Source organism: Pseudomonas sp. UF-293 (genome assembly GCF_058245595.1).
Window position 1 is genome coordinate 54990 of record NZ_JBSICA010000001.1, and the last position, 230686, is coordinate 285675.

The window sequence follows — 230686 nt, forward strand, 5'->3', positions numbered from 1 at the left end:
ACCCTGTGGGAGCGAGCCTGCTCGCGAAAGCGGTGGGTCAGTCAGCAAAAATGCTGAACGGGCCGCCGCCTTCGCGAGCAGGCTCGCTCCCACAGGTTCATGTTTGCTTGGCGAATCTACTCAGAGGGCGAAGGGCAACGGTGTATTGACCTTCTGCCGCTGCGCCAGGCGCTGCTCAAACTCCTTGGGATCGTGAATCAACACGTCCTGCCCGGCAAACTGCTCCGCCGCGATCAACCGCGACAGCCAGAACCGCACACAGGCCACGCGCAACATCGTCGGCCACAACTCAGCCTCCGCCGCCGTGAACGGGCGCAACGCTGCATAAGCGCCAAGGAATGCGCGAGCACGCGGGCCATCGATCACGCCCTCCTCGTCCGAACACCAGTCATTCAAGGCAATCGCCACGTCGTAGAGCATCGGCCCCGAGCAGGCGTTGTAAAAATCGATCAGCCCGGTCAGGTGCGTGCCTTCAAACATCGCGTTGTCGCGAAACAGGTCGGCGTGAATGTTTGCCCGAGGCAGCGCAAGAATCTTCTCTTTGCGCTCGGTGATCTCATCCAACGCGTTTTGCAGCAAGGCACGCGGCTCATCGCTCAGGTGCGAGAGAAATTCAGTGCCCTCCTCCAGCATCCAGTCCAGACCGCGATCGGTCTTGCGCTTGATCATGCGCTCGCCCTGGGTCGCCAGGTGCAGATGCGCCTGCAGTTCGCCCACTTGCGCGCAATGCTGGGCGTTGGCGACCTTGATGTGCTTGCCCGACAGGCGCGGTTGCAGCAATGCCGGTTTGCCTTTGAGTTCGCGCAAGGCCACGCCGTCCGTGGTGCGCAGGGCGTAGGGCACCGGCAGATCAGCTTCGTGCAGCACGTCGAGCAGGTCGATGAAAAACGGCATCTCCTGCACCGGGCCGCGTTCGACCAGGGTCAGGACAAACTCGCCCTGCTCCAGGCTGATGAAGAAATTGGTGTTTTCGCTGCCGGCGGCGATCCCCTGGAAATCAAGCAGGCGGCCGAGCCCGTAAGGGGCGAGAAAGGTTTCCAGCTCGGGCCGAGCCAGGGGAGTGAACACAGACATTGAGAACTGCTCAGTTCTGGCGCCGCTATCGCGCGGCGCCTGTTGGAAAAATCAGGAAACTTACTTCCAGGTAAAAATTTCCCACGACGGAATCAGCATATCCGGCTGGTCGGATCTGATGTAATTGGCGTCCGAACCATCGGCGCGCACCAGGAAATACGGTTTGCCCTTCTTGGGCGTGACCTTGATCGCATAGACGAAGCCATTCCGGCTGTACTCCTGAATGGTCTTGTCGCCCTCCGTGCGGATGGTGACCTCGGGGTCGCCGCCCGGCGCATCATCCGCCGCCATCGCGGCCAGTGGTGAGACAGCGATCAACCCGACCAGCAGCAAGCGATTTAACGTACGCATGATAACCTTGTCCCTTTGTCGTCAACGGTCCCGCTATTCTAGCCCCGGACCCGCCGAAAAGGTTGATCCTGCTCATGAGCCAAGCCCCCCTCGTCCTGGTGGACGGTTCGTCTTACCTGTACCGCGCCTTTCATGCACTGCCACCACTGACCACGTCCAAAGGCCTGCCGACCGGTGCGGTCAAAGGCGTGCTGAACATGCTCAAGAGTCTGCGCAAGCAGTACCCGGACAGCCCCTTCGCCGTGGTCTTCGACGCCAAGGGCGGGACATTTCGCGATGAGATGTACGCCGAATACAAGGCCAATCGCCCGAGCATGCCCGATGACATGCGCGTGCAGATCGAGCCGCTGCACCAGAGCGTGATCGCCCTCGGCTTCCCGCTGCTGTGCGTGGACGGCGTCGAGGCCGACGACGTGATCGGCACCCTCGCCCGCAGCAGCGCGGCGGCAGATCGCCCGGTGATCATCTCCACCGGTGATAAGGACATGGCGCAATTGGTCGATGGCCACATTACCTTGGTCAACACCATGTCAGGTAGTTCGATGGATGTGGAGGGCGTTAAGGAGAAATTTGGCGTCGCACCGGAGCAGATCATCGATTATCTGGCGCTGATGGGCGATTCCTCCGACAACATCCCGGGCGTGCCGGGTATCGGCCCGAAGACCGCGTCCGGCCTGCTGGTCGGCGTCAACGGCGGTCTGACCGAGCTGTACGCCAACCTCGACATCGTGCCGACCCTGCCGATTCGCGGGGCGAAAACCCTGGTGGCCAAGCTTGAAGAGCACAAGGAAATGGCTTTCCTGTCCTATCAACTGGCGACCATCAAGATCGACGTGCCACTGGATATCGGCCTCGATGATCTGCAGATGGGCGCGGAAGATCCGGCCAAACTCTATGAGCTGTACACCCTGCTGGAATTCAAGAGCTGGCTCAATGATCTGGATCGCGATGCCAAGCGCCTGGAACTGAGCGCGGCGGCCGAGCCGGCGCCGGCGGGCGATCTGTTCAGCGCCCCGCAAGCCGAGGCACATGCTGTCCCTGCGGAGGCCGCGTACGAAACCATCCTCGATCAGGCTCGCTTCGACGTCTGGCTGGAAAAACTGCGCAACGCCAAACTGATCGCCTTCGACACCGAAACCACCGGCATCGACGCGCAGCAGGCGCAACTGGTCGGTCTGTCGTTCGCCGTGCAGGCCAACGAAGCCGCGTACATTCCGCTGACCCATTCCTACATCGGCGTGCCGGAGCAGCTGGATCGCGACACCGTGCTGCGCGCACTCAAGCCGATTCTGGAAGACCCGAACAAACTCAAGGTCGGCCAGCACGCCAAGTTCGACATGAACATTCTGGCCAACTGCGCCATCGGCGGCGATCAGAGTGAAGGCATCAGCGTGTGCGGCATCGCCTTCGACACCATGCTTGAGTCCTACGTGCTCAACTCCACCGCGACCCGCCACGACATGGACAGCCTCGCGCAGAAGTACCTCGACCACACCACGGTGAGCTTCCAGGACATCGCCGGCAAAGGCGCCAAGCAACTGACCTTCGACCAGATCGCCCTGGAACAGGCCGGGCCCTACGCCGCCGAAGACGCCGACATCACCCTGCGCCTGCACCAGACTCTGTTCGACAAGCTCAGCGCGATTCCGAGCCTGGCCAGCGTGCTGACTGACATCGAAATCCCGCTGGTACCGGTATTGGCGCGCATCGAGCGCCAAGGCGCGTTCGTCGATGCCGAACTGCTCGGCATCCAGAGCATCGAACTGGGCAACAAAATGGTCGCGCTGGAGCGTGAGGCCTTCGAAATCGCCGGGGAGGAATTCAATCTCGGCTCGCCGAAGCAGTTGGGCGTGATTCTTTATGAAAAGCTCGGCCTGCCGGTGCTGAAGAAAACCGCCAAGGGCCAGCCGTCCACCGCTGAAGAAGTGCTGGCGAAACTTGCCGAAGACGATCACCGCTTGCCGAAGGTGCTGATGGAGCACCGTTCCATGAGCAAGCTGAAAAGCACTTACACCGATCGCCTGCCGGAGCAGATCAACCCGCGCACCGGGCGCATCCACACTTCGTATCATCAGGCCGTCGCTTCGACCGGTCGCTTGTCTTCGAGTGATCCGAACCTGCAGAACATCCCGGTGCGCACCGCCGAAGGCCGGCGCATTCGTCAGGCGTTCGTCGCGCCAAAAGGCTACAAACTGCTGGCGGCGGACTACTCGCAAATCGAATTGCGGATCATGGCGCACCTGTCCCGCGACGAAGGCCTGATGAACGCCTTCCGCAACAACCTCGACGTGCACACCGCAACCGCTGCCGAAGTATTCAAAGTCGAGCTTGATCAAGTGAGCTCGGACCAGCGCCGCAGCGCCAAGGCGATCAACTTCGGTCTGATCTACGGCATGGGCGCGCAGAAGCTCGGCAAGGACATCGGCGTCGACACCAAGACCGCCAAAGCCTACATCGATACTTACTTCGCTCGTTATCCTGGCGTTCGCGAATACATGGAGCGTACCCGCGCGCAGGCAGCCGATCAGGGTTATGTCGAAACTTTCTTCGGTCGTCGCCTGTACCTGCCGGAGATCAACTCGAACAAGCCACAGGAGCGCGCCGCCGCCGAACGCACGGCAATCAACGCGCCGATGCAGGGCACGGCAGCGGATATCATCAAGAAAGCCATGGTCGCAGTGGACAACTGGCTGGCGACGTCGGGGCTGGATGCGCGGGTCATCCTGCAGGTGCACGATGAACTGGTGCTGGAGGTTCGCGAGGATCTGGTCGAGCAGGTCAGTGCCGAGATTCGCCTGCACATGAGCGAAGCGGCGAAGCTCGATGTGCCGCTATTGGTCGAAGTCGGGGTCGGCAACAATTGGGATGAGGCGCACTGAGTATTGCGCTGCGTTGCCGCGACTTGCTGTCGCGGCAAGCCCGGGAAACGGGCTTAGAACGATAAATGCCTGAGGCTATTCCAAAGCTTTTTGAAAAAAATCTGAACTAATCTGTTGATCGAACACTCAGAGGTACTGAATGGCTGGTGAAGCCCTTCGATGCTCCTATGTTGTGTTAAGTGTTGGCAGATATCTGAACCCCGCCCTAGCGGTTCGGAACTTGAACCCCGGAATTTCTCCCTCCCCAATGAAATCCGGGGCTTTTTTTGCCAAAAAATCGGCTGTAGCGCGGCCTAGCTGCGTTAAAAGCATCGCTAAAAAATGCTCATTTAGGTCCCCTAAAGTCGAGCGCGACCCCGGCCGTTTTAGCGCTGCTTTTGCCTTGCCTGGCCACACTACTACCAATTTTTCCCCATTCCGAATTTACTCTGCGGCGGCCTCGGTGTTTTTGTCTGCCAGTTCCATCCAGTCGGCCAATACGGTGTAGGCCTCTTCCAGGCCCATGCGTTTTGGTGCGGAGAACAACTGGATGGTGATCGAGTCGCCCCAGCCTTTGCGGATTTCCGACTGTACTTTCAGCAGGGTGTTCTTGGCTGCCCCGTAGGTGAGCTTGTCGGCTTTGGTCAGCAGGATGTGCATCGGCATGCCGGCGGCGACGGCCCAGTCGAGCATCAGCAGGTCGAAGTCGGTCATCGGATGGCGGATGTCCATCATCAGAATCAGACCTTTCAAACTCTCCCGACCACCGAGGTAAGCCTCGAGGTGGCGCTGCCAGTGTTGCTTGAGCGGGATCGGTACTTTTGCATAACCGTAGCCCGGCAGGTCGACCAGACGGCGATCTTCGTCTAGCTTGAAGAAGTTCAACAGCTGTGTGCGACCCGGAGTTTTCGAGGTGCGCGCCAGGCTGGCGTGGGTCAGGGTGTTCAGCGCGCTGGATTTGCCGGCGTTGGAACGACCGGCAAACGCCACTTCGAAGCCTTCGTCGTCTGGGCATTGATCGACTTTGGCGGCACTGAGCATGAACGTGGACTGTTGGCACAGGCCGAGGATGGGATTCTTGAGTTGCATGGGATTTCCGATGTGGGCGGCGCCGGGATTGGGCGCGGAACGCGGTGTCGCTTCCGTTTCAGTGACGCCAGTATATAATGCCGCAGATTTTGTGTGTGCTTTGTCCCAGCGAAGGATGAAGTTCACGAGAGCGACAGACTTTGATTGCGCATTAGAACGCAGAACGCTCTCAACCCTGAAAAGGTCGTTTTATGACGAAATGGCTGCTGGCTGCCGGAGTCTTGATGCCGCTTTACAGCGCACAGGCTACACAGGATCCGGAAGCTGTGTACAACCGTGTTTGTGGTGCCTGTCATTCCGGCCAACTACCCATGGCGCCCGCAAGAGGCGATCAGGAAGCTTGGACGCCGAGGTTGGCGAAAGGTATGGGGACGCTGGTGCAACACGTGACCCAGGGTTTCAAGGCGATGCCGCCGCGTGGTTTGTGCATGGACTGCAGTGCCGAGGATTACCAGGCCATCATCCTGTGGATGAGCGAGAGTAAGCCCGGTCCATAACTTAACCCTTAGCCGTAGTTGGATTAGCTGATGAACAAATTGATCGTGAGTCTGCTGTTGACCGTGGGAATTTCAGGTCTCGCCCATGCTGCCGGCGATGCCGCAGCAGGCCAGGCCAAAGCTGCCGTTTGCGGAGCCTGCCATGGCCCGGACGGCAACAGCATGGCGCCAAACTTTCCGAAACTGGCCGGTCAAGGTGAACGCTACCTCGACAAGCAATTGCACGACATCAAATCGGGCAAGCGCGTGGTGCTGGAAATGACCGGGCTGCTGACCAACCTGAATGATCAGGATCTGGCCGACATCGCCGCGTACTTCGCCAGCCAGAAAGGCAGCGTCGGCGCCGCCGATCCGAAGATCGTCGCTCGCGGTGAAGCGCTGTTCCGGGGCGGCAACCTGGAAAAAGGCCTGCCAGCCTGCACCGGCTGCCACTCGCCGAACGGCGCCGGCAATGCTGCAGCAGGCTTCCCGCACCTGGGTGGACAGCATGCGCAATACATCGCCAAGCAACTGACCGATTTCCGCAAGGAAGAAGGCGGTCGCGCCAACGACGGCGACGCGATGACCATGCGCACCATCGCGCGCAAGCTGAGCGACGAAGACATCGCCGCTGTTTCCAGCTACATCCAGGGCCTGCATTGAGACCCTGCTTCGAGGGTTGAACGAGGCGCTTGACGCCTGCCACGTTAACGCTCGATTAATCCTTCGCAGCAAGTATAAAAAGGGTGGCTTTGGCCGCCCTTTTTTGTGGCCGCTGCCGTTACACTACAGCACTCATGCCCGCCAGGATCTGTGTCGCAACAGGTCGAGCGAGGCGACCCAAATTGTTCAGGAGTAAAGCATGCGTAATCTGATCATCAGCGCCGCCCTCGTCGCTGCCAGCCTGTTCGGCGTCACCGCCCAGGCCGCTGAAGCCCCTGCCGCCCCTTACGTTGAACTGGCCAACCCGGTGCCGGTGGCAAAGCCTGGCAAGATCGAAGTGGTCGAGCTGTTCTGGTACGGCTGCCCGCATTGCTACGCTTTTGAGCCAGTGATCAATCCATGGGTTGAAAAACTGCCGTCCGACGTCAACTTCGTGCGCATTCCCGCCATGTTCGGCGGCCCATGGGACGCTCACGGCCAGATGTTCCTGACCCTCGAAGCCATGGGTGTCGAGCACCAGGTGCACAACGCCGTGTTCAACGCAATCCAGAAAGAACACAAGAAGCTCACCGACAAGAACGACATGGCTGACTTCCTCGCCACTCAAGGCGTGGACAAGGACAAGTTCCTCGCCACCTTCGACTCGTTCGCCATCAAAGGCCAGATCATCAAGGCCCGAGAGCTGGCCAAGAAGTACGAAATCACTGGCGTGCCAACCATGATCGTCAATGGTAAATACCGCTTCGACATCGGCTCTGCCGGTGGTGCCGAGCAAGCATTGAAGCTGGCTGACGATCTGGTCGCCAAAGAGCGAGCGGCTAACAAGGCTGCTGCCAACTAAGCCCGGCATTCGCCATGCGCCGCTGGAAGTCCGAACGCATCGTTGGCCTGCATGATCCGCAGGTCAACGAGCATCACCTGGCGTCTACGGGCCTGCCTGCAGACCAGCGTCTGCGCTTGCTCAGCTTCAACATTCAGGTCGGCATCAGCACCGAGCGCTATCGGCATTACCTGACCCGCAGCTGGCAGCATCTGCTGCCCCACACCGGACGTTCCGGCAATCTGCAGAAGATCGGCGACCTGCTCGGCGACTTCGATCTGGTCGCCCTGCAGGAAGCCGATGGCGGCAGCCTGCGTTCGGGCTACGTCAATCAGGTCGAACATCTGGCCCACCTCGGCGCCTTTCCCTACTGGTATCAACAACTCAATCGCAACCTCGGTCGACTGGCCCAGCACAGCAATGGCGTGCTCAGCCGCCTGAAGCCGTGGGCGATCGAGGACCACCCCCTGCCCGGCCCGAAAGGTCGCGGCGCGATCCTGCTGCGCTTCGGCGAAGGTCCGGAAGCGCTGGTAGTAGTGATGATGCACCTGGCCCTCGGCGCGCGGACGCGCAGCCTGCAACTGGCCTACATTCGCGATTTGATCAGCGGCTACAAGCATCAGGTGCTGATGGGCGACATGAATACCCATGCCAGCGACCTGCTCGAACACTCGCCGTTACGCGATCTCGGCCTGCTGGCCCCGCAGGTGGAAGCGACCTTCCCCAGCTGGCGCCCACAGCGTTGCCTTGATCATATTCTGCTCAGCCCGACCCTGACCCTGGAAAAGGTCGAGGTGCTGGCCCAGCCCATTTCCGATCACCTGCCGGTCGCGGTGGAAATTCGTCTGCCGGGTTCGCTCACGGCCGACGCATTGCCCGCGTTGAGCCCTGCCCCTCGCGGAACCTGTGAATGAGCGACGACGCCCAGCGCTGGAAAGAGAAGTACCTCAAGAGCATCGAACAGCAGGACAAGCTTGAGCGCCGTTGGGCCGCGCGACTCGATCTGCTGCGACGCGGTCTGGTGCGCAGCACGCTGGCGGCCGAGGGCACCGACAAGGTCGTCGATCAATGCATGAAAGAAATGCGCGAAGTCGTACGTACCGATGACATGGACGCCGGCCTCGCCGCCCTGCTGCCGCGCCTGGAAAAAGCCGTGCTCGATTCCGAGCAGCGCCGTGAAACGCGCATCGATCAGGTCAGCACCGCGCTGACGGCGCTGGTCACCCAGTTGCAGGCCCTGCCATTGCCGCGCGAAGTGGCGCAACCACTGAAGAAATTCGCCAAGCAACTGGACAGCCGCGTCGGTCAGGCACGGGAAATGCCGCTGCTGCTGAGTGAACTCAGTGGCTTGCAGGGCAAGGCCTTGAGTCAGTTGGAGACGCCGGCCGAGCCGGGCCGGCCGGGGCTGTTGCAGCGTCTGTTTGGCAGCCGTGACGGCGAGGAAGCCGCTGCACCGGCTGCAGACATACCAGCAACACCAGTGCCGCAGCCGGTCGAAGCCCGGCCACCTGAACCGGAGCCTGTGCAATCAGCACCGGTGGCCAACGCTGAGCCAGCGATCGCAGCACCCGAGACCATCATCGAGATACCTGTCCAGACGCCGCCTGATGAGCCGGAAGTCGTGGCGTTCGCTGCGCCTGTGGTCGTCGTTGAAGCCGAGCCAGCGCAGGTTGAACCAGCCGCTGACGCCGAGATAACCGTCGCTGCGCATGCAACCGAGGCATTCAACCCCGATGAACTGAGCCACCCCGGCGATCCGTCGCCGCTGATTCTCGATAGCCTGCCGCTCCCGGAGCCGATCGCTCAAGCCTTGGCCGCTGTCGACCCGGAGCAGTCGGAACACGACATCCTCTTCGCTCTGCCGGATTCTCCGGAGCCGTCCTACAGTTCCGTGGCCCGACATATCGAAGACACGCTGATCGGCCTGCTCGACGACCTGACCCTGCCCGAGCGTCACCGGCCGCAAGCCGAAGCCATGCGCGAACGACTCAAACACGGGCTGAACTGGTACGAGCTGCTGCCGATCCTCGACGATCTCGCGACCTTGATGCTGGCGATTACCGACAGCGGTCAGCACGAATTCGAAGCTTATCTGCAACAGCTCAACGAACGCCTCGAAGCGTTTCAGAGCAACCTGCAAGCGGCCAGCGAAGGGCATGCCGACAACAGCTCGGCGGCGCGGGCCATGGACACTCAAATCCGTGAACAGGTCGACGGCTTGCAGAGCAGCGTACAGCAAGCAGCCGACCTCGATGACCTCAAGCATGTGCTGGAGAATCACCTGGAAGGCTTGCTCGGAACGATGGACCAGCACCAGAAGCAGCGCGACGCCCGCGAGCAGGAAGTCGCCGGCAGGTTGAAGAGCCTGTCGGAGCGCGTGGCGCATATGGAACAGGAAGCCTTGGGTTTCCGTGAACACCTTGAAGAACAGCGGCAGAAAGCCCTGATCGATCCGCTGACCGGTCTGCCCAACCGCGCGGCGTGGAGCGAACGCCTCGAGCATGAAATCCAGCAATGGCAGCAGCACGGCAACACCCTCAGCCTGGCCATGCTCGACCTCGATCATTTCAAGCGGATCAACGACAGCTACGGCCATTTGGCCGGCGATAAAGTGTTGAAAATCATCGCGACGGTCTTGCGCAAGCGTCTGCGCGGCACGGATTTCATCGCCCGCTTCGGCGGCGAAGAGTTTGTGCTGTTGCTACCGGCAACGCCGCCTGCGGTTGGCGCGAAGCTGCTGGAAACCCTGCGCGCGGCGATCGAAGCCTGCCCTTTTCACTTCAAGGGCGAGCGCGTGACCATCACGATTTCCATGGGACTCGCATCATTCAGGACAGGAGAACACAGCGATCTGGTGCTGAAAAGAGCCGATCAGGCGTTGTACCGGGCAAAAAACGCCGGACGCAATCGAGTCGAGCTGGGCTGAGGCAATTGTTCCAATTTGTTTAAATCCGCCCGCTGGCGGACTCTGAGCAAATCCGTACGTTACACTGTTGCATTATCATCTTCAGCGTATCGTCCTCTGCCATGAAATTCCTTGCCCTTGTTGCTTCGTTGCTCGTTCTCGCCGGTTGCGCCAGCGGCCCGCGTTACGAAACCAGCCACCCTTCGGCCAATTACGACAGCCGCATCCAATTCGTCGTGGTGCACTACACCTCGGCATCGCTGGAGCGTTCGCTGCAACTGCTGACCCACGGCGACGTCAGCAGCCACTACCTGATCGGCGATGATAAAAGCGCCACCATCTACAAGTTGATGGACGAAAACCAGCGCGCCTGGCATGCCGGCGAAAGTCAGTGGCAGGGCCGCACCTGGCTGAATTCCAGTTCCATCGGTATCGAAATCGTCAATCCCGGCTACAAGGACACCCCAACCGGGCGCCTTTGGTATCCGTACAGCGAAGCGCAGATCCAGTCGCTGATCACCCTGCTCAAGGACATCAGCCAACGCAACGGCATCAGCCCGCGACACATCATCGGTCACAGCGACATCGCACCGCTGCGCAAGCTCGATCCGGGGCCATTGTTCCCGTGGAAACGTCTCGCTGATGAAGGCCTCGGCCTGTGGCCGAACGAGCAAGCGGTGGCGCGTCAGCAGGCGGTTTTCAACACCAACCCGTTGCCGGAGGTCGGCTGGTTCCAGGCGCAACTCGCGCGCCTGGGTTACGACACGCCGCAGACCGGCGAGCTGGACGTCGCCACGCGCCATGTCCTCGCCGCGTTCCAGATGCATTACCGCCCTGCCCGGTTTGACGGCACGCCGGATGCACAAACCGCAGCACTTCTGCTGGTCCTCAATCAGACAAAATAATGACGCCCGCCCGACGGTCAGGGCGAAATCGCAATCAGCAGCTATAACTCATGGTAATTCTTCGGAAAATCCCTGATGGCTGCGACCCGAGAGACGCTGCGTAGCTGGTTTTATCGCCCTGTTTTTTTGGCGATGATCGCGGCTGTCCTCAGCGCCAGTCTGCTGATCGCCGGCGGTATGTTCGCGGCGATGCGCCAGATGGAAATGCGCGAGAGCCAGGAAATGAACGCCCAAGGCGAGCGTTTCCTCGCGCGCCTCGAACAATTGTTCGGCCAGTTGCGCGAAAGCCTCGACGACCTGGAAGCCCAGCCCTTGCGCGGCTGCGACGAGGAAATGATTGCGACGTTGCAGCAAGTCACCTTCAACTACCGCTTCGTCTATGAAGCCGCCTACATGGACGCGTCGCGGTTCTGCTCCAACCGTCCGCGCCAGGAAGGTCTGTCCCTGGTGCGTGCGCCGGACATTCAGGGCCCGACCTACAGCTATTGGCTGAACACCACCACCGAACCCGATGAAAACCGCGCGGCACTGATGCTCGGTCGCGGCAACTTTCGGGTCGCCACCTCGCGCGGACATTTGACCGACATGGTCGATCTGTCGCCCGGCAGCAGCCTGCTGGTAGTGCTCGATCACGGCAGCCGGGCGATCCCGGTGCTCGGTACCGCACAGACCTGGCCACCGACCGAACCCTGGCCACCGAAGAGCCTTGATGCGCTGCAAGTCACGCAAACGCGATTGATCTACCGCATGCCCACCAATAACCCGGAATATCAGTTGGTACTGATCACGCCGCGCACGGGCATGCACGTCCCGGCGGTGTGGTGGTGGCTGTTGCCGGTGTGCCTGATCGCCGGGGCTGTTGTCGGCTTTCTGACCTTGCTGCTGGTGCGTCAGCGCCAGTCACTGGATGCCGAGCTGCACGGGGCGATTCGTCGGGGTGAGTTGCAGGTGCTGTATCAGCCGATTTTCGATCTCGACAGCCGCAACTGCGTCGGCGCCGAAGCCCTGCTGCGCTGGCGGCGTCCCGACGGCACACTGACCAGTCCCGACCTGTTCATTCCGATGGCGGAGAACACCGGACAGATCCGGCAGATGACCGACTTCGTCTTGCAGCGTCTGCTCGAACAGCTGGGTCAGTTACTGCGCGCCAACCCGCAACTGTACATCTCGGTGAACCTCGCAGCCTGCGATGTCATGGTGCCGCGCATCGGCCAGGTCATGGCGCGCCTGCTGGCGTTGCACCGTGTCGCCGCGCGGCAGATAGCCTTCGAAGTCACCGAACGCGGCCTGATCGATGTGGTGGTGGCGCGGGAGAACCTGCAAGCCTTGCGCGACGTTGGCCATCAGGTGCTGATCGATGATTTCGGCACCGGCTATTGCAGTCTCGCCTACCTGCAGACCCTACCGGTGGATTGCCTGAAAATCGACAAGGCGTTTATCGATGCGCTGGGCCATGACGCGGCGAGCAGCGGCGTCGCTCCGCACATCATTCACATGGCGCAGGCGCTGGATCTGAAAGTGATTGCCGAAGGCATCGAGCTGGAATCGCAAGCGACATTGCTCAGCAGTGAGGGGGTCAAGTTCGGTCAGGGCTGGTTGTTTGCCCACGCACTGAGCGCCGTGCAGTTCATTGAACTGATCACCCGCGGCAGACGCCTCGCCGGACGGCGTATGGATGATGAGGCTTAAACGGCCAGCGCCATGTAGAACTGAGTACCCTGCCCCGGCCGCGAATAGACGCCCATGCGCCCGCCGTGCAACTGGACGATTTCCTTGCACAGTGCCAGGCCAAGGCCGGCGCCGCCCTTCTTGCGCCCGACCTGCACAAAGGGCTCGAAGATTCGCCCTTGCTGACCGTAGGCAATGCCTTCGCCGTTGTCTTCGACACTGATGATGACCCGCTCGCCATGGCGGCGCGCCTGCAGACGGATCTGCCCGTCGCGGGCGGTGTGGCGCAAAGCGTTGTCGATCAGATTGTCGAGGACTCGATCGAGTTGTGCCTGATCAGCCTGCAACCTAGGCAGCGGGCCTTGAATCTCGACGTTCAGCGCAACACCTTTGGCCGCAGCCACGTCGGCAAAGCGCAGTTGCGCCTGCTCCAGCAAGTCCTCGATGGAACATGGCGCCAGGGTAAGTTTCTGCAGACCGTTCTGGTAGCGCGAGAAATTCAGCAAGTCGTTGATCAACTGCATCAGACGCTGCATTTCTTCGTTGACGGTATCCAGCAGGTCAGCTTCACGCGACTCCGCCGGGAATTTCGCCCGCTCGCGAAACAGCCCAAAGGCCATGTGCATGCCCGTCACCGGCGTGCGCAGTTCATGGGAAGCGCGCAAGACAAACTCGCTACGAACCCGCTCAAACGCCCGTTGCTCGGTAACGTCGTGCAGGACCATGACCGCACCGAGAATATGCCCCTGGGTATGGCTGACCGGCGTCAGGCTATAAGTCAGCAGGCGCGATTCGCCATCGACTTCGATGCTCAGATCTTCCGGAGCCCGCTCCAGCGTGCCGCCGCGCAGCACCAGTTGCAGTTGTGCATCCAGCTCCGGGCGGCCGAGTGCGGTGCCCAGGCCTTGGCCGAGTCGATCGTCTTCCCAGCCCAATTGGCGCTGAGCTACCGGATTGAGGTGCTCGAGCTGGCCTTGGCGGTCGATCATCAGCAAGCCGTCGTCGATACTGTCGAGCACCGCTTGCAAACGCTGCTGACCGGCCAACAGTTCGTCGACATTCATCGCCTGGTGTTCACGCAACGCCTCGGCCATCAAGCCGAAGCGGCGCGACAGCAGATTGACTTCCATCGCCGTGGAAATCGGCAGGGTCACGTCATAATTGCCCTGGCCGATGTTGTCGGCGGCCTTGGCCAGCGCTTCGATCGGCGCGCCGAAGCGTCGGGCAATGCCCTGGGCGGTGACGAAGCCGATGATCAGCACCGCCAGCCCGACCAGGCCAAGCAGCCCGGCAATCAGCAAGGCACGCTCGCGAGCGGCGTGTTGCACCTCATTGATACTGTCCAGCGCGTGTTTGTGCTCAGCGATCAAACCGTTACGGAGGATATTGAAGCGCTCGCGGAAATCCGCGCTGGTGCTGGCGTTCTTCGCCGCTTCGGCGGTCACGTCGAATGAAGCGAGGAAGTTCAGGTAGTCGGCCTTGGCCTGGCGGAAACCGTAAGGCTGGTCATCGCCCTCCGGCTGCTGGGCGATGCCTTGGTCGAGCAACTCGAAGTAGTGTTGCTTGGACGCTTCGAACGCAACGGGATCAGGCTTTTCGGCGAGCATGATGATCAATTGATCACCGAGGGTCTGGCGCAGCTTGAGCCCCAGATCCAGGGTGACGAAGTTGCTGCGCACCAGCGCTTCCTGCGACCCGGCCATCTGCATCACGCTGACCAGCCCGAGCAAGAGCCCGAGCAAGGCCACGGTGATCAACGCAGAAATGCTCAGGAACAGGCGCGTGCGCAGCTTGATCGCCAGTTTCATCGCGCAGTGCTCACAGGTTGTACTGCTTGCGTTTGCGGTACAGGGTCGAGGCGTCGATGCCGAGGGTTTTCGCCGCTTGGTCCAGGGTGCCGGCGGTGGCCAGAACCGCGCCGATGTGCGCTTTCTCCAGCTCGTCGAGGCTCAGCGCCGCGCCGACCCGTGGCGCATTGTTAGCCGGTTGTTCGGCCATGCCCAGGTGGCTGATTTCCACGCGTTCCTGCGGGCAGATGATGCTGGCCCGCTCGACCACGTTGCGCAGCTCGCGAATGTTGCCCGGCCAGCGATAACCGAGCAGCGCCTCCCGCGCTTCATCGCTGAAGCCGCGCGCTGGGCGTGCGTACTCTTTGACGAAACGTGCAAGGAAACGATCGGCGAGGGTCAGGATGTCTTCGGCGCGCTCGCGCAGGGGCGGCAGATGCAGGGTAATGACGTTGAGGCGATAGAGCAGATCTTCGCGGAAGCGGCCGTCGCGGACCATGTCTTCGAGGTTGAGGTTGGTCGCGGCGAGAATGCGCACATCGGCGCGGCGAGTGACCGGATCGCCGACCCGCTCGTATTCCTTGTCCTGAATGAAGCGCAGCAACTTTGGCTGCAACGTCAGGGGAAAGTCGCCGATCTCGTCGAGAAACAGCGTACCGCCGTCCGCCTGGTTGACCCGACCCAAAGTACTCTCGCTGGCGCCGGTGAACGCGCCACGGCTATGGCCGAACAGCTCGCTTTCCATCAGCTCGGCAGTCAGCGACGGGCAGTTGATGGTCACGCAGGACTTCTTCTCGCGCTTGCTCCAGCCGTGGATCGCACGGGCCAGCTCACCTTTACCCGTGCCGGACTCGCCAAGGATAAGAATGTTGGCGTCGGTGCTTGCGACCTGACGGGCCGTCTCCAGCACGACTTTCATCGCCGGGCTGTGGGAATCAAGGCCGTCTTTCGGTTTGCGGATCTCGCCTTCCAGCGCTTCAAGGCGCGCGGAGAGCTGGCGCACTTCCAGTTGCTTGGCGGTGGCCAGACGCAGTTGATCAGGGCTGCACGGCTTGACCAGGTAATCGGCGGCGCCGGCCTGAATTGCGTCAACGGCGGTGTCGACCGCCGAATGGGCGGTGACAATGACCACGCGCATCCACGGCGCCTGAATGCGCATCTGCGCAAGGACATCGAGACCGTTGTCCTCGCCCAGACGCAAATCGAGGAAGCACAGGTCGAAAACCTGGCGTTGCAGCAATGCCTCGGCCTGAGTTGCACTGTTGGCCGTGGCTACCGTATAGCCCTCGTCTTCGAGGCAATAACGAAACGTACGCAGGATGGCGGATTCATCATCCACCAGCAGAATGCGGCCTTGTTGCTCAGTGGCAGATTCCATTTTTCCTACGCTCCATAGTGATTAGTCTTGGGTTAGTCCCGGAAAAATCGGGCAAGTTGCATGGTTGATTCTGAACGATACCAGCCATAGGAGGGTAGCTCTCTACTGCCATAACGGCCAATTCATTGATTTCGTTAAGTTTTAAGACATTCTGCATTTTGCAGGGCAGATCCTGCGTCCTCTTCTGACATCTGCGTACCGGTAGCAATTCCATATCATCGAAATTTCCTACGAAATAATCGTGCATTGCGCACGACTGCAGAAGAGCCATCGTGCAGGATGCGTCGCAGGAAATTTCTCATCCGCATATAAGTCATTGTTTTTATTGATGTTTCTGTACATCAAAAAACTGGCATGCAGGCTGCAATACCTCACTCAGCCCGGGCAGAACAGCACTGCCCCAACCGAACAAGCGTGAGGAACACAGGATGACTCGCCCAACCGCCGCCCAAGTACGTATTTCGCCACTGCAGATCCAGCAAGGTCTGTTCGGTGTACTGGCGTTGTTGATCACCCTGATCGTCTGCCAGCAATACATGAGCTGGGAAAACAGCCGTAAACCCGAGCCACTGATTTCGATGCAGCACAGCACGCAGAAGCACTTCAGTGCCGTGAGCAGCAGCCAGGCCGAAAACGCTTCGATGCACATGATTGATGTCGACCAGGCACAGCCGCTGGACCAACTGCCACGGGAAGAGCGCTGGGTCTTCTAAGTCGTTGAACACATTCGGACGCCTGAGCGTCGGAAACCGGAAACACCCCTAAATAGAGAAGTAAGGAGAATCACCATGTTGAGCTGGGCAATTACATTCTTGATCATTGCCATCATCGCCGCCGTTCTGGGCTTCGGTGGTATCGCGGGCACCGCCACGGGTATCGCCAAGATTCTCTTTGTCGTGTTCCTGGTGATGTTCATCGCTTCCTTCTTCTTTGGCCGTCGCGGCCGAGGTTAACGATGATCGGTCTCAAGACATTGGCCGCCGCCCTGCTTCTGGGCGGCAGTGCCATGGCCATGGCGGCCAATGACGGCCAGACCCGGGTCAACGAACTGCTCGCCTCCGACGAGCAGTACCGTGAAACCTGGGAAGGCGTGATCAAAAAGGAAGAGCGCGTACCGGAATGGGTGATCAACCTGTCCGGCACCTCCGAACAACAGATGCATGCCGTTACGGAAGATGGCGACCAGTATCTGGTCGGCCCGCTCTGCGAGAATCAGGACAAGTGCCTGAATCACCGTTTGATTGTCGCCTTCAGCTTCGACAAGGATGACGCCTACGCCATGCTGGTCGATGTGCCGGAAGGTCTGCCGCAGGACAAGTCGCCTACGCGCCACGCGACTTATCGCTTCTTCGGCAAGCCTGATCAGGGCATGCAGGATCTGCTGATGGAAACCCTGAAGAAAGATCCGAAGTGGTACTGATGCAGGACGCACAAGGTTTTCGAACACGAAAGCAGCGCCCCGCTGCTTTCCATTGCGCCGCCCGATGAGGGTCGGTGCATGACCAGGGGGCCGGGACGTTCTGACTGATACAGGGTCGGAGTGACCTACGGGTACAGGGAGTACCTGCGCAAGGGCCGGGTCAGGGTAAAAGCTGCGCCGCAGGTTCGTCGACCCGATGGTCTGACGAATCTGCGCTGGGCTTTGAATGTGCTAAAGCATTGATCCAGTACGCCAATCCCCTCTATTGATCGTCGACACTGCGCAAGAAAACATTTCGCGGTGTTTCCTCGCGACCGTATATCGACAAAGATCGCGCTCGTTCGGAGTGGCCTCTAGTCTTGCGAATCAGACTTTTTCAGGAAATTTCCGCCGATTTTGCCTGTACAAAATTTAAGCGGCCTACGCTGTAATGGCCGGTTCACGGCACTTATGTCGGCACAAATGTCACAATCGAACCGCTTGGGACGCCAGTTTCAATTGAAAAAGCTCATGCCGATTCGGCATAGGGTAGGCGTTTACGGCATTAGACGGCGCCACCTTGCATCGGAATAGTTGCGCCTTTTTTCGCCTGCCGAAGAGCCGTAAACACGCGCTTCGGGGCACCTTATACGGAGGCAGATGCACAGACTTTTCCGCTGATGAGCGTTCCAGTTCCTGCATGTGCCTGAGTCAAACGCAAGTAAGGGTAAAGATAATGAAGAAGGCAAAAATCAGCCTCGCCTGGCAGATCCTCATCGGTCTGGTTCTGGGGATTGCACTGGGTGCGTTGCTCAACCACTTCAGCGCCGAAAAGGCCTGGTGGATCAGCAACGTCCTGCAACCGGCAGGCGATATCTTTATCCGTCTGATCAAAATGATCGTGATCCCGATCGTCATTTCTTCGCTGATCGTCGGCATCGCTGGCGTCGGCGACGCCAAGAAGCTCGGGCGTATCGGCCTGAAGACCATCATCTATTTCGAGATCGTCACCACCATCGCCATCGTTGTCGGTCTGGTGCTGGCCAACGTGTTCCATCCGGGCACCGGCATCGACATGAGCACCCTGGGCACGGTCGACATTTCGAAGTACCAGGCGACTGCCGCCGAAGTGCAGCATGAACATGCGTTCATCGAGACCATCCTCAACCTGATTCCGTCGAACATCTTCGCGGCCATGGCCCGCGGTGAAATGTTGCCGATCATCTTCTTCTCCGTATTGTTCGGTCTTGGCCTGTCGAGCCTGCAGTCGGACCTGCGCGAGCCGCTGGTGAAGATGTTCCAGGGCGTCTCGGAAAGCATGTTCAAAGTCACCCACATGATCATGAACTACGCCCCGATCGGCGTATTCGCACTGATCGCGGTGACCGTGGCCAACTTCGGCTTCGCCTCGCTGCTGCCGCTGGCGAAACTGGTGATTCTGGTTTACGTCGCCATCGCCTTCTTTGCCTTCGTGGTGCTGGGCCTGATCGCCAAGCTGTTCGGCTTTTCGGTGCTCAAGCTGATGCGCATCTTCAAGGATGAGCTGGTGCTGGCCTACTCCACCGCCTCCTCGGAAACCGTACTGCCACGTGTCATCGAGAAGATGGAAGCCTACGGCGCGCCGAAAGCCATCTGCAGCTTCGTGGTGCCGACCGGTTACTCGTTCAACCTCGATGGCTCGACCCTGTACCAGTCGATCGCGGCGATCTTCATTGCCCAGCTGTACGGCATCGACCTGTCGATCAGCCAGCAACTGCTGCTGGTGTTGACGCTGATGGTCACCTCCAAAGGCATTGCCGGCGTACCGGGTGTGTCCTTCGTAGTGCTGCTGGCGACACTGGGCAGCGTCGGCATTCCGCTGGAAGGTCTGGCGTTCATCGCCGGTGTCGACCGCATCATGGACATGGCGCGTACTGCACTGAACGTCATCGGTAATGCTCTGGCCGTGCTGGTTATCGCGCGCTGGGAAGGCATGTACGACGATGCCAAGGGCGAGCGCTACTGGAACTCCCTGCCGCACTGGCGCAGCAAGGAAAAACTGCCGGCTGGCGAAATCTCCAAGAACTGACACCCCCCTGTAGGAGCTGCCGCAGGCTGCGATCTTTTGATCTTGCTTTTAAAAAACAAAATCAAAAGATCGCAGCCTTCGGCAGCTCCTACAGTAGATTGAGGCCACCCAGTAAATCGGGGGGCGGCAGATCCATACAAACCCCGGAGCAATCCGGGGTTTGTCGTTTCTGGCGACCCCGCTATCATTCGCCGCATTCTTCGGGGGATTTGACTGATGCTTAATGGCCTGTGGCTTGGCTTCTTCATCGTGGCAGCCGTGTCGGCGCTGGCGCAGTGGCTGATCGGCGGCAACGCCGGGATCTTCGCGGCGATGGTGGAAAGCATTTTCGCCATGGCCAAGCTGTCGGTCGAAGTCATGGTGCTGCTGTTCGGCACCCTCACCCTGTGGCTGGGCTTTCTGCGCATCGCCGAGAAAGCCGGGATCGTCGAGTGGCTGGCCAAGGTCCTCGGCCCGCTGTTTCTACGGCTGATGCCGGAAGTCCCGGCCGGCCACCCTGCCCTTGGCCTGATCACGCTGAACTTTGCCGCCAACGGTCTGGGCCTGGACAACGCCGCCACACCCATCGGCCTGAAAGCCATGAAGGCGTTGCAGGAGCTCAATCCCAGCGCCACCATCGCCAGTAACGCGCAGATCCTCTTTCTGGTGCTCAACGCCTCGTCGCTGACCCTGCTGCCCGTGACCATTTTCATGTACCGCGCTCAGCAAGGCGCGCCGGATCCGACGCTGGTGTTCCTGCCGATTCTGCTGGCGACCAGTTGCTCGACCATCGTCGGTTTCCTTTCCGTAGCTTTCATGCAGCGCCTGCGCATCTGGGACCCGGTAGTGCTCGCCTATCTGCTGCCCGGCGCGCTGATCCTCGGCGGTTTCATGGCCCTGCTCGGTACGCTTTCTGCAACGGCACTGGCGGGATTGTCGTCGATCCTCGGCAATCTCACGCTGTTCGGCTTGATCATGCTGTTTTTGCTGATCGGCGCGCTGCGCAAGGTCAAGGTGTATGAAGCGTTCGTCGAAGGCGCAAAAGAAGGCTTCGATGTGGCGAAAAACCTGCTGCCGTATCTGGTGGCGATGCTCTGTGCAGTCGGGGTGTTGCGCGCGTCTGGTGCGCTGGATTTCGGCCTGGACGGCATTCGCCATCTGGTCGAGTGGGCCGGTTGGGACACGCGCTTCGTTGACGCGCTACCGACGGCGATGGTCAAACCGTTCTCCGGCAGCGCCGCGCGGGCGATGCTGATCGAGACCATGCAGACTTCCGGCGTCGACAGCTTCCCGGCGCTTGTTGCAGCGACGGTGCAGGGCAGTACCGAGACCACGTTCTATGTGCTGGCGGTGTATTTCGGCGCGGTGGGCATTCAGCGCGCGCGGCACGCGGTGGGGTGTGCGTTGCTGGCGGAGTTTGCCGGAGTGGTCGGCGCCATCGGGGTCTGCTACTGGTTCTTCGGCTGAGCAAAATTCCCATGTGGGAGCGAGCCTGCTCGCGAAGACGGAGTGTCAGTCAACGCTTAAGTGACTGATACACCACTTTCGCGAGCAGGCTCGCTCCCACAGGAGTTGTGGTGTGTCAGCGGGGTTGCGGGGCAAGTTTCTGGCCTTGCTCGACGGCCCAGGCCACAACCTTGGCCGTAAGGCGATCACTGGCCTGGCCAAACCCGGCGACCACCGCCGGCACCTGCACATCGTTCAACGGCTGGCGCTCTTCGAAGCGACGGCTGGCGAGGATGCGCTGGTCATAGCCACGCACCAGCAACGCATCGACCCGCACCACAACGCCGGCCTGGGTGCCCTGATATTCGGTCTGAAACGCCTGCAAACTGCCGCCCAGTTCCAGATCCGCCTGGAAGTTGCTGTCGTCAGTGCTGAGCAACGTCACTCTGCCGTCACGCTGGAATCCATCGAGCAGGCGATTGCGCAGCAGCACCGGCGCCGGATCGCTCCAGCGCGAGCCTTTGTAGCTGCTGATCACATCGCCCTGCGGAATCACAGCAATGCTCGGCCGGTTCAGCGCCTCGCTGGCCTGCAATTTATTCAAGCGCAGCGACCACGACTGCGTCGCCGCCGGGTTGGCCGAGGCGGGCGCCGGTGCGGCGGGCAGGCGGTAGACATCCGACGGTTCCGACTCGGGCAAGATCGAGCAAGCGCCAATCAGGATCAAGCCGGCGCCGAGGAGGGCGATTCGAGTCAACTTCATGGGGTGAATTCCTTGTTCTTGTCGCTGCCCAGCAGGTAGCCGCTGGGGTTGGCCTCAAGGCGTTGGGAGATGGCGCGCAGCGAGGTCAGCGTCTCGCGCAGTTCGCGAATCGCCGGGGCCAGACCGTTGAGGCCCTGCATGCCGTTATCCAGCGAGTTCTGGTTTTTGCTGAGCAAGCCGTTGATGGTCACGCTGCTTTGTTCCAGCGACTTCATCGCCTGCTCGGCGCTGCCCAAGGCCTGTTTGCCCTGATCGTTAAGCAGACCGTTGGCGTTGCGCATCAGCAGCGAGGTCTGTTCGAGCATGCTGCCGGCCTGTTTACCGACGGTCGCCAGTTGCTGCATCGCTTGTTTGATATCACCGCGCTGGTCGTTGATGGTGCCGGTGGTCTGTTCCAGATGGGCGAGGGTCTTGCTCACGCGGTCGACGTTTTCAGCGGAGAACATGTGGTTGGCGTTTTGCAGCAGGGCGCTGATGCCGGTCATCAAGTCGCTGCTGTCGTTGAGCAGACGTGAGATAGGCGAGGGCGAAGCGATCAGCGTCGGCAACTGGCCGTCATGCCCGCGCAATTTCGGGCTCTCTGGCGTACCGCCGCTGAGCTGGATGATCGAGGTGCCAGTGATGCCGGTCAGTGCCAGTTTGGCCTGGGTGTCTTCCTTGACCGGCGTGTCGCCCGCCAGACGAATCCGCGCCAGTACCCTGCGCGGGTCCTGCGGGTCGAGGCGCAGGCTGACCACATCGCCGACCTTGATCCCGCTGTACTGCACCGAACTGCCCTTGGACAGACCGCTGACTGCCTCATTGAACACCACTTCGTAGTCCTTGAACTCGGTGTCGACGCTGGACTTGGCCAGAAACAGGCCGAAGAGCAGGGCGCCGGCCACGACGATCACCGTGAACAGGCCGATCAACACATGATGGGCTCGGGTTTCCATATCAGACCTCGTTGAGCAGTTTGGCGGCGTCCAGCGCCGAGCGGCCGCGCGGGCCGTGGAAGTATTCGTGAATCCACGCGTCGTCGGTTTCCGAGACGTCGTCGATAGGGCCGGCGACGAGTACTTTCTTCTGCGCCAGCACCGCCACGCGATCGGTGATGGTGTACAGCGTGTCGAGGTCGTGGGTGACCAGAAACACACTCAGACCCAACGCATCACGCAGGGTCAGGATCAATTGATCGAACTGCGCCGCGCCAATCGGATCAAGGCCGGCGGTGGGTTCGTCGAGAAACAGAATGTCCGGATCCAGCGCCAGGGCCCGCGCCAGCGCCGCACGCTTGATCATGCCGCCGGACAGCGACGCCGGGTACTTGTCCGCCGCCGACAGCGGCAGCCCGGCCAGCGCCAGTTTCACCGCCGCCAGGTGCTCGGCGTCGTGACGGCTGAGGCCGGCGTGTTCGATCAGGGGCAGGGCGACGTTCTCGGTCACGGTCAGCGAGGAAAACAGTGCGCCTTTCTGAAACAACACACCGAAGCGCCTTTCGATCAGCGAGCGTTCATGCTCGGCCAGGTTCGGCAAGTTCTGGCCGAAGACTTTGACCATGCCTTCGCTGGGCCGATTCAGCCCGACGATGCTGCGCAGCAGCACCGATTTGCCGGTACCGGAGCCGCCAACCACGGCGAGGATTTCGCCTTTGTAGACGTCCAGATCAAGGTTCTCGTGCACGCTCTGCGGGCCGAAGCGATTGCACAGGCCACGGACTTCGATCACCGCCTCTGAGGGCGCGCGGGGTAGACGACTCACCAGCCCATCTCCATGAAAAACAGCGCAGCCACCGCATCGAGCACGATCACCACGAAAATCGACTGGACCACGCTGGAGGTGGTGTGCGCGCCGACCGATTCGGCGCTGCCGCTGACCTTGAAGCCTTCCAGACAACCAATCGCCGCGATCAGGAAGGCGAAGATCGGCGCCTTCACCAGGCCGACCAGAAAATGCTGAATGCCGATGTCCGATTGCAGCAGCGAGAGGAACATCGCCGGCGAGATGTCCAGCGACACTGCGCAGACCACGCCGCCGCCGACGATCCCCGAAAGCATCGCCAGAAACGTCAGCATCGGCAGCGCCACCAGCAGCGCCAGCACGCGCGGCACCACCAGCAATTCGATCGGGTCGAGACCGAGAGTACGGATCGCGTCGATTTCTTCGTTGGCCTTCATCGAGCCGATCTGTGCGGTAAAAGCACTGGCGGTGCGCCCGGCCATCAGGATCGCCGTGAGCAGCACGCCGAATTCGCGCAGGAACGAGAAGCCGACCAGGTCCACGGTGAAAATCGTCGCGCCGAAACTGGCCAGCACTGTGGCGCCAAGAAACGCCACCACCGCGCCGACCAGGAACGTCAGCAGGGCCACGATCGGCGCGGCGTCGAGGCCGGTCTGCTCGATGTGCGCGATCATCGGCGTGATGCGCCAGCGCTTGGGCCGCAACAGACCACGGGCGATGACTTCGAGGATCAGGCCGACGAAGCCGAGCAGCTGCAGCGTGTCAGTCCAGACCTTGTCCACCGCGCGACCAATGCGCGTCAGCAGTTGCACACTGACGCTGACTTCCGGCTCCTTGATCGGCACGCAGAAATCGCTCAGCGAGCAATACACGGTTTGCAGCAAGGCGCGGTCGGCAGTTGAAAGGGTGCAATCGGGGTGTTCGGCGGTTTTGCCCAAGCGCTCGGAACCGAGCAGTTCCACCAGCAACGAGGCGCCCGCGGTGTCGAGGGCGCCGAGGCCGTTCAGATCGATGGAAGTATTGGCATCGTACTGGCCGCGGAGCTTTTCGCTCAGGTGCTTGAGCGCCGTGTAGTGGGCGAGCGTCCAGTCGCCGCTGACCCGCAGGCGGGCAGGGCTGAGCGCGGTGTCCAGGTAGGCACTGCCGGGGGTTGGGCTGCTGGTCATAAGCTCCGTGCTTGTACGGCCGTTACGAGATCCTACGTAATAGCACGAACCGGATCAGTTTTCTTTGGCCGGTGTGCTGTCGGTAATTGCGAAACGCAGCACGCCGATCAACTGACCGTCCTCGGTCAACACCCGCACCTGCCACTTGCCCGCCGGGTTGCCGGGGAAATTCTGTTTGTGCGTCCACGCCCGGTAGCCTTCCTTGCGCCCGCCATGGATATCGAGGGCGATGCGGTCGACCTCTTTGCCGTTGAAGGTCCAGACGTGATAAATCCGCTCGTCGAGACCGCGCGGCGCGTTGATCGCAGTGTAGGCGTAGAGCCCGCCGCTGCGGATCTGCTCGGCGCTGACGGTATCGAGGCTGGCGCCGGGCGTGCGGTCCTGCAGCTGCGTGCTGATCGCCACGTCGGTCATCCACAGCGTTGCCGGCGGCACCCACGAACGCAGCGCCCAACCGACGCCGCCGATGCCGACTGTGATGAACAGAATCGCCAGGGCATTGCGCACCGTGCGGATCGGGAAGATCGACGCCAGGCTCGGGAACGACAGCAGCACGGCAATCCCCAGCGCCCATTTGAAACTCTGCGCAGTGGTCAGGTGCATGATCACCGGCAACGCAGTGAGCAGGGCGGCAAACAGGGTCAGGGTGTGCAGCGCGAGAAACGCCCAGCGCCGTGGCGCCAGCCATTTGTAATACAGCGGATCGACGATGGAGATCAGGGCGGCAATGCCGAGCAGCCCGGTGAATATCAACTGGCCGCTGTTCCAGGTCGTGGTGATGAAGAAGAACGGCAGAACGAAGAACAGGCTTTCCTGATGGATCATCTGCGTCGCGTAGCGCAGCAGCGGCTGGGGAATCTCGCGCTTGAAGATCCGCGTGAACAGTCCGGTCAGGGTGTTTTCCAGCATCAGCCAGATCCAGCTGAGCAGCATGATCACCGTGATCCAGCTCGCCAGTCCCTGCTGGCGATCGACAAGGATGAAACTGCCGACCCCGGAAATGAAACCACCCGCCGCAATGACTCCGGGGTAGCGCTTCATCAGCTCGAGAAGGCGCTGGACCAGGAGGGTTAATTTCGACATGTGGGCGATTCACTGCAGGCTAAGGAAATACCCCGACAGAGTAGCGTCCGTCGGGCGTTGTGGCGAGGTGGTGCGCGGAGCAATTTTCCCTGTGGGAGCGAGCCTGCTCGCGAAGGCGTAGTAACAGCCGCCATCACCGTTGAGGAAGCCATCGCATTCGCGAGCAGGCTCGCTCCCACAGGGTTGTGTGTCAGGGCTGCGGCGAATGTTTGCGGTGGCGATGCAGGCGCCAGCCGATCACGATCAGCAGCAATACGCCGACACCACCGGCGACCAGCCACAACACCTGATCATCACTGATCAACGGCTTCTCGATCCGGATATATCCCGGCTGCAACAGCAGCTCGCGCATGGCCTTGTTCGCCGCTTCCAGCGTCACCCCTTGCAACTCCCGCGCGGGATTGGCAAAGCGCCCATCCTGATAGTCGGCCAGCGCGCTCCAGTAATAGTCCGCCAGTGCGCTGTTGCCTTGTACGGCCCAGGCCTGATGGGCGATGGCGGCTTGTTTGATGCGGGCGAAGGTACTCGGGTCGAGGCCGTTTTTCAGCAGGTCGGCCTTGAGGTCTTCCAGCACTTGAATGGCTTCTTCGACGTCATCGCGATCCAGATCAGCGTTGAGGCTCATGAAGCCGACACCGCCGAACACTTCACGCTCGGCCCACGGCCCGTACGACAAACCGTGGTTGAGGCGAATCTGCCGGTACAGCGCCCAGTCGAGGTAATCCTTGAGAATGTCGAACGTCTGATCGTACTGATCGTCGAGCACCGGTTCCGGCACCAGCCAGTGCAGCTTGGCGCTGTCGCCAATGAAGCCACGGGTGAGGGTGCGCTCATGGGCGGCGCTGGTGCGGATGTCCGGCAGCGCCCGGTGTTCGCTCGGCTCGACCGGTTCCAGCTCGCCCCAGGTGCGCTCCAGATAGGCCGGCAGCAGTTTGTCGAGTTCGCCGACGACGATCAGGGTCATGTTGTTCGGCGCGTACCAGGCCTTGCGCACCTTCTCCAATTGCTCTTGGGTCAGATGGCCGACGTCGGCGCGCTGCGGGCATTTCAGTCCCAGCTCGACAGCCAGCTGATTGCTCGCAGTGTGGCCGAGGTCCTGCCGGTCGAGGAAACGCTGGAGTTTGGTGTAATGCCCGCCGTCCTCACGCTCGACCACCCGTTTCGCCGCGTTGATTGCGTTGTCGTCAATGCGTGTCTGAGTCAGCAGCGCGAGCAGCAGATCGAGCACCTTGCGCTGGTTTTTCGCCGGGGCTTCGATGACGAACGTGGTGTCGGCGTTGCTGGTGAATGCATTCCAGTCACCGCCCAGCGCCTGCATACGCTCTTCCAAGCCGCCTTCGCCGGTAGCGTCGATACCGCTGAACAGCAGGTGTTCGAGCAAATGCGGCAGCTCTTTTTCGTCGCAATCGAAGTCATCGAGGCCAACGCCGACCACCAGCCGGATCGCCACATGGCCGCGTTCGGTGCCGGGCTTGAGCATCAGTTGCAAACCGTTGGGCAGCGCATAGCCTTCGACCTGAAACCGATCCAGGGCGAAGGCGGGCAGGGAACCGAGCAACAGACAGGCGAACAACAGGCAACGCATAACAGGCTTCCATACGGCTGATTTGGAGATCCGTGTCGTCAGTCAGGGCCCCATCGCTGGCAAGCCAGCTCCCATAAGGATCTGCGGCGCTCACAAAACCCTGTGGGAGCTGGCTTGCCAGCGATGCGGTCTCAAGGCTGAACCACTGTAACTGACTGACCCCAGCCCCAGACGTTCAAGGCGAATGCGTAATGTCGGCCATGTCATCCACCGCCAGCGCGCCGGTGTCCGCTGTTTCCAGCACCACATAGGCGCTACTGCAGAACAGCGAATTGAGCCGTTTCATATCGGCGATCAACTCCAGGTGCAGCGAACTGGTCTCCAGACTCTGCACGATCTTGCGTTGCAAACGGCTGACATGCGCGTGGGCCAGACGCCGTTCCTGCGCACGAAAGCGGCGTTTCTCCCGCAGCAGCTGCCGCGCGCTTTCGCGGTCGCCGCTGAGAAACACCGACAGGCCCAGGCGTAGATTGGCGATCAATTGCTGCTGCAGCCCGGCGAGGTCTTCCAGGCCTTCTTCGGAAAACGAGCGCCGTTGCGAGGTCTTCTGCTGCTGGATCTTGCGCAGCATGCGCTCGATCAGGTCGGCAGCGAGTTTCAGGTTGATCGCCAGTTCGATGATCTCGGCCCAGCGCCGACTGTCCTGCTCGCCGAGGTCCTCGCGGGGCATCTGCGCCAGATACAGCTTGATCGCGCTGTACAGCGCCTCGACGTCGTCAGTCAGGCGGCGCATCTCCTGAGTGATTGCAGTCTGCTTGCCGCGCAGCACATCCAGGGAGGCGTCGAGCATGTTGTCGAGCAGATCGCCCATGCGCAGGGTTTCCCGCGCGGCATTGGCCAGCGCCAGGCTCGGCGTGACCAGCGCGGTCGGGTCGAGATGGCGCGGTTTGGCGGTGCCGTTGACCTCCGGCCGCTCCGGCAGCAGCCACGCACAGAGCCGCGCCATCGGCCCGACGCTGGGCAGCAGGATCAGACAGCGCGCGGTGTTGTAGAGCAGGTGAAAGCCGATGACCATTTCCTGCGGGCTGAAGTCGAGGCTGTCGATCCAGTGCACCAGCGGGTCGAGCACCGGAATGATCAGCAGCAGGCCGATCAGTTTGTACAACAGACTGCCCAGCGCAACCTGACGGCCGGCGGCGTTCTGCATGCTGGTGCTCATGAACGCGAGAATGCCGCTGCCGATGTTGGCGCCGATCACCAGACCGATCGCCACCGGCAGGCTGATCACCGCAGCGCCGGCCAGCGTAGCGGTGAGCAGCACGGCGGCGAGGCTGGAGTAGGAAATCATTGCGAACAACGCGCCGACCAGGGCGTCGAGGAGGATGTCGCCGGTCAGCGAGGCAAAAATCACCTTCACCCCCTGCGCGTGAGTAATCGGTGCGGCGGCTTCGACGATCAATTGCAGGGCGAGAATGATCAGCCCCAGGCCGATCGACACCCGGCCCATCTGCCCGAGCCGCGTCTGTTTGCGCGACAGAAAGAAAATCACCCCGAGGAAAATCAGCAACGGCGACAGCCACGACAAATCAAACGTCAGCACCCGCGCCATCAACGCGGTGCCGACGTCGGCGCCAAGCATGGTCGCCAGCGCTGGCGTCAGCGCCATCAAACCCTGGCCGACAAACGAGGTAACCAGCATCGCCGTGGCGTTGCTGCTCTGGACCATGGCGGTGACGAGAATGCCGGCGATGAACGCCAGCCATTTCTTCGACATGTTCTGGCCGATGACATGTCGCAGATTGGTGCCATAAACCCGCAGGATGCCGGTTCGGACGATGTGCGTGCCCCAGATCAGCAGGGCGACGGCGGACAGCAGATTGAGCAGGGTGAGCATGCAGACCCCCTGTAGTAGCAGCGCCCCAGAGGGGCAAGTGGACGGCACCGCGCGGTTTCTACGTTTTTGATACTTAAGCTGTAGTTGGCTAACGGTCTCGGCGCCAGCATTGCACAGCTAAAGCGTGGATTGAAACAAAAGTGTCATCAAAACAGATGCATCCACTCACCGAATCCGACACCTTTCCCCTCTGTTGCCCAAAACAACTGTGGGAGCGAGCCTGCTCGCGAAAGCGGTGAGCCAGCCAACATTGTTGTCGACTGGCACTCCGTCTTCGCGAGCAGGCGCGCTCCCACAGGGGTGTAGCGTGCCGCTGGACTACCGGGTTATTGGCCCGGAACATCCTTGCGCAGTTTCACCGGATCCTGCTGCTTCTTCTTGCGGGCCATCGCGCCGCGCAGTTTGATGTTGATCGCTTCCACCGCCAGCGAGAACGCCATGGCGAAGTAGACGTAGCCTTTAGGCACATGCACGTCGAACGATTCGGCGATCAGCACGGTACCGACCACCAGCAGGAACGACAGGGCAAGCATTTTCAGCGACGGGTGCTTGTCGATGAATTCGCTGATCTTGCCCGAGGCCAGCATCATCACCAGCACTGCCACGACGATCGCCGCGACCATGACTGGAACGTGGGAGACCATGCCGACGGCGGTGATCACCGAGTCCAGCGAGAAGACGATGTCGATGATCGCGATCTGGATGATGGTGTAGAGGAAGTTCCCGCCCTTGCCCGATGGCGCGTCGTCGCTTTCGTCTTCGCCTTCCAGCGCGTGGTACATCTCCTGCGAGCTTTTCCACAGCAGGAACAGGCCACCGAAGAACAGGATCAGGTCGCGACCGGAAATACCCTGGCCGAACACTTCGAAGAGGTCGGCGGTGAGGCGCATGACCCAGGTGATCGACAGCAGCAACAGGATCCGCGTGATCATGGCCAGGCCAAGACCAAAGATCCGCGTGCGCGCCTGCATGTGTTTGGGCATGCGGCTGACCAGAATCGAAATCATGATGATGTTATCGATACCGAGGACGATTTCCAGGGCGGTCAGGGTAAAGAAAGCAACCCAGATTTCGGGGTTGGTCAGCCAATCCATGTGTATTCCTTTGAGCAATTGTTGAACCGAAAAAGGTCCGGGCTTCAAACCGCGAAGCCAGGACCCGTTACGGTGAGTCTTGGGCTTATAGAGTGCTGAACACCGGGAAAGTCCCCAACAGCAGTGCAGCAATCAGAATGCAGATGCACACCAGAATCGCCCATTTCAGGGTGAAACGCTGATGATCACCGAAATCGATGCCGGCCAGCGCCACCAACAGATAGGTCGACGGCACCAACGGGCTCAGCAAGTGGACGGGCTGGCCGACGATCGAGGCACGGGCCATTTCCACCGCAGTGATCCCATAGTGGCTGGCCGCGTCGGCCAACACCGGCAACACACCGTAATAAAACGCGTCGTTGGACATGAAGAAGGTGAACGGCATGCTCACCAGCGCCGTGATCACCGCCAGGTACGGGCCGAGGAAATCCGGAATCACCGCCAACAGGCTCTTCGACATCGCATCGACCATGCCGGTGCCCGACAGGATACCGGTGAAGATACCGGCCGCAAAGATCAGCCCGACCACTGCCAGCACGCTGCCGGAATGCGCGGCGACGCGATCCTTCTGCATTTGCAGGCATGGGTAGTTGACGATCATGGCAATACTGAACGCCACCATGAACAGCACCGGCAGCGGCAACAGGCCGCCGATCAGCGTGCACATCAGGCCGAAAGTCAGTGCGGCGTTGAACCAGATCAGCTTCGGACGGCGTGCGTCGGGGAATTGCGAGACGCTGATTTCGCTGTGATCGATTTCGTCGCCGACCAGGTGCAGCTCGCCGAGGCGGGCGCGTTCACGTTTACCGTAGAAGTAGGCAATCAGCAGGATCGCTACGACACCGGCGGCCATCGCCGGGATCATCGGCACGAAAATGTCCGACGGATCCACATGCAGGGCACTCGCTGCGCGAGCGGTCGGGCCGCCCCACGGGGTCATGTTCATCACGCCACCGGCGAGGATGATCAGACCGGCCATGATTCGTGGGCTCATGCCGATGCGACTGTACAGCGGCAGCATCGCGGCCACGCAGATCATGTAAGTGGTCGCGCCGTCACCATCGAGGGAAACGACGAGCGCCAGAACGGCGGTGCCGACCGAAACTTTCAACGGGTCGCCCTTGACCAGTTTGAGGATCTTGCGCACGGCCGGGTCGAACAGGCCGGAGTCGATCATCAAGGCGAAATACAGAATGGCGAACATCAGCATCACGCCGGTCGGCGCCAGTTTGGTGATGCCTTCGAGCATCATCGGGCCGATCTTCGGCGCAAAACCACCGAACAGAGCGAACAAAATCGGGATGATGATCAGGGCGATCAGCGCGGACAGGCGCTTGGTCATGATCAGGAACATGAACGTGATGACCATGGCGAAGCCAAGGAAAGTCAGCATGGGAATACTCCAGGCGTAGCGCGGCTAATGGAATGAGCGGATCGGGCGGGATCAGCGCAGAACGGGAGACGCGAGGCGTACGGGCGGAGTGACCAGCAGGAAGCGGGAGAAACGGCGGGTTGCAGAGGACATCAGAATCACCATTGTTGTTGTTAATTGGGCCGGGCCTGTGGAGCAAATACAGGTCTTGGGCCAACCGGTCTGTTGCCGGGAGTGAGGCGATCCTAATCGGGGAAGCTTTCAGCTACCTTTCGCTATTGAAAGCGGTGAATGAACGGCCAACCGGCGGTCGGATGCGACCAGGGCCAATAAAGACGGGGTTGGTAGCGATGTGGGTAAACGCACTGACAGCGCCGGCTGGCAGTCCGGACATATCCGTTATCAGTTCGGCGTCAGCATCTGGTTAAAAAATCGACAGATCCAGCGGCCGCACCGCGCCCATCCAGATCGCATGTTCGGTGTGGTCGAGCAAGTCGTCGCCCGTGTCCGGATGCAGGAACACCACCAGGCCCTTGCGGTTGAGCGCCAGCCACGGCAGCACCTCGCCGATCAGCTCGGGGCCGAACGCCAGTTGGCAGCTCCAGTCGGGGTGCGGCCCTACCGGGCGTTCGTGCACGCGGCCCATTTTCAGCGCAAACAACTGCGCGGCCCGTTCGCACAGGGCCCGCGCCTGGTCGATGGTTTGCGCGTCGAAATAGACATGGGCGTGGTAGCCCTTGATCCCTTGCATCGTATCGCCTCTCAATCGGTTCGAACCCTTGGCTGTTTCCACCGTCACAGGCCATATAGGACAACAATAAGGAAAACAGCCATGAAAAATGCCGAAACCCCAGTGGTGAAAGTGGTGCTCTATGGTGCCATGGCCAGCCTGGGCGGTGCGTTGATGGCTGAATTACTGCGCCGCCAACACGAAGTCATCGCTATTCTCGATGATCTCACTGCGCTTGCGCCACGTCCGGGCTTGCGCAGTAAAACCGGCGATCTGTTCGATGCCGAGCGAGTCAATCAGAGCGTCGCCGGCAGTTCTGCGGTGATCTGTCTGCTGGACGCGCCGGGTCTGCCATTCAGCAGCGACCACGTCGAGCGTTCAGTGACGCTCGGGCCGGTTGAACAGGTGCTGGCAGTCGACGCGCTGGTCGAAGGTTTGCAACTGGCCAGCGTGCCGCGACTGTTTCTGGTCGGCAATTTCGGCGTGCTCGACGAGCCTGACAGCGACGAGCGCCTGCAACGTCACGCCGCCGAAGAAATCCTCGAAGCGGTGCAAAGCAGCTCGCTGCGCTGGACCTTGGTCAACGCACCCCATGGCGTTGCCGGGTTGACCATCGAGCACTTCAGTCAGGTCGGCGGCAATCTCGAACCGGGACTTGCCGAACCCTTGGAACGCTTGAACCGCGTCGCGGTGGGTATCGCCGATGAGCTGCGGTTGAATCTGCATGTCGGTGAGCATGTGAATTTTGTGGCGGCTTCAGATTCGTAAAAGATCACAGCCTTCGGCAGCTCCTACATGGGATCGCATTCCATTTGCAGGAGCTGCCGAAGCTGCGATCTTTTACTCTTCACACCGCAATCGAGGGCAGGGCCAGACCGTTAAGCGATTCGGCACTACTGGCCTGTTCCGCCATTAACCAATCAACAAACTCTTGAATCAACGCCCCCCGACGTTTGCGTTGCGGCAACACCACGTAATACCCAAGCCGCGACAGCGTGGTTTGCGCCAGCGGCCGGCACAGCAAACCCTGCACCAGCAAGTTATCCACAAGGTGGCGCCAGCCGATCGCCACACCTTGCCCGCCAATCGCCGCTTGGATCAGCAAGGTGTAATTGTCGAAGCGCAACTGCCCCGGCGCCGGCGGCGTAGTCAGGCCCAATTGACGAAACAAGCCACTCCAGTCGAACCAGTTGCTGCTGTTTTCACCGCGCAGGTGCAGCAGCGGAAATTCCAGCAGGGCCTGCGCGGGCAGCGGCAATGAACGCTCCTTGAGCAGCAGCGGGCTGCACACCGGAAACACCTCTTCGCTGAACAGCCAGTGGCTCTCGCCCTGCTTGAATCGACCGTCGCCAAACAGGATCGCCACGTCGATGTCGGTGCGCAGCATGTTGTGGTTGCGCTCGCTGGTGACCAGGCTGACATCGATATGCGGATTGGCCTCATGGAAGCGATGCAGGCGCGGCATCAACCAATAAGCGGCGAAAGCAAAATCCGTGGCCACTTGCAGCACTTCATGTTGCTGCTGAGCGCTGATTGCGCCTAATCCTGCGTCGATATTCTGCAAACCGAGGGTAACTTGCTCGAAAAGCAGGGCACCCACCTCAGTCAACTCGATGCCCCTGTAAATCCGATCGAACAGGCGCGTACCGAGCTGCTCTTCCAAGCGTTTTATCTGCTGGCTGATGGCCGGTTGCGTGGTGCCCAGCTCAACCGCAGCAGCGGTAAAGCTGCGATGACGGGCCGCCGCTTCAAAGGCGCGCAATAGATCAAGGGAGAGATCACCGAGGGCTTCATACATAAGCTGGGCTTATCCTAGTCATTGTCCGGCGCGGGCTTTACCGGAAGAGGCATGGAATCCATGCTCGATCGCAGCACTCTCGCATAAATATTCAACATGGAATGCCGCGATCACATGAAGCGCAAGAACATTCTTTTCATCATGGCCGATCAAATGGCCGCGCCAATGTTGCCGTTCTACGGCCCATCGCCAATCAAACTGCCGAATCTGTCCCGCCTCGCCGCCCAAGGCGTGGTGTTCGATGCTGCCTATTGCAACAGCCCGCTGTGCGCACCGTCGCGTTTCACCCTGGTCAGCGGCCAGTTGCCGAGCAAGATCGGCGCCTACGACAACGCGGCCGATTTCCCCGCCGACATTCCAACTTACGCGCATTACCTGCGGCGTCTCGGCTACCGCACCGCGCTGTCGGGCAAGATGCATTTCTGCGGGCCGGACCAACTGCACGGTTATGAAGACCGCTTGACCAGCGATATCTACCCGGCCGATTACGGTTGGGCGGTGAACTGGGACGAGCCGGACGTACGGCCGAGCTGGTATCACAACATGTCGTCGGTACTGCAGGCCGGACCGTGCGTGCGCACCAATCAGCTGGATTTCGATGAAGAGGTGGTGTTCAAGGCGCAGCAATACCTGTTCGATCACATTCGCGAAGACGGCGATCAGCCGTTCTGCCTGACCGTGTCGATGACCCACCCGCACGATCCATACACGATTCCCAAGGCATTCTGGGATCTGTATGACGATGCTGATATCCCGTTGCCTACAGCCTTGAGGCAGGAAGAACTCGATCCGCACTCGCAACGCCTGCTCAAGGTTTACGACCTGTGGGACAAACCGCTGCCTGTGGATAAAATCCGCGATGCCCGCCGCGCCTACTTCGGTGCTTGCAGCTATATCGATGCCAATGTCGGCAAACTGCTGCAAACACTCGAGGAAACCGGGCTGATCGATGACACCATCATCGTCTTCTCCGGCGACCACGGCGACATGCTCGGCGAGAAGGGCCTCTGGTACAAAATGCACTGGTACGAGATGGCGGCGCGAGTACCGCTGTTGATCAGCGCGCCGGGGCAGTTCGATGCGGGCCGGGTCAGCGCCGCCGTTTCCACCGCCGACCTGCTGCCGACGTTCGTTGATCTGGCCGGTGGCACGCTCGAGCCGGACTTGCCGCTGGACGGTCGTTCCTTGCTGCCGCATCTGCAAGGGCAGGGCGGGCACGACGAGGTGTTCGGCGAATACATGGCCGAAGGTACCGTCAGCCCGCTGATGATGATTCGCCGGGGCGCCTACAAATTTATCTACAGCGAAAGCGACCCGTGCCTACTCTTCGATGTGGATAACGATCCGCGCGAAGAAGAGGAGCTGAGCCAGTCGCCGCACCATCGTCAACTGTTCGAAGATTTTCTCGCTGAAGCGCGGGCCAAGTGGGACATCCCGGCAATCCATCGGGAGGTGCTCGCCAGCCAGCGCCGACGCCGTTTCGTCGCCGACGCGTTAACCATCGGCAAGCTGAAGAGCTGGGATCACCAGCCGCTGGTCGATGCCAGTCAGCAGTACATGCGTAACCATATCGACCTCGATGATCTGGAGCGCAAGGCCCGTTATCCACAACCCTGCCAAAACCAATAACGTTAAGGGGAAGTCCATGCGCAAGTTATCCACAGCTGTGACCGTTGGCCTGATCGCATTGAGCAGCGCTTCGGCCTTCGCCGAGCAGGGCTGCGAAACCGTGAAAATGGCCGATCCAGGCTGGAGCGACATCGCCGCAACCAATGCCATCACCGGGTTTCTGCTCGACGGCATGGGCTACAAGGCCAAGGTCGACACCCTCGCGGTGCCGATCACCTTCGGCGGCTTGAAGGATGGCCAGGTGGACGTGTTCCTCGGCAACTGGATGCCGGCGCAGCAGGGCTTCTACGACAAGTTCGTCGCCACCGGCGATGTGACGCAACTGGCCAAGAACCTCGAAGGCACTGAATTCACCCTCGCCGTCCCCGAGTATGTCTGGGAGGCGGGTGTGCATGATTTTGCCGACCTGAACAAATTCGCCGACAAATTCGACAAGAAAATCTACGGCATCGGTTCGGGGGCACCGGCGAATATTTCGCTGCAGGAAATCATCAAGAAGAACGACTTCAACATGGGTCAGTGGAAGCTGATCGAATCCAGCGAGCAGGCGATGCTGGCCGAAGTGTCGCGGGCGGTGAAGAAACAGAAATTCGTCACCTTCCTCGGCTGGACCCCGCACCCGATGAACGTGCAACTGAAAATGCGCTATCTGAAGGGCGGCGAAAAATATTTTGGTGACACCGGCAACGTGTTCACCCTGACCCGCAAGGGCTACGCCGAGGCCTGCCCGAATGTGGGCAAGTTGCTGACCAATCTGGCGTTCACCCAGGACATGGAAAACAGCATCATGGCCGAGGTGGTGAACAAGAAAATCAGCAATGCCGAAGCGGCGAAAGCTTGGATCAAAGCGAATCCGGCGGTGCTGGATAAATGGCTCGAGGGTGTGAAAACGGCGGATGGCAAGGATGCGTTGGCGGCGGTGAAAGCCAAACTGTAATGCTATCTGACTGTCGACCACTTACCTGTGGCGAGGGAATTTACCCCCGATCGGCTGCGAAGCAGTCGCAAGATCCATGAACTCGATAGACCTGACTCACCGAGAACTCCGGGTTTGGGGCCGCTTCGCGGCTCATCGGGGATAAATCCCCTCGTCACAATGATTGCGGTGTCCTGATAGGCTTGCCTGAAAAACCCCAACCGCGAGGACCCATGGCCTTCCCCAGCCGTCATTCACTTTTTCCTTTCCTGACCTGGCTGCCACGGCAAACCCGCGCCAGCGTCGGGCGGGACCTGATCGTCGGCCTCAGCGGTGCGATTCTCGCCTTACCCCAGTCGATCGCCTACGCACTGATCGCCGGTCTGCCGCCGGAATTCGGCCTGTATGCGGCGATCGTTCCAGTATTGATCGCCTGCCTGTGGGGTTCGTCATGGCATCTGATCTGTGGCCCGACGGCGGCGATTTCCATTGTGCTGTACGCCAGCGTCAGCCCGCTCGCGGTGCCGGCGTCCGAGGACTACATCACCCTGATCCTGCTGCTGACATTCCTCGCCGGGATTTTCCAGTGGCTGCTCGGCTTGCTGCGCTTCGGCGCGCTGGTGAATTTCGTTTCGCATTCGGTGGTGCTCGGCTTCACCCTCGGTGCCGCCGTGGTGATCGCCATCGGGCAACTGCCCAATCTGCTCGGCCTGGAATTGCCGGCTAACACCACGGCGCTCGCCAGCCTGATGGATCTGCTGCGACATCTGGGGGCTGTGGATAAGTCTGCTCTTATCCTCGGCGTCGCCACGGTAATCGTCGGCGCGACCCTGAAAAAACTTCTGCCGCGCTGGCCGACGCTGTTGCTCACGCTGGTGCTGGCCAGCCTGCTGGTATGGATTTGGCCGGGGATGTTCGGCCATGTGCATCTGGTCAGCGCTTTCGTCGGGCGCTTGCCGCCGTTCAGCCCTTTGCCGCTGGATTTGGAGCTAATCCTGCGCCTGCTGCCGAGCGCCGTGGCGGTGGGCATGCTCGGGCTGGTCACCAGTCTGTCGATCGCCCGTTCGATTTCGGCGCGCTCGCAGCAGTTGCTCGACGCCAATCAGGAAGTCCGCGCACAGGGTCTGTCGAACATCGTCGGTGCGTTCTTTTCCGGGTCGCTCTCAGCCGGATCGTTTACCCGCTCAGGTCTGAGTTATGAGGCCGGTGCCTGCTCGCCACTGGCCGGAGTGTTTTCGGCGATCTGGGTGGCGCTGTTTGCGGTGTTCGGCGCCGGCCTGATCGCGCACATTCCGATCCCCGCCATGGCCGGCAGCATCCTGTTGATCGCCTGGGGCTTGGTCGATCATCGCGGCATTCGCGCCTTGCTGCGGGTCAGCCGCGCCGAGTTCGTGGTGATGGCGCTGACCTGCCTCGCGACTTTGCTGCTGGAATTGCAGACGGCAATCTACGCCGGGGTGCTCGCGTCGTTGTTCTTTTACCTCAAGCGCACCTCGCAACCACGGGTGCAGCATTGGCGCGACGGTGACGACGATGTGCTGCGGGTGGGCGGTTCGATCTTTTTCGGTGCCAGCCATTACCTGCAAGTGCGCCTGCAACGCCTGCATGGCGCACGAGTGGTGATCGAGGCACAGCAGATCAACTTCATCGATTATTCAGGGGTGGAGATGCTGCATCAGGAAGCGCGGCGCCTGTTGGGCCAGGGTCGCAGCCTGACTTTGCGCCGGGCGCGGCCGCCAGTGGTGGAGGAACTGAGGAAGCTGGAGGGGGCGGAGAAATGCCCGATCCGGTTTGAGGATTGATCTGATCTCGCGGTGGTGATGCGATTCGCGAGCAGGCTCGCTCCCACATTGAGCGTATTTCAATGTGGGAGCAACGCTTAAAGGGCCAACTGGCGGCGCAGCTCGGCGAGTACCGGCGCGGTATCCGGGCGTACGCCACGCCACAGCCAGAACGCCTCGGCTGCCTGTTCGGCGAGCATGCCCAGACCATCCATCGCCAGCGCTGCGCCGTGCTCAGTGGCCCAGCGGCAGAACGCGGTCGGTTCCTTGCCGTACATCATGTCGTAGCACAGCGTCTGGCCTGGCTCAATCAGGCTTGGCGCAATCGGCGGCACGTCACCGGTCAGGCTGGCGGAGGTGGCGTTGATGATCACGTCCACCGGCTCGCGCAGCCAGTCGAAACCACTGGCCGACACCGGCCCCAGATCGCCGAACAATTCCGCCAGCAGCTCAGCCTTGTCCACCGTGCGATTGGCGATGATCACCGAGGCCGGTTTCTCCGCCAGCAAAGGCTCCAGTGCCCCGCGCACCGCGCCTCCAGCACCGAGCAAAAGGATGCGCTTACCGGTCAGGCTGAAACCGGCATTCACCGTCAGATCGCGGACCAGGCCCGCGCCATCGGTGTTGTCGCCGAGCAGTGAACCATCGTCCAGTTTGCTCAAGGTGTTCACCGCACCGGCGCGCTGCGCGCGGGCGGTCAGGCTGTTGGCCAGACGGTACGCGTCTTCCTTGAACGGCACTGTCACGTTGGCGCCGCGCCCTTCGCGAAAGAACGCCGTGGCGCAGCCGGCAAAATCCTCCAGCGGCGCGAGCAGCGTGCTGTAATCGAGGCGCTGGCCGGTCTGTTCGGCGAACAACTGGTGAATCATCGGCGACTTGCTGTGGCCGATCGGGTTACCAAAAACGACATAACGATCCATCACCCGTCCTCAGGCCTCGGCCAGCCAGTCGCGATCCTGCAGGAAGTACTCGGTCAGGCGCGCTTCTGCGCTGCCCGGCTCGGCCTTCCAGTCATAACCCCAGCGCACTTGCGGCGGCAGCGACATCAGAATCGATTCGGTACGGCCGCCCGACTGCAGGCCGAACAGCGTGCCACGGTCGTAAACCAGGTTGAATTCGACGTAGCGGCCACGGCGAAATTCCTGAAATTCGCGCTGCTGAGCGGTGAAGGCGTCGTTCTTGCGCCGCTGCACGATCGGCAGGTAGGCCTCGATGTAGGCATCGCCGATGGCGCGCAGGAAGGCGAAACTGGTGTCGAAATCCCACTCGTTCAGATCGTCGAAGAACAAACCGCCAATGCCGCGCGGCTCATGACGATGCTTGATGTGGAAGTATGTGTCGCACCAGGCCTTGTAGCGCGGATAGACGTCCGCACCGAACGGCGCACAGGCTCGCTCGGCGACGCGGTGCCAGTGGATGCAGTCTTCTTCAACGCCGTAGTACGGAGTCAGATCGAAGCCGCCGCCGAACCACCAGACCGGTTCTTCGCCTTCTTTTTCAGCGATGAAAAAGCGTACGTTGGCGTGGGAGGTCGGCACATGCGGGTTGTGCGGGTGGATCACCAGCGACACGCCGAGTGCCTCAAAACCGCGCCCGGCCAGCTCCGGCCGATGGGCGCTGGCCGACGGCGGCAAGCCGCTGCCGAAAACATGGGAAAAGTTGACCCCGCCCTTTTCGATCAGTGTGCCGTTTTCCAGCACGCGGGTGCGCCCGCCACCGCCCGCCGGCCGGGTCCAGGCGTCTTCGGCGAAGCTTTTGCCGCCGTCTTCGGTTTCCAGCGCAGCGCAGATGCGGTCTTGCAGATCGAGCAGATAGGCCTTTACGGCGTCGGTGCGGGTCGTCATGGCTTCACCTTGAATCGGGCGGCGCCCCGGCAGGCGGGCGGCGCAAATGGGCGCGTAGCATACCATCGCGGACCGGCGCGCCGCAGTTGACGAAGATCAAGCAGGGGAGTTGGATAGGGGGCTTACCGATGAATCAAGGAGAGCAGGCAGATGGCAAAGCGTATCCAGTTCCGCGCCCACGGCGGTCCCGAAGTGCTCGAATATGTTGACTACGAACCCGCTGCACCCGGGCCGAACCAAGTGCGCGTGGCCAACCAGGCGATCGGCCTGAACTTCATCGACACCTATTACCGCAGCGGCCTCTATGCGCCACCCGCGTTGCCGTCCGGCCTGGGTTCGGAAGGCGCCGGCACCGTCGAGGCAGTGGGCAGCGATGTTACCCGCTTCAAGGTCGGCGATCGCGTTGCGTACGGCAGCGGCCCGCTCGGCGCCTACAGCCAGGTGCATGTTCTGCCGCAGGACAATCTGGTGCATCTGCCCGATGAAATCAGTTTCGAAACCGCCGCCGGGGTCATGCTCAAGGGCCTGACCGTGCAATACCTGCTGCGCCAGACCTACGAGCTGCAGGGCGGCGAAACCATTCTGTTCCACGCCGCAGCCGGTGGCGTCGGCTCTCTGGCCTGCCAATGGGCCAAAGCGCTGGGTGTGAAACTGATCGGCACCGTCAGCTCGAAGGAGAAAGCCGACCTGGCCAAAGCCAACGGCGCCTGGGCCACCATCGACTACAGCCATGAAAACGTTGCCGAGCGCGTGCTGGCACTGACTGACGGCAAGAAAGTCCCGGTGGTATATGACGGCGTCGGCAAGGACACCTGGCTCACGTCCCTGGACAGCGTGGCACCACGTGGCCTGGTCGTGAGCTTCGGCAATGCTTCGGGCGCGGTCGACGGCGTCAATCTGGGCATTCTCGCCGCCAAGGGCTCGTTGTACGTCACCCGGCCGACGCTGGCGACTTACGCCAACAACGCCGAGAACCTGCAACGCATGGCCGACGAGCTGTTCGAGATGATCATCAGCGGCAAACTGAAGGTCGACATCAGCCAGCGCCATGCACTGGCGGATGCAGCGAAAGCACAAACCGAACTGTCGGCACGGCGCACGACCGGTTCCACAATTCTGCTGCCATAACGCCTCAAGTTGATACTCGGCGAACTCTTCCATGAATTCGCCGAGTATCTTGGGGCTATATCAAGTACATCTTGCGGTGGAGTTTCTTCGCTGCCGGCCTACGGCCGGCAAACTTCCGGCGCAACTTCTTCGATTCATAGACAAGCCATTTCTCAGCCCACTCTTCAATCACTGGCGGATCAATACTGGCGGTTGTATTCATCACGATACTCCGGCTGATGCGCGTTCATGTTCACAGGCTGATCCAGGGCCATCAGGATTTGTCGCCACTCGGCCGACAACAGCCAATAATCGCCACGGGCACGTTGCTCGATATGCATTGCCTGCGAAGCGATCGGTGTCAGGCCGAAGCGCTGATACAGTTGCCGCTGTGGCGATCTGCACAAGGCCGTCACGCCCTGATAGCCGCGATCAATCGCCCATTCGGCGGCGGTGGCGAGCAAGCCATTGACCGACACCGGCCTGTGCTGCTGGGAGTGGGTGATCAGGCGGCTGAACTCCACGTGTCGCGCCAGTATCCCGGTTGGAGAAACATGATGCTGGGCCAGTGAAGCCCACTCGAACGGCGCCGGAGTTGCCCGCAGCACCGCAATGAGCTGGTCACGCTGATAGAGCAGAAAGTGCGTGCTGCGCGAGGTGATCGCCAGTCGGGTTTCCAGCGCCCGGGCTCTGGAGGTGAGCATGTAATGCTGCAATCGCAGGCGAAACTGCCGATTGATGAAGCGTTCAAATTCCCCGGCATCCGACCCCGCCTCAAGAATGGCCACACGATAATCGGCCTGTTGATTCTTGAGTGTTTCCTGAAAGCCCTGCAGATAATCCTTGAGGTGTAAATCCGTAATATCCATTACTTCTCCGCAGCCATTAACATTTCGAAGTTGCTTCAAGCACATTGAAAGAATGGTTGCTTTTGAGAATCTCGCCACTGCACGCGTTCTGATAATCACGTGGGAAAACTTACATATATTGCAGACTCAAAGATTCGTCTGACGCATGAAAGAACAATGGCATCGGATAACTTTTAAACAGACACGGGAATAAACCGCTGGCATCCGCAAAACTCCTCGGCGCTGGCACCGAGGAGTCCGCAGAAAATACAAAAAGACTGGCGTCAGTCAGGGCGAATGACGTTACCGGTGGCCAGGTCGCGGATCACGCTGGGGTTCTTGCGCCCGCCAAGGCTACCGCCCAGGATCAGGTCGACCTGACCACGAAAATACTGCTCGACCCGTAAGCGCGTGCGCGCTGGCGGCCGTCCCTGTGGGTTGGCTGATGTTGAAATCAGCGGTCCGACCAGCGAGCACAAATCGCGCACCTGCGGATGATCACTGACCCGCAGCGCCACCGTATCATGCACGCCGGTGACCCATTCCGGCAACAGGTTCTGGTGCGGCACCAGCCAGGTGTTCGGCCCTGGCCAAGTGCTGGCCATGCGATCGATCCAGTCCTGCGGGAAATCTTCGAACAGAAAATCGAACTGGCGGATGTTGTCGGCGACCAGGATCAGCCCTTTGCTCACCGAGCGATTCTTGATCGCCAGCAAGCGGTCCACCGCGTCTTCATTCCACGGGTCGCAACCCAGCCCCCAGACGGCTTCGGTTGGATAGGCAATCACCGCGCCGGCGCGAACTTCACGCGCGGCTTGTTGCACACGCCAACTGTTGACCATGAAAAACTCTCCACAAACAGGTTTCGCGCAGTTTACCGATCTTCCTCGTAAAACCTAGCTTGTCCGCGCCAGCCAGCGACCGTTTTCGCACACCGCACGGCCGTCGATCTCCAGCTCGGTCAGCGCCGCCAGCACTTTCGGCAGTGCCCAGCCGCAGCTCGCGGCCAGAGCCTCGCTGGTGTGCGGCGCCGCGTGCAGCAGCGCCAGCAGCGGGTGATCGGCCTGCCCCGCCGCTGTGAATAACAGTGGCTGCTGCCAGCCGCGCAGGGCTTCGAGGATATGTTCGATAGTCTCCACCAACACCGCCCCGTCGCGAATCAACTGGTGACAACCGCGCGCGCCGGGGTGATGGATCGAGCCCGGAATGGCGTAAACCTCGCGGCCTTGTTCGGCTGCCAGCCGCGCGGTGATCAACGAACCGCTGGCAACACTGGCCTCGACCACCAGCACGCCAAGGGATAACCCGCTGATGATGCGGTTGCGCCGGGGGAAGTTGCTCGGGCTCGGCCCGGCATCCAGCGGAAACTCGGAAAGCACCGCGCTGCCCGAGGCAATCATCGCCTCAGCCAGGCGTTTATTGCGTTGTGGATAAAAATTTTCCAGCCCCGTGCCGAGCACCCCCACGGTCAAGCCGCCAACATCCAGAGCAGCCTGGTGTGCAGCGGCATCGATGCCCAGCGCCAGACCACTGTTGATGACAAAACCGGCCCCGGCCAGACTGCGGGAAAACGCCGCTGCCGTATCCATCCCGGGACGCGAAGCGCGGCGGCTACCGACCATTGCCAACTGCGGTTTCTCCAGAATCGACGGATCGCCGGCAACGAATAACAGCGGCGGCGGATCGGCAATTTGCGCGAGCAACGCTGGATAATCCGCTTGATCCCACATCAGCACATGTTGATCGGGACGCTCTAGCCAGCGCATTGCGTGGCTGGCGCCGTCGCGCACAGTCGGACAGCGCCTTGCCTCGGCACAGGTCGCCGGCAACCCCAGCGAGCGCCAGGCACTGGCCGGCGCGCTGATGGCTTTCGACGCCGAGCCGAAGGCTTCGAGCAGTTTGGCAAACCGCTTGGGGCCGATATCCGGCATGCGGTGCAGGCGCAGACGCGCTTCCAGTTCCGCCGGGGAAATGGCCGTACTGACAGACAACATGAATGGATCATCCTTGATCGTTCTATGCTCCGAACCATTCGGAACAAGCTGTGGATAACTCTGTTGGTAACTTGTGAAGCAAGCTTACGGATTTCGCACCTTGTCGAGCACCGCCAGCGAGCGCGAAGCGTTGAGCACCAGGCCATAGCTGAGCTTGTCGTAGGTGCGGAACACCATCAGCAGGCCGGCGCGTTCATCGGGGATCTTCAGCGGCTGGCCGGTGATCCGGTCGCGCACGGTTTCGCCGGTTTTCATCACCGCCAGGACATTGCCTTCGGCCAGACCGTCACGTTTGCCCTTGTTCAGGGTCACCACGTCCATCACACCGATCTGCGTGACGCCGCGTGGCACGTCGATGATCAGCCCGTCGATGGAACGCTTCGGCGCGCTGGGCATGAAAGTCGAATTGATCGAACGTTCTTCACCGCCGAACAAGCGGTCACCGAGGCGGACTTCCTGGGTGGTGCGTTGCAGGGCGAGGGTGGCGACGTCGCCTTCGGTGGCAACAATCTCGCCGCCACCGATGTCGTCGGCGTTGATGCCGAGAAACTCCTTGGTCTGCGGATCGGTGTAGACCTTGCCCTGGCGGAAGATGCCGTACACCGGTTGCTCCGGATCGAAATGGCCACGGGCGAAAATGCGGTCACCGGTACCACTGAGCACGCGTTCGGCATCGCCGGCGACGATGTACGGCGCCTTGTCGAAGTCTTCGGCCTTGTCGACGATGCGGTTGCTCAACAGAAAGCTGTTGATCGATTTCAGCGGAATGCTCGGAATCGCCTCGGCCACCGGGCTGGTGCGAATTCGTGGCGAGAGTTTGATGGTGCCGCGCGACTCGCCACGATGGACGGTCAGTTGCGGCTGACCGTTGACGTAGCTGAGGGTCAGCGTGTCGCCCGGATAGATCAGGTTGGGGTTTTCGACCTGCGGGTTGGCCCGCCACAGTTGTGGCCACTGCCAGGGCTCGCGCAGGTATTTGCCGGAAATGTCCCAGAGGGTGTCTCCGGAAACCACTGTGTATTGCTGTGGAAAACCATCCCTGAGTTGCACTTGCCCTTGCGCGGCGCCGGCCGAAGCCAGAAGCAGCAGGGCGAGTAGTGTTTTCCTCATGCAGTGAATCCCTTTATCATGTGCATTCGCGTGAATCGTCAGAGCCCCCGTGGCTCGCTTCTGTTTTTCAGAAGCTACGCTTCACAACGGTAGCCTGCATCTTCGGACCCGCCAGGCCATCGACCCGACTTTACTCAACGTGTGCAGCAATCGAAGCCTATGGCCATTTTAAACATCCTCGAATTTCCGGACCCGCGTCTGCGCACTATCGCCAAACCAGTGGCTGTAGTGGACGACGAAGTGCGTCAGTTGGTCGACGACATGTTTGAAACAATGTATGAAGCGCCGGGCATCGGCCTCGCCGCGACCCAGGTCAACGTGCACAAACGTATCGTCGTGATGGACCTGTCCGAAGACCGTACCGAGCCACGGGTGTTCATCAACCCTGAGTTCGAAGCGCTGACCGACGAGATGGATCAGTATCAGGAAGGCTGCCTCTCGGTACCGGGCTTCTACGAAAACGTCGACCGCCCGCAGAAGGTCAAAATCAAGGCGCTGGACCGCGACGGCAAGCCCTATGAGCTGATCGCCGAAGGCCTGCTCGCGGTGTGCATCCAGCACGAATGCGACCACCTCAACGGCAAATTGTTCGTCGATTACCTGTCCACGCTCAAACGCGACCGGATCAAGAAGAAGCTGGAAAAGCTGCACCGCCAGAACGCTTGATGCCCCTCTTCAAAGGCTTGCTGCGGCAAGCCTTTTTCTTTTTATGAGACGCCTTTCATGATTGAGCCACTGCGCATTGTTTTTGCCGGTACCCCGGAATTCGCCGCCGAACACCTCAAGGCCCTGCTGAGCAGCCCGTACGAGGTCGTCGCGGTCTACACCCAGCCGGATCGTCCGGCCGGCCGTGGGCAAAAACTGATGCCAGGCCCGGTCAAACAACTGGCCCTGGAAAATAATATCCAGGTGTTGCAGCCGCCGACCTTGCGCAATGCCGACGCCCAGGCCGAACTGGCTGCGCTGAAGCCGGATTTGCTGGTAGTGGTCGCCTACGGTTTGATCCTGCCGCAAGCGGTGCTGGATATTCCACGTCTGGGTTGCATCAACAGCCATGCTTCGCTGCTGCCACGCTGGCGCGGTGCGGCGCCGATCCAGCGCGCGGTTGAACACGGCGATGCCGAAAGCGGCGTGACCGTGATGCGCATGGAAGCCGGGCTGGATACCGGGCCGATGCTGCTCAAGGTCGCCACGCCGATCAGTGCTGAAGATACCGGCGGCAGCCTGCATGATCGCCTCGCCGAAATGGGTCCGCCCGCTGTGGTTCAGGCGATTGCCGGTCTGGCTGCCGGCACTCTGCAAGGTGAAGTGCAGAACGACGAACTCGCCACCTATGCGCACAAGCTGAACAAAGACGAGGCGCGAATCGACTGGAGGCGTCCGGCGGTGGAGCTGGAACGCCTGGTCCGCGCCTTCAACCCCTGGCCGATCACTCACAGCACGCTCAATGGCGAAGCGTTGAAAGTGCTGGCGGCGACTGTGGCCGAAGGCACTGGCGCCCCGGGTGAAATCCTCAGCGCCAGCAAGGACGGCCTGATCGTCGCCTGCGGTGCCCAAGCGCTGTGCCTGACCCGCCTGCAACTGCCCGGCGGCAAAGCATTGAATTTCAGCGATCTGTTCAACAGCCGTCGTGAGAAATTCGCCGTCGGCAGCGTGCTCGGCGCTGCGGTGGACGCGCAATGAATCCGCGTCTGGCCGCCGCCAAGGCACTCGCTGCCGTGCTCAGCGGCAAGGCTTCACTGAACAGCTCTCTGCCGACGCAACTGGACAAGGTCGAGGATAGCGATCGCGGTTTCACTCAGGATCTGGCCTTCGGCACCGCACGCTGGCAGCCACGCCTGTCGGCACTGGCGGAAAAACTTCTGCAGAAACCGTTCAAAGCCGCCGACGCCGATGTCGAGGCGTTGCTACTGGTTGGCCTGTACCAATTGCTGTACACCCGCGTGCCGGCGCACGCCGCCATCGGTGAAACCGTCGGGTGTGCCGACAAGCTGAAAAAGCCTTGGGCCAAAGGTCTGCTCAACGCCGTGCTGCGCAATGCCCAGCGCGAAAGCGAGACGATCTTCGCCGAACTGGAACGCGACCCGGTGGTGCGCACAGCTCACCCGCGCTGGCTGCAAAAATCCCTGAAGGCCTTCTGGCCGCAACAGTGGGAAGCCATCTGCGCAGCGAATAACGCGCATCCGCCGATGATCCTGCGGGTCAACCGCCGCCATCACAGCCGCGATGCTTATCTCGCGTTGCTGGGCGAAGCCGGGATCGCCGCAGCGCCCTGCGTGTACAGCCGCGACGGCATCGTCCTCGAAGCCGCCGCCGATGTGCGCAGCCTGCCGGGTTTCGCCGAAGGCTGGATCAGCGTGCAGGACGAAGCGGCGCAACTGGCCGCCGACCTGCTCGATCTGGCGCCGGGGCAACGCGTCCTCGACGCCTGCTGCGCGCCCGGCGGCAAGACCTGCCACATCCTCGAAGCCGAGCCGGCGCTGGCCGGGGTGGTGGCGGTGGATCTGGAAGCCAAACGTCTGGTGCGAGTGAAGGAAAACCTTGAGCGCCTAGGCCTCAACGCTGAGTTGATCGCCGCCGACGGTCGCGATATCGATAAATGGTGGGACGGCAAACCGTTCCAGCGCATCCTGCTCGACGCGCCATGTTCGGCCACGGGGGTGATCCGCCGCCATCCGGATATCAAGCTGACCCGCCAGCCCGACGACATCGCAGCCCTGGCGCAACTGCAAGGCGAGCTGCTCGAAGCCATGTGGAAAACCCTCGAGGTCGGCGGCATCCTGCTCTACGCCACGTGCTCGACGCTGCCGACCGAGAACACCGAAGTCATCGCTGCCTTCCTCGAACGCACGCCGGGTGCGCGGGAACTGGATCTGGCCACGGCGGCCGGGATCAAGCAGCCCCATGGTCGCCAATTGCTGGCCCAGCAGGGCGGGCATGACGGGTTCTATTACGCCAAGCTGATCAAGATCGCTGCCGCGCGCGGCTAAACGGATTCATGGAGTGACTGGATGAAAATCATCATCCTCGGTGCGGGACAGGTCGGCGGTTCGCTGGCCGAACATCTGGCCAGCGAGGCCAACGACATCACCGTGGTCGACACCGATGGCGAGCGCCTGCGCGACCTCGGCGACCGCCTCGACATCCGCACCGTGCAGGGCCGGGGCTCACTGCCGTCGGTGCTGCGTCAGGCCGGTGCCGACGACGCCGACATGCTGGTCGCGGTGACCAACAGCGACGAGACCAACATGGTCGCCTGCCAGGTCGCGCACACGCTGTTCCACACGCCGACCAAAATCGCCCGGGTGCGCGAAGCGTCGTACCTCAATCGCGAGGAACAGCTGTTCCAGAACGAAGCGATTCCGGTCGACGTGCTGATCAGCCCCGAGCAGGTCGTGACCAATTACATCAAGCGCCTGATCCAGCATCCCGGCGCCTTGCAGGTGATCGACTTCGCCGAAGGCGCGGCGCAACTGGTGGCGGTGCGCGCCTATTACGGCGGGCCGCTGGTAGGCCAGCAACTGCGCCAGTTGCGTGAGCACATGCCGAACGTCGAAACCCGCGTGGCGGCGATCTTCCGCCGTGACCGGCCGATCCTGCCCCAGGGCGACACGGTGATTGAGGCGGATGACGAAGTCTTCTTCATCGCTGCCCGTGAGGATATTCGCGCGGTGATGAGCGAAATGCGCCGCCTCGATGAAACCTACAAACGCATTGTCATTGCCGGTGGCGGGCAGATCGGCGAGCGTCTGGCCGAGGCCATCGAAAGTCGTTATCAGGTGAAGATCATCGAGATGAGCCCGGCGCGCTGCCGCTACCTCTCCGACACCCTCGACAGCACCGTGGTGTTGCAGGGCAGCGCCTCGGATCGCGATCTGCTGCTGGAAGAGAACATCGCCGATGCCGATATCTTCCTCGCCCTGACCAACGATGACGAAGCCAACATCATGTCATCGCTGCTGGCCAAACGGCTGGGGGCGAAGAAGGTCATGACGATCATCAACAACCCGGCCTACGTCGACCTGATCCAGGGCGGCGACATCGACATCGCCATCAGCCCGCAACTGGCGACCATCGGCACCTTGCTCGCCCACGTGCGCCGAGGCGACATCGTCAGCGTGCACTCACTGCGACGCGGCGCGGCGGAAGCGATCGAGGCGATTGCCCACGGTGATGCCAAGTCGAGCAAGGTCATCGGCAAGCCGATCGAGAAGATCGGCCTGCCACCAGGCACCACCATCGGCGCGGTGATCCGCAACGAGAAAGTGATCATCGCTCACGACGACACGGTGATCGAAGCGGGTGACCACGTGATTCTGTTCCTTGTGGATAAAAAGCATATTCGCGATGTGGAGAAGCTGTTTCATGTGGGGTTGAGCTTTTTCTGACCTGAAGACAACGTTGCCCGTGATGGACCCTTCGCGAGCAGGCTCGCTCCCACAGGGGGAATGCATTCCAAATGTGGGAGCGAGCCTGCTCGCGAAAGCGGTCTGAAAGACTCGCAGATTTTCTGACGAACAATAGAAAGGACTCCGCCAATGCTCGAATCCCTGGAAAAAATGCTCGCCAAGGGTGTGGATAACGCTCTGTTGCGCTTCGGCCTGGGCAAGGGATATCTGGACCTGGGCGAAAACGCCAAGGCTGCCGAGCATTTTCAGCGTTGTGTCGCGTTCGACCCGAAATACTCGGCGGCGTGGAAGTTGCTGGGCAAGGCGCAGCTGGCGCTAGGCGATCACGCCGCTGCGCGTCAGGCCTGGGAGCAGGGCCTGGAGGCGGCCCGCGCTCACGGTGACAAACAGGCCGAGAAGGAGATGACGGTGTTCCTGAAGAAGCTCGAGCGACAGGCACCTTGAGCTACCGATAGCGCAAGGCGAGGCCGTCTGCATTAACCATCCCCAAGCGAAGTTGCTCAGTACCAGCGCGCTTCACCCGGCGGACGTTTCTTGAAGCGTTTCATGCTCCACATGTACTGGCTCGGATACGCCGCGACGTAACGCTCGACCACTTTGCTCATGGCCGCGCAGGACTCGGCGGTATCGGTGCTGTACATCGCTTCTGGCGCGGCTTCGAGAATGACTTTGTAGCCCGAGCCGTCAGGCAGGCGCAGGGCATGCAGGAACACACCGACCGCTTTGCCGCCGGCCAACATGTTCGGTACGAATTTGCTGGTCAGCGCCTGAGTGGCGAAGAACGGCACGAAAATCCCGGCCGATTCGGCCGGTTCCGGGTCGGCGGGGATGCCCACGGCCCCCCCCTTACGCACTTCCTTGATGACGCTGAGAATGCCTTCCTTGGTCGACGCCGCGACCTTGTTGCCCAGCTGCACGCGCTGTTTGCGCAGCAATTCATCCACTGCCTTGAGCTTCGGCGGACGGTAGAAAATGATCGGTTTGCACTGGCTGCAATAGAAGTGGTTGAGCACTTCCCAGTTGCCGAGGTGGCTGGTGATGCCGACCACGCCTTTGCCCGAAGCGAGCGCATCCTTGAGTACATCGAGGCCTTCGACTTCGCGAACCAGATCGATCGAGCGCTGCGCCGGCCAGATCCACGCGCAGGCGCTTTCGGTCAGCGACTTGCCGATGTCTTTCAGACTCTGCCCGACCAGACGCTCACGTTCGGCCGCATCCATCTGTGGAAAACACTTGGCGAGGTTGATCCGCACCACTTCGCGGGAACGGTTGGGGGTTTTCCACATGATCCAGCCGATCGCCGAACCCACGGCCTGCACGGCCCGCCATGGCAGCAGGGCAAACAGCCGCAGAGCGCCTACCAGCAAGGCGCCTTTAAACTTTTCCACAGGTCACTCCTGATCTTTGTGCTGTGCGAGGCGGGCATTCTAACCGGCGTTGGCGAGCTGCGCGTAGCGGTCGCAATCCTGGGTGTGGTCCATGACCATGCCCGAGGCCTGCATCAGCGCGTAGCAAATGGTCGGACCGACGAAGGTGAAGCCGGCTTTTTTCAGAGCCTTGCTCATCGCCAGCGCTTCGGGGGTGATCGCCGGGACCTCGCTGCGGTCCTTGAAATGATTGATGATCGGTTGCTCGCCAACAAACGACCACAGAAATGCCACCGGATCCTCCAGCGCCAGCCACGCCTGGGCATTGCGCCGGGCGGCATTGAGTTTCAGGCGGTTGCGGATGATGCCCGGGTCGAGCATCAGTTCGTCGATTTCGGCGTCGCTCATCTGTGCCACGCGCTGCACGTCGAAGCCGAACAACACCTCGCGATAGCGCTCACGTTTGCGCAACACAGTGATCCACGACAGCCCGGCCTGGAACCCTTCGAGCAAAAGCAACTCGAACAAACCCTGCGCATCGCGTAGCGGCGTGCCCCACTCCTGATCGTGATAAGCCATGTACAGCGGATCTTCGGTACACCAAAAGCAGCGTGGCATAAGGCTCCAGGGGGCGTGCGCAGCAACGAATCGGGTATACTCCCGCTCTTTAAATCGCAGCCCAAGAAACAGGTGAATTTCGTGAGCCAGCCTACGCCAGCCGTGCGTACCTTCCAAGACTTGATCCTCGCGCTCCAGCAATACTGGGCCGAGCAAGGTTGTGTGGTACTTCAGCCCTACGATATGGAAGTAGGCGCCGGCACTTTCCACACCGCGACCTTCCTGCGCGCCATCGGCCCGGAAATCTGGAACGCCGCTTACGTACAGCCAAGCCGCCGTCCGACTGATGGCCGTTACGGCGAAAACCCGAACCGTCTGCAGCACTACTATCAGTTCCAGGTAGTCCTGAAGCCGAACCCGGACAATTTCCAGGAACTGTATCTGGGCTCGCTCAAGCATGTCGGTCTCGACCCGCTGGTGCACGACATCCGTTTCGTCGAAGACAACTGGGAATCGCCGACCCTCGGCGCCTGGGGTCTGGGCTGGGAAGTCTGGCTCAACGGCATGGAAGTCACTCAGTTCACCTACTTCCAGCAAGCGGGCGGCATCGAGTGCTACCCGGTGACCGGCGAGATCACCTACGGTCTCGAGCGGCTGGCGATGTACCTGCAAGGCGTGGATTCGGTCTACGACCTGGTCTGGGCTGACGGCCCGTTCGGCAAAGTCACCTATGGCGATGTGTTCCACCAGAACGAAGTGGAGCAGTCCACCTACAACTTCGAACACGCCAACGTCGACAAACTGTTCGAGCTGTTCGACTTCTATGAAAGCGAAGCCAAGCGCCTGATCGAACTCGACCAGCCGCTGCCGTTGCCGAGCTACGAAATGGTGTTGAAGGCGTCGCACACCTTCAACCTGCTGGATGCGCGCCGGGCGATCTCGGTGACTGCACGTCAGCAATACATTCTGCGCGTGCGCACCCTGGCGCGTTCCGTTGCGCAAGCCTACCTGCTGGCCCGCGCCAAGCTGGGCTTCCCGATGGCGACCCCGGACCTGCGTGACGAAGTACTGGCCAAGCTGGAGGCTGCACAATGAGTGCGCAAGATTTTCTGGTTGAACTGGGCACCGAAGAACTGCCACCCAAAGCTCTGAACACTTTGGCTGATGCGTTCCTCGCCGGTATCGACAAGGGCCTGCAAGCCGCTGGCCTGAGCTACGAAAGCAAAACCGTTTATGCCGCGCCACGGCGTCTGGCGGTGCTGATCACTGCGCTGGCCACTCAGCAGCCGGATCGCAGCATCAACCTCGATGGCCCGCCACGTCAGGCCGCGTTCGACGCTGACGGCAACCCGACTCAGGCCGCCCTGGGCTTCGCCAAGAAGTGTGGCGTCGAGCTGAGCGAAATCGATCAAAGCGGTCCGAAACTGCGCTACAGCCAAAACATCGCCGGCAAGCCGACCGCGAGCCTGTTGCCGACCATCGTCGAAGATTCCCTGAACGACCTGCCGATCCCGAAACGCATGCGTTGGGGTGCGCGCAAGGAAGAGTTCGTGCGTCCGACCCAGTGGCTCGTGATGCTGCTCGGTGATCAGGTCATTGATTGCACGATCCTCGCGCAGAAGGCTGGCCGTGATTCCCGTGGACACCGTTTCCACCATCCGGAAGCCGTACGCATCGGTTCGCCGTCGAGCTACCTCGCCGACTTGCGTGCCGCTTACGTATTGGCCGATGCCAACGAGCGTCGCGAGATCATCAGCAAGCGCACCGAAGAGCTGGCCACCCGTCAGGAAGGCACGGCGATCGTTCCGCCGGCATTGCTTGACGAAGTGACGGCGCTGGTCGAATGGCCGGTGCCGCTGGTGTGTTCGTTCGAGGAACGCTTCCTCGACGTGCCGCAGGAAGCACTGATCACCACCATGCAGGACAACCAGAAGTACTTCTGCCTGCTGGATGCCGACGGCAAGTTGCTGCCACGTTTCATCACCGTGGCCAACATCGAAAGCAAAGACCCGCAGCAGATCATCGCCGGTAACGAGAAAGTGGTTCGCCCACGTCTGACCGACGCCGAGTTCTTCTTCAAGCAGGACAAGAAGCAGAAGCTCGAAGACTTCAACCTGCGCCTGCAGAACGTGGTGTTCCAGGAAAAACTCGGCAGTGTCTACGACAAGGCCGAGCGCGTATCGAAACTGGCCGCGTACATCGCCGCACGCATCGGCGGCAACGCTTCGTGGGCTGCCCGCGCAGGCCTGCTGTCGAAGTGCGACCTGGCCACCGAAATGGTTGGCGAGTTCCCGGAGATGCAAGGCGTCGCCGGTTACTACTACGCCCTCAATGACGGCGAGCCGCAGGACGTCGCGCTGGCGTTGAACGAGCAGTACATGCCACGCGGTGCCGGCGCTGAATTGCCGGCGACCCTGACCGGTGCAGCCGTGGCGATCGCCGACAAGCTCGATACTCTGGTCGGCATCTTCGGTATCGGCATGCTGCCAACCGGCAGCAAAGATCCGTATGCCTTGCGCCGTGCGGCGCTGGGTGTGCTGCGGATCCTGATCGAGAAGCAACTGGATCTGGATCTGAACGACGCCGTGGCTTTCGCGGTGAATGCGTTCGGCGGCAAGGTCAAGGCGGCCGGCCTCAACGAAGCCGTGCTGGAATTCATCTTCGACCGTCTGCGGGCGCGTTATGAAGACGAAGGCGTCGATGTCGCCACTTACCTGTCGGTACGTGCGCTCAAGCCAGGCTCGGCGCTGGACTTCGACCAGCGTGTGCAGGCGGTGCAGGCCTTCCGCAAACTGCCGGAAGCAGCAGCGCTGGCGGCGGTGAACAAGCGTGTGTCGAACCTGTTGAGCAAAGTCGAAGGCTCGGTACCGACCGTGGTCGAGGCCAAGTACTTCGACAACGCCAACGAGTTCTCGCTGTACTCGGCGATCCAACAGGCGGATCAAGCGGTACAGCCGATGGCCGCCGCACGTCAGTACAACGAATCGCTGGCACGCCTGGCCGCCCTGCGCGAGCCGGTGGATGCGTTCTTCGACGCGGTGATGGTCAATGCCGACGATGCCAATGTGCGGGCCAACCGTTATGCGCTGCTGGCGCGTCTGCGTGGCCTGTTCCTCGGTGTTGCCGACATTTCGCTGCTGGGTTGAGGGATTGCTGTTGAAACTGCTGATTCTCGATCGTGACGGCGTGATCAATTACGACTCCGATGCCTACATCAAGTCGGTGGAGGAGTGGATTCCGCTGCCCGGCTCGATCGAAGCGATTGCGCAGTTGAGCAAGGCCGGCTGGACGGTGGCGGTGGCCACCAACCAGTCGGGCATTGCTCGCGGCTACTACGACCTCGCCACCCTGGAGGCCATGCACGCGCGCCTGCGCGAGCTGGTCGCGGAGCAGGGCGGCGAAGTCGGCTTGATCGTGTATTGCCCGCATGGCCCGGACGAAGGCTGCGATTGTCGCAAACCGAAACCGGGAATGTTGAAAACCATTGCCGAGCATTACACGGTGCCGTTGACCAACGTCTGGTTCGTCGGCGACAGCCTTGGTGACCTGGAGGCCGCCAAAGCCGTCGATTCACAGCCAGTTTTGGTGAAGACCGGGAAAGGCGAAAAGACTCAGGGCAAAACCCTGCCGGTTGGCACTCTGATTTTTGACGATCTGGCGGCGATTGCCGCAGAACTTATCCACAACTAGAGTACTTCTGAATTTCCTGGCCAGGGATTGCTCGGGAGTGCGCTTGAACAGTCGGGCATTGCCCCGTAACGGTAACCGTCGCCATGTCGATACTGCGGGCCTTCAGAATCTTTCTTTTCTATCTGCTGCTGGGCACAACAGCGTTGCTGTGGTGCAGCCTGAGCTTTTTCATCGCGCCGTTTCTGTCCTTCAAGGCGCGCTATCGTTTCATCAACGTGTACTGGTGCCGTTGCGCCCTGTGGCTGACCAAGGTGTTCCTTGGCATCCGCTACGAAATCAAAGGCGCGGAAAACGTGCCAGACCGGCCCTGCGTGATTCAATCGAACCACCAGAGCACTTGGGAGACGTTCTTTCTCTCCGCTTATTTCTCGCCATTGAGCCAGGTGCTCAAGCGCGAATTGCTTTACGTGCCGTTCTTCGGCTGGGCCATGGCCATGCTGCGCCCGATCGCCATCGACCGCGACAACCCAAAAGCGGCGCTCAAACAAGTCGCGGCCAAAGGCGACGAGCTGCTCAAGGACAACGTCTGGGTGCTGATCTTTCCGGAAGGGACACGAGTCCCGTACGGCACCGTCGGAAAATTCTCCCGCAGTGGCAGCGCTTTGGCGGTGAATGCGGCGCTTCCAGTACTGCCGATTGCACACAATGCCGGCAAGTTCTGGCCGAAAATCGGCTGGGGTAAACAGGCCGGAGTGATCACCGTGGTCATCGGCGAACCGATGTATGCCGAAGGTAGCGGGCCGCGCGCCATCGCTGAGCTCAATGACCGCGTGCAGGCGTGGAACGAGAAAACCCAGCGCGATATGGGCTCGCTGCCACCGGCGCCACAGGCACCGACCGCGAGTGACCAACTGGCTGTCTGATTTTTGTGGATAACCTGTGTACGCTTTTGCTTCAAAAGTCCGTAATCGTTTTTTAACTTATTGATTTTAGTCGATATTTCCAAATCGATAAGTTGAACGAAATCCGTGCATAAGTTTTATTCGGATGTAAAAAAACCGGCTGTTATAGCCGGTTTTTTTGTGTCCGTTCATTCGGCAATCAGCGGCAACTCGATGCGGAATGTGGTTCCCGCATCGACAACGCTGTGACACTCGATCTTGCCGCCATGATGATCAATCACCGCTTTCACCATCGACAGACCCAAGCCCACGCCGTCGATGCCTTGAGCCGAGGAAAAACGCCGATACTGGCTGAACAGGTCAGGCAATTCATCGGCAGCAATTCCTTTGCCCTGATCGTTCAACACGCAGCGCAGCCACTGTCCATTACAGCTGACCTTCAATTGCACCGTGCTGTTTGCCGGACTGTACTTGATCGCGTTTTCCAGCAGATTGAACAGGGCGCGCGTCAGCAATCCCTGATCGGCCAGAATCAGCCGCTCCTGACATTGCTCATCGACCTCGTTGAGCAGCTCGATGCGTTTCTGCTGGGCGATGGGCAAGGCCTGATCCAGCACGTCCAAAACCAGCATCGCGAATAACGTCGGGCGGAACTGGTAGGTCTCGGACTCAGCTCGCGCCAACAAGACGAAACCATCGGTCAGATCCAGCGCCCGGCGGACCTGACGCTCAATCTGCTCGAACAACGGCGTATCAGCGCCGGCCTGATGACGATGCACATCAAGCAGGGCGAGGATCGCCGAATGGGGCGCGCGCAGGTCATGGGACAGAAAACGCAGCAGGACGCCGCGTTGCTCCTCGGCCGCACGCTCGGCACTCAAATCCGTCAGGCTGAGCAACCAGCCGATCGGCGTATCGCCATCGACCGGCAGTAGCGCCGCTCTCTCCAGGCGCAGGCTGCGCTCCTTGTGATCGCGAAATTCCAGCAGCGGCAGAGTGGCCAGCGGCGGTCGCGGCGCTGTGGATAATTCCGGATAGCCGAGCCGTGCCAGTTGATCGAGCACGTCATCGTCCACCAGCGCATCTTCAAACAGCTCGCGCGCCTTACGATTGCCCAGCAGGATCTTGCCCTGCGGATCACTGATCAGCGTCGCTACCGGCAGGTATTCCAGGCCATCGGCAATGAAGCGCCGGGTATCACGGGTGCGGCTCATGGCTTGTTCGAGCGCCACGATCTGGCCTTGCAACTGGTCAGCACCGGTGAAACGAGTCCGGCGGCGTTCAGGGAAGACTTTCGGTTCACTGTCCAGACGCGCCAGCTCCCAGCCGAAATAGGTCAGCACCACACTCAGGCGCCGCCAGTTCCAGATCAGGTAACCGAACAACATGCCCAGCGCAGCAGATGTGGGCGACCACCAGTAGCGTACTTCGGCGAGCAGGGCACTGCTGATCAGCGCACCGGCCATGCCGATCAAAGTTACCCACAACGCCCAACGCGGTCGCCACAGCAACAATCCCAGCACACACGCGACCATCGCCATCGACAGCAACGCGCCGAGCGCTGGCGACGGATTGTGCAGGTTGAACTGGGCGCGATAAGACAACAAGGCAGTCAGTGGCAATAGCACTAGACTTATCCACAACCACTCGCGCACCAGCCGCCGGAACAGACGCTGGACCTGACTCGGCTCCCGACTTTCACGTCGGCGTTGAGTGTTATGCATGAGGCAAAGGGCAGGGCAGTGGGAATGGTTTCATAGGTCTCAGGTCTGAGGCGTAGACCCGAAGAATCATAGCGGACGTCGACCATCGACGGGCTGCTTCTTTCATCGTGGCCGGGGAGTCGTTATTGTCGACATCCCAGCCCCAGCGACAAGGAACACCGCCGATGCGCGTTGCCATTCTGGACGACGAACCCGCCGAACTGCGCCGGGTCGAGCAAACCCTGGAGCAAATGGCCGAAGCTGGGGAACAGCCGTGGTCACTGCACAGCTTCGATCGTGGCGAAGACTTGTTGCGCCAGTTACGCCGGGAAACGTTCGACCTGCTGATCCTCGACTGGCAACTTCCCGACCTCACGGGTCTGGCACTGCTGCGCTGGACCCGTGAACACATGGACGCGCCACCGGCAGCCATCATGCTGACCAGTCGCGACGGCGAGAGCGATATCGTGCAAGCCTTGAATGCCGGGGCCGACGATTATGTCAGCAAGCCGTTTCGCCCGAATGAGTTGAAGGCGAGGGTGGCTGCGGTATTGCGCCGGCATAGCCAACCGCGCAGCGCGGCGGGGGAGGTGCAGAGTTTCCACGATCTGACCTTCGATGACGCGGAATTGACCGTTACCCGTGAAGGTAAACCGATCCTTATGACCGAGCGCGAGTACCGACTGGCGCGGTGTCTGTTCAGCAACCTGGGCCGGCCGCTGTCACGAGATTATCTGTACGAGCGCTTCTGGCCGAACGAGGAGACAACGTCTTCGCGGCCGCTGGACACGCACATCTACCGATTGCGCAACAAGCTCGGGCTCACGGCTGATCGGGGTTGGCAGCTATTGACGATCTATGGGTATGGGTATCGTCTGGAAAGTGTCGCATCTGCGGTTGAGTAGCCCATCCCGAACAAAATGCCCGGAATAGCTTAGAAGGACAGACCCTGAAATAAAAAAGGCCAACGCAATGCGTTGGCCTTTTTCGTTGCCGCCAATCTGGATCAGAAATCCAGGTTGGAAACCGCCAACGCGTTGCTCTCGATGAAGTCCCGGCGAGGTTCGACCGCATCACCCATCAGGGTGTTGAAGATCTGGTCTGCGCCGATGGCATCTTCGATGGTGACTTTCAGCATGCGCCGCACGCTTGGGTCCATGGTGGTTTCCCACAGCTGATCCGGGTTCATTTCGCCCAGACCTTTGTATCGCTGGATTGTGTGGCGCTTGGTGCTTTCAGCCATCAGCCAGTCCAGTGCTTCCTTGAACTCGGTAACGGCTTTCTTGCGCTCGCCGCGCTGGATGTACGCGCCTTCGTCGAGCAGGGTGCTCAGTTGCGCGCCCAGGGTGACCACGGTTTTGTAGTCGTTGCTGCCGAAGAAGTCGCGGTTGAAGGTGACGTAGTTCGACAGGCCGTGAGAGATCAGTTCGACCTCTGGCAGCCAGACGCCACGTTCACGGTCTTCGCGCAGGCTGGCCTTGTAGACCAGGCCAGACTTCTCGTTGGTACGCAGACGGACTTCGTACTGGGCCAGCCACTCTTGCATTGCTGCATGGTCGCCCAGGGTTTCCAGGCTGACGGCTGGCAGGTAGATGAAGTGCTCGGTCAGTTCCTGTGGGTACAGGCGCGACAGACGCTTGAGGGTCTTCATGACCATGCGGAAGTCATTCACCAGACGTTCCAGCGCTTCACCGGAAATGCCCGGGGCTTCTTCGTTCAGGTGCAAGCTTGCATCTTCCAGAGCCGACTGCGTCATGTACTCTTCCATGGCGTCGTCGTCTTTGATGTACTGCTCTTGCTTGCCTTTCTTGACCTTGTACAGCGGTGGCTGGGCGATGTAGATATAGCCGCGCTCGATTAGCTCTGGCAACTGACGGAAGAAGAACGTCAACAGCAGGGTACGGATGTGCGAACCGTCGACGTCAGCATCGGTCATGATGATGATGTTGTGATAGCGCAACTTGTCGATGTTGTACTCTTCGCGACCGATGCCGCAGCCCAGCGCGGTGATCAGCGTGCCCACTTCCTGGGACGAGATCATCTTGTCGAAGCGTGCCTTCTCGACGTTGAGAATCTTGCCCTTCAACGGCAGGATCGCCTGGGTCTTGCGGTTACGTCCCTGCTTGGCAGAGCCGCCCGCGGAGTCACCCTCCACCAGGTACAGTTCGGACAACGCCGGGTCTTTTTCCTGGCAGTCAGCGAGCTTGCCCGGCAGGCCGGCAATGTCCAGCGCGCCTTTGCGGCGGGTCATCTCACGGGCCTTGCGCGCAGCTTCACGGGCACGGGCGGCGTCGATCATCTTGCCGACCACCAGCTTGGCTTCGTTCGGGTTTTCCAGGAGGAAGTCGGAGAAGTACTTGCCCATTTCCTGTTCGACCGCGGTCTTCACTTCGGAAGAGACCAGCTTGTCTTTGGTCTGCGAGCTGAACTTCGGATCCGGTACTTTCACCGAAATGATCGCGGTCAGGCCTTCACGGGCATCGTCACCGGTGGTGGCGACTTTGTGCTTCTTCGCCAGACCTTCCTGCTCGATATAGTTGTTCAGGTTACGCGTCAGTGCCGAACGGAAGCCCACCAGGTGGGTGCCGCCGTCGCGCTGCGGAATGTTGTTGGTGAAGCACAACAGGTTCTCGTTGAAGCTGTCGTTCCACTGCAGGGCGATTTCCACGCCGATGCCGTCTTCACGCTGGATGTTGAAGTGGAACACCTGGTTGACCGCAGTCTTGTTGGTGTTCAGGTATTCAACGAACGCACGCAGGCCACCTTCATACTTGAACAGCTCTTCCTTACCGCTGCGCTCGTCCTTGAGAACAATGCCGACACCGGAGTTGAGGAAGGACAATTCACGAATGCGCTTGGCGAGGATGTCCCAGCTGAAGTGAATGTTCTTGAAGGTTTCGCTGGAAGCCTTGAAGTGGATCTGGGTACCGGTGGTTTCGCTGTCGCCAACGATGGCCATCGGTGCCTGAGGTACGCCGTGGACGTAGGTCTGTTCCCAGATCTTGCCGCTGCGGCGCACAGTCAGGACCAGCTCTTCGGACAGTGCGTTCACTACCGACACACCTACGCCGTGCAGACCGCCGGATACCTTGTACGAGTTGTCGTCGAACTTACCGCCAGCGTGGAGGACGGTCATGATGACCTCGGCGGCGGAGACGCCTTCCTCTTTATGCACGTCTACCGGGATGCCACGACCGTTGTCTTTAACGGTGATGGATTCGTCCGGGTGGATGATGATGCTGATGTCGTCGCAATGGCCGGCGAGGGCTTCGTCGATCGAGTTGTCGACCACCTCGAACACCATGTGGTGCAGACCGCTGCCATCGTCGGTGTCACCAATGTACATACCGGGACGTTTGCGTACGGCATCCAGGCCTTTCAGCACTTTAATGCTCGTTGAGTCGTACGTATTTTCTTCGCTCAATGCCTTCACTCCCGATGGTCGTGGGTCTGGGTGATACGGCCCTGTTCCACGTGGAACAAAGCGACTGGCGTTTCCGTCTGCCAGCCTTCCCTCAGTAATTCGTGATCTACACAAGTGATGAACACCTGGCAGCGTAAGTCTTCCAGCAAGCGGCATAGCGCGCGACGGTGGCTCTCGTCCAGCTCGGACGGCAAGTCATCCACCAGATAAATACATTGTCCGCGACGGGCCTGGCTGACCAGGTGCCCCTGGGCAATCCGCAGCGCACAGACCACCAGCTTTTGCTGACCCCGGGACAAGATGTCCGCGGCATTGTGTGCGCCCAATCTGAGACGCAAATCAGCGCGTTGCGGGCCGGCTTGGGTGTGCCCCATCTGCTGATCCCGTTGCACGGAAGCGGCAAGTACGGCGCTCAATTCGCGGTCCTTGTCCCAGCCTCGGTAATAGCTGAGCGTCAAACCCTCGAGCTCAACCAGTTCGCTCAAGGTCTGCTCGAAGACCGGTTTCAAGGCTGTGATGTAAGCGCGGCGGTATTCATCGATTTCAGCGCTGGCCTGACACAGTTCCCTGTCCCAGACCGCTTGCGAAACGGCGTCAAGTGTACCATGCCGCAGCCAGGAGTTTCTCTGGCGCAAGGCCTTCTGCAAACGCTGCCAGGTGGCCATGAAACGCGGTTCAACGTGGAACACGCCCCAGTCGAGAAACTGCCGGCGAATCTTCGGCGCGCCTTCCAGCAGACGGAAGCTGTCCGGGTTGATCAACTGCAACGGCAGGATCTCCGCCAACTGCGCAGCGCTTCGGGCGTTCTGGCCATCGATGCGAATCTGGAACTCTCCCTGACGGTCGCGAGAAATCCCCAGCGCACTGTGTCCGCCTTCAGCCAGTTCAACCTGACCGAACACGGTACAGGCGAGCTGTTCGTACTGAATCACCGGCAAAAGCCGCGTGCTGCGAAACGAACGGGCGAGCCCCAGCAGATGAATGGCTTCCAGAACACTGGTTTTGCCGCTGCCGTTGGCGCCGTAAAGAATGTTGATGCGGGGGGAGGGGGAGAAGGTCACCGGGTGCAGATTGCGCACCGCGGTGACCGAAACACGACTTAACGACATTCAGGATCAGCTGATTACAGACGCATCGGCATGACAACATAAGCCGAATCGTCATTGTCGGACTCTTGCACCAGCGCACTGCTGTTGGAGTCGGACAGGATCAGGCGAACCTGCTCGGTGGTCATCACGCCCAGCACGTCGAGCAGGTAGCTGACGTTGAATCCGATTTCCAGCGAGCCGCCGTTGTATTCAACGCCCACTTCTTCTTCCGCTTCTTCCTGCTCCGGGTTGTTGGCCTGGATCTTCAACTGACCGCTGGCCAGTTGCAGACGGATACCACGGTATTTCTCGTTGGACAGAATCGCGGTACGGCTGAACGCTTCGCGCAGTGCCTGACGATCACCGAGTACGAGTTTGTCACCACCTTTCGGCAGTACGCGCTCGTAATCCGGGAATTTACCGTCGACCAGTTTCGAGGTGAAGGTGAACTCGCCAGTGGTGGCGCGGATGTGGTGCTGGCCGAGGACGATGCTGACATTGCCATCCGGCTCGGTGAGCAGACGCGCCAGTTCGAGGATGCCTTTGCGCGGCACGATCACCTGATGGCGATCCGGCTGACCGATATCGGCCTGCATCGAGCACATCGCCAGACGGTGGCCGTCGGTAGCCACGGCGCGGATCACACCAGCGGAAACTTCCAGCAGCATGCCGTTGAGGTAGTAACGCACGTCCTGCTGGGCCATGGCGAAGCTGGTGCGTTCGATCAAGCGACGCAGCTTGCTCTGCTCCAGGCTGCAGGTCAGCGAGCCCGGGCCTTCTTCGACGGTCGGGAAGTCATTGGCCGGCAGGGTCGACAGGGTGAACCGGCTACGACCGGCCTTTACCACCAGTTTCTGCTCGTCGACCTTGATGTCGATCAGCGCATCGTTGGGCAGGCTTTTGCAGATGTCCATCAACTTGCGCGCCGGCACGGTGATGGAGCCAGTTTCGGCCGGCTCTTCGAGTTGCACACGACCGACCAGCTCGACTTCCAGGTCGGTACCGGTCAGCGACAGTTGCTGGCCTTCGACGACCAACAGCACGTTGGACAGTACCGGCAAGGTCTGTCGGCGCTCGACGACGCCTGCGACCAGTTGCAGGGGTTTCAACAGGGCTTCGCGTTGAATGGTGAAATGCATGGTCTAGTCCCTTGCCTTAATAAGCTGCGCTGGTGTTCATCAAGTGGTCAGTGTACGCAGCAGGTTCTTGTAGTCCTCGCGGATGTCCGCGTCGGATTCCTTAAGTTCGTTGATCTTGCGGCAGGCGTGCAACACGGTGGTGTGGTCGCGGCCGCCAAACACATCGCCGATTTCCGGCAGGCTGTGGTTGGTCAGTTCCTTGGACAACGCCATGGCGACCTGACGCGGACGAGCCACCGAGCGCGAACGGCGCTTGGACAGCAGGTCGGAAATCTTGATCTTGTAATACTCGGCGACTGTGCGCTGAATGTTATCCACAGAGACCAGTTTGTCCTGCAACGCCAGCAAGTCTTTCAGGGATTCGCGGATCAGCTCGATGGTGATGTCGCGACCCATGAAGTGCGAGTGGGCGATTACGCGCTTCAGCGCACCTTCCAGCTCACGGACGTTGGAGCGAATGCGCTGGGCAATGAAGAATGCGGCGTCGTGTGGCAGATCGACTTTGGCCTGATCGGCCTTCTTCATCAGGATCGCCACGCGGGTTTCCAGCTCCGGCGGCTCGACCGCAACGGTCAGGCCCCAGCCGAAGCGGGATTTAAGGCGTTCTTCAAGGCCTTCGATTTCTTTAGGGTAGCGGTCACTGGTGAGAATGACCTGCTGACCACCTTCAAGCAGCGCGTTGAAGGTGTGGAAAAACTCTTCCTGGGAACGCTCCTTACGGGCGAAGAACTGAATATCGTCGATCAACAAAGCGTCCACTGAACGGTAGAAACGTTTGAATTCGTTGATGGCGTTCAACTGCAGCGCCTTGACCATGTCGGCCACGAAGCGCTCGGAATGGAGGTACACGACCTTGGCATTCGGATTCTTCTTTAATAGATGGTTGCCCACCGCGTGCATCAAGTGGGTTTTACCCAGGCCGACGCCACCATAAAGGAACAGCGGGTTATAGCCGTGCTTGGGATTGTCCGCCACCTGCCAGGCCGCCGCACGGGCGAGCTGGTTGGATTTACCTTCGACGAAATTCTCGAAGGTGAACGTGCGGTTCAGGTAACTGGTGTGCTTGAGCGCACCTTCTACCTGCACGGTGCGCTGTTCAGCGCGAACCGGCGCCTGCTGCGAGGCGGCACCGGCCATCGGGTCGAAGCTGTCGCGGGACGGCTCTTCGCTGACTTCGGCGGCCTTCTGTGTGGAACGCTTGGCCGGAGCAGGCGTTGGCGCGGGTGCCGGATTGCTTGCTGGCACATTATTGGCCTGCGCCTGAGCAACCTGCGCGGCCGCCAGTGGTGCGTTGGGTGCGGCACGAGGTGCCGAGCTGCGTTTGCTGCCTATTAATAAGGACAGCGCAGGCGTCGAGCCATTGCCGTGCTCATCCAGCAGTTCAAGGACGCGGCCCAGGTACTTTTCGTTGACCCAGTCCAACACGAAACGATTAGGTGCGTAGACGCGCAACTCGTCGCCTTCGGCTTCGACCTGTAGTGGACGGATCCAGGTGTTGAATTGTTGGGCAGGCAGCTCTTCGCGCAAAAGCTCCACGCACTGCTGCCAAAGTTCCACTGACACGGATATCCCCTAAGTTGAAAGCCGGTGAGGCAAAAACAAGCGGCCATTGTAGCGGCGAGCGGTTCACTTATCCACATGCAGCTAGGTCCATCACCATCATTTATCAATGCTTTGAAGCATTAAAAGGCGACCAACGGCATGTGAATAAGCCCTGTGGATAAACACCACTGAGGGCACTGGACAAGTGGGGGCTAAACTCGGTGGATAACCGGCCTGTGGATAACAGACCATTCCACGCACAGCTTATCCGATAGCGCAGCACAGGCTGAACACGGTTTTCCACTGTAGTTGTCATTCTCTGTACGCCGCGTGGAATAAGGCCCAAAGATAGTTATCCACAGAAGATGGCGTACCTAGCTTTTATAAGCTTTACAGAAAAGCTTTAAATAATTCCCTTCTTTATTTCTATATCTGGCTGAGAGGCTTTCGAGCGAAAACCCTGCGTGGATCTATTTATAAGGAAACGCTGGTTGGAAATTGACCTGAAGGCTTGCTTTCTCTAGAATCCCCGGTCTCTTAAAACGGGGGCCATTCCGGCCCGTTGTGGACGAACCAGGTAACACGACATGAAACGTACTTTCCAACCAAGCACTATCAAACGCGCTCGTACCCACGGTTTCCGTGCTCGCATGGCTACCAAGAACGGCCGCGCAGTCCTGTCGCGTCGTCGCGCCAAAGGTCGTGCGCGTCTGGCAGTTTGATAATCCGGTACTGGAGGTGAGTCAGGACTTCAGTCGGGAAAAGCGTCTGCTTACCCCCCGGCATTTCAAGGCAGTCTTTGACTCCCCTACCGGCAAGGTTCCGGGGAAAAATCTCCTGCTCCTTGCACGCAACAACGATCTTGATCACCCCCGTCTCGGGCTGGTTATCGGGAAAAAGAGCGTAAAGCTCTCCGTTGAGCGCAATCGCCTCAAACGTCTGATGCGCGAATCGTTCCGTCTGCACCAGGATTCACTGGTCGGTTGGGACATCGTTATCGTCGCGCGCAAAGGTTTGGGTGATGTAGAAAACCCCGAATTGATTCAGCATTTCGGCAAACTCTGGAAGCGTCTGGCACGCAACAAGCCCGTTCCGGCAGTCAAAACCGAAACTGTAGGGGTAGACAGTACCGATGCGTAAACTGGCCCTCGTTCCGATCCAGTTTTATCGCTATGCCATTAGTCCTTTAATGGCCAGCCACTGTCGCTTCTACCCCAGTTGTTCCTGCTACGCGTATGAAGCCATTGAAAATCATGGCCTTCTGCGCGGTGGCTGGCTGACCTTTCGTCGTTTAGGTCGCTGTCATCCGTGGAATCCCGGTGGTTATGACCCGGTTCCACCTGTCCCTACCTCCCGTTCTTCTTCGATGGCCGAGTAATCATGGATATCAAACGCACGATCCTGATCGTCGCCCTGGCAATCGTGTCCTACGTCATGGTTCTTAAATGGAACCAGGATTATGGCCAGGCTGCCCTGCCGACTCAGAATGTTGCTTCCAGTACGACTACATCCGGTTTGCCGGACACCGCCACTGGCACAAATGCTGCCGCCAGTGACGATATTCCGCGCGCCGCCAGCGATACCAGTGCACCAGCGGAAACGCCGGTTGCTGCCAGCAAAGACCTGATTCAGGTCAAGACCGATGTGCTCGATCTGGCGATCGATCCACAGGGTGGCGATGTTGCGCAACTGACTCTGCCTCTGTATCCACGTCGTCAGGACCGTCCTGACGTGCCGTTCCAGTTATTCGATAACGGCGGCGAACGTGTGTATCTGGCGCAAAGCGGTCTGATCGGCACCAACGGCCCGGATGCAAACCCGGCCGGTCGTCCGGTTTATTCGTCGGAGAAGAAGGTTTACCAACTGGCTGACGGTCAGGATCAACTCGTCGTTGACCTGAAATTCAGCAAGGACGGTGTCAACTACATCAAGCGTTTCACCATGAAACGTGGCCTGTACGACGTCGCTGTCTCCTACATTGTGGATAACCAGAGCGCTCAGCCCTGGAACGGCGCAATGTTTGCCCAGTTGAAGCGCGACGCCAGCGCTGATCCTTCATCGACCACTGCTACTGGCACCGCGACTTACCTGGGCGCTGCCCTGTGGACAAGTTCCGAGCCGTACAAGAAAGTGTCGATGAAGGACATGGACAAGGCGCAGCTCAAGGAAACCGTCACCGGTGGTTGGGTAGCCTGGCTGCAACACTACTTCGTGACCGCGTGGATTCCGGCGAAGGGCGAAAACAACATCGTCCAGACCCGTAAAGACAGCAAAGGCAACTACATCATTGGTTACACCGGTCCTACTTTGACCGCTGCTCCAGGTGCAAAAGTTGAAACCAGCGCTGTGCTGTACGCCGGTCCGAAAAGCCAGGCTGTGCTGAAAGAGTTGTCCCCAGGTCTGGAACTGACTGTCGACTACGGCATTCTGTGGTTCATTGCCCAGCCGATCTTCTGGTTGCTGCAACATATCCACGCCATCGTCGGTAACTGGGGCTGGTCGATCATCTTCCTGACCATGCTGATCAAAGGGATTTTCTTCCCGCTGTCGGCCGCCAGCTACAAGTCGATGGCGCGCATGCGTGCCGTGGCGCCGAAACTGGCTGCGCTGAAAGAGCAACATGGCGATGACCGGCAGAAAATGTCGCAGGCCATGATGGAGCTGTACAAGAAAGAGAAGATCAATCCACTGGGCGGCTGCTTGCCGATCCTCGTGCAGATGCCAGTCTTCCTTTCGCTGTACTGGGTTCTGCTGGAAAGCGTGGAAATGCGTCAGGCGCCGTTCATGCTGTGGATCACTGACTTGTCGATCAAGGATCCGTTCTTCATTCTGCCGATCATCATGGGCGCAACCATGTTCATCCAGCAGCAGCTGAACCCGACTCCTCCGGATCCGATGCAGGCGAAAGTGATGAAAATGATGCCAATCATCTTCACCTTCTTCTTCCTGTGGTTCCCGGCGGGTCTGGTGCTGTACTGGGTTGTGAACAACTGCCTGTCGATTGCACAACAGTGGTACATCACGCGTAAGATCGAAGCGGCGACGAAAAAAGCCGAGGCGTAACTTGGACTGTGGATAACACCACTCAAAACGCCCCCTAGTGGGGCGTTTTGCTATCTGCCACTTTTGTCTGGATGCCGCTTTATGAGCACACCCCGTGAAACCATCGCCGCCGTCGCCACCGCCCAAGGTCGCGGCGGTGTGGGCATCGTCCGTATTTCCGGGCCGTTGGCCAGCGTTGCGGCAAAAGCCATCAGCGGCCGCGAGCTGAAACCGCGTTACGCCCATTACGGGCCATTTTTCAGTGACGACCGGCAAGTGCTGGACGAAGGTCTGGCTCTGTATTTCCCGGGGCCAAACTCGTTCACCGGCGAAGACGTCCTGGAACTGCAGGGTCACGGCGGCCCGATCGTCCTGGACATGTTGCTCAAGCGCTGTCTGGAACTGGGCTGCCGTCTGGCCCGTCCAGGGGAATTCAGCGAGCGCGCCTTCCTCAATGACAAACTTGATCTGGCCCAGGCCGAAGCCATCGCCGATTTGATCGAAGCCAGTTCTGCACAGGCTGCGCGCAATGCGCTGCGTTCATTGCAGGGTGCGTTTTCCCAGCGCGTGCATAACTTGACCGAGCAACTGATTGGCTTGCGTATCTACGTCGAAGCCGCCATCGACTTCCCGGAAGAGGAAATCGACTTTCTCGCCGACGGCCATGTATTGAGCATGCTCGACAAAGTACGCGATGAGTTATCCACAGTGCTGCGCGAAGCGGGGCAGGGCGCGTTATTGCGTGATGGCATGACCGTCGTCATCGCTGGCCGGCCAAATGCCGGAAAATCCAGCCTGTTGAATGCATTGGCGGGTCGCGAGGCTGCCATCGTCACCGAGATTGCCGGTACCACGCGGGATATCCTGCGCGAACATATCCACATCGACGGCATGCCTTTGCACGTGGTCGATACCGCAGGCTTGCGCGACACCGATGATCATGTGGAAAAGATTGGCGTGGAACGGGCGTTGAAAGCCATCGGTGAAGCGGATCGGGTTTTGCTGGTGGTCGATGCGACCGCACCCGAGGCACTGGATCCTTTTGCCTTGTGGCCAGAATTCCTTGAAACCCGACCGGATCCAGCAAAAGTCACCCTGATCCGGAACAAAGCCGATCTGACCGGTGAAGCGGTTGCTCTGGAAACCAGTGACGACGGCCACGTGACCATCAGTCTCAGCGCCAAGTCTGCCGAAGGCCTCGACCTGCTGCGTGATCACCTCAAGGCGTGCATGGGTTACGAGCAGACTTCGGAAAGCAGCTTCAGCGCACGTCGCCGCCATCTGGAAGCACTGCGCCAGGCCAGCGCGGCACTGGAACACGGCCGCGCGCAACTGACGCTGGCGGGCGCTGGCGAATTGCTCGCCGAGGATTTGCGTCAGGCTCAACATTCCTTGGGTGAAATTACCGGCGCATTCAGCTCAGATGATTTGCTGGGAAGGATTTTTTCCAGCTTCTGCATCGGCAAGTAAAGAAAAGGGCTGTGGATAATTCATCCACAGCCCTTTTTTGTTCACCAGTTATAGGAAACCGTACCGAGCAAAGTACGATCCTCGCCCCAGTAACAGCGGCCTGCGTCGTTGCATCCCGAAACGTATTCCTTATCGAACAAGTTCTTCGCATTCAGATCGACACTCCAGTGTGTATCGATCTGATATCCAACAGCCGCGTCGACCAATGTGACGTCGCCGGCATCCAGCTTTCCGTATAGAGAAGGCGAAGTGTAGGCAAACGCACTGTCGAAATAGCGCACGCCACCGGCCACATACAAGCCTTTCAGATCACTGTCGAGGAAGCGATATTTCGCCCAGACCGAGGCCTGGTTGCGCGGCACGCCGGTCATTTGATGACCTTTGACCAGCGACGTCGCTGCATCCTTGGTGATCTTCGCATCGGTGTAGGTATAAGCCGCCGTGACATTGAGGTTCTGCGTCAGGTTACTGTTGAGTTCCAGCTCCACCCCTTTGGCGCGGCTTTCGCCCACCTGGCGATAGGTCGACGTCGTTGCGTCGAAGTAGGTGTCGTCCTTCTTGCGCAGGTCATACACCGAAGCGGTGAAAGAGGTGTCCCAGCCGATCGGTTCGTACTTCAAACCCACTTCGTACTGGCTGCTGGTGATCGGATCAAGCGGTGCGCCGGCATTGGAAATCTGCTGCACTGGCACGAACGCTGTTGAATAGCTGACATACGGCGTCATGCCGTTGTCGAACTGATACATCACGCCTCCCTGATAGGTGAATTTCTTGTCCTCGGAACTGATGTTGCTGCCTTGGGCCACCTTGTCGCGGAAATCGCTGTCGACCCAGTCTTGACGTCCGCCAAGCAAGAACAGCCAGTGGTTGTACTTGCTCTGGATCTGTGCATAAACACCCTTCATCTGCTGCTCGAGCAAAGTGTTCTGCACGGCAATCGGCGTGGTCGGATCACGCCGGTAAACCGGGTTGTAGACGTCGATCGGTCCGACGATGCCGGCATTCCAGTCCTGGTTGAACGAGGTGCGATCGTAGCTGGCGCCAAACAATACGGTGTTTTCCAGATCGCCCGCCTGGAATTTGCCTTCCAGCTGGTTATCCAGCGAATACACCATGGATTTGTTGAAGCGATCGTAAGCGGTCATGTTCAGCCGCGTGCCGAAGCCGGCGTTGTTCAGATTGCCCGGCCAGGTTTCGTGGCGGGTGATGCGCGACTGCATGTAGCGCGAGTTCTGGCGGAACTGCCACTCATCGTTGAACGAATGGCTGAACTCGTAACCGGTGCTCCAGGTTTCCCGTTCGAAGGTATTCCAGTCCGGGTCACCGAGCATGGTGTCTTTGGATAACTGGCCGTTGGGATTGCTCAGCAACGTGCCGGCGGCCGGCAGGCCAAGCTCCATGTTTGTGTGATCTTTTTGGTAATTGGCCAGCAGAGTCAGCGTGTTGAAATCGTCAAAATTCAGGGTCAGCGAAGGGGCGATGTAAATGCGGTCGTCAGGAACGTGGTCGGTCTGGGTATCGGATTTGCGCCCCAGCATCACCACACGGCCGAGAACATTACCGCTGTCATTGAGCGGGCCGGAGACGTCGACGCCGATCTGCCGGCGATTGTTCGAGCCATAACCCAATTGCACTTCACCTTGCGGCGCGGCAGTCGGGCGCTTGCTGACCAGGTTGACCAGACCGCCCGGCGCATTTTCGCCATACAACAGCGACGACGGGCCACGGAATACCTCGACTCGTTCAAGTCCGTACGGCTCGGTGCTGGTGTCATAGCGATTGCCCTGCACGCGCAGTCCATCTCGGAGCAGACCGTAGCCGTAATCGGTGGCGTTGAAGCCGCGTATGTAAAACAGATCGCCGGCCAGACTGTCGCCGGCAGCGAACGGCGGGGCGAAGATTCCCGGCACGTAGCCGAGGACGTCGGTGAGTGTCTGGGATTTCTGATCCTTGATGCGTTGTCCGGTCACCACTGACACCGAACGAGGCGTTTCCGACAACGGTGTGCTGGTTTTCGTACCGATCCGGCTGTTTTGCGCCTTGTAGCCAACGTCGGCGGCGTAATCCAGATTCATTGGATTACCCAACTGCGCGTTGATGTTGGTCGGCGCCAGTTCCAGCGAATCTCCGTTGGGCAAGGTCTGCAGAATATAACTGCCAGGTGCTTGCGGCACAGCCTGTAAACCAGAGCCTTGCAACAATTGAGCGAAACCCTGTTCGACGCTGAAGTCGCCGTTCAACCCGGCGCTGCGCAAGCGACTTGTCTGCTGCGGTGAGAACGACAGAATCACATTGGCTGCAGAGGCGAACTGACTCAACGCACTGTCCAGCGGGCCGGCGGCAATGGCGTAGCGCTGCGATGCGGTCGCCGCGAAGGCGCTATGGCTGGTGACCAGGCAGGACGCAGCGCCGGCCATCAACAAGCTGTACACAATGCAGTGAGGAGAAAAGCGCTGACGGAACGTAGGAAGACGCATAGGTGGATTAGCCCTGAAGGTGACGAAGAGCCGCGTTTATCGCGATTACCTGTAGGGCCGGGTCAGGGTGGAAAAAGATAACCCTCGTTGAAATTATTTTTCCCCAACCGTTTTCTGATCAGGCGCGGTGGCTGATCGAGACCCAGTAACGGCTGAAATAGCGGACATCGATCGGCAACGAAGCCTGAAGATTGGCCAGCACTGCGTCGGTCGAATCGAGCCGGAAAGTCCCGGAGACCCGCAGATCTGCGGCCCGACGATCGCAATGCAGTACACCGCTGCGATAGCGGCCCAACTCTGCGATGACATCGCCCAAGGGCGCATCAAGAACGATTAATTGACCGTTGATCCAGGCGATTTCTGCTGGACGGAAGGGATGAATGCGCCCGACATGTCGACTATCGAAATCTGCGCCTTCACCTGCTTTGAGTACGAGTGGAGCGGCAGATGACTGCGCGGGCTGAATGCTGATTCGGTCTTCAAGAACGCCGACCCGGGTTGAGTTCGACAACTCGTGCACCGAGAACCGAGTACCCAATGCTTGAATCCGCCCGTCACGGGTTTGCACATAAAACGGCCGCCGATCACCGAGCTTGCCGGTTTGGACGAGGATCTCACCCGAGCGCACGCGAATCAGGCGTTGCGCTGCGTCGAAAGAAACATCGATGGCCGAATCGGTGTTGAGCTGGATCTGGCTGCCATCGGCCAGGCTGACGGTCCGACGCTGGCCCACACCGGTTTTATAGTCCGCCCAGACGTTGCCCATGGAAGTGTGAGTTTGAACATTCCAGCCAACGAAGCCTGTTCCCGCTGCAAGCAGCAGTAGCTTGAGTACCTGACGCCTTTGTAGGCTGCCATTGAGCGCACGTCGTTTCAGATCATGCGGCAGCGTACCGAGGTGGCGCTGCAACTGCTCCATCTGGGTCCACGCCGCCAAGTGCGCCGGATCGCTGTCTATCCACAACTGCCAGGCTTTTTGTTCGGCAAGGCTTGGTGGCTGGGATTGAAATTGGACGTACCAGCCGGCTGCAGCTTCAAATACCTGGCGGTCGGGAGCGATGGCCATCATTGCTGCGCCATGATCAGGGCGCATTCCGTCAGGGCGCGAATCATGTGTTTCTTTACTGTGGTCAGCGAAACCTTCAGGTGTACGGCAATCTGTTGATAAGTCAGTCCATCGACTTGCGAAAGCATGAAGATCTGCCTTGTACGCCTGCCCAGTCCGGCCAGAGCCTTATCCACAGCGATCAGAATCTCAATAATCAATGCCCGGTCTTCTTCGCTGATGACCGTTGCTTCCGGGCGGGCTGCAAGCGTCTGCAGATAAGCGGTTTCGATGGCGCACCGTCGATAACGGTCGATCACTAAACCGCGCGCAATTGTCGCCAGATAGTCCCTCGGCTCACGAATATGTACTGCATTGCGCGCCGCCAGAATTCGCAAAAACGTGTCATGTGCTACATCGGCCGCATCGCAGGCGTTGTGCAGTTTCCCCTTGAGCCAGCCATATAGCCACGAATGGTGTTGCTCGTAGATTTGCTCGATGGCGGCGGTATGGGCGGGTAGGGGCATGGAAGAAACTGGAGAGTTAATGATAATGGCTATTATTAGCCTCTGTTACGTCCTCTCACAATAGCCTTTTCATTTCCTGCCCTTGGCTTGCCAAACGTCACCGATCCTTCGCTGGCGTTTTTTTGCGTCCCTAAAAAGCCATGTTGGCGATTTTCTGTGGATTAAGCCCTGTGAATAACTGCCACTGAGGTCAGTTGATAACAGGGGTTGAAAACTGGATATAACCCGCCCTGTGGATAACAACCCCTTTCATCCACAGGCTTATACGGGTTATCCAACGGCCTCATTGCTACTTTGGCACAGAGTTTTGAACCTCTGTACACATTGTAAAATATGGCCTGTAGCAATCTATCCACAGAAATGTTGCTCAGTAAGAATAAACATAAAAACAAAGGTTTTATAAATTTCTCTCTTTTTTATTCTTTTAACCTCGAGTTCTCCACAGCTGGTTAAATTTTGTGCAAAGGGTTCTTTAGAAAGGGCGAAGTCCCTATACTTGCCGACCAGGTCCAGAAACCTGAGCTCAAATTTTTCCTGAATGACCTACTTAAGCAGGCACGAGGTGCGTGGTGGATTTCCCTTCCCGTTTTGAAGTGATCGTCATCGGCGGCGGTCATGCCGGTACCGAGGCAGCACTTGCGTCAGCACGCATGGGCGCAAAAACCCTGTTGCTGACGCATAACGTGGAAACCCTCGGCGCCATGAGTTGCAACCCGGCCATCGGTGGCATCGGCAAAAGTCACCTGGTCAAGGAAATCGATGCCCTTGGCGGCGCGATGGCCATGGCTACCGATAAGGGCGGCATCCAGTTTCGCGTGTTGAACAGCCGCAAAGGTCCGGCCGTACGGGCGACCCGTGCGCAAGCCGACCGGATTCTGTACAAAGCTGCTGTCCGCGAAATACTGGAAAACCAGCCAAACCTGTGGATATTTCAACAGGCTGCCGACGACCTGATCGTTGAGCAGGAGCAAGTCCGTGGTGTTGTCACACAGATGGGTCTGCGTTTCTTCGCTGATTCCGTGGTGTTGACTACCGGTACCTTCCTCGGCGGACTTATCCACATTGGTTTGCAGAATTTCTCCGGCGGTCGTGCTGGTGATCCCCCTTCGATTGCTCTGGCCCACCGTCTGCGTGAGCTGCCACTGCGTGTCGGACGCTTGAAAACCGGTACGCCGCCGCGCATTGATGGCAAGTCTGTGGATTTTTCGGTAATGACCGAGCAACCGGGCGATACGCCGATTCCGGTGATGTCGTTCATGGGCAACAAGGAACAGCATCCACGCCAGGTCAGTTGCTGGATCACTCACACCAATGCGCGTACCCACGAAATCATCGCAGCGAACCTCGATCGTTCGCCGATGTATTCCGCAGCCGGTGAAATCGAAGGCGTCGGCCCGCGTTATTGCCCGTCGATCGAAGACAAGATCCATCGCTTTGCCGACAAGGAAAGCCATCAGGTGTTCATCGAACCGGAAGGTCTGACCACCCATGAGCTCTACCCGAACGGGATATCCACAAGCCTGCCGTTCGATGTGCAATTGCAGATCGTGCAATCGATCCGCGGTATGGAAAACGCACATATCGTGCGTCCAGGTTATGCGATCGAGTACGACTACTTCGATCCGCGTGATTTGAAGTACAGCCTGGAAACCAAAGTCATCGGCGGTCTGTTCTTCGCCGGGCAGATCAACGGCACCACCGGTTACGAAGAAGCTGGCGCCCAGGGTCTGCTCGCCGGGGCCAACGCCGCACTGCGTGCCAAGGGCAAAGAAGCCTGGTGTCCGCGCCGCGATGAAGCGTATATCGGCGTGCTGGTCGACGACCTGATCACACTCGGCACCCAAGAGCCGTACCGCATGTTCACTTCCCGTGCCGAGTACCGGCTGATTCTGCGCGAAGACAACGCCGACCTGCGTCTGACCGAAAAAGGTCGCGAGCTCGGTCTGGTCGATGACGCGCGTTGGGCGGCCTTCTGCAAGAAGCGCGAAAGCATCGAACTTGAAGAACAGCGTCTGAAAAGCACTTGGGTACGGCCAAATACCCCGCAGGGCGATGCGATTGCCGAGAAATTCGGCACGCCGCTGACCCACGAATACAATTTGCTCAACCTGTTGAGCCGTCCGGAAATCGACTATGTCGGTCTGGTCGAAGTGACCGGGCAGGGCGCTGAAGATCCACAGGTCGCCGAGCAGGTTGAGATCAAGACCAAGTACGCCGGTTATATCGACCGTCAACAGGACGAAATCGCCCGTCTGCGCGCCAGCGAAGACACGAAATTGCCTGTGGATATCGATTACACCAACATTTCCGGTCTGTCCAAGGAGATCCAGAGCAAGCTCGGCGCCACACGTCCCGAGACTCTGGGCCAGGCTTCGCGGATTCCGGGTGTGACCCCGGCAGCGATTTCGCTGTTGATGATTCATTTGAAAAAACGCGGCGCGGGCCGTCAGTTGGAGCAAAGCGCTTGAGTTCTAAGGTCACTTCGCAACATGCCGAAGAGTTATCCACAGGAGCCCGCGAGCTCGGTGTCCATCTCACTGAAACCCAGCACGAATTGCTGCTGGGTTATCTGGCCCTGTTGATCAAATGGAACCAGGCCTACAACCTGACCGCTGTGCGCGATCCAGACGAAATGGTTTCGCGGCACTTGCTCGATAGTCTCAGCGTGATGTCGTTTATCGAAAACGATCGCTGGCTCGATGTCGGCAGTGGCGGTGGCATGCCCGGTATTCCGCTGGCGATCCTGTATCCCGAGTCGCAAGTGACCTGCCTGGACAGCAACGGCAAGAAAACCCGCTTCCTGACTCAGGTCAAACTCGAACTCAAACTGGATAACCTGCAAGTTATCCACAGTCGCGTCGAAGCCTTCCAGCCTGCGCAGCCTTTCAACGGGATCATTTCCCGGGCCTTCAGCAGCATGGAAAACTTCACTAACTGGACTCGCCACCTGGGCGATGCCAATACACGCTGGCTGGCAATGAAGGGCGTTCATCCGGCTGATGAGCTGGTAGCATTGCCGGCAGATTTCAAACTCGATAGCGAACACGCCCTGGCCGTACCCGGTTGCCAAGGCCAACGCCATCTGCTGATACTGCGCCGCACGGCATGATTGGGAACACAAGCAAGAATGGCTAAGGTATTCGCGATAGCGAACCAAAAGGGTGGTGTGGGCAAGACCACCACCTGCATCAACCTCGCAGCATCCCTGGTCGCGACCAAGCGCCGGGTGCTGTTGATCGATCTCGATCCACAGGGCAACGCCACCATGGGTAGCGGTGTGGATAAACATGGCCTGGAAAACTCGGTCTACGATCTGCTGATCGGTGAATGCGACCTGGGTCAGGCCATGCACTTCTCCGAGCACGGCGGTTATCAATTGCTGCCGGCCAACCGCGATCTGACCGCCGCCGAAGTGGTGCTGCTGGAAATGCAGATGAAGGAAAGCCGTCTGCGCAGTGCGCTGGCGCCAATTCGTGACAACTACGACTACATTCTGATCGACTGCCCGCCGTCACTGTCGATGCTCACCCTCAACGCACTGGTCGCCGCTGACGGGGTGATTATCCCTATGCAGTGCGAATACTTTGCGCTGGAGGGTTTGAGTGACCTTGTGGATAACATCAAGCGCATTGCCGAGCTGCTCAATCCCAACCTGAAAGTCGAAGGCCTGCTGCGGACCATGTACGACCCGCGGTTGAGCCTGATGAATGATGTCTCGGCACAGCTCAAGGAGCATTTCGGCGATCAGCTCTACGACACGGTAATCCCGCGCAACATCCGCCTGGCCGAAGCACCGAGCTACGGCATGCCGGCGCTGGCCTACGACAAGCAATCGCGTGGTGCCCTGGCCTATCTGGCTCTGGCGGGCGAGATGGTTCGTCGTCAGCGCAAAAATTCACGCATTGCTGCTGCTCAGCCAACTTAAGGAATCCCCATGGCCGTCAAGAAACGAGGTCTCGGACGTGGACTGGATGCACTGCTGAGTGGTCCGACGGTCAGCGCGCTGGAAGAACAAGCCGCGCAGGCTGACACCCGCGAACTGCAACACCTGCCGCTGGACCTGCTGCAGCGCGGCAAATATCAGCCGCGCCGCGACATGGACCCGCAGGCCCTGGAAGAGCTGGCACAGTCGATCAAGGCTCAAGGCGTGATGCAGCCGATCGTGGTGCGCCCGATTGGCGGCGGTCGCTTTGAGATCATTGCCGGTGAACGCCGCTGGCGCGCCAGTCAGCAGGCCGGGCAGGAAACCATCCCGGCGATGGTCCGCGATGTGCCGGATGAAACCGCGATTGCCATTGCGCTGATCGAGAACATTCAGCGTGAAGACCTTAATCCGATCGAAGAAGCAGTGGCTTTGCAGCGCTTGCAGCAGGAATTCCAGCTGACTCAGCAGCAGGTTGCCGAGGCTGTGGGTAAGTCGCGGGTGACTGTGGCTAACCTGTTGCGACTTATTGCACTGCCCGAAGTGATCAAGACCATGCTTTCGCACGGCGACCTGGAAATGGGTCACGCGCGTGCTTTGCTTGGTCTGCCGGACAATCAGCAGGTCGAAGGGGCGCGACATGTTGTCGCACGAGGACTGACCGTGCGCCAAACCGAGGCACTGGTTCGTCAGTGGTTGAGTGGTAAACCGGAGCCTGTGGAAGCTGCAAAACCCGACCCGGACATCGCTCGCCTCGAGCAGCGCCTGGCCGAGCGCCTAGGCTCTGCGGTGCAGATTCGCCATGGCAAGAAGGGCAAAGGCCAATTGGTGATCGGATATAACTCCCTCGATGAGCTTCAAGGTGTGCTCGCACACATCCGCTGAAACATTTCCTCATGTAGCGCGCAGTCGGAAATCACTACCTGACAGTTGAATAGGGGCAGAACCGCCCCTATACTCTGCGCGCATTTTGTCGGCACAAATTATGCCAAGTTATTGAATTTCGGCAGCCGACCATTGGAGAGCAACTGTGATGGAAACCCGCACGCCAAACCGCTTGCCTTTCCATCGCCTGGCGGTTTTTCCGGTGTTGATGGCTCAATTTGTCATTCTGCTCATTGCCGCTTTGGCGCTCTGGCAATGGCATGGAGTCGTTGCCGGATACTCGGGACTTTGCGGAGGCCTGATAGCCTTGCTGCCCAATGTTTATTTCGCTCACAGGGCATTTCGGTTTTCCGGCGCCCGAGCAGCCCAGTCCATCGTCCGGTCTTTTTATGCCGGCGAGGCAGGCAAACTTATTTTGACGGCAGTGCTGTTTGCACTGGTGTTCGCAGGTGTGAAGCCACTGGCGCCGATCGCAGTATTCGGCGTGTTCGTGCTGACTCAGTCGGTCAGCTGGTTCGCTCCCCTGCTGATGAGAACAAGACTTTCGAGACCTTAGGGCGTTTGAGGCAACCATGGCAGAGACAACCGCTTCGGGCTATATCCAGCACCACTTGCAGAACCTGACTTTCGGTCAGCTACCCAACGGCGGCTGGGGCTTTGCCCACACCGCAGCAGAGGCCAAGGAAATGGGCTTCTGGGCTTTCCACGTCGATACCCTCGGCTGGTCGGTCGCGCTGGGTCTGATCTTCGTTCTTCTTTTCCGCATGGCGGCAAAGAAAGCGACGTCGGGCCAGCCGGGTGCCTTGCAGAACTTCGTTGAAGTATTGGTCGAATTCGTCGATGGCAGCGTGAAAGACAGCTTCCATGGCCGTAGCCCGGTGATCGCACCGCTGGCACTGACCATCTTCGTCTGGGTGTTCCTGATGAACGCCGTCGACCTGGTACCGGTCGACTGGATTCCTCAGCTGGCCATCCTGATCTCCGGTGACCACCACATCCCGTTCCGCGCCGTGTCGACTACCGACCCGAACGCGACTCTGGGCATGGCGTTCTCGGTGTTCGCACTGATCATTTTCTACAGCATCAAGGTCAAGGGCATCGGCGGCTTCATCGGCGAACTGACCCTGCACCCGTTCGGCAGCAAGAACATCTTCGTTCAGGCCCTGCTGATCCCGGTGAACTTCCTGCTGGAATTCGTCACCCTGATCGCCAAACCGATCTCTCTGGCTCTGCGTCTGTTCGGCAACATGTATGCCGGCGAGCTGGTGTTCATTCTGATCGCTGTGATGTTCGGCAGCGGCCTGCTCTGGCTCAGCGGCCTGGGCGTAGTTCTGCAGTGGGCGTGGGCTGTATTCCACATCCTGATCATCACGCTGCAGGCGTTCATCTTCATGATGCTGACCATCGTCTACCTGTCGATGGCGCACGAAGAAAACCATTAAGACCAGTCTCGACTAGTCTGATGTCCTTCCCGGTAAAACGGGAAGGGGCTCCTTGCGGGGCATCTGAAACGATTTGTTTTACCGCTTTAATCTAAAAAACCTAAACCATACGACGTAAAAGTCGGGAGGAAAGATGGAAACTGTAGTTGGTCTAACCGCTATCGCTGTTGCACTGTTGATCGGCCTGGGCGCACTGGGTACCGCAATTGGTTTCGGCCTGCTGGGCGGCAAGTTCCTGGAAGGCGCAGCGCGTCAGCCAGAAATGGTTCCAATGCTGCAAGTGAAAATGTTCATCGTTGCCGGTCTGCTCGACGCCGTAACCATGATCGGTGTTGGTATCGCTCTGTTCTTCACCTTTGCGAACCCGTTCGTTGGTCAGATCGCTGGCTGATTACTCGGATCTTCCGGGTAATTTGGTGTGATGGACAACGTAACTGCGAGGTGTTGGCGTGAACATTAATGCGACCCTGATTGGCCAGTCCGTTGCGTTCCTGATTTTTGTACTGTTCTGCATGAAGTATGTATGGCCTCCGGTCATCGCTGCTCTGCACGAACGTCAAAAGAAGATCGCTGATGGTCTGGACGCTGCCAGCCGTGCAGCTCGCGACCTGGAGTTGGCCCAAGAGAAAGCGGGTCAGCAACTGCGCGAAGCGAAAGCTCAGGCAGCTGAAATCATCGAGCAAGCCAAGAAACGCGGTAACCAGATCGTCGAAGAGGCTGTTGAAAAAGCCCGTATCGACGCTGACCGTGTGAAGGTTCAGGCTCAAGCCGAGATCGAACAGGAACTGAACAGCGTCAAAGACAAGCTGCGTGCCCAAGTGGGCTTGCTGGCTGTTGGCGGCGCCGAGAAGATCCTGGGTGCCACAATCGATCAAAACGCGCACGCAGAGCTGGTTAACCAACTGGCTGCTGAAATCTAAGCGAGGGCGATCATGGCAGAACTGACCACGTTGGCCCGACCTTACGCTAAGGCGGCCTTCGAGCACGCTCAGGCCCACCAGCAACTGGCCAATTGGTCAGCCATGCTCGGCCTGGCAGCAGCGGTGTCGCAAGACGACACCCTGCAGCGCGTGCTCAAGGCCCCGCGACTGACGAGCGCAGAAAAGGCCGCCACGTTCATTGACGTGTGCGGCGACAAGTTTGATGAAAAGGCACGCAACTTCATCAACGTCGTTGCCGAGAACGACCGTCTCCTGCTTCTGCCGGAGATCGCCGCTCTGTTCGACCTGTACAAGGCCGAACAAGAGAAATCGGTAGACGTTGAAGTAACCAGTGCATTTGCATTGAACCAAGAACAGCAAGACAAACTCGCCAAGGTTCTCAGTGCACGACTCAACCGGGAAGTGCGCCTGCAAGTTGCGGAGGACGCTGCCTTGATTGGTGGTGTCGTGATCCGCGCCGGCGACCTGGTTATCGATGGCTCGATTCGCGGCAAAATCGCGAAACTTGCCGAAGCATTGAAATCTTGAGTTTGAAGGGGCAGCAGAGCAATGCAGCAACTCAATCCTTCCGAAATAAGTGAAATTATCAAGGGCCGCATCGACAAGCTCGATGTGACCTCCCAAGCCCGTAACGAAGGCACTGTCGTCAGCGTATCTGACGGCATCGTGCGGATTCACGGTCTGGCCGACGTCATGTACGGCGAGATGATCGAGTTTCCGGGCGGCGTCTACGGTATGGCCCTCAACCTGGAGCAGGACTCCGTAGGTGCCGTGGTATTGGGCTCCTACCAGTCGCTGGCTGAAGGCATGAGCGCCAAGTGCACCGGCCGCATCCTCGAGGTTCCTGTTGGTAAGGAATTGCTGGGTCGCGTAGTCGATGCTCTGGGTAACCCTGTTGACGGCAAAGGTCCACTGGGCAACACCGAGACCGACGCGGTCGAGAAAGTTGCTCCAGGCGTGATCTGGCGTAAGTCGGTAGACCAGCCTGTACAGACTGGCTACAAGGCTGTCGATGCCATGATCCCTGTCGGCCGTGGCCAGCGTGAGCTGATCATCGGTGACCGTCAGATCGGTAAAACCGCTCTGGCGATCGACGCGATCATCAACCAGAAAGACAGCGGCATTTTCTGCGTCTACGTAGCTATCGGTCAGAAGCAATCGACCATCGCCAACGTGGTTCGCAAGCTGGAAGAAAACGGCGCCCTGGCCAACACGATCATCGTGGCTGCCAGTGCTTCGGAATCTCCTGCGCTGCAATTCCTGGCACCGTACTCCGGTTGCACCATGGGTGAATTCTTCCGCGACCGCGGTGAAGACGCGCTGATCGTTTATGACGATCTGTCCAAGCAAGCAGTGGCTTACCGCCAGATTTCCCTGCTGCTGCGCCGTCCACCAGGCCGTGAAGCTTACCCAGGCGACGTGTTCTATCTCCACTCCCGTCTGCTGGAGCGCGCATCCCGCGTTTCGGAAGAATACGTAGAGAAGTTCACCAACGGCGCAGTGACCGGCAAAACCGGTTCCCTGACCGCACTGCCGATCATCGAAACCCAGGCTGGCGACGTTTCCGCGTTCGTTCCGACCAACGTGATTTCCATCACCGACGGTCAGATCTTCCTGGAATCGGCGATGTTCAACTCGGGCATCCGCCCTGCAGTGAACGCCGGTGTTTCGGTATCCCGTGTGGGTGGTGCCGCTCAGACCAAGATCATCAAGAAGCTGTCCGGTGGTATCCGTACCGCTCTGGCTCAGTACCGTGAACTGGCGGCATTCGCCCAGTTCGCTTCTGACCTGGACGAAGCGACCCGCAAGCAACTTGAGCATGGTCAGCGCGTTACCGAGCTGATGAAGCAGAAGCAATACGCACCGATGTCGATCGCTGACATGGCGCTGTCGCTGTATGCCGCTGAGCGTGGGTTCCTGACTGACATTGAAATCGCCAAGATCGGCAGCTTCGAACAAGCGCTGATTGCTTTCTTCAACCGCGATCACGCCGATTTGATGGCCAAGATCAACGTTAAAGGTGACTTCAATGACGAAATCGACGCTGGCATGAAAGCCGGTATCGAGAAGTTCAAGGCCACCCAAACCTGGTAAGCCGCAGCGGGAGCCGCGAGGCTCCCGCTTGCTAACCTGATAGGTGTTACATGGCAGGCGCAAAAGAGATTCGCAGTAAGATTGCGAGCATCAAAAGCACGCAAAAGATTACCAGCGCCATGGAAAAAGTGGCGGTCAGCAAAATGCGCAAGGCACAAATGCGCATGGCTGCTAGCCGTCCTTATGCGGAGCGTATCCGCCAGGTTATTGGGCATCTGGCCAACGCCAACCCGGAATACCGCCACCCGTTCATGATCGACCGCGAAATCAAGCGTGTTGGTTATGTTGTGGTGAGCAGTGACCGTGGTCTGTGCGGCGGCTTGAATACCAACCTGTTCAAGGCCCTGGTCAAGGACATGGCGGTAAACCGCGAAAACGGCGTCGAGATTGATCTGTGTGTCGTTGGTAGCAAGGGTGCGGCCTTTTTCCGTAACTTCGGCGGTAACGTCGTTGCAGCTATCAGCCACCTGGGTGAAGAGCCGTCGATCAATGATCTGATCGGCAGCGTCAAGGTGATGCTGGATGCCTACCTGGACGGCCGTATTGACCGCCTGTCCGTGGTGTCCAACAAGTTCATCAACACCATGACGCAACAGCCTACCGTGGAGCAGTTGATTCCACTGGTGGCTACCCCGGATCAGGATCTCAAGCACCACTGGGACTATCTCTACGAACCGGATGCCAAAGAGCTGCTTGACGGCTTGATGGTCCGTTACGTCGAGTCGCAGGTCTACCAGGCGGTGGTCGAGAACAACGCGGCTGAACAGGCTGCGCGGATGATCGCGATGAAGAACGCTACCGACAACGCCGGTGATTTGATCAGCGATTTGCAGCTGATCTACAACAAGGCGCGTCAGGCTGCGATCACCCAAGAGATCTCGGAAATCGTCGGCGGCGCTGCCGCGGTTTAACGGTTCAAATATTCAGAGGATCCAGCTATGAGTAGCGGACGTATCGTTCAAATCATCGGCGCCGTTATCGACGTGGAATTTCCACGCGACAGCGTACCGAGCATCTACAACGCGCTGACTGTACAAAGCGCGGCCGCAACCACTCTGGAAGTTCAGCAGCAGCTGGGCGACGGCGTGGTTCGCACCATTGCGATGGGTTCCACCGAAGGCTTGAAGCGCGGTCTGGAAGTTACCGACTCTGGCGCAGCCATCTCCGTACCAGTCGGTAAAGCGACCCTGGGCCGGATCATGGACGTCCTCGGTAACCCGATCGACGAAGCAGGCCCGATCGACACCGAAGAGCGCTGGGGCATTCACCGTCCAGCGCCTTCGTTCGCTGAACAGGCAGGCGGCAACGACCTGCTGGAAACCGGCATCAAGGTTATCGACCTGGTCTGCCCGTTCGCCAAAGGCGGTAAAGTCGGTCTGTTCGGTGGTGCCGGTGTAGGCAAAACCGTAAACATGATGGAACTGATCCGTAACATCGCCATCGAGCACAGCGGTTATTCCGTGTTCGCCGGTGTGGGTGAGCGTACTCGTGAGGGTAACGACTTCTACCACGAGATGAAGGATTCCAACGTTCTGGACAAAGTGGCACTGGTTTACGGTCAGATGAACGAGCCGCCGGGAAACCGTCTGCGCGTAGCACTGACCGGCCTGACCATGGCCGAGAAGTTCCGTGACGAAGGTAACGACGTTCTGCTGTTCGTCGACAACATCTATCGTTACACCCTGGCCGGTACTGAAGTATCCGCACTGCTGGGCCGTATGCCTTCGGCAGTAGGTTATCAGCCGACCCTGGCTGAAGAGATGGGCGTTCTGCAGGAACGTATCACTTCGACCAAGGAAGGTTCGATCACTTCGATCCAGGCGGTATACGTACCTGCGGATGACTTGACCGACCCGTCGCCAGCGACCACCTTCGCCCACTTGGACGCCACCGTCGTTCTGTCCCGTGACATCGCTTCCCTGGGTATCTACCCGGCGGTAGATCCACTGGATTCGACTTCGCGCCAGCTGGACCCGAACGTGATCGGCCAGGACCACTACGACACCGCTCGCGGCGTTCAGTATGTTCTGCAGCGTTACAAAGAGCTGAAAGACATCATCGCGATCCTGGGTATGGACGAGCTGTCGGAAGCCGACAAACAGTTGGTTAACCGTGCTCGTAAGATCCAGCGCTTCTTGTCGCAGCCGTTCTTCGTGGCTGAAGTCTTCACCGGTGCTTCGGGTAAATACGTTTCCCTGAAAGACACCATTGCTGGCTTCAAAGGCATCCTCAACGGTGACTACGACCACCTGCCAGAACAAGCGTTCTACATGGTTGGCGGCATCGAAGAAGCGATCGAGAAAGCCAAGAAACTGTAATCCCGGCGCCCGGCAACGGGCGCTAATTTAGGTTGAGGCAATCAGATGGCTATGACAGTCCATTGCGATATCGTCAGCGCGGAAGGGGAAATCTTTTCCGGCCTGGTCGAGATGGTGATTGCGCACGGTGCACTGGGTGATCTTGGTATCGCTCTGGGTCACGCGCCGCTGATCACTAATCTCAAGCCGGGTCCGATCCGCCTGATCAAGCAAGGCGGGGAAGCCGAGGTGTTCTACATCTCCGGTGGTTTCCTCGAGGTTCAGCCGAACATGGTCAAGGTACTTGCCGATACCGTGCAACGTGCCGCCGACCTGGATGAAGCTCAGGCTCAGGCAGCTCTCAAGGCTGCCGAGAATGCCCTGAACGAAAAAGGCGCGGACTTCGATTACGGCGCCGCTGCCACTCGTCTGGCCGAGGCTGCAGCTCAGCTGCGCACCGTCCAGCAGATCCGCAAGAAGTTTGGCGGTTAATCCGTCAGCCGCTTGTTGTGCGATTGATAAAAAAGGGTAGCCTCGGCTACCCTTTTTTCTTTTCCGAATTCCCCAGAAACCGGTCGCAGTCGCTGACCACCCAGGATTGGTAGCCAGTCATGTCTCTCGAAATCGTTATCCTCGCGGCCGGTCAAGGCACTCGTATGCGCTCGGCGCTGCCCAAAGTGCTGCATCCGGTTGCCGGCAACTCCATGCTCGGCCATGTTATCCACAGCGCCCGGCAACTTGATCCACAGCGCATCCACGTGGTGATCGGTCACGGTGCCGATGTGGTGCGTGAGCGACTGGCAGCTGATGACCTGAACTTCGTGTTGCAGGACAAACAGCTCGGTACTGGCCATGCCACCGCCCAAGCGGTGCCGTTCATTGACGCCGACACCGTGCTGATTCTTTACGGCGATGTGCCTCTGATTGAAGTTGAGACCCTGCAGCGTCTGCTCAAGCATGTGGTGCCGGGACAAATGGGCCTGCTCACCGTAGAGCTGGATGACCCGACCGGTTATGGCCGCATCGTGCGCGATGCCGACGGCAAGGTTGCGGCCATCGTCGAGCACAAAGACGCCAGCGAAGCGCAACGGGCCATCACAGAGGGCAACACCGGCATCCTCGCCGTGCCGGCCAATCGCCTGGCGGACTGGATGAGCCGCTTGTCCAATAACAACGCGCAGGGCGAGTACTACCTGACCGACGTGATCGAAATGGCGGTCAGCGATGGTTTGGTCGTCGCTACCGAACAACCGCACGACCCGATGGAAGTCCAGGGCGCCAATGATCGCAAGCAATTGTCTGAACTGGAGCGTCATTACCAGTTGCGCGCCGGCCGTCGTCTGATGGCTCAAGGCGTGACCCTGCGTGACCCGGCACGTTTCGATGTGCGCGGCGAGGTCAGCGTAGGCCGCGATGTGCTGATCGACATCAACGTGATCCTCGAAGGCAAGGTGATTATCGAAGACGACGTTGAGATCGGTCCGAACTGCGTGATCAAGGACAGCACCCTGCGTAAGGGCGTGGTGATCAAGGCCAACAGTCATATCGAAGGCGCCATTCTCGGTGAAGGCAGCGACGCCGGTCCCTTCGCGCGTTTGCGCCCGGGCACTGTGCTCGAAGCTCGCGCCCATGTCGGTAATTTCGTTGAGCTCAAAAACGCCCATATGGGCGAGGGTGCCAAGGCTGGCCACCTGACCTATCTGGGCGATGCCGAAATCGGCGCACGCACCAACATCGGTGCCGGCACCATCACTTGCAACTACGATGGCGCCAACAAATGGAAAACCGTATTGGGGGCTGACGTTTTCATCGGCTCCAACAACTCGCTGGTTGCGCCTGTGGATATCTCCAACGGTGCAACCACTGCGGCTGGCTCGACCATCACGCAAAATGTGGATAACGCTCAGCTGGCAGTTGCCCGAGCTCGTCAGAAGAACATTGATGGCTGGAAGCGGCCGGAAAAAATCAAAAAATCCTGATTTATCCACAAGCTCTGTGGGAGCGAGCCTGCTCGCGAATGCGGTTTGTCAGTCACGTCTTCAGTGGCTGAGACTCCCCTTTCGCGAGCGGGCTCGCTCCCACAGTCATTTCAATCTTTCTGAATTTTTCTCTCCGCGTCTTGACGGCAACCTTTCGATAGAGTTTCATTGCTTGCGTTATCTTTCGAATCGAAACTTAAGCCGCCATGTCCAAACGCAACACTCCTCAGCGTCGTCATAACATCCTCGCCTTGCTCAACGAGCAGGGCGAAGTCAGTGTGGATGAGCTGGCCAAGCGTTTCGAAACTTCCGAAGTTACGATTCGCAAGGATCTTGCTGCGCTGGAAACCCATGGTCTGTTGCTGCGTCGTTACGGCGGTGCGATCACCATGCCGCAAGAGCTGGTCGCAGAAACTGCGCAGAGTATCTCCAAGTACAAGCAGGCGATTGCTCGGGCGGCAGTCAAACGCATCCGCGAACACGCGCGCATCATCATCGACAGCGGCAGCACCACCGCCGCGATGATTCCAGAACTGGGCCAGCAACCTGGCCTGGTGGTGATGACCAACTCCCTGCACGTCGCCAACGCCTTGAGCGAACTGGAACACGAGCCGGTGCTGCTGATGACCGGTGGCACCTGGGATCCGCACTCCGAATCCTTTCAGGGCCAGGTCGCCGAGCAGGTACTACGCTCTTACGACTTCGACCAATTGTTCATCGGCGCCGACGGTATCGATCTGGTGCGCGGCACCACCACATTCAATGAACTGCTCGGTCTCAGCCGGGTGATGGCCGACGTGGCGCGGGAAGTCATCGTCATGGTCGAGGCCGACAAGATCGGCCGCAAGATTCCCAACCTGGAGCTGCCCTGGAGCAGCATCCATACCCTCATTACCGATGATCGCCTGCCAGTCGAGGCACGCGATCAGCTTCAGGCCCGCGGGATCACCTTGATCTGTGCGGCTGTCAGTCAGGAGAAATAACCATGTGTGGCATTGTCGGCGCAGTAGCTGAACGTAATATCACCGCCATCCTTCTCGAAGGCCTGAAGCGCCTCGAATACCGCGGCTATGACAGCGCCGGTGTGGCGGTTTACACCAACGACCGGACCCTGGAACGCATGCGTCGTCCGGGCAAGGTCAGCGAGCTGGAAACCGCACTGGCCGAACAGCCGCTGGCCGGCCGCCTCGGTATCGCCCACACTCGTTGGGCGACTCATGGCGCACCGTGCGAACGCAACGCTCATCCGCATTTTTCCGGTGACATTGCGGTGGTGCACAACGGCATCATCGAAAACCACGAAGCCCTGCGCGAACAGCTCAAAGCGCTGGGCTATGCGTTCAGCTCGGACACCGACACCGAAGTCATCGCCCACCTGCTGACCCACAAGCTCAAGGAACAACCGGACCTGACTGCCGCGCTCAAAGCGACCGTCAAGGAGCTGCATGGCGCCTACGGTCTGGCAGTGATCAACGCACAGCAACCGGATCGTCTGGTTGCCGCGCGCAGTGGCAGTCCATTGGTGATCGGGCTGGGCCTGGGCGAAAACTTCCTCGCTTCCGACCAACTCGCTCTGCGTCAGGTCACTGACCGCTTCATGTACCTGGAAGAAGGCGATATCGCTGAAATCCGTCGCGACAGCGTGCAGATCTGGGACGTAACCGGTAACGCGGTCGAGCGCCAGACCGTGCAGTACACCGACGGTGCCGAAGCCGCCGACAAGGGCGAGTTCCGCCACTACATGCTCAAGGAAATCCACGAGCAACCGACCGTGGTCCAGCGCACCCTCGAAGGCCGCCTGAGCAATGATCAGGTGCTGGTAGAGGCCTTCGGTCCGCAAGCCGCCGAGCTGTTTGCCAAAGTGCGCAACGTGCAAATCGTCGCCTGCGGCACCAGCTATCACGCCGGTATGGTCGCGCGTTACTGGCTCGAAGAACTGGCCGGCATCCCCTGCCAAGTCGAAGTCGCCAGCGAATTCCGTTATCGCAAAGTCGTGGTGCAGCCGGACACATTGTTTGTGACCATCTCGCAGTCCGGCGAAACCGCTGACACCCTCGCGGCCCTGCGCAATGCCAAGGACCTGGGCTTCCTCGCCAGCCTGGCGATCTGCAACGTCGGCATCAGCTCGCTGGTGCGTGAATCCGACCTGACCCTGCTGACCCAGGCCGGTCGCGAAATCGGCGTGGCTTCGACCAAAGCCTTCACCACGCAACTGGTCGGCCTACTGTTGCTGACTCTGTCGCTGGGCCAGGTACGCGGTACTTTGGCCAACGGCGTCGAAGCCACGCTGGTCGAAGAGCTGCGTCGTCTGCCGACTCGCCTCGGCGAAGCGCTGGCGATGGACAGCACCGTGGAAAAAATCGCCGAGCTGTTCGCCGAGAAAAACCACACTCTGTTCCTCGGCCGTGGCGCGCAATTCCCGGTCGCGATGGAAGGTGCCTTGAAACTCAAGGAAATCTCCTACATCCACGCCGAAGCCTATCCGGCCGGTGAACTGAAGCACGGTCCGCTGGCCCTTGTGGATAACGACATGCCGGTGGTCACCGTCGCGCCGAACAACGAACTGCTGGAGAAGCTCAAGTCCAACTTGCAGGAAGTCCGCGCCCGTGGCGGCGAGTTGATCGTATTTGCAGACGTTAAGGCCGCGATGACCAATGGCGAGGGCACTCATGTGGTGCAGATGCCACACATCCACGACATTCTCTCGCCGATCCTTTATACGATCCCGCTGCAACTGCTGTCGTACTACGTCGCCGTGCTCAAGGGCACCGACGTCGATCAACCGCGCAACCTGGCGAAATCGGTGACCGTGGAATAAGTTATCCACCGTTGGCCTAAGCTCCCACAATCGCAGCCTCGGCTGCGATTGTCGTATCCGTCGCCGAGGAATCCCATGGACCGCTTTCAGGAAATGCAGATCTTCGTTGTCGTCGCTCAGGAGCAAGGCTTTTCGGCGGCGTCGCGGCGTCTGGGGTTGTCAGCGGCAAGCGTCACCCGAGCGGTGGCGGCGCTGGAGCAGCATATCGGTACACAGTTGCTGGTGCGTACCACGCGTACCGTGCATCTCACCGAAGCCGGGCAGCGTTATTTCGATGACTGCCGGCGGATTCTCGCCGAGGTGCAGGAGGCCGAGGATTCGGCGGCAGGCAGCCATGCCTTGCCGCGCGGGCAGTTGACGATCACTGCGCCGGTGCTGTTTGGCGATCTGTTCGTGACGCCAGTGATGGCCGATTACCTTTGTCGTTATCCGGATGTGTCGATCAACGCGCTGTTGCTGGACCGGGTGGTCAACATGGTCGAGGAGGGCATTGATGTCGCGGTACGCATCGGTGAGCTGCCGGACAGCAATCAGCATGCGATTCGCGTCGGGGAAGTGCGGCGGGTAATCTGCGCTTCGCCGGGGTTTCTGGCTGAACATGGCCGCCCGGAGCATCCGCAGGCCTTGGCCGGGCTGCCGGTGGTGGCGACGTCGGCGATCGGTCAGCAACGCAACTGGCCGTTTCTCGACGGCGGTGAAGCACTCAGCGTGCGCACCGAACCGCGCCTGACCGTCACGGCCAATCAGTCGGCGATCACCGCCGCGCGCAAAGGCCTGGGTCTGACGCGAGTGCTGTCCTATCAAGTGGCGGACAAGGTTGCGGCGGGCGAGCTGGAAATCGTCCTTGCCGAGTTCGAACTGCCGCCGTTGCCGATCCACGTGGTGTATCAGGGCGGGCGCAAGGCGCCGGCGCGAATCCGCAGTTTTGTCGACTTCGCCGTGAAGGCGCTGCGCGAGCATCCGGCCTTGAGCGCTACGGCGTTATTGCACGAGATGAAATAATCGATTGCAGGTGCTGGTTATTCTGTTGTTCCGGCAACACATGGATGATGACTCATCGGCGCGCTCATCCCCGTAGCGACGTCACTTTCCAGCGGAGTCGACCATGCAAGCGATCAAACTCTACAACTTCCCCCGTTCCGGCCATGCCCATCGCGTCGAGTTGATGCTGTCGCTGCTGCAACTGCCGACCGAGCTGATCTTTGTCGACCTGGCCAAGGGTGAGCACAAGCAGTCGCAGTACCTGGCGATCAACAGCTTCGGCCAAGTACCGGCGATTGATGACAACGGCGTGGTGCTGGCCGATTCCAACGCGATCCTGGTTTATCTGGCGCAGAAGTATGGCAACGGTCGCTGGCTGCCGACCGACCCGGTGGGCGCAGCGCATGTGCAGCGCTGGCTTTCGGCAGCGGCGGGACCGATTGCCTTTGGCCCGGCGGCGGCACGCCTGATCACGGTGTTTGGTGCGCAGCTGAATGCCGAGGAAGTCATTGGCCGTGCGCACAACCTGCTCAAGGTCATGGAACTGGAATTGGGCAGAACTGCCTATCTGGCGGGGCAAGAGCCGACCATCGCTGACGTATCCGCCTACAGCTACATTGCCCACGCTCCGGAGGGGAATGTCTCGCTGGATGACTACGCCAACGTTCGCGCCTGGCTGGCGCGGATCGAAGCGTTGCCGGGTTTTGTCGCGATGCCGCGTACTGTCGCGGGTTTGCAGAAAACCGCGTGATCTCCACTCAAGCGTAGGACAGAGCCTTTTCAGCCAGTAGTTCCTGATACAGCTCTGTCCACTTGCGACCCATCTCATCGGCGGTGAACAACTGCCGATAGCGCGCTTCGGCTTTGACGCCCATCTCGGCTGCACGCGCAGGGTTTTCCCAGAGTGTACGCATGGCTTCACGGAAGGCCTGTGGATTGCTCGGTGGCACCACCAGTCCGGTTTCGTCGTGGATATTGATGAAACTGGTGCCGGTGCCGATTTCGCTGGAGATCATCGGTTTGCCGTACATCGCGCCTTCGAGCAGCGAAATCCCGAAAGCCTCGGAACGCAGGTGCGAGGGAAACACGATCGCGTAGCTCAATTGCAGCAACGCCACTTTGTCCTCGTCACTCAGACGACCGAGGAAATGAATATTGCGCAGGCCCAGCGCGGCGGCCTGTGCATGCAGTTCCTGCTCCAGCGGACCGGCACCGACGATCACCACGGGATAGTCGACGTCCTTGAGCGCATCGAGCAGGATGTGCAGGCCCTTGTAATAACGCATCACTCCGACGAAGAGAAAAAACTTATCCCCAAGCTGTTGGCGCCAGCGGTTCGTCCTTTTGGTATCAGGCTGTGGATAACCTGCCTTGTTCAAGCCGTAGGGGATAACGCGAGTCTTGTCCTGAAACTGCTGCAACACATCGCTGGTGTGCAGATAGTTCGGCGATGCAGCAACGATGCGGTCGGCGCTGGCGAGAAAGCGATTCATCAGTGGCCGATAGAGCCTGAGCAAATGCTTCTGGCGAATGATGTCCGAGTGATAGGTCACCACGCTCGGCTTGTTCACGGCGCTGGCGAAATGCACCAGGTCCATGAACGGCCACGGGAAGTGATAGTTGATCACGTCCGCTTCAGCGGCCAGCTCGCGGAACTGCTTGAACACGCTCCAGGAAAAGCCGGTGGAGGCGAACTGGATATCCAGCTTCGCCCGATGTACTTCGTGCTGACCGAGTTGCACCACGGGCGGCGTCGGATCGGTGCTGAGTGTCAGCACTTGCCCGTCGATGCCATGCTGGGCGCCGCTTTCGCACAACTGAAAGATGACTTGTTCGATGCCGCCGACCGAATCGGGCAGGTACGTCTTGAAGAAATGAAGAACGCGCATTCAACCTCCCATGGCCTGGCGGTACGCACCGGCCGTGGCCTGTGCACAACGTTGCCAGGAAAAAAGTGCCGCCTGCTGCAATCCCGCTTCGCGGCAGGCCTGCCAATGCAGCGAGTCGTCGATCAGCCGGCCCATTGCATCACGCAGACCCTCGGCATCGTCCGCTTCAATATAGTTGCCAGCCGCGCCGGCGACTTCCGGCATCGCCGAAGAGCGGGTGGTCACCACTGGCGTGCCGCTGGCCATGGCTTCCAGCACCGGCAAGCCGAAGCCCTCATACAACGATGGAAATATCAGTGCCCGGGCGCCGGCCAACAGTTGCGCCAGTTGCTCATCGGGCAGATAGCCGAGCAGGCATACGTGACCGCTGGCCAATGCCTGGCGCAGTGGCTCGCTGAACTGCTCGCGCTGCCAACCGGCCATACCCGCGATCAACAAGGGAAAACGCTGGCGCACGACGTCGGGCAGCAGGGCGTGGGCCTGCAATGCCAGGCTCAGATTCTTGCGCGGCTCGAGGGTGCCGACGCACAGGAAATACTCCCGGTTCTGGACGGCGTGGGCCTTGAGTACGCTATCGATTTCCTCGGTTTGCCGAGGGCGGAAGCGTTCGGCCACGCCTAGCGGCGCGACCACGAATCGCTGCGCAGGCAGGTTGAAACAAGCTTGCGCCTCGTCGGCGATTGCCTGCGAATCGGTCAGAATCACTCGCGCCTGCTCCACACCTGCGGCCAGACGACGTTCGATCTCCCTCAGCCGTGCTGGCGGTTGGGTTTCTGGAAAATGCAGGTGCGTCAGATCATGCAGGGTGATCACGGTCGGGCCGTCGAAAGCCAGCGGCCAAAGGCTCGGCTCGTGATAAAGATCAATCCCTTGGCGCCGACCCTGATCGAAGCGTTTCTGCTCCAGCCAGCGGCGTGCCTGATACGCCCCGGGTATCTGCCGCAACAATGGCGTCATGCGCGAGTAGCCGGGCATGGCCGCGTCCGGCAGGGCCGAACTCCAGCCCCAGCCATGAAACAGAGTCACCTCCACATCGGACTCGCTGCGCAAGGCGTTGACCAGTTCGGCGACGTAGTGGCCGATGCCGGTGCGCGGCGCTTGCAGGATGCGGGCATTAAGAGCAATGCGCATACGGCCTCGCTTGCACGCGCGGGGCCTGCAAAACATTTTCAAGACTGCGAGTCGCCAATTGTTCACTGGCCTCGCGCCAGCCGATCCAGCGCCAGTCAGCGACCTCGCGGGCGGCGGGAAATTGTCCGCTGCGCTGATAGGTTTCGATCAGATCGGCAAGGCTTTGTGGATCCTGCAGATCGAAATAAGCCATGAACTCGCCGCCGATTTCGCGGAAAACCGCGATGTCGCTGCCCATTGCCGGCAAACCGCGCTGCATGGCTTCCACCAGCGGCAGGCCGAAGCCCTCGACAAACGATGGGAACACCAACGCGCTGGCTTGCGTATAAGCGTATTCAAGGCTGGTGTCATTCAGGTCGTTGAACATGAACAGGCGCCGGTTCAATTGCGGGTGATTGCGAATGCGGGCGAGCAGGGCGTCGCATTTCCAGCCGATCCGTCCGGCGATGCACAAGCGTGCCGTTGAGCCATCGGCCCAGGCGCGTTCGAAGGCGTCGAGCAGGTACCCATGGTTCTTGCGCGGCTCAATGGTGCTGACCATCAGAAAAACCGCTTCGGGCGCTGTGAACAGGTCTCTCAAGCGCGGTTCGACCGTGGCTTCGCTGTGCTGCAGATCAAGCTCGGAACCCAGATGAAAGTAATCGAACCAGCGCTTTTCAGTCTGCTCGGCACCGATTCTGCGCTGCAATTCGTCACGCACCTGATCGCGCACCGTGGCGGAAATTGCCATATAGCCGTCAGCTGTGCGGGTGATCCAGTCGAACCATTCGTTGAAAACCTCGACCAGACGCGTGTCGTAAAACTGCGGATGCGTCAGCGGAATCAGGTCGTAGATCACCGCGATCATGCCGACGCCGTCGCGTTTGAGCTGCTCGACATGGGTGAAAAAATCCGAGTGCCAAGAAGAATCCAGCAGCACCAGTTGATCGCCCGGCTGGTGCTGAAGCGGCGAACAACGTTTGAGCAACTGCCTGCGATTGATCCGCCGGACCAGCCGAATCGGCAGGCCGAGCACTGCAAACTGGGTCAACCGATAGCTCACATACAGCAGTCGCCGCGCCGGTTTCGACGTGCATAGCGCATCGCGGCGCTGGTGCCATTGCCAGAAGCGGTGGGCGAGGCGCTCCAGGCGCTCACCGAAGGTTTCAATGCTGTTCCAGAAAGGTGTATCGAGTGGCGCCAGTTGCAGCACGCGGTAGAGCTGACCATTGATCACCACCACCGGCATGCACTCGATGCCTTCAGCGCTGGCGGGCAACTGCTTGATGACGTTGCGCACCACGCGCTGGATCCCCGAGTTGACCTTCGGATGTTTGAATACGTGAGTGCATTCAACCAGGAGGCGGATCATGGCGCACGCTCGACAGGCCGGGCCTCGGTTTCACGGGTAATGGTGGTTTTTGCGTCGAGCCAGGCACAACCGACGAAATCCTCCCGAGGGTTGTTGATCACGTGGAACACCAGTGCATAGTCACGCCACTCGAAATTGCGATCCAGGTGCGAGTCCAGACGCGACAGGCTCAGCGACACCGAATAGTTGCCTTTGCCCAGGCCCATGATGAAGGCGAAGCGATAGGTGAAGCGTTCACCGGCGCGCAGATCGGTCAATGCCTTGTTCAGTCGGTGGGTGTTGATGCCGTACATCATCTGGCCCAGTCGATCCTTGAGGATAAAGCCCAGCACCAGCCGTTCGATGTCCTCGCGTACCTCGACCTGCACTTCGAGCACCACCGGCTGGCCGACTTCGACAGCGTCAATGCTGCGCTGGTTTTCATCGAGCAGGCGTACGCCGAGAATCGCCGCCTCGCCGGTACCGGAGACCGTCTGCACCTCGCCACCGGCGAGCGTTTCCTGGCGTACGACCTGACCCTCCCGTTCGGCCATCAGCGCATTGTAATAATCGAGAACCGGCTCCGGTTTGCCGCGCATGGCCACGCGCCCGTCCTTGAGCAGGATCGCCGAGTCACAAATCGACTGAATCGCGAAGCGATCATGTGACACGATCAATAACGTCGTGCCGGATTTACGAAAGCTGCGGATGCGTTCGAAGCTCTTGTGCTGAAAATAGGCATCGCCCACCGACAGTGCTTCGTCGACGATCAGGATGTCCGGGCGCCGAGCCGTGGCGACGCTGAACGCCAGGCGCATCTGCATGCCGCTGGAGTAAGTGCGGACCGGGTGATCGATGGCTTCGCCGATTTCGGCAAAACGCTCGATATCGGGCATCAGGGCCTGGATTTCTTCAAGCTGCATGCCCAACAACTGACCGGCCATGATTGCGTTCTGGCGCCCTGTGAAGTCCGGATGGAAACCCATGCCCAGCTCCAGCAGGGCTGCGACGCGCCCCTGCAGTTCAATCTTGCCCCGGGTGGGTTGGGTGGTGCCGGTGATCATTTTCAGCAAAGTGCTTTTGCCCGCACCGTTGGCGCCGACGATGCCTACCGCTTCGCCGGGAGCAATTTCGAACTCGACGTCCTGCAGCACCCAATGCGGATGATGCCGGAGCGGTGAAAACGGAATCAGCCACTCGGCCAATCGCGCCCAGCGGTTGGGATACTGTTTATAGGCCTTGCCCAGGCCCGTGACACGAATATGCCCCATCAGAGTTCATCCACCATTTCGCCGACGCGCTGGCGAAACAGCCTCAGACCGATCAGACAAAACACCACGCCGGTAATGAAAACCGGCAGCAGCGCACTCCATACCGGCCACTGACCGTAGAGAAACAGGTTCTGATAACTGCTGAACAGGTGGGTCAGCGGGTTGAGTTGCAGCAGGCGCTGGACCCATTCCGGCAGGATCGTGACCGGGTAGACGATCGGCGTCAGCCAGAACCAGAACTGCAGGCAGATGCCGAACAACTGGCCGACATCGCGAAAGAATACGTTCAACACGCCAAGGACCATGCCCAGCCCGGCGCAGAACATCATTTGCAGAGCAATCAGCGGAATCAGCGCCAGCAGCGCCATCCCCGGCCAGCGCCCGGTGACCAGCAGAAAGCCGAGAAACAGGCCGATGATGATGGCGAAATTGATTCCTGCGTTGATCAGCACAATCACCGGCAGGCAAATTCTCGGGAAGCTGATTTTCTTCAGCAGATTGGCGTTTTCCAAAAACATGTTCTGGCTGCGCAGGGTGATTTCGGAAAACAGTCCCCAGGCGAGCAGACCCGCACACAGGTAGACGCTGTAGGCCATGCTGTCGTCCACACCCGGTAAACGTGCGCGCATGATCTGGGAAAAAATCACCGTGTAGACGATGATCATCGACAGCGGATTGAAGATCGGCCATAGCGCGCCGAACAGCGAATTGCGATAGCGCGCTTGAAACTCTCGCTGCACGCTGCCGAGGATGAATCCACGGTAGCTGTACAGCGAGCGGTACAGGGAAAGCAGCATTCAAACCGTCCTGCCATATTGATCTTCGAAGCGAACGATATCGTCCTCGCCCAGGTACTCGCCGCTTTGCACCTCAATGATGACCAAATCGATCACCCCGGGGTTTTCCAGGCGATGCTTGTGTCCGGCAGCAATGAACGTCGATTCGTTTTTGGCTACCAGCGTGGTGCCGGAACCGTTGTTGGTGACCTTGGCCATGCCTTCGACCACCACCCAGTGTTCGTTGCGATGATGGTGCATCTGCAGTGACAACTTGCCACCGGGTTTGACCACGATGCGCTTGATCTTGAAACGCGGGCCTTCCTCGAGAACGGTGTAGGTGCCCCAGGGACGGCTGACCGTACGATGCAGGCGATAGGCTTCGTGGGATTTGTCCTTGAGCTGTTTTGCCACGCGGCGCACATCCTGCGCACGGTCGGCATGGGCCACCAGCACCGCATCGGCGGTGTCGACAATGATCAGGTTATCCACACCCACTGTCGCCACCAGCCGGCCTTCGCTCTGCACGAAGTTGTTGTGGCTGTCGATGAAAATCGCTTCGCCGCTGGCGCGGTTGTTGTCGGCATCGGCCGGAATCAGCGCCGCGACCGCGCTCCACGAGCCAATGTCGCTCCAGTCGAAACCGGCGGGTACCACCACGACTTTTTCCGAGCGTTCCATCAGCGCGTAGTCAATGGAAATATCAGTGATTTCGGCAAACAGCGTCGGCGACAACTCCTGTTGCAGGCAGCCCACGGTTTCAACTGGCGCGCTGACGGCCATGCAGGCGCGGGTCTGTTCCAGCAACTCGGGTGCGTGCAGTTGTAGTTCGGCAATGAGCGTCGCGGTGGTGAAGCAGAACATCCCCGAATTCCACAGGAAATTACCGCTCTCCAGGTAATGCGTGGCGGTTTGCAGATCGGGTTTCTCGACGAAGCGTTGCACCTTGGCCGCACCCTTGGCATCCAGCGGCGCACCGGTTTCGATATAGCCGAAGCCGGTTTCCGGCGCGGTCGGAGCCACGCCAAAGGTCACCAGATAACCGTCCTTCGCCAGATTCACTGCGTGCTCGACCGCACTCTTCAGGGCGTCCTGATTGACGATCAAGTGATCGGCCGGCATCACCACCATGACCGCGTCGTCACCGTGCAGCGCCTGCAATGACAGTGCTGCCGCTGCGATCGCCGGTGCGGTGTTGCGCCCGCTCGGCTCCAGCAGAAAGTGCCCGCGATGGCGCGATACGTGCGCCGCGCAATAGTGATCCTTGCTCTGGAAGTAATACTCGCGGTTGGTCACCGTGACGATGTCGCCCCAGCCATCGAGCAAAGCTGCCGCGCGCTGGTAGGTCTTGCCCAGCAGCGACTGGCCGTCGGGCAGGGTCATGAACGGCTTGGGATGGCCCTCGCGGGACACCGGCCACAAACGGGTGCCGGCACCGCCGGACAGAATCACTGGAATCAGCATGGCCTACTCCTTGGCGACGCGTTTCATGTCCGCATCCATCATCATGCGGATCAAGGTATCCAGGTCGGTTTTCGGTTTCCAGCCCAGTACACGCTGGGCCTTGGCCGGGTTGCCGAGCAGCACTTCGACTTCGGCCGGGCGGAAGAACGCCGGGTCGATCTTCACGTAATCGCGGTAGTTCAGGCCGACGTGGTCGAAGGCGATGCGGCACATTTCGCGCACCGTGGTGGTAACACCCGTGGCGACTACGAAGTCGTCAGGCTTGTCCTGCTGCAGCATCAGCCACATGGCTTCGACGTAATCGCCGGCAAAGCCCCAATCGCGTTTCGCGTCGATGTTGCCCAGTGCCAAGTCCTGCTGTTTGCCCAGCTTGATGCGCGCGGCAGCGTCAGTGACTTTGCGCGTCACGAATTCGATGCCGCGCAGCGGTGATTCATGGTTGAAGAGAATGCCGCTGCTGGCGTGCAGGTTGAAGCTTTCGCGGTAGTTGACGGTGATCCAGTGGCCGTAGAGCTTGGCCACGCCGTAAGGGCTGCGCGGGTAGAACGGCGTGTTTTCGTCCTGTTGCTCAGCCTGGATCAGGCCGAACATTTCGCTGGTCGAGGCCTGATAGAAGCGCGTGTGCGGGCTGAACTGGCGGATCGCTTCGAGCAGGTGTGTCACGCCCAATCCATCGACGATGCCGGTGGTGACCGGTTGATCCCACGAGGCGGCAACGAAACTCTGTGCGGCGAGGTTATAGACTTCGTCCGGTGCCGACTTGATTACCGCACGCTGCACCGAGCAGGCATCGGCCATGTCGCCGTCGAGGTAGACGATATCGGCTTCGACACCCATCTCGCGCAGGCGCCAGCGTGAATCGCTGCTACGCCTGGCGACGAGGCCGTGAACCTTGTAGCCCTTGTCCAGCAGCAGTTTGGCCAGATAGGCGCCGTCCTGGCCCGTAATCCCGGTAATCAGTGCACTTTTTGTCATTGTTGTCGTACTCGCGTCTCCCAGTCGGACAGGATCGCCCGCAGGGATTGTTGTGTGGTGATGGCTGGCGCCCATCCTGTGGCGCTGGCCAGTTTTGCCTGACTGCCGCAGACGCGGCGCTGGTCCGCGCGACGCATGCGCGCCGGATCCTGCACCAGTTCTACGTCGACTTCGGCCAGATCGGCCAATTGCTCGATCAGGCTGCGAATGCTTTGCTCGCGGCCCGAGCAAATGTTGTAGACCTGCCCCGGTGTGCCGTTTTCCAGCAGTGCGAAGTAGGCGCAAATCACATCGCCGACATCGAGAAAATCGCGGGTCACGTCGATATCGCCGACTTGCAGTTGCGGTGCTTGCAAGCCCTGTTTGATGCGGCAGATCTGCCGCGCTGCGCTGGCGATGACGAAGCTGTCTTTTTGCCCGGTGCCAATGTGGTTGAACGGACGCGCGACCAGTACCGGCCAGCTTTCGCTCAGGCCCCATTGAAGGGTCAGAAATTCCGCTGAAAGTTTGCTCACTGCGTAAGGATTGCGCGGCAGCGGCGGTTGTTGCTCGGTGATCGGCAGGTGCTGCTCGCCGACTTGCCCGTAAACGTCACCGGAGCTGACGTACAGGAATGTCCCGGCAAAGCCGCGAGCCTTGAGCGCCTGCAACAGATTGAGGGTGCCGAAGAGATTGATGTCGAGGGTGCGGGCCGGGTCACGAAAGGCTTCCGGCACAAAGGTCTGGCCGGCCAGATGAATGACTGCATCCGGCAACTCAGGCCAAAGGTCGATGAGGCTGTCGGCGTTCGTAAGGTCGTAGGCCGATGCGGCAGGCAGCAGCTCCCACGACGATCCCGGCGAAGCCAGACGAGACTGAATGTGTTGTCCCACGAAGCCACTGAGGCCCGTGACGAACAGACGTTTTTTCAAACAGCGACCCCTTGGTCATGACTCGCGCCGCTTTCCTCACACGCTTTAAGGAAAGCTCTGTCAGACCGGAGGAAGTATCCGGTGAAACAGCAGGCGAAGCCGTTGTTGTAGTTGTTTGGTTGCCAATCTGTGCCAATTGCTCGGCAATTTCAACCGGGCAAACCGTGACTGGTCAGTTCTCGTCAGCATAGTCCGATTTATTCTCGCCCGGCGGTTCCCGGAGTCGCGATGGATGTGTTTAGAATGGCCTTCGTCGCGAGTTGGCCGGTTGTTTTCCGGACGCCGCGACGCGGGGTGAAACTGACCACTAAAACAAGAACAGAGACGTGCCCGATGATGACGGACGAGTGCCGGCCCTGCCGACTCGATCCGACGCCCGGCCGTCATAGCATGAAGTAGCCGGGACGGCGCTTCATCGTGGGATGCCATGAATTTCATTCTCTATTCGGACGTCAACGACAGCTCCATCAGTGCCAGTCTCGGGCGTCCGGAATACAGCTATTACTTTGTGCTCAAAGCCTATCGCCCGGTGCTGGAAAGCCTGGGGCGGGTGCACGTGGCCGGGTCTGTCGCCGACGTTGATGTGATTTACCGGCAATTGCTCGCCGCTGGTGAAGACAGTGTGTTCCTGTCCTTCACTCCGCCGCAGAAAACCCCGGTTGATCTGGAATGCCCGACGATATGCGTGGTGGCCTGGGAGTTCGATTCGATCCCCGATGAACAGTGGGACGACGATCCGCGTCAGGACTGGACACGCATGCTCGCGCGCCACGGCCGGGTCATCACCCTGTCCAGCCACACGGCAACGGCGATCCGCCGCTCCATGGGCGAAGCATTTCCGGTACTGGTCTTGCCAACGCCGTTGTGGGACAGCTTCGCGGCAATTCGTCAGCAACAGCAGCCGATGCCAGTCAATCCGGGCACTACGCTGGCGATCAAGGGCTGCATTTTCGATAGCCGTACATTGGGGCTCTCGGCCGACGGTTTACTTCCTGTCCCGCTGACTGCTGAAGAAGAGGCTGCGCTGGCGGCTGAACTGGAGGCAGCCCGGCCACCACCTTTGACGCTCAAGCGGCGTTTCGTCATTGCCCGGCACTACCTGCGGCTATGGCTGTTGAACGCCGGTCAGCTGCAAGCCGAACCGGTACCTCGAGTTAAATTCTTGTCGAACTGGTATTGGGAAGGCGTTCGCGATCTGCTGCCCGATGCCGTTCACGGTTGGCTCGAGCAGCGTCTGCCGGCCGTGTGCGCCGCGCCACCGCTGAGGGTAGTCGAACCTGTCCCGCTCAATCTGCCAGACACCTCTTCGGTGGTCGAAACCCGGGTTGACGGCGTTATCTACGTCAGCGTGTTCAACCCCAAGGACGGGCGCAAGAACTGGCATCAACTGATCACCGCGTTTTGCTGGGCGTTTCGTGAGACGGCTGATGCGACGCTGGTGCTGAAAATCACTCAGAACGATCTGGCGCTTTACTACGACGAGCTGATGACCTTGCTCGCCCAGCTCACGCCGTTCGCCTGCCGCGTGGTGGTCCTGCACGGTTACCTGGACGACGGCCAATACGCTCGGCTTTATCAGGCCGCGAGTTTTTACGTCAACGCTTCGCGCTGTGAAGGTCTTTGCCTGCCCTTGATGGAGTTCATGTGCAGCGGCAAACCGGTGATCGCACCGGATCACTCGGCGATGCAAGACTACATCGACGACTCGGTGGCCTTCGTGGTCAAGTCCAGCGAGGAGCCGGCCATCTGGCCGCAGGACACTCGCCTGATCTATCGCACGCTGCGTCATCGGCCCGATTGGGGCTCGCTGAAAAGTGCCTACGAACGCAGCTACCGCATGGCCACGACGCAGCCGCAGGATTACCGCCGCATGTCGGCAGCGGCGGGAGAACGCATGCAGCATTATTGCGGTTTCAGCGAGGTGCAAACGCGTCTGTCGAACTTCTTCGAACCTTTGCCCGAGATTGCAGATGTCGTGCTCGCGAAGGATAACGCCTCATGCTGATCATCATTCATTCGGAAACCAACCGGCACACCATCGCGCAGAACCTCGGGCGCTCGGAATACAGCTATTACTTCGTACTCAAGGAGTATCGCCCGGTGCTCGAACGCATCGGTCAGGTGGTGGAAGTGGCCGATCCGCAGACGGAAGTCGATGCGCTGTATCTGGAATGCCTGAGCCGTGGCGAGCCCTGCGTGTTTCTGTCGTTCTCGCCGCCACATCGCACTCCCGTTGACCTGGCCTGTCCGACGCTGCCGGTGTTTGCGTGGGAGTTCAGCACGATCCCCAACGAAGCCTTTGCGGGCGAGCCGCGCAACGACTGGCGTAGCGTATTGCATGCCTGCGGGGCGGCGATCACCCATTCCAGTTATACGGTCAACGCCGTGCACGAGGCCATGGGGGCCGAATACCCGATCGTCGCGGTGCCGGCGCCGGTCTGGGACCGCTTTGCCGCCCGTGGCGCGAATATGCCCGAGCAACCGCTGGCCGCTGCGTACAGCCTGACGATCAAAGGCCTGGTCGCGGACAGCCGCACCCTCAATCTGAATGCATTCGGCCCTGCGCACCTGCGCAGCGGCGACGGCATCGACTTCGCCGCGCCGGCCTCCGAACAGACGCTGGTGCTTGATGGCGTGGTTTACACCTCGGTGTTCAATCCTGGTGACGGGCGCAAGAACTGGGAAGACATGCTCAGTGCGTTCTGTGTGTGTTTGCGCGATGTCGAAGATGCGACGCTGGTGCTCAAGCTCACTCACCATGACGCCGAAGAAGCGCTCAGCGATATTCTTCATCACTTGTACAAAAACCAGTCTTACCGCTGCCGCATCGTTCTGATCTACGGTTACCTCGCCGATCCGGACTACGAGCAACTGGTGCAGGCCACGCGGTACGTGGTCAACACCTCGTACGGTGAAGGTCAGTGCCTGCCGTTGATGGAGTTCATGTCCTGCGGCAAGCCGGCGGTGGCGCCGCGCACCACGGCGATGATCGATTACCTGAGTGCCGACAATGCCTTTCTCATCGAATCCACCGACGAGCTGACAGCCTGGCCCCACGACCCGCGCAAAGCCTTTCGAACCTTGCGTTACGTGACCAACTGGAGTTCGTTGTGCGAGGCCTATCGGGCCAGTTACGACGTCGCGAAAAACCAGCCGCAGCGCTATGCCGCGATGTCGGCGCAGGCAGTCGACAGTTTGCAGGCGTTTTGCAGTCAGGCTGTGGCTGAACAGCGTTTGCGAGGGTTTCTGACGCAGTTGTTCGAGCATCGTGCGCCTGCCCTGGAAGCCCCCCAGGCATGAACGCCAAGCGCATCATGGACGTTGAAGTCCTGCGTGCGGTCGCGGTGCTCGGCGTGTTGTTCCACCACTTGCCGGACAATCTGTTCGGCGAACCGGTGCGGTCTCTGGGCTTGATCCATGCGTGGGCGCAGACGTGGTGGGGCGTCGATCTGTTTTTCGCCATCTCCGGGTTCGTCATCGCCCGCAGCCTGATCCCGCTGTTGCAAGGCTGCACGACGGCGCAGCAGCGCTGGCTCCAGGTCCGCCACTTCTGGCTGCGCCGGGCTTTTCGCCTTTTGCCTTCGGCCTGGCTGTGGCTGGTGCTGATCCTGCTGGCCTGCGTGTTTCTCAACCGATCCGGCGCTTTCGGAACGCTGTCCGCCAATCTTCAGGCAACTCTGGCCGGGGTGCTGCAATACGCCAATTTCCGGTTTGCCGACAGCTTCTTCCAATACGAATACGGCAGCAGTTTCGTCTACTGGAGCCTGGCGCTGGAGGAGCAGTTCTATCTGCTCTTTCCGTTGCTGATCCTGTTGTTTCGCCGACACCTGGTCTGGGCATTGCTGGCGCTGGTGGCGGTGCAGATTCTGACCGTGCGCACGCCTTTGCTGATGGTGGTACGCACCGACGCGCTGGCGCTTGGCGTGCTGTTGGCGATGTGGAGTGCGCAGCCGGGTTATCAGCACTGGCAGCCCTCGTTCTTGCGCCGACCATGGCTTGGCATCTCAGCCTTGATTGCCATTGCAGCGCTGTTGAGCTTCATGGCCACCGACCGTTTCACTTTGGCCAATTATCGGATCGGTTCGATCGCCGTGCTCAGTGCCATGCTGGTCTGGATCGCCTCGTACAACCGTGACTACCTGATGCCTGCCGGACGCTTGCAGCGGTTGCTGGCATGGGTCGGTAGCCGCTCCTACGGTATCTACCTCATTCACATTCCGGTCTACCTGTTGGTACGTGAACTGATATTTCGCTTGCAGAGCAGCGGCCTGCCGAGCCCGGCCGGACATCCCGTCCTTACGCTGTTGATTGCCTTCGGCCTGATCGCGGTCCTCAGCGAACTCAACTACCGCTTGGTCGAAATGCCGATGCGCAATCGCGGTGCTGCACTGGTCAAGCGCCTCGATGCCTCCCGAACTGCTGTTACCTCAACCGGAGCCACCTCATGCTGAGCTTTTTGAAGAAACTCTCGGCGACAACGCCTGCACAGACGGCAGCAGAACCGGTCGCTGCGGTTGCCGACAAAGTCGATCCGTACTTGCTCGGCCTTTACGATGCAAAGCTCAGCGGCTGGTTCAACCAGGAAACTCACGAGCTGTACACAGGGTTCGCCGTGAGCGCCGACGACACGCTCCTTGATGTCGGCTGCGGCGATGGCGGCAACGTGCACTTTTGCGGTATGCGCGGGGCGAAGATCATTCTTGCCGATATCGATGCGGCCAAGGTCGAGGCCACGCGCCAGCGTCTGAACGACACACCGGCCCGGGACATCGAATGCCATGTCACCGACTGCAACCCACTACCGATTGCCGACGCAACGGCGACGCGTGTGGTCTCCACCGAGGTGATCGAGCACGTCGACGATCCCGCGCAGTTTCTCGCCGAGCTGGTGCGGGTCGGCAAGCCGGGCGCGCTGTATCTGCTGAGCGTGCCGCATCCCAGCTCCGAGGACCTGCAGAAAGACATCGCCGCGCCGGAGTATTTCCAGAAACCCAACCACATACGCATCATCAGTGAAGAGCAGTTCAAGTTGATGGTCAGCGAGGCCGGGCTTGAGATCATCAGCCACAGCCAATATGGCTTCTACTGGTCGATGTGGATGATGTTGTTCTGGGAAGCCAAGGTCGAGCTCAGCAACCCCGATCACCCGCTGCTCGAGCACTGGGCCAATACCTGGCAAGCGGTGCTGGACTCTCCGCGCGGAGCGCAGATCAAGCAGGCGCTGGATGCGGTGGTAGCCAAGAGTCAGGTGATCATCGCGCGCAAACCTGCGGCATCCCTGTAGGAGCTGCGGCACGCTGCGATCTTTTGATCCAGGTTGTTGAAGCAAGATCAAAAGATCGCAGCCTCGTTTCACTCGACAGCTCCTACACGGTTTTTGTGTAACCTTGCAGCCCGGTGATCGAGGGGTTTTCAAGGTATGCGGTTTATTGTGGGTCTGTTTCTCGGCGTCTTGCTTGCGGGTTGCGAGCAACACGTTGCGCCGCTTCTCGACCAACAACTTTACGTTTGGCAACGCCAATGGACACCTGCGCATGAACCGGCATTGCGTAACAGCCACGACGATTTCTCGACTCTGCGCGTGCTGGCATTGCAGGCCTTTCCTGGCGAGAGGTGGAGCAGGGCGCGGGTTGCTCCGGCATTGTTGAAAGCCGATGGTCGCCCGCTGATCGCAGTGATTCGCCTCGATGGGCAGTTGCAGTCACTGGACCAGCAGCAGGTCACCGCGCAGATTCTGCAGGTCATCGCCGATTGGCAGGCGCAAGGCCTCACGCTGAGCGGCGTCGAGATCGACCACGATGCCGGCAATGCACGGCTGCCCGCATACGCTGACTTCCTCAAACATTTGCGCACGGCCTTGCCGCCATCGTTGCCTTTGAGCATCACTGCGCTACCGGCCTGGCTCGATAGCGCGCAGCTGCCGGCACTTTTGCACGGCGTCGACAGCAGCGTGCTGCAGGTCCACGCCGTGAGCGATCCGCGACTGGGTCTGTTCGATGCCGAGCAGGCGTGGAAATGGGCCAAGGCCTGGGCACGTATCAGCGACAAACCGTTCTATCTGGCGCTGCCGGCCTACGGCGTTGCGCTGTTGAGCGATGACGGTGGCGCGCCGGTAGTGGAAAGCGAAGTGCAACTGGAGCGCGGCGGGCAGCGCCGGGAATTGCTCGCCGATCCGCAGCAACTCAGCCAATTGGCCAGGACCTTGCGCGAGGATCCGCCCGAGCATCTGGCCGGGCTGATCTGGTTTCGCTTGCCGCTGGCCAACGATCGTCGCGCCTGGAGCCTGACTACTTTGCGCGCCGTGGCGCGGGGCGATGGGCTGAACAGCCGGTTGGATCTGTCATTCAGAGAGCAGGGCGGTCTCTATGACATCCAGCTCGAAAACCGCGGCAATCTCGACAGCCCGTGGCCCGCGAAAATCACGCTGAAGGCGCAGGATTGTGCAGGTGCCGATGCGCTCGCCGGTTACTCGTTGCAACAAAGTGCCAATCTGCTTACCTTCACCCGCCTGCGTGACGGCCGCTTGCCGGCGGGCGGACAGCGCGCTGTCGGTTGGGCGCGTTGTGCATATATTGATCAAGGAGGTTCGCATGTTGACCCGTAACTGGCCCCGCCATCTGCTTTGCCTGAGCCTCAGCCTGCCGCTGGGTTCGGCGCTGGCCTGCGGCCCGGACTTCCCCATGCGCCTGCTCGACAACCGCGCGCAGACCTTGGCCGATTTGCCCGAAGGCAGCTTCAGCTTCGAAATCAGTCGCTTGGGTAAAACCATTGCCGGGCTGAAAAATGTCACAGGGGAGACCCATAACCCCAATGACTATGCCGAAGACCACGCGGCTGAGCTGGCGCGCGAACAGGCGGAGCAGGTGGGCCTGAGCGCCGAGCAATACGCTGTGGTCAAGCGCCTGCGCGGGCTCAGCGATGCCCATCAGGCCGAGGAACAGGGCGCCGGTCTTCCTGTGGAAATCCGTTTGTATGTCGCCGGCGCCGTTGCCTTTGCCACCGGCGATGATCAATTGGCCACGGAGTATTTCAATAAGGTGCTGGCACTGCCGGCAGACCAGCGTCCGTTGCGCAGCACGTGGGCGGCGTATTCCCTCGGGCGCATCGCCTTTGCCAGGAGCAACGAGGCGCATGATCGCATCGAAGCGCTGGAAGAAGCGCGCGATGCCTTCCGCCAGGCTCGGCAACTGAGCATCGACGGCTTCAGCGATCCGTTGGAACTGGGCGTTGCCAGCCTCGGTGAAGAGGCGCGGGTGTTGCGCAGCGCGGGCGACTGGAGCGGCGCCATCGAACTGTACGAAGCACAGAACCTGCACGGTTCGGCCGTCGGTTACACCTCGCTCAAGCAACTGATGAACGAACTGGCCGAATTGCCCGAGGCCCAACTGGCGAAACTGCTACAGCAGCCAGCGGTGCAGCAACTGGTTACGGCATCGCTGGTCAGCCGTCAGGGCTGGTCTTTCGGTGAGCAGCCGCCGAATGAAAAGAAACTCGTCACACTCCTGCAAAACAGCACCCGTGGCAGCCTCGACAATGCCGATCGACTGGCGGCGATGAGTTATCAACAGGGCGACTACGCGTCTGCCCAGGCCTTTCTGGTAAACGCCGGCGACGGCGGGCTGGCCTGGTGGCTGCGGGCAAAACTGGCAGTGCGTGACGGCGACACGACTGCCGCTGCCGCCGCCTACGCCAAAGCCGCCCAGGCCTTTCCGCAGAATGAAGACTGGGGCTATCGCCGCACGCCGGACTGGGCGTTTGAAACGGTACAGCCCAAATGCCGGGTCGACGGCGAAAGCGCGATCCTGGCGCTGCAACGCGGTGAATACCTGCAAGCATTCGTGCAGCTGTATCGCAGCAACAGCCTTTACTGGTTCGATGCCGCCACCGTTGCCGAGCGGGTGCTGACGATCGATGAGCTCAAGCGGTATGTCGATGAGAACGTGCCGGCGCCGCCGCCATTGACCCAGCAGGAGCGCGACAGCTATGTCCCGCTGTCGGTGGCCGCCAACCTGCGCAATCTGCTCGGTCGGCGCTTGCTGCGTGAGGGGCGATACCAGGAAGCGGTCGGTTATTTCGCCAGTGACGATCTGCAGCACAAGGCCCGGCTCTATGGCGAGCAACGGCTCAAGGCCGACTCGGCGTGGTGGCCGAGCAAGCGCGCCAGTGCGTTGTACAACGCCGCATGGACAGCCCGGGAGTGGGGCATGGACATCCTCGGTTATGAGATGGCCCCCGATTACGCCACCTTCGGCGGCAATTACACGCTGGAGAGCACGAAGCTGGATGTCGGTCCGCTGATTTCCACGGCGGAAGTGCAGCGCCAGCAGGCCAGCGCCGCGCAACCGGATCAGCGTTATCACTATCGTTTTGTCGCCACGGCACTGGCCAGTCGCGCCGCCGATAACCTGCCGCACACCAGTCAGGCGTTTGCCGCCGTGTTGTGCAACGCCGCCGGCTGGAACAGCAGCCTCGAAGACCAGAGTGCGCTGTATCAGCGCTACGTCAAGGAAGGTCCTTACGTGCCGTGGGCGCAGGACTTCGGCAATCAATGTCCGTACCCGGATTTTGAGAATGCCGACAAGCGCTACGTCACCCAGGTGACCGATGCCGTGCGTGAAACGCTGCGACCATACAAGTGGCCGGTGCAGATCGGCGCGGTGCTGCTGGTCGCTGTTGCTGCGCTACTGCTGATCACCCGTCGTCAGCGCAAGGTGCGCAAAGGCTAGGCCTGTTGAATGAAGCTCAGGCGTACGGCGAAGCCAATCAACAGGCTGCCAAACAGCCATTGCTGAATGCGCTGGGCGGTCGGATTGTGTTGCAGCCAACGGCCCAGTGCCGCGGCGGTCAGGGCAAATACACTGTCGAACAGCAGACCGACGCCGACCAGCACCAGGCCAAGCACGGCGAACTGGCTCAACACCGGCGCGCCATGACTGACGATGAATTGCGGCAGTAGCACCGAGCAGAACAGCAAGGCCTTGGGGTTGAGCAGGTTGGTCAGCAAGCCGCGACGGATCGCATCGCGCCATTGGCCGTGGGCAAGTGCCTGCTCTTGGGTTTGCGGGCTCGGCACCAGCGAGGTGCGCAAACACTGGATGCCGATCCACAACAGATAGGCCGCGCCAGCGATGCGCACCACGTCAAACGTCCACGGTGCCGTTTTGAACAGCGCCGCCAGCCCCAATGCTGCCAGTGCCACGTGGCAGGCGCGGGCAATGGCAAGGCCCAGCGCGGTGGCCAATGCCGCGCCACGCCCCTGTCGCGCCCCGGTTTGCAACAGCAGGATCATGTCCGGTCCCGGCAGTAGCAGAACCACAGCCAGAGTCAGGATAAACAGCCAGAGACTTGCCACGTCACGCCCCTCTCAATGTTGATTTTCTCGCGCCAGTCTAGAGCGAGAGGCCAGGGCAGGTGCTTGCGTAGTCGGCTTCAATTGTTCACAGCTTTGGCATAACCTGCTGGTTTTCAACCGTCAGACTATCGGGATCTGCCAAAGATGAAACTCGACGCCTATGACCGCAAGATTCTCGCCGCGCTGCAACGCAACGGCCGCCTGAGCAATGTCGAGCTGGCGGAACAAATCGGCCTGTCGGCCTCGCCGTGCCTGCGCCGGGTGCGCATGCTGGAAGAGGCGGGAGTTATTCGAGGCTACCAGGCCAATCTGGATCGCGATGAAGTCGGGCTGGGGCTGACGGTGTTTGTCGGGGTCAAGGTCGAGCGGCATAACGAAGAACGCGCCGAGGCGTTTTATGCGGCCGTCACTGCGTTGCCTGAGGTGGTCTCAGCGTTTCTGGTGTCCGGCGAATCGGATTTCCTCTTGCAGGTGGTCGTCCCTGACTTGCGCGCTTATGACCGCTTTGTCAGTTCGCACCTGCTGAAACTGCCGGGGGTGAGCGATATTCGCAGCAACTTTGCCATTCACACAGTGAAAGCGCCGGGGGCGTTGCCGTTGGGGCATCTGCCGCTGTAGACCGGGTGGCGCCATTCGCGAGCAGGCTCGCTCCCACAGGGGTAACGCATTCCAATGTGGGAGCGAGCCTGCTCGCGAAGGAGCGCGCAAGACTTGGAGATTTACATCTGCGTCGCCATCCCCTCGACATTCATCGCTGCCTGACGCAACGCTTCCGAACGCGTCGGGTGCGGATGGCAGGTCAGGGCAATGTCCTCGGCCGACGCGCTGAACTCCATCGCCACACAGAACTCGCCGATCATCTCACTCACGCTCGGCCCGACCAGGTGCACGCCAAGGACTTCGTCCGTGCGCTCGTCGGCGAGGACTTTGGCAAAGCCCTCGGTTTCGTGATTGATCTTCGCCCGGCTGTTGGCAGTGAAGGGAAACTTGCCGACCTTGTAGGCACGGCCCTCGGCCTTGAGCTGTTCTTCGGTCTGGCCGACGCTGGCCAGTTCCGGTTGGGTGTAGATGACATTGGGGATCAGCGCGTAATTGACCTCACCGGCCTTGCCGTGGATCTGCTCGACGCAGGCCATGGCCTCGTCTTCTGCCTTGTGCGCGAGCATCGGCCCGGACGTGACGTCGCCGATGACCCAGACCCCAGCGGCTTCGGTACGATGTTGCTTGTTGGCGAGCATGCCGCGTTTGTCGGTACTCAGGCCGACGTTCTCCAGCCCCAGGCCCTGGGTGTATGGCCGACGCCCGATGGCCACAAGCAGATAGTCGGCTTCGATCAGCTCAGCCGTACCACCAGCGGCAGGCTCGACACTCAGCTGCACGCCTGTAGCGGAGCTGGTGGCGCTGGTGACCTTGGAACTCAATTTGAAGGCAATGCCTTGTTTGCTCAGCGCGCGCTGCAAGGTCTTGCCGGCCTCGGCATCGACGCCGGGGCAGATGCGATCAAGGTATTCGACCACGGTGACCTGCGCGCCGAGTCGCCGCCATACCGAACCCAGCTCCAGGCCGATCACCCCGGCGCCAATGACCACCAGATGTTTGGGCACTTCACTCAGCGACAGCGCGCCGGTGGAATCGAGGATGCGCTGGTTGTCGATCTCGACGCCGGGCAGGGGAGTGGGCTCGGAGCCGGTGGCGATGATGATGTCCTTGGCGCTGAGCTCGGTCTTGTTGCCCTGATCGTCGGTCACCGTGACTTTGCCCGGGCCGTCGATGTGGCCCCAGCCTTTGATCCAGTCGACCTTGTTCTTGCGAAACAGAAATTCGATGCCCTTGGTCAGGCCGGCGACGCTTTCGTCTTTCTGTTTCATCATCTGCGCCAGGTTCAGCGTCGGTTTGACTTCGATGCCAAGGTTGGCGAACTCCGTACCCACCGCAGCGGCGAAGAGTTCTGAAGCGTGCAACAAGGCTTTGGACGGCATGCAACCAACGTTCAGGCAAGTGCCGCCGAGGGTCGAGCGCCCTTCGACGCATGCGGCCTTGAGCCCGAGCTGGCCGGCGCGGATCGCTGCGTTATAACCGCCGGGGCCGCCGCCCAGAATCACCACGTCATAGTTGCTCATGCGCTTGCTCCAGATTGCTCGATGGGGGATAGCGAAGATTAGTTGTGATTAAAATTACGTGCGTAATATGAGCTTTACCGGACATTTCGGTCAAGGCTTCAGGCAAGCGACAGCTGCGGCGTCTTTGAATAACGGTAAATGTATACGAATATTTCACAGTTTCCGTTATATCGTAACGCTATGAACTCAGGGCCTACATTTTCGGGGTGTTATGCAAGTCGATCTTGAGTTGGACGCCGCGCCAGTCACCGAACTGCCGCGCTTTCAGCAGGGAGCCGCGCAGTCACGCAAATTGCGTTGGTTGGCGTATGGACTCGGCGCAATGGCCGGGTTGGGCTGGGTGTTGGCATTTTTCGTCGGTCTGTTTGCGCCGCAATCCTTGTGGTCGCCGTTGTTGGTCAATCAGAGCGCCGCGTTGCTGGTGCTGGTCGCCGGGCTGCAATCGGCCTGGTGGGTGGCGCAATGGCGCGCGCGGGTGATGCATCCGCCAGCCTCGCAACCGAGCGTCGTGGAGGAAGGCGCAGCAGCCGAGGGCTGGTACGAAAGGCTGCTGGAGCGCTTGAGTGTGCGCGGCCGGTATTTGCTAGGACAAATCGGCGCGCCGGCACTGTGGCTCGGTGGCTGGGCATTGCTGGTTCTGCTCAGCACCGAGCAAGTGTGGAATCTCACTTTACCTGCGACGGTGTTGGGCCTGCCGGCAAACGTTGGTGCAGCACTGATGTTGTTGCTGGCCTTCGCCTTGCTGGTGCTGGAGCGGCAACTGGCGCAGGAGCTAACGGCGCAATGGCAGGAGGCGGCTGCGCTGGCGCAACTGACCCGGGTGGTGATCATCACCCTGTTGATCGGTGCGCTGTGTCTGTTGTTTGCCAGCGAGCACGCAGTCTGGCCGGTTCGCGTTGCAGTGCTCAGCGCAATCTTGCCGATGCTGGTTGCCCTCGAACTGTTGTTGCGCGCGGCGCTGTCTGTCTTCAGCCCGCGCCGCGACCAACTCGAGCCGACCCTGCTGGCGCGCAGTTTTATCGCCGATATGCTGCGTTGGCCGCCGCAGCCGTGGTTGGCGTTGCAGCACGAAATGCACAATCGGTTCGGCATCGATCTGCGCCAGATCTGGGCCTTCAGTTACATGCGCCGGGCCTTGTTGCCAGTGTCGGCGGTGGTCGTCCTTAGCGGTTGGCTGCTGACCGGCGTACATGAAATTCCTCTGCAGGGTCGCGGCATCTACGAGCGCTTCGGTAAACCGGAACAGGTTTTCGGCCCGGGTTTGCATGCCGGTTTGCCTTGGCCATTGGGGCGTGTGATCTCCGTTGAAAACGGCGTGGTCCATGAACTGGCGACCAGTGTCGGCGACAAGCCAATCGCCGTGCAGTCCGACTCCGCTGAAGGCCCCGCCCCGCTGACTGCCAACCGTTTGTGGGACGCCAGCCACGTCAACGACAAATCCCAGGTCATCGCCAGTAGCCGCGGCGCGCAACAGGGCCTGCAAATCGTCAATATGGACGTGCGCTTTGTTTATCGCATCGGTTTGAACGACGAGGCGGCGTTCGCCGCGACCTATAACAGCGCCGATGTACCGACGCTGATTCGCAGCACTGCCAGCCGCATTCTGGTTCACGATTTTGCCTCGCGCACCCTCGACGGTCTGCTCGGCGACGACAGGGCAGGGCTGGCCGAGGAAATCGGTCGCGCAGTGCAAAGCGATCTGAACAAACTGAACAGTGGTGTGGAAATCCTCGCCACAGTCGTCGAAGCGATTCATCCACCGGCCGGTGCGGCAAATGCCTATCACAGTGTGCAGGCGGCGCAGATCGGCGCCCAGGCGTTGATCGCTCGCGAGCGTGGGGCGGCTGCGCAGGCCAGTAACGAAGCGCAGTTGCAGGCGAGCACGGCGCAGGATCAGGCAACGGCAAACGCGCAGGAGATCAATGCCGCTGCGCAAACCGCCGACCTGAAATTCGGCGCCGAACAAAAGGCATTCGCCAGTGCCGGCCAGGCCTTCGTACTGGAGCAATATTTCAGCCAGCTCAGTCAGGGCTTGAGTAAAGCCAGGTTGCTGATACTTGATCATCGACTCGGCGGCAGCGCCAACGCGCCAACCATCGATCTGCGTACTTTCACACTTCCGACTGATCCGTCGTCCCCACGCACCATCGCTCAACCAGGAGCCACCCATTGAGCCAGTCGCCTGTTCATGACGTTCACGACCACAGCGGCCATGACCACGGCCACGGCGGCCATCACCATCATCATGGTCATCATCACCATCACGGCGAGGTGCCAGAAGCCGGACCCTTTCCGTGGCGGCGTATGGGCTGGGCTGCGTTGCTGGTGGCGTTTGCCATTGCTGCGGCGAGTCTGGTGCAAGTGCGCTCCGGTGAAGCTACGGTCATCACCCGTTTCGGAAATCCGTCGCGGGTCTTGCTCGCTCCAGGATTGAACTGGCGCTGGCCGGCACCGTTCGAAGCAGCGATCCCGGTGGACTTGCGTTTGCGCACAACCTCAAGTGGTCTGCAGGACGTTGGTACTCGGGACGGTTTGCGCATCATCGTGCAGGCCTATGTGGCGTGGCAGGTGCAGGGTGATCCTGAACACGTGCAGCGCTTCATGCGAGCCGTGCAGAATCAGCCGGACGAAGCGGCGCGGCAGATTCGCACCTTTGTCGGCTCAGCGCTGGAGACCACGGCCAGCAGTTTCGACTTGGCCAATCTGGTCAACACTGATGCCAGGCAAGTGCGCATCGCTGATTTTGAAGCGCAATTGCGGCAACAGATTGATCAACAATTGCTCGCCACTTATGGCGTGCGCGTGGTGCAGGTCGGTGTCGAGCGGCTGACTTTGCCCTCTGTCACACTCAACGCCACGGTCGACCGCATGCGCGCAGAGCGTGAAACCATCGCTACGGAACGCACGGCTGTTGGCAAACGCGAAGCGGCGCAAATTCGCTCCGCCGCCGAGCGCGATGCGCGGATCGTCCAGGCCGATGCAACGGTGAAAGCAGCTGGCATTGAAGCGCAGTCGCGGGTTGAGGCTGCGCAGATTTATGGGCGCGCCTACGCCAGCGCGCCGCAGCTTTACAACCTGCTGCGCTCCCTCGATACCCTCGGCACCATCGTCACGCCAGATACCAAACTGATTCTGCGTACCGACTCTGCACCGTTCCGCATATTGGTCGACGGCCCGCCGAAGCTCGATAACAAACCCGGATCGCAACCATGAGCGAAGAAGTTCCACGTGGAACACATGCGTTGAACAGTCCGTGGATTCAAGCCGGACGTCTGACCTTCATCGTCCTGTATGCGATCACGGTATTGGCCGCGTTGGCATGGGCATTTTCGAATGTCCGGCAGATCGATCCGCAGAACCGCGCGGTGGTACTGCACTTCGGCGCACTGGATCGCGTTCAGAATGCAGGACTGTTATGGGCATGGCCGCAGCCCTTTGAGCAGGTGATGCTGTTGCCGGCGGCGGATCGGGTGATCGAGCGTCGAGTGGAAAATCTGTTGCGCAGTGACGAGGCGCTAAAGGCTGACCGGGTGGCGTCCTTCGCCACGCCGTTGAGCGATGCACTTGCCGGATCTGGTTATTTATTGACCGGTGACGCCGGCGTAGTGCAACTGGACGTGCGAGTGTTTTACCAAGTCTGCGATCCCTACGAATTCGTGTTGCAAGGCGAGCATGTGCTGCCGGCACTCGATCGCCTGGTGACGCGCAGCGCCGTGGCGCTGACTGCGGCGCGAGATCTCGACACCATTCTGGTCGCTCGCCCGGAATTGATCGGCGCCGACAGTCAAGCGGCCGAGCGTCGTGAGCGATTGCGCGGTGATCTGGTGCAAGGCATCAACGCGCGTCTCGCTGAACTGAAGGCGAGCGGGCAGGGCATCGGTATCGAGGTGTCGCGGGTCGATGTGCAATCGAGTCTGCCGGAGCCAGCGGTCAGTGCTTTCAATGCGGTTCTGACCGCCAGTCAGCAGGCTGACAAAGCTGTGGCTAACGCGCGCACCGATGCCGAGAAACTTACCCAGGCCGCCAACGAACAGGCAGACCGCACGCTGCAGGTGGCTCACGCGCAGGCAGGTGAGCGTCTTGCAAAAGCCGCGGCCGATACCGCAACCGTCTCGAGTCTCGCCACGTCTGCCGACCCGCAAATGCTCCTGCGTCTGTATCGCGAGCGCATGCCGAAGATTCTTGGTCAGGCCGGGTCGGTTACCACCGTCAACCCGAAAGACGATTCCCGGTTGATCATTCAAGGAGCCAGTCAATGACGGCGACTACCGCTGCTCCAAGCCTGTTGTCCTCGGCTGAACAACGTCGCGCCGCGCGTCAATTGACCCTGGCGATGCTTGCGCTCGGGCTGCTGGGGCTGGGCTTGCTCTGGCGCTGGATGCTCCCGGAGCAGACCGGTGTCAGCCAATTGCTGCTCGGTGTCGCCTCGTTGCTGGTAGCGGTTCCGGTGATGCGTTCGGCCTGGTACAGCCTGCGTTACCCGAGCCTGCACGGAATCACCGATCAATTGATTGCGCTGGCCATGCTCGGTGCCTGGGCGACCGGTGATCTGCTCACTGCAGCGTTGTTGCCGATCATCATGATCTTCGGCCATGTCCTGGAGGAGCGCAGCGTCATCGGCTCCCAGGAAGCGATTAATGCGCTTGGCCAGTTGACCCGCAGCCGTGCGCGCAAGCTGCAAGCAGACGGTTCGATCATCGAGGTGGATAACGGCATGCTCAGCGCTGGTGATGTCGTCGAGGTGCGGGCCGGTGATCGGGTGCCGGCAGACGGTCGGGTGCTGGTCGGTCAGGCGAGCCTTGATACCGCCTCGATTACCGGTGAGTCGGTGCCGGTAGAAGCGGGCGTCGGCGCACTGGTGTTCGGCGGGGCAATCAACCTTGATGGAGTGCTGCGCGTCGAAGTCACCCGCACCGGCGAGGAATCCACGTTGGGCAAAGTCATCGCCCTGATGCAAAACGCCGAGCGCTCGAAACCACCGATCACACGGTTACTCGAACGCTATGCAGGCAGTTACATGGTGTTGGTTTTGCTGCTGGCGGCGGTGACCTGGTTCGTCACCAATGATGCTCAGGCCATGCTCGCGGTTCTGGTGGCGGCGTGCCCCTGTGCGCTGGTGCTGTCGGCGCCGGCCACGGCGATTGCCGGTGTCGCCGTTGCCGCGCGCCATGGGATTCTTATTCGCAGCTCGGCATTCCTGGAAGAACTCGCCGATCTCACCTCGCTGGTGGTCGACAAGACCGGCACGCTGACTTACGGCACGTTGCGTTTGCAGTCGATCGACAGCCCGAATGCGGACACCGCCGACGTGCAGACACTGGCCGCCAGTCTCGGCGCGGCGAGCAGTCATCCGGTGAGCCGGGCACTCGCTGGGATGGCCGATCAGGAAGCTTATTGGCCTCTAACTGAAATTCATGAGCGCCAAGGCTTGGGTGTAGTGGCGATGACAGGGAAGGGCGAAGCTGCGCTCGGTCGCCCAGAGTTGTTCGCACAACTGAGCATCACAACCACCCTTGTTCCTGAACACGATGGCCCGATTGCCGGGTTGGCCCTGAACGGCGAATTCCTCGCCTGGCTGTTGCTCGCCGACAGCATCAAACCCGAAGCACGCTTTGCCTTGAGCGAATTGCGCGAACTGGGCCTGGGACGACAACTGCTGCTGTCCGGTGATCGTGAGAGTGTCGCGCGAACCCTGGCGCAGGAAGTCGGGTTGAATGAAGTCCAGGCGCAGGCGCTACCCGAAGACAAACTCAATCGCGTGCTCAAGGAAATCGATCACGGCTTCCGTCCGATGGTGGTGGGCGACGGCATCAACGATTCACTCGCACTCAAGGCAGGCGTAGTTGGCGTGGCGATGGGCGCCGGCGGTGCCGACATTGCTCTGGCGTCAGCGGACATCGTCTTGATCGGCAGCGACTTGCGCCGCCTCGGTACTTGCGTACGCTTGAGTCGTCAGTGCCGTCGCACTTTGCAGGCCAATGTGATCATCGGGCTGGGCTGGACGCTGGCCATCGTGATTTTTGCGGCTTTCGGTTGGCTGGGTGCCGCCGGGGCGATGATCGCGGCGCTGCTGCATAACCTGAGTACGTTGTTGGTGTTGGGCAACGCCGGACGTTTGCTGCGCTTTCAGGAGCCATTGCTCAGGCTCGACGCTCAGGATAAATGAAAGAAAATTCATCGAACCGCACAGTGCGCAGGCAGTCATCTATCGTAAGGCGCGTCGCCTGTGGCTTTCAGCCGATGGGCCGATCACGATAGACAAGGCCGATCGAATCGATAGCCTGCTATTTTTCCAGGTTGGTCTACCCTCAGATCAGACGTCTGAAACAAGGGGGGATTTTCCATGCTCGCGCAACTTCCACCGGCCTTACAGAATCTGCAGTTACCGCTTCGCCTGCGACTCTGGGACGGCCATGAGTTCAATCTGGGCCCGACGCCCAGCGTGACCATCGTCGTCAAGGACCCGCAGATGGTCACTCAATTTACCCACCCAAGCCTGGATGCGCTGGGTGCGGCGTTCGTCGAAGGCAAGCTGGAACTGGAGGGCTCGATCAGCGAGGTCATTCGGGTCTGCGACGAATTGAGCAGTGCGCTGCTCGACGAAGAAGAAGGCAGTCAGCCGGTGCGAGCGCATCACGACAAGGACACTGACGCCAAAGCCATTTCCTATCATTACGACCTGTCGAATGCGTTCTACCAGCTCTGGCTGGACAGCGACATGGTGTATTCCTGTGCCTATTTCGAAACCGGCAGCGAAACCCTCGAACAGGCGCAGCAAGCCAAATTCCGCCATCTGTGCCGCAAGCTGCGCTTGCAGCCGGGCGAGTATCTGCTGGATGTCGGCTGTGGCTGGGGCGGTCTGGCGCGGTTCGCGGCGCGAGAGTTCGGTGTGAAGGTCTTCGGTATTACGTTAAGCAAGGAGCAATTGGCACTCGCGCAGGAGCGTGTCAAAGCCGAAGGTCTGGAAGACCAGGTCGAACTGCAATTGCTCGACTATCGCGATTTGCCGCAGGACGGTCGGTTCGACAAGGTCGTCAGTGTCGGCATGTTCGAACATGTCGGCCATGCCAATCTCGCCGAGTATTGCGCAACGTTGTTCGGCGCGGTCAGGGAGGGCGGGCTGGTGATGAATCATGGCATCACCGCCAAGCACACCGATGGCCGTCCGGTTGGACGCGGCGCCGGAGACTTCATCGAGAAGTACGTGTTCCCCAACGGCGAGTTGCCGCATCTGTCGATGATCTCAGCCGAGATCAGTGAAGCGGGGCTGGAAATCGTCGATGTCGAAAGCCTGCGCCTGCATTACGCGCGCACGCTCGATCACTGGAGCGAGCGACTTGAAGACAACCTCGAGGCTGCGGCGAAGCTGGTACCCGAGCAAGCGTTGCGTATCTGGCGTCTGTACCTTGCCGGCTGCGCGTATGCCTTTGCCCGGGGCTGGATCAACCTGCATCAGATCCTCGCCGTGAAAGCTCATCCGGATGGCAGCCACGAACTGCCCTGGACCCGCGACGATATCTACCACCCCTGATACGGGGCGTTCAGAGAATCGGCGAAATCAGCCGGGCGATCCGCATGCCGACTTGCTGCAGGCGGTGGATCTCCCGGCTTTCTTCTTTGGCCACCTCATCGGCCTGTGCGAAGTCATCGTTGAGCATCTGTTCCACGGCGGCGGCGAACTCGCTGTCGACGGTCAGTAACATCACTTCGAAATTCAGGCGGAACGAGCGATTGTCCAGATTGGCGCTGCCGATGGCGCTGATCTCGCTGTCGATCAATACCACTTTCTGGTGCAGAAAACCCGGTCGATAACGGAACACCCTAACGCCGGCCCGTACCGCTTCAAAGGCATACAGGCTTGAGGCGGCATAGACGATGCGATGATCAGGCCGCGACGGCAACAGCAGGCGCACATCGACACCACGCAATACCGCCAGCCTCAATGCCGCGAATACCGCTTCGTCCGGGACAAAGTACGGGCTGGTGATCCATAGGCGTTGCGTTGCTGCGTGAATGGCTTCGACGAAAAATAGCGAGCAGGTTTCGTAGGCATCGGCCGGGCCGCTGGCGAGCAATTGGCAAAGCACGCCATCGTCCGGATACGCATCCGGAAGGATCAACGGTGGCAATGTTCGAGCTGCCCAGAACCAGTCTTCGGCGAACGATTCCTGCATGCATGCCACCACCGGCCCGCGTACTTTGACGTGGGTGTCACGCCACGGCGCCAGTGGCGGCTTCTCACCCATGTATTCATCGCCGACGTTATGCCCGCCGACGAACCCGACTACGCCATCGACCACGACGATTTTTCGGTGGTTGCGGAAGTTGACCTGAAAGCGGTTGAGCCAGCCGCTGCGCGTGGCAAAGGCTTTGACCTCGACGCCGGCATCACGCAATGCCTGCACGTAATGATGGGGCAGGGCGTGGCTGCCAATGCGGTCGTAGAGCAAATGAACGGAAACGCCTTCGGCGGCCTTCTTCAACAGCAAATCACGCAAGCGCTGGCCGAGCCGATCGTCGTGGATGATGAAGAACTGGATCAGCACGGCTTCCTTCGCTTGCTCGATCGCCTGAAAAATCGCATCGAAGGTCGCCGCGCCGTTCACCAGCAGTTGCACCTCGTTATTCGCCAGACACGGCATGCGCCCCAGTTTGGGCATCGCGCGCAGTGACGCGTAGGCACTCGACGCGCGAGCGGCCAAGGCTTCTTCCACCCACGGGCGCCAGTTCAATTCGGAAATGGCCAAACGCATCTGCTCGTTGGCCTGGCGCCGCGCCTTGATGTAGCCATCGAAGGTGCTGCGACCAAATACCAGATATGGAATAAGCGTGAGGTAGGGAATGAAGATCAGCGACAATGCCCAGGCGATCGAGCCTTGCGCGGTGCGTACGGTGAGCACCGCATGGATCGCGGCGATCGACCCGAGTGTGTGCAACAGGGCGATCAGGTAACCGAAAATGTGCGGTCCGAAAAAATCCATGGGGCAACCTTGCTCCGCGAGATGCAATGCTTAACAGACCATGTTCTGCTGCGAATGTCTCTATTTAATCGGTGCATGAACCGACGCAATCGGCCGGCGTCTAACGGCCACAACTGATCAGGAGTTTCTCGATGAACGTTCGTCTGCTGGGTTTGGTGCTGGGCCTGGGTTTGGCTTTACCGGTGGTTGCACAGGCACAAATGCTGCAGCCGGGATTGTGGGAGATGACTTCGAGCAATCTGAAGGTCGATGATCAGGCCATGGACGTGCAATCGATTCTTGGCCAGATTCAAGGTCAGATCACCCCGCAGCAGCGTGCGGCGCTGGAGAAGAACGGCATCAATATCGGCGGTAAAGGCATCCGCGCTTGCCTGACGCCACAACAGGTCGCGACCAACGACATTCCGTTGGCCGACCCGCAATCGGGTTGCAAACAACAGATCACCGAACGCACCGTCAACCAATGGAAATTCCGCTTCAGCTGCCCGAAAGCCCAGGGCACCGGCGTGGCGACATTCCTCAGTGACCGCGAGTTCACCACCGTCGCCAATGGCACCTTCAACGCTATCGGTATCAACCAGAAGGGCAGCCTGGAAACCCGTGCGGTTTGGCTGGGTCAGGACTGCGGCACGGTAAAACCTCGCGCTTGAAACCTCTGCGATTCCCACAGCTGGAATCTATTCCAACTGTGGGAGCGAGCCTGCTCGCGAATAGATCGCAAATTCGCCTCAAGTCATGGCTGACTCAACGCCTTGTACAGCGTATTGAGGTTGTATTCGAACAGCCCGGTAAAGGTGCTCGCCGGTCCACTCGCCGCCAGTGCATCCGAGTACAGCGTGCCACCGATGTGTGCGCCGCTTTCATCCGCGATCTGCTTGAGCAGGCGCGCGTCCTTGATGTTTTCCATGAACACCGCTTTGACTTTGGCCTGGCGAATCTGCGTGATCAGCGCAGCGACTTCGGCGGCGGAGGGTTCGCGTTCGGTGGACAGACCCTGTGGCGCGATAAAGTCGATGCCATAGGCCTGACCTAGATAGCCGAAGGCATCGTGGCTGGTGACAATCCTGCGGTTGCCCGGCGGCAGCCCGCCAAGTTTGCTCTTGGCTTCGGCGAGCAGAGTGTAGATCTGTTTGATATAGGTCTGGCTGTTGCGCTCGTAGTCAGCCTTGTTGGCCGGGTCAGCGGCGATCAGCGCGTTGGTGATGTTGGCGACATACAACTGGGCGTTCGCCAGGTTGTGCCAGGCGTGTGGGTCAGGAACGGTTTCGCCGTCTTCATCTAGCGAACGTGGAATCACCCCGCGACTGGCACTGATCACCGTGGCCTTGCTCTCGGTGCTGGCCACCAGCCGATCCAGCCAAGGCTCGAAACCGAGGCCGTTCTTGATGATCACTTTGGCGTTTAGCAAAGCCTTGGCATCGTCCGGGGTCGGCTCATAGGTATGCGCATCGGCGTCCGGGCCAACCAAATTGGTGATCTGCACGTGCTCGCCGCCGACCTGATGGACCATGTCGGCGAGGATGCTGAAGCTGGTCACCACCGGCAGTTTTTCGGCGGCCGACAAGGACATCGACAGCATCAGGCTGAACAGCACGAATAGAGCGCGCATCGGGAAACACCTCATTGGGATGTGAGTAAAGGCGGGCGGCGCAGCAGACCGTGAACCGGTCCCAACACCACCGACAGCAGATAGCCGAGCCCCGCGACCAGCACGATGGCCGGGCCGCTTGGCAACGAGTAGTAGAACGACAGCAGCAAACCGAGCCACACCGACACGCAGCCCATGACGGCGGCGACGGCAATCAGTATCGGCAGACGGCGACTCCAGAATCTCGACGCAGCAGCTGGAAGCATCATCAATCCCACCACCATCAGCGCGCCGATGGCCTGAAAACCGATCACCAGATTCAGTACGACGAGGGTAAGAAACACACCGTGAGCCAGAGGCCCGAGACGGCTGACTGTGCGCAAGAACAACGGGTCAAGTGTGTCCAGCAGGAGTGGTTTGTAGATCGCCGCCATGGCCATGAGGCTGCCGGCCGAGACCCACAGCATGCCGGTCAGCGTCGGCCCGTCTACGGCCAACGCTGAGCCGAACAGCAAATGCAAAAGGTCGAGGCGTTTGCCGGCAATGCCGAGAATCAGCACGCCGCTGGCGAGTGAGATCGGATAGATTGCGGCGAGGCTGGCGTCCTCGCGCAGACCCGTGCGCCGGGTGATCCAGGCCGCAAGTCCGGCCATGCTCAGCCCGGCGCCGAGGCCTCCGAACGTCAGAGCAGGGAGGCTCAGACCGGCAAACCAGAATCCCAACGCTGCACCAGGGAGAATGCCGTGGGCGACGGCGTCACCGATCAGGCTCATACGCCTGAGAATCAGAAACACGCCCAACGGCGCAGTGCTGCACGCCAGCACCAGGCCGCCGACCAGGGCGCGGCGCATGAACACGAATTCGCTGAACGGCTGCCAGAAATGGTCGAGGGTAGCGAGCATCAGGCGACCTGCATGTGCGGTGTCGGCTGGATCAGTTCCTGGCTGGTTCCATACACGCACTCGGCGTTTTTGATCAGCAGGGTATGCGGAATGTGTTGGCGGACAGCGGCCAGGTCATGGCAGACCACGACCAGTGTCCGACCCTCGGCGTGCCAGTGGTGGATGTGTTGCCAAAGCAGTTGCTGGCCGAGTTCGTCAAGTGCGGCGTGAGGTTCATCCAGCAATAGCACCGGGGCATCCGCGAGACTCAGACGTGCGAGCAAGGCGCGTTGTAACTCACCGCCTGACAGAGCCATCAACGGACGCTGTTCGAGTCCACTTAAGTGCCAGTCTTCCAATGCGTTGTTGAGTCGCTGCGTGCGTAGTTGTGTCGACAGCCGTCGGCCCCAGAAACCTGCGGCGATGAGCTCTTGGAGGCTGATTGGAAACTGGCGATCAAGGTGCTGCTGTTGCGGCAGGAAGGAAATTCCGCTTTGCCGGGGAACCGCCATTTCTACCGTGCCAGCCAGAGGTTTTTGCAAACCGGCGATGACCTTCAGCAGGCTGCTTTTGCCGCAGCCGTTGGCGCCGATGACGGCCGTCAGGCTGGCGCTTGCGAATTCAAGACTCAGAGGCGTCGTCAGCGGTTGGCCGGGTGCGCCCCAGACCAATGATTGGCAGCGGATCATTTGCGCTCCCGTCGCCAGCTGCTTTCGGCGACGGCGTCATGGGCATGCAGGCTTTCGGCGTGGATCACGCGGATGTGGAATTGGTTGATACCAGGCGTGCGCTGCAGTGCCAGGTTGAGGCGGCGGGCGGCGTCTTCGCAGAACATCAGGTTTTGCCCGTTGGCGAGAGCGAAGGCTTGTTCGTCGGGGCGCTTCACTGCGGTCTGAACCGCAGTGCCCAACGCTGCTTCAGCGTCATTGATGATCGCGGTCAGCGGTAGCTCGTCGATGAAATTGTCGAGATGCAGGTGCAGTTGTGCGAAGCTGCGTTGACTGTGCGGAGTGGCTACGATCCCTTTGGTTGAACCTAGCCACGCCAGAACATCCGCGTGTTGCAGAGCCTTGTTGGCGAAATCTTCGACGAATTGCTGCTGGATCAATTGCCTTGCCAAGGCTGCGGAGCAGGGGCATGTCGAGGAATAGGGCACCTCGATTTTTAGTTCCACGTGGAACATTTGCTGTTTCACGCTGGCTGAAATGGTTGCCGGATAAGATTTCCAGCCGGCCAACGAACTGATCAGCGCGGCTCGTTTCAGCAGCACGTCGGTGTGAATGTTCAGATGTGCGCTGGCGGATAGACCTTGGTGACTTTGCAGAAAACGCTTGAGTACTTGATGCAGCAAAGCGGGAGAAAGGCTTCGCTGTTCGAGGGCTTCGAGTGCCAGATACAGCCTCGACATGTGAATCCCGCGCGCATCGCCATCATCGAGACTTACGCCAGCGTCTACTTTGGCGCTGAGGCGTTGGCCTCCAAGCAAAACGGGAAGAGCGATCCCGTGCATTCCCACCCAATCGAGAGGCAATGTCTGGCGGGCAGATTGAGCGGCGATATCTGGAAGAGTAAGAGAATTCATGGTTGAGACCGTCGTGTTGATCTCTTTTTACGTTACATTATAACAATCCATTCAGCGACGCTTTTTTCATGAAAAGGTTTTCACTAGCAGCCCGTCATCCGGCTGCAAGTGAACCTTGCGCTGCTCCCTCCCGAGCTGGAAAAGCGGTTGATGGTCGTCCACCCGACACGACGGGTATAGCCAACCCAAGCCTCGCCATCAGAGGCAATGCCGGTAAAAAAGGTTAATTGGCCGAAGCGGCTGTTGGTCTGCGCCCAATAGCGATGGCCGTCCTTCTCGAATCCGCGCAGGTAAAGCGTGGAACCTACCGTATTGACGCTATAGGCATTGCCGTCGGCGTCTACACAGGCCAGCAGATTAGCGCTGCGTGTGCAGTGCGCGAGCGCCGGCATTTGCGCTTGGGCTTGACCGGCCAGCGACGTAGCAAAGCTCAAAAGCAAGTATTTCAGAGCATTGTTCATCGCGAATTTCCACGTCGATGGTGAGGCAATTTGCGAAATCTCCTGCGTCGGACTGGTAAGCTCGAGTTGTTATACTATAACATCAATCGTAACCAGCCTGAGCTGCCGATCACAATCATTTGCCTTCATTGAGCCGAGTACATGAAGCGCAAAGCCCCAGGCGCACTCTCAAACGCGCCAATCGGCTGCCATCAATGAGGATTATCCAATGTCAGCCAAATTGCCGGTCACCGTACTTTCAGGATTTCTTGGGGCCGGAAAAAGTACACTTCTGAATTACGTACTACGTAACCGAGACGGTTTGCGCGTTGCGGTGATCGTCAACGATATGAGCGAGATCAACATCGATGGTAGCGAAGTCCAGCGCGATGTCAGTCTGAACCGTGCAGAAGAAAAACTCATTGAGATGAGCAACGGCTGTATCTGCTGTACGTTACGTGAAGATCTACTGGAAGAAGTCAGTAAACTGGCTCGCGAGGATCGTTTCGATTATTTGCTGATCGAATCCACCGGTATTTCCGAACCGCTCCCAGTCGCGGAAACCTTCACCTTCCGCGATGAACAGGGGCAAAGCCTCGCCGACATCGCTCGCCTGGATACCATGGTCACCGTGGTCGACGGTGTGAATTTCCTGCTCGATTACCAGGCTGCCGAAAGCCTTGCCTCTCGCGGCGAAATTCTCGGTGAAGAAGACGAGCGTTCCATCACCGATCTGTTGATCGAACAGATCGAATTCGCCGACGTTCTGCTGATCAGCAAAATCGACCTGATCAGCCAGCACGAGCGCGAAGAGCTCACTGCCATCCTCAGTCGCCTCAATGCCCAGGCTGAAATCATTCCAATGGTGATGGGCGAAATCCCACTGGAGAAAATCCTCAACAGCGGTCGTTTCGATTTCGAGAAAGCCGCACAAGCGCCCGGATGGCTACAGGAACTGCGCGGTGAGCACGTCCCGGAAACACAGGAATACGGCATCGCGTCGACGGCCTACCGCGCGCGCCGGCCATTCCACCCGCAACGCTTTTTCAGCTTCATTGACCGCCCATGGCTGAACGGTAAATTGCTGCGCTCCAAAGGCTTCTTCTGGCTGGCCAGCAAACCCACCGATGCCGGTAGCTGGTCTCAGGCCGGCGGTTTGATGCGGCATGGATTCGCCGGGCGCTGGTGGCGTTTCGTAGCAAAGAATCAATGGCCGGAAGATCAGGAAAGCGTGCAGGCGATCATGGAAAACTGGACTCCAAGCGTAGGAGATTGCCGCCAGGAGCTGGTTTTCATCGGTCAGAACATCGATTTCCTGCAGCTCTCCGCCGAACTCGATGCCTGCCTTTTGACCGATGAAGAAATGGCCATGGGTGTAGAAGGCTGGCGTTTGCTGCCTGATCCATTCGGCCCGTGGCACGAAGAGGCCGCCTGATGCTCGCACTCAAGGATCAGCCGCTTCTTGCCCGTCATCAGTACCAGGGCCTGACACCGCAAACGCTGACGCGCATCCTCGAAGATCAGGCCAATCTCGCTATCTGGCAGCGCCAGCTACCCGTGCACATTGCCGATTTTGCGCAATTGGTGCTGTCGCTCAACGAGCCCCTGGCCGAGTCGCTTTGCCTGGAGTTACCTGACGAAGACGCCGAACCGGATCTCGCCGGTCTGGCTGCAGGGTTGCGTGATCTGCAAGGTTTCGAAGGTTTCATGTGCGACCTCAAATGGCTGATCAGTGCCTTCGCCTGTCTGCTGGGCGCGCGGCGTATCGGCGTGCGTTTGCGTGTGCTGGACAAGGCCATGTGTCCGCGCTTCCACGTCGATCACGTGCCGGTGCGCCTGATCACTACTTACGCTGGCATCGGCAGCCAATGGCTTGAGGAGGGTGCGATGGACCGCGCGCAACTTGGCCAGGCCAATGCCGAACCGCAAGATCCAGCGTCGATTCGTCAGCTCGACAGCGGCGACGTCGCGCTGCTCAAAGGCGAAAAGTGGCACGGTAATGAAGGCTTCGGCCTGATCCATCGTTCGCCGCAACCGGCACCCGGTGAGCGCCGTCTGTTGCTCACCCTCGACTGGCTCGGCTGACACATCAGGGCTTGCGCCAGACGCCCTGACTCTGGCCTTCGCAATATGGCTTGAGATACGCCGCATCGGTGGCCACGCCGTAATAGTGGATATCCTGGCGATAGGGCATATTGGCGACTTGCGCGTTGCTGCATACGCCGAAAGCTCCGCTCGGGCACTGGTCGACGTATTGCACCTCGACCTTCTGCCCGGCCAGCGTCGGTTGGCAGAAGCCGTCATTGAACAATTTCTGCGGAATCGTCCTGTTCTGCTGACAGACTTTGACGTCGAGCCGTTCGCCCTGCGTGTGCACCACGCAGGCCTGAGCCCACGCTTCACTCGACAGCAGCGCCAACAGCAACGACCATCCCGACCAGCGCATCTTCGATCTCCTCAATAACTGTCCGCAGAAAGTACCCGCCATGTTGCAGAACATTCCGACCCACGTCATCGCCGGCCCGTTGGGCGCCGGCAAGACCAGCCTGATTCGCCAGTTGCTGGCGCAACGGCCTGCGGACGAACGCTGGGCGGTGCTGATCAACGAGTTCGGCCAGATTGGTCTGGACGCCGCGCTGCTGACTCGCGATGCCGATGGTATCGCACTCGGTGAGGTGGCCGGGGGCTGCCTGTGTTGCGTCAACGGCGCGCCATTCCAGATCGGCCTCGGCCGGTTGCTGCGCAAGGCCAGGCCAGATCGACTGTTTATCGAGCCATCCGGACTGGGCCATCCGGCGCAGTTACTCAAGCAGTTGAGCGAGGCGCCGTGGCTGGGCGTGCTGGCTGTTCAACCGAGCGTTCTGGTTTTGGATGCTCAGGCACTGCACGCAGGCAAATCCCTGCCGGACGCCCAGCAGAAAGCGTTGGCCAGCGCGGGGTTGTTGCTGTTGAACAAGGCGCAGGATCTTGATGAAAAGGCTCGAGACAGTATCGCCACCCAGTTGCCGCCCGTCAGGCTGATATGGACGCAGCGAGCACAACTGCCCCTGAGCGAGCTGCCGGGGCTGAAAGCAAAAGCATACGAAGGCGCAGGCAATCTGCCGCTGCCCACTGGATTGGCACAGCTGCCAGCGGTCTGGAGCAATCCGGCCGAACCGATTTGCCTGAGTCAGTCACAAGAGGGCGGCTGGAGCATCGGTTGGCGCTGGCATCCGGCGCAGGTCTTTGATCAAGATCGCATTGCCCATTGGTTGAGCGGTATGAACTGGAAGCGGGCCAAACTGGTTATCCACAGCACGGATGGCTGGGTTTCGGCGAATGCGCTGGAGAATGCCGAGCTGGAATGGCAGGTAAGTGAATGGCGAAGAGATTCGCGGATCGAGCTGATTTTCAGTGGTCTTGAGGAAGTTGAAGTACTTCAGGCGGGGCTCGCTGCCTGCCGAAAGCTTTAGAAGCAAAAGATCGCAGCCTTCGGCAGCTCCTACATGACGTGCATGTACGCGCCGGTGTTGTGGCGTTTCAAGGCTTCCACTTGGTATGTTCCTGGCGCCACTGGCTCAACTCGATGACTTCCGCGCGAGGCTTGTGCACTTCGACCACCGGCGGCGTATCGTCGAACGGCGCCGGGTAGGGTGCCAGTTCAATCTGCGCACTGTGCGCGCCGAACTGGGTGACGGTGCCGTTGTGGCGGCTCTCGCCGGTCACGGTGAACTCGAAGTTGTAGACCCGCGCCAGTCGTCGGCGACCGTTGGCATCCTTGATCAGGCCGATCTTTTTCAGCGCGACGTTACCGTCCAGCAGCTCGACGCCGACATTGGTGCAATGCTGCTTGACCCGTTCCAGCGCGCGCTCGCGCAGGCCGTGGTTGTGCCATAGCCAGGCACCAGCGGCGGCGAACAGCATCAGCACGAAGATGTTTTCCAGGGTCAGCATCTACATCGAACTCCAAATGATGGCGTCAGCTTAACTGTCTCGCCGGTCTGTCGTACAGGCTGTGTTTCGTCGCATACTGCGCGGCTTGAATTTCAATCGTTTTACGGAATGACCCGAATGAAACGTACGCCTCATCTGCTCGCCATCCAGTCCCACGTGGTGTTTGGCCACGCCGGCAACAGTGCTGCGGTTTTTCCGATGCAGCGCGTCGGGGTCAACGTCTGGCCGCTCAACACCGTGCAGTTTTCCAACCATACCCAGTATGGTCAGTGGGCCGGTGAAGTGCTGGCGCCGCAGCAGATTCCCGAGCTGATCGAAGGCATCGCCGCGATTGGCGAGCTGGGCAACTGCGACGCGGTGCTCTCCGGCTACCTCGGCAGCGCCGCGCAGGGCCGGGCGATTCTCAGCGGTGTGGCGCGAATCAAAGCGGTCAATCCGAAGATGCTGTATCTGTGTGATCCGGTGATGGGCCATCCGGAGAAGGGCTGCAGCGTACCCACCGAAGTCAGCGATTTCCTCCTCGATGAAGCTGCGGCCGTGGCGGACATCATGTGCCCGAACCAGTTGGAGCTGGACAGTTTTTCCGGGCGCAAGCCACAGTCGCTGTTCGATTGCCTGGCGATGGCGCGGGCGCTGCTGGCGCGCGGGCCGAAAGCGGTACTGGTCAAGCATCTGGATTACCCAGGCAAACCGGCCGATGGTTTTGAAATGCTGCTGGTGACTGCCGAAGGCAGCTGGCATCTGCGCCGTCCCTTGCTGGCGTTTCCGCGTCAGCCGGTGGGCGTGGGCGATCTGACCTCTGGTCTGTTCCTGGCGCGGGTGTTGCTGGGTGACAGCCTGCTGGCAGCGTTCGAATTCACCGCAGCAGCGGTGCATGAGGTGTTGCTGGAAACCCAGGCGTGCGCCAGTTACGAGCTGCAACTGGTGCGGGCGCAGGATCGCATTGCGCATCCGCGGGTGAAGTTCGAGGCTACAGCGATCAGTCTGTAATCTCGTCGTTGTTCAAAAAAGATCGCAGCCTTCGGCAGCTCCTACATGGGTTTGCATTCCAAAATGTAGGAGCTGCCGAAGGCTGCGATCTTTTGCTTTTTGGTCTCAGGCGTCGCCCTTGATCTCCTGATAACGCTTCTCCAGTTCCTGGCGAATCTGCCGGCGCTGCTGCGCCTGCATGAAGCGGCGCTTGTCTTCGCTGTTCTGCGGTTGCAACGGCGGCACGGCGGCCGGTTTGCGCTGATCATCCACCGCGACCATGGTGAAGAAACAGCTGTTGGTGTGGCGCACCGAGCGTTCGCGGATGTTTTCGGTGACCACTTTGATGCCGACTTCCATCGACGTGTTGCCGGTGTAGTTGACCGAGGCCAGGAACGTCACCAGTTCGCCGACATGAATCGGCTCACGGAAAATCACCTGATCCACCGACAGGGTCACCACGTAGCGCCCGGCATAACGGCTGGCGCAGGCGTAAGCCACTTCGTCGAGGTATTTGAGCAGGGTGCCGCCGTGGACATTGCCAGAGAAGTTGGCCATGTCGGGGGTCATCAGTACCGTCATCGACAGCTGGGCGTTTCCGGGTTCCATAACGTTCTCACGGATCAAGGCTGATTGCAGGAAGCGCCTCTGCGGGCACCTGGTAGCTTTTCAAAAAGCACCGTTATCGGGACGCCGCGCGGCGGGCCGCCGTCACGCCGGTAGCGATCTGTTTCCATATATTGCACCGGCTTCCAGAGCGAAGTCGCGGTGTTAACCTGCAAAAGCCCTGCCCAAGGGCAATTCCTACATTAAAAGCGGATTTTTACCCTGCTCGCGCAGAACGTCTGACGTCTGTCCGCGCGCCTCGTCATCAAGGAGACCACGCCATGCATGCCATCAGTTTTATTCAGGACCTGGCAGTGATCATGCTGGTCGCAGGCGTGGTGACCGTGCTGTTCCACCGTTTCAAGCAGCCGGTGGTACTCGGCTACATCGTTGCCGGCTTCATCATTGGCCCGCACACGCCGCCGTTCGGCCTGATCCACGATGAAGAAACCATCAAGACCCTGGCCGAACTCGGGGTGATCTTCCTGATGTTCTGTCTCGGCCTGGAGTTCAGCCTGCGCAAGTTGTTCAAGGTCGGCGCGACAGCGTTCATTGCCGCGTTTCTCGAAATCATCCTGATGATCTGGATCGGCTACGAAATCGGCCGCTGGTTCGACTGGAACACCATGGATTCGTTATTCCTTGGCGCGATTCTGGCGATCTCCTCAACCACCATCATCGTCAAGGCGTTGAATGACCTGAAGATGAAAAACGAGCGCTTTGCGCAGTTGATCTTCGGCGTGCTGATTGTCGAGGACATCCTTGGCATCGGCATCATTGCGCTGCTGTCGAGCATCGCCGTCAGTGGCACGGTGAGCTCGGGGGAAGTATTTTCAACGGTCGGCAAGCTGTCGCTGTTCATGATCGTCGCGCTGGTCATCGGCATTCTGTTGGTGCCGCGTTTGCTGGCCTATGTGGCGAAATTCGAAAGCAACGAGATGCTGCTGATCACCGTGCTCGGCCTGTGTTTCGGCTTCTGCCTGCTGGTGGTCAAGCTTGAATACAGCATGGTTCTAGGCGCTTTCCTGATCGGTGCGATCATGGCCGAGTCGCGGCAATTACTGAAAATCGAACGACTGGTCGAGCCGGTTCGCGACCTGTTCAGTGCGATCTTCTTCGTCGCCATCGGGCTGATGCTCGACCCGCTGATTCTCATCGAATACGCCTGGCCGATCGCGGTGATCACCGTGGCTGTGGTGCTTGGCAAGATGTTGTCCTGCGGCCTCGGTGCGTTTATCGCCGGCAATGACGGACGGACTTCGCTGCGGGTCGGCATGGGTCTGTCACAGATCGGCGAATTTTCCTTCATCATCGCCGCGCTGGGCATGACTTTGCAGGTCACCAGCAACTTCCTCTATCCGGTCGCTGTGGCCGTGTCGGTAATCACCACGCTGCTGACGCCATACCTGATTCGCGCGGCGGACCCGCTGTCGATCAAGCTCGCGGCCGCCGTGCCCAAGCGTCTCGGGCGGGTGCTCGGCATGTATGGCGAGTGGTTGCGCAGCATTCAGCCGCAAGGCGAGGGCGCGATGCTGGCGTCGATGATCCGGCGGATTCTGTTGCAGGTCGGGGTCAATCTGGCGCTGGTGATTGCGATCTTCTTTGCCGGCGCGTACTTCGCCGAGCGCATGTCGTTGTGGCTGCAGGACTGGATCAGCGATCCGAGCTGGCAAAAGGCACTGATCTGGGGCGGTGCGTTGTTGGTGTCGCTACCGTTCCTGATTGCCGCTTATCGCAAGCTCAAGGCGCTGTCGATGCTGCTGGCGGAGATGGGCGTCAAGCCGGAGATGGCCGGGCGTCACACGCAGCGAGTGCGCCGGGTGATCGCCGAAGTGATCCCGATTCTCTCGCTGCTGGTGATTTTCCTGCTGTTGGCAGCCTTGTCGGCCAGTATCCTGCCGACCAACAAGCTGCTGGTGCTGATTGCCGTGGTCGCCGCTGCGGTAGCGGCGCTGCTGTGGCGGTGGTTCATCCGCGTGCATACGCGGATGCAGGTGGCCTTGCTGGAAACCCTCGACAACCACAAGGAATCGTCGGGGCATTGACCAGCCGGGGCGTGTGGCGGATCAGCTTTCCAGCCAGACGTCCCGCGCCCAGTGCCACACCGATTCCCAGGTTTCTTCAGCAATCAGTTCTTCTTCGGCCTGCCACAGCACCACGGTGCCGTCTTCTTCGACACAGTAATAGTCATCGCCGTCCTGACAGATCGGGATCAAGCTGCGGTCAACGCCCACGTCCCATGCATTGGCGGCGACGTCCGGCAGATAGGTGTGTGATTGCGGGTCGGTGACCGTCACAGGCTCGAGGCTGCCATAGACCACATCGCTGACGGTCAGCAAAAATTCTTTGAAGACGAACGGAATGTCGATGAACAGTTGTTCTTCGATTTCCACCAGCAGGTCTTCGTCAGGCAATTCCAAAGGAACCGGCACGGGTTCGTTGGCTTCGCGCAGTTGTTCGATGATTTCTTCCACGTCCGGGATCCTCTTGCTGAATGGCGCGGTTTATATGGGCCGGTTTATACAGTAGCTCGCTATAGATGCAACCGTGAAATGAAAAACCCCGGCCGAGGCCGGGGTTCTGTTACCGCAAGTGAAGCGCAGCAGGGATCAGCCGTTCTGGCGGATACCGGCGACCAGCCAAGGCTGGTTGTCGCCCTGCGGACGTTCCATGTTCCAGCTTTCGCTGAACACTTCGCCCTGGTCGAAACGCGAGGTTTTCGACACGCCGGTGAAGGTCAGGGTGGCGATGGTCTTGTCGGCACGATCGTCGACGCCGTCCAGTTGCACCTGCAGGTTGTCGATGTAGGTCGACTGGAAGCCGTCGCCCAGGTCGGCACGCTCACGCTTGAGGAACTCGAGCATTTGCGGGGTCACGAACTCGGCGATCTTGTCCATTTCGTTGGCGTCCCAGTGCTGCTGCAGCGACTGGAAGTGGCTGCGCGCGGCTTCAAGGAAGCGCTGTTCGTTGAACCAGGCCGGTGCGTTGATCACTGGACGGGCGGCAGCCGGAGCAGCCGAACCACCGAAGATCGAACCCATGGCGGCAGGTTTCTGTTCGAACACTTCACGCTGCATCGGCGCGCCGGCCGGAGCGAATTGCTCCTGCTGCTTGCGACGACGGGCGGCGATGAAGCGGAAGATCACGAACGCGATCAGGGCCATGATCAGGATGTCGAAGATCTGCATGCCCTGGAAGCCGTCGCCCATGAACATCGACGCCAGCAGGCCACCAGCGGCAATACCCGCCAATGGGCCGAGCCAGCGCGAAGCACCACCGGCCTTGGCCGCGGCGCCAGCAGCACCGGCAGCGCCAGCGGTCGCTGCTGCGCCGCCCACGCCAGGAGAAGAAGGAGCCATCTGGCTGGTCTGGTGCGTCGGCGCAGCGCCGGCGCTTTTGCCACCACCAAAGCGCTTGGCGTTGGCGTCGAGGCTCATCGTCAGGCCGATGCACAACGCCATGGCGATGCTAAGAAAACGTTTCATAAAGGGTATTCCCGTTTTGTGGAGACACGCGCGCCATGTTGCACAGCTGAAGTGTTACTGGCTAGCGAGAGAGTGTTTCGGGCTTTTGCCTGACAGGTCGCGTTCAGCTTGGCGAGGCAATCAGCCGATGTACTTTTGTCTGTAGGAAAAGACGATAGGTTCAGAGGGATTGATGCACTTGAGCCGCATACCCTGTGGGAGCGAGCCTGCTCGCGAAGGCGTCGTGTCAGACAAATGAATGCTTGATGACACAGCGCTTTCGCGAGCAGGCTCGCTCCGACATTGGGTTCAGTGCCGGTGGTTAGATCGCTTCCAGCTTGGCATAGCCGAGCATCAGCCACTTGCTGCCTTCGCTGAAGTTCACCTGCACCCGGGCCTGGGCGCCGGAGCCTTCGAAGTTGAGGATCACCCCTTCGCCAAAGATCGAGTGACGGACAGCCTGACCGAGCACGAAACCGGTTTCCGGAATCTCGCTGCCGCTGAACAGATTGCTGCCGCTCATCGACTGGTTGCCGCCGAACGGTCGGCTGACGCTGTTGGACAGACGCACTTCCTGAATCAGGCCTTTCGGCACTTCCCGTACGAAACGCGACACCTTGTTGTAGGTTTCGCTGCCGTACAGGCGCCGGGTTTCCGCATAGGTCATCACCAGATTCTGCATCGCCCGGGTGATACCGACGTAAGCCAGACGCCGTTCTTCCTCGAGACGCCCCGGTTCTTCCAGGCTCATCTTGTGCGGGAACAGGCCTTCTTCCATGCCCACGAGGAACACGTAAGGGAATTCCAGACCTTTGGCGCTGTGCAGGGTCATCAGTTGCACACTGTCTTCGTGCTCGTCGGCCTGAGTGTCGCCGGCCTCCAGCGAAGCATGGCCGAGGAACGCCGCCAGTGGCGTGAGTTCTTCGTCCTCTTCGGTGTTCTCGAAGTTGCGCGCGGCGCTGACCAGTTCCTCAAGGTTTTCTACCCGGGCCTGGCCTTTTTCGCCTTTTTCCGCTTCGTGATAGGCGATCAGGCCAGACTGCTCGATGACGGTTTGCGTCATCAGGTGCAGCGGCATCTCGGCGCACTTGGCGGCGAGGTTCTCGATCAGTTCGATAAATGCACCGAGCGCACTCGCGGCGCGCCCGGTCAGGCCTTTGTTGGCCACCAGTAGGCGCATTGCTTCCCACATCGACACATCGCTGTGCCGCGCATGCTCGCGAATCGCTTCGACGGTTTTCTCGCCGATGCCGCGGGCCGGCACGTTGATCACCCGCTCCAGCGCCGCGTCGTTGCCACGACCTTCAAGCAAGCGCAGGTAGGCCATGGCGTTCTTGATTTCCGCGCGTTCGAAGAAGCGCTGCCCGCCATAGATGCGGTACGGGATGCGCTCACGCAGCAGGGCTTCTTCGAGCACTCGCGACTGGGCATTGGAGCGGTACAGAATCGCGATATCGCTACGGGCCAGACCGGTTTTCAGCGCGCTTTCGATGGTTTCCACCACGTAGCGCGCTTCGTCGTGTTCATTGAACGCGGCGTACAGATTGATCGCTTCGCCGTCGCCACCGTCGGTCCACAGCTCTTTACCCAAGCGTCCGGTGTTGTTGGCGATCAGCGCGTTGGCGGCTTTGAGGATGCCGGCGGTGGAGCGGTAGTTCTGCTCCAGACGAATCGTCTCGGAGTCCGGGAAGTCGGACGAGTACTGATGAATGTTCTCGATCTTCGCGCCGCGCCAGCCGTAAATCGACTGGTCGTCGTCGCCGACCACCATCAGGCTGTCGCCGCCCTTGCCGAGCAGGCGCAACCAGGCGTACTGCACGGCGTTGGTATCCTGGAACTCGTCGACCAGAATATGCCGGAAGCGCTTTTGGTAGTGCGCCAGCAGGCCGGGGTGATCGCGCCACAGGTCGAGTGCGCGCAGCAGCAGTTCGGAGAAATCGATCACGCCGGCACGCAGGCACGCTGCCTCGTAGGCTTCGTAGATGCCGCGCATGGTGGCGAGGAACAGGTCGCCGCTGGCCTGAATGTGTTGCGGTCGCAGACCTTCGTCTTTCTGGCCGTTGATGAACCACTGCGCCTGCCGCGCCGGCCAGCGTTGCTCGTCCAGACCCAGCTCGCGGATCACCCGCTTGACCAGCCGCTGCTGGTCATCGCTGTCGAGAATCTGGAAGGTCTGGCTCAGGCCCGCTTCCTGCCAATGCGCCCGCAGCAAGCGGTGCGCGAGGCCGTGGAAGGTGCCGACCCACATGCCGGCCGGGTTGATGCCCAGCAACTGCTCGATGCGATGGCGCATCTCGGCAGCGGCCTTGTTGGTGAAGGTCACCGACAGGATGGAGTGAGGCGAGGCGTTTTCGACCTGGATCAACCAGGCGATACGGTGCACCAGCACTCGGGTTTTACCGGAACCGGCGCCGGCCAGGACCAACTGACGGCCAACGGGGGCTGCTACGGCCTGGCGTTGGGCATCGTTGAGGGAGTTCAGCAGAAGGGAGAGATCATCGCGCATCGGGGCATTCTAGGGTGCGCCGCAGGCCCGGGCAAACCGTGCGTTGCATTAGCCGATGAAAGTGCTGCCGATGACGACCGGTCGGTCACTGGCTGCAGGCTTCGGCCCGTCTCGCCTGAGGGGTTGCAGCGGTGCGCAAGCGGCGGAAAATTTCCCCGCAATTGTGATCGGCAGCAGTTTGGCATCGGGATCGGCTTGTGTATGCTCCGTGCACGTTTCGGGCGCACGCCCTCCTTATAAGAACAAGAACGTTGCCCATGATCTTCAGCGCCGAACTGTCGGGACCCTCCGTGGACCCCCGGGTGATCCGCAAGCACTATGCCGTCGAAATGGCGGTGGAGCGCACGCGTCTGCTGTATCAGGGCTCGTTGTTGCCCACGCTGTTCATGTTGATCAACGGTCTGGTCTGCGCCGCTTTGCTCTGGAGCCCGCAGCGCTACTTCGTGGTCAGCGTCTGGCTGGTGTGGCTGCTGTCGCTGGTCGCGCTGCGGGTGATTCAGGTGGCCGCGTTCGATTCGGCGATTCCCGATCGTCAGGCCCAGCCGATCTGGTTCCGCATGTTCCTGCTCGGTTCGACCATGACCGGCCTGACTCTGGCCGGAGCCGGTATCGCCCTGGTACCCGCTGACAACTTCATGCAGCAAGCCTGGGTGTTCGGCCTGATCGGCGCGGCAACGCTGTCGGCCAGTGTCGCCTACGCGGTGAGCCTGCCGGCGTTCCTCTCGTTTACCTTGCCGTGCCTGCTGCCAGCGATCGGCTACCTGTTCTGGGGCGGCGACGATCAGGCCCGGGGCTGGGGCTGGCTGGGTCTGATCCTGCTCGGTTCGTTGAGCGTGGTGGCGTGGCAGGTCAATCGGCTGATCGACCGTGGATTGCTTCGGCGTTTTCAGAATCAGCACCTGATCGAGCATTTGCAGCAAGCGCAGACGCGCAGCGAACAACTCAATCAGGAACTTGGCAAAGAGATCGAACAGCGCCGCTGTGCCGAGGCGCAATTGCGTGAAGCGCAGGTCGATCTCGAAGATCGCGTAGCCCAGCGCAGCCGCGAACTGGATGCCGCCAATCAGGCCCTGAGCAAAAGCGAAGCGCGCCTGGCGCTGGCGCTCAAGGCCAGTGAGCTCGGATTGTGGGACTGGAACCTGCAGACCGACGAAGTCCACCACACACAGATTCAGGAACTGTTCGGCCTCGCCCCGGAGTACGTGACCGCGCTGCTGCGCGACCTCAAGCCGCGACTGCACCCCGAAGACGTGCCGTCACTCAAGTTCGCCCTGGTCGAGCATTTGAAAGGGCGCACCGAGGATTATCAGGTCGAATATCGCCTGCGCCACGGCGACGGCCACTGGGTGTGGATCGAGGACCGTGGCCGCGCCGTAGAGCGCAGCGCCAGTGGCCGGGTGATCCGCATGGTCGGCACCCGTCGCGATATCAGCGCCAGCAAAAGCCTCGAAGAGCAGCAGCGGCTGGCGGCAACGGTGTTCGAAGCGGCCAGCGAAGGCATCGTGATTCTCGACCCGGACTACGCGCTGATTGCGATCAATCAGGCGTTCAGCCGGGTCACCGGTTACGAGATCGACGACATGCTCGGGCGCAACGTCGTCGAGTTGCCGTGCAGCCGCGATGCCCGTCGTCACTACGTGGCGATCCGTCAGGCACTGGAGCAGCACGGCAGTTGGCAGGGTGAGCTGGTGGAAACCCGCAAGAACGGCGAGCTGTATCCGCAATGGCTGCAACTCAATGCCGTGCGCGACAGCCGGGGCAATGTCAGCCATATCGTCGGCTTCTTCGCCGATCTCTCGGCGCGGCGTGCCTCGGAAGAACGCATGCGCTATCTGACTCATTACGACGAGCTCACCGGCCTGGCCAACCGTGCGCTGTTCCGCGAGCGTCTGCACGAAGCCCATCAGCGGGTGCGGCAAGGCGGGCGCCGCAGTCTGGCGTTGCTGCACATCAATCTCGATCGCTTCAAATTGCTCAACGACAGCCTTGGCCATGAAGTCGCCGATCAGCTGCTGCAGAAGATGGCCCGGCGCCTGGTCAATGCCTTGCCGGAAGCCGACACCATTGCGCGCCTGTCCGGTGACGAATTTGCCGTGCTGTTCGATGCCTACGGCAATCTGTCGAGCCTGGCGCGGGTCGCCACGCGGTTGTCGGCCAAGCTGCGTTTGCCACTGAGCGTCGACGGGCATGAACTGGTGGTCAGCGCTTCGATGGGCATCAGCCTGTTGCCGGACAACGCGCGGGAGATTTCCGCGCTGGTCAGCCAGTCGAACATGGCCATGCAGCATGCCAAACATCTGGGCGGCAACAATTTCCAGTTCTTCACCGACAGCCTGCAAGCCAGCACACTCGAACGTTTGCAACTGGAAAACCACCTGCGCCGAGCCATTGAAGAACAGCAACTGACGGTGTTCTATCAACCGAAACTGTGCCTGCAAACCGGCCGCATGAATGCCGCTGAAGCGCTGGTGCGTTGGGATCATCCGAGCATGGGCCAGGTGCCGCCGGCGGATTTCATTGGCCTGGCTGAAGAGACCGGTCTGATCGGGCCGATCGGCGAATTCGTTTTGCGTCAGGCGTGCTGGCAAGCGTGCGAATGGCAGCGGCAGGGCCTGGCGCCGATCCGCGTGTCGGTGAACCTGTCGGTGCATCAGCTGCGCCAGGGCAAGCTGGTCAGTCTGGTGCGGCAGGTGCTGGAAGAAACCGGGCTGGCGCCGCACTGCCTCGAGCTCGAGTTGACCGAAAGCCATTTGCTCGACAGCGTCGAACACATCATTGCGACCTTCCAGCAACTGCGCGATCTGGGGGTGAAACTGGCGATTGATGATTTCGGTACCGGTTATTCGTCTTTGAGTTATCTCAAGCGCATTCCAGTGGATTACGTGAAGATCGACCAGGCGTTCATTCGCGGCTTGAGCGTGGGCAGCGCGGACGCTGCAATCACGCGGGCGATCATCGCCATGGCTCACGGGCTGGCGCTGAAAGTAGTGGCGGAGGGTGTCGAGCGTCAGGATCAGTTGGAATTTCTGCGCATGGAGCGTTGCGACGAGGTGCAGGGTTATCTGATCAGCCGGCCGGTGGACGCTGCCTGTCTGGCCGGGCTTTTGCGTGATCAGGGAAATCTGCGCTAAGGGCTACATGCACCTCAGCGTGCCTGATGCCGGGACATCGAGTTACGCATTGAGCAGGCAAAATGCCTATTCATGTAGTATAACTACAAGCTTGCTACATCCTTGCCCACAAGAAGAGTCCAGCCCCTTGAATCTGCTGCAACACATCGCCCAGTCACGTCACCTGTTACGCAAGTCGGAGCTCAAGGTCGCCGACCACGTGCTGCTTGACCCTGCGGCAGTGATGCACAGTTCCATGGCCGACCTGGCTCACAGCGTCGGCATCAGCGAGCCGACCATCGTGCGCTTCTGCCGCGCCATCGGTTGTTCCGGCTTTCAGGATCTGAAACTGAAACTGGCGCAAAGCCTGGCCGCCGGTGCCAGCTTCGGCCAGTTCGCGATTCACGAAGACGACTCCGTCGCCGACTACAGCCTGAAGATTTTCGACACCACGCTGCACACCCTGATGGAAGTGCGCGAGAAGCTCGATCCGGTGGAATTGCAACGCGCGGTGACGTTGATGTCGCAGGCGCAACGTGTCGAGTTCTACGGCTTCGGGGCCTCGGGCGCGGTGGCGGCAGATGCGCAGCACAAGTTTTTCCGTTTGCTGCTGACCGCGGCGGCGTACTCCGACCCGCACATGCAGGCTATGTCAGCCGTTACCTTGAAACCGACCGATGTGGCGATCTGTATTTCCCAGTCAGGGCGATCCAAGGATTTGCTGATCACCGCCAATCTCGTACGCGAGAGCGGGGCGTCGCTGATCACCCTGTGCCCGAGCCAGACGCCGTTGGCCGAACTGTCGACCGTCAATCTGGCGATCGATGTACATGAAGACACCGAAATCTATACGCCGCTGACTTCGCGTATCGCGCACCTTGTCGTGATCGACGTGCTGGCGATGGGCGTGGCCATGGCGCGCGGGCCGAGCCTGGTCAATCACCTCAAGAGCGTCAAGCGCAGTCTGCGCAGTTTGCGTCTGTCTCCAAAAGCCGTGAAAGCCCTGGATGATTGAGCAAGGTCGTTCCGACCTTGTTCGCGAGCAGGCTCGCTCCCACAGGGGATCTCCCGAGAACACAAATTCTGGGTCATGACGGGATCAAATGTGGGAGCGAGCCTGCTCGCGAAGGCGTCCTCAAAAACACCACATCCCTGCGCACATTTCATCACATTGTCATCCCCGCGCAGCCAAACCGTCATCCCCCACGCCTATCGTGAAACTCCCGTACTCGCCCTGGGAGACTCGAAATGGCTCAGCCCTACGAAGAACGCAACAGCGCCGCGAAAACCCGTCGACAGCAGGAAGATCAGCGCCGCATGGAATTTCGCCGCGCCATTGAAGATCGCTTCGAACTTCGCCAGCTTCAGGCCGAGATCGGCGATTTTCCCGAGATCACGCACTGGCAGGCTACGCCCGCAGCTTCCCGTCGAAACGCTCAACCAACGCAATAATCTGCGCCCGCTCGCTGCGGATGAACGCCAGGAAGGCGTGCGCCACCGGTGACAGCCGTTTGGCTTTGGCTTGCACCAGGCACCAGCTGCGCATCAGCGGCAACTCTTCGACCGGCAGCTCCACCAGGCCGCCGGTCGCCAGCTCCAGGTTCAGGGCGTGGCGCGTCAACAGCGCCAGGCCCAGACCCGCCACCACGCATTCACGCTGAGCTTCGGCGGATGCCACTTCCTGGGTCTGGGTGAAGTGCACGCGCTTTTCCTTGAAGTATTCCTCGCAGGCCAGACGCGTACCCGAGCCCGGCTCGCGGATCAGCAGCGTATACGGCTCGAGATCCTGCAAGCGCAGCGCGCCCATGTGCGCCAGCGGATGATCCGGGCGCGCCACGGCGACAATCGGATTATTGAGAAACGGCAGGAATTCCAGGCCCATATCCTGCGGCACCATCGACATGATGACCAGGTCGTCGCGGTTGTCCGAGAGGCGGCGGATGACCTGGCCACGGTTGACCACCGTCAGCTGCAAATTGACTTCCGGATGCTGGCGCTTGAACGCGGCGAACAGGTGCGGCACAAAATATTTCGCACTGGATTCCACCGCCAGTTTCAGCTGGCCCTGCAGCGAGCCCTGCATGTCCGACAGTTGCATATCGAGGTTTTCCAGGCGCCCGAAAATGTCGCGACTGGCACGTTGAAGCGCTTCTGCCGCCTCAGTCATGTAGAGTTTTTTGCCGACATAGTCGAACAGCGGCTGTCCGATCAGCTCTTCAAGCTGACGAATCTGTAGGCTGACGGCCGGTTGTGTGAGGGACATTTCCTCAGCGGCGCGGCTGTAGGATCGTAAGTCGCAAACCTCATTGAAGATTTGCAGTTGACGCAATGTCATACGCATCAGTGACTTACGCATATTTTTGAGGCTCGGGTGGCGGGCAGACGCCACAACTATAAGTGTTTACTTATGCCTGTCCCAATTTTTATTCATTTTTGTTAATCCCTTGGCAGCGCTAGTGTGGACCTGCGACTGAATTGAAACATTTGGTCACGCGTCGACCTGGGTCTAGCAGGTCGTGGTGCCACCGGCTCAAGGGAACCTCCAAGTGATAAAAAAGATCCTGATCGCCAACCGTGGTGAGATTGCCGTACGAATCGTACGAGCCTGCGCCGAAATGGGCATTCGCTCGGTTGCGATTTTCTCCGATGCCGATCGCCATGCCTTGCATGTGAAGCGTGCGGACGAGGCGCACAGCGTCGGAGCCGAACCATTGGCCGGCTACCTGAACCCGCGCAAGCTGGTGAACCTGGCGGTGGAAACCGGCTGCGATGCGCTGCACCCCGGCTACGGATTCCTGTCGGAAAACGCCGAGCTGGCGGAAATCTGCGCTGAGCGCGGCATCAAATTCATCGGCCCGTCGGCGGAAGTCATCCGGCGCATGGGCGACAAGACTGAAGCGCGGCGCAGCATGATCAAGGCCGGCGTACCGGTAACGCCCGGTACCGAGGGCAATGTCTCCGGTATCGAAGAAGCCCTGGTCGAAGGCGACCGTATCGGTTACCCGGTAATGCTCAAGGCCACCTCCGGTGGTGGCGGACGCGGTATCCGTCGCTGCAACAGCCGCGAAGAACTCGAACAGAACTTCCCCCGGGTCATATCCGAAGCCACCAAGGCGTTCGGTTCGGCGGAAGTGTTCCTGGAAAAATGCATCGTCAATCCCAAGCACATCGAAGCGCAGATTCTCGGCGACAGCTTCGGCAACGTCGTGCACCTGTTCGAGCGTGACTGCTCGATCCAGCGCCGCAACCAAAAGCTCATCGAGATCGCGCCGAGTCCGCAGCTGACCCCGGAGCAACGCGCCTACATCGGCGACCTGTCGGTGCGTGCGGCCAAGGCTGTGGGTTACGAGAACGCCGGCACCGTGGAGTTCCTGCTCGCCGAGGGCGAGGTGTACTTCATGGAAATGAACACGCGGGTGCAGGTGGAACACACCATCACCGAAGAAATCACCGGCATCGACATCGTCCGCGAACAGATTCGCATTGCTTCCGGCCTTCCATTGTCGGTGAAGCAGGAAGACATTCAGCATCGTGGTTTTGCGTTGCAGTTCCGTATCAACGCTGAAGACCCAAAGAACAACTTTCTGCCCAGCTTCGGCAAGATCACCCGTTACTACGCCCCCGGCGGTCCGGGCGTGCGCACCGATACGGCGATCTACACCGGCTACACCATTCCGCCGTTCTACGATTCGATGTGCCTGAAACTGGTGGTCTGGGCACTGACCTGGGAAGAGGCGATGGACCGTGGCTTGCGTGCCCTTGATGACATGCGTCTGCAAGGGGTGAAGACCACCGCCGCCTACTACCAGGAAATCCTGCGTAACCCGGAATTCCGTAGCGGCCAGTTCAATACCAGCTTCGTTGAGAGCCACCCGGAACTGACCAACTACTCGATCAAGCGCAAACCCGAAGAGCTGGCCCTGGCCATCGCCGCCGCCATCGCCGCCCACGCAGGCCTATGAATGAAGCAGCTGCGAGCTTTCAGCTGCAAGCGGCAAGTAAAAGCAGATTGGCTTTTTCTTGCTGCTCGTAGCTTGAAGCTTGCCGCTATGAGGAGATACCAATGACTAAGAAGATCTTCGTTACCGACACCATCCTGCGCGACGCTCACCAATCGCTGCTCGCCACCCGCATGCGCACCGAAGACATGCTGCCGATCTGCGACAAGCTCGACAAGGTCGGCTACTGGTCGCTGGAATGCTGGGGCGGCGCGACGTTCGACGCTTGCGTGCGCTTTCTCAAGGAAGACCCGTGGGAGCGCCTGCGCCAACTGCGTGCGGCGCTGCCCAACACCCGCCTGCAAATGCTCCTGCGCGGGCAGAATCTGCTCGGCTATCGCCACTACAGCGATGACGTGGTCAAAGCCTTCGTCGCCAAGGCAGCGGTGAACGGCATCGACGTGTTCCGCATCTTCGATGCGATGAACGATGTGCGTAACCTGCGCGTTGCCATCGAAGCAGTGAAAGCTGCCGGAAAGCATGCGCAAGGGACCATCGCCTACACCACCAGTCCAGTACACACCATCGACGCCTTCGTTACCCAAGCCAAGCAAATGGAATCCATGGGTTGCGATTCGGTAGCGATCAAGGACATGGCCGGTCTGCTGACGCCATACGCCACAGGTGAACTGGTGCGCGCATTGAAAGCCGAGCAGTCGCTGCCGGTGTTCATCCACTCCCACGACACCGCTGGCCTGGCCGCCATGTGCCAGCTCAAAGCGATCGAGAACGGTGCCGATCACATCGACACCGCAATCTCCAGTTTCGCCTCAGGCACCAGCCACCCCGGCACCGAGTCGATGGTTGCCGCGCTCAAAGGCACCGAGTACGACACCGGCCTGAATCTGGAACTGCTGCAGGAAATCGGCCTGTACTTCTACGCGGTGCGCAAGAAGTACCACCAGTTCGAAAGCGAATTCACCGCTGTCGATACCCGCGTGCAGGTCAACCAGGTGCCGGGCGGGATGATTTCCAACCTCGCCAACCAGTTGAAAGAGCAGGGCGCTCTGAACCGCATGGGCGAAGTGCTCGCAGAAATTCCGCGCGTACGTGAAGACCTCGGCTTCCCGCCGCTGGTGACGCCGACCTCGCAAATTGTCGGCACCCAGGCGTTCTTCAACGTGCTGGCCGGCGAGCGTTACAAGACCATCACCAACGAGGTGAAGCTGTATCTGCAGGGCGGCTACGGCAAGGCGCCGGGCGTGGTCAATGAAAAGCTGCGGCGTCAGGCGATCGGCAGCGAAGACGTCATCGACGTGCGCCCGGCCGATCTGCTCAAACCGGAAATGACCAAGCTGCGTGCCGACATCGGCGCACTGGCCAAGTCCGAAGAAGACGTGCTGACCTTCGCCATGTTCCCGGACATCGGGCGCAAGTTCCTCGAAGAACGTGCCGCCGGCACCCTTACGCCGGAAGTGCTGTTGCCGATCCCGGAAGCGGGTGCCGTTGCCTCGGCGGGCGGCGAAGGCGTGCCGACCGAGTTCGTCATCGACGTCCACGGCGAAACCTACCGCGTCGACATCACCGGTGTCGGCGTCAAGGCCGAAGGCAAGCGCCACTTCTATCTGTCCATCGACGGCATGCCCGAAGAAGTGGTGTTCGAACCGCTCAACGAGTTCGTCGGCGGTGGCAGCAGCAAACGCAAACAGGCCTCGGCGCCAGGCCACGTCAGCACCACCATGCCCGGCAACATCGTCGATGTGCTGGTCAAGGAGGGTGACACCGTCAAGGCGGGCCAGGCGGTACTGATCACCGAAGCGATGAAAATGGAAACCGAAGTCCAGGCTGCCATTGCCGGCAAGGTCACTGCGATTCATGTGGCCAAGGGCGACCGGGTCAACCCGGGCGAAATCCTCATCGAGATCGAAGGCTGAGATAACAGCCGCGATCCAACGCTTTAAACCTCGGGGGAGCAGGTGCTCCCCTTTTTTTTGCCTGTGATTTTCGTTACTTCTCAGCTCGCTTGAGGAGCTAATGTGGGAGCGAGCCTGCTCGCGAATGCGTCGGACCAGCCAACATCATCTGCGAGTGATCCACCGCTTTCGCGAGCAGGCTCGCTCCCACAGAAGGCGTGCTTAATCCACTAGAACGCCATGCGCCATTGACCCGCAAAGCCATACGTTCGGCTGTCATTGCCCAGCTCACCCGTCAAGCCCACGCCCAGTGTATGCGCCGCTGAAATACCAAGATCGAGCCCCGCATCCACCGACAGAGCGTTCCTATCCAGTGCCGCGCCGGTCACTTCGAAGCGCTTGCCGCCCTTGCGCAGTTGCTGGCGGGTGTCACTGTCGATGTCACCGTAGGTATGTTTCCAGCCGGCGCTCAATCGCGGGGTCAAATGCATGCCGTTCTCCAGCGTATTGACCTGCGCAACCCGCAGACCGAAGGTGCTGCTGAAGTTGTCGCGGGTCTGGCCGTAGACTTTCAGCGCCGCGTCGCCGCCCTTTTCGTTGTAGCTGTCGCGCTGATAACGCTGATAGCCGAGGCTGGCGTAGGGCTCGAGGGTTACGCGATCCCGGCCCAGATTGAACCCGGCTTCAGCGAATGCCTGTTGAGTATTGGCGTCGTAGTTGCCCTTGAGACGATCGCTGAAACCCTTGAACGCGACCCGCCGTGTGCTGCTGCCGTCATGGCTGGCGTAGGTAGCGCCGAGACGCACCGATAGCGGGCCATCCTGACGCACGGCGTAGGCGCCCAAGTGCCAGCTGTCGAGGTCGCCGTCGTACTGGCGGGCATCAAGTTTCGTCTGCGATTTGCCGCCGAGCAGGCCGACCTGCCAGTGCTCGTCGAGTCGCCAGTCAGCGCCCATGACCAGCCCTTGCGTGGCGTGTTGGAGGATGCCGTCAGCGTCGCGGTCAACCTTGCCGCCGTGGCCCAGTGCCTGGAACCACACCCGTCCGGAGTCTTCGCTGCCCGAGGCCTGATGAGGTGAACTGCGCGAGCCGTCAGTAGAGCCGGAACGGTTGTTCAGTTGGCGCATCGCCGAGAGCATGCTCGCACTCACTGGGGTGATGCTGCTTAGCGTGGCTTTAGCGAGGTTGGCATTGCTGCCGGCGGCGAGTTGATCAAGGGCGATGGGCGCGGTGGTTTTATCGCTGGTCAGCAGTGCGGCGACGGCCGTGTTGATGGGTTTTGCAGGCTCGGACGCGGGCTGTGCGGTGGTTTGTGCAGTTACGATTTCGTTGGGTATTGATGATTCCACCGATGCGGAGTCTTCAATCAAGGTCGCAACTGAGGTCAGGGCGGGGGCTGGAGCTGCGATCACCGCTGTCATTGAAGCTGGAGCAGGCGTTGTCGCGATCGGTACAGCGGGAGAAGTCGGCTGCTCTGGCTCGATAATACTGCCTGCAAGTTCGCCTGCATTTTCTGTAAGAGCGAGGCTTTCAAGCGGTTCACCATTGCGAGCGTAAGTCAGTCCAACCGACTTCTTGTTGTATTGAGCTGTGGCGGTCATATAGGCGAGATCGTTCTCTATCCTGCCGAATTCGCCTTTTACCTCTCGGGCCTCAATGATTTTGTATTGGCTGCTCTGCGGATATTCACCAGGAGCCGAAACAATCTTCAGGGTGGCACCTTCGAGTTGGGCTGTACCATCGACCTTGATCGTCTGACCACCAGCGGGAGTGACCTCGTAAGCCAATTCGGCACCAGGCGCCAAGTGCAAATTGCCCTTCACTCGCGGTGCCCCAAGCGCTGCATTGACGGTGAGCAGCCCACCCACCTCAAGATTTCCCACCGTGCCTTTACCGGCGAAACTGCCGCCATTCTGGACATACACATCGCCCTTGATGCTGCCGAGGTTGGTCAGTGCCCCACCGCTGTTGACCAGAACGCCTTCATGAAAATCACCCTTGGAGCTCAGCGTCCAGTTGCCTTGGGCGACGAATAACCCATTGAAGTTGCGCGTGTCGTTCAACGCGCCGCCCTCCGCAGCATTCAGGAACAACACGTTATCGCCCTTGCCGCCATCCAGCCGGCCAGTGAAGCTTGCGCCGTCTGCGAGGGTAATCAAGTCGTTGACGTCAGTCCCTTTGAACCCGGTTTCCGGGGTCGTGAAGATGATCGGAACCGTGCTCGCGTCGTTGAGAAAACCCTGGAGCCGTTCCATCGCCTGTTGCTTGGGGTTGGCTTCGGGCTGCTCCGTCGTTTCCATGCTTGGGGGCTGCTCTATTGCTTCAGTGGATTGCTCGGCGTTAGCCAGCGCTACGCCACCCAGCGCCAGTGAGATAGCCAGAGCCAGGTGTTTTGGTGCGAATACATGTTGAGTGGGCATCAGGTTCGATTTCCGTATCGGAGAAAACCCAACTCTATTGCTACCCGAAAAAAACCGATGTCGGCCGCTTCCCACAGCCACGCAGGCGACATCGGATCGTTCTGTAGAAAAACTTCACTGGATTTCGCAGAAACAGCTTTTGCGTAATGGTGAGCAGTCTTTTTCCTACAGCCGATTCAGGATCACAACGGTATCGATCGGTGATCCATCTGCATTGTTTTGCGTCGATTGAAGCCCCGGCGGCTCGCGTCTGCATTAAATTGCGTCTTTCGCCGATCGAATCTACCGGGTCATGAGAAAGCATAAATCCGCACAGCAACTGACCGTCCTCGAGCGCACGTCGCTCATCGAAAGCATTCAGCAAGCGCTGGCCGAAGGCACTCTGGAAATCGGTGACGCCGTGCGCCGTTTACGGGTCGAAGTCACCGGTCTGCATCAGACCCAGTTCGCGAAGATGTGCAAGATTTCAGTGCGCACGCTGGTGCATATCGAACATGGCGAAGGCAATCAGACCCTGAAGGCGCTGAACGCGGTGTTCCGCCCCTTCGGCATGAAAATGGGCGTAGTGCGGATTCGCCGGGACACCATTTGAATGCACCTCAACTACGGCGCACATACGCCTTGCCGTAATGCCGCTCCATCCGTGCCTGAATCAGCTCCAGCCCGATCGACATCAGCCAGTAGATGATCGCCGCCGTGGTGAGCATTTCGATGTAGCGATAACTTGAGCGCCCGTAGGACTGGGCGAGAAACATCACTTCCCAGACGCCCATCACCGAGATCAGCGACGAGTCCTTGAGCATCGAGATGAACTGGTTGGTGGTCGGCGGAATGATTGTGCGCATGGCCTGGGGCAGGGTGATGCGCCAGAAGATCACGCTTTCGCGCAGGCCCAGCGCCAGGGATGCTTCGCGTTGGCCGTGATCGACGCCGAGGATACCGGCGCGGAAGATTTCGCTCAGGTAGGCGCCGTAGTTCAGCGACAGGGCAATGATGCCGGCGACGATGGCGCCGGGGACGATGCCCAGTTGCGGCAGGCCGAGGTAGATCAGCAGGATCTGGATCAGCAGTGGCGTGCCACGAAAGAACGAGGTGTAGAAACTGGCGATGCCAAACGCCACGGCGCTGTTCGACAGGCGCGCCAGCGCGGTGATGAAACCGAGCAGCGACGAGGCGATGATCGAGCAGGCGCAGAGAAACAGAGTCAGCGCTGCGCCCTGCAGAAATCCGTTCGGCGCCAGTTTCAGGCCGACCAGGTTGGGCAGCTTGTCGAGGATGATCGAGAACTTCAGGTCGAAGCTGAGAAAGAATCCGGCAAACAGGCAGAACAGCGCCGCCCACGTCAGGTACAGGCGCGTACGGAAACCGAAGAGCTTTTGCAGGCGTGTTTCAGCCACCGGCTGCGGTGGCTGTGGCGGGGTCGGAAAGGAAGTCATTGGCTGATGTCGGCGCCGATCCATTTCTGCGACAGCTTGCTCAGGGTGCCGTCCTGTTTCAGCTGGGCGAACACCTCGCGCACCTTGGCGTCCCACTGCGGGTCACCCTTTTCGATGGCTACCGAATTGGGCTCCGAGTAGAGCGGTTCACCAGCCAATTTGAAGCGCTGGTCCTGGTTCAGGCGCGGCTGCGCGGTGACCAGATTGGTGAGGATTGCATCCAGGCGCACGCCGGCACCCAGGCCCAGATCCTGGAAGGCAACGTTGTCGGTGTCGTACGGGGCGATCTGTACATCCTCGAACGGATACTGCAACTGCGTATCCTCGGCGCCTTCGATGACCAGGTTCTTGTTCAGGTAACTTTCATAGCTGGAGGCGCTGGTCAGACCGATCTTCTTGCCGCTCAGATCCTTGGCGCTGTGAATGCGCTCGTCCTTGGCATTGACCACGATTACCGCTGGCGAGGCGTAGTACTCGACCGGGAAGTCGAACACCTCGGCGCGGGCCTTGCTCGGGGTCATCGAGCAGATGCAGATGTCGTAGCGCCCGCTCCAGCGGCCGGCGGCGATAACGTCCCAGGACGGCGTTTCGAGACGCAGTTTGACCCCGAGTTTGTCCGCCACGGCTTTGGCAACGTCGACATCGAAACCGTCGAGTTGATTCTGCTCATTGAGAAACGAGAACGGCGGATAGCTTTCCATGAGTACGCCGACCAGCTCTTTTTTCTGCTCGACACGGTCCAGCGTCGCGCCGCCGAAGGCTTGGGTGGAGGCCAGAATGGTCAGGCCCAGGGCCAATAGCGGTTGGAATTTCACAGTCGCTTCCTGTTGAAAAAAGAGGTTGTTATTAACCGAGTGGTGCGTATTAAATAGTTATAAGAACGACTCTGATAGTGAGTTATTTTCATAAGCATATGAGTGAAAAGCATATGGGCGCAGCAGGTACGGTCATTCTCGATGGCGGCATGGGCCGTGAATTGCAACGCGCCGGGGCGCCATTTCGCCAGCCCGAGTGGTCGGCACTGGCGCTGAGCGAAGCGCCGCAAGCGGTCGAGGCGGTGCATGCCGCTTACATCAGCAGCGGTGCCAGCGTGATCACCAGTAACAGTTACGCGGTGGTGCCGTTTCACATTGGCGAGGCGCGCTTTGCCGCTGAAGGCCAAGCGCTTGCGGCGCTGGCGGGGGAGTTGGCGCGGCGGGCGGTGCAGGCATCCGGCAAGCCAGTGCGTGTTGCCGGTTCGTTGCCGCCGCTGTTCGGCTCGTACCGTCCGGATCTGTTCGAAGCGGATCGGGTGAGCGAATTGTTGACGCCACTGATCAAGGGACTGGCCCCGCACGTTGATCTATGGCTGGCCGAAACCCAGAGCTCGATCGTCGAGGCGCGCGCCATTCACGCCGGGCTGCCGAAGGATGGCAAGCCGTTCTGGCTGTCATTCACCCTCAAGGATGAAGACACCGATGAAGTGCCACGCCTGCGCTCCGGTGAACCAGTAGCGGAAGCGGCTGCGGTGGCAGCGGACTTGGGTGTGGAAACGTTGCTGTTCAACTGCAGTCAGCCTGAAGTGATTGGCGCAGCAATCGACGCGGCACGCGCAACCTTTGAGCGTCTCGACGTCACGATCAATATCGGCGCGTATGCCAACGCGTTTCCTCCGCAACCCAAAGAAGCCACGGCCAATGACGGGCTCGACCCGTTACGTGACGATCTTGATCCGCCGGGGTATCTGCACTGGGCGCTGGACTGGCAGCAGCGCGGCGCCAGTCACTTGGGCGGCTGCTGCGGGATCGGGCCGGAGCATATTGCGGTGCTGGCGCAGAAGCTGCGTCGTTAAGCCAGACCCCGCCAATTGTGGGAGCGAGCCTGCTCGCGAAAGCGGTGTGTCAGTCAACATTTGCGGTGACTGACACACCGCCTTCGCGAGCAGGCTCGCTCCCACAGGGGCTTTGTGACGATCAGCTACGGCACTCGGCCAAGCCTTTTACCTGGCCAGCAGGCGTCTGGTTTTCATCGCTCAGCCAGCGCTCGAACCCCTCACCGATTGCCGGCCATTCCGAATCCACAATCGAATACCACGCGGTGTCGCGGTTCTGCCCCTTGACCACCATGTGCTGGCGGAACACCCCTTCAAAGCTGAAGCCCAGACGCTCGGCCGCATATTTGGAGCGGGCGTTGCCGTTGTTGCACTTCCATTCCAGGCGCCGGTATCCCAGCTCGAACGAGTATTTGGCCAGCAGGTACACAGCCTCAGTGCTTTTCGGTGAGCGCTGCATCGGCGCACCGAAAGTGACATGGCCGATCTCGATGCGGCCCTGCGCCGGGACGATCGACATCAGGCTGAGGATGCCTTGCACCTGACCAGTCGCACGGTCGATGACGCTGAAAAAATACGGGTCGCTGTTGGCCGCATGATTGTTCAGCCAGTCGTTGAACGCGCTGCGCTCGGGAAACGGCCCGTAAGGCAAATAATCCCACAGTTTCGGATCAGCACCCGGCCCTTCGAGGGCGGCGAAGAGTTGATCGGCATGGCGCGCCGGGTCGAGTTTTTCCAGGCGGATGAAACGGCCGTCGAGCGAGGTGGCGGAGGGGGCGGGGACGCCTTTCCAGTCAGCGAGTGAAGCGGTCATGTGCGCGTCTCCTTAAAGGGCTTTACGAAACTGGATGAAACCCGGACGTTCGGCAATGCGCTGGTAGAGCTGGATCGCCGTCGCGTTGGTTTCGTGGGTCAGCCAGTGGACTTTGCAGCAACCATCGGCCTTGGCGGTAGCGTAGACATGCTCGATCAACAGCCGACCGACACCTGTGCCACGGGACTCGGGCACCACCAGCAGATCCTGCAGATAGCAGGAGTTTTCAATGCTCCAGTTCGAGCGATGATAGATGTAATGCACCATGCCCAACGCTTTGCCCTCGGCCCAGGCGAGGGCGGCGTGAGTCGGCTCGTTCGGATCGAGAAAGCGCTGCCAGGTGCTCTGGGTCACGGCGTCTGGCAGCTCGGTGTTGTAAAAGCGCAGGTAGGCCTGCCACAGCGGCAGCCAGGCGGCATGGTCGTTGGCGCTGACCGGGCGAATGTCGATCTGGGTCATGCGGGTTTCCTTAACGCATCAATTGGGCGAGGGTTTGGTCGTTGGCGTCGGGGCTGGCGGCGAGGCCTTCGCGTACCCCGGCAATGTCAGCGGCGCTGCGGTTCTGGCTGAGCTTGCGTTTGCCTTCGAGGCGGTCGATGGGAATGGCGAAACCGACGATGGCTTTGAGCATGCCGTCGATGTAATCGGCAGGTGCATCTTCGACCGACCATGGCTGGGCGCGGCCCGCTTCGTGACGGTCAGTGAGGGTGCTGACGATGTCGAGCAGGCGCCCGCCATCGCTAAAGGTTTCGGCATGGCCGTAGGCGTGCACGGCGATGTAGTTCCAGGTCGGCACGACTTTGCCGTGTTCGGCTTTGCTCGGGTAGAAGCTCGGGCTGACGTAGGCGTCTGGTCCGGCGAAGATCAGCATCGCCTCGGCGCCGTCGCGCAGGTCCTTCCACTGCGGATTGGCTTTGGCCAGATGGCCGTAGAGCGTGCCGTACTCACCCTGTTCGCGATGCAACAGCACCGGCACATGGCTGGCCTGCAGGCCGCTCTCACCGTGGCTGACCAGAATGGCCAGGCGAGTGGCAAGAATCAGCTCGTGCAGCTGGGACAAGTCTTCGATGGCAAAGGCGCGTGGCGTGTACATGGACAGGTTTTCCTTGGCGAATGCCTGCATCCTAGGCAGGCTATTGGTCTGTTGTAAGAGCCATTGCTGAGCCATTTCATAGGTCCATTCGCTATGCCTGATCTGCCACCCTTGTCGATGCCCTTCAATCCGGCCGGAATCGAGCTTGATCGCCGTCAGGGTCTGAGCCGCCAGCTCTATCAGGCGTTGCGCCAGCGGGTGCTTGACGGGCGCCTCGTTAGCGGCACGCGATTGCCGGCCAGCCGTGACCTGGCGTCGGCGCTGGGCATTTCCCGCAACAGCGTGGTGCGCGCATACGATCAGTTGTACGCCGAGGGCTTTATCGAAGGGCGCGTTGGCGACGGTACTTACGTGGCGCAATTGGTGCAGGCGTCCACGCCGAAGAAAAAACTATCCACAAATTCATCCACAGGCTTGTCAACAGGCTTACCCACAGCCTTATCCACAAATTGGCTGGATTTACCTGTGAATCCATCCAGCAAAGTTATCCACAGCGACGGATTTTCCCGCATCGAAAAGCACCATCTGGCGCGGCCGCCGAGCGGTCCGCCGCGTGCTTTTCGGGTGGGCGTGCCGGCGTTCGACCTGTTCCCGTTCGAGGTGTGGGCCAAGCTGAACGCGGCGTTCTGGCGCAAACCGGATCTGCAGCAACTGTGTTACGGCGATCCGGCCGGTGATGCGCGACTGCGCGGCATGATCGCTGCGTATTTGCGCAGTTCACGCGGCATGCAGTGCACGGCTGAGCAAATTGTGATCACCAGTGGCGCGCAGCAGGGCATCAGCCTTTGTGCACAGCTGCTGGTCGAGCCTGGGGACGGCGTGGCGATCGAGAACCCGGGCTATCGCGCCGCCGGACATGCCTTCGCTGTGGCGGGGGCCAAATTGCACGGCGTGGCGGTAGACGGCGACGGCATCGATTGCGGTGCCATGGCTCAGCTCAGTGACTGCCGGGTGGCGTACGTCACGCCGTCTCATCAGTACCCGACCGGTGTGGTGATGAGTCTGGCCCGGCGTCTGGAATTGCTCGCCTGGGCCGAGCGTGTCGGCGGCTGGATCGTCGAGGATGACTACGACGGCGAGTACCGCTACACCGGCGCACCGCTGGCGCCGTTGGCCGCACTTGATCGTCAGGGGCGTGTGCTCTACGTCGGCACGTTCGGCAAAGTGGCGTTCCCGGCGCTGCGCCTTGGTTATCTGGTGCTGCCACCCGCGCTGGTCGACGCGTTCGCGCAACGCCGCGCCGTCGATGTGCGGCATTCGGAGGTCAGCACGCAAGCGGTGATGGCCGAGTTCATGGCCGCCGGGCATTTCCAGCGGCATATCCGCCGCATGCGCCGGGCTGCGCTGAGCCGGCGCAACTGCTTGCTCGAAGGTTGGCCGACGGCGATCGCCGGTGTCGGTCAATTGCCCGCGGTGTCCGCCGGGCTGCACCTGACCGTGGCTGTGGACAGCGTGGAGCGTGAGCAACAATTGATCGCCCAGGCCGCTGATGTCGATGTCGAAATCAACGGCCTGAGCAGTTACTGGTTGCCGGACTCGACTACACCCATGGCCCGCCGCGCCGGCCTGGTGCTGGGTTTTGCCGCTGTGCCGGAGTCTGCGATCACAGCGGCACTGGCGCGCTTGCGACAGGCTTGGGGAGGTTGAAGAACAACGCCTCGGCCGAGCGACTGGAAATTTCGCTGCGATGGATTTCAATCAGTTGCTGGTTGCTTGGCTGGCTGGGCTCGTAGGCACCGCCCATTCGCTGTTGGGCGACGGTTTTCATATGCCCGCGAACGAACGATGGATCATGCGCCTCGGCGCTGCTGTAGTGAAAATGGGCATAGGACAGAACCTTGTCATTGTGGGCATCACGAATCCGGTACTCGTCGAGGAAATCATGCTGACGGCGTCGGATCGGCCGTCGGGTCACGGTTTTGTCGATGATTATTTCTCCCTTTTCCTTGAGCCATTGCATGCCCGCCGCCGTGGGTAATTGCTGTTTGACCAGGCGAATGCGCGTGCTGGTGCCTTTTTCTTCCAGGTTTTTCGCTGCTTTGTCGAGCGCGTGATTAAGCGTTTCGGAGGGTTCATGCTGGCCCGCGGTGAGGTTCCTGGCGGTCAGTGCTTCGTCGATCGCCGCAATGGCCTTGCGCAAGAGTGCGGCATGCTGGTGGTATTCCTCCTCGACCTCCACCGGGATCCGCGCGCCGCGTTTGAGGCGCGCTTCGATGCGCCGATGAAATGCCGCCAGGCCATCGATCAGCGCCTGGCCCTCGCGAACACTGTGTTTCAAGTCGACGGGAGAGGCTGGCGTCGGCGCAGGCGGCGTACGCTGTTCGACCCAGACACCGGGCGACTCTTCGTGGAATGTGGCAATGACGCCCGTCAGATGAGTGCGTACTTCCATCAGTTCGGTAGTGTCATCGCCAACGCTTTTCTTGCGTTCGCCGACCACGGTGCCCCTTGATCGTGTCTGGATGATCTGTCGATTAGAGGCAGACGCGGAGGGCGTTGACGGACCGGCCTGCGGCGCGAGCAGATGCCGGAAGCGCAGCAGTTCGGCGAGTCGGCTGTCGGCGGCGGCTTTGAATGCAATCACCCGCGTTTGTACATGTTTAAGTCGCTCTGTGTGGAGCTGGCCGGAGTATTCGCTGGCCAGATCGCTGAAGCGTTTGTCCACGGAATCGAACTGCTGCGCGACGTTGCTCAAGGCGTCGATGCGTCCACGCAAGTCGCCCAGGCTTTCATCGGCGCTCAAGTCCAGCGAGCTCTGGATATTCAGCGCAGCGTCTTCGATGAGATCGGCCAGCGCCTGTTGCGCGCTGGCATGGTTCGCGGTGTCGCCAGGCTTGATACATATTCTCTCGGCGAGGCTGATTTGCAGCACTTTAAGGTCATCCAGCTGGTAAGCCGGCAGCGCGTCCCGATACACGCGCATTGCCTCCACGGCGTCTTTTCCCAACAGCTTCATTTCTTCGAAGCAGGCTTGTGCCGCCTCCATTTTCTCGATGATGCTTTGAGTGACGTCATTCAGGCTGACGGCCGCCAGACCGAATGCCTCTGAATCGGCGCTGGCCCCCTCCGCGATCATCATCTGCATGCCCTCGACGCTCTGTTGGAATTGCGAGGAGTGCTCGCTGAGCCACTCCTGGCCCAGAAACAATTGCATCTGCAAGCGTTCGGTCATGACCGTGCGGTAATTGGGAATGGTCTGGTTGAGATTCAACTCCTTGATCTGCTGAATGTTCGCTGCGTACTCCTTGTGCTGGGCATCGAGTGTGGCGAGGTACTGAGTGCGCGCCTGTGACTGCGCCGGCGGCAGAGCATCGCTCAAGGCATCACGGTCCGCGTTCAGACGTATCTCCTTGGCATGCATGGTGTTATCGAACTCGGCGATCTTTTCGGTCAACGCTTTGGCGGCGGCCTGCCTGCTGTCCCGGGATTTTTTCAGTGCCGAATCCAGGCCTCCGCCGCGCAGACGCAGGCGCATATCGATCACCCACTCGCCCCTGGCGGAATAGGCCACTGTCGGACCGATGCGGCGGGGTTGCTGGCGCGAGTCGATAATCTGCACGTTACCGTGCTCATTGCGCATCACCTCGAACCAGCGCTGGCCGACCTCCACGTACCAAGTGTCGCCGTGCGGGTGCAAGCCTCGGTGCATGCCGTCGCTGGCGGCCTCGCCAAGATCTTTCGGTCGGCCACGCTTGAAGCTGTCGAGGACCTTGGCCAGCGCCAGCGGCGAGCGTTTCAATGCAGTGACGATATCGATGGTCGTCGCGTGGGGGCCGACCAGTTCGGCACTGGTGGCATCGGGCAGTTGCAGCGCTTTGCGTACCTTGCCGGCCGGCTCAAGGGGCGCCATATCCTTTTCGAGCTGTGCAAACGATTCACCCGCTGATGCCTCGCCGACTGCCGCGCGATGCGCAAGGACCATACCCAGAGCCAGGAGGATGTCGGCAATCGCCGTCCACGCAACCTTGCCCGACTGCTGGTTGGCAACGTCGGTGACTTCCTGCAGATCGTCCATGATTTGCCAGATCCATGCCGCCGTGCCGACGCTGCGTCCCAGGAACGGCAGGGCGGCATTGAATATCAGCCAGCCGCCCTGTTTCAGGGTGGCCCAGCGTGCCTCGGCGTTGGACACCGATTGCCGGTCGGCCTGGGTCAGCAGGGCCTGCACGTTGCGTTCATGAAGTGTCTCCAGCACGTCACCGGTCAGTACTTGTGTTCCCAACGCTACGGGGCCGGACATGTCGAGCGCCGTCGTCGGATTGACCAGCATCTGCGGAATTGTCCATATCGATGGCAGCCTGGCGGTAAAGACAAACTGGCTGTAATTGAAACGTACGTCATCGGGCAGCCACGCCAGCACCGAGTCGCGTAAATGTCGCGAATGCTCGATCGCGTAGAGGAGGTTGGCGTGCCCGGGAAATTGCATCAACGGCATCTCGAACAGTGGACGGTACAGCAGGCAGGGGCCTTTGTTCGCTTCGCGCGGGCCGATGACGTACATGTTGGCGACGCTGTCGGCTGCGGCGCTGCTGCGGTGCGCGACGAAAGCCAGCGGGCGGATCACGATTTCCTCGCCATCGACGTATCGTTCAGCGGCGGTGGCCGCCAGCGCCGCTGCAACGTAGCGATAACCCGAATCATCAATGCCTGCTCGACCCTGGATCTTGTCTTGCAACGCCAGCAAGGGCAGCTCGATGCGTAGCTGGCTTGTGTATAGCTTTTTCAGCGCCGCCGCCTGATCGGCGTCGTCTATCAGGCGTGCCTTCAGGTGCGCCGGATAGGTCTGGCCGATATCCACCGTGCTGACCAGTTTTTCCAGATACGCCACGGTCATCCAGTCAGGGACTGCGCTGGCATCCTTATAACTCACGGTCTTGTTGCCCAATGGCAGTCCGGCGAGGTTCTGCAGGGCCAGTTCCGTCAAGGTCAGGGTCTTGGTGCTGGTGTTGCCGGGCAATACGAACGTTCCCCAGACCACCAGGCTGGTGATGGTGATCACAATGTCATCGAGCTTGATGTCCTTGGCATTCGGCTGGTCCTTCAACATCTGTTGCATCAAGGCGTCACGGGTATACGCGCGCAGGTCAATGACCTCGCTCTGGAACGATTTACCGTTGTGTTCATGCTGAACCGTGGTCAGGTCCAGGAGGTGCCGGCTGTAGCGGGCCTGATCGACGGACGGCGCAGCATTGAGCCACTGTGGCAGCATCGGTCGCAGTCGTTCGAAATGTGCCTCAAGACGTGGGGTCGGTCGGGCCGTTTTGCCGGAAGTCCCTGTGTGCGGATAGACAGGGTTGAGCGGCTTGTCAGCAAAAAAGTTGATTTTGCCCAGGGCGTCGGCCTCAAGCGAAATCAAAGTGCAGGCCTGATGGTCGAAAAAGTCGCCCTGCGGTTCGACCAGCCGCCACTTGAGGCCCGGATCTGCGGCAGTTGCGCCGAAGCGTCGCTGCAGATCCTCGCCAAACGCTTGCAGCGAGTCGAAGTGCTGGTAACCCCGGGTGACCGCGTGAGTGAGAACCACGCTGCGTTTTGCAACCGTGCCAATGATGACCGCCATGTCCAGCAAGGCCAGGTGATCGGGCTGTGACGTGCCTTCCCGGTCGAGGTCGATCAGACACGCCCGTGTATTGTATTGGTCAGCGGTCATACGTTGTTGCTTGTCGGGCTGCCGGAAAACCGCTTCGGCGACGGCGGTTTGAGCGTTATCCCAGCCAAGGCTGGCATCGGCTCTCCATAAATTGCGCAACGCTTGCGACAACTGCTGCCAGCGCGGCTGACCGGGGTAGGTGAACTCATCCCAGTAGGTGACGTGCTGGTCCTGGTAGGCGATGAACAACAGGGGGGCGAGCTCGTTGAGCAGCAGACCGATCGCCTCTATTTTCACCGGCAACTGCACGGGAGCCGGCCAGGCAGGTTGCTGGGTCAGATAATGCTCACCGTCCAGGTAGGTCACGGTTTTTCCGGTCATGCCGAGGCGTACCAGCGCATCCGTCAGCGTTTCAACGTTGGGCCGGCCGGCGAAGACCTGATCGTTGTCTATCTCCCAGGTCGGCTCTACGACCATGGCCAGTTGCGGATCGATCTCAAGGTCGGGGTACAGCGTCTTCAGTGCCGGGGCCAGGGTTTTCGCGGCGACTTCATGGAGTGAGGGGCCGGTGACCAGTTGGGTCACGATATCGACGGCACTGGGTGTGGGGAGTTCGGGCATCGGTGATTCCTGCTCTGTCGGGCGCCGGAAGCCGGCGGATCAGGGCAAGTTAAAAGGCGCCACTATCGCCCGTGCGGTACATAAATCTTCCAGGCAAAAAAAGACCCGCGTGTGCGGGTCCCGGATGCGCTGTGGGAATCAGGTTCCGGATTTGATTTTGCTCCAGGCCCGCGTCCGCGCGCGTTCGGCATCGCGAGGCAGCGGTTGCAAGGTGTAGAGCGTGTTCATGGCCGCGTCGGTCGGGTACAGGTTCGGGTTGTTGCGAATGGCGGGATCGACCAGGCCGGTAGCGTCCTTGTTCGGGTTGGGGTAGCCGACAAAATCGCTGACCGGTGCGATCACCGCCGGTTGCAGCAGATAGTTGATGAAGGTGTAAGCGTCCTCGGTGTTCTTCGCACCTTTGGGAATCGCGAGCATATCGAACCAGATCGGCGCCCCTTCTTTTGGCAAGCGCATGTCTATTACCACACCATTCTTCGCCTCCTTGGCGCGGTTGGCCGCTTGCGAGAAGCTGCCGGAATAACCGACGGCCACGCAAATGTCGCCGTTGGCGATGTCGGCCATGTATTTGGAGGAATGGAAGTAGGTCACGTAGGGGCGGATTTTCATCAGCAGCGCTTCGGCCTTGGCGTAATCCGCCGGCTTCTTGCTGTTGGGGTCGAGGCCGAGGTGTTGCAGAGCCAGCGGCAGAATCTCCGATGGCGAATCGAGCAGGGCGACGCCGCACTGCTTGAGCTTGCTGATGTTCTCTTGCTTGAAGATCAGGTCCCAACTGTCCACCGGCGCGTTGTCGCCCAGCGCTGCCTTGATCTTGTCTGGGTTGAAGCCGATCAGGATGGTGCCGTACATGTACGGCACGGCAAATTTGTTACCCGGGTCATTGGCCTCGATCAGCTTCATCAGTTTCGGATCGAGGTGATTCCAGTTCGGCAGCTTGCTGCGATCCAGCGGCTGGAATACTCCGGCCTCGATCTGTTTGGCGAGGAACACGTTCGACGGCACTACCACGTCATAGCCTGAGTTGCCGGTGAGCAGCTTGGCCTCGAGTGCTTCGTTGGTGTCGAAGATGTCGTAGATCAGCTTGGTCTGGCTGTTCTGTGCCTTGAAGTCGTCCAGCGCCTTGGGCGTGATGTAGTCGAACCAGTTATAAACGCGCAGCGTGCGTTCTTCGGCGTGGGCGCCAGCGCTGAGCAGGGCCGCGCACAGTGCCGAGGCGATCAATCGCTTGTTCATTGTTCAAAACCTTCCAGCACGTTCACTGCGTTGATGCCGATCTCTTCAACGGCGTAGCCACCTTCCATGACGAACAGGGTCGGCTTGCCAAGGGCGGCGATGCGCTTGCCCATGGCCAGGTAATCCGGGCTGTCGAGTTTGAACTGCGAGATCGGGTCGTCTTTGAACGTATCGACGCCGAGGGAGACGACAACGATGTCCGCGCCGTAGCGATCAATCTCGTCGCAGGCCTGATCCAGCGCTGCACTCCAGACATCCCAGCCGGAACCGGCCGGCAGCGGATAGTTGAAATTGAACCCTTCACCGGCGCCTTCGCCACGCTCGTCGTCATAGCCGAGGAAGAACGGAAACTCCGCTTCCGGGTGACCGTGGATCGAAGTGAACAGGACGTCGCTGCGCTCATAGAAAATCGACTGGGTACCGTTGCCGTGGTGGTAATCGACGTCGAGGATCGCGACTTTCTGGTGCCCCTGATCGAGAAAGGCCTGAGCGGCGATGGCGGCGTTATTGAGGTAGCAATAACCGCCCATCAAATCGCTGGCGGCGTGATGTCCCGGCGGGCGGCACAGGGCGAAGGCCGCGCGGGCGCCACGCTGGATTTCTGCTTGTGCGGTCAGGGCCACTTGCGCTGCGCTGTAGGCCGCTTGCCAGGTACCGGCGGTAATTGGTGCGCCGCCATCGAAGCTGTAATAACCGAGCTGGCCGTGCAGGCTGGTCGGTTTGATCGCACGCAGCGTGCGCGCCGGCCAGGTGTAGGGCAGCAAGTCGCCGTCGGTGTTGAACTCGGTCCAGCGATCCCACGCACCTTTGAAAAATTCCAGATAATCACGGCTGTGAATGCGCGCGATCGGCTCCAGGCCGAAATCCTTCGGCGCTTCGACCGCCCCGAGGTTTTGCTTGTGCACGCGTTGCAGTACGTGGTCGGCACGCGACGGCATCTCGAAGCACGGCTTGAGCTGGCCATCGATGAGTTCGCAGCGGCCATGGTGCAGGTGGTGATCGTCTGAGTAGATCGTCAGCATTTGTTGTTCTCCGCAAGGCTGATTCGGTGGGTTTCAGTGTTGCGGCGCCGGGCGAATCGGAAAACGTTGCGAGCGGCCAAAAGGGGATCGATATGGCCAAAACCTCTGACCGCAATTCGCCCCTCACAATCAAAGATCGCCGTCTTCGACAGCTCCTGCACCGATCCCTGCAGGAGCTGCCGAAGGCTGCGATCTTTTGATCTTCAGGATCTGAACTGACTCGGCGCCACGCCGCTCCAGCGCACAAACGCATGGCGAAAACTCGCGGTCTCGCTGAAGCCCAGCGTCTCGGCGATCCGATAAATCGGCAATTGATCCTCACACAACATCTGCTTGGCCCGCTCGAAGCGCAGTTCATCGAGCAGTTCCTGATAGCTGCTGCCCATGTCTTTCAAATGTCGGCGCAAGGTACGCGGTGAGCACTTCATCTGCTGCGCCAACCCCTCCAGGCCCGGCGCGGCGTTCAGTTGCGCGCTGAGCAACTGCCGAATCCGTCCCAGCCAGGCCTGACGTCCGGTGAACTCCAGATTCTGCTTGCGGCAACGTTCGGCCATGGCCTGATGGGTGATCGCGTCGGCCAGCGGCAGCGGCTGATCGAGCCAGTGGCGGTCGAAGGCGAAGGCGTTGTCCTTGGCCGAAAAATGCAGCGGCGAGTTGAAGGGTTCAGCGTAGCTGGCGCGGTAGTCCGGTGCGGCATGTTCCAAGCGTGTGGCGCGCAGTGGCAGGGAATGGCCGAGCAAGTCGTCGCAGATGACTTTCAGCGACACCAGACAGAATTCGGCATTGAACACCGCCATGGCCGGGCTTTCGCGATAGTCGGCGGCGACGAACCAGACCTGCTCGCCATCGTCTTCCAGGCTCAGTTCGAACAATGTGCCCAACAGCGCCGGATAACGGATCGCCAGCCGCAAAGCGTCACCGAAGGTGGCACAGGTCAGCAGGGCGTAACCGAGCATGCCGTAACAGGACACGTGCATGCGTCGGCCCAACTCAAGGCCGATGTCACGTTTGAGCGCCACTGCATTGGTGCAGACCTGCATCTCCTGATGGGTGGTGATGCGCGTATCGGCGCGCTGCAGATCCGCCGCCACGATGCCGCTGCCAGCCAGCAACGCCTCGCTCGACAGGCCTTCGGCCTTGAAGGTGTTGAGAATCAGTGAGACCGCGTTGAGGGTGGTGAGGTGGGAGTGGAGCATGGGATCTTCCAGCCTGAGGGTGGCTGGAACGCAGCAATTTATATGCCGTACAAAAATCCCTTGTGGGAGCGAGCCTGCTCGCGAATGCGGTTTGTCAGCCACACGAATGCCGAATGTGTCATGGCTTTCGCGAGCAGGCTCGCTCCCACAGGGGGATTTGCGTTGTGACAGATCAGATCAGTTCGCCGCACAAATCCAGTTCGATAAGTCGTCGCACTTCAGCCGTTTCCAGCCCGGCACCCAGCAACCCATGCAGCTTGCCGAACGCCGCTTCTCGCGTCATGCCGCCACCGGACAATACGCCAACACCCCGCAAGCGGCTGCCAGCCTCGTAGACATCCAGCTCAACCCCGCCTTCATGGCATTGCGTCACTGCAACCACGACTACGCCGTTATCCCGTGCGCGGCCAAGGCTGGCGAGGAACTTTGGATTGTCGCTCGGCCCGGTACCGCTGCCGTAGCATTCCAGCACGAGGCCTTGAATGCCGCTGTCGAGAAGACCGTCGAGGACTTCGGCGCTGATGCCGGGAAACAGCGGCAACACCGCGACTTTGGCCAGTTGCTTGGGCTGGCTGTAGCTCAAACTGGCTGGAATCGATGGCGCTTTCACACCACCGCCCTGACGCTCCAGGCGTTTGAACGGATGGCGGCCGAAGCTGCGCACTTTCGCGCAGCGGGTCGGCGCCAGCAGTTCGCCGTGGAAGTACAGGTGCACGCCCGGCGCCAGGCCCTGGCCGAGAGCGACCAGCGCGCCGCCGAGGTTTTCCCAGGCATCGCTGTCGGTCACGCCCGCCGGCAACATCGAGCCGGTGAAACATACGCGCGCGTGCAGCCCGAGCAATTGAAAACTCATCGCCGCCGCGCTGTACGCAAGGGTGTCGGTGCCGTGCAGGATCAGCACGCTGTCGCAGCCTTGCACATCGACGGCATCGACCACCGCTTCGCGCAGTTGCTGCCAATAGGTCGGGGTCATGTTGGCGCTGTCGATCAGCGGCGACATTTCCCGAAACTGCCACTGCGGCACTACCAGCTCAGGCTGGCTGTGCAGATAGTCGCGCATCCGCGCTTCGAAGCCGGACGCCGGGGCCAGACCGTTGGCGCTGGCCTGCATGCCGATGGTGCCACCGGTGTAGAGCACCATGATGTGTTGGGCGGCGGGATAGGTCGACGAGCTCATAGGATTCTCCGAAACGATGAGGGCCCTGTGGGAGCGAGCTTGCTCGCGAATGCGGTGTGTCATTCAACAATGATGTTGGCTGAAAGTCCTTCATCGCGAGCAGGCTCGCTCCTACAGGTTATTGCATCACAATAACTGACGGGCGCAGGGGATGCGCCCGTCATTCACCTGTCAGCGTTGCGCTGCAGGTACGCCTTGCGGCGCAGCTTCAGTCTGGCCCGCCGCTGCTGGCGGGTTGACCGGCCAGGCGTTGCGATCCAGATCCAGATCGGCGAATTTGCTCGAGTCGAACACTGGCTGTTTGACGCCGGCGCGACGCTGCTCATCGTAGTCGCGCATCACCCGCAGGCCGACCTTGAACAGCATGGCCAGGGCCACGAGGTTGACGAAAGCCAGACAGGTCATGGTGATGTCGGCGAAGGCGAATACCGTCGTCAGGTCCTGCATCGAACCCCACACCACCAGCGCCAGCACCAGGCCGCGGAACAGCATCAGCAGGGCGCGGTTGCGGCTGAGGAACTGCAAGCTGTTCTCGCCCAGGTAGTAGTTGTAGAGGATGCAGGTGAAGACGAACAGCGACAGCGCGACGCTGACGAACATGCGACCCCAGTCACCGACTACGGCAGCCAGCGAGTTCTGGGTCAGGACGATGCCGTCACCTTCGAAGCCCGGGGTGTAGAAGCCCGACAGCAGAATCAGCAGCGCGGTGCAGGTGCAGATCACGAAGGTGTCGAGGAACACGCTGAAAGCCTGAACCACGCCCTGCGCGCCCGGGTGTTTCACCGCAGCCACAGCGGCGACGTTCGGCGCACTGCCCAGGCCCGCTTCGTTGGCGAACACGCCACGCTTCACGCCCATGACAATGGCGCTACCGAGCAGGCCCGCAAACGCCGGGTCGAGGCCGAAGGCGCTCTTGAAGATGGTTTCCAGCATGGCTGGTACGTGTTCGATCTGGGTGCCGATCACGTACAGGGTCACGCCGATGTAGGCCAGGGTCTTGATCGGTACCAGCAGGTCGGAGACCGAAGCGATGCGCTTGATCCCGCCGATAAAGGTGATGGCCAGCAGCACCGCGAGGACGATACCGGTGTGTTGTGGGTTGAAGTCAAAGGCGTTCTGCAGCGAGTGGGTCACGGTGTAGGACTGCAGACCGATGAAGGCGAAGCCGTAGGTGACCAGCAGCAGAACGGAGAACACTATCGCCATGCCCTTGAGCTTGAGCCCGTGCTGGATGTAGTAGGCCGGGCCGCCACGGTACAGGCCGTCGCCATCGGCGCGCTTGTAGACCTGGGCCAGGGTGCACTCGAAGAAGCTGCTGGACATGCCGACCAGTGCGGTCACCCACATCCAGAACACCGCACCCGGACCACCGAGGGTCACGGCGATGCCGACACCGGCAATGTTGCCTGCACCGACGCGGCCGGCGAGGCTGAGCATCAAGGCCTGGAACGAGCTGAGTTGCCCGGCGCTGCCTTTGAGGCTGTCGCGGAACACCGCGAACATGTGGAAGAAATGACGCAGTTGAACGAAACGCGAGCGAATCGTGAAGTAGCTACCGAGCCCGACAATGAGCACGATCAGTACTTTCCCTGAGAGGAAGTCGTTGATGACTTCGAGCATGGATTTTTCCTCGCTGTTTTTTGTGGGTGCAAATGCTGGATCGGAGAAACATCGTGTTACACCGGCGTGCACGCGGCACGACGGGCGAGGCGAAGGTTTCGTCCCGGATCCATATCGCGGGTTTTGTTATTAGTTCGGGTTTCGCATGGGTTATGGCCTCGTTACCGACGACCGCTCACGCGAAGAGGGGCGGCACTATACCGATCAGTGGCGCGCCCGTCTGCACGGTAGTGGTGCAAGCGACGAAACGAGGTTGCTGCAAAATCAAAAGATCGCAGCCTTCGGCAGCTTCTACAGGTGTACGTCAATCCTGTAGGAGCTGCCGAAGGCTGCGATCTTGGCGGTATCGAATACACAAAGCATCTAACGTCCTGCCCGCAAAGAAGTTAAAAAAAAGGGCTCGGGGACAAAATCCCCAAGCCCTCAAAAGGTGAGAGGTGTCTAGTCCCTCGACCTGGTGAGCGGTGCTGCAAATTCGCGTCGGCTCAGGCTTTGAGCGGAACCAGACGCGGGGCGATCATGTTTTCCGGGCGCAGGATGTCGGCGAGCATGGCTTCGTCGAGCAGACCTTCTTCGCGCACCAGTTCCAGCACGCCGCGGCCGCTTTCAAGAGCGATACGGGCGATGCGGGTGGCGTTCTTGTAGCCGATGTACGGGTTCAGTGCGGTGACCAGGCCGATCGAATGTTCGACCAGTTCACGGCAGCGCGCTTCGTTGGCGGTTATACCGACGATGCAGTGCTCGCGCAGCATGTCCATGGCGCGTTGCAGCAGGCGGATCGAGTCGAGGATCTTGAAGGCGATCAGCGGCTCCATCACGTTCAGTTGCAGCTGGCCGCCTTCGGCTGCCATGGTCAGCGCCAAGTCGTTACCGATGACCTGGAACGCCACCTGGTTCACGGCTTCCGGGATCACCGGGTTGACCTTGCCGGGCATGATCGAGCTGCCTGGCTGACGCGCCGGCAGGTTGATTTCATTGATGCCGGTGCGTGGGCCGCTGGACAGCAGGCGCAGGTCGTTGCAGATCTTCGACAGCTTGACTGCGGTGCGCTTGAGCATGCCGGAGAACAGCACGAACGCGCCCATGTCGGAGGTCGCTTCGATCAGGTCGGCGGCCGGTACCAGCGGTTGGCCGCTGATCAATGCCAGACGCTGAACTGCCAGAGCCTGATAACGCGGGTCGGCGTTGATGCCGGTGCCGATGGCGGTGCCGCCCAGGTTGACTTCGGTCAGCAGTTCCGGGGCCAGCGTCTTCAGACGCGCCAGGTCTTCGCCCATGGTGGTGGCGAAGGCGCGGAATTCCTGGCCGAGGGTCATCGGCACGGCGTCTTGCAGTTGGGTACGGCCCATTTTCAGGACGTGGTCGAACTCTTTGCCCTTGGCCGCGAAGGCCTGGATCAGGCTGTCGAGGCTGGCCAACAGCGCGTCGTGACCCAGCAGCAGACCCAGGCGGATCGCCGTCGGGTAAGCGTCGTTGGTCGACTGCGCCATGTTCACGTCGTCGTTCGGGTGCAGGTACTGGTATTCGCCTTTTTCGTGGCCCATCGCTTCCAGAGCAATGTTGGCGATCACTTCGTTGGCATTCATGTTGGTGGACGTGCCGGCGCCACCTTGAATCATGTCGACCACGAACTCTTCGTGGTAATCGCCGCGGATCAATCGGGCACAGGCTTCGCTGATGGCAGCGTGCTTGGCTTCGCTCAGGTGACCCAACTCGCGGTTGGCGTCAGCGGCGGCCTGTTTGACCATCGCCAGGCCCACAACCAGTTTCGGGTAATGCGAAATCGGAACGCCCGAGAGGCGGAAGTTGTTCACCGCTCGCAGGGTCTGGATGCCGTAATACGCATGGGCCGGTACTTCGAGGGCGCCAAGCAGGTCGGTTTCTGTGCGGAAAGATGCAGCGGAGGACATGATAGAAATCATCTCGATAAGGACCCGGTCTGTGCCGGAACGCTGCGAATGCTAGGCTTGTGGTGATTTTTGGGCCAATGCTGTTAAGCGCTGGCCTATGCACATTCGGCATAATGCCCATGTGACGCCGCCTGTGCGGCAGACGTGTGACCTGTTTTGGTGCGTGTCCGGGAGGACGTGATGAATCTGGAAAGCAAATGGCTCGAGGACTTCAGTGCCCTGGCCGCCACCCGCAGCTTCTCGCAGGCAGCCGAACGGCGCTTCGTGACCCAACCGGCGTTCAGTCGGCGGATCCGCAGTCTCGAAGCTGCGCTGGGGCTGACCTTGGTCAATCGCTCGCGCACGCCGGTCGAACTGACGGCGGCGGGGCAGTTGTTTCTGGTGACCGCGCGCACCGTGGTCGAACAACTCGGTGAAGTGCTGCGCCATCTGCATCATCTGGAAGGCGGGCAGGGCGAAGTGATGCAAGTTGCTGCGGCGCACTCGCTGGCGCTGGGCTTTTTCCCGCGCTGGATCGCCCAGTTGCGCAACGAAGGGCTGAACATTGCCACGCGACTGGTGGCAACCAACGTTGGCGACGCCGTGCATGCACTGCGCGAAGGTGGCTGCGATCTGATGCTGGCGTTCTACGACCCGGATTCGGCGATGCAGATGGACCCGGAAATCTTCCCATCGTTGCATCTCGGCCAGACCGAGATGCTGCCGGTGTGTGCGGCGGATCTGGATGGCAAGCCGTTGTTCGATCTGGAAGGCGAGGCGAGCGTGCCGTTGCTGGCTTACAGCGCCGGGGCGTTTCTCGGGCGTTCGGTCAACGGCTTGCTGCGCCAGCGCCAGTTGCGCTTCACCACGATCTACGAAACCGCCATGGCCGACAGCCTGAAAAGCATGGCGCTGGAAGGCCTCGGCATTGCCTGGGTGCCGCAACTGAGCGTACGTGCCGAACTGGCCCGCGGTGAGCTGGTGGTGTGCGGCGGCCCGCAATGGCATGTGCCACTGGAGATCCGTCTGTACCGCTGCGCCCTGGTGCGCAAGGCCAACGTCCGGTTGCTGTGGCGCAAGCTTGAAGGCGGTGCTGCCCAAAACACTTGAAGCTGATGAAGATCGAATGTGGGAGCGATCCTGCTCGCGAATGCGCAGTGTCAGGCCCTGAGGTACGTCTGACACAACGCTTTCGCGAGCAGGCTCGCTCTCACAGGGGGATTTTTGCGGTGTTCTTTCGCTGACCTCAAGGTCAATAAAACCGGGCGTTTCGCTCATTTGACAGATGGTCGTTTCGGGGGCTGTTTATTGCTTTCTTTGCGGTATACTGCGCGGCCTTCGGCCGGCACGTCCGGCCATTTTTCGTACAATCAAGCCACGCAACCTGCGTGGCTTGTTGTTTTATGACGCGCCTGCGGGCGCTCCAGAGAGAAGAGGCGCGACGATGAGTGCACTGGTTGGCGTGATCATGGGCTCCAAGTCCGATTGGTCCACCCTTAGCCACACCGCCGATATGCTGGAAAAGCTCGGCATCCCGTACGAGGTCAAGGTGGTTTCCGCCCACCGCACCCCGGATTTGCTGTTCCAGTACGCCGAAGAGGCTGAAAGCCGCGGCATCGAGGTGATCATCGCCGGTGCCGGTGGCGCCGCCCACTTGCCAGGCATGTGTGCGGCCAAGACCCACCTGCCGGTGCTGGGCGTGCCGGTGCAGTCGGCCATGCTCTCGGGCGTCGATTCGCTGCTGTCGATCGTGCAGATGCCAGCGGGCATTCCGGTTGCCACCCTGGCCATCGGCAAGGCTGGCGCAATCAACGCCGCGCTGCTTTCGGCGAGCATCCTCGGCGCCAAGCACCCGCAATTTCACGCGGTACTGAAAACCTTCCGTGCCGAGCAGACAGACAGCGTCCTGGACAATCCAGACCCACGTATTGCCTGAGGTTGTTGAGATGAAGATCGGTGTAATCGGTGGCGGCCAGTTGGGTCGCATGTTGGCCCTGGCGGGCACTCCGCTGGGGATGAACTTCGCTTTTCTCGACCCCGCGCCGGACGCCTGTGCGGCCGCGCTGGGCGAACACCTGCGGGCCGATTACGGCGATCAGGATCATCTGCGCCAGTTGGCCGATGAAGTCGATCTGGTGACCTTCGAATTCGAAAGCGTCCCGGCCGAAACCGTGGCGTTTCTTTCGCAGTTCGTGCCGGTCTACCCGAGCGCCGAAGCCCTGCGCATCGCCCGCGATCGCTGGTTTGAAAAGAGCATGTTCAAGGACCTCGGCATTCCGACGCCGGCCTTCGCCGACATCCAGTCGCAAGCCGATCTGGACGCCGCCGTCGCTTCGATCGGTCTGCCGGCCGTGCTGAAAACCCGCACCCTGGGTTACGACGGCAAGGGCCAGAAAGTCCTGCGCAAGCCGCAAGACGTGGCCGGTACGTTCGCCGAACTGGGCAGCGTTGCCTGCCTGCTGGAAGGCTTCGTGCCGTTCACCGGCGAAGTGTCGCTGATCGCCGTGCGTGCCCGCGATGGCGAGACGAAGTTTTATCCACTGGTGCACAACACCCACGACAGCGGCATTCTCAAGCTGTCGGTCGCCAGCACCGATCACCCGTTGCAGGCGCTGGCGGAAGATTATTCCAGCCGTGTGCTCAAGCACCTCGACTATGTCGGCGTGATGGCTTTCGAGTTCTTCGAAGTCGACGGTGGCCTGAAGGCCAACGAAATCGCCCCGCGTGTGCACAACTCCGGGCACTGGACCACCGAAGGCGCCGAGTGCAGCCAGTTCGAGAACCACCTGCGTGCCGTGGCCGGCCTGCCGCTGGGTTCGACCGCCAAGGTCGGCGAGAGCGCGATGCTCAACTTCATCGGCGTAGTGCCGCCGGTGGAAAAAGTCATCGCCATCGAAGACTGCCATTTGCATCACTACGGCAAAGCGTTCAAGGCCGGACGCAAGGTCGGCCATGCCAACCTGCGCTGCGCCGACATGGCCACGCTGCAGGCGCAGATCCTCAAGGTCCAAGCGCTGATCGCCGAGTAAACCAGTTTCATGTGGCAGCGGCGGAACCATTCAGGCGCCGCCGTTCTCTCATGGCAGGATGCGAAACACTGGCTAGTCTTTCGCATATCTTCCAAATCAGAGGGAAATGCCATGGGAATTATCGGAACCATCTTTATCGGCTTGATCGTCGGCCTGCTGGCTCGGTTCCTGAAACCGGGCGATGACAGCATGGGCTGGATCATGACCATCCTGCTCGGTATCGGCGGTTCGCTGGCAGCCACCTACGGCGGCCAGGCTCTGGGCATCTATCAGGCGGGCGAGGGTGCGGGTTTCCTCGGCGCACTGGTCGGCGCTGTCGTGTTGCTGGTGATCTACGGTCTGATCAAAAAGAACTGATCGAAAGCGACAAAGCCCTCTCGGCCATCGCGGCCGGGAGGGCTAGAATGCGCGGCGACTCACCGTCCATTCCTTTGCCTGCCGAGCACCTTCATGCGCCGTCTTCTGTTGACTCTCCTCTTGCTGGGCAGCTATCTCGCCCACGCCGGCGAACTGCCGGAAACCGACTGGCTGGAACTGATGCCCAAGTCGGATCAAAAGGCCCTCGAGGCCATGCCTGAAATCGACCACAACTCCCCCGAAGCCAACGGCACCTTCACCGAGAAGGGCGGGATGAAGCAGGCCAAAGGTCTGCCGGCGGTGATGTATTCGACCAAAACCGTGGCGTCGATGAACGACAAGCACATCCGCATCGGTGGTTACCCGGTGCCGCTGGAATCCGACGCCAAGGGTCGCAGCACGTTGTTCTTCCTCGTGCCGTATCCGGGCGCGTGCATCCACGTGCCGCCACCGCCGCCGAATCAATTGGTGCTGGTGCGATATCCCAAGGGCTTGAAGCTGGACGACATCTACACACCGCTGTGGGTGACCGGCACGCTGAAAGTCGAAAAGGTCAGCAATGACCTGGCGGACGCGGCGTATGCGCTGGAGGCTGAGAAGGTGCGGGTGGTGCAGGAAGCTGATCTGTGACACCTGCGCAAACCAATGTGGGAGGGGGCTTGCTCCCGAAGGCGGTGGGTCAGTCAATGGTTTCGTCGACTGAGACACCGCCTTCGGGAGCAAGCCCCCTCCCACAATAGGTTTTGCGGCGTTGGTTAGAGCGGCGTAGCGGCGACGCTGACGCCCATGGTATGACTCGCGCCCGGCGCCAGCGTGACGATGTCATCCATCACATTGGCCGTCTCGATGCACAACATGCGCTGCCAGCCATCGTTGTCCATGTCCGGCAGGGCGGCGGCGCGGTCGATCCACGGGTTCCAGATCACCGCCGTGCGCGAACCGGTCGAGGTCAGCACGATGCGTCGTTCCCAGGCCGGATCAACGATGCTCAATTGCGGCGGAGCATTGAGGTAGATGCGGTCGGTCTCGCCGGCGAAATGCAGATCGCCGCTCTGGCTGGCCGTGTTCCAGTCGTCCAGGGTCTCGATGTAATCCAGCCCGGCCACGCCGTCGACATGCGCATTGCGCACGTCACTCACGGCGAAATAGGTGTGCAGCGCCTGACTCAGCGTGACGGTGTCAGTACCACGGTTATGGCTGGTCAGGCTGTAATGCAGTTGATCCGCCAGATGCAGGGTCAGGGTCAGGTCGACCTCGTGGGGCCAGCCCGGCAGGCCACCTTCCGGGTAGGGCAGCTTGAACTCGACCTTGATGCCGTCAGCCTCTGATTCGATGTTGCCCAACTCCCAGTCCATCGCCCGCACCAGACCGTGCGCGGGGGCCGGCTGCTCGCCGGTGTACATGGCCTGCACGCTGCTCGGGTTGCGCTCGAACTTGCCGAACCACGGCCAGCACACCGGCACGCCGGCGCGGATGCTCTTGCCGGTCTTGAACTCGGCCTTGTCGTTGAGCCAGATGATCGGCGGCTGGCCGTCGATCTGATAACTGAGGATGTGCGCGCCTTGCTGGGCCACCAGCACTTCGGCCTTGCCGTGGCGGATGCGCCAGCAGTTCAGTTCATCCTGTTTCACGGCTTCAACGTTGGGCGTGTTCATGGGCAACTCTCGATCAGACACTGGGGACGACTATCGACCGCAAAACGGCCGCGAGGTTTAACGCGCGCGTGGTGGCACCGAACGGGTGCGACCGCTGCCATCGATGGCGACGAAAACGAAAACCGCTTCGGTGACCTTGCGCCATTCGCTGGAGAGTGGGTCATCGCTCCACACTTCGACCATCATCTGGATCGAGCTGCGACCGATTTCCAGGGTCTGGGTATAAAAGGACAACTGCGCGCCGACGGCGACCGGGACGAGAAACGCCATGCGGTCGATGGCGACAGTGGCGACGCGGCCACCGGCAACCCGGCTGGCCATGGCAGTGCCGGCCAAATCCATTTGCGCGACCAGCCAGCCGCCGAAAATATCGCCAAAGCCGTTGGTTTCACGCGGAAGTGCGGTGATTTGCAGGGCCAGGTCGCCCTGTGGAATCGGATCTTCTTGTTCGAGCTCTATCATGCCGAGGGGCCTCTGACCCGTGACTCTTCGTGGGTATTGCGGGTGGTAGCCGTCTTCAAGAAAAACGATTCAACACCGAACACACTGCGTTCGTCACGTTTTCCATCAGGCGCCTAAAGGGAAACTCTGCGAAAAAGGCTAAATCCCGAGCAAAGGACGGGCCAACAACGTTTTCGCACAGTAACCTCTTACAAATCCTGCGCAGGTGGCGAGTATATCGGTCGATAGACCCCGCGACGACCACCCGGTTCTGATTTCGACCGTCAATTACGCGCCTCTATGTGCTTTTTCGAACAATTTGCTATGGTGCCGAACCTGTCCGAGCCACCGCCAGCGTTGTTGTGGCGACAGATTCGACTATAAGAGAAGCCCTTGCCATGACCACAGCGCCTTCGAGCCTCGCGCAGCCCGAGCAACCCGCACGACCGTTGACCCGCAATGACTACAAGACTCTGTCGCTGTCCGCCCTCGGCGGGGCGCTGGAGTTCTACGATTTCATCATCTTCGTCTTCTTCGCCACCGTCGTCGGCAAGCTGTTCTTCCCGGCCGACATGCCCGAGTGGCTGCGCTTGATGCAGACCTTCGGCATCTTTGCTGCCGGCTACCTGGCGCGTCCTTTGGGCGGCATCGTCATGGCGCATTTCGGTGACCTGCTGGGGCGCAAGAAGATGTTCACCCTGAGCATTTTCATGATGGCCGTGCCGACCCTGATAATGGGCCTGCTGCCGACCTACGCGCAGATCGGCATCTGGGCGCCGATCCTGTTGCTGCTGATGCGGGTGATCCAGGGCGCGGCGATTGGCGGTGAAGTGCCGGGGGCGTGGGTCTTCGTTTCCGAACACGTACCGCAAAAGCACATCGGTTATGCCTGCGGCACGCTCACCAGCGGCCTGACGGCCGGCATCCTCCTCGGCTCGCTGGTCGCCACGGCGATCAACAGCATTTATACGCCAGCCGAAGTGTCGGATTACGCCTGGCGGATCCCGTTCCTGCTCGGCGGCGTGTTCGGCCTGTTCTCGGTGTACCTGCGTCGCTGGCTGCACGAGACACCGGTCTTCGCCGAACTGCAATTGCGCAAGGCACTGGCCGAAGAAGTGCCGCTGCGCGCAGTACTGCGTGATCATCGCGGCGCCATTGCCATTTCGATGCTGCTGACCTGGCTGCTGTCGGCTGGCGTCGTCGTGGTGATCCTGATGACGCCGACCGTGCTGCAAACGGTCTACCACTTTTCGCCGACCACGGCGCTGCAAGCCAACAGCCTGGCCATCGTGTTCCTCAGCCTCGGCTGCATTGGTGCTGGCGCACTGGCCGACCGCTTCGGCGCCGGCCGCGTCTTCGTCTTTGGCTGCCTCGGCCTGCTGATCAGCTCCTGGACCTTCTATCACAGCCTCGCCGACCACCCCGACTGGCTGTTCCCACTGTACGCGCTGACCGGTCTGCTGGTCGGCACCATCGGCGCGGTGCCGTACGTGATGGTCAAAGCGTTCCCGCCAGTGGTTCGCTTCAGTGGCTTGTCGTTCTCGTACAACGTCGCTTACGCGATCTTCGGTGGCTTGACGCCGATGGTGGTGAGCCTGCTGCTGAAAGAAAGCGCGATGGGGCCTGCTTACTATGTAGCGGTGCTGTGCGGAATGGGGATTGTGGTGGGTGCGTGGCTGTGGAAGAAGGGGCGCTAACGCCTGGGATCTGCTCCACCAATACCGGCCTCTTCGCGAGCAGGCTCGCTCCCACAGTTGGAATGCACTCCATTGTGGGAGCGAGCCTGCTCGCGATTGGGGCAGCACAAATCACTCAGTAAAACCGGATGCTGGCCTTTCATCCAATTGTCATATTTCAGCCATAGAGTGTTCACATGGCCTGCTGATACTTGGCCCCGACTTAACACACCCTATCTGCTAGGAGTAAGGCATGAAACTGAAGCGTTTGATGGCGGCAATGACTTTTGTCGCTGCTGGCGTTGCGACTGCCAACGCGTTCGCCGCTGTTGACCCTGCTATCCCGAGCTACACCAAGACCACTGGTGTGTCGGGCAACCTGTCCAGCGTCGGTTCCGATACCCTGGCCAACCTCATGACCCTGTGGGCTGAGAACTACAAAAAAGAATACCCGAACGTCAACATCCAGATTCAGGCTGCCGGTTCTTCCACCGCGCCACCTGCACTCACCGAAGGCACCGCCAACCTGGGCCCGATGAGCCGCAAGATGAAGGACAACGAGCTGCAGGCTTTCGAACAGAAGTACGGCTACAAGCCGACTGCGATCCCGGTTGCCGTGGATGCCCTGGCCGTGTTCGTGCACAAGGACAACCCGATCAAGCACCTGACCATGGCTCAGGTCGATGCGATCTTCTCCTCGACGCGCCTGTGCGGTGCCAAAGCTGACGTCAAGACCTGGGGTGACCTGGGCGTGACCGGTGACCTGGCCAACAAGCCGGTCCAGCTGTTCGGCCGTAATTCGGTATCCGGGACCTACGGCTACTTCAAGGAAGAAGCACTGTGCAAAGGCGACTACAAGCCAAACGTCAACGAACAACCAGGTTCGGCGTCGGTGGTGCAGTCGATCAGCAGCTCGCTTAACGGCGTCGGCTACTCGGGCATCGGCTACAAGACCGCCAGCGTGAAAACCGTCGCCCTGGCCAAGAAAGAAGGTGGCGAGTTCATCGAAGACACCGAAGAAAACGCCCTGAACGGCAAGTATCCGCTGTCGCGCTTCCTCTACGTTTACGTCAACAAAGCCCCGAACAAGCCTCTGGCCCCGCTGGAAGCCGAGTTCGTAAAACTGGTGCTGTCGAAACAGGGTCAGGAAGTGGTAGTGAAAGACGGTTACATCCCGCTGCCAGCCAAGGTTGCTGCCAAGGCACTGGCTGACCTCGGTCTGCAGGAAGGCGGCGCTGTCGCCAAAAAGTAACACCCTGAGGCCGGCCTGACGCCGGGCTCCTGTGGGAGCGAGCCTGCTCGCGAAGGGGCCGTCACATGCACCATCGATGTGACTGACCCGACGCTTTGACGAGCAGGCACGCTGCCGCAACCACCAAATTCTCGACTCCGCTGCCGGACTTCCGGCTGGCGGATTTGCTGCGTCACTGCACTGTCATCTTTCTGTCATACAGGATCGCTAGGGTGTGCGCATGAATGATCTGGCCAATTCCCCAATGACTACGACTTCCCCTCCCAAGCGCATTGACTTCAATACGCCTGAGCTGCAACGCAAGCGCCGCATCCGCGCGCTCAAGGATCGCTTCACCCGTTGGTACGTCCTCGTCGGCGGCCTGGCCGTGCTCGCGGCCATCACCCTGATTTTCTTCTTCCTCGCCTACGTTGTTGCGCCACTGTTTCAAGGTGCCGACCTGACTGCGAAAGACTCGATCACCCCGGCCTGGATGCAGGACGCCGGCAAGCCGCTGATGATCTCGCTCGAGGAGCAGAATCAGGTGGCCATGCGTGTGTCCGACAAGGGCCAGGCGCTGTTTTTCGATCTCGACAGTGGCGCTGAATTGAGGCGTGTCGATCTGCCGCTGCCTGCGGGCGCCACCGTGACATCGATCGGCGAAGACCAGCCGGGGCATCCGCTGGTGGCCGTGGGCCTGTCCAACGGTCAGGCGCTGGTGTTCCGTCACACTTATAAAGTCAGCTACCCAGACGGCAAGAAAACCATTAGCCCGGCTATCGAGTATCCGTATGGCGAGGCTGCGATCGCCTTGAACGAAAGCGGCGGCGCGCTGGAGCATGTCAGCCTCAACGCTACCGATTCGACCTTGATGCTGGTTGGTTCCACCGGTTCGCAACTCAACGTGCTGTCGCTGACCAGCGAAGAAAACATGATGACCGGCGAAGTCACCAACGAGCAGACGCGCATCGATCTGCCGCAAATGACCGAGCCTGTGAAAAACATCTTCGTCGACCCGCGCCAGCAGTGGCTGTACGTGGTCAACGGTCGTGCCCAGGCCGATGTGTTCAGCCTGCGCGACAAGAGCCTCAACGGGCGCTACAAACTGTTGGAAAATGCCGACGCCGAAGTCACCGCGACCGCGCAACTGGTCGGCGGTATCTCGCTGATCATCGGCGATTCCAAGGGTGGTCTGGCCCAGTGGTTCATGGCCCGTGACACCGATGGCGAACAGCGTCTGAAGCAGATTCGCACGTTCCAGATGGGTACCACACCGATCGTTGAAATCGCTGCCGAAGAACGCCGCAAAGGTTTCCTCGCCCTCGATGCCAGCGGCAAGCTCGGCGTGTTCCACAGCACCGCGCACCGCACGTTGCTGGTTGATCAGGTGGTGGAAGGCCAGGGCCTGTTCGGTCTGTCGCCGCGCGCCAACCGGGTGATCGTTGAAGCCGGCGGCAAGCTGCAACCGCTGCTGCTCGACAACCCGCATCCGGAAGTATCGTGGAGCGCGCTGTGGAGCAAGGTCTGGTACGAGAACTACGACGAGCCTAAATACGTCTGGCAGTCGACCGCAGCCAACACCGATTTCGAACCGAAACTGAGCCTCTCGCCTCTGACCTTCGGCACCCTGAAAGCCGCGTTCTACGCCATGCTGCTGGCGGCACCACTGGCCGTCGCTGCGGCGATCTACACCGCGTACTTCATGGCCCCGGGCATGCGCCGCAAGGTCAAACCGGTGATCGAGCTGATGGAAGCGATGCCGACGGTGATCCTCGGTTTCTTCGCCGGCCTGTTCCTTGCGCCGTATGTCGAGGGCCATCTGCCGGGCATCTTCAGCCTGCTGATGCTGTTGCCGATCGGCATTCTGGTCGCCGGCTTCACCTTCAGCCGCCTGCCCGAGTCGATCCGCCTGAAAGTCCCGGACGGCTGGGAAAGTGCGCTGCTGATTCCGGTGATCCTGTTTGTGGGCTGGCTCTCGCTGTACATGAGCCCGTTCATGGAGAACTGGTTCTTCGGTGGCGACATGCGCATGTGGATTTCCCACGACCTGGGCATCACCTACGACCAGCGCAACGCTCTGGTGGTCGGTCTGGCCATGGGTTTTGCGGTGATCCCGAACATCTACTCGATCGCCGAAGACGCCGTGTTCAGCGTGCCGCGCGGCCTGACCCTGGGTTCGCTGGCACTCGGCGCCACGCCATGGCAGACCATGACTCGCGTGGTGATCCTGACCGCCAGCCCGGGCATCTTCTCGGCGCTGATGATCGGCATGGGCCGTGCGGTCGGCGAAACCATGATCGTGCTCATGGCCACCGGCAACACCCCGGTCATGGAGATGAACCTGTTCGAAGGTCTGCGCACCCTGGCCGCCAACGTCGCGGTGGAAATGCCCGAGTCGGAAGTCGGCGGCAGCCACTACCGCGTGCTGTTCCTCTCGGCGCTGGTGCTGCTGTTGTTCACCTTCGTCATGAACACCCTGGCAGAACTGATTCGTCAGCGTCTGCGCAAGAAATACTCGTCGCTTTAAGCAAAGGTAGAAGTCTGTGAAACAGAACTCCCTGAAAGGATGGTTCAAGAGCGGCGCCCCGGGCGTCTGGATCAGCGGTGGCGCGGTGTCCATCGCGGTCATCATGACCATTGGCCTGTTGGCGGTGATTGCCGTGCGCGGTCTCGGTCACTTCTGGCCGGCGGACCTGATCCACGCGCATTACGACGTACCGGGCCAGGCCAATCACCTGGTGATCGGCGAAGTGGTACAGAAAGAAGAAGTGCCGCGAGCGCGTCTGAAGAGCGCCGGTTTGCCAGTGCCGGACGAAGGTCCGGAATTCATGACCCGCGAGCTGATCAAGGTCGGCAACCGTGACCTGAACGGCAACGACTTCACCTGGATCGTCGGCGAGTGGCTGACCAAGCAGACCACACCGCCGGAGTTGATGGCGATCGAGCGTCGTGAGTGGGGCAACTTCTACGGCTACCTGGTCAACGTCAAACAGGATGGCAAGGTCATCGCCGAAGGCGAGGCCGCATGGCCTGAACTGCAAGCGCGCATCGACCGTGTGAACGATCTTGCTGCTCAGCTGAAAACGCTGGAAAAAACCGACATCGGCGCAATCAATGCCGGCCTCGAACGCATCCGACTGCATGGGCGCAAACTCGAGCTGGAAGGCAAACTCGACGCCACCGCACAAGCGGACATGGAGTCCGAGCGCGCCGAGCTGGATGCGCGGTACAAAGACATCGAAGCACGTCTGTCTGATTTGCATGCTCAGTTCAACCGCGACGCCTTGACCGCCCGTGACGCCAACGGCAAGGAAATCGAAATCGGTCTGGGCAAAGTCGTGCATGCCTACCAGCCAAACGGCATGAGCACGTTGACCAAGGTTGGTTTCTACTTCAGCAAGATCTGGGAATTCCTCTCCGACGATCCGCGTGAAGCCAACACCGAAGGCGGGATCTTCCCGGCGATTTTCGGCACCGTGATGATGACCCTGATCATGGCGATGATCGTCACCCCGTTCGGCGTGCTGGCAGCGGTGTACCTGCGCGAATACGCCAAGCAGAACACCCTGACCCGGGTGATCCGCATCGCGGTGAACAACCTCGCCGGTGTACCGGCGATCGTTTACGGCGTGTTCGGTCTGGGCTTCTTCGTCTACGTGCTGGGTGGCTCGGTCGACCGCTTGTTCTTCCCGGAAGCACTGCCGGCACCGACTTTCGGTACACCGGGCCTGCTCTGGGCCTCGCTGACCCTCGCGTTGCTGGCGGTACCGGTGGTGATCGTGGCGACCGAAGAAGGTCTGGCGCGGATTCCGCGAACCGTGCGTGAAGGTTCGTTGGCCCTCGGCGCGACCAAAGCGGAAACGCTGTGGAAAATCGTTATCCCGATGGCCAGCCCGGCCATGATGACCGGCATGATCCTCGCCGTGGCCCGTGCCGCCGGTGAAGTGGCGCCGCTGATGCTGGTGGGTGTGGTGAAACTGGCGCCGTCGCTGCCGGTGGACGGCAACTACCCGTACCTGCACCTGGACCAGAAGATCATGCACCTGGGCTTCCACATTTATGACGTCGGCTTCCAGAGCCCGAACGTAGAAGCAGCCCGCCCGCTGGTGTACGCCACCGCGTTGTTGCTGGTGCTGGTGATCGCGACGCTGAACCTGTCGGCGGTGTATATCCGCAACCACCTGCGCGAAAAATACAAAGCACTGGACAGCTAAAGCCATTAGCCACAAGCGGCAAGCTACAAGCTACAAGCCGCTTTTGCTCAAACTTGCAGCTTGCAGCCAGAAGCTTGCAGCTACGAACGGAGTGAGACCCCATGCAGCACGAAACACACAGCCACGGCATCAACATGTCTGCCCTGGGCCGCGACAAGCAGAGCCTGGACCTGGCGCAGGAAACCGTCGCGATCGAAGTGCCGGGCCTAAGCCTGTACTACGGCGAGAAACAGGCCCTGTTCGACGTCAGCATGAACATCCCGAAGCAGCGCGTGACCGCGTTCATCGGCCCGTCGGGCTGCGGTAAGTCGACGCTGCTGCGTACCTTCAACCGGATGAACGATCTGGTCGACGGCTGCCGTGTCGAGGGCGCGATCAACCTGTACGGCAACAACATCTATCGCAAGGGCGAAGACGTGGCCGAGCTGCGTCGTCGCGTCGGCATGGTGTTCCAGAAGCCCAACCCGTTCCCGAAGACCATCTACGAAAACGTGGTCTACGGCCTGCGCATCCAGGGCATCAACAAGAAGCGCATCCTCGACGAAGCCGTTGAGTGGGCGTTGAAAGGCGCGGCATTGTGGGACGAGGTCAAAGACCGTCTGCACGACTCGGCCCTCGGCCTGTCCGGTGGGCAGCAACAGCGTCTGGTGATCGCCCGCACCATCGCGGTCGAGCCGGAAGTGCTGCTGCTCGACGAACCGTGCTCCGCTCTCGACCCGATCTCGACGCTGAAAGTCGAGGAGCTGATCTACGAGCTGAAGTCCAAGTTCACCATCGTCATCGTGACCCACAACATGCAACAGGCGGCACGGGTGTCCGACTACACCGCGTTCATGTACATGGGCAAACTGGTGGAATTCGGCGACACCGATACCCTGTTCACCAATCCGGCGAAGAAGCAGACCGAAGACTACATCACCGGTCGATACGGTTAACCGTACAGCCGCGAGCTTCAAGCTGCGAGCGGCAAGTCAAAACGGTTCAGCGTAACGACAAATTTCAGCTTGCAGCTCGTAGCTTGCAGCTCTTGGTTAAAGCTTTTGCGGAGCGAACACAATGATTTCTAAGGAAGGCCTTACCCATCACATTTCCGCGCAGTTCAACGCTGAACTGGAGGAAGTGCGCAGTCACCTGCTTGCCATGGGCGGGCTGGTCGAGAAGCAGGTCAACGACGCGGTCACGGCGCTGATCGAGGCCGACTCCGGCCTGGCTCAGCAGGTCCGTGAGATCGACGACCAGATCAACCAGATGGAACGCAACATCGACGAAGAATGCCTGCGCATTCTTGCCCGTCGTCAGCCGGCGGCATCTGACCTGCGTTTGATCATCAGCATTTCCAAGTCGGTGATCGATCTCGAGCGTATCGGCGACGAAGCCACCAAGATCGCCCGTCGCGCCATCCAGTTGTGCGAAGAAGGTGAAGCCCCGCGCGGTTACGTCGAGGTTCGTCACATTGGCGACCAGGTGCGCAACATGGTGCGCGATGCGCTGGACGCTTTCGCGCGTTTCGATGCCGATCTGGCGTTGTCGGTGGCGCAGTACGACAAGATCATCGACCGCGAATACAAAACCGCCCTGCGCGAGCTGGCTACCTACATGATGGAAGATCCGCGCTCTATCTCGCGCGTGCTGAGCATCATCTGGGTTCTGCGTTCGCTGGAGCGCATCGGCGATCACGCACGCAACATCTCCGAACTGGTGATCTACCTGGTGCGCGGCACCGACGTGCGCCACATGGGCCTCAAGCGCATGAAAGAAGAAGTTGAAGGCACAAGCGCTGAAACCGCTAATGTTCCGGGCGAAGCTGACGATAAGTAAGATTGCCTGAGAAAAGCGCCCGGCCCTCTGGCCGGGCGTTTTTGTTTCTGCTTTTCGTAGGCAGATACGGATCGGAAAGCGAATTAAAAAGCAGCACCCGCGAACGAAAAGTCCCGGCGTGACTGAAGAGTTTTGGCAATGTGCCATCAGCCAGCGTTATGCTTGCCGGGATTTTAATAGGGGTGTTGGATGAGCAAGATCAGTGTGTTGGTCGTGGACGATGCTTCGTTCATTCGTGACCTGGTGAAAAAGTGCCTGCGTAATTACTTCCCGGGGATCCGCACCGAGGACGCCATCAACGGCAAAAAGGCCCAGGCCATGCTGGCCAAAGAGGCCTTCGACCTGGTGCTGTGCGACTGGGAAATGCCGGAAATGTCCGGCCTCGAACTGCTGACCTGGTGCCGCGAGCAGGACAACCTCAAGACCATGCCGTTCGTCATGGTCACCAGCCGTGGCGACAAGGAAAACGTCGTGCAGGCGATTCAGGCCGGCGTTTCCGGCTACGTCAGCAAGCCGTTCACCAACGAGCAACTGCTGACCAAGGTCAAGCAGGCACTGAACAAGGTCGGCAAGCTCGACACCTTGATGAACAGCGCGCCGACCAAGATGAATTCGGCATTCGGCAACGATTCCCTGAGCGCACTGACCGGCGGCAAGCCTGCCGTGGTCGGCGGCGCTGCGGCCAGGCCTGCCGCTGCTGCCCCCGCTCCAGCCGCTGCGCCGTCGCGCGGTTTGCTCAACAGCCCGCCAGTTCAGGCGCCCGGTGCATCCAAGGCGCCGGTGGGCGGTCGTGGTCAGGGCCAGTTGCGCCTGCCGAGCGGTACTCAGCAATGCGTGATCAAGGCCCTGAGCATCAAGGAAGCGCTGCTGGTAGTGAAGCGCACCGAGACCCTGCCGCAGATCCTCGACAGCGCCGTGCTCGATCTGGAGCAGGGCGACAACGCCGAGATCGCGCGCCTCAACGGTTATCTGCACGCCATCGTCGCCCACGAGCAGAAAGCCGACAGCGACTGGCTGCAACTGACCTTCCGCTTTGTCGACCAGGATGCGCAGAAGCTCGACTACATCTCGCGCCTGATCGCCCGGGGCACGGCGCAAAAGCACTTCGTGCCCGGCGCGTAACCGCAGCGGCCCAAAAAGATCGCAGCCTTCGGCAGCTCCTACAGGGGAACGCATTCTCATGTAGGAGCTGCCGAAGGCTGCGATCTTTTGCTTTGTGTGCTGGCCAATTTGAAACATCTGTCGACTACCCTGGTCTGTCTCAGCTGCTAGGCTGATTCCCAGGCCTTCCTTCGACAGACTTTTGCCCATGCTCGCGCGCCTGCTGTTTTTCTGCGGTCTCTGCCTGGCCTCCCAGCTGGCGATGGCCATGACCATCTACAAATCCACCGATGCCAATGGCGTGGTCTCGTACAGCGACCGCCCGAGCAAAGGCGCGAAAGTGTTCGTGTTTCAGGATCGCATGGTCGAGCGCCTCGACCGTCAGGTGTACCTGGACATCAAGAAGCAGAAGGGCGTCGACGTGGTGTTTGCGCGCAACGATCTGTACGCGCCGGTCGAGGTTGCTCTGGCCTTCATCGGTACGAGCAATGTGCGTGGCGCGCCCGCACAGGCGATCCGCCGCGTGCTGCCACCGCGCAGCAAGACTCGGCTGGCGCTGCTGACGGCGATCAGCCGCGACCAGCCGCTGGTGTATTCGCCGCAGTTCCAGTATTCGCTGGGCGACCCCGCAGGCACCGCGCAGAGCTATCGCTATCCGCTGCCCTGGCGTGGCGGGCCGTTTCGCCTGAGCCAGGGCGCCAACGGCCAGTACAGCCACTACGGGCCGAAGAATCGCTACGCCATGGACATCGCCATGCCGGTGGGCACGCCGATCATCGCCGCGCGAGCGGGGGTAGTGGTCAAGACCGAAAATTCCCAGAGTGGACGCGGCACCGATGCCTCCGGCAATTTCGTCCGGGTGCTGCACGACGACGGCACCATGGGCGTGTACCTGCACCTGAAACAGGGTTCGGTGAGCGTGCGCGAAGGCCAGCGGGTCAAGGTCGGCAGCCCGCTGGCGCTATCCGGCAACACCGGCAACAGCAGCGGCCCGCACCTGCATTTCGTGGTGCAGCGCAATACCGGAGAAGGGCTGGTGTCGATTCCCTATCAGTTCAACCAGCCGCTGGGGGCGTTGCCCAACTTTGCGTTGGGCAAACAATAATGAGTTGTCTGGTCTGACGCCTTCGCGAGCAGGCTCGCTCCCACCTTTGGAATGCATATCCATGTGGGAGCGAGCCTGCTCGCGAAAGGCACGGCGCGGTGCCGGGTCAATTGTTCAATCCAGCATCAACACCTTGGCCAGGACAATCTTCGGCCCTTTCATCTTCTTGATGATGATGCGCAGGCCTTCGACTTCCAGTACTTCTTCCTCTTCCGGCACCCGTTTCAGGGTTTCGTAAACCAGCCCGGCGAGGGTTTCCGCTTCGATGTGATCCAGATCGATGCCCAGCAGACGCTCGACCTTGAACAGCGGCGTATCACCACGTACCAGCAGCTTGCCCGGCTGATAGGCAAGGATGCCGCGCTCTGCCTTGCGGTGTTCGTCCTGGATATCGCCGACCAGCACTTCCAGCACGTCTTCCATGGTCAGGTAGCCGATGATGTTGCCGTCAGCCTCCTCGACCACGGCGAAGTGCGAGCCACCCTTGCGGAACTGCTCCAGCAGCTGCGACAGCGGCATGTGCCGCGACACGCGCTCCAGCGGGCGCGTCAGCTCGGCCAGGTTGAACGACTCGGGAATGTGGTCCAGCGCGGCCAGTTCCAGCAGCAGATCCTTGATGTGCAGCAGGCCGACGAACTCCTGACGCTCGCTGTCGTACACCGGATAACGGCTGAACTTGTGGCGACGGAACATCGCCAGGATTTCCTTCAGCGGCGCGTTGAATTCCAGGGTGATCAAATCTTCGCGGGAGTTGGCCCAGTCGACCACTTCCAGCTCGCCCATTTCCACGGCCGAGGCCAGTACGCGCATGCCCTGATCGCTCGGATCCTGGCCACGGCTGGAGTGCAGAATCAGTTTCAGTTCTTCGCGGCTGTAATGGTGCTCATGGTGCGGGCCGGGTTCACCTTGCCCGGCGATACGCAGAATCGCGTTGGCGCTGGCGTTGAGCAGGTAGATCGCCGGGTACATCGCCCAGTAGAACAGGTACAGCGGCACCGCCGTCCACAGCGACAAAAGCTCCGGTTTGCGGATTGCCCACGACTTGGGCGCCAGCTCGCCGACCACGATGTGCAAGTACGAAATGATGAAGAACGCGGTGAAGAACGACACGCCTTTGATGATCTCTGGCGAATCGACGCCGACGGCGCTCAGCAGCGGTTCGAGAATGTGTGCGAACGCCGGCTCACCGACCCAGCCCAGGCCAAGGGAGGCGAGGGTAATGCCGAGCTGGCACGCCGACAGGTAGGCATCGAGCTGACTGTGCACGGTGCGCAGGATATGTCCGCGCCAGCCATGTTGTTCAGCGATGGCCTCGACCCGGGTCGAGCGTAATTTGACCATGGCGAATTCCGCCGCAACGAAAAAGCCGTTGAGCAAAACCAGGATCAGAGCAAAAAGGATCATGCCGAAGTCGGCGAAAATGGTAGCGAGGGACAAGCCAGGGGAAGGGTCCATGATGGAGTTTTGCGGGTTCCGTGTGATTCGAAAGTGGGGAGAAACAGCGCCTGAAAGGCAGGCACAAGTCAGCCAATGTAGCGGCTGACCGTGCGATTGCCTAGTGGCGTGTGCCGGGCGGCATCACTCGGTGGCGCTGATGGCCCGTGCGCTGGCCACCTGGGCCGGGGCGAAATGGCAGGTGAACGTGCTGCCATGACCGGGCACGCTGCTGATTTCCATCCGCGCACGGTGGCGCAGCAGCACGTGCTTGACGATGGCCAGGCCGAGGCCGGTGCCGCCGGTATTGGAATTGCGACTGGAGTCGACACGGTAGAAACGTTCGGTCAGGCGCGGCAGGTGTTTGCTGTCGATACCGATGCCGGAATCCTGCACGCTCAGGTGCGCGCCTTGCTCGTCGCCCCACCAGCGAATGCGGATGTTGCCCTCGGCCGGGGTGTACTTGACCGCGTTGAACACCAGATTGGAGAACGCACTGCGCAGTTCTGCCTCGCTGCCCTTGAGCAACACTCCGGCATTGGCCTCAAGGCTGATGCGCTGGTTTTTCGCCCCGGACAACTGCTGCGCATCGCTGGTGATCGATTGCAGCAGTGTGTCGATCTGCACCGGCTGGTTGTCCGACGGGTAGTCGGTGGCTTCCAGCTTGGCCAGCAGCAACAGGTCGTTGAGCAGCGTCTGCATGCGCCCGCCCTGTTGCTGCATCTGCTGTAGCGCCCGGCTCCAGCGCGGGTTCACTTCTTCGACGTTGTCGAGCAGGGTTTCCAGATAGCCGCAGATCACCGTCAGCGGTGTGCGCAGCTCGTGGGAGACGTTGGCGATGAAATCCTTGCGCATCTGTTCCAGTTGATGAATGCGTGTGACATCGCGGACCAGCATCAGGTGTTCATTGTTGCCGTAGCGGGTCAGGTACAGCTGAATGCGCACGCGATCATTGGTCGGCGAAGGGATTTCCAGTGGTTCGGCGAAGCTGTCCTGCTCGAAGTATTCCTTGAAGCGTGGATGGCGCACCAGGTTGGTCACCGGCTGCCCGCTGTCCTGCGGAGTCTTCAAACCGAGCAGGGTTTCGGCGGCGCGGTTCCACCATTCGAGGTTGCCGTCGCTGTCGAGCATGATGACCGCGTCTTTCAGTGCGGCGGTGGATTCCTGAACCCGGTCGATCACCGCTTGCAGACGCCCGCGCACCCGTTGGTCGCGGCGTTGCAGGTGATAGATGCTGTCGAACACCTCACCCCACAGGCCATAGCCATCGGGCGGCGCTTCGTCGGGTTGATGCTGGCGCAGCCATTCGTGCAGACGCAGCAATTGCTTGAGCGTCCAGGCCAGATAAAGACCCAGACCCGCCGCGAGACTCCAGCCGTAATAGCCGGTGATCAGACCGATCACCAGGCAGGCGGTGACCAGCAACAGCATGTGGCGAATCAGGGTGCCATGCCAGTTTTGATTCACAGAGGCGTCCTTAACCGCAGCTTCAAGTTTCAAGCGGCAAGCTTCAGGCTAACGCGGATCGGCTGTTACTTGCCGCTTGTAGCTGAAAGCTTGCAGCTGCTTTTTTACGCTTTTGTGGAGAACCGATAACCGGTGCCGCGCACGGTTTGTACCAGATTTTCGTAAGCGTCGCCGAGGGCCTTGCGCAGGCGCCGGATGTGCACGTCAACGGTGCGCTCTTCGACATAGACGTTGCCGCCCCAGACCTGGTCAAGCAACTGGCCACGGGTGTAGGCGCGTTCCTGATGAGTCATGAAGAATTGCAGCAGGCGGTATTCGGTCGGGCCCATCTCGGCGGGTTTGCCGTCGATGGTCACGCGGTGGCTGATAGGGTCGAGCAGCAGGCCACCGACTTCGATCGGCGCTTCACCATCGGTCGGTCCGGCGCGGCGCAGCACGGCCTTGAGGCGGGCGACCAGTTCGCGCGGCGAAAACGGTTTGGTGATGTAGTCGTCGGCGCCGACTTCCAGGCCCTGGATCTTGTTGTCCTCTTCGCCCTTGGCGGTGAGCATGATGATCGGGATGTCCCCGGTCAGCTCGTCACGCTTGAGGCGCCGGGCCAGTTCGATGCCCGAGGTGCCGGGCAGCATCCAGTCGAGCAGGATCAGGTCCGGTTTGCGGTCGACGATGATGGCGTGGGCCTGCTGTGAATTCTCTGCCTCGAGGCAGTCATAGCCGGCCATTTCCAACGCCACGGCGATCATTTCGCGAATGGGCGCTTCGTCGTCGACGATCAGAATGCTCCTGCCAACCATGCCTTAATCCTCTTGTCATTTAACTGTCTTGCGCCGCATTAGATAACGGAATTATTGCAGTCGTGTGACAGTATTTCAGGCTGGCAACATTTGCACCCATCCTCGACTAAGCTCTAAGTCCGAATCCTGACAACCACAAAAGAAGGTTTCCATGACTCAGATGACTGCTTCTTTCAAAGCCCTGCTGATGGCCGCCGCCCTGACATTGCCGGGGCTGGCCATGGCGGCCGATCCGGCAATGGAAAAGGACGGCATGTACACCGACCACAAGGGCATGACCCTGTACACCTTTGCCAAGGACTCCGCTGGCAAGTCCGCGTGCAACGACAAGTGCGCGGCAAACTGGCCGCCGTTGATGGCGCAGGCGGGTGACAAATCCATGGGCGACTGGACGGTGATCAAGCGTGACGACGGCACGATGCAATGGGCCTACCAGGGCATGCCGCTGTACACCTTCGTGATGGACAAAAAGGCCGGCGACATGACCGGCGACGGCAAAATGGACGGCGCCTGGAAAGTCGCCAAGGCCAAATAACCACAAACCCCCCTGTGGGAGCGGGCTTGCTCGCGAAAAGCGTTGTGTCAGTTATCGCAGAGGTGACTGACATGGCGACTTCGCGAGCAAGCCCGCTCCCACAGGTGTCATGTATCAGCGCAATGCGTAATCCAGCACGATCCCGACAAATATCGCCAACCCTGCCCAGTGGTTATGCAAAAACGCCTGGAAGCAGCGCATGCGGTCTTTGCTGCGCGTGTACCAGAACTCCCACGCATAACACCCCGCAGCTACCAGCAAGCCGAGGTGGAACCAGATCCCCAGCTCGAACTTCGACCCGGCCAGAATCAGACAGACCAGCGACAATGCCTGCAAGCTGAGGATGATCACCCGATCCGCTTCGCCAAACAGAATCGCCGTGGATTTCACGCCGATCTTCAGGTCGTCATCGCGGTCGGTCATTGCGTAATAAGTGTCGTAGCCCACTGTCCACAGCAAATTGGCGATCCACAGCAGCCACGCCGCCGCCGGCAATTCTCCGGTCTCAGCGGTGAAGGCCATCGGCATGCCCCAGGAAAACGCCGCCCCCAGCACCACTTGCGGGTAGTAGGTGTAGCGCTTCATGAACGGATAAGTGAATGCCAGCGCCAGACCGCCCAGCGACAGCCAGATCGTCGGTGCGTTGGTGCACAGCACCAGCAGAAAACTGATGCCCATCAGCACGGCAAAGAACACCAGCGCTTCCTTGGAGCTGATCCGGCCAGCGGCGAGCGGCCGTTGCGCGGTGCGTTTGACGTGGCCGTCGACCTTGCGGTCGGCCCAGTCGTTGATCACGCAACCACCGGCACGGGTCAACACCACGCCGAGGACGAAGATGACGATGTTGGCCAGCGACGGCGAGCCCTTGCCGGCAATCCACAACGCCCACAGCGTCGGCCACAGCAGCAGGTAAATGCCGATCGGCTTATCCATGCGCGTCAACTGAACGAAATCCCAAGCGCGCGGGTTCAGACGGTTGAGGGACTTGAGCAGGCTCTGATACATCAGCAGTTCTCCGGATGGGCGCGGACGGCGTCCCACAGGCTCGGCAGGAAAATTTCCGCGACCAGCACGCTCAGCGCGCCACGGTCGAAACGCGAACGCCGGCCCCACAGCTCAGGGGCTTTCACCGCTGGCGGGAGCCATTGTTCAGGGTAGTGGCAGACTTCAATGGCGCGGCGCTGGAACGCCTGATCGCAAAACAGCAACTCGCCCAGCGAGCGGCTGCCCAGTTCATCCATGTGCAAACCGTCACCTTGCAGGGCCGCCCGCGAGGCGACGCTGCGGGCAAACACCCAGGCCTCGCCGTGGCCGCGCAAATACACCTCACGGACCCAGCCTTCGCTGCCCTCGGCCAGCTCCAGTGCCGCGCACTCATCAGCGCGCAGGGTGTCCCAGCCTTCGAACAGCGGCGATACACTGAAGCCGTCCTCGGACAAACGGGTCAAACGGCGGGTCAGTGAACCTTCGTCGAACAACCAGTCGAGGGTCAACGGATCGGGGCGGGGCGTCAGGCAGTCCTGGGTCAGCCAGAGCGGGGCGGGGCAGGCATTTGAATGTTGCACAATGAGTCATTATTGGCCGCAAATGAGGCGGCGAGCTTACCATGGCGGGCGACAAGATCGAGCGGCGCCGGCCGCCGTTGCGCCGAACAGGCTTGCATCTGCCCGGCACCCTCAGTACAAAACGCCCTGAGCCGGATGGCAACGCTGCACCCATCGACCGTCCGCGCCGGCACTACGCCTGAACCCTGAGGAAGTACCTGAATGAAGAAGTGGCAATGTATCGTCTGTGGCCTGATCTATAACGAAGCCGATGGCTGGCCGGATGACGGCATCGCGCCGGGCACCCGCTGGGAAGACGTACCGGCAGACTGGCTGTGCCCCGACTGCGGCGTCGGCAAAATGGACTTCGAAATGATTGAAATCAACTAAGCAAACAGAGGAGTAAGGCATGAGCGCACCAGTCGTCATCATCGGCACCGGACTTGCGGGCTACAACCTGGCCCGCGAGTTTCGCAAGCTCGACAGCGAAACCCCGTTGTTGCTGATCACCGCCGATGACGGCCGCTCTTACTCCAAGCCGATGCTCTCCACCGGTTTCGGCAAGAACAAGGACGCCGACGGCCTGAGCATGGCCGAACCCGGCGCCATGGCCGAACAGTTGAAAGCCGAGGTGCGCACCCACACGCGCATCAGCGGCATCGACGCCGGCCACAAGCGCTTGTGGATCGGCGAAGAAGCCGTGCCCTATCGCGATCTGATCCTGGCCTGGGGCGCGGAAACCGTGCGCGTGCCGATCGAAGGTGACGGCGCAGAACTGGTATTCCCGATCAACGATCTTGAAGACTACGCGCGCTTCCGTGCCGCAGCAGCGGGCAAGCGTCGGGTGTTGTTGCTCGGCGCCGGGCTGATCGGCTGCGAATTCGCCAATGACCTGATTCTCGGCGGCTACGAAGTTCAACTGGTCGCGCCGTGCGAACAGGTGATGCCAATGCTCTTGCATCCAGCTGCGGCGGCGGCCGTGCAGGCCGGGCTGGAAAGTATCGGGGCGAAGTTTCACCTCGGCCCGGTGCTGACCCGGCTGGAGAAAGTCGCCGATGGCCTGGAAGCGCACCTGTCCGACGGCCAGATCATCCCGTGCGATGTGGTGGTCTCGGCGATCGGTCTGCGCCCGCGCATCGATCTGGCGGCGGCTGCCGGCGTGCAGGTCAATCGCGGCGTGATGGTCGATCGTTACCTGAAAACCTCCCACGCCAACATTTACGCCTTGGGCGATTGCGCCGAAGTCGACGGGCTCAACCTGCTTTACGTGATGCCGCTAATGAGTTGCGCACGCGCGCTGGCGCAAACTCTCGCCGGAAACCCGACCGCAGTCAGCTACGGGCCGATGCCGATCACCGTGAAAACCCCGGTGTGCCCGCTGGTGGTGTCGCCGCCGCCTCGGGGCAGCGAAGGCATGTGGAGCGTCGAAGGGCAGGGTGCCGACATCAAAGCGCTGTGCCACAGTGCCGACGGTCAGTTGCTCGGTTACGCCCTGACCGGCGGGGCGGTCATGGAAAAACTGGCCCTGAACAAACAGCTGCCGCCGCTGCTGGCGTAAATGCCGGTCGTTCTGTCGTAAACACCGCTCTTTTGCCCCGACAAAGGTCGTGGGGAGACTGGCGCCGCCGTTGGCGGCGTGCCATTCTCACTCCCGTCTGCCGCAGAGTAGAGCCTGCGGCGCCTTGGGCGCTGTTCCAACGAGAACAGCACGGACATAACAACAAAAAACCGTCAAAGGGGCTTCACTAATGCGTAAACCAGAACTCGCCGCTGCAATCGCCGAAAAGGCAGACCTGACCAAAGAACAGGCCAACCGCGTCCTCAACGCCGTCCTCGAAGAAATCACCGGCGCCCTGCACCGCAAGGACAGCGTGACGCTGGTCGGCTTCGGCACCTTCCTGCAACGCCACCGCGGCGCCCGCACCGGCAAAAACCCGCAGACCGGCGAACCGGTCAAGATCAAGGCCAGCAACACCGTGGCGTTCAAGCCAGGCAAATCGTTGAAAGACAGCGTCAATCCTTGATGGCGGCGTGCTCCCCTGAATGACGGGGAGAACCGCAAATGAAAAATGGGCACACCGATTGCGGTCGGGTGCCCATTTTTTGTACGTCTGCTATCCGTCCGGATATTTAATGGCTATCCGTAGGTAGCCAAAACCATATGGGCAAAGTCTCTCTTGCTTAATTTCTGCTCGGTATTCTGAAGGTGATATGCACGCCATGCCGATTCAAGCATTGCCCCGTCGAATTCTCCGTCCGTAGCGATATAGGTAGTGGCGTCGTCCCTTACAGCTTGCACATAGTGCTTCGAAAGGCTTTTGATTTCTTCCGACGTCGTATAAAACGGCACGGTTGTTGTGAAGAGCAACATAGCCCCCGTTGATGATAATGGGCCTTTAAACATGCAAATTTTTGCAATGCACATTTCAGCCGGAACAGAGGTGCTGATAAAAAGCAAAATTAAGGCTGGAACCGTGATCCGTTTTTTTAAAAAGCTAGTGCCCATGTCTAATTGAACTCCTTGTCCTAAATTGCGCCGCCAGGCGCACTGCGTGTCTTTTTGAGTCGAGAAAGGATTACGTCAGAGCGCTAAACAATCGAATCAATATCCAGCTGAAACGGCGCGCCAACTGCATGTCCACCGGTCATCGCGGCGATAGCGGCGTCGTGGTCTTCAGCGGCTGGCGGGATCATCGCCAGTTGCTCCTGAACCAGGTTTTCAGGGTGGGCGTTCCAGCGCAGCAGACTTTCCTCGACCCATTCGGGCTGGTCGGCATAGCTGCCGTAAACGTCGGTCTCAGTGACCCGTTGACTGCGCAGCGCTGTCAGGCGGGCTTTGGTCATGCTGATCCTGTCTATTTCCTGATTGAGCATCAGCGTCTTGTGCACGCGCTCCTGCTCTCGCACGTAAGAACGGTGGTTGTTTTGCAGATCGCGCTTAACGGCCCGCAGCTGTTGCTGAATATTCTCCAGGGCGCTGCTGATCCACTCGTATTCGCGATTGGTCACCAGCGAACGCTTGAGCTGCAGTGCTTCCTGCCAACGGCGCAAGCTGGCCCAGCAGCCGGGGATGTAGCTGCCGACCATTGAGTGGTGACCCCGGTCGAACAACTGCCGCAGAAACGATCCGCGTTCGGGCAAGCCGTTGGTAGCGCGCAGGGCCTTGGCGCAGCCGTGATCGACGATCGTGCTGCAACCCGGCTCCCAGAGAAGGGAGGATCGGTGGTCCTTGTCGAACTCAACGGGCATGAAATGGCGCAAAGCACCGTGATGCCCATAGTCGTCGCCAAAGAAATTGATGATTCCCCAGATCAGCAGGCCGAGGCCGGCGACCGGGTTGAAGCCCAGCACCACGGCGTTGGTTGCGTACATCGGCCCAGGCTTGGCAAAGGTGTTCATCCAGGTCGCCGGCACGCTCGGTACCGGATCGTTCTGATTGACGATGCGGTGATGCACCAGCGATCTGGCGCTTTCGATGAAGGTAGTGTCGCCGGCGCGGGGGGCGCCGTAGGTGTAGAGCACGATTTGCGGGGAGAACTCCAGGTTGCGTCTCAGCATCTCGGACAGGATCAGTGCAACTGCACCGCCCAGACTGTGACCCGTGATCAGCAGCTTTTGCCCGCTGTAGAATTTTTCCAGATAAGTCACGATGAATGGATAAGCCGCCAAAGCGCCACCGTAGAAACCGCGGTGCACTTTGCCTTCTCCTTCCTGGAACGGAACCTGATAGGCATCTCCATCACGCAGACCGTCGGGCCAGAATTCACTAGTACCGCGCACGCTGATCAGGATCAGATCGTCGTGGTGGCAGATAAAGGCCTGGGTATCAGTACTGTTGTCTTTGTTACGGTCATCGAGACAATGCAACTTGGCCGGGTGTTCTTGTTCGTCGCCCAACGCCGGGTCATTCACTTCGGGGTAAAGATTCGGGTCGAACGGCACCACTTCCAGGCGTTTCGAATACGGCACGTCTTCGTACAGTGGGTAGTATTTCTGCGTTTGCGAGTCATCGACCTTCCACAACTCGTCGAACTGCGGCAGCGCGTGGCCGAACCAGTTGCCGCTGCTGGGCTGTACCGGAAAGCTTACTGTGTCGGTCTGCACCGGTTGAGTGTTGGGTTCCTGTCCGAAATCGGTGTAGCTCAGCGTCGCCATCACCGATAACTGATAAAGGTTGAGCGCGCAGAACGCCTCGCCTGTCGACAGCATTGGCCGTAGCGCTCTCATCGGCCGTACTTCCAGCACATGGTGTTTGTTCGGCAGCAGCGCGACGCCCATGGGCGGTGGCGGGGAAAACCCCAGCTCGACGGTAGCCATTTCCGCCGGACTCAGGATTGCGTGCAGTCCGCCATCCGCGGCGGTTTTATCGACGAGCTTGAAGTCTCTGGACTTCGCCGCCGATCGCATGAGCTTGTGCGCCGCCCTTTTCGGAGGGTCGCGACGAGCAGCCAGCGGCGGCAGGTGGGCGATGTGTTTTACCAATTCACTGACTTCGACCTGGCAGTACGCATCGGTTTCGGGCAGGTCCTTGGCCGGATTGGCCTGGGTGCGAGTACCTGTTTTATGGAAGAAGCGGGTCTTTTCGGCGCGGACTTGGAGTTCGGTAATGGGGAGGGGGTAGTCCAGTCTTTTTCTCAAGTCTCGATACAGCGCGTCTGCTCCTTGAAAAGGCTTATTCAGCTTGAGCACTACCGGGCCACAATGGTGGTTGTTTACCTTTGCCCAGCCTTTCGCATCCAGTTTTCCTGTATGAACGGTGTCTTCGTAGTCGGTGATCTCATATGCCAAGCCGGCGTAGGGTGTGCCATCTCCGAACTCATTCACCAATTGAAAACTGGTCGAATGCCCGCGCATCGGGCAGGCGTGGATATCACCTTGCATGAAGGTGGTAACGCTTGTAGGTAAGGATTCAGCGTTCATGGAGTCTCGTCCGTGTTTTCGTTGCAGCTTGGATAGATGGTGCAAATCCGTCCATCCACCATTCTGAAGGTGCTGAATTCTTCATAATTTCCATTGCAATAACCATGCTGGTCCTCATAGCCTTCCCCCATACAGCGCTTCCAGCCACCAGGAACCTGGACCCAAGTGTCCCCCCAACCAGGTTGCTCTTCATTCGCTAGGTTTATTTTCAATCTCACGGTTTTTCCTGGGAGTTGATCCAGTGTGTACGCGCCATGAGGGCGGCTCCGGGCTACATTTCCTTCTTGATCCATTCCTTTACATCTCAACATTTTTATTAGGTTACGCTTGGGGCTGACTGTCCGGAAAAACCACATGCATTCGCCTGTAAACTCACCCAGGCCGTCCTCGGTGAATGTGCCCTTTAATCGTTCCAGCAACTCTGGACGCACGAAAATCGAGGCGTAGTCCATGCTGAAGTTGTTTCGGCCTTTTCCATAAAAGCCGATGACCTTGATTTCCACTTTGTTGAGCGCCAACGGACAATCGCTGACGGTTTTGTACAACTCGATTTCCGCAGTGCTTACATATTCCATGGTGGGTTTATTAAAGCTCACCCAGAAATCCGGCTTCCCTGGCACGCGGCAGGTTTCACCTGCGGCAGGCAGGTAGATAGCCTTGAGCTCGTATTTGAAGTCAGGTGGGAAGTCCGGAATAAAGGTGAAGGAGTTTGGCTTGTCTACCGCCGAACAGCCTGAAGTCAGAGCGAGTACACCGCCGAGAGTACTGGCGAAGAGGGCTCGTTTGATACGCGGGAGCGTTTGCCGCCGAATGAATTCTTTCCGGTCGTTCATGGCTTTTCTTCCGCGTTTTCTGTGCATCCCGGATAGATGGTGCAAACCCGCCCATCGACCATTTTGAAAGTGCTGAAATCTTTGTCGTTGCCGTAGCAAAAGGCGTATTGATCCTCGAAGTTGTCACCCATACAGCGCTTCCAGCCGCGGGGTACTTTTATCCAGGTATCGCCGATGGCTGGAAGTTCTTCACTTGCCAGCCTGACCTTCAGCGTCACCGTTTTGCCCTCAAGTTGAGCCAATGTGTGCGCCGTGAAAGGTCTCGTTCGCAGCACGTTTCCCTGTGCATCCATGTTTTTGCAGGTCAGCAGTTTGATCAGGGAACGATGTGGACCGACGGTGCGGAATGACCACCTGCATTCACCATAAAACTCACCCTTGCCGTCCTCACTGAAAGTCCCTATCTGTCGTTCCAACAGCTCCGGGCGTACAGCAATCGAGGCGTAGTCATAGCTGAAGTTGCTTCGCCCTGAACCATAAATACCGATGACCTTGATCTCGATGTAATTCAGCGCCAGAGGACATTCGCTTACGGTTCTGTACAGCGGGATCTCGGAAGTCCCTTCGTACTTCATATTGGTTTTGTTGAATCCCAGCTGAGTGTTTCTCCCGCCAGGCACTGTGCATGTTTGGCCCTTGGCCGGAACATAGGTGGCCGTCAGGTCGTACTTGAATCCAGGTGGAAAATCCGGAACAAACATAAAGGTGTTCGGGGTCTTCACCGTCGTACAACCCACCAGCAATCCCAGGCAACCACTCAGCAGCAACCCTCGTTTCAAGTTCCTCATCGACCTACCTCTCCCTGCCAATACAACGCTTCCTGATATACCCGCTCAAAATGCATCGCCGGATCTTCACCGGGTTTGGGTAGCCATGATTTGCCTGGCCGATATCCCGGTAACTGCAAACTGCGGGTCAGCAAGAAATGCACTTGCTCCGGTTGTTGCCAGCCCCACAAGTGCGTCAGTTGAATCAGGCCCCACAACCATTCATCGACGTTCAGTTGTTCGGCCAGCGTGGCCATTGCTTCGGTGTGTTCGCCGACCAGGTAACGGCGGGTGTTGTCGAACAGCACGTTGGCGTAGATCAGCTCCGGGGTCGGCGTGTGCAGCCACGGCGGATCCATCGGCAGCGGGTGGTGGCCGGGGTCCGGGTTGTCGATGGCGTTCCATCGTTCTGCGTGCCAATAGCAAACGCTGTTGAATGGCCCGAGAAACGCGGCGCGGTGCTCGGGTTGCAGGTGCGCCAGCGCACGGCCCAGAACACGGTTGTCATGCACGCGGTACACCGCCAGATTCGGGCGTTCGCCGGTTATCAGGCGCTCGCGCCAATGCGCCGCCAGCGTGTCAAGTTCGACGTGACGGGCACTGGCCAGCCAGCCCCAATTGCGCTCGGACGTGGCAAGCAAGGTCTGGATGGCGGGATGCTGCGCCGTATCGATCTGCAACAGCAGCGGGCCGGTCGGCACCAGTAACTCGGCCGCCGTGCCGCTGTAGAGCGGGCGAAACCGCTCGGTGCCGAGGTCGCGGGTCAACGCAGCGTGCTCTGCGCTTTGGCCGTCGGTGTCGAGCATCAGATACAGTTCACAGCCAGCGCGGGACTGAGCGTGCAACCATTGTTCGACCGGGCTCAAGCGACTTCTCCCAGCTCGCACTGACCCGCCGCGCAGGCTTCGCACAGCGGGCAGAAATCCGCTGCCTGCTGGCGGGCGCTGTTGACGATCGACAGCGGCGTGGCGTTGATCGCAGCAGGCAGACCGGCCTCAACCTGCAGCGGCTGCAGCGGTGCGAGACCCGGCAGTGGCGCGCCGCCCTGAACAATGGGCACGCTGCTGAAAATCCCGCCGGCATTGATCACGATGTGATGTCCGCCCGCTGACAGCGTCAGGCTCATGCCGGCATCGATCACCACGTTGCTTGCCGTGACATGCGCCTGCTGGCCGGCCTGGATTACCAGAGCGCCCAAGGTCTGGCTGCTGGTGCCGCTGACCTGCAACAAGTCATCGGCGTTGATCACGGTGTTGCGCAGTCCTTGATGAGTGCGCGAATCCTTGCCCTCGATGAGACTGGTGCTGTCATTGCCGACATGCTCATGGCGGTCGCGAGTGATCAGGCTGCGGCTGTCGTTGAGGACCAGTTGCTCGAGGTCGCGCTGCGCGCGCAGGTAGATCTTCTCCTGCCCGGCGCGATCCTCGATCGACAGTTCGTTGTAGCCGCCATTGCGCGGTGAGCTCTGGCTGCGTAATACCGTGCGGGTTTTACTCGCCGGCAAGGGATGAGCGACGGCATTGACCTTGTTGGCGACGCAGCCGGTAATCAGCGGTTGGTCCGGGTCGCCTTCCTGGAAGGTCACGACCACTTCCATGTCGACCCGGGGAATGGTCACCGCGCCGAATCCTTCACCTGCCCAACTGGACGCTACGCGTAACCAGCAGCTGCTTTTTTCGCTGTTGCGTTCAGCGCGATCCCAAGGAAACTCGACACGAACCCTGCCGTACTCATCGCAGAAGATCTCTTCTCCGGGAGGCCCGGTAACGCGCGCGGTCTGGCAGACCAGCAAGGGCCTTGGCGCGGGCAAAGGGGGACGGTAGACCACCTCTGCGGGAATGGCCCTGAAGGTATTGCGATAGCCCTGGGAAAAACCATCGGCAGGTTTCGCCTCGCTGCTGAAAGCCTCTTCGAGCACCGCCGGTTGCTTGCCTTCGTGACCAAGACTGACCAACAACCACAACTCGTTGCAGTCGGCCCTGGGATGTTCGCTCAGCTCGAACAGGTGACCGCTGCGCAAAATCGCCTGATTGCTTTTGCCTTCAATCCATTGATAGTCGCTGCGATGGCGCTCCAACGTCTGACGCGCCAGCTGTTTGCCGTGTTTTTCGGACTTCATCAACAGTGGGTAGCGATAGTCCTCCAGAGCCGGCGTGAATTCGGCGGTGAAGCGGCTCTCCAGCAGCAGGCTTGGGCGCTTGAGGTCATAGTCGCGGCGGGTGACGGTGCTGGTACGGGTGTTGAAGCCCATGGTCAGGTGGTTGACCACCGGGTGTTCGGCAACCATGCCGCTATCCACCCTGAAGGGTGTCGTGCCCAATTTGCGCGCGAACACCGGGCTGTCGCTGAACACCAGTAAGTGCCCGTCGAGCGAATGTTGATGGTGCCAGGCGATACCCTCTTCGGCGCACAGGCGCTGGATGAACAGGAAGTCGCTTTCGCCGTACTGCGTGCAGTACTCGCGCGGCTCACGGGCGGCGACATTGAACGTGAAGTCATCGCGTTGAATGCCATGCCCTTTGAGCACTTGCGCGATGATCTGCGGCACTGTCAGCTGCTGGAAAATCCGCTGGTCGTGGCTCAGTTGCAGATAATGCAGCGCCGGTACCAGTGTCAGCTCATAACGGCTCAGGCGCTTGCCTGACTCGCCGAGCATGACGTTTTCGATCCGCCCGTGAATGCCTTCGCCCGCTAATCCGAATTGCAGAAATGCAGGCTGGCTGAGGAGGCTTTCCAGATCGAAATCCGCCTGCTCGCTCACCAGCTCGATGCGAAATGCGTACAGCTGACTGATGCCTTCGGTGCCCGTGAACGCGAGTACCTTGAAGTCGTGGCGAATGGTCGGGATGTGCAGTGAGAATGGCGCGCAATGGCCTTTGCCGAACATGGGCTTGTCCTTAAGCAAAGTGAGTCAAAGCGCGATGCGGTTCCTCCCTGATCGCCGCGCATGAAAAGTTGCCGGGGCAAGCTAACGGCGCAGCAAACTAAATGATGTAAGAAGTATCCCTGACATTTGTCAGAGTATTCCGGCTGTGGAAGTACTGGCCGGGATGCGAGAAGTATCTGTAGGAAGCGGCGTGGATAACTATCGAAGTGCCAGTATTTGCGCGGGGAGTAAAGTTTCAGAATAATGAAATGCCATCATTATGGTGGCACTTTTTGCATTGATCGTTGTCGCTGCAAACTTCTCGATGGAACCCGGTCATTTTCGGAAGTGTCCTACTTCTATTTTTTTTTGAATTTGGCATGCTGCACGCCGCTCGAGGGTGCGGGCGTCAGGTAAACTCGCCCGGCTGCGGCCGAGGCTCTGGAACAGTGGTTTGGCGGGAGCCGGGAAAATGCGCTGATTAATAAACGGCATCAGGGAAACCCCTGTGGCATATAGGGCGATCTCCTACAGACCTCAATGAACAGTTCGTCTTGTTGTTTAATCAGATGCTTGCTAGTGGCCATCATAGTGATTACGATGCGCCCACTTGAAAGAGCACATCTCAATTGGATGAGTCGCTGAACTGCTCTTCGATACTGTCCCGCGTTGCTGAAACTCCATTCGCGCGCATGACTGTAATCCTTAATAAAGGCCATGGATGTCCTACTCAAGCAAACTTTCTGCCCATTACCTCGAACTCGCAAAAGTCTCTGTTTCCAAAGAGAATTTCGCGGGCGAAGACGTTCGTTTTTCGAGCGAATTCGAGGCGCTTGAAAGTGAGCTGGCCAAGGCTTCGTCGATGCACGAAAGCGGGCAGATCGACTGGCTGAAAATCCGCGAAAACAGCGAAAATCTGCTGCGTACCCAATCCAAGGATCTGCGTGTCGGCGCCTGGCTGACCTGGTCGCTGTACCAGCGCGAATCCTTCCCCGGGCTGCTTGCCGGCCTCGGTCTGCTGCACCATCTGTCGGAAAACAACTGGGCCGACGTCCACCCGCTCAAACCCCGCACCCGTGCCGCCGCGATCGGCTGGCTGGTGCCGCGTCTCGAGCAGGTCATCACCGAAAACATCGCGATCAAAGAGCAGTTGCCGATGTTCCGGCAGCTCTCCGAGCACCTGGCCGGTCTTGAGGCCGCGTGCACTGAACATCTGGGCGATGACGCGCCGCTGCTGCTGCCGATCTCCCGCCGCCTGAAAACCATGATCCAGCGTGCCGCCGACAACCAGCCGGCCCCGGGCGTGGTGGGCGCGGCAGTGGCGCAGGTCAAGCAGGCCGCGACCCAGCTGCTCACCCCAGGCGCGCCGATCGACAACGAACGCGATGCGCACAAAGCCCTGCGTGCCCAGCAGGAAAGCGCCCGGCCGTTGTGCGCGTGGTGGCTCAAGCAGAAGGCTACCGATCTGCGCGCCCTGCGCCTCAATCGCACGCTGTTGTGGATGACCATCGACGCGGTGCCCGAGCGCAACGCCGAGCAGATCACCGTGCTGCGCGGCCTGCCGCTGGAAAAACTCAAGCTCTATCAGGACCGTTTCGATCAGGGCAAATACGCCGACCTGCTGGTGGAACTGGAGGCGAGCCTGGCGAAGGCGCCGTTCTGGTTCGATGGCCAGAGGATGGTCTGGGAATGTCTCCAGAACCTCAACGCCGAGCTGGCCATGCGCGAAGTGGAAATCCACTTCGCGCTTTTGATTCAGCGCCTGCCGGGCATCATCGAGTTGCGCTTCCATGACGGCGCGCCGTTTGCCGATCCGTCCACCCGGGCGTGGATCGCCGCCAACGTCATGCCGCACCTGCAAAGTGCCAGCGCGCCGCGCAAGGTCGAAAGCGAGAACGTCGAAACCCAGCCGGCCTGGGAAAAAGCCCTCGAAGAAGTCCAGCCGATCCTGCGCAAGGAAGGCTTGAAGCCGGCCGTGCAGATTCTCAAGCAGGGTCTGCAATCGGCCCACGGTGGCCGTGAACGCTTCTTCTGGCAGTTCACCCTCGCGCGGCTGTGTTTCCTGGCCAAGAAATACGAACTGGCCAAGAACCAGCTCGAAACCCTCGATCAGACATTACAGGACTCAGGCCTGCACGCCTGGGAGCCCGATCTTGCATTGCAAGTGCTGCACCTGCTGCACAGTTGCTGCGAGTTGTTGCCGCAGAACCACGCCGTACGTGAAAGCAAGGAAGAGATTTATCGCAGGCTGTGCCACCTCGACCTCGAAGTGGTACTCGAATAGGCCCCAGGGCCACAACCGCAAGGAGAAAAGCCATGGCCAAAGAAGGCTCGGTAGCCCCCAAGGAACGCATCAACGTCACCTTCAAACCCGCCACCGGCGGAGCTCAGGAAGAGATTGAACTGCCGCTGAAGCTGCTGGCAATCGGTGACTACACCCACCGCAAGGACGATCGCAAAATCGAAGATCGCAAGCCGATCAGCATCGACAAGATGACCTTCGACGAAGTGTTGGCCAAGCAAGAGCTGGGTCTGACGCTGAGCGTGCCGAACCGTCTGCAGGAAGATGGCGAGGCTGAAGAGCTGGCCGTGCAATTGCGCGTCAATTCGATGAAGGACTTCAACCCGGCCAGCCTGGTCGAGCAAGTGCCTGAGCTGAAAAAACTGATGGAACTGCGCGATGCGCTGGTGGCCCTCAAAGGCCCGCTGGGTAACGCACCTGCGTTCCGTAAAGCGATCGAAGGCGTGCTCGCCGACGACGAATCCCGCGGTCGCGTACTCGGTGAGCTGGGCCTGAACGCCGCAGCCCCGGACGCCTGAGACTCCAGTAGCCAAGGAAGCCAACACAATGAGCACTAGCGCAGCACAAGAGAAGAGCGCCGCCAGCGGCGAATACAGCATTCTCGACAGCATCATCGCCGAAACCCGTCTGACCCCGGACGACGAAGCCTACGACATCGCCAAGCGTGGCGTGTCGGCGTTCATCGAAGAGCTGCTCAAGCCGCAGAACAACGGTGAGCCGGTCAAGAAAGCCATGGTTGACCGCATGATCGCCGAGATCGATGCCAAGCTCAGCCGTCAGATGGACGAGATCCTGCACCACCCGGATTTCCAGGCGCTGGAATCGTCGTGGCGTGGTCTGCAGTTGCTGGTCGACCGCACCAACTTCCGCGAAAACATCAAGATCGAAATCCTCAACGTCTCCAAAGAAGACCTGCTGGACGATTTCGAAGATTCGCCGGAAGTCATGCAGTCGGGCCTGTACAAGCACATCTACACCGCTGAATACGGCCAGTTCGGTGGTCAGCCGGTGGGCGCGATCATCGCCAACTACTACATGTCGCCGAGCTCGCCAGACGTCAAGCTGATGCAGTACGTGGCCAGCGTTTCGTGCATGTCCCACGCGCCGTTCATCGCTGCCGCCGGGCCGAAATTCTTCGGTCTGGAAAGCTTCACCGGCCTGCCGGATCTGAAAGATCTGAAAGACCACTTCGAAGGCCCGCAATTCGCCAAATGGCAGAGCTTCCGTACTTCGGAAGACTCCCGCTACGTTGGCCTGACCGTGCCGCGTTTCCTGCTGCGTAACCCGTACGATCCGGAAGAAAACCCGGTGAAATCGTTCGTGTACAAGGAAACCGTTGCCAACAGCCATGAGCATTACCTGTGGGGCAACACCGCTTACGCCTTCGGCACCAAGCTGACCGACAGCTTCGCCAAATTCCGCTGGTGCCCGAACATCATCGGCCCGCAGAGCGGTGGCGCGGTTGAAGATCTGCCTCTGCACCATTTCGAAAGCATGGGCGAAATCGAAACCAAGATCCCTACCGAAGTATTGGTTTCCGACCGTCGTGAATACGAACTGGCCGAGGAAGGCTTCATCTCCCTGACCATGCGCAAAGGCTCCGACAACGCGGCGTTCTTCTCCGCAAGCTCAGTGCAGAAGCCGAAGTTCTTCGGCATCAGCGCAGAAGGCAAGGCTGCAGAGCTGAACTACAAGCTCGGCACTCAACTGCCGTACATGATGATCGTCAACCGCCTGGCTCACTACTTGAAAGTGCTGCAGCGCGAGCAACTCGGTTCGTGGAAAGAGCGTACCGACCTCGAGCTGGAACTGAACAAGTGGATCCGTCAGTACGTCGCCGACCAGGAAAATCCGAGCGCCGAAGTGCGTGGCCGTCGTCCGCTGCGCGCTGCGCAGGTGATCGTCAGCGACGTTGAAGGCGAGCCGGGCTGGTACCGCGTGAGCTTGAACGTGCGTCCGCACTTCAAGTACATGGGTGCCGATTTCACCCTGTCGCTGGTTGGCAAGCTGGACAAAGAGTAAGAGCGACTCATGGACGGATACGGCAGCCTGTTCGAACGCCTCAACGGCGACGCACAACTACGCAAGGGCAACAGCCTTGAGGCTTGCGCCATGGCGTCAGTGGCTGCCCATCTGGCCAAAATGCTCAGCACCCGGGCCGGCAGCGTGCAAACGCTGGCCGACTACGGGTTGCCCGATCTCAATGACATGCGCCTGAGCCTGCACGACTCGCTGAGTCAGGCCCGTCTGGCCATCGAAAACTTCATCGAAGCCTACGAGCCACGCCTGAGCAACGTGCGTGTCATTTCCCTGCCGCGTGACCACGATCAACTGCGCCTGGCCTTCAGTATCGAAGGCTTGCTGGAAGTCGAGGGTTTCAAGCGTCAGGTCAGTTTCTCCGCGCGCCTGGATGGCAGCGGTCAAGTCAAGGTCACCTAAGGAGATCCCCGATGTCTGGCAAACCCGCAGCACGCGTATCCGACCCCACCGCTTGCCCGCTCCCCGGCCACGGCACCAACCCGATCGCCGCCGGTTCCGGCGACGTGTTCTTCGACGGCCTCGCGGCCGCCCGCCAAGGCGATGCCTCGGCGTGTGGTGGTGCGATGTCCGGCGGTTTGGCGACCACTGTGTTGATCAACGGCAAGCCTGCCGCGACGGTTGATTCGGTGGGGACCCATGGCAACAAGGTCACGGCTGGGTCAGGCACGGTGATCATTGGCAATTCGCATACGCCGGTGCCGTTTGTGCCGCCGTTGCCGCTGATGCTGTTTTCACATACACAGCACGTGGTTATGGAAGATCAAGATGGAAATCCGCTGTCCGATATTCCCTATCAAATTACAACATCCAAAGGGAAAGTCATCACCGGTCAAAGTGATGCAATGGGCAGAACCGAGTTAGTCGGAGGAAATGAGGGTGAAACTTTCGACTTCCACGCGGCGATCGATGGAGCGGCACTATGAGTGCAGAAGTTCTGTCGACGTTAATGGCACGCTCAATTGCCTTGACTCCGAAAGCGGACAAGACTCCCAAAAAAGTGACCTATAAGGTTTTTTGGAAAACAACGGCTTTTTGGACTGATGCAGACATTGCTGACTTTCAGAATGATGCGCCATTGATTGCTGAAACTTTGATCAATGAAAAGTATTGGAACAGAGAAGGGGCAGTCGCTAACAATAGATTTACATGCGAAGATTTTGCACTTAGGGTGTTGTGTGAGTTCGCGTCCAAGCGTGGGCTGCCAGTCAAGTTGAAAACGGGTGTCCGGACCTACCGTAACATGGAGAACTATACCGCAGCGAACCATGACAGATATGCGTCCAATATGTTTGGATTCAGTGAAATGGTTATGTTGACTTACGGTGCTCCCGACATGCAGCGAGTCGGTGAAAATACCTTGGCAGTGGATTCAGTAGAAGGGTTGTTACCTGGCGATATCCTAGCGCAGGCGAAGGATCGACCTGGTGATCTCGCGCACCACATTCAAATGGTTGTCCGTATTACAGAAACGGAACTTGAGATTCGCCAAGGAAATACCTCTGGTGCCAGTTTTCGTCCAGTCACAACGATACAGAAATGGATGGGTTCAAACATGGCTGACCCGCAGAACTCTGGGTACGCGGGCATGCTGATCGAGACCGGGCTTTATCGAAAGGCCGGAGCAGGTTGGAATTATAAAAATCTCAGCACCGGCTCAATGGCCGAAGATTTTTTGAGTATTTTTTTGTTTTATCGATGGAATTTCATGGAGTTCAATAAGTGACTATTCAAGGTTACTTGGCCGGAGTGGCTGATAGCGATTTGTTTGGCACTTTAGCGATTATTTGCTTGGTAGTTGCCTTGTCCGGGATTTTTTCGCGAGTCAGGGAAAAGAAGATGCATAAAATCATGATGTTCGTGTGTGTGATGATGATTCCGGTTATGCACGTGATTGGAAGTATTTATTTGAACAAGACACCTGCTTGAGATGATAGTTGGGCTGTCGAAGACTGGCGATTCTCTCGAAATCTCGATTGTGCCAGTCGCACGAAAATTGCTGACTTGCAAAAAAGGGGGATGTCCCCTAATGATGGTAAGTTGGTGATATGGGAATCGAGGAAGGTGAAGTGATGAGTGCGACTCTATTATATTATTCAAATGATGAAGTATGTAGGCGCAAGCTCATGAAGCTGTCTATCGCGATTCTTGCCGTGGCTCTGGTTTCACTGACAAACGTATTTCAAAATGCCCTCATGATGTTGATGGATAGTGTTAACTTTATTCCGTCTCAATCCTCCATTTTTTCATTCGAGCCTTATGAGATCAATGAGGGGTCGTCGAATTACTGGATCTATGGCGAGGATGGGGAGAACTATTACTACTTCTCCTACGAGCCCGCAACGCCTTACGTATTCATTCGTAAATCCAATACATGCCCGTCGTTTGATCGTCTTGACCATGCCACGTGGTGCGCCGCAGAACGCGGCGGTAAAAAATGAACCGGCATTTCGGTGGCGAAGCGTTTTTTTTATGAGTTCATTTTTCAGGCAGGTACCCCGTGTCCTTTAACCACTACTACCAAAGCGAACTCACCGCACTGCGCCAGCTCGGTCGCCGTTTCGCCGAGCGTAGTCCGGCGCTGGCGCCGTATCTGGGGCAGGCCGGGCGGGATCCGGATGTGGAGCGGTTGCTCGAAGGCTTTGCGTTTCTGACCGGGCGTTTGCGCCAGAAGCTCGATGACGAGCTGCCGGAGCTCAGCCATTCGCTGATGCAGCTGCTGTGGCCGAACTACATGCGCCCGCTGCCGGCGTTCAGCATTCTGCAGTTTGATCCGCTCAAGCGTTCCGGGCCGGCGCTGCTGGTTGAGCGCGATACGCCGATCGAGAGCAAGCCGATCGAAGACGTGCGCTGCCGCTTCCGTACGTGCTACCCGACCGAGGTGTTGCCGCTGGATCTGGCCGCGCTGAATTACTCGGTGAAGGGCGATGGCTCGCTGCTCAGCCTGCGCCTGGAAATGAGCGCTGACGGCCACCTCGGCGAACTGGAGCTGAGCAAATTGCGCCTGCACTTTGCCGGCGAGCGTTACATCAGCCAGATGTTGTACCTGAGCCTGCTGCGCAACCTCGACGGCATCGAACTGATCCCGCTCGACGGCGCCGGCAAGCCGATTGATGGCGTCAGCGGCAAGCCGATGGCGTTCAAGATCCCCGGCGACCGGGTCAAACCGGTGGGCTTTGCCGAAGAAGAAGCGTTGATCCCGTATCCGCTGAACACCTTCCGTGGCTATCGCTACCTGCAGGAATACTTCGCCTTCCAGGACAAATTCCTGTTCGTCGACGTCAACGGTCTGGACATTCTCAAGGCGCTGCCGGAAGACACCCTCAAGCAGATGCGCGGCCTCGAATTGCGCTTCGACATTCGCAAGAGCGGCATCATGCGCATGCGTCCGACTCTGGATAACGTGAAGCTGTTCTGCACGCCGATCGTCAATCTGTTCGAGCACGATGCACTGCCGATCCGCCTCGACGGCAAGCAGGATGAATACCTGTTGCTGCCGGCGGAATACGACCTGGAAAACTGCGGTGTGTTCTCCGTGGAAACCGTCACTGGCTGGAAGCCCGGCGGTCTCGGTTATCAGGAATACGTGCCGTTCGAATCCTTCGAGCACGACCCGAGTTTCGACGTGCCCAACAGCCGGCCGCATTACAGCATTCGCCAACGTTCGTCCTTGCTGCATGACGGCCTCGACACTTACCTGAGCTTCGGCATCCGCCACACCGAAGCCCACGAAACCCTGTCGATCGAGCTGATGTGCACCAACCAGAACCTGCCGAAAAAGCTCAAGCTCGGCGACATCTGCATGGCCAGCGAGCAGACCCCGGAATTCCTCAGTTTCCGCAACATCACCCCGGCCACGTCGAGCTTCGCGCCGCCGCTGAACCGTGACTTCCTGTGGAAGCTGATCAGCAACATGTCGCTTAACTATCTGTCGCTGGCGGACGTCAATGCGTTGAAGGTGATTCTGGAAACCTACGACCTGCCGCGTTACTACGACCAGCACGCGGAAAAGGTCAGCAAACGCCTGCTCGGCGGCCTCAAGCACATCAAGCATCACCACGTCGACCGACTGCATCGCGGTCTGCCGGTGCGCGGTCTGCGCACCGAACTGACCATCGACCCGGAAGGCTATATCGGCGAAGGCGACCTGTTCGTCTTCGCTTCGGTTCTCAACGAGTTTTTCGCGCTTTACGCCAGTCTCAATTCATTCCATGAGCTGCGGGTAAAAAGCACACAGGGAGAGGTGTACCAATGGACACCACGTATGGGCCTGCAGCCCCTGCTTTAAGCGGGCTGACCAAGGTAATACGCGAGTACTCGCTGTTTCAGGCCGTGCTGCTGGTGATCGACCGGCTGCGCGAGGCACACCCGCATCTGAGCGAAGACGATCTGTACGACCAGGTCGAGTTCCAGGCCAACCCGAGCCTGGGCTTTCCGCGCAGCGACGTCGATCGCGTCGAGTTTTTCGAAGAGCACGGCAAGATGCGCGCGCGCATGCGCTTCAACCTGATCGGCCTGGTCGGCTCCGGCTCGCCGCTGCCGGCGTTCTATGGCGAACAAGCCTTGGGCGACAGCGAGGACGGCAACCCGACGCGCAATTTCCTCGACCTGTTCCACCATCGCCTGCAACGACTGATGCTGCCGATCTGGCGCAAGTACCGCTACCGCGCGAGCTTCCAGAGCGGCGCGATCGACCCGTTCTCGGCGCAGCTGTTCGCCCTGATCGGCCTGGGCGGCGACGAGATCCGCAAGGCCAAGGAACTCAACTGGAAACGCTTGCTGCCGTACCTCGGCCTGCTCAGTTTGCGGGCGCACTCGGCGGCGCTGATCGAAGCCGTGCTGCGTTACTACTTCAAGCACGAAGACCTGGTCATCGAGCAATGCATCGAGCGCCGCGTGGAAATCCTCGACGAGCAGCGCAATCGTTTGGGCCGCGCCAACAGCGTACTCGGCGAAGACCTGGTGCTGGGCGAACACGTGCGCGATCGCAGCGGCAAATTCCGCATTCACATCACCGAACTCGACTGGCAGCGATTCCATGAATTCCTGCCGATCGGTTTCGGTTACCAGCCGCTTTGCGCGCTGGTGCGGTTCACCTTGCGTGACCCGCTCGATTACGACATTCGCCTGGTCCTGCGCCAGGAAGAAATCCGCGAACTGCGCATCGGTGAGCAGAACGCCTGTCGCCTCGGTTGGACCAGTTGGCTGGGCCGCGAAAAAGCGGACGGCGTGGTGACCCTGGGCAGCAAAATTCATTAAGGACGTGAGCCATGATCAACGTAGACCTGCAACAACTCATCCAGGCGCTGGACGCCGAAACCCGTCGTGATCTGGAGCGTTCGGCCGAGCGTTGCGTCGCCCGTGGCGGCAGCAAGATCCTCGTCGAAGACTTGCTGCTGGGCTTGCTCGAGCGTCCGAACGGCTTGCTGTCGCGCGCGTTGCAAGATGCTGACGTCGACGCCGGTGAACTGACCGCTGCATTGCAGTCGCGGGTCGAGCACAGCGCTTCGCGCAACCCGGTGTTCGCTCCGGAACTGGTGCAATGGCTGCAAGACGCGCTGCTGGTGGCCAACCTCGAACTGGGCCAGACCCAGGTCGAGGACGCCGCGCTGATCCTGGCGTTGCTGCGCAACCCGATGCGTTATGCCGGCAGCCGCTATCAACCGCTGCTTGCCAAGCTGAACATCGATCGTTTGAAGGAATTTGCCCTGTCGCAACAGGAGCAGCCGGCGGCCAATGGCAAGCCGGCGGCACAAGGCGAATCGCTGTTGCAGCGCTTCACCCACAACCTGACCCAACAGGCCCGCGACGGCAAACTCGACCCCGTGCTGTGCCGTGACGGCGCGATCCGGCAGATGGTCGACATCCTCGCCCGTCGGCGCAAGAACAACCCGATCGTCGTCGGTGAGGCCGGCGTCGGTAAAACCGCCATCGTCGAAGGTCTCGCCTCGCGCATCGCTGCCGGTGAAGTGCCGCAGGTGCTCAAAGGCGTTGAATTGCTGTCGCTGGACATGGGCCTGTTGCAGGCCGGCGCCAGCGTCAAAGGTGAATTCGAGCGCCGTTTGAAAGGCGTGATCGACGAAGTCAAAGCCTCGCCGAAACCGATCATTCTGTTCATCGACGAAGCCCACACGCTGATCGGCGCGGGCGGCAATGCCGGCGGTTCCGATGCAGCCAACCTGCTGAAACCGGCGCTGGCCCGTGGCGAACTGCGCACCATCGCCGCGACCACCTGGGCCGAGTACAAGAAATACTTCGAGAAAGACCCGGCGCTGGCCCGTCGTTTCCAGCCTGTGCAATTGCACGAACCGACCGTCAGCGAAGCGGTGACCATTCTGCGTGGTCTGGCTCAGGTCTACGAGAAGAGCCACGGCATCTACCTGCGCGATGACGCGGTGGTGTCCGCTGCTGAGTTGTCCGCGCGTTACCTGGCCGGTCGGCAACTGCCGGACAAGGCTGTCGACGTCCTCGACACTGCGTGCGCCCGCGTGCGCATCAGCCTCGCCGCCGCCCCGGAAAGCCTTGAACGCCTGCGTGGCGAACTGGCTGAAGGCGGCCGTCAGCGCCAGGCCCTGCGTCGCGATGCCGAGGCCGGCCTGCTCATCGACCACGAAGCGCTGGAGGCACTGGAAGCGCGGCTGGACGAAGCCGAAAGCGAGATGGTTGCGCTCGAGACCCTGTGGACTGAGCAGAAAGAGCTCGCCGAGCGTCTGCTGGAACTGCGTCAGCAACTGGCGAAGGCCCGCGAGGCTGCAGCTGTCGAGCCGACCGTCAGCGTGGAAGAAGACGCCGAAGGCACCGTGATTGAAACCGTGGTCGCCGAGGTTGAAGAAGGCCAAAGCGTCGAAGCGCTGGAAGCCCAGCTGCATGAAACCCACGCCGCGTTGACCGCTGCGCAAGTCAAAGAACGTCTGGTCAGCTTCGAAGTCTGCCCGCGTCTGGTTGCCGAAGTGATCAGCGCCTGGACCGGTGTGCCGTTGGCGCAACTGGCCCGCGAGCACAACGCCAAGGTCGCCAGTTTCGCCACCGACCTGCGCACGCGCATCCGTGGTCAGGAACAAGCCGTGCACGCACTGGATCGCTCGATGCGCGCCACCGCTGCCGGTCTGAACAAGCCTGACGCACCGGTCGGGGTGTTCCTGCTGGTCGGCCCGAGCGGCGTCGGCAAGACCGAAACCGCGCTGGCCCTGGCGGACCTGTTGTACGGCGGTGATCGCTTCATCACCACCATCAACATGTCCGAGTTCCAGGAAAAGCACACCGTCTCGCGCCTGATCGGTGCGCCACCGGGCTACGTCGGTTACGGCGAGGGCGGCATGCTCACCGAAGCCGTGCGTCAGAAGCCGTATTCGGTGGTGTTGCTCGATGAAGTCGAGAAGGCTGATCCGGACGTGCTCAACCTGTTCTACCAAATCTTCGACAAAGGCGTGGCCAACGATGGCGAAGGTCGCGAGATCGACTTCCGCAACACGTTGATCCTGATGACCTCGAACCTCGGTAGCGACAAGATCAGCGACCTCTGCGAAAACGGCGCACGTCCGACCGCCGAAGTGCTCGAAGAAACCATTCGCCCGGTACTCAGCAAGCACTTCAAACCGGCGCTGCTGGCGCGGATGAAAGTGGTGCCGTACTACCCGGTCGGCGGCCCGGTGCTGCGCGAGCTGATCGAGATCAAACTCGGCCGTCTCGGCGAGCGCCTGAACCGTCGTCAGCTGGAATTCAGCTGGTGCCAGAACCTCGTCGATCACCTGTCCGAACGCTGCACGCAAAGCGAAAGCGGCGCGCGCCTGATCGACCATCTGCTCGACCAGCACGTGCTGCCGCTGGTGGCTGATCGTCTGCTCGATGCGATGGCGACCGGCGAAAGCCTCAAGCGTGTGCATGCCACGCTCGACGGCAACTCCAGCGTGACCTGCGAGTTCGTCTGAGGTGGGCGTGATGTTCACTCAAGTGCCGCAGCCACTGGTCTACGCCGAAGCGTTGCTGGCGCAGTTCGCCAGTCTGTCGCGCGCGGCGGACAGTGCTGCGCTGCTGGGTGAATTCGTCCGTGGGCTGGCCGAGCTCAGCGGCTGCGAACTGACGCAGCTGTACCTGCTCGACGCCACCCACACCTGCCTGGGGATGAATGCCGAGTGCCTCGACGGCGCGCTGCAACCGCGTCAGGCGGCGAGCCTGCCGGCGGATTACAACGGTGAGCAACTGCTTCAATTTGCCCTGTGCCAGAACCGCGTGGTCTGCCTCGACGACCTCACCGGAAGCCTGCACGAAACCAGTTTTCTGCCGGCCGCTAGCACGCCGTGGCAGTCGCTGTTGTGCGTGCCGCTGGTCAATCAGCACAAGTCGGTCGAGGGCTTGCTGCTCTGCGCCAGCCGTCGTCGCACTGACCTGCAGGGTTTCGCCGATTCCCTCGGCCAGCTCGGCTCGTTCGTGCTCGGCCAACTGCATCTGCTGCAACGCCTGCGCCAGCCGCCGGCCGAATCGGCCACCGCCACACGCAGTGTGCCGAGCATCAGCGGCTACGGCCTGATCGGTAAAAGCGCGGCGATGCGCCAGACCTACTCGCTGATCAGCAAGATCCTCCACAGCCCGTACACCGTGCTGTTGCGTGGCGAGACCGGCACCGGCAAGGAAGTGGTGGCGCGGGCGATTCACGATTGCGGCCCGCGTCGCTCCCAGGCGTTCATCGTGCAGAACTGTGCGGCGTTCCCGGAAAACCTGTTGGAAAGCGAGCTGTTCGGCTATCGCAAAGGCGCCTTCACTGGCGCCGATCGCGATCGCGCCGGGCTGTTCGACGCAGCCAATGGCGGCACGCTGCTGCTGGATGAGATCGGCGACATGCCGCTGTCGCTGCAAGCGAAGATTCTGCGTGTGTTGCAGGAAGGCGAGATTCGTCCGCTGGGTTCCAACGACACCCACAAGATCGACGTGCGCATCATCGCCGCGACGCACCGTGATCTGGCGGCGCTGGTCAGCGAAGGCAAGTTCCGCGAGGACTTGTACTACCGCCTCAAGCAATTCCCGATCGAACTGCCGGCCCTGCGTCAGCGCGAAGGCGACATCCTCGATCTGGCCCGGCATTTCGCCGAGAAGACCTGCACGTTTTTGCAGCGCGATCCGGTGCGCTGGTCGGACTCGGCGCTGGAGCATCTGTGCGGTTACACCTTTCCCGGCAACGTCCGCGAACTCAAGGCGCTGGTCGAGCGTGCAGTGTTGCTCTGCGAGGGCGGCGAGTTGCTCGCCGAGCATTTTTCCCTGCGCCTGGAAGCGATGCCCGAAGACAACAGCGGCCTGAATCTGCGCGAGCGGCTGGAGCAGGTCGAGCGCACGTTATTGCTTGATTGCCTGCGCAAGAACGACGGCAACCAGACCCTCGCCGCCCGCGAACTGGGCCTGCCACGGCGCACGCTGCTGTATCGGCTGGGGCGCTTGAACATCAATCTGGGAGATTTCGATGGCTAGGCAAAGAGCCCGCGAGATGTCCGCAAAAACCCATTTCAGCGCCGCCCGCAAGGGTCGGCGCTTTGTGCTTTGTCTACATCTGGAGACCCTCTGATGTCTGTTCGTCACTGGCACGCTGTCCTGCTGACCCTCGTCGTTCTATGCGGCCTTGGCGGCTGTAGCGGCAATTACAAATTCAACGACAACGACTATCGCCCGTTGGGTGATCCGCAAGCGGTCAATCGCGGCAAGTGACCGCAAGGAGCATCAAACATGGAATTGGTTTTCGAAATGCTGAACACCAAGCAGTTCGTGCCCACCGAGTTGTGCCAGCGGACCTTCAAACAGGCCGGCGGCGTGATCGGGCGCGGCGAGGATTGCGACTGGATCATCCCTGACCGCAAGCGTCACCTGTCCAATCATCACGCGATTGTCAGCTACCGCGAGGGCTCGTTCTTCCTCACCGACACCAGCAGCAACGGTGTCCAGGACGGCAGCAGTGGCGCACGCCTGCACAAGGGCGAGCCGGTGCGCATCGAGCACGGCAGCACCTACATTCTCGGCGACTTCGAGATCCGCGCGCGGCTGGTCCGTGACCCGGCGACCTTCGACGGCGAAGTCGGTCGCCCGCGCGCGGCTGGCAGCATCATTCCGGACGACGCCTTTCTCGATCTCGACCCGCTCAACGCCCTCGAACAGCAAGAGCGCGTCTACTCGGAAATCGATGAGCTGCTGTCGCCCACCGCCAAGCCGGAAGATTCCCGTCAGCGTGCCGACTACGCGCGCATCGACATGGAAAGCCTGATGGTCCCGGAGCTGATTGCCGCCCCGGCCGAACCTGAGCCAGCGCCTGCGCCGAAAGCCGTCGAGCGTCAGAGCGAAGGTTTCTGGGAACACTTCGGCGCGGCGCTGGGCGTCGACGTCAAAGGCCTCAGCCACGACGAACGTGAAGCGCTGGCGCTCAACGCTGCGCGCCTGCTGCGCCAGAGCATCGGCGGTTTGCAGCAGAGCCTGCGTACCCGCTCCGAGCTGAAAAACGAATTGCGTCTGGCCCAGACCACTGTGCAAGGCACCAACAAGAACCCGCTGAAATTCGCCGTCGATCCGAGCGAAGCACTGCAGATCCTGTTGCAGCCAAGCAAGCCCGGCCATCTGCCGGCCGAGCAGGCGATCTCCCGCGCGTTCCGTGATTTGCAGGCGCACCAAGTGGCTTTGCTCACCGCCAGTCGCGCCGCCGTACGCGGCACGCTGGAGCACTTCTCGCCAGAGCAGCTGACCCTGCGTTTCGAGCGCGACAACAAGCCATTGATTGCAACATCGGGTGGGCGCTGGAGAGCGTTCGGCCGCTATCACCAGGCACTGCGTCAGGACGATGACTGGAGCGAGCGTCTGCTGGCCCGCGACTTCGCCCAGGCCTACGAAGAACAGATCCGCCTGATCTCCACCCTCCACACCGACCACCAAGGATGATGCGCATGTCTCGCCGCTCGACCGCTTTTTTCAAGACGCTGACTGCGCTCACCGTGCTGGTGCTGCTTGCCGGTTGCTCGTCGCTGTCGCCGTACTCGAAAGTGACCAAGATCAACCTCAAGCTGACCGGCAGCGATCAGCTCAACCCGGATCTCAACGGTCGGCCGTCGCCGATCGTCGTGCGCCTGTTCGAACTCAAGCACCCGGTGACCTTCGAGAACGCTGATTTCTTCAGCCTCTACGAACGCGCCAAGGAATCCCTCAACCCGGATCTGGTGGCCAGTGAAGAACTCGAACTGCGCCCGGGTGAAACCGTGGAACTGAAACTCAGCGTGGAGGAGGGCAGCCGTTACGTGGGCATCCTCGCTGCCTATCGCGACCTGCCGGATACGCAATGGCGGCACACCGTGCAGATCACTCCGCTGGAGCTCACCGAGGCTGATCTGACCCTCGATCAGGCCGGTATCCGCAACACCCAACAAGTGCTCGCCAAGGCGGATGACTGATCATGAACACCCATAAAGTCATTTGGCAGGAAGGCATGTTGCTGCGACCGCAGCACTTCCAGCACAACGATCGTTACTACGATCACCAGATGAAAACCCGCACGCAATTGCTCGGTGGCTACACCTGGGGTTTTCTCAATCTGGAAATCGACTTGCAGTTCCTCAACATGGGCAAGCTGGTGATCAGTGAAGCCTCGGGGATCCTGCCGGACGGCAGCCTGTTCGAACTCGGTGGCAACACTGAGCCGCTGGCGCTGGACGTGCCGCCGAACACCGGCAACACGCCGATCTATCTGGCGCTGCCACTGGTCACCGGCAACCACATCGAGGCCCGGCGCCCGGAGCAATCCGACGTGCTCGCGCGCTACACCGCGTATGACGCCGAAGTCGCCGACTCCAACGCCGGCGATGATTCCGCCAGCCAGGTCAGCTGCGGTCGTCCGGACTTCAAACTGTTGCTCGGCGAGCAGCAGAGCGATCAGGCCTACGTGAAGCTGAAAATCTGCGACGTGCTCGATACCACACCCGACGGCGTGATCAGCCTCGACCCGGATTTCGTCCCGACCTACATTCAGGCCCACGCCTCCAGCTACCTGCTGTCGTGCCTGAAAGAAGTCATCAGCATGCTCAGCCACCGTGGCGACACCATCGCCGAGCGAATTCGCTCCAACGGCAAGGTTGGCGGCGCAGAAGTCGGCGACTTCATGATGCTGCAACTGATCAACCGCACCGAACTGCTGCTGCGCCATTACCTCGGTCTGGAACAGGTGCATCCGGAAGAGTTGTACCGCACGCTGCTGACCATGCTCGGCGATCTGGCGACCTTCTCCGGCGAGAGCAAACGCCCGCGTCTGGACAGCCGCTACTCCCACGCCGATCAGGGCGCGAGCTTTCGCAAACTGATGGAAGCGATCCGCCAAGTGCTGTCGATGGTGCTCGAACAGCACGCCATCGAACTGATCCTGCAGGCGCGTCAGTACGGCATCATCGTCTCGCCGTTGCACGATCACAAACTGCTCGGCTCGGCCTCGTTCGTACTGGCAGCCAGTGCCAACTGCGACTCCGAAGAACTGCGTCAGCGTTTGCCGCAGCACCTCAAGGTCGGCCCGGTGGAGCGCATCCGCCAACTGGTCAACCTGCACTTGCCGGGGATCAAGGTCAAACCGTTGCCGGTGGCCCCACGGCAGATCGCGTTCCACTCGAACAAAACCTATTTCATCCTCGAACTCAGTTCCGAAGACCTGGCACAACTCGAACGCTCCGGCGGTTTCGCGTTCCACGTGTCCGGCGAATTCGCCGAGCTTGAACTGAAATTCTGGGCCATCAGGAACTGACCGACATGATCAAGGAAACGGATTACAACCAGGACGACAAAACCGTCCTGCTCGACCGTCAGGGCCACGGACCGGCATCGAGTCCGCTGACCGACTTCGCCGCGCCGCCGCGTTTCGAGCAACTGGAAGAACGCATGATCTACGCTGCGCGCCTGCGTCCGGCCGAAGCGTTCAACATCAGCCTCAACTCGCTGGTCGCGGCCTCGTCCGATCTGCTCTCGGAAGTGGTGCGTCTCAAGCACAGCGAAACCCGCGAAGATCTGTACGCACTCAATGAGCGTCTGACCGCCGGGCTGAAGTTGTTCGAAGTGCGCGCCCTGCACAACGGCGCCGAAAGCAGCCAGGTAATGGCCGCGCGATACGTGCTCTGCACCGTGGTCGACGAAGCCGTCGTGACCACGCCGTGGGGCAACGAAAGCGAGTGGTCGCAGATGAGCCTGCTGAGCAGCTTCCACAACGAAACCTTCGGCGGCGAGAAGTTTTTCCAGCTGCTCGATCGGCTGTCGAAAAACCCGGTCAAGCACCTGCCGATGCTCGAACTGATGTACCTGTGCCTGTCCCTCGGTTTCGAGGGCAAGTACCGCGTACAGGCGCGCGGCATGCTCGAGCTTGAAGGCATCCGCGACGCCTTGTACCGGCAGATCCGTCAGTTGCGCGGCGACGTGCCGCGCGAGTTGTCGCCGCACTGGGAAGGTCTCAACGATCAGCGCCGCAACCTGGTGCGCATCGTGCCGGCGTGGATGGTGGTGCTCTTTACTCTGGTCTGCCTGGTGGTGATGTATTCGGGCTTCGCCTGGGTCCTGAGCGAACAACGCGACACCGTTCTGCATCCTTATCAGCCGCTTGATCCAGCCGCGGTACAACCGCAGGCGCAGCCGTAAAACAGGGACGTGTGATGAAAAAGTTTTTCAAGAAAGTCGGCGCCTTCCTGCGCCAGACCTGGGTCTGGACTCTGCTGCTGGTGCTGTTCGTGGCGCTGCTGGTGTGGTTCGTCGGCCCGTTGTTGGCGGTCGATGATTACAAGTTCTGGGAAAGCGCGACCTCGCGCCTGCTGACCATCAGCGTGCTGTTCCTGATCTGGGGCCTGACCATGGTCTTCGTCAGCTGGCGCGCGGGTATCCGCAAGAAAGCCGAGGAAGAAAGCGAGGACGGCCAGGACCGTATCCGCCGCGAAGAGCTGATCGACGAAGAACAGAAAGAGTTGAAGGCGCGTTTCAAGGACGCGCTGAAAACCCTGAAGACGTCGAGCCTGTATCGCGGTCGCAGCGAGCGCTGGCGCAGTGACTTGCCGTGGTACCTGCTGATCGGTCCGCAGGCCTCCGGCAAGACCAGCCTGCTGGACTTTTCCGGTCTGGAATTTCCGATCAACAAGATCGACCGCAAGCTGACCCGCGACACCCTCGGCACCCGTCATTGCGACTGGTATTTCGCCGACCACGGTGTCCTGATCGACACCGCCGGGCGCTATACCACTCAACCGGACGCCGAAGTCGACGGCAACGCCTGGACAACCCTGCTGGAGCTGCTGCGCAAGCGTCGTCGCGGTCGTCCGTTGAACGGCGTGCTGGTGACCGTTCCGGTGGAAACCCTCACCGGTGGCAGCGAGCAGGACATCGACACGCTGGCGCGCCAGGTACGCAGCCGTCTGCAGGACGTGCATCAGAAACTGCACGTCGACGTGCCGGTGTATCTGGTTCTGAGCAAGGCTGACAAGCTGCTCGGCTTCGACGAGTTCTTCGATCAACTGACCCGCGAAGAAAGCGATCAGGTGCTCGGCACCAGTTTCCGCAAGGATCAGGTCGGCACCGACGTCGCGGTTCTGCGCAACGAGTTCGAAGAACTGCTGCGCCGCCTGAACAGCCAAGTGATCATGCGCATGCACTCCGAGCGCGACACTCAGCGCCGTGGGCGCATTCTCGACTTCCCGCATCAGTTGGGGCAGATCGGCGAGCGTCTGTGCCTGTTCGTCGACATGGCGTTCACCGGCAACCGCTATCAGCGCGCCACGCAACTGCGCGGTTTCTACCTGACCAGCGCACCGCACCTGACCCAGGAAATGGATTCGACCACCGCCGGCATCGGCGCCAGCCTGGGCATGAACGCCGGCGTGCTGCCGACCCTGCGCAGCGGTCGTTCGCGCTTCATCCACCACTTGCTCAGCCAAGTGATATTCCCCGAAGCCGATCTGGCCGGTCTGGACAAGCGCGAGCGCAGCCGCATTCATTGGGGCCAGCGTGCGTTGTACGTCGGCGCTCTGGCGGCACTGGCACTGTTCGGCATGCTCTGGGCCGGTGGTTTCTCCGCCAACTACGAGCGCCTGGAAAACCTGCGCACGCTGGCGCAGAACTGGACCCAGCAACGCTCGGCCGTGACGCCGCGCGATGACGCCATGGGTGTGCTGAAAGTCCTCGACACCAGCTACGCCGCGACCCAGGTGTTCCCGAGCAAGAGCGACGTGTCGTACCACGAACGTGGCGGCCTGTATCAGGGCGAAGAGATCAACCCGGTGGTGAAAACCGCCTACGAGCGTGAGCTTGAAGCGCAGTTGCTGCCCCGGGTGGCGGCCATGCTCGAAGGGCAGATCCGCGCCAACATGAAAGACCGCGATCGCCTGCTCAACAGCCTGCGTGCGTACCTGATGCTGAACATGAAGGATCGTCGCGATGCGGCGTGGCTCAAGGACTGGGTCGCCACTGACTGGTCGCAGCGCTACACCGGCAACACAGCGGTGCAGAATGGTCTGAGTACGCACCTCGAGCGCTTGCTCAAGCAGCCGTTCATCTACCCGCTGAACGATCAACTGGTGACACAGGCGCGTCAGGTCCTGCGCAGCGAATCGTTAGCCAATGTGGTTTACCGCATGCTCCGCGAGCAGGCGCGCAACCTGCCGGACTACCGCTTCAGTCAGCACCTCGGCCCGCAAGGTTCGTTGTTCATCGGCACTGAATACGTGATTCCGGGCTTCTACACCCAGCAGGGTTATCAGCAGTATTTCTCGGTGCAGGGCGCGGCGCTGGTCACCGATATCCTGCGTGACAACTGGGTGCTGGGCGAAGGCGCGGGCATCAGCGACATGGACTTGCGTCGCCTGATGGTCGAGCTCGAGCAGCTGTACTTCCGCGACTACGCCAACTACTGGAGCGAAGCCGTTGGCCAGGTCGCATTGCCGCCAATCAGCGACGCCGGCGAAGGCGCCGAGCAACTGGCGGGCCTGACTTCGGCCAACTCGCCGGTCCTCGCATTGCTCACCGAAGTGCGCGAAAACACCCGCTTCGAAGCCGCGGCTGATCCGGTCGATGAAGCCGGTGAAGCTGCCGATGCGCTGGCCGGGCAGAAAGGCAAACTGGGCAAGGTCGGCAAACTCGCCGCAGCTGCCGCCGACAAGGCTTCGGCGCTGAACGTGGCGAAGAACCTGCCGGACACCGCGAAGAAATCCCTGCAACGCCGCTTCGAACCGCTGCATCGTCTGCTCGATGACAACAACGGCCCGGGCGCTGACCTGACGCCAGCGTTCAGCGCGCTCAACGACCTGCAACTGCAACTGGCCGGTCTGGCCCGTTCCAGCACGCCGGAGCAAGCCGCGTTCGAGATGGCCAAGACGCGCATGAGCGGCCAGCGTGATGCGCTGACCAACCTGCGTAATGCTTCCGGTCGTCTGCCGCGTCCGCTGAGCGTGTGGTTCAACGTGCTGGCCGAAGACTCTTGGCGACTGGTGCTCAACGATGCCTATCAATACCTGAACGGCCGTTATCAGAACGAGCTGTACAGCGTGTATGGCAAAACCATCAGCAAGCGTTATCCGTTCAGCGCCAGCAGCACCAGCGACGTGGCGATCAGCGACTTCCGCGAGTTCTTCCGCGCTCAAGGTACCGTCGACCGCTTCTTCGACAGCTACATGCGTCCGTTCGTCAGCGGCGATCCGGGCAACTACCGCATGCGCAGCGTCGATGGTCACAGCCTGCCGGTATCGAAGGTCTACCTCGATCAGATGGCGGCGGCGCAGACGATTCGCCAGAGCTTCTTCTCGATCAACCCGGCTGAGCCGACCGTGCAGTTCAAACTTGAACCGTACACCCTCGACCCGGCGGTCAGCCGTTCCGAATTCAAGTTCGGCGACAAGACCATGGAATACCGTCACGGCCCGATCCTGCCAATGACCTTCAAGTGGCCGACCGATGCTGAAGACGGTCGCACCAGCCTGGTCATGGACAAGATGGCCGGGCGTCCGATCGGGATCGAGAAGAACTCCGGCCCATGGTCGCTGTTCCGTCTGTTCGACCTGATGCAGACCGAGTACCTGAACGGTCGTGACGTGCTGGTACTGAAAGCCGACGTGGGCGGCCTGCGCGCCAACTACCTGCTGACCAGCCAGCGCACGCCGAACCCGTTTGACATGGGCGTACTGCGTACTTTCCGTATGCCGGTGCAGCTCTGATGCTGGTGGCCAGTCCCTGGCGCAGCGCGGCGCGTACCGACCCGGGCAAGGTGCGGGCGCGCAACGAAGATGCCTTCCTCGACTCGCCGCAGCATGGGCTGTGGGTGGTCGCGGACGGCATGGGCGGTCATCAGGGTGGCGACATCGCCAGCCAGTTGATCGTCGCCAGCCTGGCTGAGTTGCCGCAACACGAGGACTTCGACGAACGCCTCAAAGCCATCCGCCAGTGCCTGCACTGGCTGAACCGGCGTTTGGGGCAGGAGTTGACCGTCACCGCCGGACGCCACGACAGCATCATGGGCAGCACCGTCGTCGCGCTGCTGGTGGAAGGCAATCGCGCGGCCTGCATCTGGGCCGGCGACAGTCGTTGCTACATGTGGCGCGGGCAGCGGCTGTATCAGCTGTCCAAGGACCATTCGCTGCAACAGCAATTGATCGACGAGCAGCAAATGAGCGTCGAACAGGCGGCAGCGCACCCGGCGGCTCAGGCACTGACCCGAGCCGTCGGCGCCGCCGACACACTGACCCTGGATGTGCTTGAACTCGAGGTCTATCCGGGCGATGTGTTTTTGCTCTGCAGCGATGGTTTGTATCAGGGCCTGAGCAGCGATGCCCTCGGCAACGCCCTCAGCCTCAGCGCGCCGCACGTGGCGCTGGAACGTTTGTTCGACGGCGCTCTGCGTGGCGCCGCGCGTGACAACCTGACTGCCGTGGTGATCCGCCAATGAGTGAACTCGAATCGCCCATCGATGACTTGCTGATCAGCGAAGAACAGGCCAACAACCTGACCTACTTCGCCTTCGCCAAGGAAAACAAGGCAGAGCCTTTGCTGGCGCCAACCAAGGCCAGCATCGGTGCACTGCCGGATGTACTCGCCGGTCGCTACCACCTCGAGCGTCTGCTCGGGGCCGGTGGCATGGGCGCCGTTTACCGGGCGCGGGATCTGCTGCACGAACAGTTCGGCGATCCCGACCCTTACATTGCGCTGAAAATCCTCAGCGAAGAATTTGCCGAATCGCCGGATGCCAGTGCCTTGCTCTACAGCGAGTTCGCCCTGACCCGGCGTCTGCGCCACGACAACGTCGTACGTGCGCACACCTTTGAAGTCGACACCGACTGCCAGCGGGCCTTCATCACCATGGAATACATGCGTGGCCTGACCCTGGACAAATTGCTCTGCGAGCGGCCCCTCGGCCTGCCGTGGCAAGAACTGCGCGACATCGTCCTGCCGCTGCTCGACACGTTGGCCTACGCCCACCGTCGCGGCGTGCTGCACGGTGATCTGAAACCGAGCAACGTCATGCTCAGCGAAGACGGCCTGCGCCTGTTCGACTTCGGTCTGGGGCAGGCAGAGGAGGGCATCTTGCCCGGCCTGCCGCACCTGAGCCGCGAGCGCTTCAACGCCTGGACCCCGGGCTACGCCGCCCCCGAACTGCTTGAGGGCCAACCGTTGTCGGCCAGCGCGGACGTGTACGGCGTGGCCTGCGTGATCTATGAACTGGCGAGCGGCAAACACCCGTTCCGCCGCTTGCCCTCGACCCAGGCCCGCGACGAGCATCTGGAGCGCGAGCTGAGCGCCCCAGCGAATCTACCCCAGCACGGCTGGCACGCGCTGCGAACCGCGCTGAGCTTCAACCCGGCAGAACGCACCATCACTGCCCAACAATTGCGTGACGCCTTGGGCGCCACTTCGTCCTGGCTGCAACGTCTGCGACTTCGGGCGTAACGGATGACATTCGAACAGGGAGCACACAATGTTCAACTCAGCTAACGAAACCCACTTCAGCCTCAAGGTCGAAGACTACGTCGGCGACCTGCAAGTGCTGTCGTTCACCGGCACCGAAGGCATCAGCCAGGCGTATCGCTTCGACCTCGAACTGGTCAGCGAAAACCCTGATCTGGATCTGGAACAACTGCTGCACAAGCAGGCGTTTCTCGCATTCGATCCACAAGGATCCGGCATTCACGGGCAGATCTACCGCGTCGCCCAGGGCGATGCCGGCAAGCGCCTGACCCGCTACAAAGTGTCGATCGTGCCGCAACTGCAATACCTGCATCACCGCACCAACCAGCGCATCTACCAGCAGATGTCGGCGCCGAAAATCATCGCGCTGATCCTCGAAGAGCACGGCATCAAGAGCAACGCCTACAGCTTCCAGCTCAGCCAGCCGTGCCCGGATCGCGACTACTGCGTGCAGTACGACGAAACCGACCTGCATTTCGTTCAGCGCCTGTGCGAAGAGGAAGGCATTCACTACCACTTCCAGCACAGCGAAAAGGCCCACCTGCTGGTGTTCGGCGACGACCAGACCGTGTTCCAGAACCTTGGGCAGCCAACTGCTTATGTGCAGGGCAGCGGTATGGTCGCCGACGAGCCGGTGATCAAAGCCTTCAAACTGCGCCTGGAAACCCGCACCACGCGCACCACGCGCCGCGACTACGACTTCGAAAAACCGCGCCTGCGAATGGAAGCGGCCTACAAACCGGACGGCGACAGCACTGAACCGGATCTCGAAGACTACGACTACCCCGGCCGCTTCATCGACCGCGCGCGCGGCAAGTTCCTCAGCCAACGCGCCCTCGAACGCCATCGCGCCGACTACCGCCAGGCCGAAGGTCGCGGCGACCAGACCAAACTGGTCAGCGGCCACTTCATGGAAATGTCCGACCACCCGCGCAGTGAGTGGAACGACCTGTGGCTGCTCACCGAAATCTTCCACGAAGGCAAGCAGCCGCAAGTCCTCGAAGAAGGCGTGACCAGCGACACCACCGACAATAAGGACGACTTCCACCAAGGCTACCGCAACACCTTCCTCGCCACCCCGTGGGACGTGTTCTACCGCCCGGCCCTCGAACACCCGAAACCACGCGTGCTCGGCAGCCAGACCGCCATGGTCACCGGCCCCAAAGGCGAAGAAATCCACTGCGACCAATACGGCCGCATCAAAGTGCAATTCCACTGGGACCGTGAAGGCCTCGCCGATGACAAAACCAGCTGCTGGCTACGCGTCTCCAGCTCCTGGGCCGGCGACCGCTACGGCGCGATCAGCATCCCGCGCATCGGCATGGAAGTCCTCGTCACCTTCCTCGAAGGCGACCCCGACCAACCGCTGGTGACCGGCTGCCTGTACCACAAGGAAAACCCGGTGCCGTATGCCTTGCCGGCGAACAAGACTCGCAGCGTGTTCAAAACGCTTAGCTCGCCGGGGGGCGGTGGCTATAACGAGCTGCGCATTGAAGACAAGAAAGGTGCGGAGCAGATCTACATTCATGCCCAGCGTGATTGGGATGAAAACGTTGAGCATGACCAGAAGATTCGGGTCGGTAATGAACGTCATGACACGGTGGTGAAGAACACCTACACCGAGCTGAAGGCTGAAGAACACCGCACCACGATTGCTGACCGCAAGGTTGAAGCGAAGCTGGATGATCATTTGACGATTGGGCAGAACCAGCACGTGAAGCTGGGGACTGCGCAACTGACCAGTGTGGGGAAAGAGATTCACCTCAAGGCTGGGGACAAGATCGTTATTGAGGCGGGGACGGAGCTGACCATTCTTGGGGGTGGGAGCTTTATCAAGCTCGATGGCGGTGGGGTGACGGTGGTTGGGCCGGTGATCAAGATCAATGCGGGTGGCTCGGCTGGGTCGGGGACGGGCATCGGGATTACACCGCCGGTGCTGCCGGGGGCGGCGGATAAGGATAAGGCGGGGAGTTTGATGGATCAGGCGTTGGCGAATGCGGTGCCTGAGAAGGTTAAGCCGAAGGCTTTTTTTGTGTTTTCCGAGTGATCGACATGAATGGTGTTTTGAAGAAGAGCAATGGCATCGCGATAGCGGTTTTCACCGCGTCGCTGTTGAGCCTGTTTCATGGCAGCGCTTATGCGGATGAATGTCCGTCCGAGGACTTTTCCCAGTTTCTGCCGGCGTTTTCTGCGAATGCCGAAACTCAGCAGCGGTGGACTGCGATGACGGTGAAGTCGCTGGTTTTGAAACCGGTGGGAGATCATGGGGTTTTTGAGCCTAAAACGATGGGGCTTACTAGCACCAATTTAGCGTTTCCGTTGATGGCGCCTGTAGGCGCGGACAAGACTGAAGGCGTAGAGGTTGAGGAGATTGACGATAATCATTTCAACGTAGTGGATAAGCGAGCAGGTAATAGCAACATCAAGATTTTTAATTTTTCTCGCCAAGCGTGTTGGGTGCTTGAGGGGGTTGAAGATTGGTCGATCAGTGAGAAAGATCTCGTAGAGACGAGCAAGCCCCGCATGAGCGAGGCAGAGAATTTTTGCTTTCAACGTGCAGAGGCCTTTAGAGGCCTAGGGGGGCTGGAGCAGTACCGACTCACAGGTGAGTTGTTTGAAGCTTCCTTGGAAAACTATCTATGCGCAGCCGCTTCCGGTGATCCCCAGGCTAGTTTGAATGCAGCAAGCTTGAGTCTTTCCGGAATGGCTCCGCAGTTGCAAACGGAGAAGGTTGAGCAGCTATTCAAGGCAGCAGCGACCACTCTGCCTGAGGGGGCGATGAGCCTCTCGTTGTTTTATTGCGATGGAAACAACATTTCCTCCAATGGCCCTTGCCAGCATCCAGCACAGGCCGAGGAAGCGCTGACGCAAGCGGCCCGTATGGGAAGTGCTTTTGCGATAAATGCACTCGGGCGTGCCTTTGAAACTGGAGAGCTGGTAACGAAGGACATGTCCCGGGCGGTTGCGTGCTACCAAGTGGCTGCCAAAAAAGGCAGCAAAGGGTCTATCGCACATTTGGAACGTCTAAATAAACAGACCGCTGAAATTACTAAAGCGAGCTATTGCTACTGATTATTGCAGGAAGCAGAAATGACAGAGCCACTAGATTTATCAAGTAACTATACGAGTGCTAACTATAGATATAAGGAAGGAGGAGATGGTTTCGTCGTAGAAAATGGCAAAAAAATCGTCGATTGCTCTCATATGGTAAACCTGTTGCTCACAGGCGCTGGATATCAAGTTCCTTACCAGAATACGGCGGGGCTAAATAGTGCAGCCGCACTTCAATACTATGATGTAATTAGTCCTGCTAATGTGAGGCGAGGAGATATCGTACTCTGGATTAACGTAATCTCTAATCGAGATAATAAAACGCTAAATCATACGGGTATCGTAGAGCACTATGATAGTACGCTGGACTCTCAATATGGTGAGTTTTTTGGGGCGCAAAGCTCTGGTCCAGCTACTGCAAAGTTTGGTGCCTATAGCAAAGCATATTTTTGGCCAGTCCCTACAAAATTTCTAAGGGTTAAGGAATCGACTCGGACGGGGGAAGGATCCGCACCTGCGCCCGCACCTGCACCTGCACCGGTAGAATCTACACCATTAATGAATTTTCAGTACCCGTTTAGAAAAGCGGACGGATCGCAATTTAAGGATGCTGAAGAAATCTTTAAAGCACTTGAGAGTGAAAGCTCAGGTAACTTTTTACTTGGGAATCATGGATTTTGGCATGGCGGTATTCATATCACGCATAAGACTGCTCCGCAGTGTGTGAGAGATGAACCTATTCGTTGTATTGGAGATGGTGTCGTCGTAGCCTATCGGTTGAATGAGGATTATTTAAAGACTGAGTTTGAAGGTTCGAGTACTACAGAGGAATTGAAGTACTCAAATTCATTCTGCCTTGTCAAGCACGACTATAAATCACCACCTAATAAAGAGGTCGTGCCCAATACTAGTAATGAACTCGTATTTTATAGCCTGTATATGCATTTGCTACCATACCAGAGGTACGCGGATGAACCAGAACAGACGGGCCATCAGAAAATAAAGATGATCGCAAGTGGGTTTAAAGCTCGAAGCGATGTTGCTGGTGCGACTGGCTGCATCGAATACGGTTCGATTTCTGCTGGAACTCAAATTGAAATACTTGAAGAGCACTCTGATCACATCCACGCGAAAGGCAAACTAATTAAAGGTACAGTAGGTGGACGCACGCCAGGACAGGATTTCTGGTTCGCCTACAAGCAAAACGGTGTTGCATACCCAAGAGGTGATGGCAGTGCGAGCTGGAAAGCAATAACTGCACCGGAGCGAAAGAAGCCAGATTATTGGAAGGGCAAGGTCAGAGCTATAGTTACCGGCTCTGGGCTTACCTTAAGGGTAGCCCCCTCACCGCAGAGTAACGGCGCTTTAGCTGGGGCTGCAATGAGACAGGTAAATAGTCTGGGGCAAAACGAAGATTTAGTACTTTGTACAAATAGCGTAATAGAATTTGATAGTGGGAAAGTTTTTAGCCTGAAGATTGGCTCTAAGTCATACAAAATGGCGGAATGTTGCTTCGTGCCAAGTACTTCTGGCACTGCAACCGGTTTGAAAAGCCATTCCACTCCTGTCCCAGCAACTTTTTGGGCTTGTGTTGAAAAGCCTTATGTTCAACTGCTTGGATTGATTCCTACGGAGTTTGACAAGGTCGTAGCTATGGATACGGCAATTAAGGCAGGTGACGTAATCGGCTTTCTTGGTTTAAATGAAACATTGGCAGGTCCTGATGGAGGGGTTTCGAGAAGTTATCAAGTCCATGTGGAAATTTTTTCGGCAGATCCGAGAATTGAGGATTTCTTGAAAAACAAGGCAGCAGTGAAGCAAGGAAAGCAATACTTGCACTTGCCAGCGAATACAACTTTGAAAAGTAAGCCCCCTCTAACTGGGGTTGTGACAATTTCGAATGAAACCTTTGTGGAGCTTGGGAAAACTGTTATCTATAAGGACCCTGAAGAGTGGTACGAAGTAACCGTAGTTGATGAATCAGAAAGCAAATCGGGTTTGCTCAAAAAAGAAGGGGCGGAGCTTATTGCTCAGCACGACTGGGAAAAACTAGGCTTTCGCGTCGTTAAGGAATCAAATTCAAATTCTGATGGTTTTCTGGATCCTGATGATATGCCAGAATTCTTCCAGACCTTATATAACGACTTGGATCGATTTGGTAACAGAGATCAAAAAGTCACTCCCGAAGATTTCCCGATTGCACTCAAGAATATTGAGTTCAGGGATCATTGGTCAAAGCTCATTGCATATCACCCTACGGAGTGGAAATCTAAGTCGGACTCTTCCAAATGGGCGCGGCTGGATACATTGCTGGAGAATTACCCATCTGTTCTAAGTCACGAAAAAGAACGAATAGATAGTTTAATATTTTGGGATGATTCAGTTATACAGTCTAAAGGCTTAGGTGATGGCGTTTTATGGCATTTTCATCCAATTGCATTTCTTGGTAATCAGATCGGTAGTCGCGGAAAAATAAAGATCACCGTCGAGATGTTAAAAAGGGTATTTGAAGGACTAAAAAATACCTCTGAACAAGATGTCTTATTGGCGGAAGTTGCCACCCAGCTAAATGAAAACTGTGAAAGATATAAATTAGATACTCCGTTGAGGTTGAGTCACTTTTTTGCTCAGGTAAGGCAGGAAATTGGATCGAAGTGCGCGGTGGTAGAGGACTTTACCTATGGAGTGCCTGGCCTAAAGGGTACATTTAAGTATTTTAGGGATCACCCTGATGAAGCAACACTTTATGGATATCCAGGATCTAATAAATATGTGTCTCACGAAAATCAGATCGCGATAGCGAATCGAGCATATGGCGGGAAATTAGGTAACGGCAATATATCGTCTGGTGAGGGGTGGAAATATCGTGGTAGAGGTCTTAAACATTTAACGGGTAAAGCAAACTATCAAGCCTTTAAGGATTATCATAAAACGTTCTGGGATGAAGAAGTTGATTTTGTTGGTCAGCCGGATATCTTGCATACACAGTTTAAATACTCTGTTCGTTCGGGTGTTTATTTCTGGCTTAAAAACAATATTTTTGTAGAAGCGGATAAGGGTGATGCGGACGAAAACGTAGATGCTGTTACTCGTATTATTAACAGAGATACTGATAGTTATGATGAACGTCGGAAGCATTTCCAGAGGATATATAAAAATGAAAAAATATTTGAAACTGTCTAAAATTCGTTGCATTTTTGCGATGGTCATAAGCTTGGTCGTATCCAATGTGTTAGCAGATGCGGCACCTACATTGAGTGAGTTTCATCCAGCGGTCGTGGCTTCAGTAGGAGAAAAAAAGATTGCAGTGTTCTTTTTAAAAAATAGTCTGAAAAAACTGGTGAACGGAGAGTATGTTGCTGACGCCGAAATATATTATTCTCCGATTGGTTCAGATAAAACATTTTTCAAATATGTTTGGAAAGTTGAGGGTGATCAAATTGCCTCCGTCTTCTTCTACGATTGGAAATCTCCGGAGCGACGCGGTAAATCAATGTATGTCTTGGTGAAGAGCAAGCTGTCTGACTCCGCGTTTGATGGTTTTTCGTATTCAGTCATGGAGCTTCCGCTCAGGGTCGATGGTGAAAACGCTTCATTGCTCTATTTCACAGGTGACCCATCTGATCCAGCTTTGGAAAACTGCAAGGATGGAAAGGACTTAGTTTCTGGAGCGAAGGTGGTTTGCAGTTATAAAGACGCTGCAAGTATTAAAAAATATTTTACCGCGCAGGATAAATGAAATTTCGAAGTCGCATGGGGGTTCGGCTTTGTTAGTTTCGTGCGATGGCTATTTTATCGTTGAGCATGAGTAAATCTGCCCCGTTTGGGTGAAATGGAGACATGGGTGAAATGGGGACAGTGAAATGGGGGCAGACCACGATTTTAGCAATTACCCGAAAAACGCGGTCTGTCCCTTTTTTCTTTTATGGTCTGTCCTCTTTTTCTTTTAGCCTGTTATCAAATGGCGGCTGACAAAGGTGACCAGTTGGGCGTCTTCAACGTGGGGCGATTGGGATCGTCAGCCACGGCGCCGATCAAAGCCAGCCACTGCATTTGAATTTCGAGGGGCTGTTTGAGGCGGTTTTTGCAAAAGTTTTGTCTGAATCCCTCACGCTAAAACGTTTAACGCTCGAGCATCTGACGACCGCGATTTTCCTTTAAACTCCCCACCCCCAAGGAACGCGCTCAGGACACGGAATGCCAGCCTCTTCTTCCTCGCTTCGCCCAGCGTTGGTGCTTTGGCTATATGCCGCTGCGATCACGCACATCCTCGCCGGTCTTACCCTGACCTGGGCCGGTGACTCCGGCTTGCTCGATGGCTACCTGCAAGTCCTCGAACTGTCGTTCTGGGATGCCGATGCGGTTCCCACCGCCGGCCACGAACAACAAGTCTGGTGGCTCGCGCTGTTCGGCGCGACGCTGCAAAGTTATTCGCTGTACATGCTCGCGCTGGTGCACTTGGGCAATCGCTTGAAAACCCCGGCAGTCTGGGGCTGGTTGAGCGCCGGCATCCTGTTATGGGCGCCGCAGGACATGTGGCTTTCAGCGCAACAACGGGTCTGGTCGCACCTGTGGCTCGACGGTTTTGCGTTGCTGGTGTTGGTGCCGCCGTT

200 protein-coding genes (1 of these 200 running past the window's edge) are annotated in these 230686 nt (G+C 59.9%); 119 read left to right on the forward strand and 81 right to left on the reverse strand.

The window, feature by feature from the left end; all coding sequences use genetic code 11:
- Positions 1 to 120 precede the first annotated feature (120 nt).
- Positions 121 to 1074: a homoserine kinase gene (locus AC4IHP_RS00295; RefSeq protein ID WP_490830602.1), complete on the reverse strand. Its 954-nt coding sequence runs from the start codon at positions 1072 to 1074 to the stop codon at positions 121 to 123.
- Positions 1075 to 1134: 60 nt separating this feature from the next.
- The gene (locus AC4IHP_RS00300) at positions 1135 to 1425 is read right to left on the reverse strand and encodes a DUF2782 domain-containing protein (RefSeq protein ID WP_024014988.1); all 291 of its coding nucleotides are present in this window, start codon (positions 1423 to 1425) and stop codon (positions 1135 to 1137) included.
- A gap of 74 nt (positions 1426 to 1499) precedes the next feature.
- On the opposite strand from AC4IHP_RS00300, the gene polA reads away from it, so the two are divergent.
- Positions 1500 to 4304, forward strand: a complete 2805-nt coding sequence (polA, locus tag AC4IHP_RS00305; protein WP_490830603.1) for a DNA polymerase I — start codon at positions 1500 to 1502, stop codon at positions 4302 to 4304.
- A gap of 423 nt (positions 4305 to 4727) precedes the next feature.
- On the opposite strand, the gene yihA is transcribed toward polA, so the two are convergent.
- Complete coding sequence (yihA, locus tag AC4IHP_RS00310) at positions 4728 to 5372, reverse strand: ribosome biogenesis GTP-binding protein YihA/YsxC (RefSeq protein ID WP_150637305.1); 645 nt, start codon at positions 5370 to 5372, stop codon at positions 4728 to 4730.
- Positions 5373 to 5563: 191 nt separating this feature from the next.
- Here yihA and AC4IHP_RS00315 point away from each other — a divergent pair, with 191 nt between their 5' ends.
- The 7 genes from AC4IHP_RS00315 to AC4IHP_RS00345 all read left to right on the forward strand — a co-directional run bounded on the left by AC4IHP_RS00315 (position 5564) and on the right by AC4IHP_RS00345 (position 12830).
- Positions 5564 to 5869 (forward strand): c-type cytochrome, encoded by a 306-nt coding sequence (locus tag AC4IHP_RS00315; protein WP_016772347.1) that lies wholly within the window; start codon positions 5564 to 5566, stop codon positions 5867 to 5869.
- Positions 5870 to 5899: 30 nt separating this feature from the next.
- A complete protein-coding gene (locus AC4IHP_RS00320) occupies positions 5900 to 6511 on the forward strand; it encodes a c-type cytochrome (protein WP_460122615.1) in 612 nt (203 codons plus the stop codon).
- Between the two features lie 199 nt (positions 6512 to 6710).
- On the forward strand, positions 6711 to 7352 hold the full coding sequence (locus AC4IHP_RS00325; RefSeq protein WP_460122613.1) for a thiol:disulfide interchange protein DsbA/DsbL: 642 nt from the start codon (positions 6711 to 6713) through the stop codon (positions 7350 to 7352).
- Between the two features lie 14 nt (positions 7353 to 7366).
- Positions 7367 to 8245 (forward strand): endonuclease/exonuclease/phosphatase family protein, encoded by an 879-nt coding sequence (locus AC4IHP_RS00330; RefSeq protein WP_024014985.1) that lies wholly within the window; start codon positions 7367 to 7369, stop codon positions 8243 to 8245.
- Complete coding sequence (locus tag AC4IHP_RS00335) at positions 8242 to 10257, forward strand: GGDEF domain-containing protein (RefSeq protein ID WP_490830604.1); 2016 nt, start codon at positions 8242 to 8244, stop codon at positions 10255 to 10257. Before AC4IHP_RS00330 ends, AC4IHP_RS00335 begins: the two co-directional genes overlap by 4 nt.
- A gap of 101 nt (positions 10258 to 10358) precedes the next feature.
- Complete coding sequence (locus AC4IHP_RS00340) at positions 10359 to 11141, forward strand: N-acetylmuramoyl-L-alanine amidase (protein WP_490830605.1); 783 nt, start codon at positions 10359 to 10361, stop codon at positions 11139 to 11141.
- A gap of 75 nt (positions 11142 to 11216) precedes the next feature.
- Positions 11217 to 12830, forward strand: a complete 1614-nt coding sequence (locus tag AC4IHP_RS00345) for an EAL domain-containing protein (protein WP_490830606.1) — start codon at positions 11217 to 11219, stop codon at positions 12828 to 12830.
- Here the strand turns inward: AC4IHP_RS00345 and AC4IHP_RS00350 are convergent.
- Both AC4IHP_RS00350 and algB read right to left on the reverse strand, forming a co-directional pair.
- Positions 12827 to 14617, reverse strand: coding sequence for an ATP-binding protein (locus tag AC4IHP_RS00350; protein WP_460122604.1), 1791 nt, complete (start codon positions 14615 to 14617; stop codon positions 12827 to 12829). The two genes, AC4IHP_RS00345 and AC4IHP_RS00350, sit on opposite strands and share 4 nt — an antisense overlap.
- Positions 14618 to 14627: 10 nt before the next feature.
- Positions 14628 to 15974, reverse strand: coding sequence for a sigma-54-dependent response regulator transcription factor AlgB (gene algB / locus AC4IHP_RS00355; RefSeq protein ID WP_460122602.1), 1347 nt, complete (start codon positions 15972 to 15974; stop codon positions 14628 to 14630).
- A 428-nt stretch (positions 15975 to 16402) separates the two neighbouring features.
- Between algB and AC4IHP_RS00360 the strand changes: the two genes are divergently transcribed.
- The 5 genes from AC4IHP_RS00360 to AC4IHP_RS00380 all read left to right on the forward strand — a co-directional run bounded on the left by AC4IHP_RS00360 (position 16403) and on the right by AC4IHP_RS00380 (position 20887).
- Positions 16403 to 16687 (forward strand): hypothetical protein, encoded by a 285-nt coding sequence (locus AC4IHP_RS00360; RefSeq protein WP_039757148.1) that lies wholly within the window; start codon positions 16403 to 16405, stop codon positions 16685 to 16687.
- A 75-nt stretch (positions 16688 to 16762) separates the two neighbouring features.
- Positions 16763 to 16927, forward strand: a complete 165-nt coding sequence (locus AC4IHP_RS00365; RefSeq protein ID WP_003177151.1) for a DUF1328 domain-containing protein — start codon at positions 16763 to 16765, stop codon at positions 16925 to 16927.
- 2 nt (positions 16928 to 16929) lie between these two features.
- On the forward strand, positions 16930 to 17394 hold the full coding sequence (locus tag AC4IHP_RS00370; RefSeq protein ID WP_460122599.1) for an inhibitor of vertebrate lysozyme family protein: 465 nt from the start codon (positions 16930 to 16932) through the stop codon (positions 17392 to 17394).
- 715 nt (positions 17395 to 18109) lie between these two features.
- Entirely contained in the window at positions 18110 to 19441 is a 1332-nt protein-coding gene (gene gltP, locus AC4IHP_RS00375; protein WP_039757150.1) for a glutamate/aspartate:proton symporter GltP, read from the forward strand.
- Between the two features lie 216 nt (positions 19442 to 19657).
- Positions 19658 to 20887: a nucleoside recognition domain-containing protein gene (locus tag AC4IHP_RS00380; protein ID WP_071173947.1), complete on the forward strand. Its 1230-nt coding sequence runs from the start codon at positions 19658 to 19660 to the stop codon at positions 20885 to 20887.
- A 115-nt stretch (positions 20888 to 21002) separates the two neighbouring features.
- Here AC4IHP_RS00380 and AC4IHP_RS00385 read toward each other — a convergent pair whose 3' ends face one another.
- The 10 genes from AC4IHP_RS00385 to AC4IHP_RS00430 form a co-directional block, all read right to left on the reverse strand.
- A complete protein-coding gene (locus AC4IHP_RS00385; protein WP_460122597.1) occupies positions 21003 to 21629 on the reverse strand; it encodes an ABC-type transport auxiliary lipoprotein family protein in 627 nt (208 codons plus the stop codon).
- Entirely contained in the window at positions 21626 to 22564 is a 939-nt protein-coding gene (locus AC4IHP_RS00390) for an MlaD family protein (protein ID WP_129998050.1), read from the reverse strand. Before AC4IHP_RS00390 ends, AC4IHP_RS00385 begins: the two co-directional genes overlap by 4 nt.
- A gap of 1 nt (position 22565) precedes the next feature.
- Positions 22566 to 23369 carry an ABC transporter ATP-binding protein gene (locus AC4IHP_RS00395; protein WP_460122594.1) on the reverse strand — a complete coding sequence of 268 codons (804 nt, stop codon included), beginning with the start codon at positions 23367 to 23369 and terminating at the stop codon, positions 22566 to 22568.
- Positions 23366 to 24514, reverse strand: a complete 1149-nt coding sequence (locus AC4IHP_RS00400; protein WP_490830607.1) for an ABC transporter permease — start codon at positions 24512 to 24514, stop codon at positions 23366 to 23368. The genes AC4IHP_RS00395 and AC4IHP_RS00400 overlap by 4 nt, the downstream gene beginning before the upstream one ends.
- Positions 24515 to 24568: 54 nt before the next feature.
- Positions 24569 to 25597, reverse strand: a complete 1029-nt coding sequence (locus tag AC4IHP_RS00405) for a DUF5924 family protein (RefSeq protein WP_460122590.1) — start codon at positions 25595 to 25597, stop codon at positions 24569 to 24571.
- Positions 25598 to 25787: 190 nt separating this feature from the next.
- Positions 25788 to 27182 carry a M16 family metallopeptidase gene (locus tag AC4IHP_RS00410; RefSeq protein ID WP_460122588.1) on the reverse strand — a complete coding sequence of 465 codons (1395 nt, stop codon included), beginning with the start codon at positions 27180 to 27182 and terminating at the stop codon, positions 25788 to 25790.
- Between the two features lie 175 nt (positions 27183 to 27357).
- The gene (locus AC4IHP_RS00415; RefSeq protein WP_490830608.1) at positions 27358 to 29016 is read right to left on the reverse strand and encodes a Na/Pi cotransporter family protein; all 1659 of its coding nucleotides are present in this window, start codon (positions 29014 to 29016) and stop codon (positions 27358 to 27360) included.
- Positions 29017 to 29342: 326 nt separating this feature from the next.
- Positions 29343 to 30110 carry a TerC family protein gene (locus AC4IHP_RS00420; RefSeq protein ID WP_460122584.1) on the reverse strand — a complete coding sequence of 256 codons (768 nt, stop codon included), beginning with the start codon at positions 30108 to 30110 and terminating at the stop codon, positions 29343 to 29345.
- 85 nt (positions 30111 to 30195) lie between these two features.
- Positions 30196 to 31503, reverse strand: coding sequence for a CitMHS family transporter (locus tag AC4IHP_RS00425; protein WP_490830609.1), 1308 nt, complete (start codon positions 31501 to 31503; stop codon positions 30196 to 30198).
- 403 nt (positions 31504 to 31906) lie between these two features.
- Entirely contained in the window at positions 31907 to 32233 is a 327-nt protein-coding gene (locus AC4IHP_RS00430) for a DOPA 4,5-dioxygenase family protein (RefSeq protein ID WP_490830610.1), read from the reverse strand.
- An 81-nt stretch (positions 32234 to 32314) separates the two neighbouring features.
- Here AC4IHP_RS00430 and AC4IHP_RS00435 point away from each other — a divergent pair, with 81 nt between their 5' ends.
- Entirely contained in the window at positions 32315 to 32980 is a 666-nt protein-coding gene (locus tag AC4IHP_RS00435) for an NAD(P)-dependent oxidoreductase (protein WP_460122580.1), read from the forward strand.
- Between the two features lie 79 nt (positions 32981 to 33059).
- Here AC4IHP_RS00435 and AC4IHP_RS00440 read toward each other — a convergent pair whose 3' ends face one another.
- The gene (locus AC4IHP_RS00440; protein WP_490830611.1) at positions 33060 to 34010 is read right to left on the reverse strand and encodes a choline sulfate utilization transcriptional regulator; all 951 of its coding nucleotides are present in this window, start codon (positions 34008 to 34010) and stop codon (positions 33060 to 33062) included.
- Between the two features lie 114 nt (positions 34011 to 34124).
- Between AC4IHP_RS00440 and betC the strand changes: the two genes are divergently transcribed.
- The 3 genes from betC to AC4IHP_RS00455 all read left to right on the forward strand — a co-directional run bounded on the left by betC (position 34125) and on the right by AC4IHP_RS00455 (position 38357).
- On the forward strand, positions 34125 to 35639 hold the full coding sequence (gene betC / locus AC4IHP_RS00445; protein ID WP_490830612.1) for a choline-sulfatase: 1515 nt from the start codon (positions 34125 to 34127) through the stop codon (positions 35637 to 35639).
- A 16-nt stretch (positions 35640 to 35655) separates the two neighbouring features.
- A complete protein-coding gene (gene choX / locus AC4IHP_RS00450) occupies positions 35656 to 36576 on the forward strand; it encodes a choline ABC transporter substrate-binding protein (protein ID WP_460122574.1) in 921 nt (306 codons plus the stop codon).
- 212 nt (positions 36577 to 36788) lie between these two features.
- Complete coding sequence (locus AC4IHP_RS00455; RefSeq protein WP_490830613.1) at positions 36789 to 38357, forward strand: SulP family inorganic anion transporter; 1569 nt, start codon at positions 36789 to 36791, stop codon at positions 38355 to 38357.
- 77 nt (positions 38358 to 38434) lie between these two features.
- Here the strand turns inward: AC4IHP_RS00455 and aroE are convergent, their stop codons facing one another.
- Together aroE and hemF are read right to left on the reverse strand one after the other, a co-directional pair.
- On the reverse strand, positions 38435 to 39256 hold the full coding sequence (gene aroE, locus AC4IHP_RS00460) for a shikimate dehydrogenase (RefSeq protein WP_490830614.1): 822 nt from the start codon (positions 39254 to 39256) through the stop codon (positions 38435 to 38437).
- A gap of 9 nt (positions 39257 to 39265) precedes the next feature.
- Positions 39266 to 40180 carry an oxygen-dependent coproporphyrinogen oxidase gene (gene hemF, locus AC4IHP_RS00465; RefSeq protein WP_490830615.1) on the reverse strand — a complete coding sequence of 305 codons (915 nt, stop codon included), beginning with the start codon at positions 40178 to 40180 and terminating at the stop codon, positions 39266 to 39268.
- Positions 40181 to 40330: 150 nt separating this feature from the next.
- On the opposite strand from hemF, the gene AC4IHP_RS00470 reads away from it, so the two are divergent.
- Positions 40331 to 41308: a quinone oxidoreductase family protein gene (locus AC4IHP_RS00470; RefSeq protein WP_460122566.1), complete on the forward strand. Its 978-nt coding sequence runs from the start codon at positions 40331 to 40333 to the stop codon at positions 41306 to 41308.
- 179 nt (positions 41309 to 41487) lie between these two features.
- On the opposite strand, the gene AC4IHP_RS00475 is transcribed toward AC4IHP_RS00470, so the two are convergent.
- The 4 genes from AC4IHP_RS00475 to AC4IHP_RS00490 all read right to left on the reverse strand — a co-directional run bounded on the left by AC4IHP_RS00475 (position 41488) and on the right by AC4IHP_RS00490 (position 45239).
- On the reverse strand, positions 41488 to 42156 hold the full coding sequence (locus AC4IHP_RS00475) for a hypothetical protein (protein WP_460122564.1): 669 nt from the start codon (positions 42154 to 42156) through the stop codon (positions 41488 to 41490).
- Positions 42157 to 42419: 263 nt separating this feature from the next.
- Positions 42420 to 42977 (reverse strand): L-threonylcarbamoyladenylate synthase type 1 TsaC, encoded by a 558-nt coding sequence (tsaC, locus tag AC4IHP_RS00480; RefSeq protein ID WP_460122562.1) that lies wholly within the window; start codon positions 42975 to 42977, stop codon positions 42420 to 42422.
- Between the two features lie 54 nt (positions 42978 to 43031).
- Complete coding sequence (gene dprA / locus AC4IHP_RS00485) at positions 43032 to 44129, reverse strand: DNA-processing protein DprA (RefSeq protein WP_490830616.1); 1098 nt, start codon at positions 44127 to 44129, stop codon at positions 43032 to 43034.
- Positions 44130 to 44213: 84 nt separating this feature from the next.
- Positions 44214 to 45239, reverse strand: a complete 1026-nt coding sequence (locus AC4IHP_RS00490; protein WP_490830617.1) for a LysM peptidoglycan-binding domain-containing protein — start codon at positions 45237 to 45239, stop codon at positions 44214 to 44216.
- A gap of 159 nt (positions 45240 to 45398) precedes the next feature.
- Between AC4IHP_RS00490 and def the strand changes: the two genes are divergently transcribed.
- The 5 genes from def (at position 45399) to AC4IHP_RS00515 (ending at position 50092) form a co-directional block, all read left to right on the forward strand.
- A complete protein-coding gene (def, locus tag AC4IHP_RS00495; RefSeq protein ID WP_490830618.1) occupies positions 45399 to 45905 on the forward strand; it encodes a peptide deformylase in 507 nt (168 codons plus the stop codon).
- Between the two features lie 57 nt (positions 45906 to 45962).
- Positions 45963 to 46922, forward strand: coding sequence for a methionyl-tRNA formyltransferase (gene fmt, locus AC4IHP_RS00500; protein WP_460122556.1), 960 nt, complete (start codon positions 45963 to 45965; stop codon positions 46920 to 46922).
- Positions 46919 to 48229, forward strand: a complete 1311-nt coding sequence (gene rsmB, locus AC4IHP_RS00505; RefSeq protein ID WP_490830619.1) for a 16S rRNA (cytosine(967)-C(5))-methyltransferase RsmB — start codon at positions 46919 to 46921, stop codon at positions 48227 to 48229. The genes fmt and rsmB overlap by 4 nt, the downstream gene beginning before the upstream one ends.
- 21 nt (positions 48230 to 48250) lie before the next feature.
- Positions 48251 to 49627, forward strand: a complete 1377-nt coding sequence (gene trkA, locus AC4IHP_RS00510; protein WP_016772381.1) for a Trk system potassium transporter TrkA — start codon at positions 48251 to 48253, stop codon at positions 49625 to 49627.
- 150 nt (positions 49628 to 49777) lie between these two features.
- On the forward strand, positions 49778 to 50092 hold the full coding sequence (locus AC4IHP_RS00515) for a tetratricopeptide repeat protein (RefSeq protein ID WP_041476513.1): 315 nt from the start codon (positions 49778 to 49780) through the stop codon (positions 50090 to 50092).
- A 56-nt stretch (positions 50093 to 50148) separates the two neighbouring features.
- Here AC4IHP_RS00515 and AC4IHP_RS00520 read toward each other — a convergent pair whose 3' ends face one another.
- Complete coding sequence (locus AC4IHP_RS00520; protein ID WP_460122551.1) at positions 50149 to 51036, reverse strand: lysophospholipid acyltransferase; 888 nt, start codon at positions 51034 to 51036, stop codon at positions 50149 to 50151.
- Positions 51037 to 51075: 39 nt separating this feature from the next.
- Positions 51076 to 51633, reverse strand: a complete 558-nt coding sequence (locus tag AC4IHP_RS00525; RefSeq protein ID WP_217864775.1) for a DNA-3-methyladenine glycosylase I — start codon at positions 51631 to 51633, stop codon at positions 51076 to 51078.
- An 81-nt stretch (positions 51634 to 51714) separates the two neighbouring features.
- On the opposite strand from AC4IHP_RS00525, the gene glyQ reads away from it, so the two are divergent.
- From glyQ to AC4IHP_RS00545, 4 genes are all read left to right on the forward strand, one after another.
- Complete coding sequence (glyQ, locus tag AC4IHP_RS00530) at positions 51715 to 52668, forward strand: glycine--tRNA ligase subunit alpha (RefSeq protein WP_490830620.1); 954 nt, start codon at positions 51715 to 51717, stop codon at positions 52666 to 52668.
- On the forward strand, positions 52665 to 54719 hold the full coding sequence (gene glyS, locus AC4IHP_RS00535) for a glycine--tRNA ligase subunit beta (RefSeq protein ID WP_490830621.1): 2055 nt from the start codon (positions 52665 to 52667) through the stop codon (positions 54717 to 54719). The genes glyQ and glyS overlap by 4 nt, the downstream gene beginning before the upstream one ends.
- 4 nt (positions 54720 to 54723) lie before the next feature.
- Positions 54724 to 55263, forward strand: a complete 540-nt coding sequence (gmhB, locus tag AC4IHP_RS00540) for a D-glycero-beta-D-manno-heptose 1,7-bisphosphate 7-phosphatase (protein ID WP_164488352.1) — start codon at positions 54724 to 54726, stop codon at positions 55261 to 55263.
- Between the two features lie 83 nt (positions 55264 to 55346).
- On the forward strand, positions 55347 to 56126 hold the full coding sequence (locus tag AC4IHP_RS00545) for a lysophospholipid acyltransferase family protein (RefSeq protein WP_460122547.1): 780 nt from the start codon (positions 55347 to 55349) through the stop codon (positions 56124 to 56126).
- 167 nt (positions 56127 to 56293) lie between these two features.
- On the opposite strand, the gene AC4IHP_RS00550 is transcribed toward AC4IHP_RS00545, so the two are convergent.
- Positions 56294 to 57829, reverse strand: a complete 1536-nt coding sequence (locus tag AC4IHP_RS00550; RefSeq protein ID WP_490830622.1) for a sensor histidine kinase — start codon at positions 57827 to 57829, stop codon at positions 56294 to 56296.
- A 164-nt stretch (positions 57830 to 57993) separates the two neighbouring features.
- Between AC4IHP_RS00550 and AC4IHP_RS00555 the strand changes: the two genes are divergently transcribed.
- Positions 57994 to 58713, forward strand: a complete 720-nt coding sequence (locus AC4IHP_RS00555) for a response regulator transcription factor (protein WP_490830623.1) — start codon at positions 57994 to 57996, stop codon at positions 58711 to 58713.
- Positions 58714 to 58814: 101 nt separating this feature from the next.
- Here the strand turns inward: AC4IHP_RS00555 and gyrB are convergent, their stop codons facing one another.
- From gyrB to dnaA, 4 genes are read right to left on the reverse strand one after another with little or no spacing between them, the layout of a single operon-like run.
- Positions 58815 to 61232, reverse strand: a complete 2418-nt coding sequence (gyrB, locus tag AC4IHP_RS00560) for a DNA topoisomerase (ATP-hydrolyzing) subunit B (protein WP_024014948.1) — start codon at positions 61230 to 61232, stop codon at positions 58815 to 58817.
- Positions 61233 to 61237: 5 nt separating this feature from the next.
- Complete coding sequence (gene recF / locus AC4IHP_RS00565; RefSeq protein ID WP_056791117.1) at positions 61238 to 62341, reverse strand: DNA replication/repair protein RecF; 1104 nt, start codon at positions 62339 to 62341, stop codon at positions 61238 to 61240.
- Between the two features lie 14 nt (positions 62342 to 62355).
- Entirely contained in the window at positions 62356 to 63459 is a 1104-nt protein-coding gene (dnaN, locus tag AC4IHP_RS00570; protein ID WP_016772390.1) for a DNA polymerase III subunit beta, read from the reverse strand.
- Between the two features lie 39 nt (positions 63460 to 63498).
- Positions 63499 to 65022: a chromosomal replication initiator protein DnaA gene (dnaA, locus tag AC4IHP_RS00575; RefSeq protein WP_490830624.1), complete on the reverse strand. Its 1524-nt coding sequence runs from the start codon at positions 65020 to 65022 to the stop codon at positions 63499 to 63501.
- A gap of 566 nt (positions 65023 to 65588) precedes the next feature.
- Here dnaA and rpmH point away from each other — a divergent pair.
- From rpmH to mnmE, 5 genes are all read left to right on the forward strand, one after another.
- On the forward strand, positions 65589 to 65723 hold the full coding sequence (gene rpmH / locus AC4IHP_RS00580; RefSeq protein ID WP_003213577.1) for a 50S ribosomal protein L34: 135 nt from the start codon (positions 65589 to 65591) through the stop codon (positions 65721 to 65723).
- A 16-nt stretch (positions 65724 to 65739) separates the two neighbouring features.
- A complete protein-coding gene (gene rnpA, locus AC4IHP_RS00585; RefSeq protein WP_024014946.1) occupies positions 65740 to 66141 on the forward strand; it encodes a ribonuclease P protein component in 402 nt (133 codons plus the stop codon).
- A complete protein-coding gene (yidD, locus tag AC4IHP_RS00590) occupies positions 66134 to 66379 on the forward strand; it encodes a membrane protein insertion efficiency factor YidD (protein WP_027901580.1) in 246 nt (81 codons plus the stop codon). The genes rnpA and yidD overlap by 8 nt, the downstream gene beginning before the upstream one ends.
- Before the next feature lie 2 nt (positions 66380 to 66381).
- On the forward strand, positions 66382 to 68064 hold the full coding sequence (yidC, locus tag AC4IHP_RS00595) for a membrane protein insertase YidC (protein ID WP_490830625.1): 1683 nt from the start codon (positions 66382 to 66384) through the stop codon (positions 68062 to 68064).
- A gap of 81 nt (positions 68065 to 68145) precedes the next feature.
- On the forward strand, positions 68146 to 69513 hold the full coding sequence (mnmE, locus tag AC4IHP_RS00600) for a tRNA uridine-5-carboxymethylaminomethyl(34) synthesis GTPase MnmE (RefSeq protein ID WP_460122519.1): 1368 nt from the start codon (positions 68146 to 68148) through the stop codon (positions 69511 to 69513).
- 41 nt (positions 69514 to 69554) lie between these two features.
- On the opposite strand, the gene AC4IHP_RS00605 is transcribed toward mnmE, so the two are convergent.
- The 3 genes from AC4IHP_RS00605 to AC4IHP_RS00615 all read right to left on the reverse strand — a co-directional run bounded on the left by AC4IHP_RS00605 (position 69555) and on the right by AC4IHP_RS00615 (position 73562).
- Complete coding sequence (locus AC4IHP_RS00605; RefSeq protein WP_490830626.1) at positions 69555 to 71990, reverse strand: TonB-dependent siderophore receptor; 2436 nt, start codon at positions 71988 to 71990, stop codon at positions 69555 to 69557.
- Positions 71991 to 72108: 118 nt separating this feature from the next.
- On the reverse strand, positions 72109 to 73056 hold the full coding sequence (locus AC4IHP_RS00610) for a FecR domain-containing protein (protein ID WP_490830787.1): 948 nt from the start codon (positions 73054 to 73056) through the stop codon (positions 72109 to 72111).
- Positions 73056 to 73562, reverse strand: a complete 507-nt coding sequence (locus AC4IHP_RS00615; RefSeq protein WP_460122515.1) for a sigma-70 family RNA polymerase sigma factor — start codon at positions 73560 to 73562, stop codon at positions 73056 to 73058. Before AC4IHP_RS00615 ends, AC4IHP_RS00610 begins: the two co-directional genes overlap by 1 nt.
- Positions 73563 to 74131: 569 nt before the next feature.
- On the opposite strand from AC4IHP_RS00615, the gene mnmG reads away from it, so the two are divergent.
- The 18 genes from mnmG to AC4IHP_RS00705 all read left to right on the forward strand — a co-directional run bounded on the left by mnmG (position 74132) and on the right by AC4IHP_RS00705 (position 91672).
- Positions 74132 to 76030, forward strand: coding sequence for a tRNA uridine-5-carboxymethylaminomethyl(34) synthesis enzyme MnmG (mnmG, locus tag AC4IHP_RS00620; RefSeq protein WP_490830627.1), 1899 nt, complete (start codon positions 74132 to 74134; stop codon positions 76028 to 76030).
- Positions 76027 to 76671, forward strand: coding sequence for a 16S rRNA (guanine(527)-N(7))-methyltransferase RsmG (rsmG, locus tag AC4IHP_RS00625; RefSeq protein WP_490830628.1), 645 nt, complete (start codon positions 76027 to 76029; stop codon positions 76669 to 76671). Before mnmG ends, rsmG begins: the two co-directional genes overlap by 4 nt.
- A gap of 18 nt (positions 76672 to 76689) precedes the next feature.
- Positions 76690 to 77487 carry a ParA family protein gene (locus AC4IHP_RS00630; RefSeq protein WP_016772400.1) on the forward strand — a complete coding sequence of 266 codons (798 nt, stop codon included), beginning with the start codon at positions 76690 to 76692 and terminating at the stop codon, positions 77485 to 77487.
- Between the two features lie 9 nt (positions 77488 to 77496).
- A complete protein-coding gene (locus AC4IHP_RS00635) occupies positions 77497 to 78369 on the forward strand; it encodes a ParB/RepB/Spo0J family partition protein (RefSeq protein WP_007960777.1) in 873 nt (290 codons plus the stop codon).
- Between the two features lie 148 nt (positions 78370 to 78517).
- Positions 78518 to 78925, forward strand: coding sequence for a F0F1 ATP synthase subunit I (locus AC4IHP_RS00640; RefSeq protein ID WP_016772401.1), 408 nt, complete (start codon positions 78518 to 78520; stop codon positions 78923 to 78925).
- 16 nt (positions 78926 to 78941) lie between these two features.
- The gene (atpB, locus tag AC4IHP_RS00645; RefSeq protein WP_042607991.1) at positions 78942 to 79811 is read left to right on the forward strand and encodes a F0F1 ATP synthase subunit A; all 870 of its coding nucleotides are present in this window, start codon (positions 78942 to 78944) and stop codon (positions 79809 to 79811) included.
- A gap of 133 nt (positions 79812 to 79944) precedes the next feature.
- Positions 79945 to 80202 (forward strand): F0F1 ATP synthase subunit C, encoded by a 258-nt coding sequence (gene atpE / locus AC4IHP_RS00650; protein ID WP_003097235.1) that lies wholly within the window; start codon positions 79945 to 79947, stop codon positions 80200 to 80202.
- 58 nt (positions 80203 to 80260) lie between these two features.
- Positions 80261 to 80731: a F0F1 ATP synthase subunit B gene (locus AC4IHP_RS00655; RefSeq protein ID WP_016772403.1), complete on the forward strand. Its 471-nt coding sequence runs from the start codon at positions 80261 to 80263 to the stop codon at positions 80729 to 80731.
- Between the two features lie 12 nt (positions 80732 to 80743).
- Positions 80744 to 81280 carry a F0F1 ATP synthase subunit delta gene (locus tag AC4IHP_RS00660; RefSeq protein ID WP_016772404.1) on the forward strand — a complete coding sequence of 179 codons (537 nt, stop codon included), beginning with the start codon at positions 80744 to 80746 and terminating at the stop codon, positions 81278 to 81280.
- A gap of 21 nt (positions 81281 to 81301) precedes the next feature.
- On the forward strand, positions 81302 to 82846 hold the full coding sequence (atpA, locus tag AC4IHP_RS00665) for a F0F1 ATP synthase subunit alpha (RefSeq protein ID WP_103302851.1): 1545 nt from the start codon (positions 81302 to 81304) through the stop codon (positions 82844 to 82846).
- 50 nt (positions 82847 to 82896) lie between these two features.
- Positions 82897 to 83757: a F0F1 ATP synthase subunit gamma gene (atpG, locus tag AC4IHP_RS00670; protein WP_007911960.1), complete on the forward strand. Its 861-nt coding sequence runs from the start codon at positions 82897 to 82899 to the stop codon at positions 83755 to 83757.
- Positions 83758 to 83784: 27 nt separating this feature from the next.
- Positions 83785 to 85164 (forward strand): F0F1 ATP synthase subunit beta, encoded by a 1380-nt coding sequence (atpD, locus tag AC4IHP_RS00675; protein WP_025112247.1) that lies wholly within the window; start codon positions 83785 to 83787, stop codon positions 85162 to 85164.
- Between the two features lie 45 nt (positions 85165 to 85209).
- The gene (locus AC4IHP_RS00680; protein ID WP_016772407.1) at positions 85210 to 85635 is read left to right on the forward strand and encodes a F0F1 ATP synthase subunit epsilon; all 426 of its coding nucleotides are present in this window, start codon (positions 85210 to 85212) and stop codon (positions 85633 to 85635) included.
- Between the two features lie 119 nt (positions 85636 to 85754).
- Positions 85755 to 87122, forward strand: coding sequence for a bifunctional UDP-N-acetylglucosamine diphosphorylase/glucosamine-1-phosphate N-acetyltransferase GlmU (glmU, locus tag AC4IHP_RS00685; RefSeq protein WP_490830629.1), 1368 nt, complete (start codon positions 85755 to 85757; stop codon positions 87120 to 87122).
- A 206-nt stretch (positions 87123 to 87328) separates the two neighbouring features.
- A complete protein-coding gene (locus AC4IHP_RS00690; protein WP_041476528.1) occupies positions 87329 to 88105 on the forward strand; it encodes a DeoR/GlpR family DNA-binding transcription regulator in 777 nt (258 codons plus the stop codon).
- 2 nt (positions 88106 to 88107) lie between these two features.
- Positions 88108 to 89940 (forward strand): glutamine--fructose-6-phosphate transaminase (isomerizing), encoded by a 1833-nt coding sequence (gene glmS / locus AC4IHP_RS00695; protein ID WP_490830630.1) that lies wholly within the window; start codon positions 88108 to 88110, stop codon positions 89938 to 89940.
- A 75-nt stretch (positions 89941 to 90015) separates the two neighbouring features.
- Positions 90016 to 90942 carry a LysR family transcriptional regulator gene (locus AC4IHP_RS00700; RefSeq protein WP_460122502.1) on the forward strand — a complete coding sequence of 309 codons (927 nt, stop codon included), beginning with the start codon at positions 90016 to 90018 and terminating at the stop codon, positions 90940 to 90942.
- Between the two features lie 103 nt (positions 90943 to 91045).
- Positions 91046 to 91672: a glutathione S-transferase family protein gene (locus AC4IHP_RS00705; protein WP_460122500.1), complete on the forward strand. Its 627-nt coding sequence runs from the start codon at positions 91046 to 91048 to the stop codon at positions 91670 to 91672.
- Positions 91673 to 91679: 7 nt separating this feature from the next.
- Here the strand turns inward: AC4IHP_RS00705 and AC4IHP_RS00710 are convergent, their stop codons facing one another.
- Genes AC4IHP_RS00710 through AC4IHP_RS00745 form a run of 8 tightly spaced genes read right to left on the reverse strand, consistent with a single transcriptional unit; the run spans position 91680 to position 100668 of the window.
- Entirely contained in the window at positions 91680 to 92810 is a 1131-nt protein-coding gene (locus AC4IHP_RS00710) for a glycosyltransferase family 4 protein (RefSeq protein WP_490830631.1), read from the reverse strand.
- Positions 92811 to 93941, reverse strand: coding sequence for a glycosyltransferase family 4 protein (locus tag AC4IHP_RS00715; protein ID WP_490830632.1), 1131 nt, complete (start codon positions 93939 to 93941; stop codon positions 92811 to 92813).
- Complete coding sequence (locus AC4IHP_RS00720; protein ID WP_490830633.1) at positions 93925 to 95292, reverse strand: glycosyltransferase family 4 protein; 1368 nt, start codon at positions 95290 to 95292, stop codon at positions 93925 to 93927. Before AC4IHP_RS00720 ends, AC4IHP_RS00715 begins: the two co-directional genes overlap by 17 nt.
- Positions 95289 to 96542 (reverse strand): ABC transporter ATP-binding protein, encoded by a 1254-nt coding sequence (locus tag AC4IHP_RS00725; RefSeq protein ID WP_490830634.1) that lies wholly within the window; start codon positions 96540 to 96542, stop codon positions 95289 to 95291. Before AC4IHP_RS00725 ends, AC4IHP_RS00720 begins: the two co-directional genes overlap by 4 nt.
- Positions 96542 to 97339, reverse strand: a complete 798-nt coding sequence (locus tag AC4IHP_RS00730; RefSeq protein WP_460122490.1) for an ABC transporter permease — start codon at positions 97337 to 97339, stop codon at positions 96542 to 96544. The genes AC4IHP_RS00725 and AC4IHP_RS00730 overlap by 1 nt, the downstream gene beginning before the upstream one ends.
- Positions 97340 to 98782 (reverse strand): mannose-1-phosphate guanylyltransferase/mannose-6-phosphate isomerase, encoded by a 1443-nt coding sequence (locus AC4IHP_RS00735; RefSeq protein ID WP_490830635.1) that lies wholly within the window; start codon positions 98780 to 98782, stop codon positions 97340 to 97342.
- A gap of 3 nt (positions 98783 to 98785) precedes the next feature.
- Positions 98786 to 99757: a GDP-mannose 4,6-dehydratase gene (gmd, locus tag AC4IHP_RS00740; RefSeq protein WP_460122486.1), complete on the reverse strand. Its 972-nt coding sequence runs from the start codon at positions 99755 to 99757 to the stop codon at positions 98786 to 98788.
- On the reverse strand, positions 99754 to 100668 hold the full coding sequence (locus AC4IHP_RS00745; RefSeq protein ID WP_490830636.1) for a GDP-mannose 4,6-dehydratase: 915 nt from the start codon (positions 100666 to 100668) through the stop codon (positions 99754 to 99756). The genes gmd and AC4IHP_RS00745 overlap by 4 nt, the downstream gene beginning before the upstream one ends.
- A gap of 427 nt (positions 100669 to 101095) precedes the next feature.
- Here AC4IHP_RS00745 and AC4IHP_RS00750 point away from each other — a divergent pair, with 427 nt between their 5' ends.
- The 6 genes from AC4IHP_RS00750 to AC4IHP_RS00775 all read left to right on the forward strand — a co-directional run bounded on the left by AC4IHP_RS00750 (position 101096) and on the right by AC4IHP_RS00775 (position 109394).
- Positions 101096 to 102673, forward strand: coding sequence for a glycosyltransferase (locus AC4IHP_RS00750; RefSeq protein ID WP_490830637.1), 1578 nt, complete (start codon positions 101096 to 101098; stop codon positions 102671 to 102673).
- Positions 102667 to 103968: a glycosyltransferase gene (locus AC4IHP_RS00755; RefSeq protein WP_460122480.1), complete on the forward strand. Its 1302-nt coding sequence runs from the start codon at positions 102667 to 102669 to the stop codon at positions 103966 to 103968. The genes AC4IHP_RS00750 and AC4IHP_RS00755 overlap by 7 nt, the downstream gene beginning before the upstream one ends.
- Positions 103965 to 105119 carry an acyltransferase family protein gene (locus AC4IHP_RS00760; RefSeq protein ID WP_490830638.1) on the forward strand — a complete coding sequence of 385 codons (1155 nt, stop codon included), beginning with the start codon at positions 103965 to 103967 and terminating at the stop codon, positions 105117 to 105119. The genes AC4IHP_RS00755 and AC4IHP_RS00760 overlap by 4 nt, the downstream gene beginning before the upstream one ends.
- The gene (locus AC4IHP_RS00765) at positions 105113 to 105952 is read left to right on the forward strand and encodes a class I SAM-dependent methyltransferase (protein WP_490830639.1); all 840 of its coding nucleotides are present in this window, start codon (positions 105113 to 105115) and stop codon (positions 105950 to 105952) included. Before AC4IHP_RS00760 ends, AC4IHP_RS00765 begins: the two co-directional genes overlap by 7 nt.
- Positions 105953 to 106087: 135 nt before the next feature.
- Complete coding sequence (locus tag AC4IHP_RS00770; RefSeq protein WP_490830640.1) at positions 106088 to 107272, forward strand: DUF3142 domain-containing protein; 1185 nt, start codon at positions 106088 to 106090, stop codon at positions 107270 to 107272.
- On the forward strand, positions 107259 to 109394 hold the full coding sequence (locus tag AC4IHP_RS00775) for a hypothetical protein (RefSeq protein ID WP_490830641.1): 2136 nt from the start codon (positions 107259 to 107261) through the stop codon (positions 109392 to 109394). Before AC4IHP_RS00770 ends, AC4IHP_RS00775 begins: the two co-directional genes overlap by 14 nt.
- On the opposite strand, the gene AC4IHP_RS00780 is transcribed toward AC4IHP_RS00775, so the two are convergent.
- On the reverse strand, positions 109391 to 110020 hold the full coding sequence (locus AC4IHP_RS00780; RefSeq protein ID WP_490830642.1) for a LysE family translocator: 630 nt from the start codon (positions 110018 to 110020) through the stop codon (positions 109391 to 109393). The two genes, AC4IHP_RS00775 and AC4IHP_RS00780, sit on opposite strands and share 4 nt — an antisense overlap.
- Before the next feature lie 144 nt (positions 110021 to 110164).
- Here AC4IHP_RS00780 and AC4IHP_RS00785 point away from each other — a divergent pair, with 144 nt between their 5' ends.
- Positions 110165 to 110638, forward strand: a complete 474-nt coding sequence (locus AC4IHP_RS00785) for an Lrp/AsnC family transcriptional regulator (protein WP_490830643.1) — start codon at positions 110165 to 110167, stop codon at positions 110636 to 110638.
- A gap of 101 nt (positions 110639 to 110739) precedes the next feature.
- Here AC4IHP_RS00785 and lpdA read toward each other — a convergent pair whose 3' ends face one another.
- The gene (lpdA, locus tag AC4IHP_RS00790; protein ID WP_490830644.1) at positions 110740 to 112140 is read right to left on the reverse strand and encodes a dihydrolipoyl dehydrogenase; all 1401 of its coding nucleotides are present in this window, start codon (positions 112138 to 112140) and stop codon (positions 110740 to 110742) included.
- Between the two features lie 211 nt (positions 112141 to 112351).
- Between lpdA and hflK (AC4IHP_RS00795) the strand changes: the two genes are divergently transcribed.
- From hflK (AC4IHP_RS00795) to cfaB, 5 genes are all read left to right on the forward strand, one after another.
- Complete coding sequence (gene hflK, locus AC4IHP_RS00795) at positions 112352 to 114313, forward strand: protease modulator HflK (protein ID WP_490830645.1); 1962 nt, start codon at positions 112352 to 112354, stop codon at positions 114311 to 114313.
- Positions 114310 to 115353, forward strand: coding sequence for a protease modulator HflC (gene hflC / locus AC4IHP_RS00800; RefSeq protein ID WP_460122464.1), 1044 nt, complete (start codon positions 114310 to 114312; stop codon positions 115351 to 115353). Before hflK (AC4IHP_RS00795) ends, hflC begins: the two co-directional genes overlap by 4 nt.
- Complete coding sequence (gene hflK / locus AC4IHP_RS00805) at positions 115350 to 116399, forward strand: protease modulator HflK (RefSeq protein ID WP_490830646.1); 1050 nt, start codon at positions 115350 to 115352, stop codon at positions 116397 to 116399. Before hflC ends, hflK (AC4IHP_RS00805) begins: the two co-directional genes overlap by 4 nt.
- The gene (locus AC4IHP_RS00810; RefSeq protein WP_490830647.1) at positions 116396 to 118306 is read left to right on the forward strand and encodes a cation-translocating P-type ATPase; all 1911 of its coding nucleotides are present in this window, start codon (positions 116396 to 116398) and stop codon (positions 118304 to 118306) included. The genes hflK (AC4IHP_RS00805) and AC4IHP_RS00810 overlap by 4 nt, the downstream gene beginning before the upstream one ends.
- 177 nt (positions 118307 to 118483) lie before the next feature.
- Positions 118484 to 119671, forward strand: a complete 1188-nt coding sequence (cfaB, locus tag AC4IHP_RS00815; RefSeq protein WP_460122458.1) for a C17 cyclopropane fatty acid synthase CfaB — start codon at positions 118484 to 118486, stop codon at positions 119669 to 119671.
- Positions 119672 to 119681: 10 nt separating this feature from the next.
- Here the strand turns inward: cfaB and cls are convergent, their stop codons facing one another.
- Entirely contained in the window at positions 119682 to 121121 is a 1440-nt protein-coding gene (gene cls / locus AC4IHP_RS00820) for a cardiolipin synthase (RefSeq protein WP_490830648.1), read from the reverse strand.
- A 131-nt stretch (positions 121122 to 121252) separates the two neighbouring features.
- On the opposite strand from cls, the gene AC4IHP_RS00825 reads away from it, so the two are divergent.
- The gene (locus AC4IHP_RS00825; protein ID WP_490830649.1) at positions 121253 to 121771 is read left to right on the forward strand and encodes a DUF3617 domain-containing protein; all 519 of its coding nucleotides are present in this window, start codon (positions 121253 to 121255) and stop codon (positions 121769 to 121771) included.
- 83 nt (positions 121772 to 121854) lie between these two features.
- On the opposite strand, the gene AC4IHP_RS00830 is transcribed toward AC4IHP_RS00825, so the two are convergent.
- The 5 genes from AC4IHP_RS00830 to AC4IHP_RS00850 all read right to left on the reverse strand — a co-directional run bounded on the left by AC4IHP_RS00830 (position 121855) and on the right by AC4IHP_RS00850 (position 125633).
- On the reverse strand, positions 121855 to 122730 hold the full coding sequence (locus tag AC4IHP_RS00830) for a metal ABC transporter substrate-binding protein (RefSeq protein WP_490830650.1): 876 nt from the start codon (positions 122728 to 122730) through the stop codon (positions 121855 to 121857).
- A gap of 11 nt (positions 122731 to 122741) precedes the next feature.
- Positions 122742 to 123611 carry a metal ABC transporter permease gene (locus AC4IHP_RS00835; RefSeq protein WP_460122450.1) on the reverse strand — a complete coding sequence of 290 codons (870 nt, stop codon included), beginning with the start codon at positions 123609 to 123611 and terminating at the stop codon, positions 122742 to 122744.
- Positions 123611 to 124279 carry a metal ABC transporter ATP-binding protein gene (locus AC4IHP_RS00840; RefSeq protein WP_490830651.1) on the reverse strand — a complete coding sequence of 223 codons (669 nt, stop codon included), beginning with the start codon at positions 124277 to 124279 and terminating at the stop codon, positions 123611 to 123613. The genes AC4IHP_RS00835 and AC4IHP_RS00840 overlap by 1 nt, the downstream gene beginning before the upstream one ends.
- A complete protein-coding gene (gene folE2 / locus AC4IHP_RS00845; RefSeq protein ID WP_490830652.1) occupies positions 124276 to 125172 on the reverse strand; it encodes a GTP cyclohydrolase FolE2 in 897 nt (298 codons plus the stop codon). Before folE2 ends, AC4IHP_RS00840 begins: the two co-directional genes overlap by 4 nt.
- Before the next feature lie 83 nt (positions 125173 to 125255).
- Entirely contained in the window at positions 125256 to 125633 is a 378-nt protein-coding gene (locus tag AC4IHP_RS00850) for a glutamine synthetase (protein ID WP_186568754.1), read from the reverse strand.
- A 208-nt stretch (positions 125634 to 125841) separates the two neighbouring features.
- Between AC4IHP_RS00850 and zigA the strand changes: the two genes are divergently transcribed.
- The gene (zigA, locus tag AC4IHP_RS00855; RefSeq protein WP_490830653.1) at positions 125842 to 127047 is read left to right on the forward strand and encodes a zinc metallochaperone GTPase ZigA; all 1206 of its coding nucleotides are present in this window, start codon (positions 125842 to 125844) and stop codon (positions 127045 to 127047) included.
- Entirely contained in the window at positions 127047 to 127697 is a 651-nt protein-coding gene (locus AC4IHP_RS00860; protein WP_490830654.1) for a DUF1826 domain-containing protein, read from the forward strand. The genes zigA and AC4IHP_RS00860 overlap by 1 nt, the downstream gene beginning before the upstream one ends.
- Before the next feature lie 4 nt (positions 127698 to 127701).
- Here AC4IHP_RS00860 and AC4IHP_RS00865 read toward each other — a convergent pair whose 3' ends face one another.
- Positions 127702 to 128058 (reverse strand): NADH:ubiquinone oxidoreductase, encoded by a 357-nt coding sequence (locus tag AC4IHP_RS00865; RefSeq protein WP_212617469.1) that lies wholly within the window; start codon positions 128056 to 128058, stop codon positions 127702 to 127704.
- Positions 128059 to 128098: 40 nt separating this feature from the next.
- Between AC4IHP_RS00865 and AC4IHP_RS00870 the strand changes: the two genes are divergently transcribed.
- Complete coding sequence (locus AC4IHP_RS00870) at positions 128099 to 129064, forward strand: CobW family GTP-binding protein (protein WP_490830655.1); 966 nt, start codon at positions 128099 to 128101, stop codon at positions 129062 to 129064.
- 67 nt (positions 129065 to 129131) lie between these two features.
- Here AC4IHP_RS00870 and AC4IHP_RS00875 read toward each other — a convergent pair whose 3' ends face one another.
- The gene (locus AC4IHP_RS00875; protein ID WP_076564658.1) at positions 129132 to 129545 is read right to left on the reverse strand and encodes a DUF3301 domain-containing protein; all 414 of its coding nucleotides are present in this window, start codon (positions 129543 to 129545) and stop codon (positions 129132 to 129134) included.
- Between the two features lie 117 nt (positions 129546 to 129662).
- Between AC4IHP_RS00875 and pdxY the strand changes: the two genes are divergently transcribed.
- Positions 129663 to 130535: a pyridoxal kinase PdxY gene (pdxY, locus tag AC4IHP_RS00880; protein WP_042608042.1), complete on the forward strand. Its 873-nt coding sequence runs from the start codon at positions 129663 to 129665 to the stop codon at positions 130533 to 130535.
- 105 nt (positions 130536 to 130640) lie between these two features.
- Here the strand turns inward: pdxY and AC4IHP_RS00885 are convergent, their stop codons facing one another.
- Complete coding sequence (locus AC4IHP_RS00885; RefSeq protein ID WP_016772447.1) at positions 130641 to 131123, reverse strand: acyl-CoA thioesterase; 483 nt, start codon at positions 131121 to 131123, stop codon at positions 130641 to 130643.
- 278 nt (positions 131124 to 131401) lie between these two features.
- On the opposite strand from AC4IHP_RS00885, the gene AC4IHP_RS00890 reads away from it, so the two are divergent.
- Positions 131402 to 133165, forward strand: coding sequence for a cation:proton antiporter (locus AC4IHP_RS00890; RefSeq protein WP_460122434.1), 1764 nt, complete (start codon positions 131402 to 131404; stop codon positions 133163 to 133165).
- 21 nt (positions 133166 to 133186) lie between these two features.
- Here the strand turns inward: AC4IHP_RS00890 and AC4IHP_RS00895 are convergent, their stop codons facing one another.
- The 3 genes from AC4IHP_RS00895 to uvrD form a co-directional block, all read right to left on the reverse strand.
- Entirely contained in the window at positions 133187 to 133594 is a 408-nt protein-coding gene (locus AC4IHP_RS00895; protein WP_038359443.1) for an SMI1/KNR4 family protein, read from the reverse strand.
- Positions 133595 to 133729: 135 nt separating this feature from the next.
- Positions 133730 to 134605, reverse strand: a complete 876-nt coding sequence (locus tag AC4IHP_RS00900; RefSeq protein ID WP_122506273.1) for a Tim44 domain-containing protein — start codon at positions 134603 to 134605, stop codon at positions 133730 to 133732.
- A gap of 301 nt (positions 134606 to 134906) precedes the next feature.
- Positions 134907 to 137090, reverse strand: coding sequence for a DNA helicase II (gene uvrD, locus AC4IHP_RS00905; protein WP_186568764.1), 2184 nt, complete (start codon positions 137088 to 137090; stop codon positions 134907 to 134909).
- Positions 137091 to 137347: 257 nt separating this feature from the next.
- Here uvrD and AC4IHP_RS00910 point away from each other — a divergent pair, with 257 nt between their 5' ends.
- From AC4IHP_RS00910 to AC4IHP_RS00920, 3 genes are all read left to right on the forward strand, one after another.
- Positions 137348 to 140221, forward strand: coding sequence for a putative bifunctional diguanylate cyclase/phosphodiesterase (locus AC4IHP_RS00910; RefSeq protein WP_490830656.1), 2874 nt, complete (start codon positions 137348 to 137350; stop codon positions 140219 to 140221).
- 127 nt (positions 140222 to 140348) lie between these two features.
- Positions 140349 to 141215, forward strand: coding sequence for a transcriptional regulator HexR (hexR, locus tag AC4IHP_RS00915; RefSeq protein WP_007962240.1), 867 nt, complete (start codon positions 140349 to 140351; stop codon positions 141213 to 141215).
- Positions 141216 to 141448: 233 nt separating this feature from the next.
- Positions 141449 to 141652, forward strand: coding sequence for a PA3496 family putative envelope integrity protein (locus tag AC4IHP_RS00920; protein WP_081932351.1), 204 nt, complete (start codon positions 141449 to 141451; stop codon positions 141650 to 141652).
- Here the strand turns inward: AC4IHP_RS00920 and AC4IHP_RS00925 are convergent.
- Positions 141609 to 142556 carry a LysR family transcriptional regulator gene (locus AC4IHP_RS00925; RefSeq protein WP_490830657.1) on the reverse strand — a complete coding sequence of 316 codons (948 nt, stop codon included), beginning with the start codon at positions 142554 to 142556 and terminating at the stop codon, positions 141609 to 141611. The genes AC4IHP_RS00920 and AC4IHP_RS00925 overlap by 44 nt on opposite strands.
- 190 nt (positions 142557 to 142746) lie before the next feature.
- On the opposite strand from AC4IHP_RS00925, the gene AC4IHP_RS00930 reads away from it, so the two are divergent.
- Positions 142747 to 144162 (forward strand): acetyl-CoA carboxylase biotin carboxylase subunit, encoded by a 1416-nt coding sequence (locus AC4IHP_RS00930; RefSeq protein WP_024014853.1) that lies wholly within the window; start codon positions 142747 to 142749, stop codon positions 144160 to 144162.
- A gap of 101 nt (positions 144163 to 144263) precedes the next feature.
- Positions 144264 to 146072: a sodium-extruding oxaloacetate decarboxylase subunit alpha gene (gene oadA, locus AC4IHP_RS00935; protein ID WP_122612789.1), complete on the forward strand. Its 1809-nt coding sequence runs from the start codon at positions 144264 to 144266 to the stop codon at positions 146070 to 146072.
- Between the two features lie 209 nt (positions 146073 to 146281).
- On the opposite strand, the gene AC4IHP_RS00940 is transcribed toward oadA, so the two are convergent.
- Positions 146282 to 148471 (reverse strand): autotransporter outer membrane beta-barrel domain-containing protein, encoded by a 2190-nt coding sequence (locus tag AC4IHP_RS00940; RefSeq protein WP_490830658.1) that lies wholly within the window; start codon positions 148469 to 148471, stop codon positions 146282 to 146284.
- A 292-nt stretch (positions 148472 to 148763) separates the two neighbouring features.
- Here AC4IHP_RS00940 and AC4IHP_RS00945 point away from each other — a divergent pair, with 292 nt between their 5' ends.
- Complete coding sequence (locus tag AC4IHP_RS00945; protein ID WP_490830659.1) at positions 148764 to 149063, forward strand: helix-turn-helix domain-containing protein; 300 nt, start codon at positions 148764 to 148766, stop codon at positions 149061 to 149063.
- A gap of 7 nt (positions 149064 to 149070) precedes the next feature.
- On the opposite strand, the gene AC4IHP_RS00950 is transcribed toward AC4IHP_RS00945, so the two are convergent.
- The gene (locus AC4IHP_RS00950; RefSeq protein WP_490830660.1) at positions 149071 to 149907 is read right to left on the reverse strand and encodes an amino acid ABC transporter permease; all 837 of its coding nucleotides are present in this window, start codon (positions 149905 to 149907) and stop codon (positions 149071 to 149073) included.
- Positions 149904 to 150722, reverse strand: coding sequence for an ABC transporter substrate-binding protein (locus tag AC4IHP_RS00955; RefSeq protein ID WP_490830661.1), 819 nt, complete (start codon positions 150720 to 150722; stop codon positions 149904 to 149906). Before AC4IHP_RS00955 ends, AC4IHP_RS00950 begins: the two co-directional genes overlap by 4 nt.
- Positions 150723 to 150835: 113 nt before the next feature.
- On the opposite strand from AC4IHP_RS00955, the gene AC4IHP_RS00960 reads away from it, so the two are divergent.
- Positions 150836 to 151738, forward strand: a complete 903-nt coding sequence (locus AC4IHP_RS00960) for a homocysteine S-methyltransferase family protein (protein WP_490830662.1) — start codon at positions 150836 to 150838, stop codon at positions 151736 to 151738.
- Positions 151739 to 151859: 121 nt separating this feature from the next.
- Here AC4IHP_RS00960 and AC4IHP_RS00965 read toward each other — a convergent pair whose 3' ends face one another.
- Genes AC4IHP_RS00965 through AC4IHP_RS00975 form a run of 3 tightly spaced genes read right to left on the reverse strand, consistent with a single transcriptional unit; the run spans position 151860 to position 153624 of the window.
- Positions 151860 to 152531: a GNAT family N-acetyltransferase gene (locus AC4IHP_RS00965; RefSeq protein ID WP_490830663.1), complete on the reverse strand. Its 672-nt coding sequence runs from the start codon at positions 152529 to 152531 to the stop codon at positions 151860 to 151862.
- 12 nt (positions 152532 to 152543) lie between these two features.
- Positions 152544 to 152990 carry a GNAT family N-acetyltransferase gene (locus AC4IHP_RS00970; protein WP_460122414.1) on the reverse strand — a complete coding sequence of 149 codons (447 nt, stop codon included), beginning with the start codon at positions 152988 to 152990 and terminating at the stop codon, positions 152544 to 152546.
- 10 nt (positions 152991 to 153000) lie between these two features.
- Positions 153001 to 153624 carry an FMN-binding negative transcriptional regulator gene (locus AC4IHP_RS00975; protein WP_490830664.1) on the reverse strand — a complete coding sequence of 208 codons (624 nt, stop codon included), beginning with the start codon at positions 153622 to 153624 and terminating at the stop codon, positions 153001 to 153003.
- 93 nt (positions 153625 to 153717) lie between these two features.
- On the opposite strand from AC4IHP_RS00975, the gene pdxR reads away from it, so the two are divergent.
- Positions 153718 to 155271, forward strand: a complete 1554-nt coding sequence (gene pdxR, locus AC4IHP_RS00980) for a MocR-like pyridoxine biosynthesis transcription factor PdxR (RefSeq protein ID WP_490830665.1) — start codon at positions 153718 to 153720, stop codon at positions 155269 to 155271.
- Here the strand turns inward: pdxR and AC4IHP_RS00985 are convergent.
- From AC4IHP_RS00985 to aspA, 7 genes are all read right to left on the reverse strand, one after another.
- Positions 155228 to 159832, reverse strand: coding sequence for a dermonecrotic toxin domain-containing protein (locus AC4IHP_RS00985; RefSeq protein WP_490830666.1), 4605 nt, complete (start codon positions 159830 to 159832; stop codon positions 155228 to 155230). The two genes, pdxR and AC4IHP_RS00985, sit on opposite strands and share 44 nt — an antisense overlap.
- A gap of 138 nt (positions 159833 to 159970) precedes the next feature.
- Positions 159971 to 161065, reverse strand: a complete 1095-nt coding sequence (locus tag AC4IHP_RS00990) for a polyamine ABC transporter substrate-binding protein (protein ID WP_490830667.1) — start codon at positions 161063 to 161065, stop codon at positions 159971 to 159973.
- Positions 161062 to 162087 (reverse strand): histone deacetylase family protein, encoded by a 1026-nt coding sequence (locus AC4IHP_RS00995; RefSeq protein WP_490830668.1) that lies wholly within the window; start codon positions 162085 to 162087, stop codon positions 161062 to 161064. Before AC4IHP_RS00995 ends, AC4IHP_RS00990 begins: the two co-directional genes overlap by 4 nt.
- 203 nt (positions 162088 to 162290) lie before the next feature.
- Positions 162291 to 163283 (reverse strand): AraC family transcriptional regulator, encoded by a 993-nt coding sequence (locus AC4IHP_RS01000; RefSeq protein WP_129997975.1) that lies wholly within the window; start codon positions 163281 to 163283, stop codon positions 162291 to 162293.
- Between the two features lie 172 nt (positions 163284 to 163455).
- Entirely contained in the window at positions 163456 to 164460 is a 1005-nt protein-coding gene (locus AC4IHP_RS01005; protein WP_460122400.1) for an asparaginase, read from the reverse strand.
- A gap of 171 nt (positions 164461 to 164631) precedes the next feature.
- The gene (locus AC4IHP_RS01010; RefSeq protein WP_434767165.1) at positions 164632 to 166080 is read right to left on the reverse strand and encodes an alanine/glycine:cation symporter family protein; all 1449 of its coding nucleotides are present in this window, start codon (positions 166078 to 166080) and stop codon (positions 164632 to 164634) included.
- A 485-nt stretch (positions 166081 to 166565) separates the two neighbouring features.
- Entirely contained in the window at positions 166566 to 167990 is a 1425-nt protein-coding gene (aspA, locus tag AC4IHP_RS01015; protein ID WP_016772472.1) for an aspartate ammonia-lyase, read from the reverse strand.
- 180 nt (positions 167991 to 168170) lie between these two features.
- Here aspA and AC4IHP_RS01020 point away from each other — a divergent pair, with 180 nt between their 5' ends.
- The 5 genes from AC4IHP_RS01020 to AC4IHP_RS01040 all read left to right on the forward strand — a co-directional run bounded on the left by AC4IHP_RS01020 (position 168171) and on the right by AC4IHP_RS01040 (position 171985).
- The gene (locus AC4IHP_RS01020) at positions 168171 to 169079 is read left to right on the forward strand and encodes a LysR substrate-binding domain-containing protein (RefSeq protein WP_122748256.1); all 909 of its coding nucleotides are present in this window, start codon (positions 168171 to 168173) and stop codon (positions 169077 to 169079) included.
- Between the two features lie 334 nt (positions 169080 to 169413).
- On the forward strand, positions 169414 to 169905 hold the full coding sequence (purE, locus tag AC4IHP_RS01025) for a 5-(carboxyamino)imidazole ribonucleotide mutase (RefSeq protein ID WP_007920220.1): 492 nt from the start codon (positions 169414 to 169416) through the stop codon (positions 169903 to 169905).
- Positions 169906 to 169915: 10 nt separating this feature from the next.
- A complete protein-coding gene (locus AC4IHP_RS01030) occupies positions 169916 to 170998 on the forward strand; it encodes a 5-(carboxyamino)imidazole ribonucleotide synthase (protein WP_490830669.1) in 1083 nt (360 codons plus the stop codon).
- Between the two features lie 111 nt (positions 170999 to 171109).
- The gene (locus AC4IHP_RS01035; protein ID WP_016772475.1) at positions 171110 to 171355 is read left to right on the forward strand and encodes a GlsB/YeaQ/YmgE family stress response membrane protein; all 246 of its coding nucleotides are present in this window, start codon (positions 171110 to 171112) and stop codon (positions 171353 to 171355) included.
- Positions 171356 to 171448: 93 nt separating this feature from the next.
- Positions 171449 to 171985, forward strand: a complete 537-nt coding sequence (locus AC4IHP_RS01040; RefSeq protein WP_460122396.1) for a DUF3299 domain-containing protein — start codon at positions 171449 to 171451, stop codon at positions 171983 to 171985.
- A 125-nt stretch (positions 171986 to 172110) separates the two neighbouring features.
- Here AC4IHP_RS01040 and AC4IHP_RS01045 read toward each other — a convergent pair whose 3' ends face one another.
- Positions 172111 to 173010, reverse strand: coding sequence for a D-hexose-6-phosphate mutarotase (locus AC4IHP_RS01045; protein ID WP_490830670.1), 900 nt, complete (start codon positions 173008 to 173010; stop codon positions 172111 to 172113).
- 57 nt (positions 173011 to 173067) lie between these two features.
- The gene (locus tag AC4IHP_RS01050) at positions 173068 to 173472 is read right to left on the reverse strand and encodes an acyl-CoA thioesterase (protein ID WP_003229628.1); all 405 of its coding nucleotides are present in this window, start codon (positions 173470 to 173472) and stop codon (positions 173068 to 173070) included.
- Positions 173473 to 173849: 377 nt separating this feature from the next.
- Here AC4IHP_RS01050 and AC4IHP_RS01055 point away from each other — a divergent pair, with 377 nt between their 5' ends.
- The 8 genes from AC4IHP_RS01055 (at position 173850) to AC4IHP_RS01090 (ending at position 184596) form a co-directional block, all read left to right on the forward strand.
- Entirely contained in the window at positions 173850 to 175148 is a 1299-nt protein-coding gene (locus AC4IHP_RS01055; RefSeq protein WP_073470879.1) for an MFS transporter, read from the forward strand.
- A 232-nt stretch (positions 175149 to 175380) separates the two neighbouring features.
- A complete protein-coding gene (locus AC4IHP_RS01060; RefSeq protein ID WP_016772480.1) occupies positions 175381 to 176379 on the forward strand; it encodes a phosphate ABC transporter substrate-binding protein PstS in 999 nt (332 codons plus the stop codon).
- A 220-nt stretch (positions 176380 to 176599) separates the two neighbouring features.
- A complete protein-coding gene (locus AC4IHP_RS01065; RefSeq protein WP_460122391.1) occupies positions 176600 to 178885 on the forward strand; it encodes an ABC transporter permease subunit in 2286 nt (761 codons plus the stop codon).
- Between the two features lie 16 nt (positions 178886 to 178901).
- Complete coding sequence (gene pstA, locus AC4IHP_RS01070) at positions 178902 to 180572, forward strand: phosphate ABC transporter permease PstA (protein ID WP_016772481.1); 1671 nt, start codon at positions 178902 to 178904, stop codon at positions 180570 to 180572.
- 101 nt (positions 180573 to 180673) lie between these two features.
- Positions 180674 to 181507: a phosphate ABC transporter ATP-binding protein PstB gene (pstB, locus tag AC4IHP_RS01075; protein WP_016772482.1), complete on the forward strand. Its 834-nt coding sequence runs from the start codon at positions 180674 to 180676 to the stop codon at positions 181505 to 181507.
- A 121-nt stretch (positions 181508 to 181628) separates the two neighbouring features.
- The gene (gene phoU, locus AC4IHP_RS01080) at positions 181629 to 182390 is read left to right on the forward strand and encodes a phosphate signaling complex protein PhoU (protein ID WP_016772483.1); all 762 of its coding nucleotides are present in this window, start codon (positions 181629 to 181631) and stop codon (positions 182388 to 182390) included.
- 189 nt (positions 182391 to 182579) lie between these two features.
- The gene (locus tag AC4IHP_RS01085) at positions 182580 to 183512 is read left to right on the forward strand and encodes a response regulator (RefSeq protein ID WP_041476598.1); all 933 of its coding nucleotides are present in this window, start codon (positions 182580 to 182582) and stop codon (positions 183510 to 183512) included.
- Between the two features lie 187 nt (positions 183513 to 183699).
- Positions 183700 to 184596: a peptidoglycan DD-metalloendopeptidase family protein gene (locus AC4IHP_RS01090; protein WP_490830671.1), complete on the forward strand. Its 897-nt coding sequence runs from the start codon at positions 183700 to 183702 to the stop codon at positions 184594 to 184596.
- A gap of 114 nt (positions 184597 to 184710) precedes the next feature.
- On the opposite strand, the gene AC4IHP_RS01095 is transcribed toward AC4IHP_RS01090, so the two are convergent.
- From AC4IHP_RS01095 to phoB, 3 genes are all read right to left on the reverse strand, one after another.
- The gene (locus AC4IHP_RS01095) at positions 184711 to 186051 is read right to left on the reverse strand and encodes a hemolysin family protein (protein WP_016772486.1); all 1341 of its coding nucleotides are present in this window, start codon (positions 186049 to 186051) and stop codon (positions 184711 to 184713) included.
- A gap of 123 nt (positions 186052 to 186174) precedes the next feature.
- The gene (gene phoR / locus AC4IHP_RS01100) at positions 186175 to 187461 is read right to left on the reverse strand and encodes a phosphate regulon sensor histidine kinase PhoR (protein ID WP_189691472.1); all 1287 of its coding nucleotides are present in this window, start codon (positions 187459 to 187461) and stop codon (positions 186175 to 186177) included.
- Between the two features lie 140 nt (positions 187462 to 187601).
- Complete coding sequence (phoB, locus tag AC4IHP_RS01105; protein ID WP_007896474.1) at positions 187602 to 188291, reverse strand: phosphate regulon transcriptional regulator PhoB; 690 nt, start codon at positions 188289 to 188291, stop codon at positions 187602 to 187604.
- A 151-nt stretch (positions 188292 to 188442) separates the two neighbouring features.
- Between phoB and AC4IHP_RS01110 the strand changes: the two genes are divergently transcribed.
- Positions 188443 to 188826: a COG4315 family predicted lipoprotein gene (locus tag AC4IHP_RS01110; RefSeq protein WP_252877130.1), complete on the forward strand. Its 384-nt coding sequence runs from the start codon at positions 188443 to 188445 to the stop codon at positions 188824 to 188826.
- A gap of 114 nt (positions 188827 to 188940) precedes the next feature.
- Here the strand turns inward: AC4IHP_RS01110 and ubiA are convergent, their stop codons facing one another.
- Both ubiA and AC4IHP_RS01120 read right to left on the reverse strand, forming a co-directional pair.
- Positions 188941 to 189831, reverse strand: coding sequence for a 4-hydroxybenzoate octaprenyltransferase (ubiA, locus tag AC4IHP_RS01115; RefSeq protein ID WP_490830672.1), 891 nt, complete (start codon positions 189829 to 189831; stop codon positions 188941 to 188943).
- Complete coding sequence (locus tag AC4IHP_RS01120; RefSeq protein WP_490830673.1) at positions 189831 to 190391, reverse strand: chorismate--pyruvate lyase family protein; 561 nt, start codon at positions 190389 to 190391, stop codon at positions 189831 to 189833. Before AC4IHP_RS01120 ends, ubiA begins: the two co-directional genes overlap by 1 nt.
- Positions 190392 to 190592: 201 nt before the next feature.
- Between AC4IHP_RS01120 and AC4IHP_RS01125 the strand changes: the two genes are divergently transcribed.
- The 3 genes from AC4IHP_RS01125 (at position 190593) to AC4IHP_RS01135 (ending at position 192394) form a co-directional block, all read left to right on the forward strand.
- Positions 190593 to 190760, forward strand: coding sequence for a rubredoxin (locus AC4IHP_RS01125; protein ID WP_003177199.1), 168 nt, complete (start codon positions 190593 to 190595; stop codon positions 190758 to 190760).
- Positions 190761 to 190779: 19 nt separating this feature from the next.
- Complete coding sequence (locus tag AC4IHP_RS01130) at positions 190780 to 191928, forward strand: NAD(P)/FAD-dependent oxidoreductase (protein WP_460122382.1); 1149 nt, start codon at positions 190780 to 190782, stop codon at positions 191926 to 191928.
- A gap of 190 nt (positions 191929 to 192118) precedes the next feature.
- Positions 192119 to 192394: an HU family DNA-binding protein gene (locus AC4IHP_RS01135; protein ID WP_003213368.1), complete on the forward strand. Its 276-nt coding sequence runs from the start codon at positions 192119 to 192121 to the stop codon at positions 192392 to 192394.
- Positions 192395 to 192507: 113 nt separating this feature from the next.
- Here AC4IHP_RS01135 and AC4IHP_RS01140 read toward each other — a convergent pair whose 3' ends face one another.
- The 6 genes from AC4IHP_RS01140 to AC4IHP_RS01165 form a co-directional block, all read right to left on the reverse strand.
- A complete protein-coding gene (locus AC4IHP_RS01140) occupies positions 192508 to 192876 on the reverse strand; it encodes a DUF2388 domain-containing protein (RefSeq protein ID WP_253497278.1) in 369 nt (122 codons plus the stop codon).
- 83 nt (positions 192877 to 192959) lie between these two features.
- Complete coding sequence (locus AC4IHP_RS01145) at positions 192960 to 195290, reverse strand: lipase family protein (RefSeq protein ID WP_490830674.1); 2331 nt, start codon at positions 195288 to 195290, stop codon at positions 192960 to 192962.
- Positions 195287 to 196123: a hypothetical protein gene (locus AC4IHP_RS01150; protein ID WP_490830675.1), complete on the reverse strand. Its 837-nt coding sequence runs from the start codon at positions 196121 to 196123 to the stop codon at positions 195287 to 195289. The genes AC4IHP_RS01145 and AC4IHP_RS01150 overlap by 4 nt, the downstream gene beginning before the upstream one ends.
- Positions 196120 to 196911 (reverse strand): hypothetical protein, encoded by a 792-nt coding sequence (locus tag AC4IHP_RS01155; RefSeq protein WP_490830676.1) that lies wholly within the window; start codon positions 196909 to 196911, stop codon positions 196120 to 196122. The genes AC4IHP_RS01150 and AC4IHP_RS01155 overlap by 4 nt, the downstream gene beginning before the upstream one ends.
- A complete protein-coding gene (locus tag AC4IHP_RS01160; protein ID WP_490830677.1) occupies positions 196908 to 197756 on the reverse strand; it encodes a DUF4123 domain-containing protein in 849 nt (282 codons plus the stop codon). The genes AC4IHP_RS01155 and AC4IHP_RS01160 overlap by 4 nt, the downstream gene beginning before the upstream one ends.
- Positions 197753 to 199777 (reverse strand): type VI secretion system Vgr family protein, encoded by a 2025-nt coding sequence (locus AC4IHP_RS01165; protein WP_490830678.1) that lies wholly within the window; start codon positions 199775 to 199777, stop codon positions 197753 to 197755. Before AC4IHP_RS01165 ends, AC4IHP_RS01160 begins: the two co-directional genes overlap by 4 nt.
- Positions 199778 to 200477: 700 nt before the next feature.
- On the opposite strand from AC4IHP_RS01165, the gene tssA reads away from it, so the two are divergent.
- The 25 genes from tssA to AC4IHP_RS01290 all read left to right on the forward strand — a co-directional run.
- On the forward strand, positions 200478 to 202040 hold the full coding sequence (gene tssA / locus AC4IHP_RS01170; RefSeq protein ID WP_024014827.1) for a type VI secretion system protein TssA: 1563 nt from the start codon (positions 200478 to 200480) through the stop codon (positions 202038 to 202040).
- 32 nt (positions 202041 to 202072) lie between these two features.
- Positions 202073 to 202576 (forward strand): type VI secretion system contractile sheath small subunit, encoded by a 504-nt coding sequence (gene tssB / locus AC4IHP_RS01175; protein WP_016772498.1) that lies wholly within the window; start codon positions 202073 to 202075, stop codon positions 202574 to 202576.
- A 28-nt stretch (positions 202577 to 202604) separates the two neighbouring features.
- Positions 202605 to 204080, forward strand: coding sequence for a type VI secretion system contractile sheath large subunit (tssC, locus tag AC4IHP_RS01180; RefSeq protein WP_016772499.1), 1476 nt, complete (start codon positions 202605 to 202607; stop codon positions 204078 to 204080).
- Positions 204081 to 204089: 9 nt separating this feature from the next.
- A complete protein-coding gene (gene tssE, locus AC4IHP_RS01185; RefSeq protein WP_007920274.1) occupies positions 204090 to 204497 on the forward strand; it encodes a type VI secretion system baseplate subunit TssE in 408 nt (135 codons plus the stop codon).
- An 11-nt stretch (positions 204498 to 204508) separates the two neighbouring features.
- Positions 204509 to 205021, forward strand: coding sequence for a PAAR domain-containing protein (locus tag AC4IHP_RS01190; protein ID WP_490830679.1), 513 nt, complete (start codon positions 204509 to 204511; stop codon positions 205019 to 205021).
- Entirely contained in the window at positions 205018 to 205821 is an 804-nt protein-coding gene (locus AC4IHP_RS01195) for a hypothetical protein (RefSeq protein ID WP_460122364.1), read from the forward strand. The genes AC4IHP_RS01190 and AC4IHP_RS01195 overlap by 4 nt, the downstream gene beginning before the upstream one ends.
- Positions 205818 to 206024 (forward strand): hypothetical protein, encoded by a 207-nt coding sequence (locus AC4IHP_RS01200; protein WP_490830680.1) that lies wholly within the window; start codon positions 205818 to 205820, stop codon positions 206022 to 206024. The genes AC4IHP_RS01195 and AC4IHP_RS01200 overlap by 4 nt, the downstream gene beginning before the upstream one ends.
- Positions 206025 to 206221: 197 nt before the next feature.
- Positions 206222 to 206536 carry a hypothetical protein gene (locus AC4IHP_RS01205; protein ID WP_434767148.1) on the forward strand — a complete coding sequence of 105 codons (315 nt, stop codon included), beginning with the start codon at positions 206222 to 206224 and terminating at the stop codon, positions 206534 to 206536.
- 59 nt (positions 206537 to 206595) lie between these two features.
- On the forward strand, positions 206596 to 208383 hold the full coding sequence (gene tssF / locus AC4IHP_RS01210) for a type VI secretion system baseplate subunit TssF (RefSeq protein WP_039757337.1): 1788 nt from the start codon (positions 206596 to 206598) through the stop codon (positions 208381 to 208383).
- Positions 208347 to 209354 (forward strand): type VI secretion system baseplate subunit TssG, encoded by a 1008-nt coding sequence (gene tssG / locus AC4IHP_RS01215; RefSeq protein WP_056790879.1) that lies wholly within the window; start codon positions 208347 to 208349, stop codon positions 209352 to 209354. Before tssF ends, tssG begins: the two co-directional genes overlap by 37 nt.
- A gap of 11 nt (positions 209355 to 209365) precedes the next feature.
- Complete coding sequence (tssH, locus tag AC4IHP_RS01220; RefSeq protein WP_490830681.1) at positions 209366 to 212023, forward strand: type VI secretion system ATPase TssH; 2658 nt, start codon at positions 209366 to 209368, stop codon at positions 212021 to 212023.
- A gap of 10 nt (positions 212024 to 212033) precedes the next feature.
- Complete coding sequence (locus AC4IHP_RS01225; protein ID WP_490830682.1) at positions 212034 to 213554, forward strand: sigma-54 interaction domain-containing protein; 1521 nt, start codon at positions 212034 to 212036, stop codon at positions 213552 to 213554.
- A 93-nt stretch (positions 213555 to 213647) separates the two neighbouring features.
- Positions 213648 to 213788 carry a hypothetical protein gene (locus AC4IHP_RS01230; protein ID WP_003229566.1) on the forward strand — a complete coding sequence of 47 codons (141 nt, stop codon included), beginning with the start codon at positions 213648 to 213650 and terminating at the stop codon, positions 213786 to 213788.
- A gap of 18 nt (positions 213789 to 213806) precedes the next feature.
- The gene (gene tagH, locus AC4IHP_RS01235) at positions 213807 to 215003 is read left to right on the forward strand and encodes a type VI secretion system-associated FHA domain protein TagH (protein WP_490830683.1); all 1197 of its coding nucleotides are present in this window, start codon (positions 213807 to 213809) and stop codon (positions 215001 to 215003) included.
- A gap of 5 nt (positions 215004 to 215008) precedes the next feature.
- On the forward strand, positions 215009 to 215509 hold the full coding sequence (gene tssJ / locus AC4IHP_RS01240; RefSeq protein WP_016772509.1) for a type VI secretion system lipoprotein TssJ: 501 nt from the start codon (positions 215009 to 215011) through the stop codon (positions 215507 to 215509).
- 2 nt (positions 215510 to 215511) lie between these two features.
- Entirely contained in the window at positions 215512 to 216843 is a 1332-nt protein-coding gene (gene tssK / locus AC4IHP_RS01245; protein ID WP_016772510.1) for a type VI secretion system baseplate subunit TssK, read from the forward strand.
- Positions 216844 to 216848: 5 nt separating this feature from the next.
- Positions 216849 to 217724 carry a type IVB secretion system protein IcmH/DotU gene (icmH, locus tag AC4IHP_RS01250; protein ID WP_016772511.1) on the forward strand — a complete coding sequence of 292 codons (876 nt, stop codon included), beginning with the start codon at positions 216849 to 216851 and terminating at the stop codon, positions 217722 to 217724.
- A gap of 14 nt (positions 217725 to 217738) precedes the next feature.
- Complete coding sequence (tssM, locus tag AC4IHP_RS01255) at positions 217739 to 221278, forward strand: type VI secretion system membrane subunit TssM (RefSeq protein ID WP_490830684.1); 3540 nt, start codon at positions 217739 to 217741, stop codon at positions 221276 to 221278.
- Entirely contained in the window at positions 221278 to 222006 is a 729-nt protein-coding gene (locus AC4IHP_RS01260) for a PP2C family protein-serine/threonine phosphatase (RefSeq protein ID WP_041476618.1), read from the forward strand. The genes tssM and AC4IHP_RS01260 overlap by 1 nt, the downstream gene beginning before the upstream one ends.
- The gene (locus tag AC4IHP_RS01265; RefSeq protein ID WP_490830685.1) at positions 222003 to 223004 is read left to right on the forward strand and encodes a serine/threonine-protein kinase; all 1002 of its coding nucleotides are present in this window, start codon (positions 222003 to 222005) and stop codon (positions 223002 to 223004) included. Before AC4IHP_RS01260 ends, AC4IHP_RS01265 begins: the two co-directional genes overlap by 4 nt.
- 28 nt (positions 223005 to 223032) lie before the next feature.
- Positions 223033 to 225069 carry a type VI secretion system Vgr family protein gene (locus AC4IHP_RS01270; RefSeq protein WP_490830686.1) on the forward strand — a complete coding sequence of 679 codons (2037 nt, stop codon included), beginning with the start codon at positions 223033 to 223035 and terminating at the stop codon, positions 225067 to 225069.
- A 5-nt stretch (positions 225070 to 225074) separates the two neighbouring features.
- A complete protein-coding gene (locus tag AC4IHP_RS01275) occupies positions 225075 to 226094 on the forward strand; it encodes a tetratricopeptide repeat protein (protein ID WP_039757346.1) in 1020 nt (339 codons plus the stop codon).
- A gap of 18 nt (positions 226095 to 226112) precedes the next feature.
- Positions 226113 to 229256, forward strand: a complete 3144-nt coding sequence (locus AC4IHP_RS01280; RefSeq protein ID WP_490830687.1) for a glycoside hydrolase family 19 protein — start codon at positions 226113 to 226115, stop codon at positions 229254 to 229256.
- A complete protein-coding gene (locus tag AC4IHP_RS01285; RefSeq protein ID WP_136493193.1) occupies positions 229231 to 229812 on the forward strand; it encodes a hypothetical protein in 582 nt (193 codons plus the stop codon). The genes AC4IHP_RS01280 and AC4IHP_RS01285 overlap by 26 nt, the downstream gene beginning before the upstream one ends.
- Positions 229813 to 230270: 458 nt before the next feature.
- On the forward strand, positions 230271 to 230686 hold the 5' end (the start) of the coding sequence (locus AC4IHP_RS01290) for a TIGR01777 family oxidoreductase (protein WP_490830688.1). Its footprint extends 979 nt past the window's final position; the window shows 416 of its 1395 coding nt (coding positions 1–416); its start codon is at positions 230271 to 230273; its stop codon lies off the right edge, out of view.

What these genes read in the sequence shown, in the direction of transcription:
- AC4IHP_RS00295 (WP_490830602.1), bottom strand. Translation starts at nt 1,074, where the DNA reads ATGTCTGTGTTCACTCCCCTGGCTCGGCCCGAGCTGGAAACCTTTCTC.
- AC4IHP_RS00300 (WP_024014988.1), bottom strand. Translation starts at nt 1,425, where the DNA reads ATGCGTACGTTAAATCGCTTGCTGCTGGTCGGGTTGATCGCTGTCTCA.
- polA (WP_490830603.1), top strand. Translation starts at nt 1,500, where the DNA reads ATGAGCCAAGCCCCCCTCGTCCTGGTGGACGGTTCGTCTTACCTGTAC.
- yihA (WP_150637305.1), bottom strand. Translation starts at nt 5,372, where the DNA reads ATGCAACTCAAGAATCCCATCCTCGGCCTGTGCCAACAGTCCACGTTC.
- AC4IHP_RS00315 (WP_016772347.1), top strand. Translation starts at nt 5,564, where the DNA reads ATGACGAAATGGCTGCTGGCTGCCGGAGTCTTGATGCCGCTTTACAGC.
- AC4IHP_RS00320 (WP_460122615.1), top strand. Translation starts at nt 5,900, where the DNA reads ATGAACAAATTGATCGTGAGTCTGCTGTTGACCGTGGGAATTTCAGGT.
- AC4IHP_RS00325 (WP_460122613.1), top strand. Translation starts at nt 6,711, where the DNA reads ATGCGTAATCTGATCATCAGCGCCGCCCTCGTCGCTGCCAGCCTGTTC.
- AC4IHP_RS00330 (WP_024014985.1), top strand. Translation starts at nt 7,367, where the DNA reads ATGCGCCGCTGGAAGTCCGAACGCATCGTTGGCCTGCATGATCCGCAG.
- AC4IHP_RS00335 (WP_490830604.1), top strand. Translation starts at nt 8,242, where the DNA reads ATGAGCGACGACGCCCAGCGCTGGAAAGAGAAGTACCTCAAGAGCATC.
- AC4IHP_RS00340 (WP_490830605.1), top strand. Translation starts at nt 10,359, where the DNA reads ATGAAATTCCTTGCCCTTGTTGCTTCGTTGCTCGTTCTCGCCGGTTGC.
- AC4IHP_RS00345 (WP_490830606.1), top strand. Translation starts at nt 11,217, where the DNA reads ATGGCTGCGACCCGAGAGACGCTGCGTAGCTGGTTTTATCGCCCTGTT.
- AC4IHP_RS00350 (WP_460122604.1), bottom strand. Translation starts at nt 14,617, where the DNA reads ATGAAACTGGCGATCAAGCTGCGCACGCGCCTGTTCCTGAGCATTTCT.
- algB (WP_460122602.1), bottom strand. Translation starts at nt 15,974, where the DNA reads ATGGAATCTGCCACTGAGCAACAAGGCCGCATTCTGCTGGTGGATGAT.
- AC4IHP_RS00360 (WP_039757148.1), top strand. Translation starts at nt 16,403, where the DNA reads ATGACTCGCCCAACCGCCGCCCAAGTACGTATTTCGCCACTGCAGATC.
- AC4IHP_RS00365 (WP_003177151.1), top strand. Translation starts at nt 16,763, where the DNA reads ATGTTGAGCTGGGCAATTACATTCTTGATCATTGCCATCATCGCCGCC.
- AC4IHP_RS00370 (WP_460122599.1), top strand. Translation starts at nt 16,930, where the DNA reads ATGATCGGTCTCAAGACATTGGCCGCCGCCCTGCTTCTGGGCGGCAGT.
- gltP (WP_039757150.1), top strand. Translation starts at nt 18,110, where the DNA reads ATGAAGAAGGCAAAAATCAGCCTCGCCTGGCAGATCCTCATCGGTCTG.
- AC4IHP_RS00380 (WP_071173947.1), top strand. Translation starts at nt 19,658, where the DNA reads ATGCTTAATGGCCTGTGGCTTGGCTTCTTCATCGTGGCAGCCGTGTCG.
- AC4IHP_RS00385 (WP_460122597.1), bottom strand. Translation starts at nt 21,629, where the DNA reads ATGAAGTTGACTCGAATCGCCCTCCTCGGCGCCGGCTTGATCCTGATT.
- AC4IHP_RS00390 (WP_129998050.1), bottom strand. Translation starts at nt 22,564, where the DNA reads ATGGAAACCCGAGCCCATCATGTGTTGATCGGCCTGTTCACGGTGATC.
- AC4IHP_RS00400 (WP_490830607.1), bottom strand. Translation starts at nt 24,514, where the DNA reads ATGACCAGCAGCCCAACCCCCGGCAGTGCCTACCTGGACACCGCGCTC.
- AC4IHP_RS00405 (WP_460122590.1), bottom strand. Translation starts at nt 25,597, where the DNA reads ATGTCGAAATTAACCCTCCTGGTCCAGCGCCTTCTCGAGCTGATGAAG.
- AC4IHP_RS00410 (WP_460122588.1), bottom strand. Translation starts at nt 27,182, where the DNA reads ATGCGTTGCCTGTTGTTCGCCTGTCTGTTGCTCGGTTCCCTGCCCGCC.
- AC4IHP_RS00415 (WP_490830608.1), bottom strand. Translation starts at nt 29,016, where the DNA reads ATGCTCACCCTGCTCAATCTGCTGTCCGCCGTCGCCCTGCTGATCTGG.
- AC4IHP_RS00420 (WP_460122584.1), bottom strand. Translation starts at nt 30,110, where the DNA reads ATGGATTGGCTGACCAACCCCGAAATCTGGGTTGCTTTCTTTACCCTG.
- AC4IHP_RS00425 (WP_490830609.1), bottom strand. Translation starts at nt 31,503, where the DNA reads ATGCTGACTTTCCTTGGCTTCGCCATGGTCATCACGTTCATGTTCCTG.
- AC4IHP_RS00430 (WP_490830610.1), bottom strand. Translation starts at nt 32,233, where the DNA reads ATGCAAGGGATCAAGGGCTACCACGCCCATGTCTATTTCGACGCGCAA.
- AC4IHP_RS00435 (WP_460122580.1), top strand. Translation starts at nt 32,315, where the DNA reads ATGAAAAATGCCGAAACCCCAGTGGTGAAAGTGGTGCTCTATGGTGCC.
- AC4IHP_RS00440 (WP_490830611.1), bottom strand. Translation starts at nt 34,010, where the DNA reads ATGTATGAAGCCCTCGGTGATCTCTCCCTTGATCTATTGCGCGCCTTT.
- betC (WP_490830612.1), top strand. Translation starts at nt 34,125, where the DNA reads ATGAAGCGCAAGAACATTCTTTTCATCATGGCCGATCAAATGGCCGCG.
- choX (WP_460122574.1), top strand. Translation starts at nt 35,656, where the DNA reads ATGCGCAAGTTATCCACAGCTGTGACCGTTGGCCTGATCGCATTGAGC.
- AC4IHP_RS00455 (WP_490830613.1), top strand. Translation starts at nt 36,789, where the DNA reads ATGGCCTTCCCCAGCCGTCATTCACTTTTTCCTTTCCTGACCTGGCTG.
- aroE (WP_490830614.1), bottom strand. Translation starts at nt 39,256, where the DNA reads ATGGATCGTTATGTCGTTTTTGGTAACCCGATCGGCCACAGCAAGTCG.
- hemF (WP_490830615.1), bottom strand. Translation starts at nt 40,180, where the DNA reads ATGACGACCCGCACCGACGCCGTAAAGGCCTATCTGCTCGATCTGCAA.
- AC4IHP_RS00470 (WP_460122566.1), top strand. Translation starts at nt 40,331, where the DNA reads ATGGCAAAGCGTATCCAGTTCCGCGCCCACGGCGGTCCCGAAGTGCTC.
- AC4IHP_RS00475 (WP_460122564.1), bottom strand. Translation starts at nt 42,156, where the DNA reads ATGGATATTACGGATTTACACCTCAAGGATTATCTGCAGGGCTTTCAG.
- tsaC (WP_460122562.1), bottom strand. Translation starts at nt 42,977, where the DNA reads ATGGTCAACAGTTGGCGTGTGCAACAAGCCGCGCGTGAAGTTCGCGCC.
- dprA (WP_490830616.1), bottom strand. Translation starts at nt 44,129, where the DNA reads ATGTTGTCTGTCAGTACGGCCATTTCCCCGGCGGAACTGGAAGCGCGT.
- AC4IHP_RS00490 (WP_490830617.1), bottom strand. Translation starts at nt 45,239, where the DNA reads ATGAGGAAAACACTACTCGCCCTGCTGCTTCTGGCTTCGGCCGGCGCC.
- def (WP_490830618.1), top strand. Translation starts at nt 45,399, where the DNA reads ATGGCCATTTTAAACATCCTCGAATTTCCGGACCCGCGTCTGCGCACT.
- fmt (WP_460122556.1), top strand. Translation starts at nt 45,963, where the DNA reads ATGATTGAGCCACTGCGCATTGTTTTTGCCGGTACCCCGGAATTCGCC.
- rsmB (WP_490830619.1), top strand. Translation starts at nt 46,919, where the DNA reads ATGAATCCGCGTCTGGCCGCCGCCAAGGCACTCGCTGCCGTGCTCAGC.
- trkA (WP_016772381.1), top strand. Translation starts at nt 48,251, where the DNA reads ATGAAAATCATCATCCTCGGTGCGGGACAGGTCGGCGGTTCGCTGGCC.
- AC4IHP_RS00515 (WP_041476513.1), top strand. Translation starts at nt 49,778, where the DNA reads ATGCTCGAATCCCTGGAAAAAATGCTCGCCAAGGGTGTGGATAACGCT.
- AC4IHP_RS00525 (WP_217864775.1), bottom strand. Translation starts at nt 51,633, where the DNA reads ATGCCACGCTGCTTTTGGTGTACCGAAGATCCGCTGTACATGGCTTAT.
- glyS (WP_490830621.1), top strand. Translation starts at nt 52,665, where the DNA reads ATGAGTGCGCAAGATTTTCTGGTTGAACTGGGCACCGAAGAACTGCCA.
- AC4IHP_RS00545 (WP_460122547.1), top strand. Translation starts at nt 55,347, where the DNA reads ATGTCGATACTGCGGGCCTTCAGAATCTTTCTTTTCTATCTGCTGCTG.
- AC4IHP_RS00550 (WP_490830622.1), bottom strand. Translation starts at nt 57,829, where the DNA reads ATGCATAACACTCAACGCCGACGTGAAAGTCGGGAGCCGAGTCAGGTC.
- AC4IHP_RS00555 (WP_490830623.1), top strand. Translation starts at nt 57,994, where the DNA reads ATGCGCGTTGCCATTCTGGACGACGAACCCGCCGAACTGCGCCGGGTC.
- recF (WP_056791117.1), bottom strand. Translation starts at nt 62,341, where the DNA reads ATGTCGTTAAGTCGTGTTTCGGTCACCGCGGTGCGCAATCTGCACCCG.
- dnaN (WP_016772390.1), bottom strand. Translation starts at nt 63,459, where the DNA reads ATGCATTTCACCATTCAACGCGAAGCCCTGTTGAAACCCCTGCAACTG.
- rpmH (WP_003213577.1), top strand. Translation starts at nt 65,589, where the DNA reads ATGAAACGTACTTTCCAACCAAGCACTATCAAACGCGCTCGTACCCAC.
- yidD (WP_027901580.1), top strand. Translation starts at nt 66,134, where the DNA reads ATGCGTAAACTGGCCCTCGTTCCGATCCAGTTTTATCGCTATGCCATT.
- yidC (WP_490830625.1), top strand. Translation starts at nt 66,382, where the DNA reads ATGGATATCAAACGCACGATCCTGATCGTCGCCCTGGCAATCGTGTCC.
- mnmE (WP_460122519.1), top strand. Translation starts at nt 68,146, where the DNA reads ATGAGCACACCCCGTGAAACCATCGCCGCCGTCGCCACCGCCCAAGGT.
- AC4IHP_RS00605 (WP_490830626.1), bottom strand. Translation starts at nt 71,990, where the DNA reads ATGCGTCTTCCTACGTTCCGTCAGCGCTTTTCTCCTCACTGCATTGTG.
- AC4IHP_RS00610 (WP_490830787.1), bottom strand. Translation starts at nt 73,056, where the DNA reads ATGGCCATCGCTCCCGACCGCCAGGTATTTGAAGCTGCAGCCGGCTGG.
- AC4IHP_RS00615 (WP_460122515.1), bottom strand. Translation starts at nt 73,562, where the DNA reads ATGCCCCTACCCGCCCATACCGCCGCCATCGAGCAAATCTACGAGCAA.
- AC4IHP_RS00630 (WP_016772400.1), top strand. Translation starts at nt 76,690, where the DNA reads ATGGCTAAGGTATTCGCGATAGCGAACCAAAAGGGTGGTGTGGGCAAG.
- AC4IHP_RS00635 (WP_007960777.1), top strand. Translation starts at nt 77,497, where the DNA reads ATGGCCGTCAAGAAACGAGGTCTCGGACGTGGACTGGATGCACTGCTG.
- AC4IHP_RS00640 (WP_016772401.1), top strand. Translation starts at nt 78,518, where the DNA reads ATGGAAACCCGCACGCCAAACCGCTTGCCTTTCCATCGCCTGGCGGTT.
- atpB (WP_042607991.1), top strand. Translation starts at nt 78,942, where the DNA reads ATGGCAGAGACAACCGCTTCGGGCTATATCCAGCACCACTTGCAGAAC.
- atpE (WP_003097235.1), top strand. Translation starts at nt 79,945, where the DNA reads ATGGAAACTGTAGTTGGTCTAACCGCTATCGCTGTTGCACTGTTGATC.
- AC4IHP_RS00660 (WP_016772404.1), top strand. Translation starts at nt 80,744, where the DNA reads ATGGCAGAACTGACCACGTTGGCCCGACCTTACGCTAAGGCGGCCTTC.
- atpA (WP_103302851.1), top strand. Translation starts at nt 81,302, where the DNA reads ATGCAGCAACTCAATCCTTCCGAAATAAGTGAAATTATCAAGGGCCGC.
- atpG (WP_007911960.1), top strand. Translation starts at nt 82,897, where the DNA reads ATGGCAGGCGCAAAAGAGATTCGCAGTAAGATTGCGAGCATCAAAAGC.
- atpD (WP_025112247.1), top strand. Translation starts at nt 83,785, where the DNA reads ATGAGTAGCGGACGTATCGTTCAAATCATCGGCGCCGTTATCGACGTG.
- AC4IHP_RS00680 (WP_016772407.1), top strand. Translation starts at nt 85,210, where the DNA reads ATGGCTATGACAGTCCATTGCGATATCGTCAGCGCGGAAGGGGAAATC.
- glmU (WP_490830629.1), top strand. Translation starts at nt 85,755, where the DNA reads ATGTCTCTCGAAATCGTTATCCTCGCGGCCGGTCAAGGCACTCGTATG.
- AC4IHP_RS00690 (WP_041476528.1), top strand. Translation starts at nt 87,329, where the DNA reads ATGTCCAAACGCAACACTCCTCAGCGTCGTCATAACATCCTCGCCTTG.
- glmS (WP_490830630.1), top strand. Translation starts at nt 88,108, where the DNA reads ATGTGTGGCATTGTCGGCGCAGTAGCTGAACGTAATATCACCGCCATC.
- AC4IHP_RS00700 (WP_460122502.1), top strand. Translation starts at nt 90,016, where the DNA reads ATGGACCGCTTTCAGGAAATGCAGATCTTCGTTGTCGTCGCTCAGGAG.
- AC4IHP_RS00705 (WP_460122500.1), top strand. Translation starts at nt 91,046, where the DNA reads ATGCAAGCGATCAAACTCTACAACTTCCCCCGTTCCGGCCATGCCCAT.
- AC4IHP_RS00710 (WP_490830631.1), bottom strand. Translation starts at nt 92,810, where the DNA reads ATGCGCGTTCTTCATTTCTTCAAGACGTACCTGCCCGATTCGGTCGGC.
- AC4IHP_RS00715 (WP_490830632.1), bottom strand. Translation starts at nt 93,941, where the DNA reads ATGCGCATTGCTCTTAATGCCCGCATCCTGCAAGCGCCGCGCACCGGC.
- AC4IHP_RS00720 (WP_490830633.1), bottom strand. Translation starts at nt 95,292, where the DNA reads ATGATCCGCCTCCTGGTTGAATGCACTCACGTATTCAAACATCCGAAG.
- AC4IHP_RS00725 (WP_490830634.1), bottom strand. Translation starts at nt 96,542, where the DNA reads ATGGGGCATATTCGTGTCACGGGCCTGGGCAAGGCCTATAAACAGTAT.
- AC4IHP_RS00730 (WP_460122490.1), bottom strand. Translation starts at nt 97,339, where the DNA reads ATGCTGCTTTCCCTGTACCGCTCGCTGTACAGCTACCGTGGATTCATC.
- AC4IHP_RS00735 (WP_490830635.1), bottom strand. Translation starts at nt 98,782, where the DNA reads ATGCTGATTCCAGTGATTCTGTCCGGCGGTGCCGGCACCCGTTTGTGG.
- gmd (WP_460122486.1), bottom strand. Translation starts at nt 99,757, where the DNA reads ATGACAAAAAGTGCACTGATTACCGGGATTACGGGCCAGGACGGCGCC.
- AC4IHP_RS00750 (WP_490830637.1), top strand. Translation starts at nt 101,096, where the DNA reads ATGAATTTCATTCTCTATTCGGACGTCAACGACAGCTCCATCAGTGCC.
- AC4IHP_RS00755 (WP_460122480.1), top strand. Translation starts at nt 102,667, where the DNA reads ATGCTGATCATCATTCATTCGGAAACCAACCGGCACACCATCGCGCAG.
- AC4IHP_RS00760 (WP_490830638.1), top strand. Translation starts at nt 103,965, where the DNA reads ATGAACGCCAAGCGCATCATGGACGTTGAAGTCCTGCGTGCGGTCGCG.
- AC4IHP_RS00765 (WP_490830639.1), top strand. Translation starts at nt 105,113, where the DNA reads ATGCTGAGCTTTTTGAAGAAACTCTCGGCGACAACGCCTGCACAGACG.
- AC4IHP_RS00770 (WP_490830640.1), top strand. Translation starts at nt 106,088, where the DNA reads ATGCGGTTTATTGTGGGTCTGTTTCTCGGCGTCTTGCTTGCGGGTTGC.
- AC4IHP_RS00775 (WP_490830641.1), top strand. Translation starts at nt 107,259, where the DNA reads ATGTTGACCCGTAACTGGCCCCGCCATCTGCTTTGCCTGAGCCTCAGC.
- AC4IHP_RS00785 (WP_490830643.1), top strand. Translation starts at nt 110,165, where the DNA reads ATGAAACTCGACGCCTATGACCGCAAGATTCTCGCCGCGCTGCAACGC.
- lpdA (WP_490830644.1), bottom strand. Translation starts at nt 112,140, where the DNA reads ATGAGCAACTATGACGTGGTGATTCTGGGCGGCGGCCCCGGCGGTTAT.
- hflK (WP_490830645.1), top strand. Translation starts at nt 112,352, where the DNA reads ATGCAAGTCGATCTTGAGTTGGACGCCGCGCCAGTCACCGAACTGCCG.
- hflK (WP_490830646.1), top strand. Translation starts at nt 115,350, where the DNA reads ATGAGCGAAGAAGTTCCACGTGGAACACATGCGTTGAACAGTCCGTGG.
- AC4IHP_RS00810 (WP_490830647.1), top strand. Translation starts at nt 116,396, where the DNA reads ATGACGGCGACTACCGCTGCTCCAAGCCTGTTGTCCTCGGCTGAACAA.
- cfaB (WP_460122458.1), top strand. Translation starts at nt 118,484, where the DNA reads ATGCTCGCGCAACTTCCACCGGCCTTACAGAATCTGCAGTTACCGCTT.
- cls (WP_490830648.1), bottom strand. Translation starts at nt 121,121, where the DNA reads ATGGATTTTTTCGGACCGCACATTTTCGGTTACCTGATCGCCCTGTTG.
- AC4IHP_RS00825 (WP_490830649.1), top strand. Translation starts at nt 121,253, where the DNA reads ATGAACGTTCGTCTGCTGGGTTTGGTGCTGGGCCTGGGTTTGGCTTTA.
- AC4IHP_RS00830 (WP_490830650.1), bottom strand. Translation starts at nt 122,730, where the DNA reads ATGCGCGCTCTATTCGTGCTGTTCAGCCTGATGCTGTCGATGTCCTTG.
- AC4IHP_RS00835 (WP_460122450.1), bottom strand. Translation starts at nt 123,611, where the DNA reads ATGCTCGCTACCCTCGACCATTTCTGGCAGCCGTTCAGCGAATTCGTG.
- AC4IHP_RS00840 (WP_490830651.1), bottom strand. Translation starts at nt 124,279, where the DNA reads ATGATCCGCTGCCAATCATTGGTCTGGGGCGCACCCGGCCAACCGCTG.
- folE2 (WP_490830652.1), bottom strand. Translation starts at nt 125,172, where the DNA reads ATGAATTCTCTTACTCTTCCAGATATCGCCGCTCAATCTGCCCGCCAG.
- AC4IHP_RS00850 (WP_186568754.1), bottom strand. Translation starts at nt 125,633, where the DNA reads ATGAACAATGCTCTGAAATACTTGCTTTTGAGCTTTGCTACGTCGCTG.
- zigA (WP_490830653.1), top strand. Translation starts at nt 125,842, where the DNA reads ATGTCAGCCAAATTGCCGGTCACCGTACTTTCAGGATTTCTTGGGGCC.
- AC4IHP_RS00860 (WP_490830654.1), top strand. Translation starts at nt 127,047, where the DNA reads ATGCTCGCACTCAAGGATCAGCCGCTTCTTGCCCGTCATCAGTACCAG.
- AC4IHP_RS00865 (WP_212617469.1), bottom strand. Translation starts at nt 128,058, where the DNA reads ATGCGCTGGTCGGGATGGTCGTTGCTGTTGGCGCTGCTGTCGAGTGAA.
- AC4IHP_RS00870 (WP_490830655.1), top strand. Translation starts at nt 128,099, where the DNA reads ATGTTGCAGAACATTCCGACCCACGTCATCGCCGGCCCGTTGGGCGCC.
- AC4IHP_RS00875 (WP_076564658.1), bottom strand. Translation starts at nt 129,545, where the DNA reads ATGCTGACCCTGGAAAACATCTTCGTGCTGATGCTGTTCGCCGCCGCT.
- pdxY (WP_042608042.1), top strand. Translation starts at nt 129,663, where the DNA reads ATGAAACGTACGCCTCATCTGCTCGCCATCCAGTCCCACGTGGTGTTT.
- AC4IHP_RS00885 (WP_016772447.1), bottom strand. Translation starts at nt 131,123, where the DNA reads ATGGAACCCGGAAACGCCCAGCTGTCGATGACGGTACTGATGACCCCC.
- AC4IHP_RS00890 (WP_460122434.1), top strand. Translation starts at nt 131,402, where the DNA reads ATGCATGCCATCAGTTTTATTCAGGACCTGGCAGTGATCATGCTGGTC.
- AC4IHP_RS00900 (WP_122506273.1), bottom strand. Translation starts at nt 134,605, where the DNA reads ATGAAACGTTTTCTTAGCATCGCCATGGCGTTGTGCATCGGCCTGACG.
- uvrD (WP_186568764.1), bottom strand. Translation starts at nt 137,090, where the DNA reads ATGCGCGATGATCTCTCCCTTCTGCTGAACTCCCTCAACGATGCCCAA.
- AC4IHP_RS00910 (WP_490830656.1), top strand. Translation starts at nt 137,348, where the DNA reads ATGATCTTCAGCGCCGAACTGTCGGGACCCTCCGTGGACCCCCGGGTG.
- AC4IHP_RS00920 (WP_081932351.1), top strand. Translation starts at nt 141,449, where the DNA reads ATGGCTCAGCCCTACGAAGAACGCAACAGCGCCGCGAAAACCCGTCGA.
- AC4IHP_RS00925 (WP_490830657.1), bottom strand. Translation starts at nt 142,556, where the DNA reads ATGCGTAAGTCACTGATGCGTATGACATTGCGTCAACTGCAAATCTTC.
- oadA (WP_122612789.1), top strand. Translation starts at nt 144,264, where the DNA reads ATGACTAAGAAGATCTTCGTTACCGACACCATCCTGCGCGACGCTCAC.
- AC4IHP_RS00940 (WP_490830658.1), bottom strand. Translation starts at nt 148,471, where the DNA reads ATGCCCACTCAACATGTATTCGCACCAAAACACCTGGCTCTGGCTATC.
- AC4IHP_RS00945 (WP_490830659.1), top strand. Translation starts at nt 148,764, where the DNA reads ATGAGAAAGCATAAATCCGCACAGCAACTGACCGTCCTCGAGCGCACG.
- AC4IHP_RS00950 (WP_490830660.1), bottom strand. Translation starts at nt 149,907, where the DNA reads ATGACTTCCTTTCCGACCCCGCCACAGCCACCGCAGCCGGTGGCTGAA.
- AC4IHP_RS00960 (WP_490830662.1), top strand. Translation starts at nt 150,836, where the DNA reads ATGGGCGCAGCAGGTACGGTCATTCTCGATGGCGGCATGGGCCGTGAA.
- AC4IHP_RS00965 (WP_490830663.1), bottom strand. Translation starts at nt 152,531, where the DNA reads ATGACCGCTTCACTCGCTGACTGGAAAGGCGTCCCCGCCCCCTCCGCC.
- AC4IHP_RS00970 (WP_460122414.1), bottom strand. Translation starts at nt 152,990, where the DNA reads ATGACCCAGATCGACATTCGCCCGGTCAGCGCCAACGACCATGCCGCC.
- AC4IHP_RS00975 (WP_490830664.1), bottom strand. Translation starts at nt 153,624, where the DNA reads ATGTACACGCCACGCGCCTTTGCCATCGAAGACTTGTCCCAGCTGCAC.
- pdxR (WP_490830665.1), top strand. Translation starts at nt 153,718, where the DNA reads ATGCCTGATCTGCCACCCTTGTCGATGCCCTTCAATCCGGCCGGAATC.
- AC4IHP_RS00985 (WP_490830666.1), bottom strand. Translation starts at nt 159,832, where the DNA reads ATGCCCGAACTCCCCACACCCAGTGCCGTCGATATCGTGACCCAACTG.
- AC4IHP_RS00990 (WP_490830667.1), bottom strand. Translation starts at nt 161,065, where the DNA reads ATGAACAAGCGATTGATCGCCTCGGCACTGTGCGCGGCCCTGCTCAGC.
- AC4IHP_RS00995 (WP_490830668.1), bottom strand. Translation starts at nt 162,087, where the DNA reads ATGCTGACGATCTACTCAGACGATCACCACCTGCACCATGGCCGCTGC.
- AC4IHP_RS01000 (WP_129997975.1), bottom strand. Translation starts at nt 163,283, where the DNA reads ATGCTCCACTCCCACCTCACCACCCTCAACGCGGTCTCACTGATTCTC.
- AC4IHP_RS01005 (WP_460122400.1), bottom strand. Translation starts at nt 164,460, where the DNA reads ATGAGCTCGTCGACCTATCCCGCCGCCCAACACATCATGGTGCTCTAC.
- AC4IHP_RS01010 (WP_434767165.1), bottom strand. Translation starts at nt 166,080, where the DNA reads ATGCTCGAAGTCATCAACGACTTCCTCTCAGGGAAAGTACTGATCGTG.
- aspA (WP_016772472.1), bottom strand. Translation starts at nt 167,990, where the DNA reads ATGTCCTCCGCTGCATCTTTCCGCACAGAAACCGACCTGCTTGGCGCC.
- AC4IHP_RS01020 (WP_122748256.1), top strand. Translation starts at nt 168,171, where the DNA reads ATGAATCTGGAAAGCAAATGGCTCGAGGACTTCAGTGCCCTGGCCGCC.
- purE (WP_007920220.1), top strand. Translation starts at nt 169,414, where the DNA reads ATGAGTGCACTGGTTGGCGTGATCATGGGCTCCAAGTCCGATTGGTCC.
- AC4IHP_RS01030 (WP_490830669.1), top strand. Translation starts at nt 169,916, where the DNA reads ATGAAGATCGGTGTAATCGGTGGCGGCCAGTTGGGTCGCATGTTGGCC.
- AC4IHP_RS01035 (WP_016772475.1), top strand. Translation starts at nt 171,110, where the DNA reads ATGGGAATTATCGGAACCATCTTTATCGGCTTGATCGTCGGCCTGCTG.
- AC4IHP_RS01040 (WP_460122396.1), top strand. Translation starts at nt 171,449, where the DNA reads ATGCGCCGTCTTCTGTTGACTCTCCTCTTGCTGGGCAGCTATCTCGCC.
- AC4IHP_RS01045 (WP_490830670.1), bottom strand. Translation starts at nt 173,010, where the DNA reads ATGAACACGCCCAACGTTGAAGCCGTGAAACAGGATGAACTGAACTGC.
- AC4IHP_RS01050 (WP_003229628.1), bottom strand. Translation starts at nt 173,472, where the DNA reads ATGATAGAGCTCGAACAAGAAGATCCGATTCCACAGGGCGACCTGGCC.
- AC4IHP_RS01055 (WP_073470879.1), top strand. Translation starts at nt 173,850, where the DNA reads ATGACCACAGCGCCTTCGAGCCTCGCGCAGCCCGAGCAACCCGCACGA.
- AC4IHP_RS01060 (WP_016772480.1), top strand. Translation starts at nt 175,381, where the DNA reads ATGAAACTGAAGCGTTTGATGGCGGCAATGACTTTTGTCGCTGCTGGC.
- AC4IHP_RS01065 (WP_460122391.1), top strand. Translation starts at nt 176,600, where the DNA reads ATGAATGATCTGGCCAATTCCCCAATGACTACGACTTCCCCTCCCAAG.
- pstB (WP_016772482.1), top strand. Translation starts at nt 180,674, where the DNA reads ATGCAGCACGAAACACACAGCCACGGCATCAACATGTCTGCCCTGGGC.
- phoU (WP_016772483.1), top strand. Translation starts at nt 181,629, where the DNA reads ATGATTTCTAAGGAAGGCCTTACCCATCACATTTCCGCGCAGTTCAAC.
- AC4IHP_RS01085 (WP_041476598.1), top strand. Translation starts at nt 182,580, where the DNA reads ATGAGCAAGATCAGTGTGTTGGTCGTGGACGATGCTTCGTTCATTCGT.
- AC4IHP_RS01090 (WP_490830671.1), top strand. Translation starts at nt 183,700, where the DNA reads ATGCTCGCGCGCCTGCTGTTTTTCTGCGGTCTCTGCCTGGCCTCCCAG.
- AC4IHP_RS01095 (WP_016772486.1), bottom strand. Translation starts at nt 186,051, where the DNA reads ATGGACCCTTCCCCTGGCTTGTCCCTCGCTACCATTTTCGCCGACTTC.
- phoR (WP_189691472.1), bottom strand. Translation starts at nt 187,461, where the DNA reads ATGCTGTTGCTGGTCACCGCCTGCCTGGTGATCGGTCTGATCACCGGC.
- phoB (WP_007896474.1), bottom strand. Translation starts at nt 188,291, where the DNA reads ATGGTTGGCAGGAGCATTCTGATCGTCGACGACGAAGCGCCCATTCGC.
- AC4IHP_RS01110 (WP_252877130.1), top strand. Translation starts at nt 188,443, where the DNA reads ATGACTCAGATGACTGCTTCTTTCAAAGCCCTGCTGATGGCCGCCGCC.
- ubiA (WP_490830672.1), bottom strand. Translation starts at nt 189,831, where the DNA reads ATGTATCAGAGCCTGCTCAAGTCCCTCAACCGTCTGAACCCGCGCGCT.
- AC4IHP_RS01125 (WP_003177199.1), top strand. Translation starts at nt 190,593, where the DNA reads ATGAAGAAGTGGCAATGTATCGTCTGTGGCCTGATCTATAACGAAGCC.
- AC4IHP_RS01130 (WP_460122382.1), top strand. Translation starts at nt 190,780, where the DNA reads ATGAGCGCACCAGTCGTCATCATCGGCACCGGACTTGCGGGCTACAAC.
- AC4IHP_RS01135 (WP_003213368.1), top strand. Translation starts at nt 192,119, where the DNA reads ATGCGTAAACCAGAACTCGCCGCTGCAATCGCCGAAAAGGCAGACCTG.
- AC4IHP_RS01140 (WP_253497278.1), bottom strand. Translation starts at nt 192,876, where the DNA reads ATGGGCACTAGCTTTTTAAAAAAACGGATCACGGTTCCAGCCTTAATT.
- AC4IHP_RS01145 (WP_490830674.1), bottom strand. Translation starts at nt 195,290, where the DNA reads ATGAACGCTGAATCCTTACCTACAAGCGTTACCACCTTCATGCAAGGT.
- AC4IHP_RS01150 (WP_490830675.1), bottom strand. Translation starts at nt 196,123, where the DNA reads ATGAACGACCGGAAAGAATTCATTCGGCGGCAAACGCTCCCGCGTATC.
- AC4IHP_RS01155 (WP_490830676.1), bottom strand. Translation starts at nt 196,911, where the DNA reads ATGAGGAACTTGAAACGAGGGTTGCTGCTGAGTGGTTGCCTGGGATTG.
- AC4IHP_RS01165 (WP_490830678.1), bottom strand. Translation starts at nt 199,777, where the DNA reads ATGTTCGGCAAAGGCCATTGCGCGCCATTCTCACTGCACATCCCGACC.
- tssA (WP_024014827.1), top strand. Translation starts at nt 200,478, where the DNA reads ATGTCCTACTCAAGCAAACTTTCTGCCCATTACCTCGAACTCGCAAAA.
- tssB (WP_016772498.1), top strand. Translation starts at nt 202,073, where the DNA reads ATGGCCAAAGAAGGCTCGGTAGCCCCCAAGGAACGCATCAACGTCACC.
- tssC (WP_016772499.1), top strand. Translation starts at nt 202,605, where the DNA reads ATGAGCACTAGCGCAGCACAAGAGAAGAGCGCCGCCAGCGGCGAATAC.
- tssE (WP_007920274.1), top strand. Translation starts at nt 204,090, where the DNA reads ATGGACGGATACGGCAGCCTGTTCGAACGCCTCAACGGCGACGCACAA.
- AC4IHP_RS01190 (WP_490830679.1), top strand. Translation starts at nt 204,509, where the DNA reads ATGTCTGGCAAACCCGCAGCACGCGTATCCGACCCCACCGCTTGCCCG.
- AC4IHP_RS01195 (WP_460122364.1), top strand. Translation starts at nt 205,018, where the DNA reads ATGAGTGCAGAAGTTCTGTCGACGTTAATGGCACGCTCAATTGCCTTG.
- AC4IHP_RS01205 (WP_434767148.1), top strand. Translation starts at nt 206,222, where the DNA reads ATGAAGCTGTCTATCGCGATTCTTGCCGTGGCTCTGGTTTCACTGACA.
- tssG (WP_056790879.1), top strand. Translation starts at nt 208,347, where the DNA reads ATGGACACCACGTATGGGCCTGCAGCCCCTGCTTTAAGCGGGCTGACC.
- tssH (WP_490830681.1), top strand. Translation starts at nt 209,366, where the DNA reads ATGATCAACGTAGACCTGCAACAACTCATCCAGGCGCTGGACGCCGAA.
- AC4IHP_RS01225 (WP_490830682.1), top strand. Translation starts at nt 212,034, where the DNA reads ATGTTCACTCAAGTGCCGCAGCCACTGGTCTACGCCGAAGCGTTGCTG.
- AC4IHP_RS01230 (WP_003229566.1), top strand. Translation starts at nt 213,648, where the DNA reads ATGTCTGTTCGTCACTGGCACGCTGTCCTGCTGACCCTCGTCGTTCTA.
- tagH (WP_490830683.1), top strand. Translation starts at nt 213,807, where the DNA reads ATGGAATTGGTTTTCGAAATGCTGAACACCAAGCAGTTCGTGCCCACC.
- tssJ (WP_016772509.1), top strand. Translation starts at nt 215,009, where the DNA reads ATGTCTCGCCGCTCGACCGCTTTTTTCAAGACGCTGACTGCGCTCACC.
- tssK (WP_016772510.1), top strand. Translation starts at nt 215,512, where the DNA reads ATGAACACCCATAAAGTCATTTGGCAGGAAGGCATGTTGCTGCGACCG.
- icmH (WP_016772511.1), top strand. Translation starts at nt 216,849, where the DNA reads ATGATCAAGGAAACGGATTACAACCAGGACGACAAAACCGTCCTGCTC.
- tssM (WP_490830684.1), top strand. Translation starts at nt 217,739, where the DNA reads ATGAAAAAGTTTTTCAAGAAAGTCGGCGCCTTCCTGCGCCAGACCTGG.
- AC4IHP_RS01260 (WP_041476618.1), top strand. Translation starts at nt 221,278, where the DNA reads ATGCTGGTGGCCAGTCCCTGGCGCAGCGCGGCGCGTACCGACCCGGGC.
- AC4IHP_RS01265 (WP_490830685.1), top strand. Translation starts at nt 222,003, where the DNA reads ATGAGTGAACTCGAATCGCCCATCGATGACTTGCTGATCAGCGAAGAA.
- AC4IHP_RS01270 (WP_490830686.1), top strand. Translation starts at nt 223,033, where the DNA reads ATGTTCAACTCAGCTAACGAAACCCACTTCAGCCTCAAGGTCGAAGAC.
- AC4IHP_RS01275 (WP_039757346.1), top strand. Translation starts at nt 225,075, where the DNA reads ATGAATGGTGTTTTGAAGAAGAGCAATGGCATCGCGATAGCGGTTTTC.
- AC4IHP_RS01280 (WP_490830687.1), top strand. Translation starts at nt 226,113, where the DNA reads ATGACAGAGCCACTAGATTTATCAAGTAACTATACGAGTGCTAACTAT.
- AC4IHP_RS01285 (WP_136493193.1), top strand. Translation starts at nt 229,231, where the DNA reads ATGAAAAAATATTTGAAACTGTCTAAAATTCGTTGCATTTTTGCGATG.